This window comes from Nonomuraea aurantiaca (genome assembly GCF_020215705.1).
Lineage (GTDB): Bacteria > Actinomycetota > Actinomycetes > Streptosporangiales > Streptosporangiaceae > Nonomuraea > Nonomuraea aurantiaca.
In genome coordinates this window covers 567,112-796,616 of record NZ_JAIWNB010000001.1, presented here as the reverse complement: position 1 = coordinate 796,616, position 229,505 = coordinate 567,112, and the positions used below count along the sequence as shown (strand labels likewise).

Genomic DNA, 229,505 nt, shown 5'->3' with positions numbered 1-229,505 from the left:
CAGCCGTTCGCCGGGCTGGAGGCCAGGGTGGTCTTCCTCGACACGCACTTCTACCATCTGGGCGACTTCCTGGTGGCCGCCGCCGACGAGCCCGGCTTCCACACCTCCACCCGCCTGCTCAACTCCCCCGACGCGCTGGAGACGGTCGCCGCGGAGATCGGCGCCGAGCGACTGCTGTACGGCTCACGAACCCCCCACTACGAACCCATTGTCCCGCTGCTCAGGCTGGCGACCAGCGGCCTGAAGCCCGACGAGGTGGCCGCCGTGGCGGGCGGCAACGCCAGGAGGCTACTCGGATGATCATCGATGTCCACGCCCACTGGGGCCCCTGGTTCTTCACCATGGACGTGGCCGGGGCGACCCTCGCCACCATGGACCGCTATGGCATCGACCGGGCCATCGTGTCGTCCACCGAGGCGGTCATCTACGACGCTCCGGCGGGCAACCGCGCCCTGGCCACGGCCCTGAACGCCCAGGCAAACGGCGAAAACGGCGAGCGCGGAGGCGACCCAGACAACGGGCGCGGAGACAGCCCGGACGGCGGGCGGGGAGGCGGCCGGGGTCGGTTGTACGGCTATGTCACTATCAATCCGCGCAGGCTCCAGGAGGCGGTCCGGGACCTGGCCGAATACCTGCCGACCGGCCGGTTCGTCGGTGTCAAGATCCACACCGACTACACGGGCTCCCCCGCCACCTCACCCCAGTTGCGCGACGCCCTCGAACTGGTCGCCTCGGCCGGCTGCCCGGCGCTGGTCCACACCTGGGGCCGCTCGGTGCTCGACCTGGCCCAGGTCTGCCTCGACACGCCGGGGCTCCGGGTGATCGCCGGGCACATGGGCGCCGACGGGTTCCGGTACGCGATCGAGGCGGCCCGCGCCTGCGACCGCCTCTACTTGGAGCCCTGCTGGTCCCACGCCCCGGCGGGCCGCATCGCCGAGGTGGCGGCGAACGTGGACGCGCGCCAACTGCTGTTCGGCACCGACGCGACGCTGATCGACCCGTCGTCGGCCTTCGGCTCGGTCGCCGCGGCGAACCTCACCGGCGAGACGGCCGAGCGGATCGCGTGGCGCAACGCGGCTGAGCTGTTCGGCCTGGAGACGGCCTAAAGCCCGATCTGGACATTACGGCCCGGGCCGTTATAGCGTGCGGCGAAACTTCACCAAGGGAGCCGCACATGATCCCCCGTCGTCGTTTCCTGCGAGCGGCCGCCGCGGCCGCCTCCCTCACCGCCGTACCGGTCATGCAGGCCCGGACCGCCGAAGCCCGATCCGGCCAGGAGACCAGCAGCCGCGAGCCCGAGGGCACCGTCACCGGCCTCGGGCCCGCGAGCGTCGCCAGCCCGCTGGGCAACGGTGAGTTCGTCGGCGGCGTCCTGTACGTGGGCTCCCGCGGCCTGTCTCCCAACGTGGTGGGCGCCTACGACCTGGCCAAGGATTCGGTCACCACCCATTTCGACATCCCCACCGGCGTGGGCGTCTGGGCGATGTGCCGGGTGGGCACCGACGTCTACGTGGGCACGCACGCCCGTTCCGACCTGTACCGCATCGACACCGTCGCGGGACAGGTGACGAAGGTCGCCGAATATCCCGACCACTACATCTGGACCATGGCCTCCTCCCCCGACGGCAAGGTCTACATGGGCACGTCGGAGCCGGGCCGCGTCTGGGAGTACGACCCGGCCACGGGCACCAGCCGCGACCTGGGCCGGCCCGCCCCGGGCGAGGCGTACGTACGCAGCATCCAGGCCGACGACAAGTACGTCTACGCGGGCGTCGGCTCCCACGCCCACCTCGTCGCGATCGACCGGGCGACCGGCGAGAAGCGGGAGCTGCTCCCGGCCGCCCTGGCCGACCGTGACTGGGTGTCGAGCATGAACATCTCCGACACCCACATAGCGGGCGGCATGAACTCCCTCGCCGAGCTGGTCGTCCTCGACAAGGCCGCGCCGGGCGACTACAAGGTGGTCAAGGCCACGGCTCCGGGTGAGAAGTACGTCGTCGCGGTGCTGATCCACGACGGCCACGTCTACTTCTCCGGCCGCCCCTCGGGCACCTTCTACCGTTACGAGCCGGCCACGGGCAAGCTGGAAGTGCTCGGCGTGCCGTACTTCGAGGCGCTCACGCACCGGCTGCTGGCCCACGAGGGGCGCGTCTACGGCATCCAGGACAGCGCGGTCTTCGTGTACGACCCGGCGACGGGCACCCTCGACTACCTCAATCTGGTGCAGCGCGGGCTCAAGGCGGCGCCGGAGGAGCCGATGTCGGTCCACTCCGACGGCCGCCGCGTCTACGTGGGCGGCAAGGGCGGCGCCGACGTCCACGACCTGGCCACGGGCAAGGTGAGCAGGCTGGGCATCTCGGGCGAGCCGAAGACGCTGATGACCGTCGGCGGCACCACCTACCTCGGCGTCTACACCCAGGCCGCGCTCTACTCCTACCGGCCGGGCGACGCGGAGCCGAAGCTGCTGGCGCGTACCGGCAACCAGCAGGACCGGCCGCGCGACCTGGCCTATGACGCGCGCACGGGCCTGGTCGTGATGCCCACGCAGCCGGAGCCCGGCCACATGAACGGCGCGCTGTCGCTCTACTCACCGCGCACCGGCACGTACGAGACCTACCGTCCCGCCGTCGAGCGCCAGACCGTCTACTCCGTCGCCACCCGCCTCGGCACCGCCTACCTCGGCACCACCACCCAGGAGGGCCTCGGGCTGCCGCCCGTCACCACCAGCGCCAGGCTGGCGGCGTTCGACCTGGTCAAGCGGAAGCTGCTGTGGCAGATCGAGCCGATCGCGGGCGCGCGGTCCATCTCCTCCCTCGCGCTGGGCCCGATCACCTTGTACGGCATGGCGAGCACGGGTGAGGTGTTCGAGTTCGACCTGATCCGCAAGAAGGTCACCAGGACGCTGAAGGTGGGCGCCAAGGGCGGCGAGCTGTTCGTCACCGGCCGCGTCGCCTACTGCACCGACGGCGACAAGGTGTACAAGCTGGACCTGGTCACGTTCACGGCGAAGACGATCGTCGAGGGTCTGGCCGGTCAGTGGTTCGGCGGCGAGCCCAAGCTGGCCCTGGACCCCTCCGGCAAGGCCCTGTACGGCGTGCGCGGCCGCGACCTGGTCCGCATCGCCATCTCAGGCCACCGCTGACCCGTCAGAACAAGAGCCAAGAGCCAAGCCAGTCAGATCCAGCCGCGTTCCCTCGCCGCCATCCCCGCCTGAAAACGGGTGATGGCGTTGAGGTCCTGCATGAGGTCGTGAATGCGGCGCTGCACGGTACGCAGCCCGAGCCCGAGCGCCCGCGCGATGCCCTCGTCGGTCAGTCCCCCGGCCATCAGCGCCAGCAGGTCCCTGGCCAGCTCGTCCGGACCGTCGGCGGGCGGCCGGGGCACCGCGCGTAACGGGAAGCCGCGCAGCCACTCCCGCTCGAACAGCGCGATCAGCGCGTCCAGCAGCGCCGAGTGGTGCAGGATGAACGCCGCGTCGATCGAGTAGGTTCCGTTGCGGATGGGGATCAGCGCCAGCGCGTCGTCGGCGATCCACATCTTCACCGACGCGTCCGCCACCACGCGCGCCTTCTCGCCGCGCGCCGCCGCGTCCTGGATCAGCTCCAGCCGGCCGGGCATCGCCAGCACCTCCAGGTCGTAGACGCTGCGATAGTCGATGCCCGCCTGGATCATCCGCTGCTCCCGCTCGACGTTGTTCGAGTGGTCCGGCATGACGTACGGGGGCTTGTCGATGTTGCGGAACATGCTCTGCGCGCTGTCCTGGAGCGCGTACGCCCGGCTGATGATGTTGTCGGTGCCCATGACCACCTCCACCTGCTCGGCCGGATGCGCCGCGTAGCGCGAGGCCCGCTGGAACGACGTGGTGAGCTCGTGGATGGCCGTCCGCACCTGGTGCAGCTCCTCCTCCTGGCGGCTGAGCATCGGCCGGATGGCGATGTCCGGCGCGACCGCCACGTACCTGGCGCGGCGGCCGGGCAGGCGGCTGGCCAGACCGCGCCGGGCGAATCCGGCGAGCGTGCGCGCGGCCAGCGGCGTCGACACCCCGCAGTGCGTGGCGAGCTCGGCGGCCGATGACCGCGGATTCTCGACGAGCATCGTGTACAGGCGGCTCTCGGCCGGTGACAGGCCGATCGCTTCGAGCATGGCGGCACCCTTCTGACCGATGGCGGGATACCGCCACCTGGCGGGTTTTAGCCCCTCCGGCGTACTTGTGCCCTGACTAATTCCCAGATTAGGTCAGCGAGGAAACGATCTCCACCGCACAGGAGAATGCCGTGCGCATGCTGTCCACCCCCCGGCGCCGCGGTCTCGGGGCCTTACTCGCGTTCGCGCTGGCGGTGCCGCTGGTCGCCATAGCCGAGCCGGCCACCGCCGCGCCGACCGCCGCGCCCGCCGAGGCGCCCGCCAACGGGTCCGCCAACGCGCCCGCCGCCGTCAAGGCGACGGGGACGGCGCCCGTCAAGATCACCCTGGTCACCGGGGACACCGTCACCTACTCCAAGGACGCCGCGGGCCGCGCGGCGGTCGTCGTGGACCCCCGCGACGGCCACGAGGCGACGAACTACCAGGCCCAGCAGGACGATCACGGCTACTACGTGATCCCCGCTGACGCCGGTCCTTACGTCAGCAGCGGCCTGCTGGACAAGGAGTTGTTCAACCTCGACTACCTGGCGGCCAACGGCTACGGCGACGCCAAGGCCGACCGGCTCCCGCTCATCGTCCAGTACCAGCCGCAGGTGAAGTCCGGCGACGTCGCGGGCAAGGCCCGGTCGCTGAAGGGCGGGGCGGAGCCGCTGGTCCTGAAGAGCATCGACGGCGCCGCGCTGAAGGTCGACAAGAAGCAGGCCGGAGCCTTCTGGCAGTCCGTCACCGGAGAGACGAACCTGGAGGCGACGGCCAAGGCGAGCCCCGCCCTCGAGAACGGCCTGCGCAAGGTGTGGCTCGACGGGAAGGCCAAGGCGCTCGACGACGTCAGCAACCCGCAGATCGGCGCGCCGAAGGCGTGGGCCGCCGGGTACGACGGCACCGGTGCCACGGTCGGCATCATCGACACCGGCATCGACGCCCGGCACCCCGACCTTCAGGGCAGGATCGCCGAGGCGCGCAGCTTCGTCCCGGCCGGCCGCCCCGGCGGCGGCGACCCGGCCAACGTCTCCGACAAGTTCGGCCACGGCACCCACGTGGCGGGCATCATCGCGGGCAGCGGCGCCGCGTCCGACGGCCGCTACAAGGGCGTCGCGCCCGGCGCCCGGCTGACCATCGCCAAGGCGCTGGACGACACCGGCAGCGGCAACAACTCCGAGATCATCGCGGCGATGGAGTGGCAGGCCGCCACCGAGCACGCCCGGGTGGTCAACATGAGCCTGGGCAGCAACGGCGCGACCGACGGCACCGACCCGCTGAGCCAGGCGGCCAACGACCTGACCGCCGAGTACGGCACGCTGTTCGTGGTCGCGGCGGGCAACTCGGGCCCTGACCGGTTCACGGTGGCCGCGCCCGGCGCGGCGACCTCGGCCCTCACAGTCGGAGCGGTCGACTCCGCCGACAAGATCGCGTCGTTCTCCAGCCGCGGCCCGCGCCTGAGCGACGACTTCGCGATCAAGCCGGAGATCACCGCACCCGGCGTGAACATCATCGCGGCCCGCGCCGCCGGGACCTCGCTCGGCGAGGGCAGCAGCGTCCCGGGCGGCGGCCCGATCGACGACAACTACACGGCGGCGTCCGGCACCTCGATGGCCACGCCGCACGTGGCCGCCGCGGCGGGCATCCTGGCCGCCCAGCATCCCGATTGGACGCCCGACCAGCTCAAGACCGCCCTGGTGGGCACCGCGCAGCCCCTTGACGCCACCTCGCCGTACGACCAGGGCGCCGGGCGGCTGGACATCGGCCGGGCCGTCGCTCAGCAGGTCTTCGACGACCTGTCGGCGGTGTCGGCCGGGTTCACCGACCCGTACACCGGCCAGACGCTCACCAAGAAGGTGACCTACCGCAACACCGGCAAGGCCCCCGTCACGCTGGCCCTGTCACTGGCACTGGCGCACGACGGCACGCAGGCGCCCGCCGGGATGGCCACGATCACGCCGTCGTCACTGACCGTCCCCGCCGGTGGCACCGCCGCGGCGGACCTGACCATCGAGCCCAAGCTCGGCGACCCCGGCTGGTACGAGGGCCGGCTGACGGCGACGGCCGGGACCGACCGGCTGACGGCGCCCATCGCCTTCCGTAAGCAGGCCCAGATGGACACGGTGCACGTCAAGCTCGTCGGCAAGCCCGAGTGGGCGAGGCTGAACCCCGGACCGCTGGCCGTGATCAGGGTCAACGACACCGATCCGATTCTGGCCGGCGAGCCGCGCACCGTGACCACCGAGAACTGGCGGACCACCGACGTGCCCGGCACGGTCGAGGTGGACGTGAAGCTCGCCCACGGCGGCATCTACTCCGTCAGCGCCCAGCCGTGGTGGTACACCATGCCGGCCCACCAGCTCCAGTACGGCCTGCTGATCGCCCCCGAGACCAAGCTCACCGGCGACACCACGATCACCCTGGACGCGACGAAGACCGAGCGGCTCCGCATCAGCACGCCGCGCGAGTCGGAGCCGGTGTTCCTGAACGTGATGAACGTCCGCACGACCGCCTCGGGGCAGATGTACGCCGGCGCCTCGCTGCTGAGCTACGAACCGGCCATCACCGGAAACTACTGGGTCACGCCGGTCACGGCCAAGCCGACCGTGGGCACCTTCACGTTCCTGTTCGACCAGATCCGGCGGGCGCCGGAGGTCTCGCTGAGCGTGCCTGGCCTGTCGCTGCACCCGCACTACGTCAGTGAGCATGACGCGCTGGTGCCCAAGTTCGCCGCCGACCAGCGGCTGAGCCTGACGCCCATCGGCGCGGACGTACGCGGCAAGCTGGTCTACCTCCCCGCCAGGGACTCATTGCAGCTCCTCCTGACCGACATGGAGACGGCGATCAAGGGCGGGGCCGCGGGTGTGATCACCAACGACCGCTTCGCCTGGCTCCTCAGCGCCGACGCCTACCTCGCCCAGAACAAGCTGCCCCTCCTGTGGCTCGACAGCGCCGAAGCCGACGCCCTCGGCAAGGCCATGGCCCGCAAGCCGTACCCGGCCGGGAAGCTGACCGTCCAGCCGACCAGCCCGTTCGAGTACAAGCTCGCCTACTACGTGAAGGGCACCACCGCTGACCGCTTGACCTTCGCCCCGAAGGCCCGCGACCTGACCGCGATCGACACCACCTACCACGCCGAGTTCCCCCAGAAGGCCGGGAGGTGGGGGGCGTACCCGAGCTTCAACGAGGTCAACCACACCTTCATCCCCGTCCAGCCGCTCAGCGTCCGCGGCTCGCACCTGTTCGACGTGCCCGTCTCCAGGACCGAGTACTACAACACGACCGGCAGCGAGGTGTTGTGGCAGCGCGACTACCAGTTCCGTGACCCCGCCACGGACCTCACCCGCCTGGCCACTTCCGAGCGGGCCTTCGTCCGCGCCGGCCAGGAGCGGGAGAACTGGAACGAAGCCCTCATGCCCACCCAGATCACCGCCGGGCCTGACCGGCCGGACTGGCTCGATCCGTCGGTGTTCTGCGACGGCTGCCGCCAGGGCGACCGGATGCGGGTGCGCGCGCTCGTCCCGGCCGGCCTGGGCTACTACACGGACGCCTCCGACCCCAGCCACACCTACGTAGGGGCGCCGGGCGACGAGCAGACCCACCTGTTCAGCGGCGAGACGGAGGTGCAGCCCCAGTACGACGAGATCGGCCTGCCCTACTACGGCGTGCCTGCCGGGTCGGGCACGTACCGGCTGACCAATGTGTGGAAGGACGGGTTCACCGGCAAGCACGCGGGCAGCAGCGTCGAGTCCACCTGGACGTTCCGATCCGCCCGCCCGGCCAAGGACAGCGCCCCGTACCAGTGCCTGGACGGCCTGCTCTTCGGTGACAAGCAGCCGTGCGCGCGGCTGCCGCTGATCCAGCTCCGGTACGAGCTCAACCTGCCGGGCAACGACACCGTGGCGGCCGGCCGCCCCTTCGCGTTCACCGTCAAGGCCGAGGGCGGCGCGTCCGCGCTGCGGGTCTGGACCTCCGCCGACAAGGGCGCCCACTGGACGCCGGCCCTGGTCCTGCCGGGCTCGGGCGACTCCTACAAGGTCCTGGTGGTCAACCCCGCCGGCAGCATCACGATCAAGGCCGAGGCGAAGGGCAAGGACGGCAGCGCCGTCACGCAGACCGTCGCCGACGCCTACATGGCGAGGTAGCCCCCCGCCCTCGCCACCGCGGCCCGTTCCTGCTCCGGCAGGGACGGGCCGTAGGGGTCGTGGGCGTGGGACTCCGGGATCCGGCCCTCGGCCGCCGCGAGCCACAGCATGCGCTGCACGTAGCCCTCCATGGGCTCGGTGAAGGTGGCCGCGGCCAGGCGGTCCAGGCGGCCCGACGCCGCGTCGAAGGCCCGCAGGTCCGAACCTCGGTAGGCGGCCATGACTCCGGCGGTGACGGAGACCGACGCGGCCGCCAGGCCCACCAGCGCGGCCTCGGCGCCCCACAGGAGCGACGGGCCGAACATGCGGTCCTCACCGGTGATGGCCAGCCTGCCCGTCTCCCTCGCGAGGGTGATGGCGCGCTGGCAGCCCATGGCGTCGGACAGCAGCGCGGTCTTGATCCCGGCCACGCCGGGATGCCGGAGGAGGTCCCGCATGGTGTCGGCCGGGCAGGGCCGGGTGTAGAGGTCGAAGGCGATCATGGGGATGCCGGCCGCCCGCCAGATCGCCTCGTGACCGCCCAGCCGGTCGCCCTCGGTGGGGAAGACGAGGACGCCATCGGCGCCGAGGCTCGCGGCCACCCGAGCCTCCTCCTCGGCCTGTTCCGGCGCGCCGCCGACGCCGACGATGACCGGCACGCCGAGCGCGACCGCGCGCTCGATCACGGCGGCGCGTACGTCCGGCGTCAGGTACGGCCCGCGGCCGGTGTGCGCGAGCACCGCCAGCCCGTCTGCACCGTCCTCGACCAGCCCGGCGAGGTAGCGCGACACCACGCCGAGGTCCACCTCGCCCGACTCCGTCATGGGGGTGGCCGCGGCGGCGAGCAGCGTGCCGCGAAGACGATCACGGAGGACTTGTGCCGAAATATCCACCCGAGAGAGCTTATTTCAGCCCAGTCATCGCGATGCTGTTGACCAGGTACCGCTGCAACAGGAAGAAGACCAGCAGGCACGGCACCACGGAGATCGCCGCCGACGCCATCAGCACCGACAGCTGCATCTCCTCGGTCCGCAGCGTGGTCAGGCCGACGGTGAGCGTACGCGTGGCGTCGCTCTGCCCCACGACCAGCGGCCACAGGAAGTCGTTCCAGTGCCACAGGAACACGAACACGCCCAGCGTGGCCAGGACGGGCCGGGTCAGCGGCACCACGATCGTCCAGTAGACCCGCAGCTCGGAGGCGCCGTCCACCTTGGCCGCGTCGAACAGCTCGTCGGGCAGCCCCATGATGAACTGGCGCATCAGGAACACCGCCTGCGAGTTGGCCAGCGTCGGCACGATCAGCCCCCAGAACGTGTCCACCCCGTCCAGGCTGTTGACCAGCACGAACGTCGGGATGAGGGTGGCCTGGAAGGGCACCATCATGGTCGCGAGGAACGTCCAGAACATCGCCTGGCGGCCGGGGAAGCGCTTCTTGGCGAACGCGTACCCGGCCATCGAGGCGGTGAGCAGGATGATCACCACCGAGACCACGGAGTACACCAGCGAGTTGACCGTCCACCCCACGAAGCCGGAGGCGGACAGCACCCGCGTGAGGTTGTCGAGCGTGAGCGAGTCCGGCCACTGCGCGGGCAGGGTCGGCGCGCCCGCGGGCGACAGCGCGACGACCAGCATGGCGGCGAACGGGCTGACGGTCAGCACCGACAGCACGCCGAGCAGCGCGACGAGCGGCCATCTCTGCCGCGTGCGCGTCATGTGTTCCCCCGGTCCAGGAAGCGGCGCTGGATCAGCGACACGATGAGCACCAGGGCGAACAGGACCATCCCCCACGTGGCGGCGTAGCCGAAGTCGAAGGATCTGAAGCCGTGGTCGTAGATGCCGTAGATGAGGGTGTAGGTGGCCCTGGCGGGACCGCCACCGGTCATCACGTAGACGGTGTCGAAGGTCTGGAAGGCACTGATCGTCTCGATCACCAGGACGAAGAAGAGCGCGGGCTTCAGCAGCGGCAGCGTGATCCGGCGGAAGCGCTGCCACGCCGAGGCCCCGTCGACCCGGGCCGCCTCCAGGTAGGAGCCCGGAATCGCCTTCAGCCCGGCCAGCAGGATCAGCATCGAGTAGCCGAAGCCCTTCCAGGCCGACACCACGGCCAGGGCCGGCAGCACCAGCGACGACTGCTCCAGGAAGGCCACCGGGCCGAGCCCCGCCTTGCCCAGCACGCCGTTGATCAGGCCGTCGAACTCGTAGATCCACCGCCAGATGACGCCCGCCAGCACGAAGCTGGTCACGTACGGCAGGAACAGCATGCCGCGGAACAGGCCGCGCAGGAACACGACCTGGTTCAGCAGCAACGCCGTGCCCAGCGACACGAGCAGGGTGAGCGGCACATAGACGGCCACGTACACGAGCGTCACGCGCAGGCTCGTCCAGAAGATCGTGTCGTCGAGCAGCCGGGCGTAGTTGTCCGCGCCGACGAAGCTCCACTCCCCGCCGATGTTCCAGTTGGTCAGGCTCATCCCCGCCGCGCCGAGGGCGGGGAAGATCCGGAAGATCAGGAAGAGCACCAGCACGGGCAGCACGAACAGCAGGCCCGTGACCGGGTCACGCAGGCGTTGGCGCATCCCTATCCGCCGCTGCCCAGCAGCGCGTCGGCCTCCTTGGCCGCCGCGTCGAGCGCCGTCTTCGCGTCCTCCTTGCCGAGCAGGGCCGCCTGGATGTGCGGGGCGATGACGCCCATCACCTGGCGGGCCTTCGGGTGGGTGTCACCGGGGAAGGCGTACTGCAGCGACTTGGCGAACTCCGTGGCCGCGGCCGACTGTCCCGGCACGGTCACGTCGGTACGGGCGGGGAAGAAGCCCGACTCCGCGGCCAGGCTCGCGGCGACCTCGGGCGAGGACAGGTAGGTGGCGAACTTCTTCGCCGCGTCCTTGTTCTCGGCGTGCTTGGCCAGCACCAGGGCGCCGGGGATGCCGAACGCGACCCGCTTGGTGCCCTCCAGCGGCAGGCCGATGCCGACGTTCTCGGCGCCGATCGCGGCACCGAGCTGGGTGGCCTGCAGGGCGGTGGCCGCGTGGTACATCGCGCTCTTGCCCTTGGCCAGGGCGCCGCCCTCGATCTCGTTGCCCTTGCTGGCGGCGTCCTCGGGCAGGCCGCCCGCGGCCTTCAGGTCGAGCAGCAACTGCAGGCTGTCGACGCCCTGCTGGCCGTTGAAGGCCACCTTCTTGCCGTCGGGGGCGAAGACGCTGCCGCCGTTGGCCCACAGGATGGGGTAGAAGCTCTGGTTGAGGCTGACCTCGGGCTTGCCGGGGTAGTCGAGCACGGCGACCTTCTTGGCGGCCAGCTTGGGCGCCGCCGCCTTGAGCTCGGCCAGCGTCTCGGGCACCTTGTCGACGCCCGCCTCGGCGAACAGCTTCTTGTTGTAGATGGGCGCGGTGATCGTCTGGTAGATCGGCACGCCGTACAGCTTGCCGTTCACGGTCAGCGCGGTGAGCGCGCTGGGCAGGTAGGAGGCCTTGTCCTTGCCCACCACGTCGTCGACGGCCTCGACGGTGCCCTGCTGGGCGTACTGCGGGATCTGGTCGGGCCCCAGGACGACGAGGTCGAAGCCCTTCTTCGAGACCAGTGCCGTGGTGACCTTCTCCTGACGGCCCTCCCACGGCTGCTGGTCGATCTTGATGTCGATCGACGCGTTCTTGGCCTCGAAGTCCTTCTCGACCTTGGCCCAGAACGCCTGGCTCTTGGCCTGGTCCCCGATGACGGGGTACATCCAGAGGGTCACGGTGCTCTTGTCCGAGCCGCTGGATCCGCACCCGGCGGCGGCGAGGGCCAGGGTGGCCGCCAGGCCGAGTGCCGCTGTCTTCCTCATCGGCGGATTCCTTTCGAGTAATACCGGTCCTGACCGAAACCTAATGACGGGACCTCGTGCGGTCAATGGGCGATACCTGAACGTAACTACGGTCACCGGGTCAACTCGCGGTGAAGCGGGTGATCTCGCGGGCGACGGCGTCGGCGTGCTCGGCCGTGTAGTTCTCGTTCCAGTCGATGATCAGCAGCGTCTCGGCGACCAGGCGTTCGGCCTCGGGACACGGGTTCGGGACGTAGCCGTCGAGCGGGTAGCGCGCGGAGCCGTAGACGGGCCGATCCCACAGCGGGGCGCGGTTCAGCGGCTCCTCCAGGTAGCCGGCCCGCGCGGGTATCCCGGCCGCGGCCAGGTGCGCGGCCAACTCCCGGGCGTCACCCTCGGGCCGCACGATGGGGAACAGCCACCAGGCGTGCCCCTCCGGGCGCGGCAGCCGCACCCCTGGCAGGCCCTGAAGGGCGTCCAGCAGCCGTACGGCCGTGCTCCGGCGGGCCGCGACCACGCCGGGCAGCTTGGCGAGCTGGGCCCGCGCCACGGCGGCCTGCAGCTCGGTCATGCGGTAGTTCAGGCCGAAACCGGCGTGCGAGCGCCCGGCCGCCCGGTCCCAGCCCTTGTCGGCGAACAGCCGCATGCGGCGCGCCAGCTCGTCGTCCTCGGTGAGCGCCAGGCCGCCGTCGCCGCAGGTGATGTGCTTCCACTGCTGCAGGCTGAGGGTGGCGACGTCGCCCGCCGTGCCCGCCGGCCGCCCGTCCGGCAGCTCGGCGAGCCACGCCTGGGCGCAGTCCTCGATCAGCGCGAGGCCGTGCTCGTCGGCCAGCGCCCGCAGCTCGGCCACCCGGGCGGGCGCGCCGAACAGGTGCACGGCCATGATCGCCCGAGTCCGGGGGCCGATCAGCTTGGCCACCGCACCGGGGTCGAGATTGCCGTCCGAGGGATCTACATCCGCGAAGACAGGGACCGCGTTCTGCGCCAGGATGGGGGCCACGGTCCCGAAGTCGGTGATCGGCGTCGTGATGATCTCGTCTCCGGGGTCCGGCGCAGCCGCCACGACCGACAGATGGAGGGCCGCGGTGCCGGAGCTGCACGCGACCGCGTGGCGCACGCCGTACAGTGCGGCTACCTCGCGTTCGAGCGCTCGCGTCTCGGTCCCCCAGACGGAGCTGAGCATGCCCGAGCGGATCACCCGCGCCGCGGCGGCCACCTCCTCGTCGCCGAGCGTACGGCCGGCGGCCTCGGCCATCGACGGGAACTTCACAGGGGCACCTCACAAGATATAATTGCGGTCTTGACCGAAATGAGTGAGAGGGAGGCGTGGGTGGGAATCGTCATCGGGGTCGTCGGCCCGCATGATCTGGTCGACGACGTCGCGGCCATCTGCGAGGAGCAGCCCGGTGTCACCGCGCTGCGCCTCGACTACGACCACGAGTCGCAGGCGCCCGCGATCGTCGAGGCGCACGCCGCCGCCGTGGAAGGGTGGCTGTTCACCGGCATCGTCCCGTACATGCTCTCCCGTGACGCCGAGGCGCTGAGCCGGGCCGCCGCGTTCGTCGACTACTCGGGCGCGACGCTGCTCAGCGCCCTGGTACGCCTGCAGCACGAGGGCCAGGACGTCACCGGGCTGTCGATCGACACGCTGCCCGCTGCCGACGTGGTGGCCACGTTCGCCGAGGCCGGGCTGCCCGCCGACACGCTCAGGACGCTGCCCTACCGACCGGAGATGACCTCCAAGAAGGCGATCGCCTTCCACCGGCGCGGCCCCGCCCATCCGGTGATCACCTGCCTGAGCTCGGTGCACGAGGCGCTGCGCGGCGAGATGCACGTGCTGCGCCTGGCGCCCTCCGTCCACTCGGTCCGGGTGGCGCTGCGCCAGCTGCTGCTGACCGCCGAGGGGCAGGCGCAGGAGGACGCGCAGATCGCGCTCGGGCTGATCGAGGTCGAGAACGAGGAGGGGCTGCTGCGCGAGGCCACCGCGCTGGGCGGCACGCTGGCCGCCTTCCGGGGCGGCACCCACCTCCTGGTCACCACCCGGGGCCCGCTGCACGACGCCACGGGCGGCTTCACCGGCCTGCCCATGCTGAGCCGCCTCGCGGCGCAGAACCAGGTGGTACGCGTGGGTTTCGGGCTGGGCCGCAGCGCGGCGGAGGCGGAGAGCCTGGCCCGCCGGGCCCTGGCCCGCGCCCGGCGCATCGGCGACATCGCGGCGGTGCTGTCGTTGCGCGCCGACACGGACATCGTCCTGGAGTCGGTGGCCGGGGTCCCGGAGTCGGAGCGCAACCTCTCGGTCATCGCCCGCCGCGTGGGGCTGTCGGTGGCGACGATCGAGCGGCTGCTGGAGGCGCGGACGGCGGCGGGCGACGAGCCGCTCACCACCAGGGAGATCGCCGACCGCCTCGACGTCCAGCAGCGCACGGCCCGGCGCATGCTGCACCGGCTGGAGCTGGCCGGACTGGCCGAGCGCACGGGCAACCTCACCAGCGGCTCCAGCGGCCGCCCCCTGACCCTGTACCGCCTCACACTCTGAGGCGGCGGGCTCGGGGACGGCTGACTCGGGGACGGCCGGTTTGGGGACGGCCGCCTCGGGGACGGCGCCGCCGGCTCGCATGAGGATCAGGCGAGCCAGCGCGACAGACCGGCGCTGACGAAGTCGTCGTCCCGTAGCCAGGGGTAGGCGGCCCAGACCCGGTCGAGCTCCGCGAGCTGGCCCGGTGAGAGCTCCTCCGCCGGGTCCAGGCACCAGCGGCCCGCCAGCAGCCCCTGGCGGCGCAGCACCTCGTGGATGCCGGGGATGCAGCCGTGGAAGCCGTTGGCCGAGTCGAAGATGGCGGCGTTGGCGTCGGTGAGGTGGCCGTCGAGGGTGAGCAGCCGTCGCATGGCCGTGTTGTCGCCCGAGCGGGCCAGTTTGGCCTCCTCCAGTAGTTCGACCGCCCGCCGTACCCATACCGCCCACTGACCGAGCAGCCCGCCGACGAACTCGATCTCCACCTCGTGCCCGTCCACGACGACCCGGTGGGTGGTGACGAGATCGGCCAGGATGTGGTCGTCGTTGCCGGTGTAGAGGGCGACCTCGGCCGCGCGACCGGCCCGGACCACGCCGTGGAGCACGTCGAGGGTGCGATAGCGGTCGAAGGGGGCGACCTTGATGCCCACCACGGACTCGATCGCCGCCAACCTGGTCCAGAAATTCCGCGACAAGGGGCGTCCGCCGACCGCGGTCTGCAGGTAGAAGCCGATCACCGGCAGCACCTCGCCCACCGCCCGCGCCCGCTCGATCAGCCCGTCCTCGCCCAGCTCCCGGCACGGGCTCAGCAGCACCATGTGGTAGCCGAGCGACCTGGCCAGCTCGGCCTCCGCCACGGCCTGCCGCGTGGACCCGGTCGCGCCCGCCACCAGGAGCACCTCGCGCTCGTACTCCCCCGCGGTCCGCGCGGCCAGCTCCAGCACCGGCGGCAGGAGGTCGGTGCCGTGGATGGCGAACTGCGTGGTGTGCACGCCCACCGCCAGCCCGCCCGCGCCCGCCTCGACGTAGTAGCGGGTCAGCGCCCGCTGCCGGCGCTCGTCCAGCTTCCGGTCCTCGGTCAGCGCCAGCGGGTGCGCCGGAATCACCAGGCCGCGCCTGAACAGCTCGCGCACGGACGTCTGCGCCTCTGGAATCGTGCTGAGCACGTCGGATCCCCCTCGGGTCAATGGGCCGGGCACGCGGCTAGAAGCGGCCGTCACGGCGTTCGAACTTGGTGGGCTTGCCGAGCAGCGGGCCGCCGTCGGCCACCCAGCGCGCCGTGTGCTCGATCAGCTCGGCGGGCGTCAGCTCGGGGTAGCCGAACAGGCGGTGGCACTTGCCGGCGTTCGACAGCAGCGCGGTGGGCGCCTCCTCGCCGCTGAACACCGGCTCCTTGCCCAGCGCCGCGCCGAGGTCCAGCGCCGCCTGCCGGACCGAGATCAGCTCGGGCCCGGTCACGTTGAGCACGTACGGCGGCGACTCGGCGAGCAGCAGCGAGCGGAGCACGACCTCGTTGGCGTAGCCCTGCCAGACCACGTTGACCTGGCCGGTGGCCAGATCGATCGGCTCCCCGGCCAGGATCTTCCCGGCCAGGTCGACGAGCACGCCGTAGCGCAGCTCGACGGCGTAGTTGAGCCGCAGCAGCGACATGCGCGTGCCGTACGCCTCCGCGAAGTGCGACAGCACCCGCTCCCTGCCGAGGCAGCTCATCGCGTAGTCGCCGACGGGCCCGGTCGGCGAGCCCTCGGTGCTGCCGCCGCCGACGGGGACCAGCGGGTAGACGTTGCCGGTGGACAGGGCGGCGATCCTGGCGTCCCTGAACCTGTCGGCGACCCTGCCCGGCAGGTAGGCGTTGGTGAACCAGGTGGCGTGCTCCCGGCCCTCGGTGCCGAACTTGGCGCCGACCAGGAACACCACGTTCGGCGCGTCGGGCAGGTCGCGCAGCGCCCCCTCGTCGGCCACGTCGGCGGCCACCACGGTGGCGCCGTCGTCCTGGAGTGCCCGGGCCAGCCCGGGTTCGGAGAACCGGGACACCGCGATGATCCGCCGGTCTCCACGCGTGGCGTTGAGCGCCAGCCGGACCAGGCTCGGGCCGAGCTTGCCGCCCGCGCCGAGGATCAGGATGTCGCCGTCGAGCCTGCTCAGGTCGTCGACGAGGGCGGCGCCCGGCCGCGCCAGCCGCTCCTCGAGTTCCGCTGTGGTCCGCACGCGGTCTACCTCCGTTACGTCATTTACGGTCCAGACCGTAACTGCGCCGGAGTTCGGCTGTCAATGGGCGCGCTCGGGCGCCTGCGGGCGGGCGTCCTCGGACACCTGGGGGCGGGCCTCCTCGGACACTGTGGCGGGCGTCCTCGGGTGCCGGTCAGCGGACGGTTCGCGCGCCGGTCATCGCGTGGTTTCGCGGGCCGCGACCAGGACCTCCAGGATCGCCCGGGTCTGCGCCCACAGGACGGGGCTCGGCGCGCCCCCGATCATGGCCAGGAACGCCTCGATGGTCCCCTCGTAGCCCAGGCCCTTGACGTGGTCGTCGCCGCCCTCGATCACGACGGTGTCGGTGCCGCCGCGCCGGTGGACGGTGACGGCGTAGGACTCCTCGTCGGAGACGCCGAGGATCTCGACCGTGCCCGTGACGCCGCTGTCCCAGCGCAGGGCCATGACGCCGGTGTCCTCCGAGCGCAGGCCCGCGTAGTGCCTGGTGGCCGAGGCCGCGCCCACCAGCCTCACGTCCGGGCCGAAGAGCGCGACCAGCAGCTCTACGCCGTGGATCCCCATGGTCACCAGCGTCCCGCCGCCCTCGCCGGGGGTGTCCTGCCAGGCGTTGTAGCCACCGGCCCAGAGGCCGACGTCATGCCGTACGGTGGCCCGGACCGCGAGCACGTCGGCGGGGTCCACCCGCAGCCCGGCGAAGGCCGGGGCGAAGCGGAGCACCGAGCTGGACAGCACGCGGTCGTGGATCCGCAGCAGGTCCAGCTCGCGCAGCTGGGCGCGGGTGGCGACGGCGGGCTTGTTCACGAAGCAGGCCGCGCCGGTGCCGAGCACGGCCGCCAGGGCCTCGGGCACGCGCGGGCTCGGCACGGTCAGCACGACGCCGTCGGGCTCGGCGGCCAGCAGCGCGGCCAGGCTCGGCAGCACCTCGGCGCCGGGGTGCTCCCCGGTGAAGCGGCTCAGCCGCTCCGGGTCCTCCTCCCACACCAGCAGGTCCGCGTGGCGGGCCAGGGTACGGGCGTCGGTGAAGGGATGACTGGTGGCGAGACCGGCTAGGGCGACACGCATGGCTGGCTCCATTTCACGACATGTCAGGAAATGGAGCCCATCATGGCATCCGCTAAAGCTCGTCCACCTCCGCGTGGGAGCGGCCGCCCGACAGCTTCGGATAGCCGGGGCCACGGTCGAAGAAGCGGCCCGCCGGCGGACGCAGATTGGCGCGGAGCTCGGCGGTGCCCTGCTCGTCGATGCGGTCGCCGTCCAGCACCACGCCGTAGTCGCCCAGGGCGCCGGCGATCGACACCTTGCCGTCGCGGACGTCCGCCGCCACGGCGCGCGGGTCCCGGTCGTACGGTGAGCCCCAACCGCCGCCCCCGGTGGTGCGGATGCGGATGGTCTCGCCCGCCTGCACCTGGTGGTCGTCCACCAGGCCCTCCATCTCCTTGCCCGCGATCTCGACCCGGAACGGCCGCCCGGCCAGCCCGCCGTTGACGCCCCAGCACGACAGGATCGACCGGTCGGCGATCGACATGTACGAGGCGTCCCTGAGCATCCTGATGTGCTTGTCGTAGCCGAGCCCGCCCCTGAACATGCCCGGCCCGCCCGAGTCGCAGGCCAGCGCCAGCCGCTCGACCCGGAACGGCCAGCGCGCCTCGGCGAACTCCACCGGGATGTTGCGCGAGTCGGGCACCACGTGGATGGTGTCCTCACCGTCGGCGTACCAGCGCCCGCCGGAACCGCCGCCGAGGACCTCCCGCATCAGGTACGGCACGCCGTCGGCGTCTGCGCCGTGGACGCCGGTGTAGCGGATCGTCTCCTGGTCGGCCGGCATGCGGCCGCCGGTGGCCTTGGCCAGCACGCCCGCCAGCACGCCGAGCAGGCGCAGGATCACGAACGTCCGCGCGTTGGTGGGCGCGGGGAAGATCGGGGTGAGCAGCGTCCCCTTCTCCGGGAAGACCATCTCGATCAGGGGGACGACGCCCTCGTTGACGTCCAGCTCGGCCATGCGCTCCGGGGTGTCGGCGAGGTTGCGCAGGATGGGGGCCAGCCACTTCTTCAGGAACACACCGTCGGCGTAGTCGCCCGCGTGGTTGATCGGCCCCTTGGCCTGCGGTGACGTGCCGGTGAAGTCGATCTTCAGCGGGGCGTCCGCCGCGTGGTCGACGGTGAGCGTGATCCGCTGGGCGTGCAGCCGCGGCTCGTCCACGCCGTCGTGCTCGGCGTAGTCCTCCCAGGTGTAGGTGCCCTCGGGGATCTTGGCCAGCAGCTCGCGCCGGAACGTCTCCGTCGTCTTGCCGATGATCGCGTCGAAGCACTCCTCGACCTCGGCCCGGCCGTACCTGTCGAACAGCTCGCCCAGGCGGCGCGCCCCCATGAGGCAGGCCGAGCACTCGGCGTCGAGGTCGCCCGCCAGCGAGTCGGGCATGCGCGAGTTGCGGGTCATGATGCGCAGCGCGGCCTCGTTGGGCACGCCCGCGTCCCACAGCTTGATCGGCGGGACCATCAGCCCCTCCTCGTACACGCTGCGCGCGTGCGAGGGCATCGAGCCGGGCACGGAGCCGCCGATGTCGTCGTGGTGCCCGAACGCCTGCACGAAGGCCACCACAGAGCCCTCGTGGAAGACCGGGACGGTGACGCACAGGTCGGGCAGGTGGCCGATCCCGCCTTCCGACAGGTAGACGTCGTTGTGGAAGAAGACGTCGCCGGGCTTCATCTCCTCGATCGGGAAGTCGCGGACGATCGGCTGGACGAGCGCGCTGTAGGAGCGGCCGGTCAGCTTGCGCAGCCGCGCGTCGTGGATGCCCGCGCGGAAGTCGTGCGCGTCGCGGATCATCGGCGAGCGGGCGGTACGCGCGATCGCGGTCTCGACCTCCTTCTCCACGGAGGCCAGGGTGCCCTCGACGATCTCGACGAGGATCGGGTCAGCCACGCCGCACCTCCACGTTGCCGTAGTCGTCCACCTGGGCGGTGAAGCCGGGATGGATGGGGATCGTCGAGCCGTACTCCTCGATGACCGCCGGGCCCTCGACCACCGTGCCCGGGTCCAGGTCGGACCGCTGGTGGATCGGCGTGTCGGCGGCCGAGTCGAAGTGCACGCTCCTGGTCGCCGCCGCGGGCCGCTCGCCGGCGTGGGGCTCCCTGCGGCGGATGGCCGGGCGGGTGATGGGACCGATGCCGGAGACGCGCAGGTTGACCCATTCGACGCCGTGCCGCTCGTCGTCGCGGTAACCGTAGCCGTAGAGCTTCTCGTGCGCCTGGTGGAAGCGGTCCAGCACCTCCCGGCGCCACTCCTCGTCCACCTCGCCCGCCGGTGCGGCCACGCGCACCTCGTACGCCTGGCCGTAGTAGCGCAGGTCGGCGCTGCGGGCGTAGACCGGCTCGTCGAAGCCCTCCCGGTCGAGCGCCTGCGCCGCCTCGCCCTCCAGCTCGCGGAAGATCTCCCCGGCCGTCGCGGGTGACAGGTCGCGGGTGACGTGCGTACGCACATAGTCGTTCTTGACGTCCACCGTGAGCAGGCCGAACGCCGAGACGTTGCCCGGATCGGGCGGGACGACCACCGCGGGCAGCCCCAGGATGTCGATCAGCCGGCAGGCCAGCAGCGGCCCCGAGCCGCCGAACGTCACCAGCGGGAAGTCCCGCACGTCGAGCCCGCGCTTGACGGTGAGCTGCCGGATGGCGTTGCTCTGGTTGAACGCGCTGATCTCCAGGATGCCCGTCGCGGTCCGCTCGGCGCTGAGCCCGAGCTTGTCGGCCAGGGCCTGGATGCCGGTGCGCGCGGCCGCCACGTCGAGCGGGATCTCCCCGCCGAGCAGGTGCGGCGGGATGCGGCCGAGGAAGACGTGCGCGTCGGTGACCGTCACCTCGGTGCCGCCCCTGCCGTAGCAGAGCGGTCCCGGATCGGCCCCGGCCGACTTGGGGCCGACCTTCAGCGTGCCTTCGGGCGAGATCCAGGCGATCGAGCCGCCGCCCGCGCCGACGGTGACGATGTCGATCATCGGGATCTTGCACGGGTAGCGGCCGATGACCCCCTCGGTGGTGATGGACGGCTCACCCTCGATCACCACGGAGACGTCGGTGGACGTGCCGCCGCCGTCCAGGGTGATCACCGACGGGTGCCCCGCCGTGGAGGCGATGAGCGCCGCGCCCAGCGCTCCGGCCGCGGGCCCCGACAGCACCGTGGTGATCGGCTGGTTGACGACCTCGCGGGCCGACAGCACGCCGCCGTTGGACTTCATCACCGAGAACGGCATGCCGAGCCGGGCCGACAGGTTGGCCAGGTAGCGGCGCATCGTCGGCTTGACCGCCGCGTCCACGAGCGTGGTGACCGACCGCTCGTACTCGCGGTATTCGCGCAGCACGTCGCTCGACAGCGAGACGATCGCCTCGGGGTGCTCACGGGCCAGCACGTCCCGCATGCGCCGCTCGTGGTCCGGGTTGGCGTACGAGTGCAGGAAGCACACGCCGATCGCGGTGACGCCCTTGGCCCTGAACCAGCGGGCCACCTCGGCGGCCTGCTCCTCGGTGAACGGGCGCACTTCGCCACCGGTGTGGTCCAGCCGCCCCCCGACGGTCTTGACCAGGTGGATCGGGACGATCCTCGGCGGTTTGACCCAGAAGTAGGAGTTGCCATAGCCGTCGGGCACGCTCTGCCTGGCTATCTCCAGGATGAACTCGAAGCCCTCGGTCGTGATGAACCCCAGGTTCGCGATCCGGTCCTCGAGCAGTTGGTTGGTGGCCACAGTGGTGCCGTGCACGACGGAACTCGCGTCGAGCGGCCCCAGCTTCTCGATGCCCTTGACGAACCCGTCGGCCGGGTTCGCGGGGGTCGAGGGGGTCTTGGTCGTGACGATCTCACCGGTCTGGTCGTCCACGGCCACCACATCGGTGAACGTGCCCCCGGTGTCGACTCCAATACGGACGCTACGCATGGCTCCTCAGCTTCGGCGCCGGCCGAGCACTTCATCGATGACCCGGGGCGCGTTCTCAGTGCCAACATAGGCTGCCAAGCGCACCACCAGCTCCTGCGACCTGGCGAGTTCGGCCTCGACCCTGGCCTTGCCCGACTGACCCGCCTGCACGCCGAAGTAGGCGCCGATGATCGTACCCACCACTCCGGCCACGCCCGCGAACAACGCCGCGAACTCCTTCGTGGCGAACACGGCGGCCCCGAAGGCCACCAGCACCGCGACGATCCCCGCCACGACCACAAGGAAGCCGTACCGCCACCTCGTGGCGTCGGCCTGCGCCGCCGTGAGGTCGTCGGCCGTCATCATCGCGTCGAGCGAGGGGGGCTTCTCTGTGACCACGGTTCCTCCTGATAACTCCAGGGGAGAAATCTCCCACGAGGTCAGGTAACAAGCCAAGCCGCTAAGGTGGCCCCCTGTGACCGACACGTTTGCCCTGTCCGCCGTCCCGTCCGGCGCCCGTGATGCCGTACTGAAGTTCTACTTCGGTCCCATGGACTGCGGGAAGTCCACGCTCGCGCTCCAGATGAACTACAACCACGGCCGCCAGGGCCGGCGCGGTCTGGTCCTGACCAAGCACGACCGCTCGGGCGGACCCCAGGTCACCAGCAGGATAGGGCTCGGCCTGGACGCCATCGAGGTCGTGGACTCCCTCGATCTGGTGACGCTCGTGACCGGGCACGACAGGATCGACTACCTGATCTGCGACGAGGTCTGCTTCTACACCGTCGACCAGATCGAACAGCTCGCCGACCTGGTGGACGAGCACGGCATCGACGTCTACGCCTTCGGTCTGGCCTCGGACTTCAGGTCCGTGATGTTCCCGGCGGCACAGCGGCTGTTCGAGCTGGCGGACGAGGTGTGCCGGTTGCAGGTGGAGGTGCTGTGCTGGTGCGGGCGCCCCGGCCAGCTCAACGGGCGGATCGTGGGCGGAGAGCTGGTCCGTACGGGCGAGCAGGTCGTGATCGGCGACACGGACGCGTCACCGGTCCGCTACCAGGTCCTGTGCCGCCGCCACCACCGCTCCGGCCTCCTGGGCGAGGGCACTGTCTGAAGGGTGTCCCTCCAGGGGACCGCGGCCACGACAGACCGTCTTCCTCCCCTCCCCCTGGAGGGGGTTGTCCCACCCTAGGGACCCCAGCCACCACAGACCGGCACAGGGATTGCGGAGCAGTTCCCCGAGCAGTCCCTAGATCAGCTTGTCGAGCAGCTCTCTGAGGCGGGCCGCGTCGTCGGGCGCCAGCTTCGCCAGGAACGCGCGTTCCGCCTCGTCCACGGCCTGACCCCCGTCGCGCAGCGTGTCGCGGCCACGCGGAGTCAGCTCGACCATGTTCTTGCGCCGGTCGTCCGGATGCGGCCGGCGGCTGACCAGCTCCTTGCCCTCGAGCGTGTCGATCATCGCGACCATCGTCGTCCTGTCGATCCGCAGCCGCGTCGCGGCCTCCTGCTGGGACAGCGGGTCGGCCGAGTCGAGCACGTTGAGCACCGCGAGCTCGCGGCCGTCGACGCCGTACGGCTCCAGAGCCGGGCCGGTGTGCTGGGCCAGGCGCAGGTTGGCGTGCTTCAGCAGGTATCCAAGGCGACGTCTCGACACCTCCCGATTCTCGCACTAGCCTAATCGTCAGTAGTGCTGACAATCAGTGGAGCTGTTAAATGCTGAGCTTCGGAATGAAGACCGTCCCGGTCGGCGTCACGTACGACACGCTGCTGCGGACCTGGCAGCAGGCCGACGCGGTTCCCGCCATCGAGCACGCCTGGCTCTGGGACCACATGCTGCCGCTGTTCGGGCCGGTGGACGCGCCGATCCACGAGGGCTGGACGATGCTGGCCGCCCTCGCCACGCGGACCTCCCGCCTCCGGCTGGGGCTCATGGTGACGAGCAACCTCACCCGGCCGCCGGCCGTACTCGCCAAGATCGCGGCGACCGTGGACGCCATCGCGCCCGGCCGGCTGGTCCTCGGCCTCGGCGTCGGCGGCACGCACCAGCCGGGCGACACGCTCGTGCCCAGGGAGTACAACGCGTACGGCCTGCACATCGCCTCCCCCGGCGAGGGCGTTGCGAGGCTGGCCGAGTCGTGCGCGATCATCAAGCGGATGTGGACCGAGGACCGCTTCGACTTCGACGGCCGCTACTACCAACTGCGCGACGTGGTGTGCGCGCCGAAGCCGGCCGTCCCGCCACCGCTGCTGATCGGCGGGTGGGGCGACAGGACGCTCGATGTGGTGGCCGAGCACGCCGACATCTGGAACGTGCCGGGGCCGCCGCACAACACGATCGAGTTCATCCGGGAACGGAACAAGGTGCTCGACGAGAAGTGCGCCGCCATCGGCCGCGACCCGGCGGAGATCACCCGCTCGACCCAACTCGTCGTCTCCACGGAAGACCCCGCCGCCGCCCGGGCAGCGGTCCGGGAGCTCGCGGACGCCGGTCTGACCCACTTCGTCCTCGGCGTCCGCCTACCCGGTCCCGCGAACGTGGCCGAGTGGCTGGCCGAGGAGATCATCGCCTACACGACACGGTAGCGGGGGCCGTCGCTGACATGGCGCGGTGACCGTCGCCGTCGCTGACACGACGCAGCGGCCGTCGTTACCGCGCACACGACGCAGCGACCGTCACCATCACCGCCAAGGCGGCGCAGCAGCCGCCATGTCCTCTCAAACGGCGCAGTAGCCGTCGTCGCAGCCGTCGGCCGGGGGCGCGAGGATGGTCACCGGGGTCTGGCCGGTGCGGGCCGCCACCTCGTCGAGGGCGGCGTCGAACGTCTCCGCCGGCTGCGCTCCCGACACCGCGAACTGCCCCTCGAACAGGAACAGCGGCACACCCGTTATCCCCAGCGCCCGCGCCCGGTCAAGCTGCTCGCGTACCTCCTGCGTGCCCTCACCCGCCGGGTGATCCACGCCCAGCTCGGCGGCCAGCTTCGTGAGCACGTCCTGGTCGCCGACGTTGAGCCCGTCAGTGAAGTGCGCGTGGAACAGCCGATCCACCGCCTCCAGCCCGCACCCCTGCCGGGTGGCGAGTTCGACCAGCCGGTGCGCCTCGAGCGTGTTCGCGCTGATCGCCTGCGAGAAGCGCAGGTCCAGCCCCTCTTCCGCCGCTACGGCGGTGACGTGGGAGGTCATCTGCGTGGCGTTCCCGCCGAACTTCCGCTCCAGGGCCGGGAGCAGCGGCTCGCCTTCGGCGGGGGCGTCCGGGTTCAGCTGGAACGGGCGCATGGTGATGTCCACGATGCCGCCCTTGGCGCGGAATCGGTCGGCGGCCCGGCTGAAGCGGGTGTGGCCGATGTAGCACCAGGGGCAGACGATGTCCGAAAATATCTCGACTTTCACGCTCGACCACAACCTCTACGCCCCGGACCCCATTCCACCGACCTTGGCCGTATGTGCGCGTGATCTTGGCCGGACGCACGCGCGACGTTGGTCGGACACGCACGGCGTTGGCCGTGCTTCCGCGCGGTCTTGGCCATGTGCGCGCCTTGTCCAGGCCGCTTCCCAGCAGACCGCTCCCTGGCGGCCCGCTCCCTGGCGGCCCGCTCCCCGGCGGACCGCTCCCCGGCGGACCGCTCCCCGCAGAGCCGCTCCCCCGCGGGGCTGGTCACCCGTAGGGCCAGCCACCCGCAGGGCCGGTCACCCGGCCGCCAGTTCCTCCAGCCGGTAGGGAAGGTAAGCCGAGTCGTCCACCAGGGCGGAGGCGCCGCGCCACCAGCCGAACCACTCCCCGCTGCGCCACATCCAGTCGACCCGCTCGATCGCCGCCACCACGTCGCCGACCGTCTGCCACCGCTCGCCCAGCTGCTCGCGGGTAGCGCCGTGCCGGAGCGCCCAGGCACGCAGGATGCCGGAGGCGGCGGTGGGCACCTCACGGGCGTACGGGTCGGGGTCCTCGTCCGGCAGCCGGTGCGGCCCGAGCCCGGCCGCCACTCCCCAGCTCCATTGGGCCTCGGCGGGACGCGAGTAGCGCAGCGAGTGGAAGTCGAGGTTCGACCCCAGATCCTCGTCGGGCCGCCGGGTGACCACCGCGTCGAGCCGCCCTCCGGCGTCGAAGTGTACGACGAGCCGCTGCCCCGGCTTCGCCCCGTCCGGCAGGTCGAAGCGGTCCTCGGCCTGCCACGAGTTGAGGTCCACCTGGGCGGCGGGCCGGCCCCACAGCTGGTCGGCCGCGTCGTCGGCGATCCAGGCGGCGAGCATCTCCAGGGCGGTGAGGTCGGTCCACGGCTCGATCGCGACGGCCGTACGCAGCACCTCGTCGGGCGCGGGCAGCTTGCCGCCCCTGGGCCGTGTCCACCACTCCTCACCCAGCTCCCGCGCACCGACCAGCAACGCGGCGATGGCGGCCAGCTCGGCGGACCGCCTGGTGAGAGAGGCGCCGAGCGCCAGGCTCAGACAGCGGCCGACCCGCTCCTCGCCGAGCACGGAGCGCGCGTCGCCGATCAGCGCCTCGGCGGTCGGGCGTTCCTCTCCAAGTAGGTTGCGGATGATTCGCCGGGCCTCGGTTCGTGCGTCTTCAGCGTGTGCCTGCCGCATATAGCCACGCTACGCCTGGAGATCCTTTTCCGCGAGAGCCCATCCCGCGCTCATGAGCAGCCCGTTTGACGACACGACCGCCCTCGGGCACCGGCCGGCCGGTTCAGTGGGGCAACGGTCAATGGCGTGGACGGCGGCCTGCCCGGCCGAACAGCCAGCCCACGGCGACGCCGGTCAGCGCGATGCCCGCCCCCATGCCGAACGACGCCAGCATCACCCACGGCCTCGTCTCGGTGTGGCTCTTGGGCGGGCGCTCGTACACGCCGGACGGTCGTTCGTACACGGCGGCCGCCCGGCGCCCCTCCGCACCCTCGACCTCGTCGGCCGTACGCGCCATCGCGGCTCGCCGGGCGGCCAACTCGTCCACCCCGGCCCCATGCTCGGCCCCGCCCTCCGGGGCGCGCAGGTGGTCCTCGACGGCCGCGAAGAACTCCCCCGCAGTCCTCTTGGCCACCGAGCCGAGCATGCGCTGCCCCACCCCGCCGATCATCCCACCGACGACCGCGTCGGCGTCGTAGTCGACGCGGGTCCCCTCATCGACCTCGCTGAGCCGTACGAGCACGGTGGCCTCCACCGTCCCCGGCGCGCCCTGGCCGCGCGCCCGCAGCACGAAGCTCTCCGGCGCCGACGGTTCGGTCAGCGACACCTCGCCCTGGTAGACGCCCTTGATGGACGCGACCCCCGCCGTCACCGTCATCCGGTACGTGTCCGGCCCCGTCTCCTCCAGGCGCTCGCACCCGGGGATGGTGCGTACCAGCACCGCCGGATCCTGGAGCGCGTCCCACACGCGATGCCTCTCGACGCCGATCATGGCGCTACCTGCGACCTTCACACCGCCACTCTAGGGATCCGTCTGGCGAGTGTTGCCCTTTTGAAGCGCTCCCCACGACTAAAGTCGGGGGATTCCAGCCGGCTCGGGCTCCGTCTGCGCGGTGGCCTGGGCTGCTGTTGCTTGGCGGTTGGCCTTCCGGCCCACGCGGTTGCGTGGTTTGCGCGCCCCAACCCGCACACCCGATCTGAGTTGTGCGTGCTCCGCCCTCCCGGCGGTGAGGATGTTCTTGGCGGCGCTCACGTCGGCGTGCTCGGTGTGTCCGCACGAGGTGCACCGGAAGACCGCTTGACTCTCGCGGGACTTGCGATCCACCACCGTGCACACGTTGCACGTCTGACTCGTATACGCCGGATTGACAGTGATCACGTTGGTGCCCGTGTACCGGGCCTTGCTCCGGGTGGCCAGCTCGATCCGATACCAGCCCTTGTCCAGGATGGAGCGGTTCAGGCCGGTCTTGCTCGCAGCCCCGTTCGGCAGGAACACGCCCGGCCGTTCAGGGTCTGGCCTGGGTTCGACACCGGCAGTCATGTTCCTGGTCGCCAGCGCCTCGAACACCACCAGCTCAAAGCTCGTGGCCAGGGTGTGGGCGGTCTTGGCGGCGAAGTCCTCCCGGCGTCGGCGGATCTTCCGCGCCAGCTCGGCGGCCCGCGCGGCGGCTCTGCTGCGCCGGATGGATCCCTTGGTGGTCCGGGCGAGGTCCCGCTGGAGCTTCTTGGCGTGCCCGACTTCCCGATCCCGGGCGAACACCTGATGGTGAAACAAGCCGTCCGAGCGGGTGACGACCTTGACCACGCCCCGGTCGATACCGACCGCGCTGCCCGGGTTGGCGTGCCGCTCAGGCTCGATCAGGCCGTCTTCGACGAGGAAACTGATGTACCAGTGCTTGCCGTCCCGGCTGATGGTGGCGTTCTTGACCTTCCCGCCCAGCGGGCGGGTGATGCGGAAGCGGACCCAGCCGAACTTGGGCAGTTTCGCCCGCGCCCAGCGCCGGTTCAACCGCTCGATGGCGATCTTGGCGCCCTCAGGAAATCGGAATGACGGCGGATTCCCGGCCTTGGACTTCCAGCGGACCCCCCACGTGCCGTGCCGGGAACACGCCTGGTCCAGGTCGATCAACGTCTGCTGAAGGCAGTGGCCGGGCGCCTCGCCCAGCCACGCGAACTCCTGCTTGGCTTCGGCGAGCTGGCGGGCCTGGTCGTGGTAGCCGATGAACGCACCGCGTCGCCGGTAGGTGCGGCGCTGCTCCAGAGCGGTGTTCCACACGCTGCGGCACGCCCCGCCGATCCGCTCGGCGAACACCACCTGGCCCGAAGCCAGATCCAGGCGGTACTTACGTCCGGTCAGCAACCGCGATCACCGGTTCTTCTGGTTCTCGACGTACCGCTTGACGACCTCCAGCGGCGCCCCGCCGATGGTGGCCACGAAGTAGGAGTTAGTCCACAGCGTCGGCAGCTTCGACCTCAGGCTCGGGAACTCCTGAGGCGCGACGCGCGACGAGCGACCCTTGACGGCCTTGACCAGCTTGTGGATCCCGAACCGCGGACCCACCTCGACCAGCAGGCGCACGTGGTCGGGCATGACCTCCACTTCCACCAGCCACGCCCCCTTCTCCTCGACCACCTCGCCGAGGAGCTGCTTGAGTCGTTCCTTGATCCCTCCACCCAGCACCCGCCTGCGGTACTTGGGACACCACACCACGTGGAAGACGCACTAGAAGGCGATGTCGCTGTTCGTCCGCAACGTCACGGCCATGGATCAAGATACGGCGTTGATATATCTACCGCTCAAAGATTCGACAGAAGGGCTCACCCCCATGGCTTAAGCCAGGGGTCCGCGCCCTAGATCACCGATCGGATGCGCCCGCCTGGCGATCAAGACTGGCAGGATGGGACCGGTGTGCAAGGGGCGAGCCGAGGGACAAGACATGACGATCGTGGCCGATGCGGCCCGAACGGCCCTGATGGGCGATGTGGCCCCTGTGTTCCGGTCCGTCCGCGTTGCCGCCGTGGCGGCGGTCGCGGTCCTGCTGGCTGGCTGCGCGACCAACGGCAGGTCAGGCGGTACGGCGGACGGCCCAGGAGGCGACACCACCGGCGCCGCCCTAGGCAGCACGGCCACCACCGCCGCCCCCAGGTCCGACGCGACCACCCGGCCGCTCGACGGCCCGCCCGGCGCGGTGCCCCGGCGTGGCGAGGTGAAGGAGATCCAGGCCACCGGCTCCTTACCTCCGGTGATCAGCTCCATCCCCACCAACCGCAAGGTCGTCTTCCTGACCATCGACGACGGGTGGGAGCAGGATCCCGGCTTCCTGGCGCAGGTACGTGACCAGCGCATCCCGATCACGGCGTTCGCCATGCGGGACGCGGTGGAGGCCAAGGGCACCCCCGACCCCGCCGGTGGGCCCGGCCGCTTCGTAGGAGCCGGGAAATGGGGATATTTCCGCTCGCTGCGTGACGCCCGCGTACCCGTCGAGAACCACCCCCTGACCCACCCGAACCTCCGCCTCCTCGGCTACGACGCCCAGCGACAGGAGATCTGCGGCGCCTCCATCACCCTCAGGAGGCAGCTGGGGACCAGGCCGACGCTGTTCAGGCCACCGTTCGGCAACTACAACACCGACACGCTCAGGGCCGTCAAGAACTGCGGCCTGAAGTCGGTACTGCTCTGGACGGCCACCGTCCAGCCGGGCGGCAAGATCGCCTACCAGGTACCCGACAAGCGCCTGCGCCCCGGCGACATCCTCCTGCTGCACTTCCGCCCGAACCTGGCCAGGGACTTCCGCATCCTGGTCGACAAGATCAAGCGCCGGGGCTTCGAGCTGGGCAACCTCCAGGCGTACCTGGACGCCGCAACCCCCCGCCGCTGAGACAGCGGGCCATCCCCGCACGTAAGCGAGTTGCCCTGGGCATCGGCGCGGGGTCAGCCCCTGGACGTACGCGGGGATCAGCCCCTCGGTTGACGCGCCCGCCTGCCCCCGTACGCCATCGTGGGACCACCGATCCGCAGGCTTGTGACGAAGATCGCATAGCCGTGCTCTACAAGCTGTAGTACTACTGTAAGTAGACGTACTACAGCTTGTAGAGCTAAGCACCCGGTGGGGGGAAGATGGACGCGCTCGATCTCGCGCGGTGGCAGTTCGGGGTGACCACCGTTTACCACTTTCTGTTCGTGCCGTTGACGATCGGCCTGGGCGTCTTCGTGGCCGGTCTTCAGACCGCCTGGCACCGGACGGGGAAGGAGCACTACCTCCGGCTGACGAAGTTCTTCGGCAAGCTGTTCCTGATCAACTTCGCCATGGGAGTGGTCACCGGCATCGTGCAGGAGTTCCAGTTCGGCATGAACTGGAGCGAATACTCGACCTTCGTCGGCGACGTGTTCGGGGCGCCCCTGGCCATGGAGGCGTTGCTGGCGTTCTTCATGGAGTCCACGTTCCTCGGGCTGTGGATCTTCGGCTGGGAGCGGCTGCCGAAGAAGGTCCACCTGGCGTGCATCTGGGCCGCCGCCATCGGCTCCAACTTGTCCGCGTATTTCATCCTCGCGGCCAACGCCTGGATGAAGCACCCGGTCGGCTACGAGGTGGTCGACGGCCGGGCCAGGATGACCGACCTGTGGGCGGTGCTCACCAACCCCACCGCGATCGCCCAGGTGCCGCACGTCGTCGCCGCCGCCTTCATCGTGGCGGGCGGGTTCGTGCTGGCGGTCAGCGGCTACTGGCTGCTGCGGACGAAGGCCCCCATGTGGCGCAGCGCCGCCCGGGCCGCGCTGGTCATGACCGCACTGGCCGGCGCCGTCGTCGCGGGCACCGGCGACACCTCGGCCCGGCTGCTGTACGAGCAGCAGCCGATGAAGCTCGCCGCCGCCGAGGGCCTCCAGCGCGACACCGCCGGAGCCCCGTTCTCCATCGCCCCCGGCATCGAGATCCCCGGCCTCCTCAGCCTCCTCGCCACCCACGACCCCACCGCCACCGTCCAGGGCACCGAGGACCTGCAGGCCAAGCTGGAGCAGCAGTTCGGCCCCGGCGACTACCGGCCCGACCAGACCATCGTGTTCTGGTCGTTCCGGGTGATGATCGTCTTCGGCCTGACCGCGGTGGCGCTGTCGGTGCTCGGCCTCTGGCTCACCCGCCGCAGGCGCGAGCTGCCCCCGTGGCTGGCCCGGATCATGGTGCTGGCCCTGCCGCTGCCGTTCCTCGCGATGATCTCCGGCTGGCTGCTGAGCGAGATAGGCCGTCAGCCGTGGACGGTGACGGGCGAGCTGCTCACGGCCGCGAGCGTGTCACCTGGGGTGAGCCTCACCGAGGTGGCCATCTCACTCACGATCTTCACGCTCCTGTACGGCGGGCTCGCGGTGGCCGAGGCCGTACTCCTGACCAGGCATGTACGCAAGGGCCCCGAGCAGACGGAGCCCGCCCCCGCGACCGAGCGACTCCAGCCGTCGCTCATGTACTGAGGTGGAGACAGTGGTCAACCTGTGGTTCGTCATCATCGCCTTCCTCTGGACCGGCTACTTCGTGCTGGAGGGCTTCGACTTCGGCGTGGGCCTGCTGGCGCCGTTCGTGAGCCGGGGCCCGGAGCAGCACCGGCAGAGCCTGGAGACGATCGGCCCGGTCTGGGACGGCAACGAGGTGTGGCTGATCACCGCGGTCGGCGCCATGTTCGCGGCCTTTCCCGCCTGGTACGCCGGGATGTTCAGCGCCTTCTACCTCCCGGTCGTGCTCATCCTGGTCGGCCTGATCGTGCGCGGCGTCGGCCTGGAGTGGCGCGGCAAAGTGACCAACCCGGTCTGGTGCGACCTGGGCATCGTGGTGGGCAGCGCCCTCCCGGCGTTCCTGTGGGGCGCGGTCTTCGCCGACGTGCTCTTCGACAGCACTCTCGCGGCGCTCGTGGGCGGCCTGTTCACCCTGGCGACCTGCGTACTCCACGGCGCCGTCTTCCTGTCCCTCAAGACCGACGGCCCCGTACGACGTCGCGCCCGCGCGGCTGCCCTGGCCGCGAGCGCCGTGGTCCTGCCGCTGGCCGTGGCGGCCCTGTCCAGCCTGGGCTCGATCCCCGCCCTGATCTCCATGGCGGCGCTGGCCGCCGGGGCGGCGCTGACGTACCGCCGCAGGGAGGGCTGGGCCTTCACCGCCACCGCCGGCGCCATCGCCCTGGCCTCGGTGGCGGTCTTCGCCGAGCTCCGCGGGGCCCCGCTACCGGGCATCACGCTGACGGACGCGGCCTCGGGACCGTACACGCTGACGATGCTCAGCTGGATCGGGCTGATCACGCTGCCGTTCGTGCTGGTGTACCAGGGCTGGACCTACTGGGTGTTCCGCAAGCGGGTGGCCCTGACGGCGCACTGATCGCTCTGCCGGCCTGCCGGTCTGCCCATCTGTCGGACTGCCCATCTCCCGGACAGGCGATCCGGCGGCCAGGCGGTCTGAATGGCCGCCAGACCGGCAGGCGCACGGTCACCGCGCATAGCTGATCTCCACCCTACGGTTTCTTGGCGCGGCCCTGGGAGCGCTCGCCCCTCGGGCGAAGCGTTGCGGGCGGTCGCCCCGTCGGGCGAAGCGCTGAGGGCGGTTGCCCCGTCGGGCAGGGTGTTGGGGGCGACCGGGTCGGCCTCACGAGGACGTACGGGACAGGATCAGCGGTGGGTGCGCAGCGCGGTGAGCAGCCATTGGAAGGCCGGGACCGCCGGCAGATCCGGCGGCAGGCCCTGGAGGAGCTGCAGAAGCTGCCAACTCCAGGGCGGCGGCCGCGTGCTCGAGGGCCAGGGGCCGGATCGGTGTCGGCGCCGACCTACGCGAGGTGCCGACCCGGCGCGGCTCGTACGAGTCGTACTATCCCGAGCTCGCCGCGGCGCTACGCACGAGGTCGCGACCACCCGTCGATCCGCGCGACAGCATCGCGGTAATGCGGATCATCGAGGCGGCTCTCAGCTGACCGCGACAAACCCGCCCGGCTGGCTTGCGACAGGAAAGAACGGATGGGTTCGCCTTCCTCGGCCCGCTGCTCGAGGCGCTCGACCATGGCGCGATGCTGCTGGTCGACGAGCGCTGGACGGCCAGGAGGCCACTTGTCATGATGCCTGGCCCCATGGTCGGCAAATCTCTCGTCCACGAGAGGCACGTTCATCGCGTCTCGCAGGATCGACGCGTCCTGATTCAGCGAATCGCGCTCTCTGACGCTCGTGACCACGTGCAACCTGAACCCGTCCCCGTCGTAACGCGGAAACACATGCAAATGCACATGGAAGACCTGTTGGAACGCCGCCTCACCATCAGCGAGGAAAATGTTGACGCCCTCACAGCGGAGGCCTGAGCGGCGCAGTGCGCCCGCCAGCCGATGGCCGATCCGCCACATGTGGACCCCGGTCTCCTCGTCGAGGTCATCCAGCCCGACAGCATGGACGCGCGGAATGACCAGCGCATCCCCCGGAGCAACGGGATTGATATCCATGATCACGACCACCAGATCATCCTGGTAGGGCATGCTCGCTTCCGCTCGGCCCGCCATGATCTCGCAGAACACGCAGGGAGAACTGGTTGCGCCACCCATGTCCCCAGGGTTTCACCTCGCTCAGGACGATCCACCGCGGGCCCCTCCGGGCAGTCTGAAACTTTCACCGGGGACGCGCCCCCGACCTGCCCGGAGGCCAGCCGTCGGGCGCCGCGCAGGCGGTCTCATTGACGATCGTTCCTGACGTCGAGTCCACTGACGGAAGGCGCCCCGGCCGCTGGGAAGTGCTCTACTACGCGCCGCGCCCGTGACGATCCAACGATGCCGGGCACGTCAAGGTCGCCAACCGGCTCGCCCCCGTCGTCGCACCCAAGATCGGACTCTCATGAGGACCCGGCTGCTGCTGAGCACGCTCATCGTCGCCCTGGTCATGGCGATCACGCCGCGGGCCGAAGCGGCGAGGGGCGACGGCTCCCCCACCGACACCAACATCTCCTTCACCGGCCGGTGGGACACCTCCGTCCCCACCGCGTACGTGCCGTACTGGGCGGGCGCCTATCTCACCACCGGTTTCACCGGCAGGACGGTCAAGCTGAGCCAGCGCAACACCATCGATCTGTACTACAGCATCGACGGCGGCGCGTGGGTCTACATCCAGAACGTACGTGGCGCGGTCAGCCTCACCCCGACGCCGCTGGCCGCGGGGAGCCACACTTTACGCGTTTCCTATCGGGTCGTCGCCGGGTCCTATCACGGTGACGCCGTCTTCCAGGGCCTCGTACTCGACTCGAGTGCCACGACGTACGCGGCAGCGGCCCCGCCCAAGCTGATCGAGTTCGTCGGGGACTCCATCACCGTCGGCACGACCACCTCCAAGAACGCCTTGACCGCCTATGGCTGGCTCATCGGCGAGCGGCTCGGGGCCAGGCACACCCAGATCGCCCAGGGCGGCGCCTGCCTGGTGGCGACCGCGGACGGCTGCGTCGGCCTGGAGGCGCGCTTTCCCAAGCTCAACCCCAACGCCGGCACCCCGAACTGGGACTTCTCCCGCTACCAGGCCAATGCGGTCGTGATCAACCTGGGCACCAACGACGTGGGGCACGGCGTGAGCACCACCACCTTCCAGACGTCCTACACCCACCTGCTGCAGGAGGTGAGGGCGGCGTACCCCGCGGCGGCGATCTTCGCGTTGGAGACCTTCACCAAGCGGTACGCCGCGCAGACGCGAACCGCGGTCGCCGCTCGCAATTCCGCGGGTGACGCGAACGTCTACTACGTCCCCACCGAAGGCTGGTTGACCAGCGCGAACATGTCCGACAACGTTCACCCGAACGACAGCGGCCATGCGGTCATCGCCGATCGCCTGGCCCCGATCATCACCGCCAGGCTTTGAGCCTGGCCGGGGTCCCGCCTCCGCCTGTCGCCACCGTCGCGGGATCGGCATGTTCACCGGTGTCGTAGCAGGCACGCGCCTCGGCGAGCAGTGCCGTGGTCGTCCCAGAAGCGGTAGGCGCAGCGTTCATCGCCGGCCCTGCGCTGATCAGCTCCCGGTGAAGGCGTTGATCAGGTGGTGGGGTGTGCCGTCGCCCAACATCGCGTGGAGATCGGGGGCCCCGGCGTTGGACGCGACGCTGCGCGCGAACATGGCCCGCTCGTATTCGGCGAGTGCGGTCTCGATGTCGTGGGGGTGCGCTGCGATGGCCTTGCCCAGTTCGGCGCCGTCGTACAGGGCCAGGTTGGCACCTTCGCCGTTGGGAGCCGTGAGGTGTGCGGCGTCGCCGAGCAGGGTCACCCCCGGTGTCCGATCCCACCGGTGCTCGATGGGCAGGGTGTAAATGTGGCGCAGGACCGGCGCGGTCTCGCCGTCGGTGACCAGCGCGGTGAGCTCCGGCGCCCAGCCGTCGAACTCCCGCACGATCTGTGCGGTGGCCGCGGTGGGATCGGTGAAATCGATATCGGCGAACCAGTCCTGCGGCCTGGAGAGCATCACCCAGGTGTGGAGGTTCCCGCCGCGCTCACGGTGAGCCAGGATCCCCCTTCCCGGCTCGAGCACCATCATCGCGCCGCCGCCGACGGTCTTGGCGCTGGTCGGGTGCCGGTTGTCGCCATCGAACAGGTGGATCTCGATGAACGAGAAGCCGGTGTACTCGGGTGCCGCACCGGAAAGCAGTGGCCGGACCCGGGACCAGGCGCCGTCCGCGCCGGCCAGCAGGCTCGTGGTGGCGGTGGTGCCGTTGGCGAAGGCCACCTCATGGCGGCCCTGGCCGACGGCACGGACGCCGCTGACCTTGTGGCCCCACCGGACGGTGCCGGCCGGGAGCGAGTCGAGCAGCATCTGCCGCAGTTCGCCGCGCTGCACCTCGGGGTTGCCACCCGTACCGTCGTCGGGGACGTCGAGCAGGACGTTCCCGTCCCGGTCCAGCAGCCGCATCGCCTGGCGTCCCTCCAGGATGAGCTCGCGGAACTCCTTGGTCAGGCCCGCCGTCTCCAGCGCCGGCCGGCCGTTGTAGTCGCGGATGTCGAGCAGCCCGCCCTGCGTACGCGCCGATGAGGAGGATTCCGCCTCGTAGACCGTGGACGGGATGCCGTGCACGTGCAGCACACGGGACAGCATCAGGCCGCCCAGACCCGCTCCGATGATCGTGACCGGTGTCGTCATGGTTTCCTCCCGAACTCGCAGGACCGATCCCGATTGGATCGTCGCTCCAAAAAGCTAGCACGGCGTTGGAGTGACGCTCCACTCGTGCGATGATGAGGGACCATGGAGAAGAAGCGATCTCAGCGGGCCCCGCGGCGCACGGACGGCTTGTCCAGAGAGCTGATCATCCAGGCCGCGACCGAGCTTCTGGACAGCGGCGGCGAGAGCGCGTTGACCTTGCGCGCGCTCACCGTTCGCCTGAGCACCGGCTACGGAGCGATCTACCACCACGTCGCGGACAAGAGCGACCTGCTCGCGGCCGCCACCGACGACATCCTCACCCGCGTACTGTCCGGCGCGGTCGTCGATACGGACCCGCGCGAAACCCTGCGCCGCCTGGCCCTGGGCCTGTTCGATGCGATCGACGCACACCCCTGGGTCGGGGCAGAGCTCTCCCGGCAACCGTGGCGACCCGCGCTGCTGGACTTCTACGAGAGCATCGCCAGACTGCTGGACGCACTCGCCGTCCCCGAGCGAGCGCGCTTCGACGCGGCCGGCACGCTCATGAACTACGTCCTCGGTGTTGCCGTGCAGAACGCCGCGAACGCCCGGCGCCTCGCCGACAGCGACACGGACCGAGCGGCCTTCCTGGACGCCGCCGCCGCGCAATGGGCGCAAGTGAGCCCCAGCCAATACCCGTTCGTGCACGCGGCGGCGACGCAGCTGCGCGAGCACGACGATCGCCGGCAATTCCTCGCCGGTGTCGACATCTTCCTGACAGGTATCGCCGCCCTGCGCTAGACACCCGCAAACGGCGGAGGCCCCTTAGCGCGGCCCGATGGTGCTGGCGCGCAAGATGACCGTTCCCGGCACTCGTTCGATCCGCCGTCGTCCCCGTCCCCCATCACGCAGGGCCAGAGCGATCACCCGCTCCCCCATCTCCTCCAACGGCAGCGACACCGTGGTCAGCGGTGGGGTCAGGTCCCGTACCACCGGGATGTCGTCGAAGCCCGCCAGCGACACGTCGTCCGGCACCCGCAGCCCGCGCTCCCGCAAGGCGGCCAGCGCTCCCACCGCCATCACGTCGGTCGCGGCGAACAGGCAGGTGGCGTCCAGCCCTCGGTCCAGAAGGGCGCAGGCCCCGGCGTAGCCGCCCTCGCGGCTGAACGGGCCCTCCTCGATCTGGTCGACCGGCACCCCGGCCGCGGCCAGGGCGTCACGGAAGCCGCCGACCCGGTCCACGACCGTGCTGAGGCCGGGCGGGCCCGACAGGATGGCGAAGCGGCGGTGTCCGAGGGCGAGCAGGGCGCGGGCCAGGGCGGCGGCGCCCTGACGGTTCTCCGGCAGTACGGTGTCGACGCGCAGGCTGCGGTGCCGGCTGACCACGGCGACCCGGCCGCCGGCGTTCAGGTAGGGGCGCAGCTCGACGTCCATGGCCCGTTCCCAGCGGCGGTCCTCGAAGCCGGAGCCGATCAGCAGGATCGCGCGGGCCCGCTGGGCGCGCAGCATGGAGACATAGGCCACCTCGCGCGTGCTGTCGCGGAACGTACTGGCCAGCATCACCAGCAGGTCGCGCTGCGCGGCGGCGCGCATGACGCCCCTGGCGATGCCGGAGAAGTAGGGGTCGCTGACGTCGTGGCAGATCACGCCGACGGTCTCGTTGGAGGCCCGGACGAGGGCCTGGGCGTGGGCGTTCGGCGTGTACGCCAGCTCGGAGGCGGCGGCCTCGACCCGGTCGCGCAGGTCTTCGCGGACCTTGGCGGTGCCGTTGAGGACACGTGAGGCGGTGGCTAAGGAGACTCCGGCGGCCATGGCCACATCCCGCAGAGTGACGTGAACGCGATCGGCCACTCGCCCTCCTGTAACAGGAAGTTAACGACCATTGACCCCTGGACCATGCCGGGTTAGCGTACCGCAGGAAAGCGCTTTCAGATAGCGCTTTCTCGCATATGGCCTGATGGAACGCGATGGAGGGATACCTTCGATCGTGGTACAGACCGTTGATGGAATCGTGCGGCGCGAGAGTCCGAGCTCGCGCGACCGCGTCGTGGAACTGGCGGACCGCTCCTGGCGGCCCTTCGCCCTGCTCGCCGCCTGCTATGCGATCTGGTGGGCGATCACCAAGTTCGAGATCGTGCCCAGGTTCCTCGTACCGTCGCCCGGAGTCACGCTCCAGGTGATGGCCGACAAGGCCGGCTATCTCGCCCACCACACCTTGGTGACCGGCTACGAGACGGTGCTCGGCTTCGCGATCGCCGTGGTCGTCGGCATCGCCGCGGCCGTGCTGATGGTGGCCTCGGCGGAGGTCGAGAAGACCCTCTACCCGCTGCTGCTGTTCGCGCAGGTCGTCCCGAAGATCGCGATCGCCCCGCTGTTCGTGGTCTGGCTCGGGTTCGGGCTGACGCCCAGGATCGTGGTCGCCGTGCTGATCGCGTTCTTCCCCGTCGTCATCTCCATGGTCACCGGCCTGAAGTCGGTGGATCCGGAGATGCTCCAGCTGGCTTCGACCATGGGCGCGAGCCCGGCGAAGACCTTCGCCAAGATCAGGTTTCCCGCCTCCCTGCCGTTCCTGTTCTCCGGGTTGAAGGTCGCCGTGACGCTCGCCGTCACCGGGGCGGTCGTAGGCGAGTTCGTCGGCGGCAACGACGGGCTCGGCTCGGTCATCCTGCAGGCCAACGGCAACATCGACACGCCCATGCTCTTCGCGGGACTCCTCGTCATGTCCCTGCTCGGCGTCGTGCTCTTCGTCGCCGTCGAGTTCGCCGAGCGGCTGCTGCTGCCCTGGCACGCCAGCCGCCGCGGCGACGCCGTCACCGTCACGTACTGAAGCCACCCGAGAAAGCCGGAAGCCACCCGACTGAGGACGCCCATGAAGACACGCACGCTGATCGCCGCCGTAGCCCCGGCTCTGCTCCTGTTCGCCACCGCGTGCGGCTCCGGCGGCGGCGAGAAGACCACCAGCTCGTCGGGCAAGCAGCTCGACAAGGCCACGCTCACCCTCAACTGGTATCCGTACGGCGAGCACGCGCCCTTCTACTACGGCAAGTCGAAGGGCATCTTCGAAAAGCACGGCATCGACCTGACCATCCAGGCCGGGCAGGGCTCGCAGAAGACCGTCCAGGCCACCGGCGCCGGCCAGACGGACTTCGGCTGGGCCGACACCCCCGCGCTGCTCGGCGGTGTGAGCTCGGGCGTGCCGGTGAAGAGCCTGGGCGTCTTCCTGCAGACGACCCCGGCCTCGGTGCAGTTCTTCCAGGAGAAGAACATCACCAAGCCGGCGGACCTGAAGGGCAAGACGATCGCCTCGACGGCCGGTGACGCGCTCACCAAGACGTTCCCGGTGTTCCTCAAGGCCAACGGGATGACCGACGCCGACGTCAAGATGCAGAACACCGACCCGGCCGGCAAGATCGCGGCGGTCATGTCGGGGCAGACGGACGCGCTGCTCGGCTACGCCTCCGACCAGGGTCCGACCATGCAGAACAAGGCCGGCAAGCCGGTCGCCTACCTGCGCTTCTCCGAGTTCGGCCTGAACTACTACAGCAACGGACTGCTCACCTCGTCCTCCTTCCTGCAGAGCAAGGCCGACCTGGTCAAGCGGATGGTCGCGGCCACCAGCGAGGCGTGGGCGGCGGCGGAGAAGGACCAGCAGGCCGCGGTGGACGCCATGAAGGGCGCCTCGGAGCAGCTGCCACCGGCCCAGGTGCTGCTCGACCAGTTCAAGACCACGACCACGCTGCTGCACACCGACGCCACCCAGGGACAGGCGCCGGGCGTCAACACCGAGGGCGACTGGCAGAAGACGATCGACACCTTCGCCAAGGCCGGTCTGGTCTCCAACCCGCAGGCGCCCAGCGCCTACTGGGACGCCAGCGTGGCGCCGAAGGGATGACCGTGACGCAACAGGCCCCCGCCGTCGAGATCGACAAGGTGGCGGTGCGGTTCCGATCGAAGAAGCGCGACGTGGTCGCGCTGGAGAACGTGTCGATGGACGTCCGCCCCGGCGAGTTCGTGTCCATCGTGGGCCCGTCGGGCTGCGGCAAGTCGACGCTGCTCAAGCTGGTGTCCGGGCTGCTCAAGCCGTCGGCGGGCGCGGTGCGGCTGCTCGGCGGCACGGTCGGCGGCCCGCGTCACGACGTCGGGTACGTCTTCCAGCGCGCCGCCCTGCTGGAGTGGCGTTCGGCGCGCAAGAACATCCTGCTGCAGGCCGAGATGCGCGACATGCCGCAGAAGGAGGCCGCCGCCAGGGCCGACGAGCTGATCGAGATGACCGGGCTGACGGGCTTCGAGGACGCGTTGCCGCATGAGCTGTCCGGCGGGATGCAGCAGCGGGTGGCTCTCTGCCGCGCGCTGCTGCACCGGCCGCCCGTGCTGCTCATGGACGAGCCGTTCGGCGCGCTGGACGCCCTGACCCGGGAGCAGATGAACGTCGAGCTGCACCGCATCTGGCACGAGACCGAGACCACGGTCCTGCTCGTCACGCACTCCATCGCCGAGGCGGTCTACCTGGGCAACCGGGTGGTCGTCATGACGCCGCGGCCCGGCACGATCGCCGAGGTCATCGACGTGGCGCTGCCGCGGGTACGTGACTACGCGGCGACCATGTCCCAGCCCGCGTTCGCCGCCGCGACGAGCCACATCCGCGACCTGCTGGGGGCCGCCACGCACAACGATTGACCGCTCGGATCCACCCCCTCCCCCACTGAGAGGATTCCGATGCCCACATTCGTCCGCTTGTGCGCGCTCGCACTGGTGCTGGTCCTGGCCCAGTTCATCGCGCCCACCGCCCATGCCGCCGACCAGGTGGATGCCGCCGCGAAAGCGCGCGACTGCTCGTTGGGGCGCACGACCGTCCGCAACACCAACGCCGCCACCAGCTGGGCCCCGGTGACCCCCGCCAAGTGGCAGTTCCCCGGCGACCAGGTGATCCTCGCCGAAGCCGGGGAAGCGCGCCCCGGCCCGCGCCGCCCCTTCGAGTACGCCGTGCTGACCAAGGGCCCGGTCTTCGGCTCGGTGCAGATCGACGCCGAGGTACGGCTCGACACCCCGACCAGCGTCAGCAACCGCGACGTGATCATCGTGTTCGGCTACCGCTCCGACCTGCAGTTCGACTACGCCCACCTGTCGCAGGACAACACCATCTATCCCCACAACGGGATCTTCGTGGTGAACAACGCCGACCGCCTGCGCATCGACGACCAGTGGAACGGCCAGGTCGGCGCGCCCCCGGCGGTCACCGATGAGGCGTGGCACAAGGTCCGCGTCCGCTACTGCACGGACACCGGCCGCATCTCGGTCTTCATGGACGGCTCCGCGACACCGCTGATCACGGCCACGGACCGGACGTTCACCTCGGGCCGCGTCGGTTTCGGCTCGTTCGACAACATCGGGCGGGTACGCAACCTGACCGTCACCGGCACACCGGCCTGCGCCGACCGCTCCGAGTCCTGACCGCCCGCTTCGGTCACCCTGAACCCCTGATGTCACCCTTCTTGACTGCTCCCCCTTCTCCCTTTACCGTCCCCGGTAAGCGCTTTCCAACAACCCCCCAGGTGGTGCACAGGAATGCCGAAATCCCCCCTCCGGTACCTCTTAGCCGCACTGCTGGCGACCGCGCTCTGGGCGCCGCCGGCAGCCGCGATGGACTCGACCCCGATCGACGATCCCATCCCGGAGAATCCCACCGCGTCCGGTCTCACGCTCACGCTGACCGAGTACGCCACCTTCCCCAAGTCCGAGCCGGTCCCCACGCCCACCGATCAGCGGCTGATGCGCTGGGCCAGGATCAACAACATCGGCGAGATCCCCGACGGGTCGCACCGCCAGTTCGTCAACGACCTCAACGGCAAGCTGTACCTGCTGAAGAACGGCCAGCCGCAGGAGTACCTCGACGTCGGTGCCACGTTCGCGCCGGACTTCCTCTCCGGCCGCGGCCTGGGAGCCGGGTTCGGGTACGTCGCCTTCCATCCGGACTTCGCCCGTAACGGCAAGTTCTACACCGTGCACACCGAGTGGGGCGCGGCACTCACCACCAAGACGCCGGACCTGACGCCTCAGCCCGACACCAAGTTCCACGGCGTGCTCACCGAGTGGACGGCCACGAACCCGAAGGCCGACACCTTCAGCGGCACCCGCCGTGAGGTGCTCAGGCTCGGCTTCAACGGCCAGGTCCACGGCATCCAGCAGATCGACTTCAACCCGTACGCGCGGCGCCGGGACGCCGACTACGGCCTGCTCTACATCGCCGCGGGCGACGGCGGACGGGGCTCGTCGAGCGACGACCCGCAGAACCTGGCCATCCCGCAGGGCAAGCTGCTGCGCATCGACCCCCTGGGCACGAACGCCGCCAACGGCAAGTACGGCATCCCGGCCAAGAACCCGTTCGTCACCCGGGCCGGCGCGATCGGCGAGATCTACGCGTACGGCATGCGCGACCCGCACCGCTTCAGCTGGGACCCGCAGGGCGACAGGCTGTTCCTCGGCCACATCGGCGAGCACGCCATCGAGGCCATCTACGAGGTCAAGGCCGGTAACAACCTGGGCTGGAGCGAGCGCGAGGGCTCCTTCGTGTTCAACAAGGCCGACCGCTGCCACCTGTACACGCTGCCCGACAACGACGCGTCGTTCGGCTACACCTACCCGGTCGCGGCCTACGACCACGACCCGCCGCCCGGCCACTCCTGCACGGCCGACAGCGGTCACGCGGTGGCCGGCGGGTTCGTCTATCGCGGCCAGCGGCTGCCCCTGCTGTACGGAAAGTACCTGTTCGGCGACATCGTCGACGGCCGGGTCTTCTTCACGATCGCCGGCCAAATGCGGCAGGGCGGCCCGCGGGCCACGATCTACCAGCCCAAGCTGGTGAACGCGAGCGGCGCCTCGGTCACCATGAAGGACCTGGCCGGGGACGCCCGGGTGGACCTGCGCCTGAGCCGCGACGCCGCGGGCGAGCTCTACCTGCTGTCCAAGGCCAACGGCAAGATCTGGAAGGTCACCGGTGCCTGCTTGACGGCGACGTCATGAGCCACCGGTATCTGGCCCCGGTGGTGGCTCTCGTCCTGACGGCGACGGTCGCCACCCCGGCCGCCGCCCACGACCGGCCCGGCGTGCTGCCCACGCTGCGCCACAACCTCATCGCCGCGTACGACTTCGAACACCCGGTCCCCGGAAACCCCGCACAGGAGCGCGACCAGGGCAGATCCGGCACGGACATCACGCTGATCAACGGCGGTGCCGCCATGCGCAACGACGACGGCGCGCATCGGGGCAGCCGTCACTCGATCCAGCTCCAGCAGGTGAACCCCGCCACGATGGGCAACGACGACTGGAAGGCCGGGATCTACTCCGAGACCGGAGTGCCCACCCTCCACGCCTTCAACGCCGTCAAGGGCGCCACCGTCATGGGCTGGTTCAAGATGACCGGCGAGAACCCCAGCCTCAACTCCAACACCGAGGACCCGGCCGACCGCTACGGAGCGATCGGGCTGGCCGGGGTGCTCAGCGGCAACTCCCAGGGCCACGACGTCCGAGCGCTGCTCGAACTCATCACGGTCAACGGGGAGCTGCGGGTGGTCGCGCTGGGCAGGCGTGTCGACGGCAGCAGTTCCCAGACCTTCGCCGCGAGCGAGCCGTGGCAGAGCGTGCTTCCTCAGGACGAATGGGTCTTCCTGGCGGCCACGTTCGACTACGACAACGCCGTGATGAAGCTCTACAAGAACGGCCGCCCGCTCGACGGCTTCTACACGCTCACGGGCGATCCGTGGGGCGTGGAGGGGGCGCCGGAGCCCGATCTCACCTCGGCCACCGACCCCAGAGGCATCAAGATCGGAGGTAGCTATCCGCAGAACACCAGAGAGAACAACCCCTGTAACTGCCGGATGGACGATCTGATGTTCCTCGACAGGGTCGCGGCCCCCCTGGAGATCTGGGCCCAGTACAAGCTGGCGACCCGAGGCTGAACGGCTGGGGCTGGGAGGACTCCCACCGCCTTCCCAGCCCTCCGTCAGCCGTTAGTCTGCATCTGTTTGGTCCTGTGGTCCTTGAGATGGAGCTCACCGTGGAGTCGCTCCTTCAACGCGTCTAGCACCTTGCGGCTGGACAGCACGGTCCATCGGTTGCCGACCAGGTGCGGGTTGTATTCGGGCGCGGTGTCCATCCAGGCGTCCTTGCCGGCCTGGGTGGCGAACGTGTTCACGAAGAACTCGCCGTCCTGGGTCTTGCAGAAGCCTGTACGAAGCTCCTTGGCGTCGACCTGGATCTTCGGCGTGCAACCCACCTTCTCGGCCAGTTGCTCGACGGTGTAGACGTTGTTGTCGACCGTGGCGGGCTTCTGCACGATGGGCTCGCCCCCGGCCATCGCGGCGCTCTGGCCGGCTCCTACGGAACCGCTGGCGTTCGTACAACCGGCCACGAGCCCGACCAGCAGCGCAGTAGCGGCCAGACGTGGAAATGTCGTCATGTGCCGAGATACGCAACCCCGGGAGGTGGGGTTCACTCCGGCCGAGATTAAACCGAGATTAATCCGAGACCTCAGCCCGAGAACCGCGCTCTCAGCCGGAGAACCGCGCTTTCAGCCCAAGAGCCGAGGCCTCAGCGCAGGACGACGCAGCCGCGCTCCACCAGGCGGCGCAGCGCGTCAGGCTCGCCGTCGAGCTTGTTCCAGCGCAGGTCGAGCTTCTCCAGCGCGGGCAGCTCGCCGAGGCTCTCGGGCAGCGTCCTGAGCCGGTTGTTGCGCAGATCCAGGTGCGTGAGCCGGGCCAGCCCCGCGACGGCGCCGGGCAACGAGCGCAGCTGGTTGTTCCGCAGGTCGAGCACGCGCAGCTCGCCGAGCCCGCCGATCGAGTCGGGCAGCGCGGCCAGCCGGTTGCCCTGCAGGTGCAGCTCCCGCAGCCGGCCCAGCCCGCCGATGGAGCCGGGCAGCGTCTCCAGCCGGTTGTTGTAGAGCCGCAGCTCGACCAGCGACGCCATGCGGCCGAGCGCCTCGGGCAGGGCGGTCAGCCGGTTGTCGGTCACGTTGAGGTAGGCGAGCCGGTCGAGCCGGCCGATCGCGGCGGGCACCTCGGTGACCCGGTTGTCGCTCAGGTAGAGGTAGTCGGTCAGGCCCAGGTCGCCGATCTCCGGCGGGATGGTGGCGAGGTCGTTGTGCCCGAGGTCGAGCATGCGCAGCCGGGTCAGGCCGCCGATCGCCGCGGGGACGTCGGTGAGCGCGTTCTCGGCCAGGTTGAGCGATTCGAGCCGGGTCAGCTTCCACAGCGCGTCGGGCACGCCGGTCAGCCGGTTGCCGCCCGCCGCCAGGTGCCGCAGCCCGCCGCCGAGCCGCTCGGGCAGCCTCTCGATGGCGTTGCCGTACAAGTACAGCGTCTCCAGGTACGGCGGGCAGCCGGGCACCTCGGTCAGCCGGTTGCCGTCGAGGTGCAGCGCCCTCAGCGCGGTGAGTCCCGCCAGGTCCGGCAGCGAGCGCAGGCGGTTGCCGTCGAGCCGGAGCTCCACCAGCGATGTCAGGCCGCCCAGCCAGACGGGGAGCTCGGTGAGCTCGTTCCAGGCCAGGTCGATCAGCCGGACTTCGCTGAGCTCGGCGGGGTCCGAGCCGGGGAACGTGGTCAGGCCCGTGCCGGGTGCGCGCAGTTCGTCATGGATCGTCACGGCGCCGATCATCGCACGCCGCCCGGACATGAAAGGGGTGCCATATCTGGCACCCGCCGTGCCCCCAAGCGCCTCAGGCCAGAGCGAACTCGGCCACGCACAGGTCGTGGTCGGAGAATCCTTCCACGGTTTTCCCCCAAACCCGGCGCGCGCCCTCGCCGTACAAAATGTCGTCGACATCGCCGGCCACGGCAGAAGTGAGCGGCACGCCCTTGGCTTGAATCAGGTCTCTGCGCCTGGTGTTCAGGTCGCCGACCACGAAAGCCCGACCCCGCACCTGCCGGGAGACCTCCTTCCCTAGGAACTCCCAGACATAGGCGAACTCGTCGTCTTCGGCACGGCGGTCGAAGCGATGGAAGGGGAACATGTGAAGCGTCGCCACAGTGATGAGGCGGCCCTCGGCTGTGAGCGACGCTGTCAGCATGCCCTTGTCGAAGGAATGAGACCCATTCAGGCTCAGCCCTGGGTTGGGGAAGACGGTCCTGGCGATCGACTCCAGAGGAAACCTGCTGACCAGCCCCAGACCGGAACGTCCAGATGTGTGCATGGCGGCCGACAGGACATGCTCGGCGACGAAGGGGAGGCCGCTCGCCTCAGCCACCTGGGACAGGAGCGGAGATCCGGAGTCGATGAAGGGAACCTCCTGGAGCGCCAGCACATCCAGCCGCATCTCACGGGTCAACGTCGCCACCTCGCCCACTACATCGGTGTCCCCAACAGCGGAAACACCCTCCCGGATGTTCCACGTGCCGACTCTGACGACAGGGAACTCCACAACAGCCCGATCAACGTGCGCCACTGCACGCTCTCGCTTCCTTCAAAGGGGCAGGCGCAGACGGAGACTGCCCGGCCGTACGGAGGTGTTCGACCCGACCCTATTACCCAGCCGAAACCCTTCTAACATGAGCGTCGGGTATGGCGTTGTGACGTTCGGCACCCCAATTGCGATATCGGTACGGAAGCTCGCCCTCCAGTCATTCTGAGGTGACATGCCCTCCATCGATCTCCCAGACCCTCAGGGCCAAGTGAAGAAGGCGGAGGCATGGCTTCGCTCCGTCTATAGGAAGACGCCCACCGCAGTCGGGTGGGGTCACCACAGGAACGAAGATCCCACAGAGTGGGGCGGCACTCTGGACGGCATTCGCGGCCTGATCGCGGTGAAGGAGAATCCGAACTCTCCGCTGCTGGTCGACGCCTCGACCTGGCTGAAGGGCCGACAGAACTCGGATGGCGGCTTCCCAGCCCGGGAGATGAAGTACTCGCCGGCCGAGGCCACGGCCTGGGTGGTGATCGCCCTCCATGACATGGGCTGGGACAGCCGCAACGACGTACACGTAGAGAAGGCCATCCGCTATCTCGAAGCCTGTGTGGATGTCGACGGTGCCGCCGCGACAACTCCTCGTGACATCACCAACCCGCGTACCCTGCCCACCGCCCTCGTGCTTTGGGCCCTTGCGCTCCAAGACGACAGTCAGGAACAACGCCGAGCCAAGATGGTGACTCGCCTCCGGCATATGCAGGAACCCGAGAGTAAGGGGTGGGGCATAGGTGTCGGTGCCACGCCTAATGCGGCCACGACCGCGCAGGTCCTACATGCTTTGCGCATAGCCGGAGTGCCAGAAGATCGCGATTGGATCCGCGATGGCGTTACATACCTGCTCAAACACCAGAACAGTGACGGATCCTGGCAGAACAGCTATGACGAGTGGTTCACCGCCGACCTCGACCGTGTCCCCTCCAGGTGCGTCCACTATGGTACCGGGTGGGTACTACTGGCCCTGGCCGACTTCTCCGACGAGCCGCGATGCCGTGAAGCCGCCAAGCTGGCCATGCACTACCTGATCAATCAGCAGTCCGATTCTGGCGCCTGGCTATTCGAGGAGTACGACCCGACCGAATTCGTGTGGTGCACGACACAGATCATGGTGGCCCTCACCAAATGGCAGGATATCAGGACTAGCTTTCTTGGACACGTCCAAAGAGTCGGACTGAGGAATGAACTGGTCAGGTCCCTGCGCGCGTTCTCAAACTGGACCCGCGAGTCGTTTCTCTACCTCGCGTTCGGCGCATTATGTATTGCCGAAATCTGGGGATACATCGCGCCCGGATTGAGGTCAGTTCTGATGAGTTTCAAGCTGGATTCCGCAGGAATTTGGACAAATCTTGCCAGCTCCGTGATCTGGGCCGCTCTCGCGATCGCGGTCGCCTGGCTGGGAAAATGGTTCCATCGAGGGGGCGGAGATCGATCTTGAGTCCCAATTGAACTTGTGATCAGAAAGTGACATGATGTTAGATCCATCGCCACAACTTTGAGTATCCAGTCACCAAAGATGGGGTGTCGGCCTATGATTCAGTCACTCGTAATCACCGACAAGACAGCAGATCAGCGGACAAACCGGGGAAGGTGAGCGGTGAGCTTCTACGTGTTCTCCGAGCCTCGGGATTGGAGCTTTGAGAAGCTCGGGCATCGGGGCAAGCTCTTCGAGCCGAACGGCCATCTGAGGAGCAGCAGTCATCTCATTGTGGAGATCGACGGACGCCTTCCTGCGTGGCTCAGGCAGCTTGAGTGTGATTTCGTTTACTACATCCTGGACGGCGAGGGGACGTTCCTCATCGAGGATCGCAAGGAGCACTGCGGTCAGGGTGATCTCGTCACCGTCCCCAAGGGTGCGAAATTCAGCTATGAAGGCTCAGGGCTGCGGATGCTGCTCTCCTCCACACCGCCGTGGGAATCCGGGCAGGAACAGGTCGTGGACGACCGATGATCGCTACTTCAGCTCGCTAAGCAGCAGGTCGAGCTTCTGCACGATCTCCTCGCCGCTGAGTCGGCGCATCGACTTGGTGCGAGGCATTGGCGTGCCACACGGCACCAGCACATGCGAGAAACTCCGGCGCACCGGTCCCTTAACGACCATCGTCGCGGTCAAGGGCGATTGAGACGGCGGCGAGGCAAGCACCCGATGATAGGTGTCATGGTCCAGCCGGTAGAACGAGCCGGCCGCCGCAGTTGCCTGGAAGGCCACGGCAAAGGCCGTCCTGCCAATCAAGGAGAATTCGTAGTCACCGGCCCGGCCACCCAAAGGCATGTTCGAAGCGTAGCGATCGTACGACTCCCCGCCTGCCGCCCGATCCAGCAACTCGAAGGTCAGTGAGCCGGTCAGCACGAGCGAACTGAAGTCCCAGGCATGATTGTGGATGCTCTCATCGGACGGTACCCCCATCCACCACAGGTGAACGCGCACCTCGCGCCCTCCTCTCTCTTGGCAGAGGGAAATTCGGTCAAACCCATTCGTATGAGCGTAGGAGCGAGCCGCCACCGATTCCCGCAACCGTGAGTCCGTGCGTAGCACGTCAGTGATTTCCGCGAGCAGATCATGACCTATGAGACCTGCCACATGGCTCGCCCCGACGGGGGAATTCGCGTTCAGAACGCTTCTGAGAAGGTGGAACGCATCACTGCTCATCTGGCTCTCTTGGAGTATGGATTTCTCGGTCTCCTGAGGTTACGACCATTATGAAGCGCGGGAAAGGGGCCTATCGACCAAGAAGACCTTACTGTGGGCGGCGACGACTGTGTGGACGATGGCACGGATATCGAGGTGACGATGACACGAACTCACGCGTGCCTGTTCGAGAGACAGTCAATCGCTTCTCCTCGACACGGGCGGTCATGGCGACTTCCCGTTAGGTGATCGGCCGGGAGTCCGGCGCGAGGTTCCTGAGGTCGAACAGCTCGGACGGTGAGATCGGCATGCGGTCGATCTCGATGCCCTCCGCGTCCTCGATCGCCCCCGCGATCACCGCCGAGACCGGGATCACCCCGGCCTCCCCCGCCCCCTTGATGCCGAGCGGGTTGAGCGGCGACGGCGTCTCCAGGTGGGCGGTCTCGATGTGCGGGATCTCCGTGACGTACGGCATGAGGAAGTCCATGAACGAGGCGTTGAGCAACTGCCCGTGCCCGTCGTACACCATCCGCTCGTACAGGGCGCCCCCGATGCCCTGGGCCACGCCCCCGTGGATCTGCCCCTCCACGATCATCGGGTTGATCAGCCGGCCGCAGTCGTGCACGACCGCGTACCGCAGGACCTTGATCGCGGCGGTCAGCGGGTCGGTCTCGACGATGGCGGCGTGCATCCCGGCCGCGAAGGTGGACCTGATCGGCGAGTAGTAGTCACGGCCCTCCAGCCCCGGCTCGTCGCCCTCGGCCACCGGCGGCTTGTCGGGCGAGGAGATGCCGGAGAACTGGGTCGCCTTGGCCGCCTCCTCGTCGAAGGCGTACCGCAGCGGGTTGGCCAGGACCGCGACCGTGGACAGCGGGATCGAGGCCGTCGGGGTGCCCACGACGTGCACCAGGCCGTCGGCGATCTCCAGGTCGGCCGGGTCGGCCTCCAGCGCGTCGGCGGCGATGCGCAGCGCCTTCTCCCGCACCTTGCGGCAGGCCAGCGCGATGGCGTTGCCGCTCATCACCGCCGCGCGGGAGGCGAACGTGCCGACCGCGTACCCGAACCTGCGCGTGTCGCCGGTGACGACCGAGATCCGCTCGATGGGCACGCCCAGCTCGGTGGCGGCGATCTGGGCGAACACCGTCTCGTGGCCCTGCCCCTGCGAGGTGAGCCCGGTGGAGACGTGGACGCGGCCGTCGGAGGTGATCTGGACGTGGCCGCCCTCGTAGGGGCCGACGCCGGTGCCCTCGACGTAGCAGCCGATGCCGATGCCCCGGTGCCGGCCGGGCTCGAAGTCGTCCCAGCCGATGAGCTCCTTGAGCATGCGGAGCATCTCGGGGTAGTCGCCGCTGTCGTAGATCAGCGGGCGTCCGTCCTGGAAGATCAGGCCCTGGTCGTAGGGGAACTCGTCGGGCCGGATGAAGTTCGCCGCGCGCACCTCGGTGCGGTCCTTGCCCAGGTAGCGGGCGATCTTGTCCATCGTCCGCTCCATGCAGAACACGGCCTGCGGCCGTCCCGCGCCCCGGTACGGGGTGACCTGCACGGTGTTGGTGTAGACGGCGGAGAACTCGACCCGGTAGGCCCCGATCCGGTACGGCCCGAGCAGCTGCGTCGAGGTGATGATCGGGACGATGATCCCGTACGGCGTATAGGCGCCGTGATCATGCAGGATCGTCACGTCCAGCCCGTTGACCACCCCGTCGTCGTCGAAGCCGACCCTGACGTGCTGCACCTGGCCCCGTTCGTGGGCGGAGGAGATGAAGTGCTCACGCCGGTCCTCGGTCCACTTGACCTCCTGGCCGAGCCGCATCGCCGCCCACGGCACCAGGATCTCCTCCGGCCACGGGTGCACGATCTTCACCCCGAACCCGCCGCCCACGTCGGGCGCGATCACCTCGACGTGCGGCAGGGGCAGCCTCAGGGCCGCGGCGACGGCCATGCGGACGCTGGTCGAGGTCTGCGTGCTGGTGTAGACGCGCAGGTCGGAGCCGTCCCACCGGGCGTACACGCCGCGGCCCTCCAGCGGCATGCTCGCGCTGCGCTCGATGTCGAGCCGGAAGCTCAGCGTGTGCGGCGACGCCTCGATGGCCTCACGGGCGCTCCGGCCGGCCTCGTTCGGCACCTCCTGCACCAGGTGGGCGCCCACATTGCCCGGTACGTCCTCATGGACGAGCTGCGCGCCCTGGACCGCCTCCTCGATGCCCACCACCGGCTTGAGCGGCTCGTAGTCGACCTCGATCAACGCGCAGGCGTCCTCGGCGAGGTAGCGGTCCCTGGCCACGACCATCACCACGGGCTCGCCCACGTGCCGGACGACGTCCCTGGCCAGGGGGTAGGCGGTGCGGCCGTGGGTGAGCGCGGGATGCGGGATCAGCAAGGGCAGGGGCCGGCCCACGCGCTCAGGGAGGTCCTCCCAGGTGTAGATGGCGACCAGGCCGTCCACGTCGAGCGCGGCGCTCACGTCGACGTCGCGGACGCGGGCGTGGGCGTGCGGCGAGCGCACGAACGCCGCGGCCAGCGCGCCGGAGCCCAGGTCGTCGAGGTAGCGGCCCCCGCCGGTGAGCAGCCTGGGGTCCTCCCGGCGCTGGACCGGCTCCCCGAACAGCCTGGTGGTCATCCCTAGGTCTCCTCGGCGATCAGCTCCGCCGCCCGGTGGACGGCCTTCACGATGTTCTGGTAGCCGGTGCAGCGGCACAGGTTGCCGGAGATGCCGTCGGCCACCTCCTCGTCGGTGGGCGCCGGGTTGTCGCGCAGCAGCGCGGTCACCGTACACAGGAAGCCCGGCGTGCAGAAGCCGCACTGCAGCCCATGGCACTCCGCGAACGCCCGCTGCACCGCCGACATGCCGTCCGCCCCGGCCAGCCCCTCCACCGTGGTGATCTCGCTCCCGTCGACGGTCACCGCGAACGTCAGGCACGACCGCACCGGCTCGCCGTCCAGCAGTACCGTGCAGCAGCCGCACACGCCGTGCTCGCACCCGACGTGCGTGCCGGTCAGCCCGAGGTCGTGGCGCAGGCAGTCGGACAGCAGCCGCCGGCCGGGCACCCGCACCCGCCGCGCGGCTCCGTTCACCACCAGCGTGATCTCGCGCTCGCGCTCCAATCCGGCCTCCCTCACGTACCTGCTGAGCTGCTACCCCACGGTCCCGCCGCATCACGGGCCGCGTCCTTCAGCGCCCGCTCGGCGAGGACGCCGACCAGATGCAGGCGGTACGCGGCGCTCGCGTGGATGTCGTCGTCCGGCTCGGTCACCTCCCGTACGGCCCGCGCCACACCCGCCCAGTCGACGCTGGAGGCGGGACGGCGCTCGCACAACCCGCCCACGTCCACGACCACCGGCACGGGGCCGACGCTGACGCAGGCCACCCGGGCGGCGGTGATGCGCAGGTCGTCGTCCAGCGTGACCACCGCGCACACTCCGGCCAGGGCGTAGTCGCCGTGCCTCCTGGCCACCTCGCGGAACGCCGTACCCGACCGTTCCGGCGGTGTCGGGAAATATGCGGAAACGGCGAGTTCGCCGGGCTGGACGGCCGACTCCATCGACCCGACGAAGAAGTCGGCGGCCGTCACCTCCCGGCTCACCACGCCCTCCGCGGCGTCCAGCCGGGCCAGCCGTACCGACCCGCCGAGCAGCGCCAGCACGGCGGGCAGCTCGGCGGCCGGGTCGGCGTGCACCAGGCTGCCCACCACGGTGCCCCTGTTGCGGATCACCGGGTGGGCGACCAGCCGGAGCGCCTGGCGCAGCAGCGGATGCCCGGCCAGCCGCTCCACCTGGGCGTGCCTGGCCAGCGCGCCCACGGTGACGCCTTCGGGGGCGAGGTCGAGGGTGGCCAGCGACTCGACGCGGTTGATGTCGACCAGGTGCTCGGGCGCCGCCAGTCGCATGTTGAGCATGGGGATCAGGCTCTGGCCGCCCGCGAGCACCTTGCCGCGCGGGCCCACCTCGGCGAGGACGTCCAGGGCCTCGCCGAGGTCGCGCGGCGCGTGGTGTTCGAAGGGCGGCGGTTTCACCCGGCGTCGCTCCCCCTGTCTGTGGCGGCCGCTTCGGCGGGCCGCCCGGCGATGACGCGCAGCAGGTGGTAGCCGCCCACCACGACGATCGTGCCGAACGCGATGCCCTCCAGCCGGAAGTCGCCGCTGATCAATTGCTTCACCGGTCCGATCGCCAGGATGATGCCCGCCCCGATGGGGACCATGTTGACCGGGTCGGCGAAGTTCACCCGGTTCTCGATCCAGATCTTGGCGCCGAGCAGGCCGATCATGCCGTACAGGATGACGGTCACGCCGCCCAGAACGCCTTCCGGAGTGGCGGAGACCAGCGCGCCGAACTTCGGGCTGAGCCCGAACAGGATGGCGATGAGGGCGGCGATGTAGTAGGCGGCGGTGGAGTAGACCTTGGTGGCGGCCATGACCCCGATGTTCTCGGCGTAGGTGGTGGTGGGCGAGCCGCCGACGGCGCTGGTCACCACGGTGGCCAGGCCGTCGGCGGCGATGGCGCGGCCGATGTAGGGATCGACGTCGGTACGCGTCATCTCTCCCACGGCCTTGACGTGACCGATGTTCTCCGCGATCAGCGCGATCACCGCGGGCAGCACGAGCAGCACGGCCGAGACCTTGAAGTCTGGCAGATGAAACGGCGGCAGGCCGAACCATGGCGCCGCCTCCAGCTTGGAGAAGTCGACGCGTAGATGCGGGGCGATCTTGAGCGCGCCGTCGGTGTAGGCAGGGACCTGGCCGAAGAGCCGGTCGGCCACCCAGGACAGCGCGTAGCCGACGATCAGGCCGAGCAGGATGCCGATACGCCCGATGAACCCCTTGAACGCCACCACGATCACGAACGTCACCAGCATCGTGATCAACGCCATCCACTGGTCCTTCGGCCAGTAGACGTCCGCCACCACGTAGGCCAGCCCGAACCCGATCAGCATGACCACCGCGCCGGTGACGATCGGCGGGAAGATCCGGTGGATGATCTGCACACCGAGAAAGTGCACCGCGAGCCCGGCCAGCGCGAGCACGAACCCGACGACCAGGATCGCGCCGGTCACGATGGCATCGGCGCCGGGGGTGTCACCGCCGAACACCGCCCTGATGGCCAGCACACCGCCCACGAACGACGCGCTGGTGCCCAGGTAGCTGGGGATCTTGCCCTTCACGATCAGCAGGAACATGATCGTGGCCACGCCGGACATCATGATCGCGACATTGGGGCTCAGCCCCATCACCAGCGGGAACACGAACGTCGCGCCGAACATCGCGATCACATGCTGCGCGCCGAACCCGATCATGCGCGGCCAGGTCAGCCGCTCGTCGGGCCTGACGACCTCTCCGGGAGCCAGATGCTTGCCGTCGCCGTGTTTGGTCCAACCGAAAACCATGTGAGCCCCTCTTCACCCGGGCTGCCGCTTCCAGTGCCGCCCCGCAGGCTCCTTCCGCATCCCGCTCGAGATTCGTGCTGCCGTTGCGGGCACATTAGGCCCGTAGGCGTGCTCGTACACGGGCATGATCTGCCAAATTCGCTTTCCTGACCAGAGGAGTGGTTGCGCACTACCTTCGGGGGGTTCCGGTGAGCGGTCAGTTCCAGTGCGGTCGCGGGACCTCAGTGCACCCGGATCGAGAACCCCTCCCCCGTCACCACCTGCCCCGTCCGGATCTTGCACGTCTTCCGGAGCTCCACCTCCCCGTCCACCGACACCAGCCCCTCGGCGATCAGGTGTTTGGCCATGCCGCCCGTCTCCGTGACCCCGCAGTACTTCAGCAGGTCACACAGCGGGATGAAGTCGGAGCGCAGTTCGAAGTCCACGACCACTCAGCCTAGATGCCCCGCATGCGCAGCACGTGCAGGGCCAGGGTCAGGTTGAGGCGCAGGTGGGGGTCGTCGGTGAAGTTGCCGAGCAGGCGCTCCAGCTTGCCGATGCGGTAGCGCAGCGTGTTGTAGTGGAAGTGCAGCCGCCTGGCCGTCTCCGCCACGTTGAGGTTCGTCTCCAGGAGCACCTGCAGGGTCCTGCGCAGGTCGGAGTTCTCGGCGTCGTTGTCGAGGGCCAGCGGGCCCAGCGTCTCGCGGACGAACGCGTGCAGTTCCTCCGTGTCGTTGACCAGCGACAGCAGCCGATACACGCCCAGCTGGTCGAAGTGGGCCACCGCGCCGGGGCCGTGGAGCTGGCGGCCGACGCGGGCCGCCTTCAGGGCCTGCGAGTACGCCTCCGGCAGCAGGTCGGCGCCGGGCGACGGGCGGGAGGTGCCGGTCGAGAACGTGGCGGGCGGCACGTCGGCGAAGGCGGAGGCGGCGTCCTTGGCCACCCTGGCGGCGTCCACCGTGGCGTCCAGCACGGCCACCACCTCGTGCGAGAAGCCGGCGACCGCGCCCTGGGGATCGTGGCGGCGCATCGCCGCGACCCAGCAGGCGACCAGGCGGTCCTGGGTGGCGCGCTCGTCGCCGTCCGGGTCGAGTTCGGCGACCAGCACGGTGACGGGCCGTTCCAGATCCCAGCCGAACGCCCTGGCCCGCGCCGTGACGCGCTCGGCCGTGCCCGCCCGGCCGGTGAGCACGTCGCGTAAGAAGTCGGCCCGGTACTTGCTCTCGACGGCGTTGACCGCCTCCTGCCTGGTGACGACGAGGGCAGCGACGGTCGCGGCGCGCTCCAATATGCCGACGTCGCTGTCACGGAGCGTCCCCGCCGGGCTGTAGGCGACGATGCGGCCGTGGTGGTGTCCGCCCGCGAGGACGGGAACGGAGGCGAACGCGCGCGTGCGGCCCGCCGTACCGGAAGCGGGCCCGCCGGAAGGAGTGCGGCCCGAGGCGGGGACGAGCGGCGGCCCCTCGTGCGCGATCGACTCCCACAGGAGGGTCACGTGGTCGGGCGGCCCGGCGGTGGCGAGCACCCGCCCGCCGCCGTCCACCGCCGCCACCGCCACGTCGAGCAGCGCGGCCACCTCGGCGGTCACCTCGTCCAGGCCGCCGCCGGCCAGCACCACCTGGACCAGCGCCCGGTGCGCCTCCTCGGCGCGGGCGAGCACGGCGGCCTGGCGGTTGAGGATGTCGGTCAGCACCTGGTTCAGGATGTCGTCGAAGCCGACGTCGTTCGGCAGCAGGATGAGCGGGAACCCGAGCCGGTCGGCCTGCTCGACCATCTCGTCGGGCAGTTTGTCCACGTATCTGCCGAGCTTGATCGCCAGGGCCGCCAATTTGCGCTCGTCAAGGTCGGCCACCAGGCGGCCGAGCGACTGGGGGGTGTTGCGCAGCGGGTAGCCGGTGGTCAGCAGCAGCTCGTGCGGCTTGACCCAGGCCAGGATGTCCGGCACCTCCATGACGTTGAGGCGCTGCACGATGCGGCCCAGCCCGCTCTCCCCCGCTATCAGGCGGGCGTCCGCAAGGGTCGATACGCCGAGCACCTCCCCCACTGACACGCCGTGGGTGATCGTGCCCGTGCTGGCGAGACGGACTGGGGGCTCCATGTGGAGATTGTGACCCCAGAAGCGGTCTGTCAGGAAGAGCCAACCTTCACGCTGACTCTTGGCAAATTTCTCCGTACGGACGGTTGTGCGGCACGTTCTACGGTCAGGTCCAGAGCCGGTAGGGAGGTTCGGTGACCGTCGGTATTCATGCGAGGCGCCCGCGCACCCATGTGACAGGAGCGGCCAGCGCGGCGGTACGCCCTGTGCTGGAGGCGCCCCGCAGCCCCGCGCGGGTGCTGGCCGTCTTCCCCGCCGGGGCGTACCTGGAGGTCAGGACCGAACTGGAGCCGTCGGTGCTCGCCGTCATCACGGGCGCGGCGACGCGGCTGCCCAACTCCGTACTGCTGGCCGCCGACCTGCCGCGCGTCACCGTGGGTGACGAGGCCGCCGTGGGCGACGGTTCGGTCGAGCTGGGGCGGCTGAGCGTGCGGGCGCGCCGCTGGTGGGATCCCGCGCCGCCGCTCGGCCGGGTCGATCCCGTACGGCTCAGGCAGGCCGCCCCTCGACTGACCCCCGGCGAGCCGGGACTGGCGGGCAACGACGCCATCGAGCTCCTGGCGGCGGGCTGCGCGAGCGGCCGGTTGCTGAGCGCGGTGACGGCGGCCGAGCGGCTGGTCGGCCTCGGTCCGGGGCTGACGCCGAGCGGGGACGACGTGCTGGCCGGGCTGCTGGTGACGCTCAGGCACCTCGGCGCGGCGGCCGGGGCGGACCGGGCGGTGTGGCTGGCGGACTGGCTGGCCGCGACCGTGACGTACGACGCCCGCACCCGTACGACGCCGATCTCGGCGACGCTCCTGCACTGCGCGGCCAGAGGCGAGGCGAGCCCCGAGGTGATCGCCGTGCTGCGCGGCATCGCCGGACGGCAGGAGCTCGAACCGGCGCGGCGGCAGCTGCGGCGGCTCGGCCACACCTCCGGATCCGACCTGCTCCAAGGCATCTCCATCGGCCTCGACACCGTCCTGGCCATGACGGAGGCACCGAGCCCGGTCCTTGTCCCGGAGGCCCCGCGCCCGGTCCCTGCCCCTGAGGCCCCGAGCCTGACCTGCGCCATGAGCGTGACCGCATGACCCGTGACGCGGTGCTGCTGCGCAAGGGCGTCTACCACGACTCCGTCACCCTCATGCGGGTGAGCCGCTCGCTGTCGGACCTGCCCGGCATGCGGGTGGCCATCGTCGCCATGGCCACGGAACTGAACCTCGCCCTGGCCCGCGACCTGGGTTTCGACCTGCCCCCCGCCGACCCGGGCGACCTGCTCGTCGCCCTGCGCGGCGACAGCGTGGACACCGCCACCGGCGAACTCGACCACGCCCTGGCCCGGCTGTCCGCCTCCCGGACCCAGGCGGCCGCCGACCAGCCTCCGCTCACCACACTCTCAGCCGCCAGAAGCCCCGCCGGCCTGGTGCTCGTGTCGGTTCCGGGGGAGCACGCGTTCGTCGAGGCGCTCGACGCGGTCCACGCCGGACTCCCCGTGATGATCTTCAGCGACGGCGTGCCGGTCGCCCAGGAGCGGCGGCTCAAGCTGCTGGCCGAGGAGCGTGACGTGCTGGTCATGGGCCCCGACTGCGGCACCGCCGTGATCGCCGGGGTGGGGCTGGGCTTCGCCAACGTGCTCCGGCCGGGCCCGGTCGGTGTCGTCGCGGCCTCCGGCACCGGCGCCCAGCAGGTGACGTCCCTGCTCGACCAGGCGGGCGCCGGGGTCAGCCACGTTCTCGGCGTGGGCGGCAGGGACCTGTCGGCCGAGGTGGGCGGGCTGTCGACGATGCGGGCACTGCGCATGCTGGACGACGACCCGGCCACCGAGCTGATCGTGCTGGTCTCCAAGCCGCCCGACCCGGCGGTGGCGCGGGCCGTACAGGAGGTGGTGGAGACGCTGGGCACACCGGTCGTCTCGGCGCTGCTCGGGGAGCGCGATCTGACGGCGGCCACGGAGGAGGCGCTGCGCGCCCTCGGCAGGCCCGTCCCCGCCTGGGAGTCGTGGCCCGGCTGGTCGCCCACATCGGCGTACACGAAGCTCAAGGGCGTCTACTCGGGCGGCACGCTGTGCGCCGAGGCGAGCCTGATCGCCGGAGCGGGCGAGTTCACCGACTACGGCGACGACGCCTACACCAGGGGCCGCGCCCATCCGATGATCGACCCGACGCTCCGCCTGGAGGCCCTCGCCCGCGTGGAGCCGGGCGACGTGACCCTCATGGACGTCGTGCTCGGGCACGGCGCCGACCCCGACCCGGCCGCCTCCCTCGCCTCGGCCGTCGCCCACGCCACCCACCATGGCGCCACCGTCGTCGTCGCGCTCATCGGCACCGAGGGCGACCCTCAGGGCCTGCACCGGCAGGCCGCGGCGTTCCGCGAGGCGGGCGCCGCCGTCTTCACCTCCAACGCCCAAGCCGCCCGGCACGCCAGGAACCTCCTTTGACTCTGCTCTCCGTACCGCCCCACGTGATCACCGTCGGCGCCGGCCTCCTCCAGGAAGCGCTCGACGCGCAGGCCGTGCCGACGACCGCCGTCGCATGGCGGCCGCCCCTGCCCGGCACCGCGGACGCGCTCGCGCGGGTGCTCGCCGACCCGCGCCTGCCCGCGGCCAACGAACGGGCCGTCGGCCGCCTGACCTCCGCCCGCCCCCAGCTCGTCGGGGTACGGCGGGCCTCGGAGGTGCTCGACCTGCCGGAGCGGATGTTCCTGCACGCGGGGCCGCCCATCGACTGGGAGCGCGCGTCGGGCCCGATGCGCGGCGCGCTGATCGGCGCGATGCTGCTCGAGGAGTACGTCCGCGACGTGCCGTCGGCCGAGGAGCAGCTGGCCTCCGGCCGGATACGCCTGGAGCCCTGCCATCGGCACGCCACGGTCGGCCCGATGGCGGGCGTGGTGAGCCCGTCGATGTGGATGCTGGAGGTACGCGATGCCGAGCACGGTGGCACGGCGTACTGCTCGCTCAACGAGGGCCTGGGCAAGGTGCTGCGTTACGGCGCGTACGGGCCCGAGGTGCTGGAGCGGCTGAGGTGGATGGACCGGGTGCTCGGGCCCGTCCTGTCGGCCGCGATCGAGCTGGGCGGTCCGATCGACCTGCGCGCGATGATCGCGCAGGCGCTGCAGATGGGCGACGAGCTGCACAACCGCAACCGCGCCGCCACCTCGCTGCTCCTGCGCGAGCTGGCCCCCTGGGTGGTCGAGGCCGCGGCCGGCAGCGCCGCCGAGGTGCTGCGCTTCGTCAACGGCAACGACCACTTCTTCCTGAACGCCGCCATGGCCGCGGGCAAGGTGAGCACCGACGCGGCCAGGAACGTCCCCGGCTCCTCGATGGTCGTCGCCATGGCCCGCAACGGCACCGATTTCGGGGTCCAGGTCTCGGGGCTGGGCGATCGGTGGTTCACCGGTCCCGCGGGCGTGCCGGACGGGCTCTACCTCGGCGCGTACGGCCCGGCGGACGCCAACCCGGACATCGGCGACTCCACGATCACCGAGACGTCCGGTCTGGGCGGGTTCGCGATGGCCGCGTCCCCGGCCATCGTGCGGTTCGTCGGCGGCGAGGTGGCGGACGCGGTGGCGGCGACCCGGTCCATGTACGAGATCACGCTGGCCGAGCATCCCGCCTACCAGATCCCGGGGCTCGGCTTCCGCGGGACGCCCGTCGGCATCGACATCACCCTGGTGGCCAGAACCGGCGTGTTGCCCGTCGTCAACACCGGTATCGCGGGCCGCGTGGCGGGCACCGGACAGGTCGGCGCGGGCCTGGTGAAGCCCCCCGTAGAAGCATTTACCGCCGCATTGCTCGCCCTGGCCGACGACCGTAAGCGATCTATTTGATACGCGATATTGCGGTACGTCAAGGCATTTGTAAGAACCGAGTTGTGGTTCCCTTGGGAATGACCTGCCTATATCGTGGCCAACGCTCATAATCTTGACGTATGGCGGCGCGACGCTTGTGACCGATGAGGCTGGAGATTGGGGCGGGAACATGGCAGCCGACCGCTTGCTCAGCGGACCCGGTGCGGAGGGGAACGCTTCACAGAGCCAGGGTCGTTTGATCGGCAGGCGCTACCGGTTGATGTCACCGGTCGGCCGCGGCGGCATGGGGATGGTGTGGCACGCGCATGACGTGTTGCTCGCCCGCGACGTGGCGGTCAAGGAGCTGATCCTGCCGTACGGGCTCGACCAGGCGGGCAAGCAGGTGGCCCACCGGCGCATGCTGCGCGAGGCCAGGTCCGCCGCGCGGCTGACGCACCCGGGCATCGTGACCGTGCACGACGTCGTCGAGGAGGACGGCCGGCCGTGGATCGTCATGGAGCTGGTCCGGGCGTGGTCCCTGGAGCAGGCGGTCCGGCAGAGCGGACCGCTCCCGGTGATCCAGGCCGCCGAGATCGGCATCCGGGTGCTCGACGCGGTACGGCACGCGCACGCGGCCGGGATCCTGCACCGTGACATCAAACCGGGCAACGTCCTGCTCACCTCCGACCGCGTGGTGCTGACCGACTTCGGCATCGCCGCGATCGAGGGCGACGTCACGATCACGCAGACCGGGCTGCTCATGGGCTCGCCCGCCTACATCCCGCCGGAGCGCCTGTCCGGGCAGTCGATCACCCAGGCGGCCGACCTGTGGTCGTTCGGGGCGACGATGTACGCGGCGGTGGAGGGGCGCCCGCCGTACGAGGGGCCGGACCCGATCGCGGTGCTGGGCGCGGTCCTCACGCAGGACCCGGTCACGCCGCAGCGGGCGGGCGCGCTGGCGCCGGTGATCGAGGGCCTGCTGCGCAAGAACCCGGCCGAACGTCTCACCGCCGAGCAGGTCGGCGAAATGCTGGAGCGCATCCTGCACGCGCACGGCTCGACCCGCCCGCGACCCGCCGAGACCTCGCGGTCCCTGCCCACGCAGGCGGACTCGACGCCCGCCGGGCTGCTGCCGCCGTTCGACTCGCTGTCCGGGCCGATGCCGTCGCGGATCGTGGAGACGCCCTCGGGGCCGGTACGCGTCCCGTACGACCCGCTGAACAGCCCGTCGGGCGGCTACTCCATGCCCTACGAAGGGATGTCGAGCCCGTCGGGCAGCCATCGCACGGACGCGCTGCCGTCGCTGCCTCGGGCGGACGGGTTCGAGGCGTTCACCAGCCCGTCGGGGTCGCACCGGATCCCGGAGGCCGGGGAGCGCCCGCCGACCGGCCCGCACCCGTCGCTCAGCGATCCGGCCGGACCGTCGATGACCGGCCCGTCCTTGGTCCGCCCCCTTCCGGGCAGCCCGTCGGGCGGCCACCCGTCGGGCGGCTTCCCGGCGAGTGGACCGCCGTCGTCCCCGGGTTTCCCGTCCGGGCCCGTGTCCTCACCGGGCTCCCCGTTGGACGGGCCGCCGTCGTCACCGGGCTTCCCCGCGAGCGGACCACCCTCGTCTCCGGGCTTCCCGGCAGGTGGGCCGCCCTCGTCGCCGGGCTTTCCCTCCGGCGGCCCGCCGTCGTCGCCGGGCTTTCCGTCCGCCGGGCCGCCGTCGTCGCCGGGTTTCCCCGCGGGCGGGCCGCTCGAGGCGCCGCCGTCGTTCGGCGGGCCGTCGGGATCGCACCGGGCGTCTGACAGCGCGGCGTTCGGGAGCCCTTCGGGACCGCGCCGGATCCCGGAATCGCGTGCGGGCTCCCGGGGCCCGTCGGGCCCGCAGCCGATCCTCCCCCTGACCAGCGACAGCCGCGCCACCCCCTGGCCGCTGGCCTCACCGGACCACCTGCGCGACCAGGCCATCGACCTGTCGCGCGACCTGACCCACGATCGCCTCACCAGGCTGCCCAGCGCCACCTCGGAGCGCCTGACCAAGAGCAGGCGCAGGCACGAGGACGACGATGAGGGCGGCTGGCTCCGCGACGGCCGCCCCACCCCGCGCCTGATCGTCACGGCCATCGCGGCGCTCGGCGCGATCGTGGCCGTCGTCCTGTACCTCCGCGCGGGCAGCGCGCCCGCGCCGGTGCCGAGCGTGGCGATCACCGCCGAGACGTCGTCGCCACCCGCCGCCGATCCCCTGACGGCGACCGTGCCCAAGGGCTTCAGCGAGCAGACCCCGCCCGGCTTCTCCGCCGCCCTCCCCGACGGCTGGAAGCTGACCGCGTCAGGCGGCGACGCCACCTTCACCGGGCCCAAGGACTCCGGCATGACGGCCCGCATCGAGCAGACGACTCCCCAGCAGGACGGGGGCCTGTCGGAACTGACCCGCGAGGAGGCGGCCGGCCGCGTCGACGGCTACATCCAGGTCCAGCTCCAGGCGACGCGGTATCGCGACTGGAAGGCCGCCGACTGGGAGTACACCTACACCCTGGCCAACGGCGTCCCCATGCACGCGCTGACCCGTTTCGTCACGATCGACGACACCAACGCGTACAAGATCACCTTCAACATGCCCGAACTCAAGTGGGACGACCAGGCCGAAACCCGCAAGGTCTTCTTCGACACCTTCCGCCAGACGTGACCCGCCGGCCGCCTCGCGCTCAGCCGATCGTGGCGGCCGGTGCGGCGCGGTGGCCGGACAGGGCTGACCCGCGTTCGGCGCCCCGATCGGTGGCGGATGGGCGTGGGGTACGGTCGGCGGCATGAAGTTGGCGAGCATCCACATCTATCCCGTCAAATCGACAAGCGGGCACGAGGTACCGGCGGCCGAGGTGCAGCCTTGGGGCCTGGCCGGTGACCGGCGCTACCTCATCGTCGACGAGCACGGCGAGATGCTGACCGCCCGCGAGCTCCCCCGGCTGCTGATGTGCGTACCGGAGCCGGACGGCGAGACGGTCAAGCTCACGGGCCCGCACGCCGCGCCGCTGCGGGTCACCCCCACCTCCGGCCGTTCGAAGATCAACATGCGGAAGATGTCGATAGAGCTGACCGACTGCGGCGACGACGCGGCCGCGTGGCTGAGCGCGCTGATCGACCGCCCCGTCCGGCTGGCCTGGCAGGACGACCCCACCAGCCGTCCCGTCGATCCCGAGTACGGCCGGCCGGACGACCGGGTCAGCCTGGCCGACGCGTATCCGCTGCTGCTCACCTCCACGGCTTCGCTGGCCCGGCTCAACGACTGGATTGCGGAGACGGCGGTCGAGCGCGGCGAGGAGCTTCCCGCGCCGCTGCCCATGAGCAGGTTCCGGCCGAACGTGGTCGTGGACGGCGTGCCGGACGCCTTCGCCGAGGACGGATGGCGGCGCATCCGGGTCGGCGAGACGGAGTTCCGGGTGGCCAAGGGCTGTGACCGCTGCGTGCTGACCACCGTGGACGCCGCCACCTACACCAAGGGCAAGGAGCCCATCCGCACCCTGGCCAGGCACCGCCGGTGGGACGGCAAGGTCTGGTTCGGCATGAACCTCATCCCGGAGGCCCCAGGCCGCATCGCCCAGGGTGATCCGGTGACGATCCTCTGAGCCGGACGACGCACCTCTGAGCCGATGACGGTCCGCCGCCCGGCTCGGACCTCCGAGCCAGGGGCGGACCTCCGAGCCGGGCGGCGATTCTTCGGAGTCCGGCGGCGAAGAACCCCCTCTCACCCGGACAAGCACCCGAAAGAAGCCGTAAGTAGTTGAATAACGCTGCGTGGGGCGATTTGGGCCTTTGGGGGGATCTCATGGGCTATGCGAGACTTCACACGTGACCAGCGCCCCTATAAAGCCCGATATTTCATCTCCTGACCGGATCCGGGCCGTCCAGCGGCGCACTCTCGCGATCCTGTCCGCCGCGCAAATAGTGGGCGGCGTAGGCGTCGCCGTCGGCCTGGCCCTGAGCTCCGTCGTCGTCGACGAGCTCTCCGGATCCACCGTGATCAGCGGCTTCGCGGGCACCGCGACCGTACTCGGCGCGGCCCTCCTGGCCCTGCCGACCGCCAAGGCGTCCGGCCGGGGCGGCCGGCGGACGGGCCTGACACTGGCGTACGTGGCCGCGCTGGCGGGCTGCGCGTTGTCCGTCGGCGCCATCAGCCTCGGCAACTGGCCGCTGCTGCTGGTCGGGCTGGTCCTGGTGGGCGGCGGCAGCGCGGGCAACCTGGCGGCCCGCTACTCGGCGACCGATCTGTCACCGCCAGGACACGCCGCCAGGCACCTGTCCCTGGTCGTCTGGGCGGCCACCATCGGCTCCGTCGCCGGCCCCAACCTGGCCAAGCCCGCCGACCAGATCGGCATGAGCGTGGGCCTCGGGGAGAAGGCCGGGCCGTTCGCGTTCGCGGCGCTGGCGTTCGCGCTGGCGCTGCTCGTCATCCTGGTGGGCCTGCGCCCGGACCCGCTCAAACTCGCCCGCCGGCTGAACGGCACGCAACCCCCCGCCGCCGGCCGGAACCGGACGATCAGGAACGCCTGGACGACCCTGCGCACCACCCCCATGGCCCGCAAGGCCCTGGTCATGATCGCGGTCAGCCACACCGCGATGGTGTCGGTCATGTCGATGACCCCGGTCAAACTCCACCACGACGGCTCGAACCTCGACATCATCGGCTTGGTGATCAGCCTGCACATCGCCGGGATGTACGTCCTGTCGCCGGTGGTCGGCTGGCTGGCCGACAAGGCGGGCAAGGTGCCGGTGCTGCTGCTCGGCATGGCGCTGCTGCTCAGCGCCGCCGTTCTGGCGGGTACGGCCGGGCACCGCGTCTGGCAGGTGACCACCGCGCTGGTGCTGCTCGGCCTCGGCTGGTCGTGCGGCCTGGTGGCGGGCTCGGCGCTGGTCAGCGAGTCGGTGCCGGTCGGGAGCCGGCCCGCCGTGCAAGGTCTGTCCGACCTGCTGATGAACGTGTGCGGCGCCACCGGCACGATCGTCGCGGGCGCGATCGTGGGCGGGCTGTCGTACGGGGTGCTCGGGCTGGTGGTGGGGGTGATGGTGACACTCGCCGGAGTCTGGCTGGCGATCACCTGGCGCCACCTGAACAGCGGCCCGCTGACACCCGCGGAATCAGCCGCCTCCTGACGCCCCGCGCAACCCGCATCCGACGCCCCGCGAAACCGCCACCCGACGCCCGCGGAATCTGCCGCCCACAGACGTCCGGACAGTCAGCCGCCACCAGACATGCGCGAAGTCACTTCGCGTCGGCGTAGCAGGAGACCGCGACCGCCTCCATCGGGAACCGTACCGGCGTCCCCCCGAACAGCAGGCGGCTGGCCTCGGCGGCCGACTCCGTCACCGCGGCCATCACCTCTTCTGCCTGGTCGAGCGGGCAGTGCACCATGATCTCGTCGTGCTGGAAGAACACCAGCCTGGCCGGGCCGGACAACCGCCCCCGCAGCACCGCCATCAGCACCAGCGCCCACTCGGCGGCGGTGGCCTGCACGACGAAGTTGCGGGTGAACCGCCCCCGATCCCGGATCGCCCGGCTCCCCTCGGGCCCCGACACGAGGGACTTCCACCCCTCGGACGGCGGCGGGCTGGTGCGGCCGAGCCAGGAGCGCACCAGCCGCCCCTCCTCTCCCGCCTTGGCCGCGTCCTCGACGAACTGGTAGGCCTTGGGGAAGCGCTGCCGCATCACCGCCAGCAGCTTGGAGGCGTCACCGCTGGTGCCGCCGTACATGGCGGACAGCATCGCGATCTTGGCGTTGGCGCGCTCGCCCCCGAACGACTTGGCCAGCGCCGAGTACAGGTCGATCTCGCCCGCCGCCCGCGCCAGCCCCCCGTCGGCGGCCATCGCGGCCAGCACCCGCGGCTCCAGCTGGGCGGCGTCGGCCACGATCAGGGTCCAGCCGTCGTCGGCGACCACCACGCGGCGCATCACCTTGGGGATCTGCAGCGCGCCGCCGCCGTCGGTGGCCCACCGCCCCGACACCACGCCGGCCACCACGTATTCGGCGCGGAAGCGCCCGTCGCGCACCCACTGGTCGGCCCAGACCCACCCGTGGAAGCTGTAGAGCCTGGCCAGCTCCTTGTAGGCGAGCAGCGGCGCGATCGCCGGGTGGTCGAGCTGCTTGAGCTCCCACGACCGGGTGGTCTTGAGCGCGACGCCCGCCCCCTTGAACGCCTTGATCAGCTGCTGCACCGAGTCGGGATTGACCGGATGCCCGAACGCCGCCGACACCTCGTCGGCCAGCGCCTGGAGCTTGGCCGGCCGCATGCCGTGCACCGGGCGCGGGCCGAGCAGCTCGGTGAGCAGGGCGTCGTGTACGTCCCGGCGCCATGGCATGCCGTCGTGGCCCATCTCGGCGGCGATCAGCGCGCCCGCCGACTCGGCCGCCACCAGCAGCCGGAACCGGCCCGGCTCCGGCAGCGCCTCGATCCGGCGCAGCTGGTCGGCCAGCACCTCCGCCACCGCCTCAGCGCCGAGCGGCTCGGGCGCGAACAGGGTGTCGGGCATGCTGGGCCGGTCGTCGGGCACCGGCAGGCCGTGCAGCCTGGCGTGGGCGGCCTTGGCCGAGCGCGGCTGGCCGTATCGTCCCTCGTACGCCAGCAGCAGCCCCTCGGTGAGCGTCACGTCGTGGCAGCGTGCCACCCGCACGCCCTTGGCCAGCAGGAGCGGATAGACCTCGCGGGCGTCCGCCCAGACCCAGCGCGGCCGCTCGGCTTCGAGCTCGCGCACGGCCCGCGCCAGGTCGTCGACCCGGCGAGCCGGACCACCGACCGGCAGGATCGTCCCGTCTGTCACCACTACGTGCACGCCGTCCAGAGTGCCAGGTGACTACGACAAACTGATGTGCACCTCGTCCTCCATCGGCGGGTCCACCTCCTGCGGCAGGCAACCGGTGGCGGCGAAGCAGCGCACCGTGAGCAGGTCGGGCGTGACCGAAAGATGCAGGAACTGCTTGAAGAACGGTGGTGTGTCCCAGTCGGACAGCTCGGAGAGGTAGCGGTGGAAGACCGTGCCCACGGGCAGCCGGAGCGGCATCGGCCAGGCCCCGAGCAGCCGGGCCGCCCACCTCATCCGCCGAGTGATCTTGACAGGGCTCTCGATGGGACGTACCGGGGTGTTCTTGATCTGGTCCGCCATGATGCAGGCGGCCTCGGCCGGGGTGAGGTAGATCCACTTCATCCGGAGCCGCTTGGCGTACAGCTGGCTGTAGAAGGACAGCGAGTCGCCGCGCAGGGGGTAGCACTTGAAGTCGTCCTCGTGCACGCCCGCCACGTCCACCCGGCGGGTGGTGTGGGTGGCGTGCATGAACGCGCCCCCGCCTCCGGAGACGATGTACTGGATCACCCGGTCGCCCACCCTGACGGGATAGCGCTGGTAGTTGTGCACGTCGCCGCCGATGGCGGCCACGTAACGGTGTTCGGGGGCGCGGATGATGTCGTCGATCGTGCCGCCGCCCTCCAGCGGGGACGGCTTGTAGTCGTTGCGCGTGTAGATCGGCTTGCCGGTGACGAGGATCTTCGGGCGCGGGTCCAGGGAGGTGCGCCGCAGCCATGCGGTCTGCTGGGCGTCGATCTCCCCCTGGATGCCGGTGTCGACGCCCACGATGAGCAGGCTGGGGGTCTCGATCGCCCAGTACGGGCCCGGCTGCGCGGCCCGCTGCGCCGGACGGTCCCTGAACGCGCGGGCCTCGGCCAGACGCCGCTCGTCGATCGTCTCCGACCTGCGCCAGAGCAGGCCGCGTAACCCGGCATCCCGCTTGGCCGGCAGCGGCGGGGCGTCGCAGAACACGCGCATGAAACCGCCGAGCCCGTCGTACCAGTCGTGGTTGCCGGGGATCGCGTAGATCGGCGCGTCATAGTCCTTGTACGGGCGGAAGAACTTGTTCTCGTACTCGTTGCCGGACCCGGCCGGATAGAGCACGTCGCTGGCGATGACCGCGAAGGAGGTGCCTTCGCCCACCTTGAGCAGGCCGGGCACGACCGCGTACTGGGAGGCGTCGCCCTCGCCGGTGTCGCCGAGCAGCAGGAAGCTGAAGCTCTCCCCCACCTCCGGCTTGACGCGGAAGTCCGGGTCGGCGCCACGGGCCTCCTGCTCGGCGACCCACCTGCGGCGCACCTTCCCGGACGGGTCGCCGAAGAGCCCGGCGACGATCTGGTTGCGCGAGTGCCACAGCGTGCGCGGGCTGAGCCAGGTGAACCCCTTGTTGTCGGGCCTCAGGGCGTTGAACGTGCCGATCCGCTGACAGGCCCACCCCGCGCCTTCCTCCGACACCCGGGAGGAGAGCTGCTTTCCACGCTCAGCCGCGACTTCCACCATGACCCCATCTTTCCGCGATCTTCCCGAAGCCGCACCCCCTTCCCGAAGCGCGTCCGAACGGAGCGTGCCGTTGGGAACACAATCGGTTCGCGATGGTGTAGCCTCACGCCCCAAGCAAGCGGTTCGTCGCCGCGAGGGGGGCTGCCATGGCCCGGAACGGTTCAGACGACGCCACCCGGAGGGGCACCGCGGGGGTGGCCGCCGTAGAGGGTCTGCTGGCGTACGCCGGCAGACGGTCGCGCTGGGGTGGTGGGGCGCTCGACAGGGTCCACCAGGCGATCGGGCTCAGCCGGGAGCTGGCCGCCGCGGACCCCGACGAGCACACGGTGCTGCTCGCCCGCTGCCTGCTGGCCGCCGCCAAGCTGCTGCTGAAGCGCGGCCGGGCCGCGGAGGCGCTGCCGCACGCCGAGGAGGCCGTCGAGCTCTGCCGTCCGACGGGTGGCGCGCCGCTGATCGTCGCGCTGGCGTGCCTGTCCGACGTGTACGAGGCCCAGCAGCGCTATGGGGAAGCGGCGGCGGCCATGACGGAGGCCGCCTCGGTCGACCCACCGGACTGACCACCAGACCTCAGCTCCAGACCCCAGCTCCGCGGTCTCAGGTCCGCGGTCTCAGGTCCGCAGGTCGGTCTCAGGGGATCAGGATGCCCGGGTTCAGGATGCCCGAGGGGTCGAGCCGGGCCTTGACGGCGCGCAGGATGTCGACGCCCAGGGGTCCAAGCTCGGCCGCGTACGCCTCGCGGTGGTCGCGGCCCACGCCGTGGTGGTGCGAGATCGTGCCGCCCGCCGTCACGATGGCCGCGTTGACCGCCTCCTTGGCCCGCTCCCACTGCGCCACCGGGTCGCCCTTCTGCGCGGCGACGACGGTGAAGTACAGCGAGGCCCCGGTCTCGTACACGTGCGAGATGTGGCACATGACCAGCGGCGACTCCAGTGCCCCGAGCAGGGCCAGCCGTACCGCGTCGTACAGGCGCGGCAGCGCGGACCAGAACCCGGCCGTCTCCACGGTCTCCACGGTCGCGCCGACGGCCAGCAGCGAGTCGCGCAGGTACGGCGCCGAGAACCGGCCGTGCTCCCACGCCCGTCCTGGCTCGGTCCCGAGCGGCACCCCGCCCATCCGCGCCAGCACCGCCCCGGCCCCGGCCCTGCGCCCCTCGACCGACGTCGCCAGGGAAGCCGTCCCCGGCCCTTCGACCGGCCCTTCGACCAGCTCCTCGGCCGGGCCCTCGTAACCCGCGATCACCAGGCAGCCGCTGGAGCCGCCCCCGATGTCGTCCGGCCGGGCCAGCCCGATCATCGTCTCCGTCTCGTCCGAAAGCCGCAGCACCGTCGGCAGCGGCCCCTCCTGCGCCAGCACCCGCAGCGCGGCCGTCCCCTCCCGGAACGACCCGAACCGCCACCCTTCGTACACCCGCCGCCCCGGCACCCGCCGCACCCGCAGCCGCAGCGCCGTGATCACCCCGAACACCCCCTCGGACCCCAGCAGGAGCTGCCGCAGATCCGGCCCCGCCGCCGACTTGGGCGCGCGCCCCAGATCCAAGTCGCCCGAGGGGGTGGCGACGGTCAGACCCACCACCATGTCGTCGAAGCGCCCATAACCGGCCGAAGCCTGCCCGCTGGACCGGGCCGCCGCGAAACCGCCCAGGGTGGCGTACTCGTACGACTGCGGGAAATGTCCCAGCGTCAGCCCGTGCCGTTCGAGCAGCCGTTCGGCCTCGGGCGCCCGCAGTCCCGGCTCGGCGGTGACGACCATCGACTCGGCGTCGACCGAGACGAGCCGGTCGAGCCGGGCCAGATCCAGCGCCACCACCCCGGCGAAGCCGGACCGCGACGCCACCAGCCCGCCCACCACGGAGGTGCCGCCGCCGAAGGGCACCACCGCGATCCGCTCGGCGGCGCACAGCCGCAGCAGCGCGGCGACCTCGTCGTGGGAGCCGGGCAGCAGCACGGCGTCGGGCGCGGCCGAGCCGTCTCCCGCGCGCATCCGCAGCAGGTCGGGGGTCGACTTGCCGCGCGTGTGCCGGATCCGGGCCGCGCGCGAGGTCAGCACCCGTTCGTGGCCCACGACGTCGGCCAGGGCGGCCAGGTGCGCGGGCGAGAGCGCGACGGGCGCCAGCCGTACGGACTCGAACGAGGCGGCGGGCGCGGCCGGCTCGTGCACCCCCAGCAGGTCGTGGAGCAGCTCGCGGATCTGCGGGGGCAGCTCGCGGGCCTTGGCCGGGTCGCCCCAGCCCGACCAGAGCATCGGTTCGTTCAGCACGTCTACACTGTGACATATGACGTCGATTCGTCACAATGACGGCGTGCTGAACGCGGCCCGCGACTGCGTGCTCGCCTACGGGGTGCGGCGCACCACGCTCACCGACGTGGCGCGGCGGGCCGGGGTGTCCCGGATGACGCTCTATCGCCGCTGGCCCGACGTGCGGAGCCTGGTCGCCGACCTGATGACGCGGGAGTGGGTGCTGGCCGTCACCGATCTCGACCTGTCGGACCCGGTCGCCGCCGTCGTCGAAGGGGTACGGCGGCTGCGCGGCCATCCGCTCTGGCGCAAGATCGTGGAAGCGGACCCGGAGCTGCTGCTGCCGTACCTGCTGGATCGGCGCGGCGCCACCCACGAGGCGGTGCTCGGCGTGCTCGAAGCCGCCGTCGGCGACCGCCGCAAGGCCAGGGCGGTGCTGCTCGTGGCGCAGTCGTTCCTGCTGTCGGCGCCCACCATGCTCGACCCCGTGACGCTCGACGAACTCGACGCCGAACTCGCCACCCTGCTGGAGGCCTACCTTGGATAGCCCGCCGAACGCCGCGCGACCCCTGGACAGCTCGCTGAACGCCGCGCGACGAGCCCGCGAGCTGGCCGTGGTCGCCGAGGAGACGGTCGACGTGCTGGTCGTGGGCCTGGGCGCGACAGGCGCGGGCGCGGCGCTCGACGCCGCTTCGCGCGGTCTCAGCGTGGCGGCGATCGACGCGCACGACCTGGCCTTCGGCACGTCGAGGTTCAGTTCCAAGCTCATCCACGGCGGCCTGCGCTACCTCGCCAGGGGCCAGGTGGGCGTGGCCCGCGAGAGCGCGGCCGAGCGCGGCGTCCTGCTGCGGCGGACGGCTCCGCACCTGGTCAAGGCGCACCCGTACGTGCTGCCGCTGACGCCGGAGGTCTCCAGGTCCCGGGCGGAGCTGCTGATGACCGGCTACCGGCTCGGCGACGCGCTGCGCGCCGCCGCCGGCACGCCGCGCCGGCTGCTGCCCGGCCCGTCCCGGCTGACGGCCGCCCGGGCGCACACGCTCGCGCCCATGCTGAGCGAGCACGGCCTGCGAGGCGGCCTGCTGTCGTGGGACGGCCGCGTGTACGACGACGCCCGGCTGGTGGTGGCCATAGCCAGGACGGCGGCGGCGTACGGCGCCCGGATCCTGACCCAGTGCCGCGCCCTGGAGCTGACCGGCGCGGGCGCCAACGTCCGTGACGAGCGGACCGGCGCGGAGTTCGGTATCCGGGCCAGGACGGTGATCAACGCCGCGGGCGTGTGGGCGGGCCTGCTGGACCCGCGGGTGAGCCTGCGCCCGTCACGCGGTACGCACCTCGTGCTCCGCCCCGGGACCCTGCCGGGCCTCCTGTCCGGACTGCACATTCCGATTCCCGGACAGAGCAACCGATTCGCGCTCGTACTCCCCCAAGCCGACGGCCGTGTGTACGTGGGCCTGACCGACGAGCCCCTCGACGGCCCCCTCCCCGACGTGCCCGAAGCCCCCGAGGAGGACATCAGGACGCTCCTGAGCGTGCTCAACACGGTTCTGGCGGCACCAGTGGCCCGCGAGGCCGTCGCGGGCGCCTACGCGGGGCTCAGGCCGCTCCTGGCGGCGGACGGGCGGACGGCCGACGTCTCGCGCAGACACGCCGTGTTCGCAGATGGGGAGACGGCGGGCGAAGGGATCGTCACGGTCGTGGGCGGCAAGCTCACGACATACCGGCGGATGGCGGAGGACGCGGTGGATCGAGCGATCTCGGTGGGGAACCTCCCGGCGGGCCGGAGCCGTACCAGGTCGATCCCGCTCGTCGGAGCCGTCCGGGATCACGGCGCCCTGACCCCGCGGACCGGGGCGGGCGCGGACCGGGGCCGCCCGCCCGAGCGGCTGGTCGCCCGCTACGGCGTCGAGGCGGCGGCCGTGCACGAGCTCGTCCAGGCGCATCCCCAGGAGGTCGGCCTCGGCATCACCATGGGCGAGCTGCTGTGGTCCGTCGCCCACGAGGGCGCTCTCGACGCGGACGACCTGCTCGACCGCAGGACCAGGATCGGCCTCGTCCCCGAGGACCGGGCGGCCGCCCTGCCCGCCGCCAGGGCGGCTTTCACCTGATAACCCGCACATCCCTCTTGCCGTTAGGTTAGTCTTACCTAATTCGTAAGTAAGGGGGAGGGCGTTGACCAGGGGCTGCGAGCATCCGGATGGCTGCCACACGGGCGGTGTGCCGAATCTGGCCAGCGCCACCGTGGGGGCCCGGCTGTGGCTACTCGTCGAGTACGACGGGCCGTGGCCGTCACATCTGGAAACCTTCGAGCTTCCTGAAAGAATCTCGACCCTCGTGCGCCGAGCCCAAGAACGTGGCATCAGAGCCCAGCTCATCCGCCGCCCCGGCAAGCGGGTCCGCCCACAGGAGCAGGACATGCGTGTGCTAGTGGGGTACGCCACGGGCCCCAACCCCTGGCTGGCCAGCGGAGTCATCGCAGGTACCGAGGATCTTGACCTGGACGCGCTGGTGGCCGGAGTGGTCCCGGAGTCCTGCATACTTGAAGACGAGCCGGTATTTCTGGTCTGCACGCACGCCAAGCGCAATGCGTGTTGCGCCCGCATTGGACTGCCCATCGCTCGAAGTCTGGCCGAAAGCTGGCCGGACAGAGTATGGGAAACGTCACACGTTGGCGGCGATCGCTACGCCGCCAACCTCGTGTGCTTGCCACACGGAATTTTCTACGGCAGCATGTCTCAGGCTGCTGCGATCGCAGCGGCTAACGCGTACCGGTCGGGCGAGATCATTCTCGACCGTTACCGGGGACGCGCAGGCATCCCTGAGCCATTGCAAGCCGTCGAGCACTTCGCCCGAACCCATACGGGAGAGTGTTCTGTCGGCGCAGTGGCCGTGGAATCCTCCAGGTCGGACGGCGACGTCACCGAAGCCATCGTGCGCTGCGGCGACGTCCGGTTCGAGGTTGTGGTTGAGCCATCGGTGTTCCAAGCGCCGTGTGGTACGGCTTGCGCCGAGAAGATCACCACCTACCGGCTGGTTTCGCTGGACAGGCTCACGCCTGTGCGGTACGCCACGCCCGCCCTTACCTGATCACGGGAACACTACGGCCCACCTTTGCGTTGGAACAGTGACGCCGAAAACGTCCAATGCGGCTCAATTACCGAAATACCTCTCACGAAGGTGGTTTTCTCATGTCTCAGGTACGTCGGCAGCTCGCCCGCCCGCGCCCCAGCTGGGGTTGGCAGGATGATGCCGCGTGCCGGGGTGAGGACCTCGTGCTCTTCTTCGGCCCCGATGGGGAGCGGCAGCCCGAGCGTGACGTGCGCGAGCGGAAGGCCAAGGCGATCTGCGCCCAGTGCCCTGTCCGCAACGAGTGCCTGGACTACGCGCTGTCCCGTCCGGAGAAGTACGGCACGTGGGGTGGCCTCAACGAGGACGAGCGCGCTTCCGAGCGTCGCCGTCGCATGCGCCGCGCCGCCAGCGCCGGCATCTCCGCCGCCTGACTCCACCCGGCAGCGATCACCGCGTGATCATGCAGTTGCTCCGATGAACCGGAGCCTGGCCCGCCACGTCCAGGCTCCGGCGAACCCGGTCGGGGCAACTGCTTGATCAGGCAAAGACCTCAGCCCCCAGCACGCGCTTCAGCCCGGCGTCATCCGTGACGCCGGGCTGAAGCGGTTTCCGGATCGATGCTTCCCGAGCTTCGGGGCCGGGCTCAGACGATCAGAGCCTCAGACGATCAGATCGTCGAACTCGCCGTCCTTGGCGCCGAGCACGAACGCGGTGATCTCATCCCGCGTGTAGACCAGGGCGGGCCCCTCGGGGAAGCGCGAGTTACGCATCGCCACCTCTCCCGTGGGCAGATCGGCCACCTCGACGCAGTTGCCGTTGGGGTTGCTCCGCCTGCTCTTGCGCCAGACGGCGGGAAGGCGACCGGCGGGCGTTCCGTTGCGGAACTCATGCATGGCGAAGCTCCCTCGCGCGCTTACGGATGCACGTGCAGCCGTGGTTGCGAGATCACGATACGGCAGCGCCAAGATCGCCATATAGGTGACGACCAAAATCCCGATATGGGGTGGATCACACCGACAAAAGGCGCTCCAGGAAGCGTTTGGTCTGCTCAGGGGAGTCGGCCTGAACGCTCAATCGGTCCATGACCTGCATGTAATGCTCGGACTCGGTCGGCTTGTCCAGATAGAGGGCACTCGTGAGCTGCTCCAGGTACACGACGTCGGGCAGGTCACGCTCGGGGAAGCGCAGGATGCTGAACGGCCCGCCGGCGGCCGCGTGCCCGCCGCGCTCGAACGGTATGACCTGAACGGTGACGTTGGACCGTTTCACCATCTCCAGCAGGTGCTCGACCTGCCGGCGCATCACCTCACGGCCGCCGAGCGCGCGCCGCACCACGGCCTCGTCGATGACCGCCCACAGCTTGAGCGCCCGGCCACCGGCCAGGCGCTCCTGCCGCCTGGTGCGCAGCGCCACGCGCCGGTCGAGCTCGGCGTCGGGGGTCGTCTCGTGCGCCAGCTTGATCACCGCCCTGGCGTACTCGGGCGTCTGGAGCAGGCCGGGGATGAACTGGTTCTCATAGGTACGGATGATCGAAGCCGCACCCTCCAGCCCGATGTAGACCTCGAACCAGCCGGGCAGCAGGTCGCTGTACTTGTGCCACCAGCCGGGGGCGTTGGCCTGCCGGGCCAGCTCCAGCAACGGCGCCCGCTCGGCCTCGTCGGTGACGCCGTAGAGGGTGAGCAGATCGGCCACGTCGCGTTCCTTGAAGCTGACCTGCCCGAGCTCCAGGCGGCTGATCTTGGCGTGAGAAGCGCGAATCGCATACCCCGCGTCCTCCCGCGAGATACGCTTCTCCGTGCGGAGCCTGCGCAGTTGCGTACCCAGCAGGATCCGCAGCACCGTCGGGCTTCCCGGCGAGTAGCCGACCACATTCCCTTCCGCACTCAGTGCGCTCACACCTATCGCTCCCAGATCATCTGCACGTGCAGATGCTATTTGCATCTGTAAAACACGAAAAGTCTTGCATCGGTAAGCACACGCCGTAAAGATGGGCATTGGATCACCTAGACCGCGCTTCGGGGGCCAGGATGACGACTTTCGACGCTTGGCCGCAAGCCGCCACGTGTGCCCAGGCACCCGAATGGCTGCTGCCCATTCTGCTCGAAGGGCGGCGCGGTCCGTGTGACGAGGTCTTCCGCTTTCATGAGCTGAGCACGTTCGAGCCCGTCTGTGTGGCCTCCGCCAGGCGGTTCGTCGACCGGACGCTCACCTCGTGGGGCTCCGACGGCATGGTCTTCGACGCCCAGCTGGTGGTCTCCGAGCTCGTCACCAACGCGATGCGGCACGGCGGCGGCGCCATCCAGCTCCGGCTGCTGAGCCGCCGGCCCGAGGTGGCGTGCGTGGTGAGCGACTACAGCCGGCACGCCCCGGCCGCCCCGCCCACCACCGACGTCTTCGCCGAATACGGCCGCGGCCTGCGCCTCGTCGAGGCCCTCACCACCGCCTGGGGCTGGCTCACCCCCGGCGCCCAGGGCAAGCTCGTCTGGGCCGTACTCTCCAACTGACCCCCACGACAAGCCCCGACGGCCCGTCCCCTTCCTCACCCCCGCAAGGGGAATGCCCCCGTAGCAACACCAGCCCCGACGGACCGTCTCTTTCCTCACCCCCGAAGCGGATATCCCTCCCAAGGGACACCAGCCCCAACGGACCATCACAGGGATCGAGACGGTCGCGGGACGAAACACCCCCGCTCAGGCACCCGCCAGCAGTTCCAGCACGTCGGCGTCGCTGAGCTGGTCGAAGTGCTCGTACCACTGCCCCACCGCCCGGAAATCCGCCGGCACCCGCAGCACCACCACCTCGTCGGCCTCCTCGCGCATGGCCTCGACCGTGTCGCGGGCGCCCACCGGCACGGCCAGCGTCACCCGGCCCGGCTTGGCCGCGCCGACCGCCCGGAGCGCGGCCCGTGCGGTGGCGCCGGTGGCCAGGCCGTCGTCGACCACGATCACCTCGCGTCCGGCGAGATCGGGCAGCGGACGGTCACCCCGATACACCTTGACCCGGCGGGCCAGCTCGCGCCGCTCCTCCGCGACCACGTCCGCCACCGATTCGGGCGTCATCCCGAGCCTGCGCAGCAGCAGCAGGTCGAACACCGGCTCGCCGCCCTCGGCGATCGCGCCGACGCCCAGTTCGGGCGTCGGCGGATAGCCGATCTTCCGGGTCACCAGCACGTCCAGCCGGCCGCCGACGCTGCGGTGGATCGGCACGGCCACCGCCACGCCACCGCGCGGGAGCGCCAGCACCACCGGGTCCTGCGCGTCGAGCAAGCGCCCCGCCAGCATCGCCCCCGCTTGCGCGCGGTCCGCGAACAGCAGGTCCATGCAGTGGTGTTACCCCGGTCAGGGCCGGTTTCTGCCCGCGCGCCGCATTTCCTTGTGGATGACCTTCCACTTGTTCTGCTGCTCCTTGCGGAGCCGCGCGTCGGTGCGCGAGGCCATCCAGGCGGCCTCGCGCTGGAGCTTGCGCCAGCTGATCAGCCGCCGCTCGGGCAGCTCGCCGCACTCCAGCGCGGCGAGCACCGCGCAGCCGGGCTCGCTCTCGTGGCCGCAGTCGTCGAACCGGCAGCCCCTCGCCAACTCCTCGATGTCGGAGAAGACGAGGTCGACGCCCTCGCTCATCTCATAGAGGCCGACCCGGCGGATGCCCGGCGTGTCGATGACGAGGCCGCCGCCCGGCAGCGGGATCAGCTCCCGGTGCACGGTGGTGTGGCGGCCCCGGCCGTCAGCGGCGCGCACCTGCTGGGTGTCCATCGCCTCGCCGTCCACCATGGCGTTGACGAGCGTGGACTTGCCGGCGCCCGACGGGCCGAGCACGACGGCCGTGCGCGAGCCTTCGAGGTAGCCGCGTACGAGCTCGACGCCGTCGCCGCGCACCGAGGAGACGGCGTGCACGTCGACGCCCGGCGCGGCGGTGCGCACGTCGGCGAGCAGGTCGTCGAGGCCGCGTTCGAACAGGTCGGACTTGGTGACGAGCACGACCGGCGTGCCGCCCGACTCCCAGGCCAGGGCGACGAGCCGTTCGATGCGGCCCAGGTCGGCGAAGTCCGTGGCGTGCATGGACGGCTCCGCGACGAAGACGATGTCGATGTTGGCCGCGAGCACCTGGCCCTGGCCGTCGCCCGACAGGCCGCCGCGCGAGTCGCGGCTGACCCCGCCTCTGACGAAGGCGCTGCTTCGCGGCAGGACCGCGTCGAGCTCGTAGCGGCCCTCTGGGAGCTCCCGAAGGGCGACCCAGTCGCCGACACAGGGCAGCGCCACCGGGTCGTCAGCGGACGCCCTGCGGACGCGCGCGCCGTACTTGACGTGATGCTGCCCATCGGCGGCGATCACTTCGGCCGCCCCGCGATCGACCCGGGACACCCGGGCGGGGACGGTCTGCGGTGGTAGCTCGGCGACGCGGGATTCGGTCCAGCCGAGCGGAAAAAGCGTGGAGAACAACGGAGTGACACCTTTGTGGTCGAGAAGGACCCGGGTGACCACGCGTGTCTAAGCGGGCCCCCGGAGGATGACGGACGGCAAGCCGAGCAGAACAGCCCGCATGGTCCTCACCTCCTCGCTCGAGTTCTCGGTGCAGCTGGGGAGTGACTTTACGCATCCCTCCTGCGACTTCGCAACGACTTTCTTCCCGATCTATTGAACCGCGCCAGGGAATCTGTCCGTACTTCCTGCCGACTGCACTTTGAAAGGGGAATGATGCGAGTCAGCACGTGTCCCCCGCCCTCGGCCGAGGGAGCCGCCCCCATGGGCAAGCCACGCTCACGCCACCGGATGAGGCGAGTACGTCCGGATGACGAAGTGGTCGTCTCCACGCTCTACCGGGAGTACCACCGGCCGCTGCTGGCCTTCGTGATCCGTCTGACGGCGGGCGATCGGCAATGGGCCGAGGATGTCGTGCAGGAGACCATGATCCGCGCCTGGCGCAGTTCGGAGCAGCTCGATCCGGACTCGGCTTCGCTCATGCCCTGGCTAGCCACCGTCGCACGCCGTATCGTGATCGATGACCGGCGGCGCAAGGAAGCCCGCCCGCCGGAATCAGGCGACGGCCCGCTGGAGAGCATGCCCGTGCCGGATGAGATGGAGGGACTGCTGCACCAGGTGGTCGTATCCGAGGCGCTGATGGCGTTATCCCCGGCCCACCGCGAGATCCTCAACGAGACGATCTTGCGGGACCGGTCGGTCAACGACGCCGCCGTGGCGCTCGGCATTCCCGTTGGCACCGTGAAGTCCAGGGTTTACTACGCGGTCCGCGCGTTGCGCGTCGCACTGCAGGAGAGAGGGGTGACGGCGTGAACAGAGTCGAGCATACGGACGTGGGCGCCTACTCCCTGGGCCTGCTGGACGACGACGACAGACTGGCCTTCGAAGCGCACCTCTCCCTCTGCCCGTCATGTCGGGCGGAGCTGTCGGAGCTGGCCGGCGTGGCCAGCGTGCTGACGGGGATCGGTCCGGTGCGCGAAGACCCCCCTCCTCCCGATTACGGACAGGCCGATGTCATCGACCTGCTCCGGCGTAAGAAGGCGGAGGACCGGCGGTCGAGGCGGGGCACATTCGTGATCGGGCTGGCGGCCTCGGTCACTCTGGTGGCCGGCGGTCTCGCGGTCGGCACCCAGCTCGGGGGCGGTGACGCGGCGCCGAGCGTGGCGGCGGGCCATCCCACGCAGCATCTGGGTCCGGCCGAGCAGTTCTACGCCGACGGCAAGCCCATCCAGGGCGTCGGCGCCGACGGCGTGACCGGCGGGCTGGTGCTGGAGTCCAAGGGCTGGGGCACGCATGCCGCGCTCATGCTCTCGGGGGTTAAGGGCCCGCTCGAATGCGAGCTGATCTCGGTGTCCAAGACGGGCAAGAAGCGGATCATGACGGGCTGGTCGGTGCCGCCCGCCGGATACGGCGTGCCCGGGTCGCCCGATCCGCTCTACATGCACGGCGGCAGCCCGTGGAAGCTCCAGGACATCGATCATTTCGAGGTGGTCACCACCTCAGGTAAGACTTTACTTACCGTCAGAGCCTGAATTTCCCGGGACGCACCTCACAGAAGCCCTTCCACCGCAGGTGGGAGGGCTTTTTTGCGCTCGCTTCCTTATGTGTAAATTTACGGATTCCACGGTTGAACCGCTTCGGGCCGGGTCGCGTACTGCTTGCCGTACCGACCCCAATGACAATCCTTGAAGAGGTTTCATCATGTCGATTCGTACGCTCGCCCTCTCCGGGGCGCTGCTCGCCACCGGCCTTCTCGCTCCGGTCACCGCTGCTCAGGCGACTGTCTCGGCCTCCGGTGACGACGTGTACCTCGCCGCCGGTCTGCGCGGCGCCAACGAGGTGGGCGTCAAGGGTGACGCCGATGGCCGGTCGACCGTCGTCATCAAGATCAGCGGTAACGAGGTCACCTTCGCGGCTCGCTGGAACAAGATCGACTCACCTACCGCCGGACACATCCACCAGGCCGCCAAGGGTGCCAACGGCGACGTCAAGCTCGAGTTCTTCACCAAGCCGCTGCCCAAGTCCGTGCTCGGCGTGACCGGCACCGTCACGGCCGACCCGGCGCTGGTCAAGGCGCTGATGGACGACCCGGGCGGCTTCTACGCCAACCTGCACGACGCCGCCCACCCCAAGGGCGCGGTCCGCGGCCAGTTCCACCGGCTGAACAAGCCGATCGACCTCAACGGCGTCCTGCAGGGCAGCAACCAGGCCACGCTCTCCGCCCGCGCCGACGGCACCAAGGAAGTGCCGGCCGACGACGGCAAGAAGCGCGGCGACCAGGACGGCCAGGCCACCTGGTGGCTGCGCCCGAACGGCTCGACCATCGGCTACACCGCCTTCTGGACCGGGCTCGCCCCGGTGACCAACGGCCACATCCACAAGGGCGCGAGCGGCAAGAACGGCGACGTGGTCGCCGACCTGTTCGCCGACGCCGCGGGGCTGCCGTCGAACCTGACGGGTGTCGCGGGCGAGGCCAAGGTCGCCGCGCCGATCGTCAAGCGCATCGCCGCCAACCCCGGCCGGTACTACACCAACCTGCACACCACGGAGTTCAACGGCGGCGCGGTGCGCGGCCAGCTGTCCGGCGACCCGTTCGACCACCCGCGCGCGGTCACCGCCGAGGTGCTGAAGGGCGCCCAGATCTACGCCTGCACCCAGCAGCCGGGCGCGGCCCCGGCCTTCACCCAGTTCGGCGTGGCGGCCAAGCTGCGGCGCGGCATCGACCACTCCTTCGTGACCCCCGCCGCGGGACCGCCGCAGTGGATCGCGCCAGACGGCAGCGCGGTGCGCGGAGCGGTCGTCACCAAGACCCCCAATGGCGACGGCAACATCCCCGAGCTGGTCCTGGATGCCACCCAGTCCGGCAAGAACACCGGCCTGCTGGCCCACGCCACCACGATCCTGCGCCTCAACACCGAGGGCGGCGTGGCCCCCGCGGGCACCTGCACGGTCGGCGCGCAGACCCAGGTCGACTACAAGGCCGACTACCTCTTCCTGGGCTGACCACCCTGGGCAAGACCAATAAGACCAACTGAAGAGCAGGTCCGCGCGGGCGATTCGGTCCCGCCCGCGGGGACCGCCCCCGGCCGGTAGCGGCGCCACCCGCCACCGGCCACCGCCTCCGGGGACCACCGGCCCGTCCCCGAAGGCACCCGACGCCCCGCCGTAACCCTCCGTACGGCGGGGCGTCCTCATGCCCGCAGCAGGTCCCGAGCGCGGGCGTCCTCATTGCCCGCAGCACGATCCGCTGCCGCGTCCGCTCCACCTTCGGGTCGGCGACGGGGGCGGCCGACAGCAGGCTGTGCGTGTACGGATGGCGCGGCGCCGTGAACAGCTCCTCCGTCCCGGCCGGCTCCACGATCTGCCCCAGGTTCATCACCGCGGCCGGCGAACCAGACCTCCCCGCCGCCCGCCTCGACGAGCCGCAGGATGACCCTGGTCAGGGTGGTCTTGCCGCAGCCGTACCGGATGGCCTCGCGGGTCGGCACGCAGATCGCGCTGCACAGCACCGCGATCGGCAAGGCGATCCTGGCCCACCTGCCCGAGGAGGAGGCCCAGGCGGTCATCGCGGCGGCCTCGCCGCTGATCAGCGACACGGCCGCCACGATCGTGGACCCGGAGCTGCTGCTCCAGCGACTGGAGGCGGTACGCTCGCGCGGCCACGCGATCGACGAGGAGGAGAACGAGGCGAACGTGCGCCGCGTCGGGGCGGTGGTCCGCGACGCGAGCGGGACGGCGGTGGGCGCGGTGAGCATCGCGGGTCTTACGCTCAGCCTGAGCCAGGACGACATACCGCTGCTGGGACCGCTGGTGGTGGCCGCCGCCGCCCGCGTGTCGGCGGCGATCGGGAGGAACGCATGACGGATGTGCTCGCGCGGGCCCGCGCCCTGGGGGAGTTCTCCGGCGCGGCCTGGGCCTACGGCAGGTCGAACGGCCCGCTCTCGCGTGGCCGGCTCGGCACGCTGGCGTGGAACGGTGCCCCGGTCACTGACGACACCCTGTGGGACCTGGCCTCGCTCACCAAGCCGATCGTCGGGCTGGCCGTCATGGCGCTGGTCGAGTCGGGCGAGCTGACCCTGGACGATCCCATCGCGCTGCACCTGCCGGAGTACGCCTCGACCGACAAGTCCGGCATCACGGTGTTCGAGCTGCTGACGCACACCTCGCGCATCCCCGGGCGGCAGCCGCTCTACCGCGACCACCCGACCCGCGACGAACTGCTCGCCGCGGTGGCCCGGCTGCCGCTGCGCCCGTCGCCCGGGGTCGAGTACAGCTCCCAGGGGTTCATGATCCTCGGCCTGATCGCCGAGCGGGCCGCCCGGACCCCGCTCGACCGGCTCGTACGGGAGCGGGTGACCGGGCCCGCCGGCATGGACGAGACCCGCTTCCTGCTGCCCGAGGCCGACCGGCGGCGCGCCGCCGCCACGGAGGACTGCCCGTGGCGCGGCCGGATCGTTCAGGGGACCGTGCACGACGAGAACGCCGAGGTACTGGGCGGGGTGGCCGGGCACGCGGGGCTGTTCGGCACGCTGGACGACCTGGCGCGGCTGGGCCGGGCGCTGTGCCGGGGCGGCGGCTTCTTGGGTGCCCGGACGCTCGAGGTGATGACGCGGACGCGGATCGGAGGCCGAGCGCTGGCCTGGGAGGGCTGGGAGCGGCCCGGATGCAGCGGGGGCGATCTGCTGAGCCCGGCGGCGTATGGGCACACCGGGTTCACGGGGACGAGTTTGTGGGTGGATCCGGAGCTGGACGTGTTCGTGGTGCTGCTGACCAACCGGGTGCATCCCGGCCGGGGTTCGGACGCGATCGACCGGATCCGCCGCGCCTTTCACAACACGGCTGTCGCGGAGGCGCTGGCATGACCGGCGACGCGGGTGCGGGCGACTTCGGGGCCGACGGGTTCGGGACCGACGGGTTCGGGACCGACGGGTTCGGGACCGACGGCGCGGGTGCGAGCGGCTACGAGATCGGCAGGGCGCTTCGGGTGGTCGGTTCGTCGTCGGTGGTGCGGCTGGTGCCGGGAGGCGGCGGGCTGGTGCTGGAGCCGGCACAGGAGCGGCCCGGGGATCTCTGGATCGGGCCCGGCTGGGTGGATCTGCACGCCCACGTCTACGACGCGATGACGGTGATCAGCGTGCCCCCGGACCGGGTCGGCCTGGACCAAGGCGTGCACGTGGTCGCCGACGCGGGCAGCGCGGGCGAGGCCACGATCGACGGCCTGGCCCGCTATGTCGTCCCGGCCGCCGAGACCGAAATACGCGCCTGGGTGAACATCGGCTCCCACGGCCTCGTTCACCTGCGCGAGACGGCCGACCCGAGTTTCATCGACGTGGACGCCACGCTGGCCGCCATCGAACGGCACCGGAGCCTGGTGTGCGGCGTGAAGGTCCGCTCCAGCGGCGCGGTAGTGGGCGCGATGGGGCTGCAGCCGCTCCAGCTCGGCAAGCTCGTCGCCCGGCAGGCGGGCCTGCCCCTGCTGGTGCACGTCGGCGAGGCGCCGCCGCTGATCGAGGACGTGCTCGACCTGCTGGACGAGGGCGACGTGATCACCCACTGCTACCACGGCAAGACCGGCCATCCGTGGCGGCCCGACGGCACTCCTGTCCCGGCGCTGGCCCGCGCGCTCGACCGGGGCGTGCTGCTGGACGTGGGTCACGGCGCGGCCAGCTTCAGCTTCGACGTCGCCGAACGCGCGATCGCCGCCGGTTTCCCGCCGCACTCGATCAGCACCGACATCCACGTACGGAACATCGGCGGCCCCGTACACGACCTGGCCACCACGATCACCAAGCTACTGGCCTGCGGCCTGCCACTGGAGAACGCGATCACGGCGGTCACGGACGCACCACGCCGCGTCCTCCGCATGGACACGCCGGACTCGGAATGGCTGGCGGACAACGGCGCGATACGGCACGCCACGGTGTTCCGGCTGGCCGAGACGGCCACGGGGCTCCGGCCAGCCGGAGAGGCCACGGAGTTCGGGCTGGCCGAGGAGACGGAGCGGGTCTATGTGGATTCTCGCGGAACCCACCGCGAGCCCACCCACCACATCCTCCCGGTGGCCACCATCCGGGAGGGACGCCTCCGGCCCACCGCACCGCGCCACCGGTCAACGACACGCACGTAACGGCGCCGAGCCCTGTGCGGGCTCAGCGGCCGTTTTCCTGGAGGCCCTCAGCCACGTATGGCGGGTGGCGGCGCCGTAACGGAAACTGTCAGGAGAGACCCGGCGCCGGGAACTGCGCGGTCAGCTCGCTCACCTCGTGATGCACCCGGCTGATCACGTGCTCGGCGTCGCCTTTGGCCAGGGCCGTGACGACCTCGTCCATCCACGCGCCGATCTGCCGCATCTCGCCCGGCCCCATCCCCCGCGAGGTGACGGAGGGGGTGCCGATGCGGATGCCGCTCGGGTCGAACGGCTTGCGGGTGTCGAACGGGACCGTGTTGTAGTTGGTCTCCAGGCCCGCGCGGTCGAGCGCCTGGGCGGCCGGCTTGCCGCCGATGCCCTTGGGCGTGAGGTCGAGCAGGATGAGGTGGTTGTCGGTGCCGCCCGATACCAGGTCGAAGCCGCGGCTCGACAGCTCTTCGGCCAGCGCCTTGGCGTTGGTCACCACCTGGTGCGCGTAGGCCTTGAAGTCGTCGGTGGACGCCTCGTGCAGGGCCACGGCGATGGCGGCGGTGGTGTGGTTGTGCGGGCCGCCCTGCAGGCCGGGGAAGACGGCCTTGTTGAGCGCGGTCGCGTGCTCGTCGGTGGTGGCCATGAGCATGGCGCCGCGCGGGCCGCGCAGCGTCTTGTGCGTGGTCGTGGAGATCACGTCGGCGTGGCCCACCGGCGACGGGTGCGCGCCGCCCGCGACGAGGCCGGCGATGTGCGCGATGTCGGCGGCGAGTACGGCGCCCACCTCGCGGGCGATGGAGGCGAAGCCCTCGAAGTCGATCGTGCGCGGGATGGCCGTGCCACCGCAGAAGATCAGCTTCGGCCGGTGCTCCAGCGCCAGCGCCCTGACCTCGTCGAGGTCGATGCGGCCGGTGTCCTGGCGCACGCCGTAGCGGACCGGGTTGAACCACTTGCCGGTGGCCGAGACCGACCAGCCGTGCGTGAGGTGACCGCCGAACGGCAGGCCCATGCCCATCACGGTGTCGCCCGGCTGCAGGAAGGCCATGTAGATGGCCAGGTTGGCGGGCGAGCCCGAGTAGGGCTGGACGTTGGCGTGGTTGACGCCGAACAGCGCCTTGGCCCGCTCGTTGGCGAGGGTCTCTACCTGGTCGATGACCTGCTGGCCCTCGTAGTAGCGCTTACCGGGGTAGCCCTCGGAGTATTTGTTGGTCAGGACGGTGCCCGTGGCCTCCAGAACGGCCTTGGACACGTAGTTCTCCGACGCGATGAGCTTGACGGTGTCGGCCTGCCGGCGCTCCTCCGCCTTGATGAGCTCGGCGATCTGCGGGTCTACGCTTGTGAGAGAACTCATGACTCTCCTGTCATCGTTGACAATGTGCGAAGACCCAGGCGCACGGCCTTCTGCCCTTCCGCTCCCTGGTGGTTCGCCCCACCTAACGCGCCAGTCGCGACGTTCTAGACGATAGCGGATCGTGCAGGGGGGACCGGGCACGGATCAGGTGATCAGGCAGATGAGAGGGCCACGTTCTTGATCGTTCCGAGCGGTCCCAGGTTGACGTCCACGCGCTCCGCGTCCTGGGGCACGCCCTCGAAGAGCGCCCAGAGCTGAAGCTGCATACCGCCCCCGAACGAGGCCGTGGGGACGTCGGCGCACTGGCAGGCGTTGTCCTTCCTCGCCGGATACAACGGCATGCCCACGCCGGGAGGGACGATGCTGATCCTCGACACGGTGTTGTCGAGGGTGCTCGCACCGAACCTGTCGTAGAGGGGCGCGTTGTTCGTGCCGACGTTCTTGACCGTCCACTGCAGGCGGGCCGTGGGTGCCCTGCCGTACGAGGGAGTCGATGCGTACCTGGAAGGTGGTGTCCAGGGCGTCGATGGTGCGGGTGACGGCCGCGATCCACCAGGCCGGGCCGCATCGTCTTCAGCGCGCCGCGCCTGCCTGCGGGGTCCTCAGCGAGGTACACGAACCCCATGCCGCCCTCGCCCAGCTTCCTGAGGAGCATGTGGGGGCCGACTCTGCGCTGTGCGTCCACCGGGGGGATTATTCCTATTTGGTACGACTGGCGCCGGGCCAGAGCCGATCGACCTCGGCGTTCAGGATGGCCCCGATCAGCACGGCGAGCGCGGTGATGTAGAGCCAGAGCAGCAGCGCGATGGGCGCGGCCAGCGAGCCGTAGACGGACACGGGCGAGAACCACGCCGCGAGCACGGCCCGCAGCACGGCGGCGCACACGATCCACAGGAACAGCGCCAGGATCGCCCCCGGCAGCTCCCGGTACCACTTCGTCCGGACCGGCACGCTCACGTGGTAGAGCACGGTCAGGAAGAGCACCGAGCCGATGACCACCACCGGCCAGTACAGCAGGTCGACGAGGATGCCGTACTCCCCCGGCAGCGCGTCCTTGAGCAGCGTCGGGCCGATGACCAGCACCGGCATCACGATGATCCCGATGACCAGCCCGATCACGTAGAGCCCGAACGACATCAGCCTGGTCCTGATGATGCCGCGTTCCTCGCCGAGCCCGTAGGAGACGGAGATGAGGTCCACGTAGACGTACAGGGCGCGCGAGCCCGACCAGAGGGACAGCAGGAAGCCCACCGAGATGATCGACACCTTGCTCGCGTCGTCGCTGAGAACGTCGGTGATGAGCGGGTTGACCACCTTGTGCACCGCGTCGTCGGTGAACAGCAGCCCGGCCTGGTCGATCACCCAGGTCTTCACCTGCACGACAACCTGGGGTCCCAGCCAGGTGCCGAGCTTGGCCAGTACCCCGATCAGTCCCAGCACGAACGGCGGGAGGGACAGCAGCGCGAAGAAGGCCGCCTCACCCGCCAGACCCGTGACGCGGTAAGTGACTCCCGCGTTCGTGGTCGCGCGGACGGTCGCCCACGAATTCGTGTCGAGCACCCAGTTCAGCCTGGCACGGGCGTTGGAGGCGAGCCGCCTCCTCATCGACCGGCTAGGCGCATCGGTGGACGTCATGGCACCCAACGGTTATTAGCAGTGACTCTTCGGGACAGCTTACGTCCCCCGGGCACTGCCCTAGTCGACGTCGACGATGCGCGCACCCAGCGGGAGCAGCGAAACCGGGATGAGCTTCAGGTTCGCGATGCCCAGCGGGATGCCGATGACCGAGAGGAACAACGGGATCGAGGTGAGCACATGCCCGACCGCCAGCCAGATGCCGGCGAAGACGAGCCAGATGACGTTGCCGATCGTGGAGAGCGCCCCCGCGTCGGGGTCGCGCACGACGGTCCGGCCGAACGGCCACAGCGCGTACGCCGCGATCCGGAACGAGGCGATGCCGAACGGGATCGTGACGATCAGGATGCAGCAGATGACGCCGGCGATCGCGTAGCCGATGGCGAGCCAGACGCCCGCGAAGATCAGCCAGATGACGTTCAGGATTGTCCGCATGCTTACAGCATGTCACCGGGGCTGCCTCTCACATCATCGGGAATGCCCCTGGCCCTTCCCTGATCGACCCTTACCGGGTGGTCCGGCGAACGCCTGCGCTATCTCCATCCAGGCGCGCGCCGTCTCCCCGGTGATCTCCAGGTCGGTGTCGTCGCGGTGGACACGCTGGGTGACGAGCAGGCAGAAGTCCAGCATCGGCCCGCGAACCGTGTCGGCGGCCTCCTCCGGCCCCGCCGCCCAGGGCGTCCCGTCGGGCATGGTCAGCTCCACGCGCACCGGCCGCGACGGAAGGGGCAGATTCCGTACGGCGAAGCCGTAGGGCATGGCCCTGAACCCGATCATCGCCACGTGCCGCAGCCTCGGGGTGGGCTCCCTGGTGACGCCGAGCGCGTCCGCCACGTCCTGGCCGTGCGCCCAGGTCTCCATCAGCCGGGCGGTGACGAAGGACGCAGCCGACATGTCGGGCCCGTACCACGGCAGCCGGTCCCGGGCGGACAGCCCGGTGAACGCCTTGATGCTGCGGGCGCGCGCCGTACGGAACCATTCGAGCAGTTCGTCGGCGGCGAGCCCGCGGAACTCCGCGGCCAGGTCGTCGGTGGAGGTGAAGTGCGCCGCCGCCGCCCGGAACACGTCGGGATCGGTCACGGCGGTGCGCGCGGCCTCGTCGAACCAGGCCAGGTGGCTCACCTGGTCCCGCACCGCCCAGCCCTCGGCGGGCGTGCCGAGCTCCCAGTCTCCGGCCTCCAGGGGCCGTAACAGCCCGTCGAGTGACGCGGTCTCCGCACGCAGGTCGCTCAGCAACTCGCCCATGAGGTCCACGGGCGCCAGCCTAACCGAACAAGGTTCTACGAGGAATAATGCGAGGGTGATCTGCGAGAAGTGCAAGGAAAAACGCCACGAGGAGTGTCGCGGCGGGTCCTGGTGCGATTGCCAGCACCAGCAGGCGGAGGAGCCGGCCGAGTCGGACCTGGACTGGCCCCGTCAGGGGTGATCAGCGTCCACAGTCTGGACCCAGTCTTGGACATACCGGATACCTAGCGTATCTTCGAACTATGCCAGCGGACCCCATGCTTGTCGGTCGACGACACGTCGATCTTCAGCGTGTCCGCAGTGCCATCTGTTGCGACGCCCGTTAACCCACCCGTTTTCTCCGTTGCGCGCGTCGCAAATCTCCTCCTTCACCCCTGCCCTCAATGATGAGGCGGGAGGAAGCCTGCGCGCGCCCATGAACCGAAGGACGCGCAATGAGCACCCCTGCCAGCCGGCATCACAAACGCCCGCGCGGCGAAGGCCAGTGGGCTCTCGGTTACCGGGAGCCGCTGAACAAGAATGAAGAGAACAAGAAGAACGACGACGGCCTCAACGTCCGCCAGCGCATCATCGACATCTACTCCAAGCGTGGTTTCGACTCGATCGACCCCGCTGACCTGCGGGGCCGGATGCGTTGGTACGGCCTCTACACCCAGCGCAAGCCCGGGATCGACGGCGGCAAGACCGCGATCCTGGAGCCCGAGGAGCTGGACGACCGCTACTTCATGCTGCGGGTGCGCATCGACGGCGGTCAGCTGAGCATCCCGCAGCTGCGGGTCATCGCCGAGATCTCCAACGAGTACGGCCGCGGCACCGCCGACCTGACGGACCGGCAGAACGTCCAGCTCCACTGGATCGAGATCGAGTCGGTGCCCGACATCTGGGCGCGGCTCGAAGCGGTCGGGCTGTCGACCACCGAGGCGTGTGGCGACACGCCGCGCGTCATCCTGGGTTGCCCGCTGGCCGGGATCGACACCGACGAGGTGCTGGACGCGACCGACGAGATCCGCGTGCTGAACGAGCGGTTCATCGGCGACCCGGCCTACTCCAACCTGCCGCGCAAGTTCAAGTCGGCGCTGAGCGGCTGCCCGTCGCACTGCACGGTGCACGAGATCAACGACGTGGCGTTCGTGGGTGTCGAGTTGCCCGGCGGGGAGAAGGGCTACGACCTGTGGGTCGGCGGTGGGCTGTCCACCAACCCGATGTTCGCCAAGCGGCTCGGGGTGTTCGTCCGGCCCGAGCAGGTGGCCGACGTCTGGGCCGGTGTGATCGGGATATTTCGTGATTACGGATATCGGCGGCTGCGGCACCGCGCGCGGATCAAGTTCCTGGTCAACGACTGGGGCGTGGAGAAGTTCCGGGAAGTCCTGGAGACCGAATACCTCAAGGAGGCGCTGCCCGACGGGCCCGCGCCCCAGGCGCCCCGTGGCTCCCGCCGCGACCACGTCGGGGTCTACCCGCAGAAGGACGGCAACTTCTACGTGGGCTTCGCGCCCAAGGTCGGCCGCCTCGACGGTGACAAGCTGCACGTGATCGCCGACGTCGCCGAGCGGCACGGCTCCGGCCGCGTCCGCACCACGGTCGAGCAGAAGATGGTCATCCTCGATGTCGCGCCGGACCGGGTCGACTCCCTGGTCGCCGAGCTGGAGGCGAACGACCTCCAGGTCAACCCGTCGACGTTCCGCCGCCAGACGATGGCCTGCACCGGCATCGAGTACTGCAAGCTGGCCATCGTCGAGACCAAGGCCACCGCCGCCAACCTCATCGACGAGCTGGAGCGGCGCCTGCCCGACTTCGCCGAGCCGCTCACCATCAACGTCAACGGCTGCCCCAACTCCTGCGCGCGCATCCAGGTCGCCGACATCGGCCTCAAGGGCCAGCTCGTCGTGGACGAGCACGGGGAGCAGGTCGAGGGCTACCAGATCCACCTGGGCGGCTCGATGGGCGTCAACCCCGGCTTCGGCAGGAAGGTACGCGGACTCAAGACCACCGCCGAGGCCCTGCCGGACTACGTCGAGCGGGTCGTGACGCACTACGACGCCCAGAAGAAGGAAGGCGAGGCCTTCGCCGACTGGGTGCAGCGAGCGGACGAGGCGGACCTGCGATGACCACGCGAGCCGTCCCCTTCCACTGCCCCTACTGCGGCGACGAGGACCTCGAACCCTACGAGGGCGATCCCGACGCGCCCGACCCCGCGGCGCACGGCGGCTGGTACTGCCGGTCCTGCGCCCGCGCCTTCAAGCTGAAGTTTCTTGGAATCGGAGTGAAGATATGACACTCGTCGACATCGAGGTCGGTTTAAGAGAGCAACGCGGCGCGCTCGACCTGCAGGACATCGTCGAGTCCGCCGCCGTCTTCCTGGAGGACGCGTCCGCCCGCGAGATCATCCGATGGGCGGCGGCGACGTTCGGCGACCGGCTGTGCCTGACCTCCTCGATGAGCGACGCCCTGCTCATCGACCTGGTCAGCCGGGTCAAGCCCGGGGTGGACGTGTTGTTCATCGACACCGGCTTCCATTTCGCCGAGACGATCGGCACCCGTGACGCGGTCCAGCAGGTCTATGACGTCAATGTGATCAATGTGCAGCCGTCGCGCACGGTGGAGGAGCAGGAACGCGAGCTCGGGCCGCGCCTGTTCGGCCGCAATCCCGACCTGTGCTGCTACCTGCGCAAGGTGGAGCCGCTCAACCGGGCGCTCGAACCGTACCTGGCGTGGATCTCGGGCATCCGCCGCGACGAGGCGAGCACCCGCGCCGACACCAAGGTCGTGGAGTGGGACGCCAAACGGCAGATGGTCAAGGTCAACCCGATCGCCAGGTGGACCCAGGACGAGGTCGACAACTACATGGCCGACAACGGGGTGCTGATCAACCCGTTGCACTATGACAACTACCCCTCGATCGGCTGCGCCCCCTGCACCCGGCAGGTCGCGGAGGGCGAGGACCCGCGCAGCGGCCGCTGGGCGGGGCTGGGGAAGGTCGAATGCGGCATTCACCTGTAACCCCCAGCTTGTGGCCCGTCCCGTTGGCAGACGGGACGGGCCGGGACGTGCCGCTGGTCGCGGTGGCGCACGGGTCTCGCGATCCGCGCGCCGCCGCGACCGTGGAAGCCCTGCTCGACGAGGTACGGCTGGCCCGGCCCGGACTGCCGGTGCGCACGGCGTACCTCGACCACGCGACCCCGTCCCTGGGGCAGGCGCTGAGCGGGCTGGACGCGGCCGTGGTGCTGCCGCTGCTGCTCACCGAGGCCTACCACAGCCGGGTGGACCTTCCCGCGGCGCTCAACGAGGCCCGGGCGCGTGACCCGCGGCTGCGCGTGCGCTACGGCGCGACGCTGGGACCGCACCCGCTGCTCCTGGCGACGCTCGAACGGCGGCTGGCGGAGGCCGGGGTGGCGGCGGGCGATCCGGACACGGCGGTCGTGCTCGTGTCGGCGGGTTCGAGCGATCCGCGGGCCAACGCGGTGGTCGCCGGGATGGCGCGCTCCTGGTCACGGGCGACGTGCTTCCCGCGAGGGCTGTCGGCGGGCCCGCGTACCCCCGGCGGGTGGTGGGCGGTGACGGCGGCGTACGCGTCGGCGGCCGAGCCGACGCCCGCGCAGGCGGTGGCGCTCCTACGTGAGGCGGGCGCGCCCCGGGTGGCCGTCGCGCCCTACCTGCTGGCGCCCGGTTATTTCGCCGACAAGGTGCGGCGGAGCACCCTGGCGGCAGGCGCCGACGTGGTCGCCGACGTGCTCGGCCCGGCCCCCGAACTGGCCGAGGTCCTGCTGGAGCGCTACGCGACCGCCGCCCGCGCCCCGGCCGGTGCGGCGGCCTCGTAGACGTGCGGGCCCGGCCCTTCTACCGCGGTTTGCGGGCCAGGAGGTGGGCCTGCGGGGTCGGTTCGGTCTCGTAGGCCTCGCGCAGCAGCGTGGCGTGCATGACGAACCCGGCCTCGGTCAGCATGTCGACGATCCGCTCGGGCGATCCCCGGTGGAAGTCGAGCGACACCGTGTGACCGAACGCCTCGTCGTAGTGCATGATCCCGTCGCCGACCTGGAAGGCCACCGCCAGGTGCCCGCCCGGCGCCAGTACCCGGTGGAACTCCGCGAACACCGCCGGCAACGACTCCGGCGGCGTGTGAATGATGGAGTACCAGGCGACGAGGCCGGCGAGATCGCCGTCCTTCAGGTCCAGCTCGGCCATCGCGCCCTCTTCGAACCGCAGCCCCGGATTGTCCCGCCGGGCCAGCGCGAGCATCCCCGGCGACAGGTCGATGCCGAAGACGTCCAACCCGAGCTCGTGCAGGTGCCCCGTCACCCGCCCGGCGCCGCACCCGACATCGGCGACCACGCCGCCACCATCGGCCTGCACGAACTCGGCGAACGCCGCGAGAAACGTCCGTTCCCACGTCCTGGCCTGCAGTTCGGCCTTGAAGTGCTCGGTGAAGTCGACGGCGATGGCGTCGTAGCCCGTCCGGGTCGTAGTCAGGTAGGTGGGTTCATCCATAGCCGAGGACATTAGCGGTGAAAGGTCAGCCCGTCTCGCCCGCCAAACTCTCGAAGCACGGCCGCAGCAGGGCGATGACGTCGTCGGCGGGCGCGTCCGCCAGGGAGCTCAGCTTGAGCAGGTAACGATCGATCACCACCCCGTTGATGATCGCGCTGATCAGCGCCGCCCGCAGCCCGGCGTCGGCGGCCGGGATGGCCTCGCTCATCCGGTCGAGCCAGGTCGCCGCCGCCGCCCGGAACTCCCCCGACGCCTCCGCGTGCGTGAGCACGGAACGCAGCACGACGAGCGAGGCGACCGGTTCGTCGTCGAGCCGCCGGCGCAGCGAGGTGAGCAGCGCCTCCGCCGGATGCCCCACCGGCAGTTCCTCCTCCGGCAGCTTGGCCGCACGCGAGAACAGCTCTTCCTTGCTGCCGAAGTAGTGCATCACCAGCCCCGCGTTGACCCCTGCGGCGGAGGCCACGTTGCGGATCGTCGTGCGCTCGTATCCGAGCTCGGCGAAGGTGGCACGGGCGGCGGCGAGGATGCGGGCCTCGCTCTCCCGGCGCTGCTCGGCTCGGGTGCGGCGCGGCTGCTCGTCGGACACCGATTCATTGTACGGGCGTTGACTGAATCACCGGATTCGTTCTACGGTTGTTCAATGAACACACGTTCAACGAATGAGGTGGCCGTGAACGCACGTGAGGTGGCCGAGCGGGTGCTGGAGACGAGCCTGGCGGCGGACATGGAGGGGTTCGTGGCGTTGATGGCCCCCAACGGGGTCATCGAGTGGCCCTACCGTCCCGAGGGCGTCCCGGAGACCCTCAACGGACGGGACGAGATCCGTGCGTTCCTGGCCACGGGTGGGCGGCTGATCGAGTTCGAGACGCACGCCGATGTGGTGATCCACGAGACGGCCGATCCCGAGGTGGTCATCGTCGAGTACACCGTCCATGGTCACGTCGCCGCCACCGGGGCGCCGTTCACCCAGCGGGTCATCGCCGTGATCCGGGTGCGTGACGGACTCATCGTGCACTATCGCGACTACATCAACCCGCTGCCGCTGATGGCGGCGATGGGTTCCTGAGCGCGTCAGTAGCCCCGGCGCAGATCGCGGCGGATGCTGCGATGATCCTCACGGAGCTGCCTGCGCATGCTGCGCCACTCGTCGCCGTGCAGCTTGCGCCACTGCTCGCGCCACGCCGCCAGGCCGCGCTGCAGCGGCTGCGCCTGGGAGTCGCCGATCACCTTCACGTCGCCCATGACCGCGTACGCGTGCACCCGGATGACCGGCGCGTTGGTGCCCGGCGCCGCTTCCAGGACGTCGACCCGCTTGTCGCCCATGATGGCCATGCCGTCGAGGTCCACGTTGACGCCGTCGGGGACGATGATCTTCACGTCGCCCATCACCGAGACGGCCATGATGTCGACCAGGTTCGTGCGGACCTCGGCCTCGCGCAGGTCGAGCAGCACGTCGCCCATCACGGCGACCGCGCCCAGCTCCTGGTCGATCCGCCAGGTGCCACGCCGCTTGGAGTCGCCCATGACGCCGACGAACCAGCGCCGCTTGCGCGTGGGACCTTCCTGGCGAACCGGCGGCACGGGCGCGGCCCCCGAGGCGGGCAGGTCCTGGACGAGCAGGGCCAGCTCGGCGTGTGTGGAGGCGGTGTAGGCGGCCTCCGTGCGGTCGGTCAGCTCGACGAGCGTCAGCCGCCCGTCGACCGAGGCCACGCGGAGCTGCTCCACGACGGCTTCACGTTCGGCGTCCGAGGCCCTAACCTCGCCGGGGTCAGTCATACTCGCAACATATCGCGTTTCGCGGTGATCGGGATCCTTCCGGAGAAGGAACAGTCATACTCCGAACCGCTCACCTCACGTGCCCGAGGGGCTGACACGGCCGGAGGCCGATCCAAGCTAGGGTCCAGTCATGCATGAGGAACAGCTCTACCGGGCCGCGTTGAACGGCGAGTCGGAGAAGGTGAGCGAGCTGCTCGCCGGTGGCACCGACCCCAACCAGGTCAGCGCGGGCGAGGAAGACGGGTTGCCGCTCTGCGCGGCGGCCGCCTGGGACCGGGCCGAGGTCGCGGGCCTGCTGCTGGCCGCCGGGGCCGACGTCAACGGCCGGGAGAGCGGCGGCTGGACCGCGCTGCTCTGGGCCGCGGCCAAGGGGCACACCGAGACGGCCGAGCTGCTCGTCGAGGCGGGGGCCGAGATCGACGCCGCCAACGACGTGGGCGACACCCCGCTCACGCTGGCGGCCAGGCGCGGCGCCCTGGGCGTCGTACAACTGCTGCTGGACAGCGGAGCCGACGCCGGCAAGTACGACGGAGACGGCGACAGCCCGCTCGAGATCGCCGTCGACTGGGTGGGCGTGCATCTGGAGAGCGCGCTGCTCGACCAGATCGGCCAGGACGACTGGGAGTACGTCGTGGCGCGCCAGTTCGCCAAGGACGGCACCGAGCTCGTCACCGTGGCCGGGCGCTCCCCTGACGGCGAGCAGACCGAGCAGGTGCAGGCGCAGCGCGGCCACGCCGCCATCGCGACGCTGCTGGAGGACGCCACGGGCGTCTACACGCCGGCCGACCAGCTCGTGGCACGGGCCCTGGCGCACCGCGACACCGACGAGGACGCCGAGACGTGGTGGATCGTCGCCGACTCGCTGGGCAAGCGGGCCGACGACGAGACGTACGAGGTGCTGGCCGGGCTGTGCGTGAGTGAGGACGCCAGGGAGCGGGAGTTCGGCGTCGACGCGATCGCCCAGTTCGGGTTCGCCGACGACGCCAAGCCCTACCTTGAGCAGACGCTGCCGCTGCTGCAGAAGATGGCCACCACCGAGGGCAACCCGCAGGTCCTCCGCTCGGTGCTGGCGGCGCTCGGCCATCAGGGCGACCCCCGGGCGCTGCCGCAGGTGCTCGACATCATCGGCCGTCCGGATCACCGGCGCACCATGACCGACGCGATCGCGCTGGCCGACGTGCTGCCGCCGGACCACGAGGAGGGGCTGGCGCTGCTGATCGGCATGACGCGGGACGACGAGGCGGAGGTCCGCGACTGGGCCACGGCCGGGCTGGCCTCGCTCAAGGCCGACACGCCGCAGATCCGCGAGGCGCTCGCCGACCGCCTCGACGACGCCGACTTCCGTACGGTGGCGGAGGCCACGCGCGGGCTCGCCGAGCGGGGCGACCCGCGGGCCGAGCAGGGCGCCAAGCGCGTGCTGGCGGAGAGCGACGACGAGTACGCCAGGGACCTGGTGACACAGACCCAGTCCTGACGTCGCGGATCACAGGGACGTGGTGACATCGACCGGCCCTGGCCGCCTGCGGGGGGAGTGGTGACATCGACCCGGCTCTGACCGCCTGCGGGCGAGCAGGCGTCAGGGGCCCGAAAGGGCCGGGGCGGTGTTGAGGATGTCGTGGGCCAGGGCGAGGTCGCCTTCGAGGTCGGCGGGGAACGACCGCGGGTCGCACCGCCCGCCCAGCAGGAAGCAGAACCCCACCACGTCCGCCGTGATGTGCGCGTCCGGGGCACCGCCGCCGCCGGCGGGGTCCGCCACGCCCAGCGGAACGTGCCACTCCCCTCCCCCGGGCCCGGTCAGCGTGAGCAGGAGCGTGCGCCCGCTGCCGTCCAGGCCGGACAGGAGCATCGTCCACGGCAGCAGCCGCGCGCACAGGTCGGCCGTCGGGTGGATGTGCTCGGGGATCGGGTCGGGGAGCCGGAGGCCGCCGGTGCGGGCGGCGTCGTCGGCGTGCACCCACGTCTCCAGGCACCGGGCCAGCACGTGGTCGGAGACCGGCGCGTCGAGGCCGTCGAGGTTCGCGGCGGTGCCGGGGTCGAGGTCGGCCAGGTGGCGGCAGAGTGCGTCGGCCTGGGCGCGCCAGTCGCGCCTGGTCTGTTCGGGGCTGCGGGCCCGCTCGTAGTTCTGGACGTCGGCGGTACGGCCGAGGGAGTCGTTCGCGCCGATGGCCGGGCCCAGTACGGGGGCGCCGACCGAGGCCGCCAGCAGGCCGTCCTTGGCGGCGAGGTGGGCGACGAGTTCCTGGAGCGTCCAGCCCTCGACGATGACCCGTGACCAGTCGTCCTCCACGGCGGAGGCGAGCAGCGCGTCCATGGCGGCGACGCGCCCCGCGTACGGCTCCGCCCAGGGGGCGGTGGGCGCGGCGGGCCGGCGCCGGGCCCTGGCCCCGGCCAGGAGCTGGGGCCGCAGGGAGCGTTCCGGTACGGCCGGGTCCTCCATCAGCGCGTCCAGGTAGAGACGCTCGACGGGCTCCATCACACCTCTTCCTCTGCCAGCGCGTCTGCCAGGCGGCGTAGCGCCAGCCGGATCCGCGACTTGGCCGTGCCCTCGGGCACGCCCAGCTCCTCGCCCACCTGGCGGTAGGTCCGCCCACCGTAGTAGGCCAGTTCGACCGCTTCCCTCAGGCCGTCGGGTAACGCCATCACCGCCTGCCGTACCCGCTTGGCCTCGTCGGCCGCGAGCACGTTGTCCTCCAGCCTGGCGGGCTCGGGCTCGTACAGGCGGGGGCCCAGCGCGGAGACGCGCCTGCGCTCCTCGGCCCGTACGTGGTCGACCGCGCGGCGGTGGGCGATCGTGGCGAGCCACGCGCGCAGGGTGCCACGATCTGGGTCGTAGGCCAGCGGCCGTTCCCAGAAGACCAGGAACACCTCCTGCGTGATGTCCTCGGCGATCACCCGGTCCCTGGTGACACGCAGGGCGAGACCGAAGATCAGCGAGGAGAGCCGATCGTAGACCTCCCCGAGCGCGGCCTCGTCGCCGCCGACCACCCGCTGATGCAGCAGGCGGTCGTCGTACGGTGCCTCCACTGGCACCACACTCCCGTGATCCGGACCAAGGCGGCGGGTGCGCCGCGACCCGAGCATGTCATTATTCGCCGGAAATGTGCACACGGATGACCGAGCCGCAGAACTTTGTCGGGCTCGCGATAGGGTCGGAACTCCTACGATCAGAGGGAGCAACCACTATGGCCACCACTCGCACCGCCACCACTCAGTGGAAGGGCGCGCTGATGAACGGGTCGGGCACGGTGTCGCTGGACACCTCGGGTGTCGGCACGTTCGAGGTCACCTGGGCGTCCAGGTCCCAGGACGCCGGCGGCAAGACCTCGCCCGAGGAGCTCATCGCGGCCGCCCACTCCTCCTGCTTCTCGATGGCGCTCTCGCACGGCCTGGCCGGCGCCGGCACGCCCCCGGAGTCGCTGGAGACCAGCGCGGACGTGACGTTCCAGCCCGGTGAGGGCATCACCGGGATCGTCCTGACCGTGAAGGGGCAGGTGCCCGGGATCACGGCCGAGCAGTTCCAGGAGGCGGCGGAAACCGCGAAGGCGAATTGCCCGGTGAGTAAGGCGTTGACGGGCACGACGATCAGCCTCAACGCCGAACTCCTCTAGCGGGACCGCGATCGCGTGCGACAATTGGGTCACATGCGCGAGGTCTGGCCGGGCGAGCCCTATCCACTTGGCGGCACCTGGGACGGCGTGGGCACCAGCTTCTCGCTGTTCTCCGAGGTGGCCGAGCGAGTTGAGCTATGCCTCTTTCACGATGACGGCTCCGAAGAACGCGTGGATCTGCCGGAAGTCGATGGATTCGTCTGGCACGGCTATCTGCCGGGCATCGCGCCGGGACAGCGCTATGGCTACCGCGTGCACGGCCCGTACGAGCCGTCTCACGGGCACCGGTGCAACCCGGCGAAGCTCCTCCTCGATCCCTACGCCAAGGCGATCGACGGTGATCTGACGTGGAACGAAGCGCTGTTCCCGTATCACTTCACCGATCCGACGCGGCTCAACTCGGCCGACAGTGCGCCCTTCATGCCGAAAAATGTGGTCATCAACCCGTTCTTCGAGTGGGGAAACGACCGGTCACCGCACACCCCGTACCACGAGACCGTGATCTACGAGGCGCACGTGCGGGGGCTCACCATGCGCCACCCGGCGGTGCCTGAGGAGCAGCGCGGCACCTACGCGGGCGTGGGGCACCCGGCGATCATCGACCACCTGCTCGCGCTCGGGGTGACGGCGGTCGAGCTGATGCCGGTGCACCACTACATGCCCGAGCACTTCCTGGTGGCACGGGGGCTGACCAACTACTGGGGCTACAACACGATGGCCTACCTGGCCCCCCACGGCCGTTACAGCAGCGCGGGCACGCGGGGCGAGCAGGTGCTGGAGTTCAAGGCCATGGTGCGGGCGCTGCACGAGGCGGGCATCGAGGTCATCCTCGACGTGGTCTACAACCACACGGCCGAGGGCGACCACATGGGGCCCACGCTGGGGTTCAGGGGGATCGACAACTCGGCCTACTACCGGCTGCACGACGGTGACCGGCGCTACTACCTCGACTACACCGGCTGCGGCAACTCGCTGAACGTCCGGTCGCCGCACGCGCTCCAGCTCATCATGGACTCCCTGCGTTACTGGGTGCTGGAGATGCACGTCGACGGGTTCCGGTTCGACCTGGCGTCGGCGCTGGCGCGGGAGCTGCACGACGTCGACCGGCTGAGCGCCTTCTTCGATCTGATCCAGCAGGATCCGATCATCTCGCAGGTCAAACTGATCGCGGAGCCGTGGGACGTCGGACCCGGCGGCTACCAGGTCGGAAATTTCCCGCCATTGTGGACCGAGTGGAACGGGAAATACCGCGACATAGTGCGAGATTTCTGGCGCGGCACCCACTCGGCGCTGCCCGAATTCGCCTCCCGCCTGACCGGCTCCGCCGACCTCTACGCCTCCTCAGGCCGCCGGCCCGTCGCCTCCATCAACTTCGTGACCTGCCACGACGGCTTCACCCTCACGGACCTGGTGTCGTATGACCGCAAGCACAACGAGGCCAACTGCGAGGACAACCGCGACGGCACCGACGACAACCGTTCCTGGAACAGCGGCGCGGAGGGGCCCGTCGAGGACCCCGAGATCGTCCGCGTCCGCCACCGGCAGCGCCGCAACTTCCTGACGACGCTGTTCCTGTCGCAGGGGGTGCCGATGCTCTCCCACGGCGACGAGCTCGGCCGCACGCAGCGGGGCAACAACAACGCCTACTGCCAGGACAACGAGCTCGCCTGGATCGACTGGTCGCAGCTCCACACCGAGTCCGACCTGCTGGAGTTCGTCTGCGGACTGTCGCGACTGCGGCGCGAGCACCCGGTCTTCCAGCGCCGCCGCTTCTTCCACGGCCGCCACCCGGACGACGGCAAGCGCGACCTGGTGTGGCTCACGCCGGGCGGCACGGAGATGACGGCCGGAGACTGGCACATCGGCTACGCCAAGTCGCTGATGGTCTACCTCAACGGCGAGGCGATCACGGAGCCGGGGACGCGTGGGGAGCGGATCGTGGACGACTCGTTCCTGCTGCTGATCAACGCCCACCATGAGGACATGACGTTCACGCTGCCGGGCGCGGAATTCGGCGACCACTGGCTGCCGATCCTGGACACCGACGACAAGGGGGTGTGCGACGGCGAGTACGCCCACTCCTCCCAGGTGACGGTCACCTCCCGCAGCATGCAGGTGCTCCAGCGTCCCCTTTCTTAGGAGCAGTTTTTACGGCAGGCACGGTGGGCCCCACCCTCCGTACGAGGTCGGCGTCTGTCCAGGGGGACGCTCCTCCGGTGGAGGTGGCGGGGCGCCGTGACGAGACGGTGAGACCGAGGCCTTCCTAGCGCGCCTCACGCCGCCGCGCGTAGATGGCCCTTCGCGGCCGTTAGAGCGGGCCTGGAGACCTCATCGCGGCCGTAGAGCGGCACTGCAAGCCATCACGGGCTCAGGAAGCGGCCCTGGAAACCCAGCGCAGCTCCGGAAGCCCAGCGCACCCCCGGGAAACCCAGCGCAGCCCTGGAAGACGCGCCCAGGCTGCCGGGGCCTCAGAGCAGGCCCGCGACGCTTGCCGTGAGGATGACCAGGACGAAGGTCGCCATGCCCGCCAAGCCGTGCAGGAGCACCGCGAAGAGCGGGAAGCGCCGTTCCGCTCCCCTCGCGTGGCGGCCGGCGCCCAGCCAGCGGGTGAACATCACGAAGCCCAGCAGGGCCGCCGCCGCCAGGACCCCGAACGCCGTCCACGCCAGCGCGCGGTTGCCCGTGAGCAGGAAGGCCACCCAGCAGGCCAGCGCCGACACCCCCAGCACCGGATGGGAGAAGATCAGTGTCACCGGAAAGCGCGTGACCTTCGTAGCCTGTTGCCGCAGCCCACCGCCCGACAGCCACAGGTAGAGCAGATAGATCCCCACGAGTGCGGTGAACAACCATGTCACAGCGGCGACCAACCCCACTGGGCCCTCCCCTCAAGTGCCCGATTCCCCTGCTGCCACGTTATGCGCGTCACGCTGCGTACGTCCCTAGATACGCCAAAGTGCTATCCCTGGGCGCAGGCCGGGCGGCCAATCGCCCGGTCTGGGCCCGTGACGCCGTCGTCGAGGGTCCTTCGTCGGCTCGTTGTCGGAGGCGTGTGCCAAGGTAGAGGAGTGCGTCGCATCCATCCCGACATTCAGGACGATCCAGATATTCAGCAGGCCTACGCCTATCCGGTGGACCGGCCGTGGCTGCGCCTCAACATGGTCGCCAGCGCCGACGGGGCCGCCTGGCTGAAGGGCCTGTCAGGGGGGCTGTCCAGCCAGGGCGACCGGCGGATCTTCCGGATCCTGCGCGGGCTGGCCGACGTGGTCATGGCGGGCGCCGCCACCGTGCGCACCGAGGGATACGGTGCGGTCAAGCCACGCGACGCCTGGAAGGAGTTGCGGGGGGATCGGCCGCCGGCTCCGCCCCTCGCGGTGGTCACCCGCCGGCTCGACCTCGATCTGGGCAGTCCGCTGTTCACCGAGGCCGTGAGCCGGACGATCGTCATCACCTGCGAGGCCGCGCACGCCGAGCTCCGCGCCGAGGCCGCCCGGGTGGCCGACGTCGTCGTGGCGGGCGGCGACCGGGTGGACATGTCGGTGGCCGTACGCGAGCTGCACGAGCGCGGCCTGACGCGGATCCTGTGCGAGGGTGGCCCCCGGCTCAACGGGCAGCTCGCGACGGCCGACCTGATCGACGAGCTCTGCCTGTCGGTCAGCCCGCTGCTGGTCGGGGGCGGGGCGGCGCGCATTCTCAACGGCGAGGCGGCACAGGTCGAGCTGCGGCTCAGCCAGGTGCTGGAGGAGGAGGGGGTCCTCTTCTGCAAGTACACGAGGGAGTCGACGACATGACCGAACCCACCCAGCCGCCCGCCGAGGCACCGGTCGACCCGCCGATCGAGGCAGTGGTCGCACCAGCCGAGGCGCCGATCCATCCGCCGGTCGAAGCGGTGGTCGAGGCGCCGGCCCACCCCCCGGCCGAGGCGCCAGCCAACCCGCTGGCCGAGGCGGCGGCCCACCCGCCGGTCGAGCCACCAGCCCACTCGCCCGTCGAGGCGCCGGTCGCCGAAGAGTCGAAATCGGAGCCGAAACCGGAGTCCGAGCCGGAGCCGGAGCCGGTGCCTAATCTGCCGGTTCGGCCGCCGGTGGCGCCGATGCTGGCCAAGCCGGTCAAGAAGATGCCCGAGCAGGACGGCACGCTGTTCTACGAGCCGAAGTGGGACGGGTTTCGGTGCATCGTGTTCCGCGACGGTGACGAGGTCTACCTGGGCAGCCGCAACGAGCGGCCATTCACGCGCTACTTTCCCGAGCTGGTCGAGGCGGTCAGGGCGGAGCTGCCGGACAGGTGCGTGGTCGACGGCGAGATCGTGCTGCCGCAGGGGTCGCAGCTCGACTTCGACGCGTTGCAGCAGCGCATCCATCCGGCCAAGTCGCGGGTCGCGATGTTGTCGGAGCGGACTCCCGCGTCGTTCGTGGCGTTCGACCTGCTGGCGCTGGGCGACGAGTCGCTGATGGAGGCGCCGTTCAGTGAGCGGCGGGCGCGGCTGGAGCAGATCTTCCCGGAGAAGGGCAGGTCCATCCGGCTGACCCCGGTCACGACCAACACCGAGCAGGCGGGCGAGTGGTTCGAGATGTTCGAGGGGGCGGGTCTCGACGGCATCATCGTCAAGCCCGGCGACCAGCCGTACATCCCCGACAAGCGCACGATGTTCAAGGTCAAGCACGAGCGCACCGCCGACGTGGTGGTGGCCGGTTATCGCGAGCACAAGACCGGGCCGATCGTGGGCTCGATCCTGCTCGGCCTCTACAGCGACGACGGCAGGCTGCATCACGTGGGCGTGGCGGCGTCGTTCCCGATGGCGCGCCGGGCCGAGCTGGTCGAGGAGCTCCAGCCGTACATCGCCGAGCTGGGCGAGCATCCGTGGGGCCATTGGGCCGAGCAGGCGGCGGCGACCGTCGGGCAGCCGGCGGCCGGGCCCGCCACGGGCGGGCAGCGGGTGCCCGGCGCGGTGTCGCGTTGGAACGCCAAGAAGGACTTGTCGTTCATCCCGCTCCGGCCGGAGCTGGTGATCGAGGTGGCTTATGACCAGATGGAAGGCGACCGGTTTCGGCACACCGCGCAGTGGCGGCGGTGGCGGCCGGACCGCACGCCGGAATCGTGTACGTACGAGCAGTTGGAGAGGCCGGTCTCGTACAACCTTGACGATATCCTTGCCCGATAGCCCTTTATCCCGTTATATCTCGACATATGAGTACCGGTGATGAGCTGCGGGCGGCGGTGGGCGCCCGCCGGGACCTCGGTCCCGATTTCGAGGATGCGATAGTCGAGTCGTTCCTCGACAAAATGGGGCAGGAGGTCGACCGACGGGTCGACGAGCGGCTCGCCGCCGCAGACCCCAAGGGCAAGAAGGCCAAGCAGCAACAGCAGCGGCCGGCCGACGGCCAACGGCTGGCGCTGGCGATCGTCTCGATGGCCCTTGGCACGCTCCTGACGTTGGCCGTGATCATGGGCCAGAAGGAGATGTGGGTGATCGCGCCGATCTGGTTCGCGATCATCGTCGTCAACGGCATCTTCTCGGGCAACGGCAAGGGCTGACCCACCCACCCGGCCGTTCCCGAGCGTAGGTCCCGCCCGGCCGATCCCGGGAGCCGTTCCGGAGACGCCGGTACGGGGGTAGCCCCGGGGCGCACGGCTCGGCGGTAAAGGTCTCCGGGGCGCAGGGCCCAGGCCGGGTGCCGGTCCAGAGGGGCGTAAGTCCCGGGGTGCGGGGCCCCGTGCGGGGCGCAAATCCCCAGGAGTCGCAGGTCCCGAGGGGTGCAGATCTCAAGGCGGGGTGCTGGTGTCCGAGTGCGGGGCTTGGTGGGCGCCGGTGGTCAGGCGAGCCAGATGAGGCCGGCGAAGCGGCCGCCGGGCTGCTCGCGCCGGTGGGAATAGAGCTCCTGCGACTCGATCGTGCACCGGGCGTCGTGCCGTACGTCGGCGACGCCCGCCGTACGCAGCTGGGCCTCGATACCCGCTCGCAGGTCCAGCGCGGGTGTGTCCCACGAGGTGGTCGACCAGGTTTCCGGTACCTGGGACGCGACCCGTTCGCGCAGGTCGGCGGGCACTTCGTAGCAGCGGCCGCACGCGCCGGGGCCGATGAGTGCCACCATCCGCGCGGGTGCCGCGCCCTTGGCCGTCATCGCCTCGACCAGGGCGGTCGCGATCCCCGCCTCGGTGCCCGGACGTCCGGAGTGGGCGGCGGCCACCATGCCGGCGACCGGGTCGGCGACGAGCACGGCCGGGCAGTCGGCGCCGAGCGAGGCGAGCGCCAGCCGTGGCTCGGTGGTGAAGACGCCGTCGAGCGGCGGCGCGTCGTCGCCGAACGGCTCACTGACGTAGGCGACGTCGGCGCTGTGGACCTGCCGCATGAACACGATGGCCCGCACCCCCAGCTCGGCCGCGACACCCGCCCGGTTGGCGCGCACCGCCTCGGGGTCGTCACCGACCAGCCCGCCGAGGTTGCGCGACGCGTACGGCGCGGCGCTCACGCCCCCGTGGCGATCGGTGATGGCGACGTGCACTCCGGGGGCCAACTCCATGCCCCGATCTTAGTGCCCGTGGACAAAATGATCGTCAGGAGTGCGTGGGAGAGGCGGATCGCGCGAGCCGTCGTCCCATGAGGATGATCACCGCCCCCAGGGCTATGGCCCCGTGGTGCTCGGATAACCGTTCATAGTCACGTACGCACCGCCTGCGCCGGGAGATCCACGATAGTGTCCTCTCCACCGCGCCTTGCAGCCGCTGTCACGCGTGTCCGCTGGACTGCTCCAGGATCGCCTCGCCGCAGAACCAGCGCCCAGGAGGCGCCGGCCTGTCGCGGCTCGCGCCGTCAGCTGCTGCCGCGCCCCAGCGGCCCGAACGCGACGTCCTTCTCCTGCCGCAGCACCTTCCCGTCGGTCCCGTATGCCGTCACCGTGACGGGCGGCGATTCCAGGATCGTGGCCTCCTCGCTCTCGGGGTCTTGCGGGTCGCGCACCAGCTTTCCGGTGATTCGTACGATGAAGAACCCGTTGGCGATCCGCGCCGACGTACGCCGTCCGTCCGCCCAGTCGACCTCCACCCGCCGCACGGCGTCGCTGACCCGCCCGGTGACGACCCGGTACACGTCGGATCCGCCGCCAGCGGGTGGCTGTCTTGGCCAGCGCCGTCTGCAGCAGGTCCTCGGCGGCGTGCTGGTCGTTGGTCAGGACGTAGGCGAGCCTGATCAAGCTGTCGGATCTGCTGGCGACGAACTCGGTGAAGTCGCGCTGATGGTCAGGGTGCAAGGCTCTCCTCGTATCTCGCACTGATAGACGCAGGAGAGCTGACGGATCTATGGTGCGCGTCAGCAGGCACCGCCGATGGCCTGGAGGCGGCGGTCAGTAAGTGGGTCGATCTCCTGCTCGGGCAGAGGGAGGACCATCTCGGGAAGGAACGCAATGACTGATCGCCTCGCGGAGCTCAGGGCCGCGATCGGGTGGACGGGGCCGTCGCGGGAGGACGTGGTGGAGCATCGCCAGGCGTACCGGCACGCCATCGGTCTCGACACCGTGCCCGATGATGAGGTGCCTGCGACGTTCACCGCCTGCTTCCTCGACGAGCCGCCCTCGCCGCCGCCCACCGCCGCCTCCTACGGCGACGGGTGGCTCAACGGCGGGGACCGGTTCGAGTACCACGCACCGCTCCGGCCGGGCTACGTGATCAGGTCCCGGCCGCGCTTCACCGGCGTCGTCGAGAAGTACGGCTCGGCGGGGCCGATGGCGCTGCTCACGTTCGAGACCGAGTTCATGCGGCCGGACGGCGAGCTGGTGGACAATCACGTCGGCCCCCGCATCCGGAAATAAGGGCCCTTTCATGATGGATATCCCGCCCCTGACGGAGACCACCACGCTGCGCAGGCTCATGGAGTACGCCGGAGCCTCGGGCGACTTCTACGACATGCACCACGACGTCGACTTCGCCCACGCGCTCGGCCACCCGGACCTGGCGAGCCGATCATCTACGAGGAGAACTGACCGATGACCACCCTTGCCGACCTGCACGCCCTGATGGCTCGCCTGGGACATCCGGTGGTGACCGCCCCCGCGCCCTCCGTGTCCCGGTTCGCGGACGGCGCTCCGTACCGGTTCGAGATTCCCAGTGTGGAGGGGCCGGAGGTTCTGGAAGCCGTCGTCGCGGAGGGGGACCTCCTGAACGTACCGGTGCACCGGACCTCGCAGGGCAGCGGCGTGATGATGCTGTCGGACGCGGAGATCACCCGCATGGCGCGCATCGGCGCCGAGCGCGGCATCGAGATCAACCTGTTCCTCGGCCCGCGCGCCGCCTGGGACACCGGCGGCCAGGCCAAGGTGACCCAGGCGGTCGGCGCCGCGGCCAGGGGCAACGCGATGGTCGCCGCCTGCGTGGCCGACGCGCTGCGGGCCTGCGAGCTGGGCATCCGCAGCCTGCTCGTCGGAGATCTCGGCACGCTGGAGGTGCTCACGACGATGAAGGCCGACGGCGCGCTCCCGTCCTCCCTGGTGCTGAAGACCTCCGTGCTCCTGCCGCTCACCAACGGTCCCACCGCCACGATCCTGGAACGGCTGGGCGCGAGCACGCTCAACGTCGGCACCGACCTGACCGTCCCGCACCTGGCCGAGATCCGCGCCGCCACCGGCCTGCCGATCGACCTGTATCTGGAGGTGCCCGATGACCAGGGCGGGTTCGTCCGCTTCTACGAGGCGGTGGAGATCGTCCGGGCGACGGCACCGGTCTACCTGAAGATGGGCCTGCGGAACGCGCCGAACATCTACCCGTCCGGCGCCCACCTCGGCGCCGTGCCCCGCGAGCTGGGCCGGGAGCGGGTACGCCGGGCGGCCCTGGTCCAGCGATTGCTGGACCAACTCGACCCCGACCTCGCCAAGCGCCCCACCTCAGCCCGGCGCCCCTCGGACCTCGGCATCCCGCAGGCGTAGCGAGCTGAACCTAGGAGCGGCGCGGGCAAGCATCATCGCCGTTCACCTGCGAAAACGCCCTACTTTGCGCCACTGGTCTGGGTGCGGCACGCTCCGATCCTGGGTAGCTACTCCCTGAACATGTATGAATGCACAAAGTAGCTAGCGAGGGATCTATGGGACTTCCAAAAGGACGGTTCTCCATCTACCGGGGCACCGAGCTGCACCCCCAGAGCCGGCTGGACTTCGCGTACGGCACACAGTCCGCCGTCGGCCACCCTTCGTACCTGGTGGACACCAAGTGGCTGTGCTGGGGCGCCGTCGATTCCGCCCAGGCGCGCTTCCGCGCGGTAGACGGCCAGGAAGAGGACGGCGGCTGGAGCTGCCGAATGGAAATCGACGACGGCCCCTACGCCGGCTACTGGCTGGACTCCAGCGACGGCTACGTCTGCGCCGTAGGCTCCTCCAGCCAGCGGTGGAGGTTCCTGGGCGGCGGCGACCAGTGCGAATGGTGGCAAGACGCACGGCCGGTAGTGATCAGCGACCACAAGCCCGCCTCCAACGTGGGCAGCGGCCGGCAACTGCGCGCCCAGCTCGGCGCCACCCCGCAGGTGTACACCATCAGCCGGATCGACGGCTGAGCACCGGTCGCCAAACCCTACCCATCGTGATCACAACAGTTTCTGCGATCACGATGGGCACCCGGCCCACCGCGGCGCCCGCTAGCCCGTGCGAGGCAAGCAAGCATATGCTTGGCAACGTGGCTGACTATCGCAACTTGATCGGCGGCAGGCTCGTCCCGGCCGCCGACGGTAAGACCATGGACTCCGTCAACCCGGCCACCGGCGAGGTGTGGACCAGGATCCCGGCCGGCGGGCCCAAAGACGCCGAGGCGGCCGTCGCGGCGGCTCAAGAGGCGTTCCCCCGCTGGTCGGCCATGCCGGCGCTGGGCAGGGCGCACTTCCTGCGCAAGGTGTCCGAGCTGTTCGCCCAGCACGCCGAGGAGCTGGCCAGGCTGGAGACGCGCGACAACGGCAGGATCCTGCGTGACACGCTGAAGAAGGACCTGCCGGGCATGGCACACCTGTGGCAGCTCGCCGCGGGCCAGTGCCTGGAGGCGGTCAAGGGCGACACCGTCATCCTGGGGCCCGACGCCCTGGGGCTGACGCGGCGCGAGCCGTACGGCGTGGCCGTCTGCATCATCCCGTGGAACTCCCCCATCTCGACGTTCTCCGCGAAGGCCGCGTTCGCCCTCGCGGCCGGCAACACGGTCATCGTCAAGCCCGCCGAGCAGGCGAGCGTGTCGGTGTTGCGGCTGGGCGAGCTGCTCGCGGAGGTGTTCCCGCCCGGGGTGCTGAACATCGTCAGCGGCCTGGGCGAAGAGGTGGGCGACGCTCTGGTACGGCACCGGGGCGTCGGCAAGATCAGCCTCACCGGTTCGACGGCCACCGGCCAGGCCATCACCCGGGCCTCCGCCGACTCGCTCAAGCCGATGACCTTCGAGCTAGGCGGCAAGTCGCCAAATATCGTCTTTCCGGATGCTGATCTGGACGCGGCCGCCCAGGGCATCACCGTGAACTCCATCTTCACCGGCAACGCCGGGCAGGTCTGCGTGGCCGGTTCGCGGATCCTGGTCCACCGGTCCGTCTGGGACGAGGTGCTGGAGCGTACCCGCCAGATCGCGGAGACCCTCATCCTGGACGACCCGCTCGACCTGGCGACCACGATGGGCCCGATCGTGTCGGCCGGCCAGTACGAGCGCGTCGTCTCCTACCTGGAGGTGGCCGAGAAGGAGGGCGCGGAGCTGGTGTTCGGCGGCCGGGCGGGCGCCGAGGTGGTGCCGCATCTGCCCGGCGGCTACTGGGTGGCGCCCACGCTCTACACGACCGGCGACAACGCGCTGCGCATCTGCCAGGAGGAGATCTTCGGGCCCGTGGCGGTGGCGATCCCGTTCGAGACGGACGAGGAGGCGCTGACGATCGCCAACGACTCGCCGTACGGGCTGGCGGCCGGTCTGTGGACGCGTGACCTGCGCCGCGCCCACCGGTTCGTCCGCGATCTGCGGAGCGGGACGGTGTGGGTGAACACCTTCCGGCAGATGCCGCCGGGGCTGCCGTTCGGCGGCGTGAAGGACAGCGGCTACGGGCACGACTCGGTCCTCGAGTACACCCGGGAAAAGGCGGCCATCATCCAGATTTAGTTAGATAGATTCCCATCATGAGCGAGGGGATCAACGAAAAGCCGGAGCTTTCCGAGGCTGCCGCACAGTCTCGGGCCTCGGTGCTGCGCAGCCGGGCCGAGTCGTACATCGCGCTGTCGAGACACGACGCCGCCATCGCCGATCTTACGGAGTCGATCGCGCTCGTGCCGGACAATGCCCGAGCCTGGCGGCTGCGGGGTGAGAGCCACCGGATCATCGAGCGCTACGAGGCCGCGCTGTCCGACTTCGACGAGGCGCTGCGGCTGGAGCCGGACAGCGGGTACGCCCTGGGCTCGCGCGGCCAGGCGTACGCCTCGCTCGGCCGCTTCGAGGAGGCCATGGCCGACTTCGAGCACGCGCTCACCCTCTCGCCCGAATCGCTGTGGATCCTGGAGGCGAAGGCGGACACCCTCGCCGATCTCGGCCGCCTGGACGAGGCGCTGGAGGAGCACGCGAAGATCATCGCCCTGAACGAGGAACTGGCGTACTCGTGGCTGGCCAGGGGCGAGCTCTACCAGCGCATGCACCTGTACACCGAGGCCATCGACGACTACACGCGGGCGCTGGAGGTGGAGCCCGAGTACGTACGGGCGTTCAGCAGGCGCGGCGAGGCCCTGCGCATGATCGACCGCTACGACGAGGCTCTGTCCGACCTGAACCGGGCCATCGACCTCGACCCGGACAACGACCGGGCGCTGGGCAGCCGTGGGGCGGTGCTCAGCGAGATGGGCGACAACGAGGGCGCGGTGAAGGACCTGGACCGGGCGATCGAACTGGACGAGGACTACATCTGGGCGTACCGGGTGCGGGGGGAGGTGCTGCAGGAGATGGAGCGGCACGAGGAGGCGGTGGCCGACTTCACCCGGGCGCTGGACCTGGAGTTCGGCGGCTCCTGAAAAGCGCTCATGATTTGGCAGGGCGAGTTGGGTGCGCCTCGTAATCCCCGTTTGGTTTGCGCAGCACGTCAGGGCGGGTCACCGTGGGTGCGGGTGGTCGTGGCCTGGGGGGCGTCGGGCCAGGGTTCGTGTGCGGGCGGTGACCTCGTCCGCGGACACGGTGCCTTGGCCGACGAGCACGTCCTGCAGGGCGTCCAGCCAGTGCTGGTAGTAGTTCCAGTTCTCGTCCTTGACCGGAGCGCTCTCCCAGGCCGAGATGCGGGCGATCAGGGCCGCCCGGAACTGCGGCCAGGTGAACACGCCCGCCTCGGACAGGGTGACGGCCATGCCGAAGGCGCGGCTCTGCCACGGCTCGACGAACACCAGCTCGCCGTTGGAGCGGGGCGGTGCGGCCGGCCCCTCGGCGTCCAGCGGGGCGGTCGTGGCGCTTTGACCTTCGAGCGGGGTGGTCATGGCGCCTTGACCTTGGCCACGCCGACCATCGCGTCCCGGGTCACCAGCGGCACGAGCTGTTCCTCCGGCAGGTGCTCGGTGCCGGCCGGCCGTTCGGGCAGCACCAGCCAGCGCACTTCGCTGGTGGAGTCGCGGACGGTGATCCGTACGTCGTCGGCGAGCTCGAGCCCCATCTCCGACAGCACCGTACGCGGCTCTTTGACCATGCGCGCCCGATAGGCCGGGTCCTTGTACCAGCTCGGCGGCAGGCCCAGCACAGGCCACGGGTAACACGAGCACAGCGTGCAGACCACCACGTTGTGGGTGGTCGCGGTGTTCTCCACCACGACGATGTGCTCGCCCTGCGAACCCGAAAAGCCCAGCTCCTTGATGGCCGCGGTGCCGTCCTCGAGCAGCCGTCGCCGGTACTGGGGGTCGGTCCACGCCCTGGCGACGACCTTGGCGCCGTTGAGCGGGCCCACATTGGTCTCGTAATTGGTGATGATCCCGTCCATCACCTTCGGGTCGATCAGGCCCCGCTCGGTGAGCAGTTGCTCGAGCGCCTCGGTACGCAGCGCCGCGGGGAGAGGTCCGCCGGTGGTCATGAGAGTGCCTCCAGGTAGCTCTCGTACAGCTCCGCGGTGACCCCGAAGGGTTCGGTGTCGGCCCCCCACAACTCCCGGGAGTCGAACCGCACCGAATAGACGTACTGCGGGTTCTCGCCCAGGAAGTGCGCGTTGGTGTCCGGCAGCAGCGCGGCGGGCTGGATGAGGTCGACAACGCCGGTATGTCCCCGGACGTATCCCGGCAATCTGGTGTGCCCGGGCGGTGACATGTCCTTGGCGCGTACCCGCTCGCCGACGGCGAAGGCCGGCGGGACGTCTACGGAGCGCAGCGAGCCCGCAGCGGTCGGCGCGTAGTCGGGCCGTGCGGGTTCGGAGATCGGCGGTTCCGCGACGTGTTCGCCGCGCAGGTTGCGGGCGCGGGCGTCGATCGCGGTCGGTGCGAGGATGGCGCTGTCGGTGAGCATCAGCTCCGCGGCGTTGAGCCAGCGGCCGAAGTATCCGTCGTCGAGGTAGGCGGCTCGGTCCAGGCGCTCCTGCGCATGCCGGAAGGCGTCCACGTTCCGCCCGGACACCCGGATGGACAGCAGCGTCAGCGCGAACGCCCGGCCCTGCCAGGGCTTCTGGAAGACCGGTTCATCGCCTCTCGGCGGATGAGTGGGGCCCCAGCCGCCGGTACCCCCCATATCGGCGATCCCATCCATGAAATCCCCCTATATTCCTACATAGCGGTACATATACCCACGCGGTCAGTGGGTGATGTGGAAGGTGAGTCGCCTTTCGGTCTCTCCGGCGGGGACGGTGTGGACGTAGCCGTGGGCCGTGCTGTAGGCGCCCGCGCCGCCGGTGATGGGGATGTCGATCGCGGGAGCGGGGGGCAGGTGGAGCAGGGCCTGTCCGGCGATCTGCCCGCGGGGCAGCGCGAAGGTGCCCACGCACTGGAGCTGGCCGGGGTCGAGATGGACGTAGACGCAGACGACGCTGTGGTCGCCGATCTTCTTGCCGTCCTGGTACAGGTCTTCGGCGATGATGCGCTCGTCACCCAGCCCGAGCCCCTTCTCGCCCAGGTCGAGGGATTGGGACTGGGTCTGCTTGGCGACCAACTGGATGATTTCGGTGCGCTGGTGAGCGTCTTGCACGCTGTCGCTGAGGACCGATGCCAGCGGGGTGGCGGCGAGGGCGGCGGCTGCGCCCAGGTAGCGTATGTTGATCTTGCGCATGGTGCGTCTCCTGACGCTGTTTCTCAGTGGATTCCTTCGGCGGCTTGTGATCATTTGGTCAGCGGCCGGTTGAGCGATTCGCCCCTCGAACGACAGCCGTACCCGCGCACAGCCGTCGTTCACCGTCGGCGCGGCCGGCGTAGCATGACGCCGACTGTGCGTGATCTGTTGCCTCTGACCTCTGGAGATCGACACACCGGGCTTCTAGATTCGGTCGCATGGGGATCGGGCTGACCGAGGAACACCGGGCGCTGGCCGCCTCCGTACGCGGGCAGGCCGAGCGGGACACGAGCCACCGGGCGCTGGCCGAGCAGGGTGTGCTCGGGCTGCACCTGCCCGAGGCGTACGGCGGTCAGGGCTACGGGCTGCTGGAGCTGGCCGTCGCGCTGGAGGCGCTCGGCGAGCGGCGCGTGCCCGGCGCCTACCTGCCGACCGTGCTCGCCTCGGCGGTGCTCGCGCGGTCCCCCGGGCCGAAGGACCTGCTCGGCGGCCTCGCCGACGGGTCGCTCAGCGCGGCGGTCGCCCTGCACGGTACGGCCGGCGGCGACGCGCTGCTCGCGCTGGGCTCCCCCGACGCCGACGTCTTCCTGCTGCCGGTCGGGGACGGGGAGTGGTCGCTGTTCGAGTGGGAGGACGTCACCGCCGAGCCGTTCGAGAGCGTGGACCTCGACCGGGCGGTGTGCTCGATCGTGGGGTTCTCCGGGACGCGGAAGCGGCCGCTCGGCGTCGTACCGGTGCGCGAGGTGGCCGCCGTGCTGCTGGGCGCGGACTCGTGCGGGGTGGCGGCGTGGGCCGTGGCGACGGCCGCCGAGTATGCCAAGGTGCGGGAGCAGTTCGGGCGGCCGATCGGGCAGTTCCAGGGGGTCAAGCACCGGGTGGCGGCGGCGCTGGTGGCACTGGAGCAGGCACGCGCCGCCGTCTGGGACGCGGCCAGGGCACTGGACGAGGCGATCCCCGCCGCGCCGACCCTCGGCCGCAAGCGGGTGACGAGCGGACCGGCCGCGAGTCGTACGCGGCCGTGGATGGTTGACGATGAGGCGCGGCTGACGGTCGGGGTCGCGGCGGTGCTGGCGCCCGATGCGGCCGTACGGTGCGCCGCCGACGCGATCCAGGTCCTCGGCGGCATCGGCTACACCTACGAGCACGACGCACATCGCTACTACCGCCGAGCCCTGTCCGACCGGATGCTGGCCAACGATCCGGGCGTGTGGGCCGAGAAGGTGGCCGAGCTGGCCGCCGCGGGGGTGCGGCGGCGCATGGAACCCGACCTGCCTGAGGAGGCGGCGAAGGTACGCGACACGATCTGGGCCGAGGCGGCGTCCCTGCGGGCGTTGGAGCGGGAAGCCAGGCTGGGGAGGTTCGCCCGGGAAGGGTGGATCATGCCCTACCTCCCGAAGCCGTGGGGCCGGGCGGCGTCGCCGTTGGAGCAGGTGATCATCCACCAGGAGTTCCGCGACCTCGGCCGGCCGAACCTCGGGATAGCGGCGTGGGCCGTGCCGTCCATCGTCAAGTACGGCACTCCCGAGCAGGCCGAACGCTTCCTGCCCAGGACGCTCACCGGCGAGATCGTGTGGTGCCAGCTCTTCAGCGAGCCGGGCGCGGGCTCCGACCTGGCGGGCCTGTCGACGAAGGCGACCCGGGTGGAGGGCGGCTGGTCTCTGACGGGTCAGAAGATCTGGACATCACTCGCCCAGTACGCACATTTCGGTATTTGTCTGGCGAGGACCTCCCCCTCGAAACCCAAGCATGAGGGCATCACTTACTTCCTGGTGGACATGGCCACACCGGGCATCACCATCAGGCCGCTCAAGGAGATCAACGGCGAGGAGATCTTCAACGAGGTGTTCCTGGACGACGTGTTCGTCCCCGATGACCTGGTGGTCGGCGAGGTCGACGGCGGCTGGCGAGTGGCCCGCGACACGCTTTCGCACGAACGGGTCGCGCTCGGCGACTCCTGGGGTCCCGGCTCCCAGCACACCGACATGATCGAACTCGTCGGCAGGCTGCCCGACCTCCGCCAGTCCCAGCGCGAACAGGCGGGCCACCTCTGGGCGGAGGGCCAGGCCATCTCGGCGCTCGGCCTGCGCGTGACGCTGTCCCAGCTCTCGGGGACAGACTCGGGTACGGCCTCCAGCGTGCGCAAACTCCTCGGCATGCGCCACGCCCAGGCCGTCTCCGAATACTGCTGGTCGCTCGACCCGTCGAACGCCCGCTGGTCACGGACGATCCTGACCACCAGGGCGTTCACCATCGGCGGCGGCACCGCCGAGGTCCAGCTGAACATCATCGCCGAACGCGCCCTGGGCCTACCCCGCGACCCCTAGCCCTTGGGATAGTACGGCGCCGCCAGGTGGGCGAACACGATGGTGTTGTCCCGATAGCTGTGCGCCTGCCGGTCAAAGGTCCCCCCGCAGGTCACCAGCCGCAGCCCCGGATAGTCGATCTTCCCGTACACCTTCTTGGTGGGGAAGCTCTTCTTCGGCGTGTGCTCGACCCGGTCCACCACGAACACGGCCACGGACCGATCGGCCCGCAGCACCTGCACCTGCTCGCCGCGCCTGACGCTCTTGAGTCTCGCGAACACGGCCGGGCCGCTCTTCGTGTCGAGATGACCGGTGATCACGGCGGCGCCGCGCCCGCCGGGGACGGCGCCGTAGCGGTACCAGCCGGCGAGGTTCGGCGGGTCGAAGGGCGGGTTCTGGATCGCCCCGGCGGCGTCGAGGCCGAGCTCCATCAGCGGCGCCGACACGCCGATCGAGGGGATGTAGACGGCGGTCGGCCGCGCGGCCTTCATCGGCTTGGCGACCTTGTCGAGCGGCACGTCCACGTCCAGCGACGGCAGGCTCGTGGCCTTGAGCGAATGGGGCACCTGGGGCCCGGCAGCCGCCACGGACTCGGACTCACCGTCACCGAGCATGCCGCTGATCCCGAACCCGATCAGCAGCACCCCGGCCAGCGACACCACACCCGCTCCGGCCCAGATCAGCTTCGAGCCAGCCACCGTCTCACCGCCCCGTTTCCCATGCCAACGGCCGCTTCAGCGTTGGACGGCCTGAGCCATCCCCTCCGCGTCCGTGTCGTCCTTGCCGCGCCGCACGGCGTACCCGGTCAGCCCGGCCCCGGCCAGCAGCGCGGCGCCGCCCGCCGCGAACGGCCACACCGGCGGCTCAGGAACCAGGCCGCCGGCGCCCGTCTCGGGATGGCCCTGCGGCATCCGGTGCTCTTCTTCGTCCGCCGGCTTCCACGGCCGGTCGGGCTCCTTCGAGGGCTCCGGCTCACCGGGCGGCGGCGACCATGAGTCGTCCGCCGCGGGCGCGCTGGACCAGCTGTCGAGCGGGTTGGGGATGGGCAGGTCGGGCACCGCGAGCGACGGCTGGACCTCGCACGGCAGGATGGGCAGCAGGCAGGTGGCACCCGCGTTCGGCTCGTCCTGCGTGGTGGCCGAAGCGGTCCCGATGCCCGCCATCATGCTCACGCCCCCGACCACGAAGGCCGCCAAGGCTCCGGCGGCTGCGAGACGTCGCGCTCTTGTCATAACAAGGCTCCCGAATCGGTTGTCACGCCCCGAGATAGAAAGAGAGCCTCGCGAACTATTAGACCAAGAGTCAAGTAATGTGACCGAAGTGAAATCAGTCACTTACTCTGAGTTTTCTCCCACCCTGCAAACCGCAGGAGAGACCTACAGGCAGTGACCGCAGTCCGAACGGGACCATGACCGCGCCCACCGCGCACGTACCCGACCTCCGGAGGACAGGCGGCCACTCATATCCGCCGGGCCAGCGAGCGGAAGCGGCTTCGCGATTGATACTTGACACACGATAGCAAGTACTTGCTATCGTGCGTCAAGTGAGTACGAGCGAACACGTCGCGTTGGCTGGTGAGCTGGTCAGACTGATCGAGCGGCGGATCGTTGATCCGTTGGAGATCTTGTTCGGCTCGGACGAACAGGTGGATCCGGTCAGGAGTCGATTGCGGATCGAGGCCGAGGTGTGGGCCGCGCAATTGCTGGGACCGGACGACAGGCTCGCGGTTCATATGGCAGCGCGGCTGATCGCTGCGGTCTTCCCCGGAGACAGTCCGTTCGATCCACCCGACGAGTGGTGGCGCACGGCCTTTGGCCGGACGGTGGCCAGACGTGTGGGCCACCCGGGCAAGACCGCGGTGCCGTTCGCCACGGCGGGGGCGATGCTCGGCATCACCCGACAGGGCGTTCACGACCTCGTCAAACGCGCGAAGCTCGACCGGCATCCCGACGGCGGGGTGACCACAGAATCCATACACGAACGACTGAACCAACCTCAGGAGCGTTATGCCGCACGACGTGATCATCACTGAACACGAAATCCCCCTCGCCGCGCGGGACTTAGGCGGGGACGGCGAACCCGTGCTTCTTCTCCACGGGCTCGGCGGCACCCTGGAAGCCTGGGACGCCCTGGAATTCGGAGACCACCGGGCCGCGGCCATGGATCTGCGGGGCCACGGCCTGTCCGGCGATGGGCCGTGGGAGTGGGAAAGAGTTCTGGACGACCTCGAGGTCGTCGTGCGGCGTTTCGACCTCGGCAACCCGGCAATAGTCGGGCACTCGCTGGGCGGAATGCTCGCCGTACTGTGGGCCCGGCGCCATCCCGAATGCCCGGGCATCGTCAACCTGGACGGACTGCGATCCGCCGAGAACGACCCGGACAACTATCCGGGGATGGATCCGGCCGCAAGGGACCAGGAACTGGCGAAACTCAAGGCCATGTTCGACGCGCAGGCCGCGAACATGGGCCGGCCGCTACCCGCCGAGTTCCAGGCGATGTTCCCCAAGAGGGCTCTCACCGAGAAGGACGGGAACACCTACGCCCGGCCCAGCGCGGAACTCCTCGAAGCGGTGCGATACACGCCGGAGTTCCGCGACGCGATTCCGCTGCTGCGTCAGGTCACCTGTTCCGCGCTGGTGGTGATCCCGACCCAGGATCCGCCGGGGCTGTCGGGCGGGGAATTGATGGAAGCGTTCAGAAGAGGGGTGCGCCGCGACCTCGCCGACGTGCCCTCCAATATTCAGGTCAAAGAGCTGGACGCCAGCCACAACATGCTCGTCGAGCAGCCGAAGGCGGTCGCCACGCTAGTAACAGACTTCCTCACGGCGGATAGTCCCGGCAGCGCGTCGCCAGCGTGAATCCGTAGGCCTCCGGGGACGGCCGCCGCCTCGGGGTCGTCGGCAGATCAGTCTTGCTCGCTGTCCCTGGCCTTGCTGGGCTGCACACGCTTGGGCTCGCCGGGCATCTTCGGGTAGTTCGGGGGATAGGGCATGTCGCCGCGTTCGTCGCTTTCGTAGCGGTCGAGCAGGGCCTCGATCGAGTACGTCTGGTCGTCGATGGCGGCGTGGACGTCGCCCAGCTTGGCGAAGCGGGCCGGGACCGTGCGGATGTCGAAGTCGCGCGGGTCTGCGTCCGCCAGCTCGTCCCAGGTGAGCGGGGTGGAGACGGTGGCGTCCGGCCTGGCCCTGACGGAGTAGGCACTGGCTATGGTGCGGTCGCGGGCGTTCTGGTTGAAGTCGATGAAGACCCGCTCACCGCGTTCCTCCTTCCACCAGGCGGTCGTGACCAGGCTGGGGTCCCGCGCCTCGACGGCTCTGGCCAGGGCGATGCCCGCGTACCGTACCTGGACGAAGTCCCAGCGCGGCTCGATCCGCACGGCGATGTGCACGCCGCGGTTGCCCGAGGTCTTCACGAACCCGGTCATCCCCAGCTCCTCCAGCACCTCGCGGGTCAGGAACGCGGCCTTCCGCGCGGCGTCGAACTCCAGGCCGGGCTGTGGATCGAGGTCGATGCGCAGCTCGTCGGGGTGCTCGGTGTCGGCGGCGCGCACCTGCCAGGGGTGGAAGTCGATGGTGCCGAGGTTCGCGCAGTAGGCGATGGCGGCCACCTCGGTGACGCGCAGGGAGTCGGCCTTGCGCCCGCTGGGGAACGTGACGGTCACGGTCTCGAGCCAGTCGGGATGCTTGGGCGGCATCCGCTTCTGATAGATCGCCGGGCTGTGCACCCCGTCGGGGTGGCGTTTCAGGTTGGTCGGCCGATCCTTGAGCGCCCGCAAGGCGCCGTCGCCGACGCTCACGTAGTACTCGACCAGCTCGCGCTTGGTCGCCCCAATCTCCGGGAAATACACCTTGTCGGGATTGGTGACCTTAACGGTCCGCTCCCCCACCTCAATCTCAACAAACGGTGACGCCATGCCCCCAACCTAACGCGCCGCCGCTGGAGATCGCCTGCGCGCCGTACCTCATTCTCTTGACGATCTTGTACGGCAGGCACGGTGAGCCCCACCCTCCGCGCGGGGCGGGCGCCTGTCCAGGGAAACGCTCCCCCGGTGGAGGTGGCCAGGCGCCGTGACGTGACGGCACGACCGCCCGCGTGGAACGGCGCGCGCGTACCGCGGGAGGTTGTAGCGGCGCCCAACCGCTCCACCGGAGGAGCGTGCCCCCGGAGCAGCGTCGCCCGTCCATAGGCGGTAACGACCCATCGGCGCCGTCCTGCTCAGTGGCTGGGACCCCTCGTGCGACCGGCCCCATAAGGGAAATTCGGCGATGAGGCGTGCACGTAGTTGGGCTGTCGCTCAGGGTCGATGCTGAAGTTATGGTGGTGGAGATCCACGGACGGTACCCGGCCGCGTTGGAGTACGACCGTGAGTGACGTAGCGACCGAGGCGAGCAATGAAGAAGGGATCCCAGGAGAACGCGTTCGTCGACTGGTAGGGGGCGAAGGTTCGGCTCGGGCGGCAGGCGGCGGCAAACGTAGTTTTGATTGGACTGGGATCCATCAGCTTCTTCATGGTGCTGCGCTGGATCATTCATCTCAGACGGAGTCGAACGTAATGCAGATGTACCATCCCAAGCTCATCGCACCGATACGGAGGGTGGGGAGGCGAGAATTCGATCTGGCGCGACACATAGTCGTGATGGGCATTGTGAATCGCACGCCCAACTCGGGCCTGGATCCGAATAGGTCGATGGAGCTTGGTGAGACGATCGCGACGGCGGAGCGGGCGCTACGGGATGGCGCGGAATGGCTTGACGTAGGGGGACGGGCGTTCCGCTCTGATCAGCCGCCGTTGTCGGGAGCGGAAGAGATAGACCGAGTGGTGCCCGTGATCAAGGGCATTCGGGAGAAGAGCGACGCCGTGATCAGCGTCGACACTCACCTGCCGGAGGTCGCGGAGGCGGCCTACAAAGCCGGCGCCGATGTGATCAATGACACGAACGGGCTCCGTTCGCCGGGGATGGCGAGCCTTATCGCCGAGACGGGGATGAGCGTGGTCATCACCCACAGCATCGGCGGGCCCGGGGAGGTGGTAGCGAGTCCCCAATATGGGGATGTCGTCAGCGAGGTGACGGAATTCCTTCGCCAACGGGCGGACGCCGCGATTGGACATGGCATCAGGCCGGAGAAGATTTTTATCGATCCTGGGCACGACCTGAACAAGACCACCGAGCACTCGAACGCGATAACTCGCCGCCTGGGAGAGATCGCGGCAATCGGATATCCCGTCCTCGTGGCGTGCAGTAACAAGCATTTCATTCGGGAAAGCCTCGGGGTGGCGCGAGACAGCGAAGCACTGAAGGCAGGAACGATCGCGGCGAACACGATGTGCGTTCATCAGGGCGCGCGGGTCGTGCGAGTCCATGATGTCGCGGGGAATGTCACCGCGATGAGAGCGGCGGAATCACTGCTCGGTTTGGCGTAAATCCGTGCGACGGGAGCCGAGCCGCCCACCTGATGCGTGGCCCCCCGAAGGGCGAGCGTCAAGCGAGATGAGCCGGTGACTTGGCGGACGTTTGCTGAGGTGCGCGGCCGGTGCGTGGGCTCGGCGAGTCGAGCGGGCCAACGGCACGCAGTGCGGCGCCCAGCCCGTGGGGTCTGCCAAAAGCTTTGAAAGCGAGATGACGCGGCGCTGCCCAGCTCTCCGTTCGTACCGGTCACGTTCGACCACATCTCGGTGACGCCGTACGTGCACGGCCGGCCTACGCCCAGCCCCTTGCGGCGACTCGGGCTGACCGTGCTTGCCGTAAAGAAGACCCAGTGATGTTGGTACGAGGTGGTCCGGCCCGGAGCGGGCGCGGTGGCGGGACCGGCGCTCGACGGGACGGACCAAAAGATCACTCGCCACCGTTCCGGGCGCTGGCGCGCCGCCCGGCCGGTCTCCGGATCGCCGGCGGCGCCAGCACGGGCGTGGGCTGTGCCGCGCAGGCGATCCGGCGAGTGATCTCACCTCTGGGCAGGAGGTGATGACACCCCCTTGTCGTCAAAGACGCAAATTGGCCCCAGAAGGGATGCTTCACCCAACGGAGATCTCTTTTTGCCGGATCTCGTACGCTGGAAGCATGGAAAAGGTGGTCAAGAGCGATGCCGAGTGGCGGATCCAGCTCTCTCCCGATGAGTTCCACGTGCTCAGGGAGGCGGGCACCGAGCGTCCGTTTACCGGCGAGTACGTCGATACCAAGACCGAGGGGGTCTACTCCTGCCGGGCGTGCGGGGCCGAGCTGTTCCGGTCGGACACGAAGTTCGAGTCGCACTGCGGGTGGCCGAGCTTCTTCCAGCCGTCGGACTCGGACGCGGTGCGGCTGATCGAGGACGCCAGCCACGGCATGGTGCGGACCGAGGTGCGCTGCGCGCGGTGCGACTCTCATCTGGGGCACGTCTTCCACGGCGAGGGGTACGCCACGCCCACGGACGACCGTTATTGCATCAACTCCGTGTCCTTGCGGCTCGAACCCAGCGCGTGAACGAGCGGCGACACCGCGTATCGAGCGCGTGGAGCGGGTAAGTACTCCGCTGTGAATCTTGTTCATCTTCGTCACCGCTGGCACACGATCGAGGCCATCGGCCGCATCGTGACCCAGCGGTGCGAAGTGTGCTTCAAGACCCGCACGCGCGTGCGCTAGCTCTCCCGACGACCAGGGACGAGCATGGGTTCGGTCATGTCCACGACGCGGCGAAGCGCGAGCGGTGGTGACTCATAGCGCTGCGACGCGGGCGGTCATGACCACAGCGCCGCCACGCGGGCGACGAGGGCGGCGCCCTGGGCGTAGCCGGCCTTGGCGCTGGCGCCCCGCACGGCGGGGTCGAGAGGGTCGGCGCCGACCGCCGCCACTGACGCCTCGTCGGGCTCGATCACCTCGACCTTTCCGCCCGTCACCGCGGGCTCGGAGCCGAGGTCGGGCATCGGCGCGAGGATGAGGATCCGGTCGTAGCCGGAGGCGAGGTCGGCGTTGGTCATCGAACGTATGCCGCCGTCGATGTAACGCACGCCGTCGATCGTCACCGGCGGCCAGACACCCGGGACCGCGCAACTCGCCGCGACCGCGTCGACCAGCGCAACGCCCGAGCCGGGCCCGAAGAAGGCGGCCTCGCCCGTGACCGCCTCCACGGCCACGATGACGAGGTCGCGTTCCGGCCAGGTGTGGACGGGCAGGCGCGCCTCGATCACCCGGCGGCGTTCGGGCTCCCCGACGGTGTCCGCGGCCAGGGCCAGCGCGCCGAACCTGCGCCGCTGCTCGGCCGGATCCTCCGTACTCTCGTAGACCCCCTGCATGGTCGCCCACAGCTGGTCCATGGGGACGCCGCTCGGAAGCTCCGGAGCCTGGAGGGCGGGGTTGGTCTGGCGTTCGAAGAGGTCGGGCAGCGACAGGCCGCTGGTGACCTGCGCGGCGACGGCGGATCCCGCCGAAGTGCCGATGATCTTGTCGGCGGAGGCGGCCACGTCCACTCCCCCGGCGGCCAGGCCGGCCAGCACGCCGGTGGTCCACGCGATCCCGGCGACCCCGCCGCCGCCCATCACCAGTGCCCGTTTGATCTCGCTCATATGTAGGCCCCTTGCTCGCTACCGAAGACGACGTAACCCCCAACGAGCCGCGAGCCGATCGTCTTCCTGGTAGGGACAGCGGGGTTACCACAATGGTTTCCCGGGTGGTTCGTCACGCGACCGTCTCAATGCCTGCGGCGCTCTGTGGCGGCTGGGTCCCAAAGGAGGCCTGCCCCCTACGGGGGAGCGAAAGACGACGGTCCGTCGTGGCAGAGGTCCCACGGAGGCACACCCCTCGGGGGACAGAAGGAGACGCCCGTCGCGGCAGAGGTCCCCCTTCCGGGGCGAGAAAGACGACGGTCCGTCGTAGCAGAGGTTCCCCGGGTAAGGACGCCCCTCCGAGAGAGCGGAAGCAGACGGCCGTCGCATGGAGGGACACCTCCTCCAGGCAAACGGAGGAACGGATACCCGGCGAACGTTCGTGGAGACCGCGTTAGTCGGGTTCGGGGTAGGTGACACGGCAGCTCTTGTCGGCCGGGCCGAGGATGTTGGCCAGGACCGGGTTGCCGTTCTCGCCGAACTTGGCCTGGACGAAGATGATCGGGTTCGTCTCGCCGCTCTCCCTCAAATACTGCAGGCCGCGTTCGCACAAGGTGATGGCTTGGCTGGAGTTGCCGGCCGACTCCGGGAGGTCGGTGTATAGCCGGAGATATCCGCCTATGCTGCGGATGTCCTTGAGGCGTTTGGAGGCCTTGTCGTTCGCGGGCCAGTGGGTGCGGAAGTATCCGGCCGCCTGCTGGTCGGTGTGCATCGAGGGGCCGTCCGCCTTGTAGTCGGATCCGTCGTCCCCAGTCGACAGATCTCCGGTCAACGCATCGACACTCGACGGGTTCACGGTGCCGCTGTCCTGGGGCGCTACGGCCTGAGGGTCGTCCCCTGTCACGGAGCCCGGCGTGGCGCCGGCCGGCGGAGCCTTCGAGGCCGGGGTGTCGTGTGTCGAACCGCCCGAGCGCTGGGCGCCTCCGCCCAGTGGGGTGGGGGTGACGCTCATCGGGATGCGGGTCGCGCCGCCCTCCGCGAGGGCCTGGCCGTGCTTCCCCGACCCGCTGTGGACACCCGAGTTCGTACTCCCGCGCAGGCCCGGGTCCGCGGCCACGCCCGTGTCCGCTCCTCCGCTCGCATCCGATCGGGCCGTCAGTCCACCGCCGAGCGGGCCGGCCAGCGGCCCAGCAAACGGACCGGCGAATAGGCCGTCCGTGCCCAGCAGTCCCAAGGTCGCGCCCGCCAGCACCAACGCCCCCGCCGACAACCCCAAGGCCCACGGCCGCCGAGCCTTCGTACGACGCCGCCGCCCGGCCCGCCGCGACCTCCGCGGCGAGTTTCGCGCCGACCCGTGAACGGCCGCCTGCCGCGTCCCCCCGCGACGCTCCGGGCGTCCCGGCGGAGGCACGTCGGACCGCTCCCGACGCGGCGGAGGCGCGTCGAACCACCCCCGACCCGGCAGAGGGGCATCGGACCGCTCTCGTCCCAGCGGAGGCGCGTCGAACGGCTCCCTCCGCGGCGAAGGCCCCTCCCGTCCCAGCCTGCTCCGCAGATCGGCAGGGTCCGCCGCATGTCGCCCAGAGGTGTGCCCTTCCGACCGCCGCACCCGGCCCGCCCCCTTGGAACGTGGACACCCTCGCACCGCACAGGCAAGGGATTCCCCCGATTGTGGCAAGGAGCGGTAGATCAATTCAGTCGGATCCCCCAACTCGGGGCGCCAGTGAACAGGGAGGTTGAGGTTACGGAAGTGCCGCGATGAGTTCCTGGACGGGCTTGCGCACGCCCGTGTAGAAGGGGACCTCGATGCGGGTGTGCTCGCGGGCCTTGGCGCCCCGCAGGTGACGCATCAGGTCGACGATCCGGTGCAGCTCGTCGGCCTCGAAGGCCAGCATCCACTCGTAGTCGTTCAGGGCGAAGCAGGACACCGTGTTGGCCCGGACGTCCGGGTAATCACGTGCCATGTGACCGTGCTCGGCCAGCATCGACCGCCGCTCGACGTCGTCGAGGAGGTACCACTCCAGCGAGCGCACGAACGGATAGACGCTGACGTACGCGCGCGGCTCCTCCTCGGCCAGGAAGGCCGGGATGTGGGACTTGTTGAACTCGGCCGGCCGGTGCAGCGCCATCGCCGACCAGACCGGCGCGCTGTGGCGGCCGAGCGCGGTGCGGCGGAAACGGGAGTAGACGTCCTGGAGGTCCTCGGCCGTCGGCGCGTGCCACCAGAACATGTAGTCGGCGTCGGCCCGGAACCCCGCCACGTCGTAGAGGCCGCGGGTCACGACGTCTTTCAGCGCCGCCTGTTCGAGCAGCTCAGTGACCTCGCCGGTCATGCTCTCGCGGTTGGCGGGGCAGGGGTCGGTGGCCTTGAAGACCGACCACATCGTGTAGCGGATCACCTGGTTCAGATCGCGGGCCTTCGGCCGCGGTGCGCCCTCAGTCATGGGTCCATTGTCCTTCCGGCGAGAGGTGGTCCAGAATCCGGGCCGCCGCCGTGCGGGCGGTGGAGACGCACGCGGGGATGCCGAGCCCGTCGTAGGCCGCCCCGCACACCGCCAGGCCGGGCTGCACGGCGACCGCCGCGCGGATGCGGGCCACCCGGTCGAGGTGGCCGACGTCGTACTGCGGCAACGCCCCGCCCCAGCGCGACACCCGGGTGTCGACCGGCAGCCCGCGTACGCTCATGACGTCGCCCATCTCGGCCGTGGCCAGGGAGACGAGTTCGGGGTCGTCGCGCTGGAGCAGTTGTTCCTCGCCGATCCGGCCGATGGAGCAGCGCACCACCACCAGGTCGCCGGCCAGGTGCGGCCACTTGACCGAGCTGAACGTCACCGCCTTGACCGGCCGCCCCTCGACCGGCGGGACGAGGTAGCCGCTGCCCGTAGGCGGTGTGGGGAAGGCGTCGACGGCGTAGGCGAGGGTGACGATGGCCATGCTGGCGTAGTCGATCCGGTCCAGCTCGGTCGCCGCCTTGGGCGCCTCGGCCCGCAGCAGCCTGGCGGCGGCGGCTCCCGGCGTGGCGACGATCACCGCGTCGGCCTCGATGACCTCGGGGCGCGGCACGGGGCCGGTCACGAGCCGCCAGCCGTGCTCGGTCCGGTGCAGCTCGCGTACGGTGACGCCGGTCCTGATGTCGGCGCCCGACGCCTTGGCGACCGCTTCCGGCAGGCTGCCGAGCCCGGTCCTGAGCGAGGTGAAGACGGGTCCCGCGTCGCGGGGCGCATCCTCCACGATCTGCCTGGCCGCCGCGAGCAGCGAACGCTCGGAGCGCGCGGCGGCGGCGATCGCCGGCATCGTCGCCTCCAGCGACAGCCGGTCGGCCCGGCCTGCGTAGACGCCGCCGAGCAGCGGTTCGACCAGCCGCTCGAGCACTTCGCCGCCCATCCTGGCCCGGACGTAGGAGGCGACGGAGACGTCGGTACGTACCAGCGTGGGGGGCAGGATCTGGTCCAGCGGCACGCGGGCCAGCCCGCCGGGCGACACGATGCCGGACCTGACCAGCTCCATCAGGTCGGCGGGCACCCCCATGACCTGCCCCTTGGGCATCGGCCGCAGCGCGCCCCTGCTGTAGACGGCGGCGCGGGTGGTGCCGGGGTCCACCAGGTCGTCGCCGAGCCCGACGGCCTGGGCCAGCTCCTTGCCCTCGGGCCGCCTGGCCAGCATGGCCTCCGCGCCGGCGTCGACGTCGACGCCCGCGACCTCGGAGACGAGCAGCTTGCCGCCGATGCGCGGGCTGCCCTCCAGCACGGTCACCTTCACGCGCTCGCCCGCGCCCTGTCTGAGGTGCCACGCCGCGGCCAGACCGGAGATCCCGCCCCCGATGACGACCACGTGCGCTTGTTTCCCTGCCACGCCTCCCGACGCTACCGTCTGGGGAGCTCGACCAGCCGCTCGGGGAGCCGCTTTTGGGATCACGCTGGCGGCATGTGACCTGACCGTGACGCCCGTGGTCAAACCCGTCGGAGCCACCACCCGTCTTACGTGCATGGAGAGATTCCGGTACGGCATAGCGTTATCGGCCGCCTGCGCGATCCTGGTCCTGTCCGGCTGCGGCGGTAGCCAGCCGAACATCATGTCCGACCAGGCCGGGGCCCCGGCGGTGGCGCCCGAAGCGGCGGCGTCCGGCCAGGCAGAGTCGAGGGCCGCCCAGGACAGTGCTTCCACCCCGCAACGAAGAGCCCCCAAGTCAGCCGAGAACATCGCCTCGAAGGTCAAGGTCACCCAGCAGGACCGCCAGGTCATCTACACGGCGAGCATGACCGTGCGGGCCAAGGAGGTCACGGGGGCGGCGCTCCAGGCCAAGCAGATCGTCACCGCGGCCGGCGGCTACCTGTCGAAGGAGGAGTCGAACTCGGCCGAGGGCAGCGAGGCCAGCGCCCTGCTGGAGTTCAAGATCCCGCCCGCCCGCTACGGCGAGGTGCTCGCCGCGCTGGGCAAGAACCTGGGCAAGCAGCTGTCGGTCCAGCAGGGCACCCAGGACGTCACACTGCAGGTGGCCGACGTCAACAGCCGGTTGAAGTCGGCGCAGCAGGCGCTCGACTCGCTGCGTACGCTGCTGAAGAAGGCCGACACAATCGGCCAGGTCCTGCAGGTCGAGCGGGAGATCTCCGACCGCGAGGCCGACCTGGAGTCGCTGCAGTCCCAGCAGAAGGAGCTGGCCACTCAGGTCGGCATGGCCACGCTCACGCTCCGGCTGGTCGGCCCCGTCGCGGTCGTGAACGAGCCGTCTGAGGAGCCGGCCGGCTTCCTCGGCGGCCTGAAGTCGGGCTGGAGAGGACTGGTCGGGGTCGTGAAGGTCGCGCTGACGGTCCTCGGGGTGCTGGTGCCCTGGCTGATCGTGGTCGTGCCGGTGATCGTCCTGACGGTCGTCCTGGCACGGCGCCGCCGTCCGGCCCGCCCTGCGACGGCACCGGTGGAGACTCAGGCTTCGTGAACCAGGTCGGTCAGGCGCATGAGCTGGTCGGGGTCGGTCGAGGGGAGTACGCCGTGGCCGAGGTTGAACACGTGGCCCTCGGCCGCCTCGCCCCGGCGCAGCACCTCGCGCGCCTTGCGCTCGACGACCTCCCACGGGGCCAGCAGGATGGCGGGGTCGAGGTTGCCCTGCAGCGCCTTGCCCGGCCCCACGCGGCGGGCGGCCTCGTCGAGCGGCACCCGCCAGTCGACGCCCACCACGTCGGCCCCGGCCTCGCCGAGCAGGCCCAGCAGCTCGCCGGTGCCCACGCCGAAGTGGATGCGCGGCACGTCGAGGTCGGCCAGGCCGTCGAAGATGCGGCGGGTGTGGGGCAGGACGAACTCGCGGTAGTCCTCGGGGGCCACCGCGCCCACCCACGAGTCGAACAGCTGGACGGCCGACGCCCCGGCCCGCACCTGGATGCGCAGGTGCTCCAGGACGATGGCGCTGAGCCGGTCCATCAACGCGTGCCACAGCGCGGGCTCGCCGTACATCATGGCCTTGGTGCGGTCGTGGTTCTTGGACGGTCCGCCCTCGATGAGGTAGGAGCCGAGCGTGAACGGCGCGCCCGCGAAGCCGATCAGCGGCGTGGCGCCCAGCTCGCCGGTCAGCGCCTCGATGGCCTCGCTCACGTAGGGGACGTCGCCGGGCTCCAGCGGGCGCAGCGCCTCGATCCCGGCGGCGTCGCGGACGGGGTCGGCGACGACCGGGCCGACTCCCGGCTTGATGTCCAGGTCGATGCCGATGGCCTTGAGCGGCACCACGATGTCGCTGAAGAAGATGGCCGCGTCGACGCCGTAGCGGCGGACGGGCTGCAGGGTGATCTCGACGATGAGGTCGGGCGTCGCGCACGCGGTCAGCATGGGCACACCCTCGCGAACCTTCAGGTATTCGGGCAGCGACCGCCCGGCCTGCCGCATGTACCAGACCGGGGTGTGGGGGGCGGGCTGACGGCGGCAGGCACGAAGGAACGCTGAGTCGGCGAGATTCACCTCTCAAGGGTCCCATGACCTCGTGCCGGTCCGTTCACCGGCGCGACGTGTCGGAAAAGTATGCATTGAACGACCAAAATCATGATCAGATAGCCAGATGGATGTTTACCGGTCGGCTCGGCATCGGCGCCCCACACGGGTCGAACAAACCCCATGGGCGACCAGAAAGCCGGTCTCGTCTGGACCAAAAGTTGGCCAAGCCACCGCGCGGCATCGATTCAGCATCCACTTTCGGGACACGCCGAGTGCGTTGCGGCGAATTGTCAGCGTGCCGTGCCAACGTCGGAGCGACGACCCGAAGAAAGGCTCCGGTGCGATGACCGCGTTGTGGGGTTCCCCAGAACACCGCAGTGAGCACTGCGCTCCCTGCGCCGGCGAGCGGCTGTTCGAGCAGCCTCCGTGTCTCGACGGGCACGAGCCGGGAGAGTGTCCGGAGTGGGCCTGTGTCGACTGCGGCCACGCGCTCGTCCTCGGCGGGATCACCCTGCCGGTCCGGCAGCTAGCTATGGCATCGGTTTGATCGCGAACTATGAGCACCCCCGTGGTCCCCTTCCGCCCGTCTTCGACCTACGCTTCGGCTATGACCCTCGGTGAGCAGCCGCCGGCCCCCGCCTCCTTCAGGCGTGCGGTCGACAGCCTGCGTCAGGCCGAGGTCAGGCCGGAGATCGAGCTCGAAGACCTGCCCGCCCCCCAGCGGCTGGCCCCCTTCTCGGCCGCGATCGGCGCCTCGGTCTACCGCGAGGACGACGAACTCGCGGTCGGCAGGCTGATCCTGCTCTTCGACCCCGACGGCCAGCGTGGCTGGGAGGGTCCGTTCCGGCTGGTCGCCTATGTCCGGGCCGACATGGAGCCGGAGATCACCTCCGACCCCCTGCTCGGCCCCGTCGCGTGGAGCTGGCTCACCGAAGCGCTCGAGGCTCATCAGGCCGACTACTCCGCCGCTGGCGGTACCGTGACTAGAGCCGTGTCCGAGGGATTCGGCAACAAGGCCGAAGACCCGGTCACCACCGAGCTGGAGCTGAGGGCGTCCTGGTCGCCCGCGCATGAGGATCTTTCCGGCCATGTCGCAGCCTGGTGCGATCTCATGTGCCTGGCGGCCGGGATCCCGCCGCTCCCTCCCGACGTGGCCGCCATGCCACGCCGACGTGAAGATCCGGAGAGTGACCGTACGAAGTGAGGGCACCAGTCAATACCGCACAAGCGTCATGAGAACGGTGATCTCATGACAGAAGAACGAACCGTCGTCCCACTGCTGGAGCCACGCGAGGGCATCCCGGCGGTCGTCGAGGACGCCGCCTCTTTGGCGCGCGTCGTGGCGGCCTTCCGGGCGGGCACCGGTCCCGTGGCCGTCGACGCCGAGCGGGCCTCCGGCTACCGCTACGGCAACCGCGCGTACCTGGTGCAGCTGCGCCGGGCGGGCGCGGGCAGCGCGCTGATCGACCCGATCGCCTGCCCCGACCTGTCGGAGCTGGACGAGGCCGTCTCGGGCGCGGAGATCGTGCTGCACGCCGCGTCTCAGGACTTGGCGTGCCTGCTGGAGGTCGGGTTCAGACCGCGTGACATGTTCGACACCGAGCTGGCGGGCCGGTTGCTCGGCTACGAGCGGGTGGGGCTCGGCACGATGGTCGAGACCGTGCTGGGGCTGCGGCTGGAGAAGGGCCACTCGGCGGCCGACTGGTCGACCAGGCCGCTGCCCGAAGACTGGCTACGCTATGCCGCGCTCGACGTCGAGGTGCTGGTCGAGCTCCGCGATGTGCTCTACGGCGAGCTGGTGGAGAGCGGCAAGCTGGAGTGGGCGCGCGAGGAGTTCGCCGCCGTGCTCAACACCCCGCCGCCGGTCCCCCGCTCCGATCCGTGGCGGCGTACGTCGGGCATCCACAAGGTGCGCAACATGCGGGCGCTGGCGATCGTGCGGGAGCTGTGGACCATGCGCGACCGCATCGCCCAGGAGAGCGACCTGGCGCCCGGCCGGGTGCTGCCCGACTCGGCGATCGTCACGGCCGCGCTGGAGGTGCCGCGCACCAAGAAGGCGCTCACCGAGATCTCGGCGTTCACCGGACGCAGCGCGCGCCGGCACATGACCGACTGGCTGGCCGCGGTGAGCAGGGCGCGCGGGCTGCCCGAGTCCCAGCTGCCGCAGCCGAGCACGCCCGGCGACGGGCCGCCCCCGGCCAACCGCTGGGCCGACCGCGATCCGGCGGCGGCCAAGCGGCTCGCCGCGGCGCGCGCCGTCGTGGCCGCGCTCGCCGACGAGCATCGGATGCCCACGGAGAACCTCCTGCAGCCCGACGCGGTCCGCAGGCTCACCTGGGAGCCGCCGGTGGAGATCACCGACGAGACCGTGACCGAGCGGCTGCGCGGGCTCGGCGCCCGCGAATGGCAGCTCTCCCTCACCGCCCATCCGCTCGCCAAGGCGCTGGCCCGGCTGGAAAGCAAGGGCGAGCTCTAGGTACGGCCTACTTGACGCCCCCACGGGGGCGGCCTTACCGTTCGGGAAAGCGCTTTCCGCGAAAGGATCCTCATGAGCGTGCGCACCATCGGCGTCGTGATGAACGGCGTCACCGGCCGGATGGGTTACCGCCAGCATCTGGTCCGATCGGTCCTGGCCATCAACGAGCAGGGCGGGGTCGTCCTCTCCGACGGCAGCCGGGTCAAGCTCAGGCCGGTCCTGGTGGGCAGGAGCGCGGACAAGCTTTCCCGGATCGCCGCCGAGCACCACATTTCCCGCTACACCACGGACCTCGACGCGGCTCTGTCCGACGACGACAACCTCATCTACTTCGACGCCCAGGTCACCAGCGCCAGGGTGAAGGCGGTGCTCAAGGCCATCGAGGCCGGCAAGCACATCTACACCGAGAAGCCCACGGCCGAGTCCGTCCAGGAGGCGGTCGCGCTGGCGGAGGCGGCCAAGGCCAAGGGCATCAAGAACGGCGTGGTGCAGGACAAGCTGTTCCTGCCGGGCCTGCTCAAGCTGAAGCGGCTCATCGACAGCGGTTTCTTCGGCCAGATCCTCTCGGTCCGGGGCGAGTTCGGCTACTGGGTGTTCGAGGGCGACTGGCAGGAGGCCCAGCGGCCGTCGTGGAACTACCGCGCCGAGGACGGCGGCGGCATCGTGCTCGACATGTTCCCGCACTGGCACTACGTGATGGAGAACCTGTTCGGCCGGGTCGAGTCCGTCTACGCCAAGGCTGTGACGCACGTTCCCCAGCGGGTCGACGAGCAGGGCAAGACCTACGCGGCCACCGCCGACGACGCCGCGTACGGCATCTTCGAGCTGGCCGGCGGCGTGATCGCCCAGATCAACTCCTCCTGGACCGTCCGCGTCAACCGCGACGAGCTGGTGGAGTTCCAGGTGGACGGCACGCACGGCAGCGCGGTCGCGGGCCTGCGCAACTGCCGCTTCCAGCACCGCGCCGCCACGCCCAAGCCGGTCTGGAACCCCGACCTGCCCGCCACGGCCCGCTTCCGCGAGGGCTGGCAGGACGTGCCGGACAACGCCGACTTCGACAACGGCTTCAAGATCCAGTGGGAGGGGTTCATCCGCCACGTGTGCGAGGACGCGCCGTTCCCGAACGACTTCGCCTCGGGCGCGCGCGGCGTGCAGCTCGCCGAGCTGGGCCTGCGCTCCTCGGCCGAGGGCCGCCGGATCGAGGTGCCGCACCTGTGATCATCGACCTGCCCGGCGGCGCGTACACGCTGCGCGAGCCCGTGACCTGGCCCGTCGTCGACGCCCCGGCGTCCAGCCGCGTCGTGTACGCGGCCGCGCACGTGGTGGCCGACCCGCTCGGCGACAACACGCCCGGCTCCCCCGCCGCCGTCGACTGGGACGCCACACTCCGGTTCCGCAGGCACCTGTGGTCGTACGGCCTGCGCGTCGCCGATGCCATGGACACCGCCCAGCGCAACATGGGCCTGGACTGGGCCGCCACCAAGGAGCTCATCCGGCGCAGCGCCGCCGAGGCCCGCTCGTTCGGCGACCCCGCCGCGCTGGTGGCCTGCGGCGCCGGCACCGACCACGCCCCTGACGCCGCCGACCTGAGCGCGATCACCGCCGCCTATACCGAGCAGCTGGAGACCGTGCAGACCGCGGGCGCCGGCGTGATCATCATGGCCTCGCGGCAGCTCGCGCGGGTGGCGAGCGGGCCCAAGGACTACCACCAGGTGTACGGGGAGCTGCTCGGGCTGGCCGAGCGGCCGGTGATCCTGCACTGGCTGGGCGAGATGTTCGATCCGCAGCTGGCCGGTTACTGGGGCTCCGCGGATGTGGCGGCGGCCACGGAGTCGTTCCTGGAGCTGATCCACGCGCACGCCTCGAAGGTCGACGGCGTGAAGGTGTCGCTGCTCGACGAGGAGCACGAGGTAGGGCTGCGGGCCGCACTGCCCGCGGGCGTCAGGCTGTACACCGGCGACGACTTCAACTACCCGTCGTTGATCAAATCGGGGTCGCACGCGCTGCTGGGCATCTTCGACGCGATCGCGCCGGCGGCGGCCGCGGCCCTGCGCGCGCTGGACGCCGCCGAGCAGAGCACAGGTGCGGAGGCCGCCCGAAATCTCGCGCTTTACGATGAGATCCTGGCGCCGACCGTGCCGCTGTCCCGGAAGATCTTCGAGACGCCGACGTACAACTACAAGACCGGCATCGTCTTCCTGGCCTGGCTGAACGGCCACCAGGACGCGTTCGCCATGGTGAACGGCGCCCAGTCGGCCCGCTCGCTGGTCCACCTGTCGGAGGTCTTCCGCCTGGCCGACCAGGCCGGGCTGCTGGCCGACCAGGCGCTGGCCGTACGGAGGATGAAGGCGCTGCTGGAGGTGAACGGGCTGTGAGCCTGTCCCTGAACCAGCGGACGACCAAGCGATGGTCGGTGGCGGAGGCCGTCGAGGGCTGCGTACGGCACGGTCTGGAGGCCGTGGGGCTGTGGCGCGAGGAGGTGGCGGAGCAGGGGCTGGCCGAGAGCGTCAAGCTGGTCCGCGACGCCGGGCTGCGCGTGTCGTCGCTCTGCCGTGGCGGCTTCCTGACGACCCCCGCCGACCCGGCTCCCGGCACGAGCGGCCGGGCATCCGGCGGGACGGCCCGTCGGGCGGCGCTCGACGACAACCGGCGGGCCATCGACGAGGCCGCCGAGCTGGGGGCGGCCTGCCTGGTCATGGTCGTCGGCGGCCTGCCGGGCGTGCGGCCCGGCGAACCGCTGCCGGGCGAGCCGCTGCCGGTGGTGCGGCCGGGTGAACCGCTGCCCGCCGATCCGGACGGCGCGGGGCGGCCGTTCTCGCGCGATCTGGCCGGGGCCCGCGAGCAGGTGGCCGAGGCGCTGGAGGTGCTGGCCCCGTACGCCGGGGAGCGGGGGGTCAAGCTGGCGCTGGAGCCGCTGCATCCGATGTACTGCGCCGACCGGGCCGTTCTGTCGACGCTGGCCCAGGCGGTCGATTTGTGCCTGCCGTATCCGGAGGAGCAGGTGGGGGTGGTGGTCGACACCTTCCACGTGTGGTGGGACCCGCGGCTGTTCGAGGAGATCGCCAGGGCCGGCCGCCGGATCGCGTCGTACCAGGTGTGCGACTACCTGCAGCCGCTTCCGGCGGACGTGCTGCTGGGGCGGGGGATGATGGGCGACGGGGTGATCGACTTCCCGCCGATCACCCGCGCCGTGGCCGCGGCCGGCTACACCGGGGACGTCGAAGTGGAGATCTTCAACGCCGACGTCTGGGCCGCCGACCCGGACGAGATCGTGGCCACCATGAAGCACCGCTACGCCCGGGTGGTATCCGTCTGACCCCTGATGGGGTCAGGCCGGGCTGGCGGCCTGTTCGTCCCGTGCCGCGGCTTCGTCCGCCGAGTCCGGCTCATCGGCCTCGGTGATCGTCACCGTGCCGGCGGCTCCGTTCACAGTGATCTCCTGGCCGGTGACGATGCGGTGGGTGGCGTCCGGGACGCCGGCCACCGCCGGGATGCCGTACTCGCGGGCCACCACCGCGCCGTGCGACATGGCGCCGCCCATCTCCATCACCAGGCCGCCCGCCGTGAGGAACAGCGGCGTCCAGCCGGGGTCGGTCGACGGGCAGACCAGGATCTCGCCCGGCTCCAGGTGCGCCCCGACCGGGTCGAGCACCACCCTGGCGCGGCCGGTGACCGTGCCCGCGGAGGCGGCGCTGCCGATCAGCGCCCCCGCCGCGGCGGGGGCCGCCAGGGCCTCTGGCTCGGTGCCGTCCGACAGTATGATCCTCGGCACGTGCCTGCGGCGCGACTCCCGCTCGTAGGCCGCCCGCCGCTCGATCACCAGCTCGCGCAGATCGCCCCCGTCAAGGGCCGACCGCGCCTCCTCGATCCGCAGGTAGAACACGTCGTCCGCCGCGTCCAGCACGCCGGTGGTCACCAGGTGCTCGCCGACGACCCGAAGACTCCGCCGGATCGCGGCCAGGGTCTTCACCAGGTAGTACTTCGGCATCTCGCGTACCCCGGCGAACATCCGGGTCCGCCGCAGCCCGAACCGGGCGACGGCCCCCCGGAGCGCGCCCTTGCGGCGGGCCGTCGCCACGATCCGTGCGACGGCCGCCTCGGCCTCGGCCGCTCCCCTAGCGAACAGCGCGTCGGGCGCGAGGTCGGCGCCGCCCTCCATGCGCAGGTAGTTGGCCAGGACGCCGAGGATGTGCGTCGGGTCCTCCGACCAGCGCGCGACGCCCAGGTCGATCTCGGCGATGCCGCGATGCCCGTACTTATCCAGAAAAGCAGTGATGCCCTGCTGGGCCTTGGGGGGCAGCTCGCCGGCCCTGAAGCGGCGCACGAGCTCGCTCACCGGCTCGTTCCTGAACGGTTCGGGCTCGATGCGCGTCGCCAGCGCCCAGAGTTCGAGGTCCATCTCGGTGGTCGGGTTGTTGGGGACGCTGCGGAGCACGTCCTGCATGTCGCTCATGGACAGGCCGGAGAGCTTCGCCGCCAGCGCGAACAGCCCATAGCCGGCGATCGCGATCGGCATGAGCGAGACGATCGCCGGGAACGTGGTGCTGAGCATCCGCTCCGCGTGGTCGAGCCGCTGGACGGGCGTGGCGGAGCCGGGCACCCGCAGCCGCCGGTCCAGCTCGTCGCCCAACCGCCTGGTGTAGGCGATCGCCCGCTCGGGCCGGGTCAGCGCCTGGAGCAGCCGCTTCGGGGCGTGTACGCGGCGGGCGAAGTGCGCCACCGCGCGGAAGAACGGGCGGCGCGAGGTGTGGATCACCGAGAACCTGGGCTCCTCGAACAGGTCCGTCAGCACCGCCCCGGCCCTGGCCTCGCCCATCAGCAGGGCGCGCGGCATGATGGCCCGGCCCATCCGGCTGCGCAGGGCCGTGGTGAGGTCCAGCCAGACGCGCTCCCCCGCCTCGAACATGAACGGCGCCCCATCACGCGCCCTGGCCGGACCGTAGCCGAACACCCCGGCGGCACCCGAGCCGAGCAGCCGGAACGCGGACAGCCCCATCGGGGTGAGCGGGCCCATGACACCCTGCGCGACATTGACGGAGAAGTAGACCCGCAGGCCCTGCCTGGTGGTCTCGGGCAGCGGGTAGAGCGTGGTGATCGGCCTGGCCTGGGTGAGCCAGAGCTTGCCGTCGGCGTCGATGGCCCACTCGGTGTCCTGGGGCGCGCCGTAGTGGTCCTCGACGCGGGTGCCGAGCGCGGCCAGGTCGCGTACCTGCTCGTCGGTCAGGCAGAAGCCGTCGTGGTCGGACTCGACGCGTTCCGTGCCGCCGCCGGGCAGGGCGCGGATCGTCAGCCGCTTGTCGCCCGCGTGCCGGTCGAGGATCTGACCGCTCGCCGCGTCGACGACGAACCGGTCGGGGTTGACGGCGCCGGAGACCACGGCCTCGCCCAAGCCGGGGTTCGCGTCGATGACGGCCTCGTGCCTGCGTCCGGTGAGCGGGTTGGCGGTGAACAGTACGCCGGCCGTCCGCGCGTCGACCATGACCTGGACGACCACCGCCAGCCGTACGGAGGCGTGGTCGATGCCGTTGGAGTCGCGGTAGGCGACGGCGCGGTCGGTCCAGAGCGAGGCCCAGCAGCGGCGTACGGCGTCGAGCACGTCGTCGGCGCCGACGACGTTGAGGTAGGTGTCCTGCTGACCGGCGAAACTGGCGAACGGCAGGTCCTCCGCCGTGGCCGAGGACCGCACCGCGACCGGCGCCGCGTCCTGGTGCACGCTCTGACTCAGGGTGGTGTACGCCTCGCGGATCGACCGCGCGACGGCCTCGGGGATCGGGGCCGCCAGCAGCCGGGTCCTGGCGGCCTCCGCGAGCCCCGGGCCGCCGGTCGCGATGACGTCGTCCAGGCCCGCCGCCTGCGCCACCTCGTGGTACGCCTCGGTGGTGAGCGCCCAGCCGGGCGGGACGGGGAGCCCGGCCCGGGTCAGCTCACCGAGATTGGCCGCCTTGCCGCCGACTTCGGCCAGCATGCTGCCGTCGATGTCGGAAAAGTCCAGTGCCGTCTTCATCGGGTGTACTCCCACCGTTCAGCGTCTCGCTACGAGTCTCACGCTTTACGGCAAAGAATTCAACACTTGATGAACAGTGGCGTCGGTCACACCTCCAGCGGCACGCCGTCGAGATCGCAGGCGGGGTCGGACTCGATGCCGAGCAGGGCCAGCGCGGTCGGTCCGACGTCCACCAACCTCGGACCGGCGAGACGGGCGCCGCCCAGATCGGCACTCCCTACGTCCGCGCTGCCCAGATCGGCGCCGCCCAGGTCCGCGCTCAGGCGGGCGGCGATGACGAAGACCGTTCGCTCCTCGATGGAGGTGCCGCCGTGGCCGCCTTCGTCGACGTGGCCGTGGTCGGTGGTGACCAGGACGGTCCAGCGCTCGCCGGCGAACGTCGGCCTGCCCCGGATCGCGTCGAGGAAGCGGCCGAGGTAGGCGTCCTGGGTGTGCAGCGCCGCGGTGTAGTCGGGGCAGTGCGGGCCGAGGTCATGGGCCACCTCGTCGGTCTCGCCCAGGTAGACGAAGGTGAGGTCGGCGCCGGTGCTCGCGAGGTGATTCTCGGCGGCCGCGGCGACCTGCTTGTCGGCGGTCGGCCAGGTGATCGCGTAGCCGTCCAGGACGAAGCGGGTCCCGATGGCCGGGCCGAACGCGCCGTGCTCCGCCAGCGCCGCCCAGGAAAAGAACGCCGCGGTGGTCAGGTCGGGACGGGCCGCGTTGGCGCGAGTCAAGAAGTCCGGATATTTCGCGAATTGGTGGTGGGTGAACGCGTTGTCCACGACGCCGTGCCTGTCGGGCCACACCCCGGTGGCGATCGACGACCATCCGGGTCCGGAGTCGGTCCGGGATCTGATGACCCGACCAGAGGAGACCTCGCCCGAAGCGGCGGTGTCCTCGCTCGAAGCCGGGGAGCCCTCACCCAAAGTGGCGGCGTCCTCGCCCGAAGCGGCGGTGTCCTCGGGGACGATCTCGCCGGGAGACTCCGTCCGGGGAGCGGCGGCCTCGCCGTACGGGAGCAGGCTCGTCCCGTACGCACCCGCCGCCATCAGCCCGCTCAGCACCGGCGGCTCCAGCGCGACCAAGCGGTCGAAGCGCAGGCCGTCCATGCCGACCACCAGCACCTTGTCCCTCACTGGGCCCCAAGCTGGGTCCCTCACCGAGTCGCTTGCTGGGTTTCTCACCGGGCCGCTCGCTGGGTTGCTCGCCGGATCCCTCACCAGGCCGCTCGCCGGGTCCCTTACCGAGTCGTTCGCCGGGTTGCTCGCTTGGCCCTTCACCGGGTCGCTCGTCACTGGCTACTCCCTTCGGAAACGCCGCACCCACTCGGCGGCCCCAGGCAGTATCTCCTCCACCGGCTCGACCTGCGGATACCAGGTCCGCTCCCACTCCAGCGACACCCACCCGGAGTAGCCCCACGAGCGCAGCAGCTCACCGGACTCGTCCAGCGGCACCGTGCCGTTCCACATGGGCACCGGCGTGGTGTCCTGGGCGGAGACCGCGTCCTTGACCTGGACGTAGGCGAGGTGCGGGCCGAGAAGGGCCAGGGTGTCAGCGGGAGACTCGCCGTGCCGCCAAGGGTGGAGCAGGTCCCAGAGCGCGCCGGTGGTCTCGGGGCAGGCCGCCTCGTCGAGCAGCCGCGCGACGGCAGCGCCGGTGGCCATCTGGTCGTGCGTCTCGACGAGCACCCGCAGACCGAGCCCTGCGGCCGTGGCGGAGACCGCCTTGAGCCTGCGCGCTCCGATCGACGGGTCTTCGCCGCGCGGGAACACCCGGACGCCCGGGGCGCCGAGGTCGGCCGCGAGCGTCAGGTCCGCGACCAGCGCCTCGACGACGGGCTCGTCAGGGCCCGGCTCGCATACGCCGACATATCCGGCGAGCGCCGATATTTCCAGACCTGCGGCTTCGACCCGCTGCCGCACCGACGACCGCTCGTCCGCCGACAGACCCCGGTGTACGCCGGTGTCGGGGTGCAACCGCAGTTCCAGGCCCTGGCACCCGTGCCCGGCCGCCACCTCGATCGCCCTGTCGAGCCCGTAGCCCGGCATCCCGAGCGTGCTGACCGCCAGTTTCATGGTGCCCTCCCGAGCGACCGTCCTGCCTGTGCGACGCGTCCCCTTCGGATGCGCCCCTGCGCCACGCCCTGTACGGCGCGCCCCCTTTCGGACGCGCCCTGCCACGCGTACTCGATGCCTCCCCTTCGGACGCGTCCTCTGCGGACGTGCCCTGTACGCCGAGCTCAGCGCAGCGCGCGTACGCTCTCCCGCAACACCACCTCGCCCGGCACCTGCTCCACCGTCGGCTCCTCGTCGGCCGCCAGCGCCAGTTCGAGGGCCCGGGCGCCCATGTCCTGCAGCGGCAGCCGTACCGTGGTCAGCGCGGGCACCTGGTCGCGCAGCGTCGCGATGTCGTCGAAGCCGGCCACCGACACGTCGTCCGGCACCCGGATCCCCCGCTCACGGTAGGCGGCGAGCGCTCCCACGGCCATCACGTCGTTGACGGCGAACACGCACGTCGCGTCCCCCGTCTCCTGGGCCGCCCGATAGCCGCCGTCGCGGTCGAAGGGCCCCTCGATGACGCGCGGCTCCGGCAGGCCGAGCTCGGCCAGCGCCGACACGAACCCGGCGCACCGGTCGCGGGCGGTCATCAGGCGCGGCGGCCCGGCCAGTACGGCGAAGCGGGTGTGGCCGAGCCCGGCCAGCGAGCGGGCCAGGGCGGCGGCGCCCTCGTGGTTGGCAGGCGCGACCGTGTCGACGCCGAGCAGGTCCTGGCCCACGCACGCGGCCCGCCCGCCACTGGCCCGGTAGCGGTCCAGCTCGGCGCGGAGCCGCTCGGTGACCTCGGGGTCGGCGACGCGGGAGCCGACCAGCAGCACGGCGCGTACGCGCTGGGCGTTGAGCGTCGCCACGTAGGCGATCTCCTGCTCGGGATCGCGGTGCGTGGTGCCCACCATGACCAGCAGGCCCTCGCCGGCCGCGGCCCGCATCGCGCCGTCGGCCAGCGCCGCGAAGTAAGGGTCGGTCAGGTCGTGGACCACGATGCCGATGACATTGCTCGCCCCGCGGGCCAGTGTCTGCGCCGCGATGTTGGCGCGGTAGCCCAGCTCGTACGCGGCGCGCTCGACGCGGGCCCGCAGGTCGGCGCCCACCTGGCGGGTGCTGCCGTTGAGCACCCGCGAGGCGGTGGCGAGCGAGACGCCCGCCTGCTTGGCGACGTCTTCCAGCGTGACCACGAGACCTCCCGGAAAGCGGTTTCCCAGTGTGCCAGACCGGCACCTGGGTCCGCATCCTTACACGCCTCGGGGCCGGCGCGACACGAAGTCGCCGCCGAAGGGCATCATCCCCAGGGGAAGAGGATGTCGAACAGGCCCTTCTTGGTCTCCGTCGGAACCGGCGCCGGAGCCTGCGTCTGGACCGCCTGCGTCGGCTGGCTGGTCTGCTGCTTGGCCGTCGGCTCCTGCGTCGCCTGCTTCTGGGTGGTGCCGGTGTCCGTGTCCTTGATCGTGCCCTGCGTCGCCCGGGTGGCCCGGGGGCTCGGCTTGGCGGTCGGCTCGCCGATGCGCGTGCGGGTGGCCCGGGGAGAGGGGGTACGGCTGGCGCGCACCCGGGCGGCGGTCGGCGACGGGGCGGCGGTGGCCGACGCGGTCGGCTCCGGGGAGTCCGACTCCGTGGGGTCGGTGGCCTCCGCCTCCGTGTCACTCGGCTCCGGCTCCGTGGGAGAGGCGGCCGGCGCGCTCACCTGCTCGGCGCTGGCGCACTTCCCGGTCCCGCACGGGTCGTCGGACGACGTGCCGGTCAGCATCCAGCCGGCCCCCGCGCCGAGCACGACGACCGCGACGGCCGCCATGAGCAGCACCTTGGTACGGCGGCGCACCTCCTTGTCGCCCTCGGCCTGGTGACCGCCCCCCTGGGAGCCGTCGGTCCAGCCGGAGCCGAGGAAGCCGCGCTTGGGCTCCGCGGGCTCGTCATCGTCATAGGAGGAGCCGTAGCTCTTGTCGAGCGGGAGGTAGGCGTCACTTGGCTGGTCACCGGTGTAAAGCGGCCCGCTCGGGGCGTCGCCCGTGTAAAGCGGGCCGCTCTGCGCGTCGCCCGTGTAAAGCGGCTCACCCGCGGCGTCGCCGCTGTAGAGCGGCCCACTCTGCGCATCGCCCGTGTAAAGCGGCCCGCCGGCCGGGTCGCCGGTGTAGAGCGGCCCGCTGGGCGCGTCACCGGCGTAGAGCTGGTCGCCGCCCGCGTAGAGCGAGTCCCCGTAGAGGGGGCCGCTGGCCGGGTCACCGGTGTACAGCTCACCCTCGGCGGCCGTCGCGCGGTGCTGGCCCTCGGTCGGCGGGGTGTACAGCTCGGGCGCGCCCTTGTCCGGTGGGAGGATGTAGGTCTCGTTGCCCGAGACCACGATGGCCGGCTGCTCGTCGGTGTCGTCCGTGCTCCAGCGCGGGGACAGAACGTCGCCGGTCAGCTCCGGGTTCGCCGGCCTGCCCTGCCCATCCTCATATGGCCTGTCGTTCTCGTCGCGCGCCACGATGGAACCTCTCTAATACGAATCTGGACCGCGACCCTTCCTAACAGACTTCTCCACCACTTGTCCGGAAATTTCACAAGATGCTCATAAATAAGCTGGAGTCACAACTGTGATCTTTCGTTTCAACGGACCCCCCGGAGGGGTATGCCTGAGGGTTGCCTGCACATGACCACGCACCTGCTCCAGCCCTATACACACGGTAATCGGACACGGCCCACCTAAAGCCAGCAAAGGCCGCGCATGACGGCGCTGATCTCGGTCAGGACTGGAGTTTCGGGCCAATCGAGGGCTCCATCCAAAAGACCGGAATTCAGGGCGCGGTCACGCGCGGTGACGACATCATGACCCCCATGACCGAGGCTGCACCCCCTCCCGGCGCCGTGGCGCTGACCGGATTGCGCGCGCGGGCCCGCGCCGCGCGCCGGACCGCGATCGCCACGCTCTCCGGCTCGCTCGCGCTGATCACCTTCTCCCAATCGCTCGCCGAACGGGTCCCGGCACGCGCGGATACCCTGCCGCTGGCCGTACTCGCGCTCATGCTCTTCCTCGCCGCGCTGCCCGCGCTGGCGCTCACGCAGACCGTCTGGGGCGCACGCGTGCGGGCCGTGCGCAGGCGCGAGCGCGAGCTGTACGCGAGCCCGCCCAGGACGCCGCCGCGGGCCCTCAGCAGGCTCTCCGTCGGCTGCGGGTGGGCGGTGACGCTGCTGCTCGGCTGTACGGTGCCGCGCCCGTTCCGAGAGTCGGGCCTGTACGGCTTCGCCGACGCGATGAGCCGGGTCACCGAGGCGCTGGCGCTGGCGGGTTCGGCGGCGGGCGTGTGCTTCCTGGTCTGGTGGGCACGGGGGGCAGGGGGGAAGCCGGCGCGTGCCGGCCGGCCGGGAGGGTCACCTGGCGATCCGTGGGATCCCGACCGGCTCACGCGCCGGCGACGGGGTCCGGCGCTCCACACCGGCGCGGCCGTGGCGGTCGCGGCCCTGGTCGGAGCCCGCGCCCATCTGTGGGAGCCGTCGACCCTGACCCTCTCCGCACTGCTGGCGGCCGTCCTCGTCTGCGGCGTGGTTACTGACGAGTAGCATAGGCGCGGTAACTGCCGAGCAACGAGGAGCGAATCGGTGCCTTCCTCTCGTGACGTCGTGTTCGTCGACGGCGTACGCACACCTTTCGGCCGGTCGGGGCCCAAGGGCATGTACGCGGAGACTCGCGCGGACGACCTGGTCGTCCGCGTCATCCGCGAGCTGATCCGGCGCAACCCGGGGCTGCCGCCGGAGCGCGTGGACGAGGTCGCGATCGCCGCGACCACCCAGATCGGCGACCAGGGCCTGACCATCGGCCGCTCGGCGGCGGTGCTGGCCGGGCTGCCCAAGACCGTGCCCGGCTACGCGATCGACCGCATGTGCGCGGGCGCGATGACCGCGGTGACCACGGTCGCGGGCGGCATCGCGTTCGGCGCGTACGACGTGGCGATCGCGGGCGGCGTCGAGCACATGGGCCGCCACCCGATGGGCGAGGGCGTCGACCCGAACCCGAGGTTCCTGTCGGAGCGCCTCGTCGACCCGAGCGCCCTGGTCATGGGCATGACGGCCGAGAACCTGCACGACCGTTTCCCCACGATCACCAAGGACCGTGCCGACGCCTACGCGGTGCTGTCGCAGGAGAAGGTGGCCAAGGCGTACGCCGACGGCCGGATCCAGCCCGACCTGGTCCCCACGGCGATCAGGACGGCCGAGCGGGGCTGGGGCCTGGCGGTCGAGGACGAGGCGCCGCGCCCCGGCACCACGCTGGACGGGCTGGGCTCGCTCAAGACGCCGTTCCGCGCCCACGGCAACGTCACGGCGGGCAACTCCTCGGGCATCAACGACGGCGCCACCGGCTGCGTCGTGGCCGCCGCCGAGACGGCCGCCGAGCTGGGCCTGGCGCCGAAGATGCGGCTGGTCTCCTACGCCTTCGCCGGCGTGGACCCCGAGGTGATGGGCGTGGGCCCGATCCCGTCCACCGAGCGGGCGCTGCGCCTGGCAAATCTTGATATTTCCGATATCGGGCTGTTCGAGATCAACGAGGCTTTCGCCGTACAGGTGCTGGCCTTCCTGGAGCACTTCGGCATCGCCGACGACGACCCGCGGGTGAACCCCTACGGTGGCGCGATCGCCTTCGGCCACCCGCTGGCCTCCTCGGGCGTACGGCTGATGACGCAGCTCGCGCGGCAGTTCGGCGAGCGCCCCGACGTGCGCTACGGCATCACCACCATGTGCGTCGGCATGGGCATGGGCGGCACCGTGATCTGGGAGAACCTGGCATGAGCAACGTTGAGACCTGGCGCTCGCTGCTGACCGAGCGCGACACCGGCGAAGTCGTCACCAAGGCCCTGGTCCGCGACGTCGAGCTGCCCGGCGGGGCCGGCACGATGGCGCTCATCACCCTCGACAACGGCTTCGACCACACCAAGCCCAACACCTTCGGCCCGCACGGGCTGTTCGCGCTGAACGGCGCGCTGTCCGAGATCGCCGCCCGCACCGACCTGGCCGCCGTGGGCGTGACGGGAAAGCCGTTCGTCTTCGCGGTCGGCGCCGATCTCAAGGGCGCGGCGACCATGGCCTCGCGCGAGGAGGCGCGGGCCATCGGCGCGCTGGGCCACCACGTGTTCCGCCGCCTGGGCGAGCTGCCGATCCCGTCTTTCGCGTTCGTCAACGGCGCGGCGATGGGCGGCGGCCTGGAGGTGGCCCTCCACTGCACCTACCGGACGATCTCCTCGGGCGTCCCGGCCATCGCGCTGCCCGAGTGCTTCCTCGGCCTGGTGCCGGGCTGGGGCGGTACGCAGCTGCTGCCGCACCTGATCGGCCCGGCCCGCGCGATCAAGCTGATCATCGAGAACCCGCTGTCACAGAACCGCATGCTCAAGGGCGCTCAGGCGTTCGAGCTGGGCGTCGCCGACGCGATGTTCGAGCCGGCCGACTTCCTGGAGGAGTCGCTGCGCTGGGCCGCCCGGGTGCTCACCGGCGACACCGTCGTGGCGCGCGACTCGCACGCCGACGACGTCTGGGACAAGGATGACTGGGACAAGGCGGTCGCCGACGCGCGCTTCCTGGTCGACATGAAGCTGCGCGGCGCCTCCCCCGCCCCCTACCGGGCGCTCGACCTGATCACCTTGGCCCGTACGGCCTCGCGCGACGAGGGCTTCGCCGCCGAGGACGAGGCGCTGACCGACCTGCTCATGGGTGACGAGCTGCGGGCCGGGCTCTACGCCTTCGACCTGGTGCAGCGGCGGGCCAAGCGCCCGGCGGGCGCCCCCGACCCCGCGCTGGCCCGCAAGGTGACCAAGGTCGGCGTGGTGGGCGCGGGGCTGATGGCCTCGCAGATGGCGCTGCTGTTCGCCCGCCGCCTGGAGGTGCCGGTCGTGCTGACCGACCTCGACGAGAGCAGGCTCGGCAAGGGCGTGGGCCACGTGCACGCCGAGGTCGACAAGCTGCTCGCCAAGGGCCGTGTCTCGGCCGACCAGGCCAACCGGCTCAAGGGGCTGGTGACCGGCTCGCTGACCAAGGACGCCTTCGCCGACGCCGACTTCGTCATCGAGGCGGTCTTCGAAGAGATGTCGGTCAAGCGGCAGGTGTTCGCGGAGGTGGAGGCGGTGGTCTCGGCCGACTGCGTGCTCGCGACCAACACCTCCTCGCTCTCGCTGGCCGAGATGGGCGCCGCGCTGGAGCGTCCGGAGCGGCTGGTCGGCTTCCACTTCTTCAACCCGGTCGCGGTGATGCCGCTGCTGGAGATCGTCAAGGCGCCTTCGACCGACGACGCGACGCTGGCCACCGCCTTCGCCGTGGGCCGGTCGCTGAAGAAGTCGTCGGTGCTGGTGAAGGACGCTCCGGCGTTCGTGGTGAACCGGCTGCTCACCCGCTTCATGGGCGAGGTGATCGCCGCGGTCGACGAGGGCACGCCGCTGGAGGTCGCCGAGCACTCGCTCGACGACCTCGGGCTGCCGATGACGCCGTTCGCGCTGCTCCAGCTCGTGGGGCCGGCCGTCGGCCTGCACGTGGCCGAGACGCTGCACGCGGCCTTCCCCGAGCGCTTCGGCGTCTCGGCGAACATGGCCAAGCTGGTCGCCTCCGGCAAGCCGGGCGTCTATCTGCCCGACTTCTCGCTCGACGCCGAGGCGGTGGCGCTGTTCGCGGGCGGCTCGGCGCCGTCCACCGCCGCCGAGGTACGGCTGCGCGTGCTGCGGGCACTGGCCGAGGAGATCCAGATCATGCTGGACGAAGGCGTGGTCGCGGCGGCGCAGGACATCGACCTGTGCATGATCCTCGGCGCGGGCTGGCCGTTCCACCTGGGCGGGATCACCCCGTACCTGGACAGGTCGGGTCTTTCCCGGCCGCGATTCCTCCCGGCCGGCACCGCGTCCGTGCCCGCCTGAGACGGGCCGGCTTGACCGAATCTTGGGAGGCCCGTCCGGCGGGTCTCCCAGGGTAAAGTGATCCGTCACGTAGCGTGTTCGCCGCGCTACGAACGGAGAAGATCCATGATGAGAGCAGTCGGCACGATCGCGTTGTGCGGAGTCGCGCTGGCGACGGCGCCCCCCGCACTCGCCGAAACGGCCCCCAAGTCGACGCTGAAGATCGTTGTCGTGGTGGACGGCCTGCCGAAAGGGGCCACCCTCACCTGTGACCCCGACGGCGGCAGCCACCCCACCCCCGCCGCGGCCTGCGACCTGCTGCGGAAGGTCAAGGGCGACCCGGCCAAGCTGAACGTGGTGCCCAATCCGGTGTGCACCGACGAGTACCAGCCGCACACCGTCGTGGTGGTGGGCAAGTGGCGCGGGACATCGCTGCGATGGACCTACGTCTTCCCCAACTCCTGCCGGATGAAGGCGGCGGGCGGGGCGGTCTTCACCGTCAGACGGCCGGCCGCCTGACCGCCGAGGGGTGGGCGCCCCGCGCGCCTACCCCTTCGGGCCGGCCACCTGGACCCGGCTGTGGCGGTAGCCGTAGACGAAGTAGAGCACGGCACCGATGACCAGCCACACCACGAACCGCAGCCATGTCTCGACCGGCAGGTTGAGCATCAGGTAGACGCAGGCCAGCACCGACAGGATCGGCAGCAGCGGCACCAACGGCGTACGGAAGGCCCGGTGCAGGTCCGGCTGCGTACGGCGCAGCACGACCACGCCGGCCGAGACCACCACGAACGCGAACAGCGTGCCGATGTTCACCAGCTCGGCCAGCGCGCCGAGCGAGATGAACCCGGACAGCACCGTGGTGACCAGCCCGATGATGATCGTCAGCCGGGCCGGCGTGCCGAACCTGGGGTGGACCTTCGCCAGCCCGCGCGGCAGCAGCCCGTCGCGGCACATGGCGAACAGCACCCGGCTCTGCCCCAGCATGAGGATCATCACCACCGTGGTCAGACCGGCGATGGCGCCGATGCTGATCAGCGTGGCCGCCCAGGACTGCCCGACCGCGGTGAAGGCGTCGGCGAGCGGCGCCTTCTCACTCAGCTTGTCGTAGCGCTGCATGCCGACCACGACCAGCGACACCGCGACGTACAGGACGGTGCAGATGGCCAGGGAGCCGATGATGCCGCGCGGCAGGTCGCGCTGCGGCTTGATGGTCTCCTCGGCGGCGGTGGCGACGATGTCGAAGCCGATGAAGGCGAAGAACACGACCGCGGCGGCCGAGAAGATGCCGATCACGCCGAAGGCGACCGGCGTGATGCCGAACAGCACCTGGATCAGCGGCGCCTTCAGCCCCTCGACCCCCGGCGTGGACACCGGCGGCGGGATGAACGGCGAGTAGTTGGCAGTGTTGATGAAGAACAGCCCGGCCACGATGACGAGCAGGATCACCGCCACCTTGATGGTGACGATGACCAGGTTGACCCGCGAGGACAGCTTGATCCCGGCGGTCAGGACGCCGGTGAGGATCAGCACGATGACCATCGCGGGCAGGTTGACCACGGGGTGCTCCCCCGCCATCCAGCCGGGCAGTTCGAGGCCCAGCGAGGACATCAGCGAGGCGAAGTAGCCCGACCAGCCGACCGCCACCACCGCCCCGGCCAGCGCCATCTCCAGCATCAGGTCCCAGCCGATGACCCAGGCCGGGAACTCGCCCAGCGTGGCCAGCGAGAAGGTGTAGGCCGACCCGGCCACGGGGATCGACGAGGCGAACTCCGCGTAGCACAGCGCCGCCAGACCGCAAACGACGGCGGCCACGACGAAGGAGAGCGCCACCGCCGGGCCGGCCGTCTCTTTGGCCACGCGGCCGGTGAGGACGAAGATGCCGGTGCCGACGATGACGCCGATGCCGAAGACCGTGAGGTCGACGGCGGTCAGTCGCTTTCGCAGCCGATGCTCGGGGGCTTCGGTGTCGAGGATCGACTGCTCGACGCTCTTGGTGCGAAAGATGTCCACACTCAGCGTCTTCCCAAACCCCTGGTTGATCATTCCTCACCAGGGTGTGACAGGGCGATCAGCGCGGCGCGGACTGGCTCTCGATCGGGCTGCTCCGCTTGGCGATCGCCTCGGTGATCTCGCGCGCGAGGTCCTGGCCGGTCAGCCCGATCTGGCCGAGGATCGCGGCCCGCTTGGCATGGTCGAGGAAGCGCTGCGGGATGCCGTAGCCGCGTACGGGCACATCCACGTCGGCGTCGCGCAGCAGGCGGGACACCGCGTCGCCGGCGCCGCCCACGCGGCCGTTGTCCTCGACGACCGCGACCAGCTTGTGGGCGCTCGCGGCGGCCACGAGCGCCTCGTCGAGCGGCTTGACCCAGCGCGGGTCGACCACGGTCGCCGAGATGCCCTGCGCGTCGAGCAGGAGGGCGGCGTCCATGCAGACCCGCGCCATCGGGCCGACGCCCACCAGCAGCACCTCGGGCTCGCCCGCGCGCAGCACGTCCATCGTGCCCAGCTTGCCGACGGCCTCGATCGGCTCGGCGACCGGGCCCTTGGGGAAGCGCAGCACGGTCGGGCCGTCGGAGACCTCCACGGCCTCGCCGAGCAGCTCGGTCAGCCGCTCGCCGTCGCGCGGCACGGCGATCTTCAGGCCGGGGACGACCTGCAGGATCGACAGGTCCCACATGCCGTTGTGGCTGGCCCCGTCGTCGCCGGTGACGCCGGCCCGGTCGAGCACCACGGTGACGGGCAGCCGGTGCAGGGCCACGTCCATGAGCAGCTGGTCGAAGGCCCGGTTGAGGAAGGTCGCGTAGACGGCCACGACCGGGTGCATGCCGCCGAGCGCCAGCCCGGCCGCGCTGGTCAGGGCGTGCTGCTCGGCGATGCCGACGTCGTAGATGCGGTCGGGGTAGGCCTCGGCGAAGGCGGCCAGGCCGGTCGGGTGGAGCATCGCGGCGGTGATGGCGACCAGGTCCTCGCGGTCCTTGCCGAGCCTGACCAGCTCCTCGCTGAACACGTTGGTCCAGATGCGGCCCTTGGGCTTCTCCGCGCCGGTGGCCCGGTCGAAGGCGCCGGGCGAGTGGAACTGGTCCTCGTCGTGGTTTTCGGCCGGTGAGTAGCCGCGGCCCTTCTGGGTGAGGGCGTGCACGATGACCGGGCCGCGGAAGTCGCGGGCCTTGCGCAGCGCCGCCTCCATGGCCTGCTCATCGTGGCCGTCGATCGGCCCGACGTATTTCAGGCCGAGGTCCTCGAACATGACCTGCGGGGCCAGGACGTCCTTGACGCCCTTCTTGATGCCGTGGAGCGCGTCGTAGAGCACGGGGACGTTCCCGATCTTCTCTTTGACGTATTCGAGCATGTCCTCATAGCGGCGGTTGACCCGCAGCGAGGACAGGTGGGAGGCCAGGCCGCCGATCGTCGGCGAGTAGGAGCGGCCGTTGTCGTTGACGACGATGACGAGCCGCAGGTCCTTGCCGGCCGCGATGTTGTTGAGCGCCTCCCAGGCCATGCCGCCGGTCAGCGCGCCGTCGCCGATCACCGCGATGGCCGTGCGGTCGTGCTCGCCGCGCAGCTTGAACGCCTTGGCCAGGCCGTCGGCGTAGGACAGCGCGGTGGAGGCGTGGGAGTTCTCGACGAAGTCGTGCTCGGACTCGGCCTGGCTCGGGTAGCCGGACAGGCCGCCCTCCTGCTTCAGCGCGCCGAAGCCCGCGGCGCGCCCGGTGAGCAATTTGTGAACGTACGACTGATGGCCGGTGTCCCAGACGATCGGGTCGCTCGGCGAGTCGAAGACGCGGTGCAGGGCGATGGTGAGCTCGACCACACCGAGGTTGGGGCCGAGATGGCCGCCGAACCGGGCGCAGCAGTCGACGAGCAGGTCACGGATCTCCGCCGCCAGCCCCGGCAGCTCCTCGGCATCCAGGCGTTTGACGTCGTGTGGTCCCTTTACCGAGCCCAGCAACCCGCTCACGGATGCGATCCCCTCTGCTCCTGTGCGCTAACCCGATCGAGTCTAGTTCGTGCCTGCCTTGCTGACTCCATCGCGCTCCATAGAGTCAATTGCACCCACATATGTCCGATCTTGACCTAGTCTTTCCTTCACTATGAACACTCTCCCCATGAAGAAGCTGTCGTCCCTTGTGGCCACAGGCGCGGTTATCGCGCTGGCCGGCGCGGGAACGGCGACAGCCGATGTCAAGCCCGTCTCCGCAGGTCAGCAGGTCGTCCAGCAGGCCGCTCAGCAGGCGGCGCCGCCCCGCGGCAAGGCCGCCGCGACGGCCAGCCCGCTGTACCGGACGGGACGGCTCGCCAGCTCCAACTGTTCGCCCGGCAGCCTGCCCAAGGGCAGCACCACGGCTTACAAGCGCTTCCTCACGAGCGTGACGAACTGCCTGAACCGCTCCTGGGCCTCCCAGTTCCGCAAGGCCGGTCTCTCCTTCAGCAAGCCGCGGCTGCGCATCATCACCAGGAAGGTCCGCACCCCCTGCGGCCCGTGGAGCGCGGGTGCCGACGGCATCTACTGCTCGACCGACCGCACGATGTACATGCTGATCACCAAGACCCAGCTGCGCCAGCCGTTCGCGCTGGGCATCACCCGGCTGATGGCCCACGAGTACGGCCACCACGTGCAGAACATGTCGGGCATCTGGAACTACTACTGGGCCGCCAGGAACGCCAGCGGCAGGTCCGGCCAGCTCGCGCTCTCGCGCCGGTCGGAGTTGCAGGCGGAGTGCTTCTCCTCGGTCTTCATGCGCACGGTCGAGAGCACGCTGCCCGTCGACTCGGGTGAGTGGGACTACACCGTCAACTGGTTCCGCAAGAACGGCGCCAAGGGCTGGCCGCAGAACGACCACGGCCGTGGCCCGTCGCAGGCGTACTGGATGAACCGCGGCTACGGCTCGGCGTCCCCCGGCTCCTGCAACACCTGGGCCGCGCCCGCGCGTACCGTCGCCTAGTTCTCCCGCTGTGATGCGGCCGCGCCCTACGGCGCGGCCGCATTGCGCTTTCCGGACAAAGCACGGGACTCGCGAACAGGGCCCCACCTAGTGGTCTAGTATCCGCGATCGTGCGTATACCCCTTATCGCCGCATCTGTCGGCATGGTCGTGGGTTTGGCCCTATCTGGCACGGCCAACGCGGAGACCACGGCCCCGCAGGTCGCGCAGACCGCGCCGCCCGCCGTACTGGCCAAGAACAAGATCTATCGGTCCGGCACCCCGTCGCCGCAGTCGTGCGCGATCCCCGCGATCCGCAAGGGCAGCGCCGCCTCGCTCAAGACCTTCCACCGGGCCATGGCCCGGTGCGCCAACACCTTCTGGGCCACCAGGTTCAAGGCCGCCGGGCTCCGCTACAGCCCGCCGAAGATCGCCATCACGACCGGCAGCGGGTCGGTCTGCGGCAAGATCACCAGCAACGGCGCCCAGTACTGCCCGGCGCAGCGGACGATCGCCATCCGGATCATGAAGCGGGACCTGCAGGACCCGTTCCGTATGAACATCGCGCACTCCGTCGCCCACGAGTGGGGCCACCACGTGCAGCAGCTCAGCGGCATGCTGGACGAGCAGAACAGGCTCTACTGGCGATCCGGAGGGAGCGCGCGCACGATACTCAGCCACCGCCTGGAGATGCAGGCCGAGTGCTTCGCCGGCGTCTTCTACAGCTCCACGCTCGACTCCATCGACCCGGGCATCACCTGGGACGAGTGGACCGACGCCGTCAGCAGGGCCGGGGAGAGCAAGGTCCACGGCAAGCCCGCCAACCTCGCCTACTGGCAGGACCGCGGCTACAGCGGCGGATCGGCCCGATACTGCAACACCTGGAGCGCGCCGAAGAGCCGGGTCTCCTAAGCGTTGGCCCTGGCCAGCACTTCCAGCGGGTCCGCGAGCACGTGGGCGAAGGCCAGCTCGGCCGCGCCCACGAGCGTCGCGTCATCGGCCAGGGCCGAGGTGCGCAGCCGCAGCTTCTCCCGCTGCGGCGCCATCGCGTGCAGCGTCAGCCTGGTGCGCACCTGAGCGGCCGAGCCGAGATAGATCTCCCGCAGCATCCCGCCGAAGATGACCATCTCCGGGTTGAAGATGTTGACCAGGTTGGCGACGCCCAGGCCGAGCCAGTCGCCGACCTTCTTGAGCGCCTCCTGCGCCACGATGTCGCCCCGGTCGGCGGCGTCGACCACGGCGCGCACCGCGTCCCTGCCGTGCTGCTCGCCGGCCAGCCGGCCGGCGGTCTCCAGCAGGGCCCGCTCCCCCACCTCGGCCTCCAGGCAGCCGTGCGAACCGCAGCCGCAGGCCCGCCCGCCGGGGTTGACGACCATATGGCCGACCTCGCCGCCGTAGCCGTCGTGACCGCCCAGCAGGTGACCGCCCGCGATGATCCCGCCGCCGATGCCGACGTCTCCGTGCAGGTAGATCAGGTCCCTGACGGCGGCCCCGACCCCGCGGCTGTGCTCGGCCAGCGCGGCCAGGTTGGCGTCGTTGCCCACGCTGACGGGCAGGCCCAGGGCCAGCCTGCGGCCCAGCTCCTCGCCGAACGGCACCTCCTCGGTGCCGAGGTTGGGGCCGAACCTGATCATGCCGTCGCCCTTGCGCACCCCGCCGGCGACCGCCGCGGCCGCGCCGACACAGACCGTGTCGGCCCTGGTCTTGCGCCGCATCTGCCGGGCGAAGCCGGCCAGGATCCCGGTCAGCTCCTCCAGCTCGAACGGGCCGCGCAGGCGTACGGCCTCCCTGCGGTCGAGGATCACCCCGCCCAGCCCGACGCGCGCGACGGCCAGCCGGTCCGGGCCCACGTCGAAGGCGAACACGTAGACCCGCGCCGACTCGGGGCGCACCACGAGCGAGGGGCGGCCCGCGCGGCCGGTCTCGCGCGGCAGCTCCTCGCGCACCAGCCCGGCCGCGGTGAGGTCGGAGGTGAGCGCCATGATCGTGCTGCGGTTGAGGCCCATCTTCGATGTCAGCTCGGCGCGTGAGGTCGGCCCGCCCAGATGGACGTGTCGCAACAGGGCGCCGAGGTTGTGACGCCTGATGTCCTCCTGGGAGGGACCGGCACGCATCGTCTGGGCTTCCTTAAAGGGGTGGGAGTCGCTGATCACCTTAGACCAGCGGCAGCCGCCCGCTTGCGCGCCAGAGCGTCGACACCCGCGGCCAGGAGCAGGACGAACCCCGTGACCAGGTATTTCACACTCGCACCGTATCCCATCAGGCCCATGCCGTTCTCGATCACCGCGACCACGGCGCCGCCGAGTATCGCGTCGAGGACCCGACCCTTCCCGCCGAACAGGCTGGTGCCGCCGATGACCGCGGCGCCGACCGCGTACAGCAGCACGGAGCTGCCGCCGGTGTTCGGGTCGACCGAGCTGGCCCGCGAGGCGGCGACGATGCCACCGACGGCGGCCATCGCCGAGCAGATCACGAATGCGCTGATCCTGATCCGGTCCACGCTGATACCGGCTCTGCGGGACGCCTCCGCGTTCCCGCCGACCGCGTAGATGTGCCGGCCGAAGGCGGTACGGCGGAGCACGAACGTCCACACGACCAGCAGCACGAGGATCACCGGCACCACGATCGGCACGCCCATGAGCGAGCTGATGGCCGGGTTGCGGGAGCGCTCGAGGTTGAGCACGTAGACGACCACGCCCCCGATGATCGCCAGCGCGCCCACGCGGGCGGCGATCAGCGAGAACGGGTCGGCCACCAGCCCGCGCTTCGCGCGCCGGCCGGCCCTGATCAGCTGGAGGGCGGCGTAGCCCGCCACGCAGGCCGCGAAGAGCGCCCAGCCGAGCCAGACCGGCAGGTTCTTGTTGGCGACGGCGATGATGACGGGATCCCGGATCGAGATGTTCGTCCCCTCGTCGACCAGCACCAGGACCAGCCCCTGGAAGGCGAGGAAGGCGGCCAGCGTCACCACGAACGACGGTATGCCCACCTTGGCCACCAGCGTGCCGAGCACGGTGCCGATGACGATGCCGGTGAGTATCGCCGCCCCCACGCAGACGTACCAGGGCAGGCCCATGTTGGTCAGCGTCACCGCGAGCACCGCCGCGCACACGCCGCTGGCGAAACCGGCCGACAGGTCGATCTCGCCGAGCAGCAGCACGAACACCAGGCCCATCGCGATCACCGTGACCGCGGCGCCCTGGGTGAACAGGTTCGCGACGTTGATCGCCGTGAGGAAGGCGGGACGTGCGATGGCGAAGACGGTGCAGAGCACCAGCAGGCCGAGTACGGCCGGCAGCGCGCCCATGTCGCCGCCGCGTACCCGCTCGATGTAGGCGGTGACGCTGTGCCCGATCGACGGCGACTGCGTCGCGGTGACGATCGCCTCGCCGGGGAGTTCCTTGACCTTGTTCATTGCGCGATCCCCAGGTCTCCGCTCCGGCCGGATGTGATCAGTTCGACGACCTGCGCGTGCGTCACGTCGGCGGTCCTGACCTGCGCGGCCATCTTGCCGAGGTAGAGCGCCGCGATCTGGTCGGAGACGGCGAAGACGTCGTTCAGGTTGTGGGAGATGAGCACGACGGCCAGGCCGGTGTCGGCGAGCCGGCGTACCAGCTCCAGCACCTGCGCGGTCTGGGCGACGCCGAGGGCGGCCGTCGGCTCGTCGAGGATGACGACCTTGCTGTTCCACAGGACGGCCTTGGCGATGGCCACCGTCTGGCGCTGGCCGCCGGACAGGCTGGACACCTGCTGTCTGATGGACTTCACCGTACGGACGGACAGCCCGTCGAGTGTCTGCGTGGCCAGTTCCTCCATCGACGCCTCGTCGAGCACGAGCCCGCTGCGGCGTTCCCTGCCGAGGAACATGTTCTGGACGATGTCGAGGTTGTCGCAGAGCGCGAGATCCTGGTACACGATCTCGATGCCCAGCTCACCGGCGTCACGCGGGCCGTGCACCTGGACGGGCTTGCCGTCGAAGAGGATGTCGCCCCCGTCGATCGGGTAGATGCCGCCGATGCACTTGACGAGCGTCGACTTGCCCGCGCCGTTGTCGCCGACCAGGGCCGTCACCTCGCCGGGGTAGGCGGAGAACGTGACGTTGTGCAGGACCTGTACCGGGCCGAAGCTCTTGTCTATCCCGCGCACTTCGAGCAGGGGGGTCATGAGGCTCCCTTGGGGAGGGGTACGGCCGCCCTCTTCAGGTCGCGGCCGTACCCGGTTCCGCTTTCTTACTTGCCCTACTGGATTCCGGCCGAGGTGCACTTGGCGGCGAAGTCGCCGGTGCACAGCTCTTCCTTGGTCACGTAGCCGTCCGCCACGACGTCCTTGACGTTGTCGAGGTAGATCGGCTGCGGGTCGAGCAGCTCGGACGGCACGTCCTGGTTGCTCTGCGGGTCCTTGACGCTGCTGCTCGCCGTGGGCTTCTCGCCCTTGGCCAGCGCGACCGCGAGCTTGGCCGCCGCGTCGGCCTCCTTCTTGACGGCCTTGTAGACGGTCATGCACTGGTCGCCGACCAGGATGTTCTGCAGACCCTGGACCGTGGCGTCCTGGCCGGTCACCGGGACCTTGCCGTTGAGGTTGTTCTTCTTCAGCACCGTGATGGCGGCGTTGCCGAGACCGTCGTTGGCGGCCAGCACACCGGCGATCTTCGGCGCGCTGGTCAGCATCTGCTCGAAGATGGTGCCGGCCTGGGCGTTGTCCCAGTCGGGCACGGACTGGTCGGGGCCCTTGACGTAGTCGCCCGAGTCGTACTTGGGCTTGAGCACGCCGTCGTACCCGGCCTTGAAGAGGGTGGCGTTGTTGTCGGTCGGCGAGCCGTTGAGCTCGGCGATGATCGGCTTGCTGGCCTTCTTGTCAGTCAGGCACTTGACCAGGCCCTCGCCCTGCAGGGTGCCGACCTTGGTGTTGTCGAAGCTCACGTAGTAGGCGGCGCCGCCACCCAGCGTCAGCCGGTCGTAGTCGATGGTCGCCACGCCCTGGGACTTGGCCTTCTCGATGACCGTCTTGCCGGTGCCGCTGTCGAGGTTGACGATCATCAGCACGGTGGCGCCGTTGGTGATCATCTGGTCGGCGATGGTCTGGAAGGCCGTCTTGTCGTTCTGGGCGTTCTGGATGTCGTAGGCCACCCCGGCGGCCTTGAACGCCTCTTCCAGGTACTTGCGATCCGCCGTCTCCCAGCGGGCCGAGGACTTGCTGTCGGGCAGGATGACGCCGATCTTGCCGGCCTTCTGCGAGCTCTGCGTGCTCGGCGCGGAAGACGTGGACGAGGTCGGACCGCTGTTGCCCCCGCAGGCGGTGAGACCGAGGGCTAGAACGGCGGCCGCGGCGGTCAGGCTGAGGATCCCCTTGCGCATAGTGCAGGGTCCTTTCTTCCGGAGGGCCCGGATGAATGTTGTTTGCGGCAACGTATTCCGGGACGGCCTGCTTTGGAAGACCTTCGGAGGGGGGAGTTTGTTGTTCCGGATAACAATCTAGAAACGCGCCTGACATCGGAGGTTCACCGTACTGAGCGTGTGAGCGATAGATGGCCAGTGTGAGCAGTAGGTGGCCACCCTGAGAGCGGTAGCTGGCCACTCCGCACCCTGTCAGCGAGAGACAGGGACGTCACAAGCCCGTGTTTCTTGCGGGAACGGGTGGTACGGCTGGTTCCAAGGTGCTGTGGTTGAGTGGTGACGGTCGGCGACTTACCGGAAGTGCGGTCGGAGACCTGTGGCTTAGAAGAGCTGTTCTCTGCTCATATCGCCAGCGACCGGTCGCTGAGGCCGCTGGCAATGGGCTCGCAGTGGCCCCGGCGATGGAGCGCGACGTGGCGGACATCGGCGGGCGAACTGGTCTGCCCAGCTCGAGATCTCGCGGCGGTGCCCGTGTTGGAGTGCGTACCGGTTCGCCGGTTCTCCTGGCGGGCGAGCCAGCGCCATCGGCCCGGGCTGGAATTCATGGTGTCGACGGGCCGCTTGCATGGGTTCGAGTCGCTGGAGGAGCAGCGACTGCTGCTGGCGTTGGACTTCGCTGGCTCCGTGGCCGAGGTGCTGCCGCAGCCGTTCCAGCTGCGGTTCGAGACCGGCGACGGCTTCCGCGAGCATGTCCCCGACTTCCTGGCTGTGCTGCGAGACGGGTCGGGATGGCTCTTCGACGTCCGGCCCGCTCCGTTGATCCGGGACCGGGACGAGGTCGCCTTCGCCGCGGCGCAAGAGGCGGCGTGGGCGGTCGGATGGCGATATTCGGTGGTGGAGGGGTGGCGGCCGCACGTGATGTCGCACGCTGGAGCAGCGGCGAACGGCCAAGGCCACAGAACTGGCGGCTCTGGAGAAGCAGGAAGCACAACTTCTCGGACTGGACCAGATGAGTGAGCGGACGCTCAGGCGCATGGCCGCGAAGTGTGAGGAACTCGGCGCGCTCGGGTGCACGGATGGCCGATGGACGCGCTCCAGCAAGGGCCGTCACAGCATTACGGAGGAGGTTCGGGAGGCGATCTTCGCGGCGCGGGGCGAGAGCCTGCGCCGATCGAAGATGACCATGAAGGCCCGCTGCGTGCTGATCCACCAGTATGTCCTGGAAAAGTTCGGGCCGCAGATCGATGTCCCCAGCTATTGGACCTTACGCGCTGTCTGGCTGGAATGGTTCGGCCCTGACGGTGCTCGGCAGCGCTATGCGCGCTCGGCCGCAGCGGTGGAAACCTCCCATGCTCGCATCGTGGTGCACCGGCCGGGCCAGGTCGTCGCCCTGGACACCACGCCGCTACCGGTCAAGGTCCGCGAACGAGTGTTCGGCGATCCACCCCCGAAGCCCGCAGCGAACTCGATACCGGGGGTCGCGGTGGGGTGTACTGGGGTGGTGGGATTTGCGGGGTCGTCTGGGGAGCGGATGGTGGGCCGGGCTGCGGAGCTGGCGGCGATCGACGCGGTTGTGGCCGCGGCGGCCGGCGGGCGCGGCACGAGCGTGATGGTGATCGGGGAGGCGGGCATCGGTAAGTCCCGGTTGCTGGCGGAGGTGTCGGCTCGGGCGTCGGCAGCGGGGATGGAGGTGTTGCAGGGCCGTGCGGTGCCGGCGGGGGGAACCTACCGGGCGTTGGCCACCGCGTTGGTCGGGCGGTTGCGGGATGCCGGGCTCGCGGACGATGCCGAGGTGCGGCCGTACCGGGCGGCGTTGGGGCGGCTCATCCCCGATTTCGGGTCGGCCGGTAGTGCGGAGCCGATGGTGGATCCCGCCGTGCTGGTCGGTGAGGGGGCGTTGCGGCTGCTGCGGGCGGTCGGCGCCGGTGGTGGGTGCGTGCTGGTGCTGGATGACCTGCATTGGGCGGATCCGGACACGCTCGCGGTTCTGGAGTACCTGGTCGAGCAGGTGGTCGATCAGCGGGTCCTGATCTGCGGGGCGGCACGTGACGAGCCGCGCACCGCTGATCAGATCGAGCGGATCGGGCGGCGACCAGCTGTGCGGGTGTTGCGGCCGGCTCGGCTGGATGCGGCCGAGGTGGCTGAGCTGGCCGCGGATCGGGCCGGGGCGCGGCTCGGGGCCGCGATGGCCGGCTTCGTGGTGGAGCGCTGTGACGGGCTGCCATTGCTGGTGGAGGAGCTGACGGCGGGGCTGCGGCGGGCGGGCGTCGATCTGGCCGCGCCGGAGGGGCCGACGCCGGACATCGGCGTACCGCCGACGCTGCGGGCGCTGGTCGGCGAGCGGATGGCAGCCCTCGCCGACGAGCACCGACGGGTCCTGAACGTCGCGGCCGTGGTGGGGGCCGATCTGGGCTGGGACGTGATCGCCTCGGTGGCAGGGGTGGACGAGGCGGCGTTGCTCGCGGGTTTGCGAGCCGCCGCAGAAGCTCACCTGCTGCACGCGGAGGCCGAGGAGCTGACCTGGCGGCACGCGTTGACCCGGGAGGCGGTGCGGGCGGCCTTGCTGCCGCCGGAACGGGCGGCGATCGCCCGAAGTGCCGCGGAGTTGCTCGATGGCGGGGGTGCCGGGGAGGGCGACGTACGGGCGGCCGAGCTGTTCGGGGCGGCGGGAGATCGGGAACGGGCCGGCCGGATCCTGCTGCGGCTGGCCCGCCACGATCTGTCGCGTGGGGCGTTGCGCAGTGCCAGGGGGTTGCTGGCGCGGGTGGATGCCACCGGTGCGATCCGCATCGCCTGGGCCATCGAGCGAGTACGGCTGCTGACGCTGGCCGGTGAGGTGGATGCGGCGCTGCGTGCGGGCGAGGAGGCCATCGACACCGCGATCGGAGACGAGCACGTGGAGCTGTGCCTGCAGCTGGCCCGGGGTTGCATGGTGGGTGGCCGGTGGGCGGCTGCGATCGCCTACGTCGAGCGGGCCGGTCGGCCGCACGATCCCCGTTCGGCGATCGTGCGCGCCGAGGCCGCCTATGGTGTGGGTGATCCGCGACGAGCCGCCGCCCTGGCCGCCGATGCGGTGCAGGAGGCCGACAGGTCCGGCGACGGCGAATCTCTGGCGGCGGCGCTGCTGGTACGTGGCCGTTGCCTGGCGCATGACGATGCGGCCGCGGCCCGCGCCGCGTTCGGGCGGGCGGTGCAGGTCGCCGCCGAGCGCGGTCTCACCCCGTTACGGGTGGCCGCGCTGTTCGGCCTGGCCGCCGTGCAGCGCGGGCAGCCTGACCCGCCGGCGCTGGCCGAGGCTCGCGATCTGGCCGAGTCGGCCGGCCTGCTGGGGCAGCTGGCGGAGATCGACCTGTTGGTGGCCGACTTGGCGCTGACGGCGCACGGTCCCGGTGTCGGCGAGCCGGTGGCACGCCGGTGCGCCGAGCTCGCAGGACGGCTGCGGTTGACGAGCGTCCAGGCGGTTGCCGAGCTGTTCGTCGCAGCCGCTCGCGCCGGTACCGGGGACGACGACGGGGTGGAGCGATGGCTGCGCCGGGCAGAGGGCCGGCCGGACGCGCCGCAGGAAGTACGAGCCGGCCTCGGCCTGGTACGCGCGATCTCCGCTGTGGTCTCCGGGAACCTGTCGGGCGCGACCGCACTGGCCGACGATGGCGCCGCGATCCTGGCCGGCTATGCCTCGGCCGCTGCCACCCACTGGTGGGGCCTGTGGCTGCTGCTGCGCGAGGTGACCGGGGACAGGCAAGAGGACGCCCGTGCGGTGTTCCAGCGCTGCGGGGCGGGCCGCCGGCGGGTCAACCGCGGCGCACTGGCCTACGCCGACGCGATCGCCGCAGGCCGCCTGGGCAAGGCCGGCGATTCGGCTGAGGCGCTGGCCCGCGGCGATGCGGCACTCGAGACGCATCCGTGGTGGCATCGGCTGCTGCGACTGCCGGTGTGGACCGCCGCGGTGACCGAGGAGTGGGGTGATCCCATGCCGGGGCTGCGCGCCGATCTGGCGTGGCACGAACACAACGGCGACGAGGCGCTGGCCGGCCGCTGCCGCGACCTGCTGCGGCTGGCCGGCGCGCCGCCCCGCCGTACCCGGAGCACGACGGTGCCGCCCCACTTGCGCGCCGCCGGTGTCACCGGCCGGGAGGCGGAAGTGCTCGCCCTGGTCGCCGAGGGGCTGGGCAACGCGCAGATCGCGGCCCGGCTGCATCTGTCCGTACGCACGGTCGAAACACACGTCAGCCGGCTCCTGGCCAAGACCGGCGCGGCTGACCGGGCCCGGTTGCGTACGTACGCGCCCGGCCAACATCAGTAGACGGCACGGATGTGGCCAGGCTGCGGCCAGGCGAGTCTCGATGGCATGACCGCACATGACGACACCGTCCAGCAGCCGGCATCGGCGCGGCTGCTGGAGCTCCTGTCGGCCAAATGGCTGTCCCAGGCGGTCGGCGTGGTCGCCCGGCTGGGCATCGCCGACCTGGTCGCCGACAAACCGCGCACTCCCCTCGACCTGGCCACGGCGTGCGAGACCAACCCGCAGGCGCTCTATCGCATCCTGCGGGCCACCGCCTGCATCGGCGTTCTCGCCGAGGACGACCAGGGCCGGTTCGCCCTGACCCCGCTGGCCGAGCCACTACGCAGCGATGTGCCCGGCTCGCTGCGGGCCGCGGCCATCACCATGAACATGGACCCGATGTGGCGTCCGTACGGCCACATCGACCACAGCGTGCGCACCGGCGAGCCCGCCTTCGACTACGTCTACGGAACGAGCGTCTACCAGTACCTGCGCGACCACCTGGAGGCGGCCGCGTTGTTCCAGCAGACCGCCGCCGGGTTCTACGCCATGTCGGCCCCGCCCGTCGTGGCCGCCTACGACTTCTCGCCGTACCGCACCATCGTCGACGTCGGCGGCGGCATCGGGGCTCTGCTCGCCACCATCCTGCACGGGAATCCGCAGGCGCGCGGGGTGCTCCTGGAGGACGCGAGCGTCATCCCCCTCGCTCGCGACCGGCTGGCGGCCGCGGGCGTGGCCGACCGCGTCGACCTGGTCGCGGGGGACTTCTTCGCCGAGGTACCGTCCACCGGGGATCTCTACCTGATCAAGAGCTGCCTGCGCAACTGGGACGACCACGACGCCGGACGCATCCTGGCCACCATCCGGGCGGCCATGCCGGCGGGGGTGCGGCTGCTGGTCGTCGACGCCGTCGTGCCCACGGGCAACGACTTCCACCACTCCAAGATCTCCGACGTCGAGCTGCTGACCGTCGCCGGCGGCCGGGAACGCCGCGCCGACGAATGGCAGGCCCTGTTCGCCACCACCGGGTTCCGACCGTCGGCGACCATCCCCACCCCGGGACCGGTCGCCCTCATGGAGGTCGAGGCCGCATGACGCACGCCCCACCCATCGGGCCAACCACCTGCGCGAGGGGTTCATCGACCGCGAGGAGAACGACACCCATGCCCACAGACCCCATGGCGTCACCACGGTTCCCGCGAACCTCGCGCTACCACCCCGACTGGATTCGCTCCAGCGTCAGCGGCGGAGCCAACTCCTTGTGGCTGACCGAATGGCTCACTGAGGCGATGGCGTTACAGCCCGGCATGCGGGTGCTGGACCTGGGCTGCGGCCGGGGTGCGTCGTCGGTCTTCCTGCACCGCGAGTTCGACGTTGAGGTGTGGTCCACGGACCTGTGGTTCAGCGCGAATGAGCGGCTGGAACGCATCCGCGACGCCGGCGTCGACCACGCCGTGTTCCCCCTGCACGCCGACGCCCGAGCGCTGCCGTTCGCGACCACCTTCTTCGACGCCGCCATCAGCATCGACTCCTTCGTCTACTACGGCACCGACGACCTGTACCTGAACTATCTGGCCCGGTTCGTCAAACCAGGCGGCCAGATCGGCATCGCCGGCGCGGGACTGATCCAGGAGATCGACGGCCCGATCCCTGAACACCTGGCGGCGTGGTGGGAGCCGAGCATGGCCTGCCTGCACTCGGCCGGCTGGTGGCGTCGCCACTGGGAACGCAGCGGCATCGCCCGCGTGGACGTGGCCGACACCATGACCGACGGCTGGAGGCACTGGCTGGAATGGCAGCGGGCGATCGCACCGGACAACGAGGTGGAAATCCAGGCCCTCACCGCCGATCGCGGCCGCCATCTCAGCTATGTACGCGCGATCGCCCAGCGCCGATCGGACACCGCACTCGACGAACCCATCTCCTCAATCCCCGTCACGTATACGCAGCAGCCCGTATATCGCTCCTGAGGTATGTGGCGTGACGGGGCCTGCACCACTCGCTCTGTCCAGTGAACTTGTCCTTCCAGCTGCGAGGCCGATCGGCCTGCGCAAGACCGAAAAGAGAAGAGAAAAAATCAATGCGTACCATGCTCAAGGCCCTCACCCTCAGCGCTCTGGCCGCCGCACCGCTGCTGTTCATAGCGAGCCCGGCGCACGCGCTGACCAACGTGACGCTGACGGGCGGGCAGCTCTCGGTCAACTCGAGCGACGTGGCCGACAACATCACGATCAGCTTCAACGGGAGCTTCATCGACGTGGTCAACACCAACGACACACTGATCACCAACCCCGCCTGCTCGCAGATCAGCAACACGACCGTGCGCTGTCCGAGCGGCGGTGTCAACCGGCTCCTGGCCAACGTCCAGGGCGGCGGCGACATCGTCAGGAACAACACCACCCTGCCCCTGCAGGCCTTCCTCGGCCCCGGCAGCGACCAGTACTTCGGTGGATCGAACGAGGACCGGGTCTCCGGTGGCTCGGACCGGGACACGATGATCGGCAACGGCGGCAACGACATCATGGACGGAGGTTCGGGCATCGACACCGCCGACGGCGGCAGCGGTACCGACATCTGCGTTGCCGAGACGGAGACCGCCTGCGAGCTCAACTAGGCCGCACCATAACGCGGCCCTCGGCATCCGGTCGAGGGCCGCCAGGCGCGACGCCCCACGTTTGACGGTCAGTCGCCTCATGGATCATCAAGGGCGAACTCCGGCAGAAGTACAAAGAAGGCCCGCTCGTTGCAGGCGTGGATGCATCGCATAGAGTCCTCACCTCTGCGGGCGCGCTGCGTGCCATGGAGACCGACCTGGTCAAGCGGTGGAGCAGGGTCGTGGCCGCTTTCCTGGACCTGGCCGACGAGTTTGCGTTGGTGCTGCGCGACGTCTATCAGGCCGGGCGCGCCGAGTAGGGCTTCAAGTCGTCGGGCAGAGGACGGCTTCGACGGTTTTGATCATCGCGGGGACGATGGCGTTATCGTGGGTGGTGCTCCGTGTGACGGAGATGGCGAATTGCCGCCGGCCGTCGGTCGAGGCGAAGGTCAGTGTGGTGAGGCCGGGCGCGGAGCCGCCGAGCATCTGGCCTTTCAGCTTTCCTCCACACAGGCCCGTGCCCTGCTGTGCGCTGCCACCGGTGAGGATCTTCTGCAGTGACGGCGGCAGCAGTTTGCCCTGGTTCAGGGCTCGCCGGAAGGCGCTGACGTCATGCGTGGTCGAGACGACGCCACCGGCGCCGTTGCCCCAGCTGGCGTTGAAGCGGTGCACGTCGCGTGGGGTACCGGTGGAGTCGGCGTAGTAGCCGTGCCCGTGCGGGCCCTTGATGCCCTCCGGGGGCTTGGTGGCCTGGTAGGTCCCAGTCATGCCGAGCGGGCGGAAGATACGCCGGTCGAGCTCGCGGGCCAGGGTGTGCCCGGTCATCTTCTCGATGATCATGCCTATGAGGGTGTAGTTGGTGTTGGAGTAGGTGTACGTCCCGCCCGGTTCGCCGGTGCGCAGCCGGCCCCGCGTCATCTTCACGATGTCGATGGGCCGGTAGTAGGTGGTGAAGTCGAAGACGTCGAACGCCGGGGCGGTCGAGCCGCTCTGGTGAAACCAGTCGGGGATGCCGGAGGTGTGCTGGACCAGCTGCTGGACGGTGATCTCGTCGGCCCGTTCCACCAGCCCGCCGGCGACCACCTCGGGCAGCAGATCGGCGAGCTTGTCATCCAGGCCGAGCCTGCCCTCCTCGACGAGCTGCAGGAGCACCGTGGCCACCATCGTCTTGGACTGCGAGCCGATGCGGAACCGGGAGTCTGCTGGAATCGTGCCGCCTTTGCCGTTGAGCAGCCGCGACCCGGCGGCGCCACGGCCGGTGGGCTTGCCGTCCACGTACGCGCCGCCGATCGCGCCCACCACGCCGGGCGTCGTGGCCAGGCTCTCCATGGCTTGCTGGACGTCGCCGAGCGTGGCGGCGCCGGCGGCCGTCGCGGGCGAGACGGTGGCCAGCAGCAGGGCTGCCGCGGTCGCGGCGGCAACGGACAAGTGCTTCAACGACGAACAACTCCCTTGAGGGGCGGAAAGGGGCAGGAAGGTGCCCATCACGACATCCGCAGCTGGACGGGCACCCCAGCTTCCCCCACTCCCAGCAGGACAGGCACTTCCATGGCCAGGTGACTCCGGAGCCAGAGCACAGGCGCGGACTTCAGACACGCGGGCAACCCAACCGTCATGAGCTGGACAACGGTGATCACGACTGCCGTGAGACTGGCACAATTCACCACGTAATCGGCCATGTTGATCAGCTGACCTGGCCGCTGCTGATAGCCGACGGCGCGGAGGCCCCCATGCCGGTCAGTTTCCTGCCCGCCGAGCAACGCAGCCGATACGGCACCTTCAACACCGTCCCTGACTTCGCCCAGCTGGGCGCCTTCTTCCACCTGGATGCCGACGACCGGCGCCGGGCGATGGCCGCCAACGGCGCTCGCAATCAGCTCGGCTGGTCGGTGCAACTGGGCCAGGACCGCGAACATGGACCGGCCCTCTTTGGTGCCCAGATCGAAGTTCGCTTCATCTCATGCACCATGACGATCACGCGCCGGTGCGGGACGGCCTGCTTGAGGGTGCGGGCGTACTCCATCGCCTGAGTGAACGCCGGCCGCGTTGCCGGGGAGCATGCGCAGGATCAAGTCGACGGCGTCCTCCGAGTGGACTCCTGGAGTCAGGACTTCCTGTAAGAGCAGGCCGCGGATCGCGGCAACGGCGACGGTGGCCATGGTCAGCGCTTCCCCGGTGTCGTGCCCTTCGCGTTCCGCGAGTGAGGCCAGCATTTTGGTCAGGTCGTCGAGCGAGTCGATGAACTCGCGGAAGTCCTCCGGCCTGTACGCGGCCAGTCCTACGACGTGGAAGAAGCCGCGGACACGCGACAACTGCTCCGGGCGGGTGTAGGTCCGCCAGATCGCCACAACGAGGCTGGCGAAGGTGCCCTGCTGGGCGGCTGCGAAAAGGGCCTCGTTGTCACGAGATCGCTGTGCCTTGAGCATGGCCGCCAGGACGCCCGGGAGTGACCCGAAGTGGTATCGCAGGAGGGCGTGGCTGGTCTCGGTCCGGGCGGCGATCTCGCGGAGCGACACCTCCGGTGAGGGAAGGGCCTCGTCGAAGGTGTCGAGGAGCCGGGCCAGGAGGCGCTCGCGTGCGTCGCCTTTGCGTTCCGTGGTTGACAGGATCACTCCTACAGTTTATCCATTGGAAAAGATTTCTGGCGGCCCGCGTTGCTTCGTACATGGTCGCAGTCAGCTCGCGACGGCGGAGGGAACGACTCGTGGGACGTTTGCAGGTGGTCGGCGCGGCGGTCGCCGACGGGACGGGGCGCGATCCCATAGACGTCGACGTCACCGTCGAAGACGGGCGGATCACCCAGCTCGGGGCCTCCGGTGGCGAACCCGGCGAGCGGCTCGACGCCGGGGGACTGACGATGACGCCCGGCCTGATCGACGCGCACGTTCACCTGGGCCTGTCGAGCCCGATCCAGCCGCAGTTCTCGTTCCAGATCAGTGCCGCCGAGATCGCGGCGGATATCTTCGCCACGGCCGGCGCAGCGCTCGACGCCGGCTTCACGACCGTCCGGGACACCGGCGGGATCGACGGTGGCGTCGTCACCACGATCGCGAAGGGCAAGGTCAGGGGACCGCGCGTCCTGTCGTGCGGACCGGTGCAGTGCCAGATCGGTGGGCACGGCTACTACGGAGCCGACTGGGAACCCACCGAGCTGTGGAGCGGCCATCACCTTCCGGGTCTGTGTGCCCTGTCCATGATGTCGGGCAACGCGGACGAGCTGCGAGGCAACGTACGTGAGGCCTTCCGCCGCGGAGCCTCCTTCCTGAAGCTCTGTGTGACCGGGGGAGTGGTCAGCGCTCACGACCGGCTGACCGACACCCAGTTCACCGTGGAGGAGATCGCCGTCGCTGTGCAGGAAGCCGCGGCACGGGGCACTTACGTGACGGTTCACGCCCACAACAATGAGGGCATTCGGAACGCGGTCGAGGCCGGGGCGCGCTGTGTCGAGCACGGCACCGACCTCGATGAGCCCACGGCCACCTTGATGGCCACGCGCGGGGTCGCCCTTGTGCCCACGTTCGCCGTCGTCGAGCGACTGCTGCACGACCCCGCGGAAGCCGGCCTCGGCGAGTCGGTCCGCGATCGTGCGCTGGGTGTCCGTGAGCGGATGACCGAGGCGCTCGCTGTCGCCAAGGAGGCCGGAGTGCGGATCGGGCTGGGTTCCGATCTCATCGGTCCGGCTCAGGACCGTCGCGGCAAAGAACTCAGCCTCCGCGCAGCCCTCGAGACGCCGATGGAAGCGCTCGTGGCGGCGACCCAGACCAACGCCGAGATCCTCGGCCTGTCCGGCCAGGTGGGTGTCATCACTCCCGGCGCGCAGGCAGACCTCGTTCTTTGGAACGGCAACCCGCTCGAAGACCCAGAACTGTTCTCCGACCCCACCAACGCCGTCCTCGTAATCCAGGCTGGCCAAATCGTAAAGGACCTCAGATGAGCACCATGTGGCAGGGCTGCCTCGCCCACACCGACTACTTCGAGATGCGCTCCAGCGGTGGGCACGACTACGGCGTCTGGGTCACCACGCCACCGCGCTACGACCCTGCCGCGGCGCAAGCGCCTGTCGTGTACGTGCTCGACGGCAATTGGGCCGTGGGCATGACCGCCCCACTCATCGTCACGCAACTGGACCCCATGCAGTCGATTCAGCCCTACGTCCAAGTCAGCGTGGGCTACGCAGGCGAGGAGGCAGAGCACTGGGAGCGGTTGCGCAACCGCGACCTCGTGCCCCCCGGCGAACCCATCGCGAAGGAGTACATCGATGCGGTGGAGATGGGGGTCGAAGCGGGCACGATGACTCGCGAGCAAGCCGACGCCTACCTCGCTGAATTGAGCGACAGCCGCGGGGATATGTTCCTGAACTTCCTTACCGACGACCTACACCCGCGGATCGAACGCGACTACGGCACAGCCCCGAGCGGTCACGGCCTCTTCGGCTATTCCTACGGCGGACTCTTCAGTCTCTACGCCTGGCTCACCAATAGCACCTTCTTCGAGAGCATCGGCGCGGGCAGCCCCGGCATTGTCGGTGCAGACAGTCAGGTCTTCGCTCGTCTTCAAGCGATGGGTGACACCCTGCCTGCTACCAAGCTTCACGTGACCTTCAACGACCGAGAGATCCTCGGAGACGTGGCGGTCTACCAGAATCTCGCGAAGAACGCGGCCACGTTCCTTCACCGCCTCACCTCACGCAGCGGATCCGTCACCAGCGCACTCATGCACGAAACGCACGTGACCGGCCTGCAGGCCTCGTTCCTCAGTTATCTCAGGACCTGCCGTGCCCGGTAAGCGCACGGATGTCGTGGTGATCGGGTCGGGGGTGATCGGCGCGTCGGTCGCCTTGGAACTCGCCCGCCGTGGCTGGCAGGTGACGGTGGTCGACAAGGCCGGGGGCGCCGGCCACGGCTCCACGAGTGCGTCCAGCGCGGTGGTGCGGTTCAACTTCTCCACCGCCGCGGGCGTCGCCACCGCCTGGGAGGCGCACTTCGGCTGGAGGTCGTGGGCGGAGCACCTTGGCCGCGACGTCGGGCCGTTGGCTCGGTACGTACGGTGCGGGATGGCGATGCTGGACGTGGACGTGGCTCCTCGGTCGGTGTACCTGCCGTTGTTCCGGAACGCGGGTATCCCGTTCGAGGAGTGGACGAGTGCGGACCTGTCGGAGCGGATCCTGGGTATCGACGTCGGCAGGTACTGGCCACCGAAACGTATCGACGACGACGAGTTCTGGGCCGAGACCGAAACCACGCTGGGTGCCGTGTACACACCTGATGCGGGGTTCGTGAACGATCCGCAACTGGCGGCGCAGAATCTGGCCGCCGCCGCGCGGGCACACGGTGCCGAGTTCCGGTTCCATACGTCGGTGCGCGGGATCGAGCGGGCTCATGGCCGGGTCACCGCGGTGACACTCGCAGACGGGAGCAGGATCCCCTGCGGCGTGGTGGTCAACGCCGCAGGCCCATGGTCGACCCGCATCAACGAGCTGGCGTCGGTCGGATCCGACTTCACCGTGGGATGCCGGCCGTTACGGCAGGAGGTCGCGCACGTCGCGGCCCCCGCGGGTTTCGGCGCCGACAACCGCGCCGGGATCTGCATCGCGGACATGGACCTGGGTGTCTACCTGCGCGGTGAGGCCGGCGGGGGACTGCTGGTGGGTGGTACGGAACCGGAATGCGACCCGCTGCAGTGGGTGGACGACCCGGATGCCGTCACCGCGCATCCGACGACGGCGGTGTTCGAGGCCCAGGTGACGAGGGCTGCGCGACGGCTACCGACGTTGGAGATACCGAATCGGGCTCGCGGGGTCGTGGGAGTCTACGACGTCGCCGACGACTGGACGCCGATTTACGACCGTACGGAGCTGGACGGGTTCTACGTCGCCATGGGGACGAGCGGCAACCAGTTCAAGAACGCGCCGGTCGTCGGCAAGTTCCTCGCCGCGATCATCGAACAGACCGAGAACGGCGTAGATCACGACGAACGGCCGGTACGATTCGTCGGCGAGCACACCGGCCTGGCCATAGACCTTTCGGCGTTCTCCCGCAAGCGTCCCCGCGGCACCGAGAACTCGGGCACAGTTCTGGGCTGATGCGCCTTCTTGACATCTCGTCCACTGATGTCATCCGCCTGGGATTCGTCGGCTGAATCCGTACGGTGTCGGTTGTGGCGCGTCCAGGACCGTCCGCAGTGGAGATCCATGAGGAGCCATAGCCGGTGCAGGACCTTGCCCGGCGACAAGGTCAGAAGCGCCCACGGGCAGCAGTCGCACTGCGGCGAACGTGTTCGGGACTTCCCCCAAGGCCAGGTAGTTAAGGTTTCTGGGCTGCTGCCACCCCGCCGCCCGCGAGTCAGCACCCGCAAGGTCAAATCACCCATCTCCCGTTACAACGAACGGCTCAACGACGGCAGGCCCGATCACAGCCGCACCATCACCGGCCTTGAGATCACCCTCCTGCCACCCCCACCCGCGCTGCCTGTCGCGCCACGAGACGAGCGGCCCATCGCTGCGGCCGACCGCCGCAGACAACAACAGGTCCTGGCCCTCCTCCAAGGGTCCCGGTAGTAATGGCGCGGGATACAACAGATATGCCTCTCACCTGCGCTTATGTAGAGGTCTCCGGCTGATGGGCCAGCCCTGAGCCTTGCCTATCGATGCAGGCCAGAGGCATATCTGTTGGATTTTCGGCCGAAGCTATGGGACCACAGCCAGTCTCCCGACGCTCGGCAGGGGAAACGACAAGTTCTTGGCAGTGGTGGCGACGCTTCGCCACCACCAATCTGAAGTAGGCGAAGGCTGCGCAGGGACGCCGGGCTCAAGGTCGGGGCCGGGTGGCGTGGATCTAGGGCATCACCCGCACGTGCGCGCCTGACGGCGGGGCCACGGTTCTCGACGGGAACTGGGGGTTCGCAGGGACCTATCCGGTCTTCCTGCTCTGGGGGATGTTCCTGCTCGCCGCGACCGTGGGCTACCTCCACACCAGTGAGCGGAGAGCGAGGTGCGGGGGATGACTTCCGCTGCTGCGGCCCGTCCCGCCGACAGCCATGGCACGTCCCGACTCGGCGTTCGGGCGCCGCACCGGCCAGGGGGGTCCGGCCGGTGCGGCGGCTCTTCGGCGGGGGTCAGCCGCTCGCGGCTGCCCCGGGATAGGTCAGGTTCATGGGCCTGCCCGATTGACGGTCCAGGAGCCGAACCCGCCCGGTGTTGACGTCGACCGCGTACGAGCGCTCGCCTTCCTTGCCCCCGTACAGCAGCGTGACCTCGGACTCGCTCTGCCAGATCGTGGTGCCGGCGACGCCACCGCGGTCGTCCGGCAGGCCGCTGATGGGCACCTTGCGCAGGGTCTTGCCGGTCTTGGCGTCGAGCAGGGTCAGCGTGCTCTTTTCGAGCCTCGGGGACTCGCGCTTACCGACCCTCGGGAACTCGAACGCGACCACCGTACGACCATCGGGCGCTACTTCGCTGAACATGATGAACACGCCGTTGAAGCGGACCGGCTTGCCGCCCCCCGTGACGGGCATGAGCCACAGGTCGGTCTTGCGGTACCGGACCAGCTCGGCGACGCCGCCCTTGACGCTGACCGGCTCGTACTTGCCGTTGACGGGTGTCGTCCTGCCGGTGCGCACGTCGATCAGCATGCCGGGATACTTGCTGCCCTCGCGCGGGTCGAAGGCGATGTACCGGCCGTCGTCGGAGAGCACGAGCATGGAACCCATGCCGATCCGCTCCTCCTTGATGGTGACCGGCGACGTCGTCTCGGTGCCGCCCACCAGGTCGCGCACCACGTGCGCCTGAGCGTCGCGGCTGTAGTAGGCGAGCAAGCGGCCATCCCGGCTGATCGCGACGGGCACCCGCTCGTCCTTGGCGGTCTCGGCGAGCGCCTGCGGCACGCGGTAGGTCTTGCCGGCGCGGGTGATCACCCGCCACTCCACCGCGGCGCAGTCAGCCTCACGCTCAACGACCTTGCAAGATGTCATGTACGCGCGGCTGATCGCTCCCACCTTGCCCGAGGGCAGGTCGGGTACGGCCTCTTGGCCCTGCTGCGTGGCCGTCCGGGCGCCACGCGGCCACGGCACCGCCGCCACCACCGCCACTGCCGCCGCCGTCACGCACAGCACTGCGACGGCGGATGCCGTCAGCACGGTCCGCCGCCTGTGCCGGTGGCCCGCGATGGCCACGTCGGCGAGGCTCACCAGTGGAGCCTCCTCGGCGATGTCCCCCAACGCCTCACGCAGTCTCGTCATCGTGCCACCTCCACGACCTCGGGATCATCCAGCAGATGCACCAGCTCCGGCGCGACCTCGCGCAGGCGGGCCAGCGCGTGATGGGTCTGGCTCTTGACGGTGCCGACCGCGCAGCCCAGCACCTCGGCCGTCTGCGCCTCGGTCAGGTCCTCCCAGAAACGCAGCACGATCACGGCTCGCTGCCTGCGCCCCAGCTTGGCCAGCGCCTGACGCAGCACGATCCGGTCGAGCACGGCTCCGTCGGAGTACGCGCCCCGCTCGGGCGGGTCGCCGCTCGGCACCTCGGGACGTGGTCTGCGCCTCCAGGAGATGTACTGGTTGACCATGGCCTTGCGGGTGTACGCCTCCGGGTTGCCGTCCTTGACCAGCTTGGACCAGTGGCCCACGACATTGATCAGGACGCTCTGCAGCAGGTCCTCGGCCAGGTGCGGGTCTCCCGTGAGCAGGTACGCGGTCCGCATCAGGGCTTGCTGGCGGGCGAGCACGAACTCACGGAAGCCGTCGTGACGGTCCAATGTGATCTCCTCTCCCCCGTTGCCAACGCGACTTGTGTGACGAAAGGTTGTATCGCCCGCATCCCCGATCACCGGAGCACGCAAAGGGGGCTCCGGTCCTCAGGAACTCATGCGGCGGCCGGTCTGGGATCGTGACGGGCAAAATCAGCGCTGACGGCTCGATCCGTCAAAGCGGCGCGTGTTCCAGCGCCTGCCTCAGGCCGGCCCGATTGCTGACGCCGAGCTTGCGGTACACGCTGGTCAGGTGTACCTCCACGGTCTTGGGGGTGACGAAGAGGCGCTGGGCGATGTCCCGGTTGGAGTGGCCCGCCGCGGCGAGGGCGGCGACCCGCTGCTCGGCGTTCGTCAGTGCCTGCGGCCCCGACAGCAGGCGGCCTCGCCGGGGTCGAGCTCCCGCTGCCAGCAGTTCGTTCCTGGCCGCCTGGGCGAGTCCGGGTGCGCCGCAGGCCACGGCCAGGTCGAGCGCCTCGGTCAGGGGCACGCGGGCGGCGGTGAGCGTGCCCGCCCGGCGTAGCACCGCGCCGAGGTGGTACAGGCTGTGGGCGTACTCCAGCCTGGCGGATGATCCGCGTAGCACCTCTACCGACTCCCGCATCAGCTCGCGGCCCTGCTCGCCGCCGGTCAGCAGGCCCAGCACCCGTAGTGCGCGGCCGAGCGCGCGGGGCGCGCCCCATCGGCGCGCCAGTTCGAGCTCTTCCTCGGCGAGCGCCCGCGCCTGCGCGCTACGGCCCCGGGCGTGCAGGCTCTGGGCGGCCCGGGTACGCCACGGCACGCACGCGGGATTGCCGAACCCGTGTACAGCCAGGTTGTCGCCGGCCGCGACGGCCAGCACGGCGGACTCCTCGTACCGTTGCTGAGCCTGTCGCACGGCGGCCAGGGCGTCGAGGTAGAAGTACCACGGCCCGACCGGCGGCACGGGATCGGGCGCGCCTACCCACTCCAGCGCCGCCGCCGCCTGGTCGGGCAGCTGCCGCTCCAGCAGGGTGAGGGCCAGGAACGCTCCGGCGAAGGGGCGCCCCGAGTCGATCCCGGCGAGGTCGATCACCCTTACGGCCTCTCGCAGGTCGGCCTCGGCGTCGGGCAGTTGTCCGCGCCACAGTCTGCCCAGGCCGCGATAGGTGAGCACGGCGGCCAGGGCGAAGGTCGATCCGTGTGCGCGACCGTGCTCCAGGGCACGTTCGATGCTGGCCATGGGATCGTCCAGGTCGGCGGACAACAGCACTCCCCACACGCCGTTGAGCGCCGGCCAGCCGATGGCCTGATAGATCAGCACATCGTCGGCGAGGCCGCGCAGCCCTCGCTGGATCGCGGCCGGATCGCCGGCCATGCCGTCGCGCGTGGCGATCACGCAGTCGAGCATGCGTCCGCCGGCGCTGTCATGGGGCGTCAGAGCCCGGAGTTCCTGGAGCTCACGGTCGGCGGCATCGCGGTCGGCTCCGGTGAAGATGCTCTTGACGAGCGTCGTACTGGCCAGCAGCCTGCGGCGTAGTTCCTCATCCTCGTCGGGCACCCATTCCCGGGCCCGCGCCAGCACGCTGAGCGCCTCGTCGATCCGGCCCACCAGCGAGCAGGCGAGGGACAGGGCGTAGGCCAGCTCCGCCCGCTGACGGGGCTCGGTGGTCAGCTCCAGCGCGTCGGCCAGGTGGGTGACCGCGGCGCTCTGGTCGACATGGGCGGCCGCCATGCCCGCCGTCGTCAGCACCTCCACCCGCCGGACATCGTTCTCGTCCATAGCGGCCAGGCAGCACTGGAGGTAGCTCAACGCGGCCTGCGGCGCCCCACGGGCCCGGGCGTCATCGGCGGCGCGGCGCAGTGTGGCGATGGCGGTACGGTCACCGCCGGGCGGAATCCTGAGCAGGTGGACCGCGGCCTGCTCGGCCGGGGCACCCGCGGTGGCCAGCAGCCCGGCGGCGCAGCGGTGCCGATCGACGCGTTCGGTCACGCTCAGCCGGTCGTAGACGGCCGCCTGCACCAGGGGATGGACGAACTCCACCCGGCCGCCGTCCACACGGAGGATGTCGGCCGTGACCAGGTCCGCGATGGCGTCCGCGGCTTCCGCCGCCGGCAGACGGGCCAGCTTGGACGCCATGGCGATCGGCGCACCGCCCAGTGTCGCGACCGCCCCCGCGACCGCCGCGTCGGCCTTGGGCAGCCTGTCGAGCCGGAGCGCGATCCGGCGGCCGACCGCGTCCGCGCCAAGGCCCGCCACGCGCGGGGCGTTGGCGTTCGTCGGCGCGAGGTCGCCGGTCCGCACTGTGCACGCCAGCTCGCGCAGCAGCAGCGGGTTGCCGGCCGCGGCCGTCTGACAGGCCACGACGAAGTCGTCCTCGCAGCCGTCCGGCAGCAGCTCGTGCAGCAGTTCCGCGCTGGCGGTCCCGCTCAGCGGCGCGAGCCTGCGCACCTGGCAACCGTCATCGGCGGTGATCAGATCCAGCAGTCTGGTCGCGGCACCCGTCTCGCCGGGCCGCAACGCCGCCACGACCATCAGTCCCAGCCCGTCCAGGCGCGGCAGCAGATAGGCCAGGAACCGCAGCGACGACTCATCCGCCCAATGCAGATCATCGCAGAGCAACGCCAGTGAGCCGCCTCGCGCCGCGAGCCCGTACAGGCCGTGCAGCACCGCGAAATCGCCCACCGCGCCCTGCCCCGGTCTGGCCGGGCCGAAGACGGCCTCGGCCGCCGCGCCCGCATCCGGCAGCAGGGCGGCCCGCTCACCCGCCGGCATGCCCGCCAGCCACGGCTCGAACAGCTGCCGCGCCACCCCGAAGCCGAAATCGCGTTCCAGCTCAGTGCCGCGCGCCGTCAGGACCCGCAATCCCGCCGAAGCGGCGATCTGCCGCGCCTGCGCCAGCACGCTGGTCTTGCCCAGACCAGCCGATCCGCTGATCAGCACGAGCCGGCCCTGCCCGGCTCGGGCCGACCTCGCGGCGTCAGCGAGGGACGCGAGGTGATCCTCACGCTCCCGCAGCCGCACCTGACCCACCATCGCTCTCACCGCCCGCGTCACCATCGCACGGCGACGGCCCCTATGTCTGCGCAATAAAACGCCTCCAGCGGACGGGGCGGGTCCGCCAAACCTTGGGGTCGCGGTTGGGGGTCCGCCCTGAAGCCCTCGGCACCAGGTACGGGCCAGCCTGATCTGGACGCCTGGTCCGCACCCTTGGCTCAGGCAGCGGAATTCATCTCATAGAGGGACTAGCACCATGTCACGTCGCATGAGGCGAGCGTTACGCCCCCGACGGCCCGGCCTCACCGCCCTGGTCGTCGCCGCCGGTCTGGCCGTGCTGGCCAGCACCGTAACCACCGGTCCGGCGATGTCAGCCGCACGGCAAGTCGCCGTTCCATCCGAAACCGTCACTGTTGACCGGGTGAGCATCCAGGACGGGAGGCTTGCCGGGACCAGCGAAGCGATGCCCTTGACCAGGTTCATCGACCCCAGCATGTCGGCGAAGGACGAGCCCGCCTACGACCCGCCACCACCAGTCAAGATCTCGCAGCAGCTGAGCGACCGGCTCGACAGGGCTGCGAAGGCCGACACGGCGGACAACCAGCGTGTACGGGTGCTGGTCACGTTCACCGACGACGAGGTCACCATCCCGCAGTTCCCCGAGTCCGACCCCACCCAGCCGAAGAGCGCCGCGGTCAACGTGGCCGCCGCCGAGCGCTCCTCCGCGCTGGTGTCTCAACTGACCGCGCAGCGCGAGCCGGGTTACCGGCAGCTCCGCTCCGACTTCCACGCGCTCGGCGGCGAGGTGCTCGACACCTACTGGCTGATCAAGGGCGTCAGGGCCGAGGTCCCGCTGGCCGCCGTGCCGGCCCTGGCGCAGCGGGACGACGTGCTGTACGTCCAGCCGGCAGAGGAGTACCTCGAGCTCGCCGACACCCCGATCGGGGACGACGGCAACCCGTTGAACGACCCAACCGCCGCCCGAGACCTGCTCCGTACAAAGCCGTGGCAGGGATTCTCGGCCGCCGGTGAGCGGATCGGCTTGATCGACACTGGTGTGCGCGCCAGCCACAAGCTGCTGTCCAACCCCTCACACCTGGGTCTCCAGCTCGACCTGGCCAACCCTGGTGCGCCCAACCCCGACGACGACTGCCGCAACCACGGCACCAAGAGCGCCGCGGTGCTGACCGGCAACAGCGTCTTCGGTGAGGCCTACCGTGGCGTCACCGACATGACCGTGGACAGCTACAAGATCCTGCCGGCCGGACCCGACTCGACCACTGACAGTGGCTGCCACCTCATAGATCCCGCAGTCGCCGTGAAGGCGTTTCAGCAGGCCGCCGCCGGGCTGGACAAGGTGATCGTGGCACCCATCGGCAGCGCGGACAGTCCGCTGAGCAGCGTTTCCCTCGCGGCCGACCACGCGTTCGAAGCCGGCTCCGCCGTCATTGCCGCGCAGGGGAACAGCGGGCCCGGCACCGGCACTGCGGAGTCCCCCGGTAACGCGCGAAAGGTGATGGCCATCGGCGCGGTGGACATGCAGCCGCCGTTCACCCCGTACGAGAAACAGAGCCGCGGGCCCGTCCCGCAGGACGGGCGGATCAAGCCCGACGTGGTCGGGCCCACGAACGTCGTCACCGCCACCAACGCCTTCGGCAACGGCAGCGGCATCGACTACTACACCGCGACCAGCGCGGCCACCGCGCTGGTGGGCGGCATGGCCGCCACCCTGCGCAACGTCCTGCGCACGACCGGCCCGGTCCAGGCGGGGGAGGTCTACGCCGGCATGATCGCCGCCGGAAGCCACACCACCGGTTCGTTCGACAACGTCGATGGCGCGGGCAAGCTCGCCCTGCCGACCGGTGACGGCATCATGTGGAAGACGAAGGTGCAAATCCATGACCAGGAGTCCGTCAACGTCACCATCAAGGTGCCGACCGGCGTGCCGACCTCCTGCCGGTTCACCGCCGCCCTGTGGTGGCCGGACTTCTACAACAACCACCACGACATCGACCTTCAACTCATCGCCCCCGACGGAACCGTACGGGCCACCAGCCAGGCGATTCCCACCACCTATGAACTGGCCAGGATCAACGGGCCGGTGACCGCCGGCACCTGGACCCTGCGAGTCAAGGGCTTCAGTATCCCCACCTCCAACGCGCGCCAGGATGTCTACGTCGCCGCCTCCACCTGCCGGTGACCACGAAGGCGGGCCGGTTCCCAGAGGATCGGCCCGCCTGAGCCGAGGGCTGGGCGGACCCATCGAGCCCTCCGCGAACTTCAGCGACTTCGCGGTCAACGCCTTCTGCGGGAACGCGCCGACCACCAATTGCAGCCGAACCATGCTCGACGTCTCACTGAGGGCGACCTAGGCGCCGTACAACCGCTTACAGGCTCTGACCGTCAGCCGGTCAGGGCCTGACGCTTGGCCGATCAGGCACGGATGACGTGGAGGCGCGGACGCGGCGGGCGGCTCAGGCGGTCAGGCTCTGACCGATGAGGGCGACGGCCGAAAGGGCGGCGACCACCAGCACCGCGGTCCGTACCTTCCCGCCGTCCAGGTAGCGCCGCAGCGGCCCCGACACCAGGAACCCGAGCACCATCGGCACGATCAGCACGGCCCCCGTGGTGGCCGCCCGGCCGGAGAACTCCCCCACGAAGGCCAGGATGGCCAGCGACTGCGCGGCGCCCAGGAAGAAGACCATCGCCAGCGTCGCCCGGATCTGCGGCCCCTTGGCGTGCTGGTAGACCAGCGCGATCGGCGGCCCGCCGACGCCGGTCGTGGTCCCGGTGATGCCCGAGAAGAACCCGGCCCCCGCGATGGTCGCGGCGTTGCGCGGCACGCTGACCGCCCACGCCGTGAGCCCCACCGCGACGAGCACCATGACCCCCACGAAGACGCCTCGCGTGTAGACGGATATGTAGACCAGGACGACTCCACCGATGGCCGCGCCGGGCAGCCGCCCCAGCACCGCGAAAGCCACCCCGCGCCAGTCCACCTTCCGCCACTCCGCGGCCAGCGTGAACAGCGGCAACGTGATGTTGACCACCTGGATGGCGGTGGGCATCAGGGAGTGGTCGAGCATCGTGAGCACCGGCGCGGCCACCAGCCCCAGCCCGAACCCCACGCTGCCCTGGACGACCGCCCCAACGAAGACCGCCAAACCGCCAACAATCAGCACTAATGCCATCTGAGTCACGGAGGAGAGTCAATCATCATTACTCTGTGTTGCCATTTGGCATATATTCGTGACGGCAAAAATGTAGGTTTGCTCCTGGCGCAAACGTAGCCTCCGGGTGTCAACTACCGCCGTTTGAAGCTGGTGGTTTGCTCTCGCGGTCCCGTCTGGGTGAGGGGAGGCCGGTAGCGTGTGGCTGGTTGATGGCAGCCCAGCCCGCAGCGCCGCGTGTGGCGATGTTGCGGGCTGCGATGTGGTCGGCGTGCCCAGCGAGGCCACACCTTTCGCAGACGAACCGGCCCCGCGCCGGCCGGTTCGCCCTGCTGATGTACCCGCACTCCGGACACGCCTGCGAGGTGAAGGCGGGGCCGGGCAGCACCACGCCGTCGCAGGTGACCGCCAAATTGGCCACCCCTTGATCCACCCCGACGAAGCCGCCGACCGGCTCACGCACCTCCGGTCGGGGCAGGGTGAGGGCGACCTGCAGCAGCCACACGCCGCGCCGGCAGATCAGGTCCGCCTCCCCTCTCGGCAACGCGTCCACGGCTTTGAGGTCTTCTGGTCGGCCGGTGTAGGGGATGGTGACGCGGCCGGTGGGGGTCCACAGCGACACGGTCCGGGCGTCCCGGTTGAAGCTTGCACACCTGCACCGCCGCGGCCAGCGCCCCAGCTTGGGCCGGGGTGGGCGTGAGCCGCAGTTGCACGATCGTGGGCAGGCCGTGGCGTTTGGTGGCGGAGCGGCGGATCGCCATCGCGCACCTCCTGTCACAGCGGCCTCACCCACCGCACACATTACCTATCTCGCCGAAGCCGAGCTGGTCCAGGGCCCACCGTCGAGCTGCCCTCGCATCGCACCCGAGTGGGAGGGGCTCATCACGTTTTCCAAGGAGAGAGATGAGGGGGATCCAAGGCAAGATCTGGCTCCCTGAGCTGGGCGAGCCGACCGGACGAGAGCAGGGTTACCGTCGCCCCGTGCTCGTCGTGAGCAACGACAACTTCAATGCCGCGGCCGCCGTAAAGATCATTGTCCCCCTGACAACGACCGAGCGCGGATGGGACAACCACATCCCCGTCAGCCGCGAAGGCACGGGGCTCGACAAACCCAGCTGGGCCATGGTTGAGCACGTGCGGAGCGTGTCTCCCCAGCGATTCACCAGGAGAGTCGGGATCGCTCCCGACGAGGTCGTCCGCGAAGTGACCGACTGGATCGCGGACATCGTCTGACGATTAGTGCCATCCGGCGAAGCGGAATTTCGCCGGGTGGCACCCTCATCGTGCCAGACTCGCCGATCGACCGTCGCCAACCGCCTCAATCGGCGGCGCTCCCGCTGGACAGTCGCAGCCGCATGCCGTCCAGGATGAGGGCCAGCCCCGCCTCGAACGAGTGGTCGCCCTGCGGGTCGCCCTCCTCCATCAGGGCCGCCATGATCCGCGGGTAGCGTGCCTGAAACTCCGCCATGTCGGGCCCCGGCTCGTCCGTGTCCGGCCGCATCCGGTCCGCCTGCTCTTCCAGCACGAACCCGGCCACGTAGTTGCTCACCGCGAACAGTCCCCGCGCCGCGTCCGCCACCGTGAAGCCCGCCAGCTCCAGCGCCTCCACCGCCCGCTCCACCATCGCGAACATCTCAGGCGACGACCGCGTCCCGGCCGCCAGCCTGGCCCCGTCGCGGTGGGAGTTGAGTATCGACCGGCTGCCGCGGGCGTAGTCGGCCACCCACTCCCGCCACTGCGAGGGGTCCGTGAACACGGGCCGCGTCACGTGCGGCGCCTCCATGGCCACCGCCATCGCGTCGAGCAACTGCTGCTTGTTCTTGAAGTGCCAGTAGAGCGCCGGTGCCTGCACGCCGAGCTCCGCCGCCAGCCGCCGCAAGGTGAGGCCGTCGAGGCCCACCTCGTCGAGCAAGCGGAGCCCGGTCGCCACGATGGTGCCTTTTTCGAGTGCCACGGTTGACAGTTTAACGTTGACAGTTTAACAACGTTCAATGCATCCTTAACAGCGTTAGATTTAACGACGTTAAGGAGGTTCGTCGTGATTCACGCGGAAGGGCTCCGGAAGCGGTACCGGTCCAAGGAGGCACTGGCGGGCATCGACCTGTCCGTGCCGGCGGGCACCGTCTGCGGGCTGCTCGGGCCCAACGGGGCGGGCAAGACCACCGCCGTACGCATCCTCACCACGCTCCTGCGCCCCGACTCCGGTCACGCGGAGGTGGCCGGGCTGGACGTGGTGCGGGACGCGGCGCGGCTGCGCTTCATGTTCGGGCTCGCCGGGCAGCACGCGGCGGTCGACGAGTTGCTCACCGGGCGGCGCAACCTGGAGATGTTCGGCAGCCTGTACCACCTGCCCAAGGCGTCGGCCCGGCGCCGGGCCGACGAGCTGCTGGAGCGGTTCGACCTGGCCGAAGCCGCGAACCGGCGGGTCAAGACGTACTCGGGGGGTATGCGCCGCCGCCTGGACGTGGCCGCCAGCCTGATCGTCTCGCCGCCTGTGCTGTTCATGGACGAGCCCACGACCGGCCTCGACCCGCGCAGCCGCCTCGGGCTGTGGGAATTGCTGCGCGACCTGGTCGCTGAAGGGACCACGCTGCTGCTCACCACTCAATACCTGGACGAGGCCGACCGTCTCGCCGACCAGATCGTGCTGCTCGACCAGGGGCGGGTCGCCGCCTCCGGCTCGCCCGCGGAGCTGAAGCGGCGGATCGGCGGCGACCGGGTGCAGGTCGTCCTCCGCGCGGCCGCCGACGTCCCTCAAGCCCTCGATCTGGTACGGCGCGCGGCCGATGAGCGGCAGGTGGAGGTCGTGGACGAGCGGCGGGTGACCGTGGCGGTCGAGCAGGGCGCGCAGTCGCTCATCCGCATCGCCGGCGCGCTGGACACGGCCATGATCCCGGTCGAGGACCTGTCCCTCCGCCGCCCCACCCTGGACGAGGTCTTCCTCCACCTGACCACCTCCTGACCCACCGGCGAACCGCCCGCTTACCGCCACCCGACCACCTGAGGGGACTTCCCATGGCTCTTGTCCACGTACCCACTCCACCGACGACGCTCGGCGAGCGCCTCCGCTGGACGATCTCCGACTCCCTGACCATCGCGCGCCGCACCTTCTCCAGGCTGAGGGCACAACCAGGGGAATTAGCGGGATATCTGGTGTTTCCCATCGTCATGACGATCCTGTTCGGCTACGTCTTCGGCAGCGCGATCACCCTCCCCGGTGGGGGCGACTACCGCAGTTACCTGATGCCCGGCATCTTCATGCAGGTCATGGCGATGACCGCGGCCGCCGCCGCCACGGCGGTCGGCGAGGACATGGAACGCGGCATCATCGACCGGTTCCGCGCCCAGCCGATCGCCCGCGGCGCCGTGCTCATCGGCCGCAGCGTCGCCGACCTGTCCATGCACCTGCTGTCGCTGGCCTCGATGGTGGCGGCGGCGATGCTGCTGGCGGGGTGGCGGGCACACGGCACCCTCGGGCAGACGGCGGCGGCGTTCGGCCTGCTGGCCCTGTTCGGCTTCGCGATGATCTGGGTGGGCACCTACATCGGGCTGTTCGTCAAGAGCGGCGCCCAGGCGGACGCGGCGACGTTCGGGTGGCTGTTCCCGATGACGTTCCTGGCCAACACGTTCGTCCCGACGGAGGGGCTGCCCGCCTGGCTCAAGCCGGTCGCCGACTGGAACCCGATGAGCGCCGTGGTCGCCGCCGCCCGCCTGCTCTTCGGCAACCCGACGTCGCACTCCACCGCCTGGCCACTCCAGCATCCGATCGCGGCGAGCCTGCTGTGGTCCGGGGCGATCATCGCCGTCTTCTTCCCGCTGGCCGTACGCGCCTACCGCCGCATATCCCGCTGATCCACCGGTTGTCTCAGGGTGACCTGTACGCCTTGACGTACTCGGTTCCCAGGACGTTCAGCAGGGCCAGCGCTTCGGCGCCAGGGGATCCCGGCGGCGCGCTGTAGAGCACGAGGTGCTGGTCGCGGTCCGTGAGCGTGAGCGAGTCGCAGTCGACGGCGATCTCCCCGACGACCGGGTGACGGAACGTCTTCGTGAGCGTCGGCGCGGTCTGCACGTCGTGCCGCTCCCAGAGCCGGGCGAACTCGGGACTGCCCTCGCGGAGCTCGTCGACGAGTCCGGTCACCGCGGGGTCGGACGGGTACCGGGCGAGGGTGGCGCGCAGTCTCATGACTGCGTGGTGCCGGAACTCCGCGGCGTCGGAGACCCCGTACAGCGTCGCGTCGGCGCGCTCGGGGCCGAGGAACGCCCGGCGCGCGAGATTGCGGTCCCGAGGGGTGAGCTCGGCGAAGTCCTCCATGAGCGCGGCCGCGAGGTCGTTCCAGGCGAGCACCTCGAACGCGGCCGACACCACGAAAGCGGCCGTCTGCGGCAGCCGCTCGATGAGCGCGAGGATGCTCGGCCGGACGTCGCGCCGATGCAGCCCGCTACGGCTCGGCGCGGTTCCCGCGAGGAGGTGGAGGTGGTCGGACTCGGCGTCCGTGAGCCGCAGCGCGCCTGCGATCCCGGCGAGTACCTCGCCCGACGGTCGCGGCGCCCTGCCCTGCTCTAGCCGGACGTAGTACTCCGTGGAGATGTGCGCGAGGACCGCGACCTCCTCGCGGCGAAGTCCCGGTGTCCGGCGTCGCGGGCCGGAGGGCAGGCCGAGGTCCTGCGGCCGGAGCCGCTCGCGACGGCTGCGGAGGAACGCCCCGAGTTCCTGTTTGTCCATATTCCCAGTGTGCACGCTGCCCGGCGATGGAGCCTGGTACCGTCTGTGCCTGCATCCGGCCTGGTGGCCGACCTGACACTGTCGTCATGACGAACACCACTGATAGCGCACCCATCGGCCTGCTCACCGGCAAGGTCGTGTTCATCACCGGCGCCAGCCGCGGCATCGGGGCGGCCGCGGCCCGGCTCTTCGCCTCCGAGGGGGCCGCCGTCGTGCTCGCCGCCCGCGGCACCGACGCCCTGCGGCGGATCGTCACCGAGATCCGCGCCGACGGCGGCGTCGCCGACGCCGTCACCCTGGACCTCGCCGACCGCGCCGGCATCCGCGCGGCGGTCGACCGCGTCGAGGAGTTGCACGGACGGCTCGACGGCGCGTTCAACAACGGCGCGGTGATCCAGCACCCCGGACCGCTGGACACCACGAGCGACGAGGACATCGACGCGCAGTTCGCGGTGAACTTCCGCGCGCACTGGACCGCCATGACCGCCGAGGCCGCCCTCATGCGACGCAACGGTGGCGGGGCGATCGTCAACACCTCGAGCATCGGCAGCCGCCGCGCGAACCCCGCGCTGCCCGCGTACGGCGCCATGAAGCGCGCGCTCAACAGCATCACCGAGACCGCCGCGGTGAGCTGGGCCCGTGATGGCATCCGGGTGAACGGCATCACCCCCGGCGGCACCGCCACGAAGATGATCGACGACTGGGAGGCGGCGACCCCCGGCATCGTCGAGCGGGCGACGGCCTCGATCCCGCTCGGACGGATGGCCGAGCCCCACGAGGTCGCCGAGGTGGCAGCGTGGCTGCTCAGCGACCGGGCCTCGATGGTGACCGGCGCGATCGTGCCGGTGGACGGCGGCGCGGGCGCCTGAAAGGGAGAAGCGCCGCCCGGCGGTGTGGTGCCGGGCGGCGCTTCGTGGTCGGGTGGTTCACCCCCGATGTGGGCGCGTGAGGTCGCGCCCGCCCGGCCGCGGGAAGTGCGGCGCGGGACCCCGGCGGCCTCCGCTCAGCTGGTGGCCGAGGCGGAGGCGCGGGAGGACTTAGGAGGACTTGGCGAGCAGGGAGCGCAGGACGTACTGCATGATGCCCCCGTGCCGGTAGTAGTCGGCCTCGCCGGGCGTGTCGATGCGGACCACCGCGTCGAACTCCACCTCGCCCGCCTTGACGTGCACGGTCGCGGGGATGCCGCCCTTGTTGAGCTCCTCCACCCCGGTGATGTCGAACGTCTCCTCGCCGGTCAGCCCCAGCGAGGCGGCCGAGACGCCCTCCGGGTACTGCAGCGGCAGCACGCCCATCCCGATCAGGTTGGAGCGGTGGATGCGCTCGTACGACTCCGCGATGACGGCGCGGACGCCCAGGAGCGCGGTGCCCTTGGCCGCCCAGTCACGCGACGAGCCCGAGCCGTACTCCTTGCCCGCCAGCACCACCAGCGGCGTCCCGGCCGAGGCGTAGTTGACCGAGGCGTCGTAGATGAACGACACCGGCCCCTCGTCCTGGGTGAAGTCGCGGGTGTAGCCGCCCTCGGTGCCGGGCGCGATCTGGTTGCGCAGGCGGATGTTGGCGAACGTACCCCTGATCATGACCTCGTGGTTGCCGCGCCGCGAGCCGTAGGAGTTGAAGTCCTTGACCGCGACCTCGTGAGCCTGCAGGTATTGGGCGGCGGGCGTGCCGACCTTGATGGAGCCGGCCGGCGAGATGTGGTCGGTGGTGACCGAGTCGCCGACCTTCACCAGCACGCGAGCGCCGGAAATGTCGGTAACGGGGTCAGGAGTGGAGGGCATGCCCTCGAAGTAGGGAGCCTTGCGCACGTACGTGGAGGAAGGGTCCCACTCGAAGGTGTTGCCCGTGGGGATCGGCAGCGACGTCCAGTGCTCGTCGCCCTTGAACACGTCGGCGTAGTCACGCTCGAACATGTCGCGCCCGATCGAGGAGTGGACCACGGCCGCGATCTCCTCGGGCGACGGCCAGATGTCGCGCAGGAAGACCGCCGTGCCGTCGGCGCCGACGCCCAGCGGCTCGGTGTCGAGGTCGAGGTCCATGGTCCCGGCCAGCGCGTACGCCACGACGAGCGGCGGCGAGGCCAGGTAGTTCATCTTGACGTCGGGGTTGATCCGGCCCTCGAAGTTGCGGTTGCCCGACAGCACGGCCGTGACGGCGAGGTCGTTGGCCTGGATCGCGTCGGAGATCTCCGGGAGCAGCGGCCCGGAGTTGCCGATGCAGGTGGTGCAGCCGTAGCCGACGAGGTTGAAGCCGATCTTGTCGAGGTACGGCTGGAGCCCCGAACGCTCGAAGTAGCCGGTGACGACCTGCGAGCCGGGAGCCAGGGAGGTCTTGACCCACGGCTTGCGGGTCAGGCCCTTCTCCACGGCGTTGCGGGCCAGCAGGGCGGCGCCGAGCATGACGTACGGGTTGGAGGTGTTGGTGCACGAGGTGATCGCGGCGATGGAGACGATGCCGTGGTCGATCTCGAACGAGGTGCCGTCCTCGAGCGTCACCGCGACCGTCTTGTGCGGGCGGGAGCCGTTGGCGCGGGAATTGGAGGCGGGCGCGTCGGAGGCGGGGAAGCTCTCCTCCACGGCCTCGTCGATGCCGTCGCCGTCGAAGTCGGTGACGTAATTGCGCACGTCGCGGCGCCAGGTGTCCTTGGCGGCCGACAGGGCGATGCGGTCCTGCGGGCGCTTCGGGCCGGCGATGGACGGGACGACGGTGCCGAGGTCGAGCTCGATGTACTCGGAGAAGACCGGCTCGGGCGCCGACGGGTCGAGCCAGAGGCCCTGGGCCTTGGCGTACGCCTCGACGAGCGCGATCTGCTCCTCGGAGCGGCCGGTCAGGCGCAGGTAGTCGACCGTCTGGCCGTCGATCGGGAAGATCGCGCAGGTGGAGCCGAACTCGGGGCTCATGTTGCCGATCGTGGCCCGGTCGGCCAGCGGCACGGACGAGACGCCGTCGCCGTAGAACTCGACGAACTTGCCGACCACGCCATGCTTGCGCAGGATCTCGGTCACCGTCAGCACCAGGTCGGTGGCCGTGGCGCCGGCGGGCAGCTTGCCGTTGAGCTTGAAGCCGACCACGCGCGGGATCAGCATGGAGATCGGCTGGCCGAGCATCGCGGCCTCGGCCTCGATGCCGCCGACGCCCCAGCCGAGGACGCCGATGCCGTTCTCCATCGTGGTGTGCGAGTCGGTGCCCACGCAGGTGTCGGGGTAGGCCTTGCCGTCGCGGATCATGACCACGCGGGCGAGGTGCTCGATGTTGACCTGGTGGACGATGCCGGTGCCGGGCGGGACGACCTTGAACTCGTCGAACGCGGTCTGGCCCCAGCGCAGGAACTGGTAGCGCTCGTGGTTGCGCTCGTATTCGCGCTCGACGTTGCGCTGGAAGGCGTCGGGGTGACCGAAGTAGTCGACGATGACCGAGTGGTCGATGACCATCTCGGCGGGGGCCAGCGGGTTGATGCGGGCCGGGTCGCCGCCCAGGTCGCGCACGGCCTCACGCATGGTGGCCAGGTCGACCACGCACGGCACGCCGGTGAAGTCCTGCATGATGACGCGGGCCGGGGTGAACTGGATCTCCACGCTCGGCGCCGCCTTGGGATCCCAGCCGCCCAGCGCGCGGATGTGGTCGGCGGTGATGTTCGCGCCGTCCTCGGTGCGGAGGAGGTTCTCCAGCAGGATCTTCAGGCTGAACGGGAGGCGGGCTGCGCCTTCGACGGCGTCCAGCCGGAAAATCTCGTATGACGCGTCGCCTACGCGTAGCGTGTCACGGCTGCCGAAGCTGTTCGCGGACACGATGATTCGCCTCCTCCATAGACATGTGCTCAGTTGAATCCTGCCGCACCCCGGGAGCAGTAAGAACGTTAGGTGAACCTAACCCGCGGGGCCGCGCGGCGGATGTCTTGATGTCAAGATATCTCTAAAAGTATCTCGACATCAAGTTAAACCGGCACCAGCCGCCAGAACAGCAGGCCGATGATGGCGATGGACAGCACGGGAGCCAGGATCTTCTGCTCGAACGTCTTCCCGGTCTTGATCCCGATCTTCCACGGCAGCACGAACCGGACCGACACCGGCCACAGCACCGGACAGCCCCGCTCGGTCATGCAGTCGCCGACGACGTGCACGAGGCAGCCGATGGCCACGGCCAGGCCCAGCCACGCGTAGCCGACCCCCTGCGACAGGAAGACGGCGTAGAGCCCGGCGGTCAGGCCGACGTTGACCATCGCCGAGCCGAGCTTGTTGCCCGGGATGCCGATGCCGATCGCGCGCAGCGCCAGCCCGATGAGCAGCACGACCATGATGTCGCGGCCGATCGGATAGGTGTTGGCCAGCCAGTGCGCCGCGAACCCGAGCACCACCGCGAACGCCAGCGAATGCGTCGCCCCCCGATGCCCGCCGCTCAGCCAGGCGACGGCCTTGCTCAGCAGCCAGGTGACCGGCCCGAACGTCTGCGCGATCGTCGCGCTCGGATGGTCGAGGTCCGGCAGCATGGCCGCGCCCGCGCAGATGATGGCGCCGGCGATGAACTCGGCCGGGGTGAGGGCGTTCGCCATGATCCCGGTCTCGATGAACCTGGACGATTCGGTCACCATCGGGAGCGCGGCGAGCCCGGGCGCGAGTCCTAGCCAGGCGATGGCCCCCGTCATCGCATGCGAATGCCCCATCATGATCGAAACTGTACGGCAAAGCCGTTCTTTACGCGCGGAGACCCGCCTGGGGCGCCATCACCCTCACCCCGGCGCTACGGACTTTGCCTGCCGCAGACCACCCCAGGCCGTCGGGGCCCATCGGGGAAATGTCCGGAAACGCAGACGAGGTCGTCTCCGCGGCGACAGCACCCCCCAGCCCTGCCGACGCGGAACGACCTCGTCTGCTCTGAACAACGACGCCCTCCCGTCTCCTGTTCCCGCAATCCGCAACTTTTTCGTGATCTGTCTCACTCTGCCCACCCGCTTGCGAACGACATATTGGCGATATATCTTTGAAGCATCGAGAACATTCACAAGCATTCACAAGAAGGAGAGTTTGACATGACTTCCGCACAAGCAGCAGGCCGGCCGTGGCCCGAGCCCCGCGAGTTCAAGCGTGCCGCCCGTGAAGCGCTCAAGGCCGTGGCCGAGGCGTGGGAACAGGGTGGCCATCACCACCATCACCACCACCGCGGCGGCCCGCACGAGGAGCGGCAACGCGGCCGGCGCGGATTCCCGCCCGAGTTCGGGCGCGGCCCCTGGGGATGGGGTCCCGGCGGCCCTGGCCCGTTCGGGCACCGGGGCGGCCGGGGTGGCCGGAAGGCCAAGCGGGGCGACGTACGCGCCGCGATCCTGGCGCTCCTGTCCGAGGAGCCGCGCAACGGCTACCAGATCATCCAGGAGATCGCCGAGCGCAGCGAAGGCGGCTGGAAGCCCAGCCCCGGCGCCGTCTACCCGGCGCTCCAGCAGCTCACCGACGAGGGACTGGTCGTCGCCGAGGAGAACGAGGGCCGCAAGACCTTCCGCCTCACCGAGACCGGGCTCGCCTACATCGAGGCGCACGCCGACGAGATCCGCGCCCCGTGGGACGAGATGCGGCCCGACATCGACGACAACACCGCGGACCTTTGGGACATCGCGCGCCAGTCGGCATTCGCGATGACGCAGGTTTTGCAGACCGGGAGCGACGCACAAATCCGCGAAGCGCGTAAGACTCTTGTAGAGACCCGGCGCAAGCTCTACCAGATTCTGGCCGACGGCGACCCGGGTGAGGAGTAACGCATGACCGGCGCCACCCTGGACGGCCGGTACGGGGAGAGCGAGGAACCAGTTATGGACCCCAACGATCTCCGCATCGGCGACGCCGAGCGCGAACAGACGATGGCCGACCTGCGCGAGCACTTCGCGCAGGGCCGCCTCGACCGCGAGGAGCTGGACCAGCGCATCGACCGGACGCTCGGCGCACGCACCGCGCGCGACCTCGCGCAGATCACCGCTGACCTGCCCGGTCAGCGGCAGTACGGCTACCGCGAGCCGCATGGCCTGCCTCCCCAGGCGTTCGACAGGGACGCCTGGCGGGCGGCGATGAAGGCGCACCGGCACCAGATGCAGTCGATGCGTCACGCGCAGCGCGATATGCGCCATGGCTGGGGACGGCCGCGCCATGGGCCGGGACCGTTCCTGCCGATCCTGTTCGTGCTGCTGATGGTGGGGTTCGTGTTCGGGGGGTTCGGCATCGCGAAGGTGCTGTTCTTCGTGTTCATCGGGGCCATGGTCTTCAAGATGATCCACCGGCACTCTCACCGCCGCTGACCCCCTTAGCCCCATTTAAAGCCATATATAGGTCCGATCGCCGCCGTCGCCCGACGTGCGGCGGTCGGCACAATTCGCGGCATGTTCCCACGCTCTCCGGCGGAGCACATGCCGCTCAGGACGACAGACCGCGACTTCGGGCTGCTCTGGGCCGGGCAGTCGTTGTCGCTGTTCGGAGACCAGTTCATGACGCTGGCGCTGCCGCTGCTGGCCGTCACCGTCCTGGGCGCTTCCCCGGCGCAGGCCGCGTTGCTGCCGTTCGCCCTGTTCCTCCCCTTCCTTCCGCTCGGCCTGCCGGCCGGGGCCATCGTCGATCGGCTGCCCCGCCGTACCGTCATGCTGGTCTGCGACGGCGTGCAGGTGCTGGCCTTCGGCGCGATCTGGGTGCTGGCCGCCCTGGGTGGGCTGACGTTTCCGCTGCTGTTCGCGCTGATCCTGGTGAGCGGGTGCGCGGTGGTGTTCTTCCAGGTCGCGTACACCTCCTACCTGCCCAGCCTGTACGGCGAGGCGGAGGCGCTGCATCGCGGCAACACGCGGCTGGCCCTGTCGGAGTCGGTGGCCAAGGCGCTGGGCCCGATGGCGGCCGGGCCGGTCATCACGGCGCTCGGCCTGGTCGGGGCGATAGCCGCCAACATGGTCAGCTTCGCGGCGTCACTCGCCTCGGTGGCGCTGATCCGCCACCGCGAGGAGGGCGCCACTACACCGGGGAGCGCAGCTGCATCGGGCACCGGACGTGAGCCCGGCTGGATGCGGCGCGACATCGCCGAGGGGCTGCGGTTCGCGCTCCGGCACCCGATCCTCCGGCCCGTCCTGGCGTGCGGCACGGTCTATGTCCTGTTCCTGTCCATGGTCGAGACGAGCCTGGTGCTCTACTGCCGCAACATCCTCGGCCTGTCCCCCGGCTGGATCGGCGTGGTGATCGGCGCCGCCGCGGCGGGCTACCCGATCGGGAACCTCCTGTCGACCCGGCTGATCCGCCGTCTCGGCTCGCCGCGCACCCTCGTCCTGGCCGCGTCGGTGTCCGTCCTGGGCATCGTCGCCATGCCCGCGCTCGGCTCCCTGGGCGGGGCACCCGGTGCGATCGGGCTGGTCGCGGGGAGCATCGTGCACTGCGTCGGCGAGGGCGCCTTCGGTCCCACGTCGATCACGATGCGCCAGGTCCTCACCCCGGCGGCCCTGCTGGGCCGGGTCGGTTCGGTGCAGCGATTCCTCCTATGGGGCGCCATCGCGCTGGGCAGTCTGCTCGCCGCCGGGGCGACCGCTCTGGGCGGGCTCACCGCCGCGGTGTGGATCGGCGCGCTGGGCACCGTACTGTGCCTGCCCGCCCTGCTCCAGCGCGGCATCCGCGCGGCGATGACCTCGGCTCCGGCCTCTGGCGTTCAACAAGACGCCACAAGAGAGTCAAACAATAGTCAGTAAAGTTCCTGTGTGTCCCTTTATGGTGTCGATCAGCACTGATCCACGGAAAGGTACGCGGAAGAACATGCGGGTCGCTCAACTACTGCTCGCGACGTTGACAGCGTCGGCCCTGCTCGCCCTCCCCGCCCAGGCGGCCGACCGGCCGGCGCGACTGCCGGCGGAGGTGAACGGCGGGGCCTGGCCGTCGGGCCACGTACAGGGGATCGCGGTCGACCAGAAGAAGGGGTACATGTACTTCTCCTTCACCAACCTCCTGGTCAAAACCGACCTTGAGGGCCGCCCGGTCGGCTCCGTCACCGGCTTCACCGGCCACCTCGGCGACCTGGACTTCAACAACCGCGACGGCCGCGTCTACGGCTCGCTGGAGTACAAGGCCGCCAAGTCGTTCTACATCGCCATCTTCGACGTGGACCGCATCACCAGCCTCGACATGAACGCCGAGACGTCCAACGTGGTCACGGCCGTCTACCTCAAGGACGTGGTGGACGACTACAGCGCCGACATGAACGGTGACGGCGTCTTCGACGGCGACACGGCCAAGACGCCGGACCACCGCTATGGCTGCAGCGGCATCGACGGCGTCGCCTTCGGCCCCGCGTTCGGCAAGCGGGGCGGCGGCGACAAGCTGACGGTCGCGTACGGCATCTACGCCAACGCCGACCGCCAGGACAACGACTACCAGGTCCTCCTGCAGTACGACATCAAGCAGTGGCGCCAGTACGAACGCCCCCTCACCCAGACCGAGCCGCACACCTCCGGCCCATCCCGCTCGGACGGCAAGTACTTCGCCTACACCGGCAACACCACGTACGGCGTGCAGAACCTGGAGTACGACGGCCACACCGGCAACTGGTTCATGGCCGCCTACAAGGGCATCAAGCCGACGTTCCCGAACTACTCGTTCTTCATGATCGACGGCTCCAAGCCCGCCGTGACCAAGCCCATCCAAGGCCAGCCCCAGCCCGAGCGCGGCAAGACGCTCTCTCTGGTCGAGCGGGGTCTCCATGATCAGGCGACCGGCATCTGGGGCTGGGAGTTCGGCGGCCAGTACGGCCTGGCCTCCCTGGACGACGGCCGCTACTACGTCGCCCAGCAGGGCACGGTCGTGGAAGACGGGGTGACCAAGCAGACCGGCCTCGCCCAGCTCCACCGCTGGACCGGCAAGGCACCGGCACCCTTCGAGCGGGTCCAGTAGCGGGTCGTACGCGATCGCACAGCTGGACCGTCTCCTGACAGCGGTCCAGCCCGACCTGGCCCACGACACCCAGGCCATGTTCGGGGGCGCACGACAGGCGCGGGTGGCGATCATCCCCTTCCGGCGATCGCCACCCGCAGCTGTCACGCATCGCCTCCGGCTGGCATGGTGAAGTACGGGTCGAAGGGAAAGTCCACGTACGCGAACGCCGATCCGTCCGGTGCCCGAGCCCCACGAGGTGCTCGATCGCGAGACGAAGCCCCTCAGCCTCGTCCACGTGGACATTGTCGACGTCGGACTTCCGCACCCATTCCCCGAGCCACACCACGGGCACGAGATCGCAAGCCGCCGACAGAGCGCTCGACGTCGGATCCGGATTGAAACGCGGCCAGCGCCTCCACCCGTTGCTCCATCAGCTCAGCGACGACGACATCCGTCGACCGCTCAACCGTCCTCGGACCCAGCGCCAACCCGAAGCCCTCTTCCGCCGCCCGGACGAACAGCCGCTCCATGAAGCGCACCTGAAACGGATGGCGGATCTCGAACACCTCCCCGATCAGCCGCGTACGATTCTGGCGAAGCAACCGCGCCGAGGCATTCGGCCGATACCCGAGCTCACTCGCCGCGGCGAGAATCCGCTCCCTGGACTCCGCACTCGGCCCGGGAACATCCCGCATCACCAGCGAGACCAGCTGACGCGACACACCCACATGGTCAGCGATGTCCTGCATCGTCGGCAGCCGGCCGGAACCCTTGTATTTCCGCGGCGTCCGTGCACCATCCACGCCGGTCGTCATGCGTACCAGTCTCGCACGTGCTAAACGGGTCACGTGTCGCAAGCGAACCGACCGGTGCGGCCGGTCTGCCATGACACTGTCGATCAGCTACAGAAGCCGACATGAACCCCTTACATCCCGGCCATGAGGGGTCCGACATGGGAGGGGGTCCGATCACGGCCCGATACGCCTCCGCCAGGTCGAAGGCGCAACCTCACCGACTACGTCGCCCGGTCACCGCTCGAGACCGGCGGACTCAGCACCCAGCTACACCCTCGACCATGAAGAGTTCCATTCATTCCATTTCCGGATGGATGGCAACTATTCTGACATCTTGCACTCGGGAAGCTTCGATAACAGATGACACGCTTTCTGGATGGCCCGTCACCGTGAATCCATAAATTTTTGCCTCGTCGACTTAATCACGAAGATCCGACAATTTCAAGCCCAAATTATCCCAGTTATTTCCGGTCCGACACGCGCAATAACGAAGCCCAGCGCCTGAACTGAGCCGCCGCTGAATTCCGATCCGTTTCCCTGATGCACAGATTTTGAATCCTCGCGATTCGAACAACAGGAACACATCGAAGTTACTGCTCCAAATACCAGCCATCGCGGCCGTGCCCGGCGGCGACCGGAGCTCATCCACGGCCTTCACGTACACGTCCGCAGGCGACTCCTTCAGCAGGACGATGGTTCTCTTGGCGTCAGCGGAACGAGCGGGGGCGCCGAAGGCTTCCAAGGCGGCGGTCAGTTGAGTCCGGGGCATTGCCGGAACCCGCACGTCTCCCGAATAAGACAGGACGAGCTTGTCTTGCCAGCTCATTTCGGCGGCGTCCATGCCATCGCCTTGACCCTCGAAAGTCACAGGTAGCTCCCGGCCGTCCCCGGCATCGCGAAACGACGAATCGGCGAAGTCAAACGCCACTTCGTAGTCCGGATTGGCGACGGCCAGGGCGTTCTTGAGCACGAGATATGCTCGCTCATCGCTCAGCGCTTCACCGGAAACGGCAGAGCGCACGAGCAGCGTCATGCTCAGAGCCAGGACGACATCTCCGGCTACCACGAATAGCCATCTACCACGAACTTTGCCCCCGGGGGATAGCGGTATGGGGGGCCGCGAACGCGGCCCCCCAATATTTGCGGTTTTACCCTACTATTCCCAAATCCACGACGGGAGATCGTTCTTGTCGGAGATCATGCGCCCGGTCTCTTCCCAAGAGATGCGGCGAAGTTCCGCTGGTGGCTCACCCAGCCCGTACTCGAGCTTGCGCGCCACGAAGGAATGGCCCACGTGGTGAACGTGCGGCGTGTACCAAGTTCCCTTGACCTTGTACTTCAGGTACAGATCGCTCTCGAAGTAATGGGCGAATCTGGAGATCACGCACTCGTCGATGTGCGTGACGAGACATTCGTTCACCGTTTCCGGGCGGGTCGCCATGTAGAGGCCCTTCGAGACCTTCTGGCTGAGATACGGCTTGCAGAGCTCGCCGATCTCGTAGTTGATCTTTTTGGAGACTCCAGCGTTCGCCGTCATCGAGACCTTCGGCGTGGTTGTTCCATCCACCGTGATGCCCATTGACGCGTTCTGGGTAACCTCAGTGGTGCTTTTCTCGTTTACGAAGCACAGCTGAGCCGTGAACTTCGGCTTGATGTGGTCCCACATATACTTGTTGTATTCTTCCTGCTTCTTGCTGTTGTTGTTCGTGCCCACCCTCATGTAGTTGACCGCGTGCTGGATGTCCCAGCGCTGGTCGCCACGGAGGTTCCGCGACATGTCGACATCCTTCGGATCCCAGTAGGCGCTGAACCGGGTGGAGACCCACCATCCCTTCACCAAGGTGTCGACCCACGACTGTCCTTCGCAGTTGAATTTCGGAGTTCCGCCGTCGTAGAAGTAATCGGTCGAGATCGGCGGCTTCACCGTGCACAGCGGCGACGCCCCGGCAGAGCCGCCCGCAGACGTATCGCCGGAGTCCAGAGAATCAGTGGGGTCCTGGTAGGCCGGATTCGGAGCCTCGATCGTGGTCATGTTTCCGCAGCGGTCGAAGACGTGGATAGTGATGGTGGATGGGTCAGGGTCGACCTGGCCGGGAGCGCCATCTGCCGGGCGCTTGGCGGCCGACTGTCCGGAGCCGGAAATCTTCCAGGTCCGTTTGACCTGAACGGTCACCCAGATCTCGCCGTTCGGCTTGGCCTGAACGACGCCCTTATCGAGCGTCACAGTGGAGTCGGTCCTGGCCTGGTTGGCTCGCTGCAGAGCCGTCCGCTCGGCTGTCAGCTCAGCGTTGAGCAGCGATAGCTTGGCTGTGCTCGGCGCCCTGGCCGTGACACCCGGCGCGTCCCAGATGGTTTTTGCACGACCTTCCAGTACGGCGTCCTGCGCCTGGTAGTAGGCCTTGACACGGTCCAGGTACGTCTGAGCGGCCGGATCATCCGAGTTCACGCGAGCGGTCGCGGAAGGTGGCTGGTCCAGGAAGGGGACACAGGTACCGTCATTGGGCTGTGGTGGCGGCACGGCCCGGGGGGTCGCCGTCGCAACTGCCCAGTCGCTCTTACCGAAGGGCGTCGTCGCGCGCACTTTGACCGTGTAGGCCATCCCATTGGTCAGACCGTCCGCTGTCGCCCACGGCTCCTTGGACGTCACCGTCTTCGCGACGGTCCCGCTGGCGTCCACCACCTCGATGTCGTAGCCGAAGATCATCGCGGAGCTGCCGCTCCTCTCCGGCAATCCCCAACTCGAGACAATGCTGGCGTCCCCACCGGACGTTGTGAGGTTGACGACCTCGCTGGGCGGGCCTGCGGGCAGGTAGGTGAGTTCAACCGAGGGTTGCTCGCTCACCACTGGGTCCGCAAAGGAAATGATGTCGTCCTTGTTGGAGGTCAGCAGCAGCCACTGGTACTCGCTCCCCGCAATGTCGGCCTGTGGGGCGCTCAGTGGCAGCGCGAGGGGCGTGACGGCGGTGTCGGCATCCCCCGCCAGCTCAGAACCCTTGGAGTCGCCTGTGACAGGGTTGTTGAGAGGCGTCGCTGTAATGATCGCATCAGCTGGGCAAGCGGCCGCCGGGCAAGTCGGCCTGCCAAGCTTCACGATCGCCTCGGTGACGGCCGCGCCGTCCGGCAGCGCATCCAGCTTGAGCCCGATCACAGCGGCGGTCTTGTTCGTCCCCGTACCGCCTATCTGGGCCGTGGCCGAATCCCCCACCGGGCACGGCGAGCCAGCGCAGGCGGTTGGATCGGTCTTGGCGGTTTTGATGACGAAGCTGTCCTTGCTCAGCGTGAGATGCCGGACGTCCTCGACTGGATCGGGAGCAGGTGTCCCCGGGGTGGTGAAGCTGACCGGAGCGGTCTTGGGAGTGCAGACCTCGATGGCCGAGCTGTCCGCAACGGCAGACGTAGCGGATCGGGAGGCTGCTGAGGGAGTCGCTCCGACGATCGGGGTATTCATGTCGGCCTGGAGTTCCGCGGCGGTTTGCGCGCGGTTGTAGACGCGTACTTCGTCGATCACGCCCTTGAAGTACTCGCCAAACGTGGTGTTACCGCCGATGTGGAAGGCGCCGCCGTCGTCGAGCAGATCGCCTGTGGCGAGGCTTTGGCCCACTTGGGCGCCGTTGAGGTACAGGCGGGCCATGGTGCCGTCGTACGTGACGGCGAGGTGGCTCCAGGTGTTGATCGGCAGCGCTCCACTTCCTGGGACCGATTTGAAATCGTCGCCGGTGGCCAGCAGACCCATGGGTGTGGAGCCGTTGGAGGCGTACAGGCCGTAGCCGAGATCGTCGAGCGTCGCGTTGTCCTTGCCCATGAGGGTGCGATAGCCATCGACGGCGCTGGGCTTGACCCAGGCCGACAAGGTCAGGGCGTTGGTCATCTTCAGCGAGGGTGAGTGGTTGACGGTAACCCAGCTGGAGGTGCCGTTGAAGGACAGGGCCTTGCCGTACTTGCCTGCCACCCAGGAGGTGCTGGTGGAGGTGCCGTTGTTGGTGCCGGTCTTGTCGGCGACGGCGGTTCCGGTTCCTGCGTCCATGCCGTAGGCGGCAACCAGGCCGCTCGGCGTCGGATTCGGAGTCGGGGTGGGCGTTGGGGTCGGTGTCGGCGTTGGGTTGGGTGTTGGGTCAGGGCCGGGGGTGGACGAGCCAGGCCCGGTTGCGCAGGCGACCATCTGCCACTTGTACGTACGCCCTGGCTGCACGGTGTTCGCGGGGACTTGGTACGAGGCCCGTTCGCCGCCGTTGACCGTACGGGTGCCGAGCGGCGCCGAACCGACTGGTGCGCCCGTGTTGTCGTACAAGTAGTACTTGGCCAAAACCGCGCCGCCGGACGGCCGGTTGACCATGCCGGACAAGATCGGCTGGGTCGGGTCGGCCATGCCGGTCTCGGTGTCGCTCGGCAGCATCGGCGCGTCCGAGGTGATCCGGTAGGCCGGGCTCTCGTTGCATGACGGCGGGACGACGCCGCTTCGGCACGCCTTGACCACGAACTTGAAGCTGGCCGGGTTGTCCAAGGTGAAGACCTTGTCCAATACCTGGCCCGAGGGGATGTCGTTGTGCGTGGTGGTACCTGGCACGCCTACCAGCGTCCGGACTTCATCCGCCGTCAGGACCCGCTGATAGACGTGGACGTCGTCCACCGATCCGTCGAGATTCTCGGCGAGTACCCGGCCACGGCCGATCTCGAACGGGCCGCGTGCGTTCCAGTCCAGGGAATAGGGCCGTTCGCCGGACAGTACCCCGTCCACGTACAGCCGGATCTTGTGCGCGGCCTGGTCATACTGTGCCGCGACATGTGTCCACTCACCGATTTTCGCCAGCCCGCTGGAGGGGACTCCTCGCTCTTGGATCGTGGTCGGATCATCCTTTGCGGTGGTCGTGAACCACCAGTGCTGGTCGACATCTGACAGCCCCGAAGTCACATAGTTCAGCGCGAAAGCGGCTTGGTTGACTCCCATCTGCGAAAACACGGTCTGGTCGGTTGCGCTGCTGTTGAGCCGCACCCAGGCTGCCACGGTGAAGCTTTGGTTGGTGTTGAGGACCGGTTGACTGGTGACGGCCTTTCCGCCGTTGGTGAGCTTCACGGCCTGGCCGAGCTGCCCACTGACGCGGCTGTAACTGCCGCTCAGAGTTGCGTTCCGGCCATTGCCGGAGGAGTCGGTGGCGGAGGCGCCGGATGCCTCGTCGAACTTCCAATAGGCTGCCTCCTGTCCCGGCAACTGGGGGGCCGGAGGCGTCATGGTGGAGTCGTTGACCGTGACGGTGTAGTTCAGGTTGGTGGCTTCGGGGACCCTGGAGCTGTAGGACACCTTGACGTTGGTGCTGCGTGCGATGGCGTCGTTGCCGCTCATGGAGTCGATCGATTCGGCGGAAACGGTGGGGATCTCCGGCGGGAGCACCCAGTCCACGCTCAGCTTGGGCACGTTCTGGTTGAACATCAACGGCCAGAACAGGAAGTCCTCGATGAAGTTCTTGGGGACAGGGCTTTCCGAGGTCAGGCTCAGCATCAGGCCGTTGTTGGCGGCGCCCGAGGCCCACTGCTGGGTCATGCTGGTCAGGTCCCAGCTCCACACCGAGCCGGTCGTGCGCGGCAGCGCACAGGGGTCGACGGTGGACCGGCCTTCCGGCGTGGTGGTGGGCTGGTTACTCCAGGAGGTTTTGTCGGCCACCCACGGCGTGGTGATGCGTTGTGCGACGATCCCCTGAAAGGCACTGCAGGAGGTGGCGTCCGCGCGCAGCATCAGCTGCATGGTCGATTTGACCACCTGGCGCCCGGCGATCGCGGCGGTGTCGAAGGCCATCAGTGCACGGGTGATCCGATCACTTCCGTTCACTTGCATTCGGCGGACGAACCCCGCTGACGACTGGAAGTCGGGGGAACTGATCCCGACCTCCTGGCTCACCCCGAGCGTGGTCGTGGGGTCCACCGTGACGGGATACTTAGTGTCCGGGTCGGCCAGCCACGCGGTCTCCGGTTTGAGCACCAGAACGGTCGATGCGTCCTTGCCCTCGACCGTCGTGTCGATCTTGGCCTGGCGGCCCGGGTGCTCAGCGCTCGGCTTGTCGGTCGCCGCGTCCCACATCAGCGGCGTCGGCGCCGATGCCACCTGCTTGCCCTTGGCGGCCGTCAGCGAGAGGCCGCCCGATTTGGTCGTCTTGAGGTCGAGCCCGCGGGCCTGCACCGGGATGCGGAACTCCACCGCTCCGGTCGGCCGTTCGCGTAACACGATGTCGTGCCGGAATCCGGTAGGCAGGACCGTCACCACCAGGTCCGCCGATGGGCCGGCGGCTCCTACGTACGTGGCTACGTTGCCCTTGATCTGAGGGTGTGGCAGTGCCGTCGGCCAGGACAGCCCGAACGAGCGGTCCCTGCCCAGCTTCATGGTCGCGAAAGGTTGTGTGCCGCCGGTCGACAGGCGCACGCCGCCCTTGGCGCGCTTGGGCCGTAGCACCCCGTTCTGCTCGACCAGGGACGTGTCGATCCACGCCCACGAGCCGTCGCCCTGCTTGAGCTGGGCCGGGCCTGAGTACGACTCCGTCGCCAGGTGTCCGTCCGGGTAGGCCCACGTACGTGATGTCTCGGTGAAGGCGGATTCGACGGGGATCGTCTCGTTGCGCTGCTTCGCCTCCTGGAGTGCGGCACGCAGGGGCGCGTCCGGATCATCCGGGTGGGGGAAGATGGTCTTCGTGGAAGCGGGAGCGCTCCCAGATGGGCCGTTCGGTCCCGGGTCGGCCATGGCCGAGGTCACCGTTCCCGCCACCAGCAGCGATGCTGCCACCGTGAGCACCGTCGCCAGGGTGATGTGCCGGGGCGGTTTCCCGCCCGTTCTCGTTGTACGTGGTAACTCGCTCACTAACACCCTCAATCAGGGATGAGTTGACATGACACAAGATCAATATCCTCGCCTGATCAAGGGGACAATATGAGAAAGGTCACCCTAAATTCGAACGCATTTTCTGTAACATCTGGAGTCCCAGGGCGATGGGCTCTCTACTACGAGAGCAAGATCGGGTTCTGACGAGCGACAACACCGGCAGTCCCTGATATCCCAGGCGCACTGCCACAATGGTTTCGGGCACGCACACTGAGGGACATCAACAGGGCCTGATCTTTATATCTGTCTTACAGCACCACCCGATCGAACGATCGACCGCCACCTGCGGCCAGTTGCGCTCATGGGGCCGCGACCTGGCGAGGGCAATGCTGGAGGTGGCGCGTGGCCTGGAAGAGGAGCACGGCCCAGACCGCGCAATACCCACGGAAGACCGCGCCGCTGCGGTCGGTGAGCGGCGCACCGCCCAGCATGCCGACCGCCCACACCGCTGCCATGCCGGTGCACGGCCACAGCAGGACGAGCAGGACCACGCGCGGCCAGCGCCTGTCGAAACGCACCTGGGCGGCCAGCAGGAACACGATGATCAGTAACCCGCTCGGGGGAGACCGCCCCTCATGTAGAGGGGGATCACCGTCCTAGTGGGTCACGCCTCTATGGTGCGAGTGATCCACGAGCGGTAGTGGGTCACGTCCGTCCAGATGCCGACCCCCGGTCCGCCGTCGGGGTTGGTGGAGCAGCCGACGCCGCCGCCCATCCGCTCGTCCACGTCGTCACCGTCGCGCGAGGTGGCGCCGATCAGCTCCCACCGGCCGGCGATCTTGCGGATCTGTGGGCCGCCGGAGTCGCCGTGGCAGGCGCTGGCCGCGCGCCCGGCGCTGTCGCTGGTGCACAGCTCGGTGCCCCTGTTGAGCTCGACGCAACGGTTGTCGGGTACGCGTACGGTGTCGAGTTCCTGCAGCTTCTCGGAACCGTTCTCGCATCTCGCCATGCTCTCGCAGGTCATCCCCCAGCCGATGACTCGGCTCGGGTCGCCCACTCGGCCGGGGCTGTCGGCGATGCGGATGGGGGTGAGGTTCACTCGGCGGTCCAGCTGGATCAGCTCGAGGTCGCCCTTTCGCTCCCCGCTCGTGTCGCGGCCGCTCCAGTCGGGATGGGTGACGATCCGCTTCACGCCGGCGACGACTCCGCCCTTGTCCCGGTCGAGAGAGCCGATGCGTACCCGTGTCTTGCCGGGCTTCATGAGGCCCTTGCAGTGAGCGGCGGTGACGACCCAGTCGGCGGCGATGAGGGCGCCGCCGCAGTGATGGTTGGGCACTTCGCTCAGCCGGAAGGACGCCATGAACGAGTAGGGCTCCGTCGCGTCCCTACCCCCGATGATGGCGGCGTGGTTCACGCCCGCAGCGGCCGTGGTGGTGGTGATCAGTGCGAGCCCTAGAGCCATGAGGGTGGCCAGCGCCATTGATCGCCTGCTGATTGCCTTGAACACAAGTCTCCTATCAGTTGGGGCGGCTGAGGAGACACTTTGAACGCTGCGAACTCAACGTGATGGCAGCCGCACCGGCTCGTGATCTGAAGGGGGAAGGGGTGTTGCGTGGCTGGTCAGAGGCACCCGCCACAGGCCAAGGCTACCTGCGGGTGCAAATGGTCGGCACCGAACGTGATCACTCGGTCACCCCAGGATCATGCTGGTCAGCGGTCCGCGATGAACAAGAAGTTGCGGGGGAAGCCCATGACGTCCCGGGGCAGCGGCGGATCCCACGGCCACCGGCCATAGGAGGCACCCGGCTCCCCAGGGGTCTTCAGCTCCGTGACCCGCCAGCCGCACCCCGCCAGGAACTCCTCCGGCTCGTCCGTGCCGAACAGCCACGGGCAGCCGTCCTCCGTCAGCCTGCGCAGTCCCTCCCGCGAGAACTCGCTGATCATCGACTGGTGGCTGAGCAGATCCCCGGCGAGCACGCTCCCCGGCGCCGTGATCTCCGCGACCCGCTCCACCAGCCCCCGAGCGGCGGGCTCCGGCATGTAGAACAGCAGGCCCTCGACCACCCACAGGGTCGGCGCCGCCGGATCCCAGCCGGCCTCCCGGAGGGCCTGCGGCCAGGCTCCGGTCAGGTCGGCGCCGACGGCCCGCCGGGCGCAGCGGTGCTGGGCGCCGAGTTCGGCGAGCCGCTTGTCCTTCTCCTCCAGCAGGTCGGCCTGGTCGATCTCGTACAGCACGGTCTCCGGAGGCCATGGCAGCCGTACGGAGCGCGTGTCCAGGCCGGCCGCCAGCAGGACGACCTGCGCGAGGTCGGAGCGTACGGAGATCACGTCGTCCAGATAGCGGGTCCGGATGGCGATGAACTCGCCGACGCCCGGGTTGTCGTAGCGGGCGAAGAGGGTCGCGCCCTCCTCTCCGGCGAGGTCCTCGGCCAGGTGGTCGGTGAAGATCGCGTCATCGCGTCGCGACTCCTTCGCCCTGGCGGCGGCCGTCCAGCGGGCGGTGGCGGAAACAGCGTGCATCGACACTCCTTCGGCAGAGGATCAAAGATCAACGGCGCGGGCCGCGTACCTGTTCGAGCAGGCGCCGCATCTGCTCCGGGATCCGGGCCGGAACCAGGTGGCCGTTCTCGTCGGGACGTACGCAGGCGATCCGCTGCTCCCCGGTGGCGACCAGTTCCTCTCCTCCGTCCGGGAGCTGACGCCAGTACTCGTAGGTCATCACCGACTGGGTCTGGCCCAGCTCTCCCTGACGCATCCTGATGACCACCTCGTCGAAGACCGCCAGTTCCCGCAGGTAGTCGCAGTGGCAGCTCACGGTCAGCAGGCGCACCCCGTCGGCGAACCCGGCCACCACGTCGGGGACGAAGTCCCGCAGGAACATCTCCCGGGCCCGGCCCTGCCAGCGGATGTAGTTGACGTAATTGACGTTGCCGAGCAGGTCGGTGTCCTCGATGCCCACGACGTGCCGGTACTCGTACGCGTCTCCGCTCATCGGAGCTCACCCGCCTTGCCGGCGTTCGCGTCGGTCGCGGCCAGGATCGCGAGGACGACCGGAGCCGCCACACCGCGCAGCCTGGTGGACATCGTCAGGATCCGGTCGTCACCGGCGACGAGCCCCACCCAGCCGCCGTCCCGCGCCGAGTCGAACGTCACCGCGGCGTCGACCGGCCGGCCCGCCTTCACCAGGCACTCGGCGGCCGTCCAGATCCGCGTGGCGGCGGTGTCGAAGTCCTCCCCCGTCTCGTCCGCGACGGTCTCGGCCAGTGTGAGCCGGTCGGCGCCGAGCAGCGTCGACCAGGCTTGCCTGCTCCGGGGTGTGACCGTCTCCAGATCGCACCCCGGCGTGGTGGTCGCCATGGTGACGCCCGCCGAGTGCGCGATCGACACGGTGTCCCCGCCCAGCACCTCCGGCTTGCCGTCCGGGCGCCAGACGACCTCGGCCTCGGCGCCGAACAGCCGCTGGACCGCCAGCCGGCTGGCCTGCCGCCGCTCCAGCCCGTCGCCGTCGGCGTCGAACACGACGCGGCCGGCCAGGTTCTGCTCGATGAGCACGTGTTCCAGGTACGAGCCCAGCAGCATGGGGACCCACTCGCGGGGTACCTCGTACTTGCTGACCAGCTGGGTCCGGAAGCCCTGCCAGGTCTCGATGACGTCGCCGTCGCGGTCGGTGACCTCGATGTCCCAGCACTTGTCGTCGAAGCGGTGCCGGATGTAGACGTCGGTCGGCTGCGCCCCGGTCGACGGGCCCGGCACGATGCGCTCCACGCCCGCGGGGATGGCCAGTACGGTCGGCCCGCAGGTCTGCATCGGCTGCATGTAGGCGTCCCGGGCGGCCGGGTCGCCGAGCAGCAGTCGGTCGGGGAGATACCGTCCGAACCAGGATGAGCCGGTGCCGGCCAGGAGCCGGCCCGTGACGTGCTGGGCGCCGGTGCGGTGGACGCTCTCGACCAGCTTGAAGCGCGGGCCGTGGAAGAGCATCGGCCCGTAGAGGTCCGTCGCGGGGTCGAAGGCCAGCGGCGGCAGCGCCACGTCGCCGGGCCGGGCGAGCCCGAGGGTCTCGGGCTTGACGCCGGAGTAGTCGCCGGTGTGCCCGAGTGGTTCCGGCTGGTCGCCGGTGTGCCTGAGCTGGGCGCCGGCGTAGTCGCAGACCGCCCGGAAGTGGTCGATCTGGAATTTGGTGGTACTCGTACGGACCGCGGTGACGACCCGGCCCGGCCCGGTACGCAGCGCCGCCACCCGTACCGTCACGGGGGCGTCCTCGGCCACGACGATGGCCCGGAGGAATTCGACGCCCTCCAGGACCGGCACGGTGTCCGTGCCGAGCAGGCCGGCCGCGGCCTGAGCCATGATCTCCATGCCCACCGTGCCCGGCAGGACCGCCCCTTCCCCGCCGCCGAAGACGTGCTCGGCGAGATAGGGATCGCTGGCCCAGCCGACCTCGGAGTCGGCGACCAGCTCGATGCCGGGGTAGTGGACGCGCGGCTGCTCCAGGAAGCGCAGCAGCGGCAGATCGTCTCCCCCCTCAGAGCCGGCGGTGAAGGTCACCGTCGGCATTTCGCCGAACCGCCCGGTGACCACGGTGACGACGGGCGCGCCCGGGTCGGCGATCAGCTCGCGGAGCATGGCCACCCCCTGGTCGGGCGTGATGGTGGTGACGCCCACGCGGGCGAGGTTCTCCACCGAGCCGAGCCGCTCCCCCATGCCGACGCCCGACCACAGGGACCACTCCACGGCCCGGCACCGGCAGTGCGGCAGCTCGCGCGCGAGCCGTTCGACGAGGTCGCTCTGCCACTCGTTGGCTATGGCGTAGTGGGCCTCTCCCCGCAGCCCGGCCCGCCCGGTGATGCTGCCGAACGTGACCAGCAGCTTCAGCGCGCCGGTCCCGACGGCCGCGAGCACCGCTTCGAGCCCCGCGACCTTGGGGTCGATCGTGGCCGCGTAGTCGGCGTCGGTGAGTTCCCCGAGCAGCTTGGGCACGTTGCCACCGGCTCCGTGCAGGACGCCGGTGACCTTGCCGAGGTGCCGTTCGATCGCGGCGACCGCTTCGGCCACCTGCGCCCCGTCGGTGACGTCGGCGCGCAGGTAGCGGGCGGTCACTCCGGTGGCCGCCATCCGCTCCAGGTTGGCGGCCAGTTCGCCGTCCTCCTCCGGATCGGATCGGCCGAGCAGGGCCAGCCGGGTGCCCGTCTCCTTGGCCAGGCTCAGCGCGCATTCGGCGGTGATGCCCTTGCCGCCGCCGGTGACGAGCAGCACGTCGTCGGGGCCGAGCGGCAGCTCGGTGCCGTTGAGCTCCACCGGCGTCAGGACGGGCTCCGTACCGGTGCCGTCGGCGCCGTAGAAGACCTCCTTGAAGCGGTCGGTCGCGGTGACCTCCGCAGTGATCCACGCGGGCGCCTCGGCCGCGTCGAGCGGGAGGGTCACGACGGTGGTGGCGACCCAGGGCGCCTCCAGGTGCAGGCTCTTGGCGAAGCCGGCCCCGCCGGGCTCCTCCTGGACGATCGCGCAGCGGGTCACCTCCTTGCCCGCGAGCACCGCCTCGGCGCCGGCGCGCAGCACCGCCAGCCGCTCGGCACGCTGCGGACCCGAGGGGAGGACGACCAGGACGCCGGTGCCGGTGGCCGCCGCTTCGAGCGCGGTCCGGACGGCGTCGGCGGCGGGATGATCACCGATGACCTGCCAAGTACCCGGGCCGCGGGGCGTCGTACGGACCGGCGGGGTGCTCTCGCGTCTCCCGACGGCGAAGCTGTGCACCCAAGGCGCGATGCCGGGCGGCACGATGCGGGCCGCCGCCGTCTCGGCGTCCTCGGCCGGGGCCTCGCCGTCGCGACCAGCTGCTCCAGCGTCTCGGCGACCTGGCCCAGGGTCGCGGTGGCGTACCCGGTGGGCGCGGCGGGCTCGGACAGCCCGAGCCGGCTCATGGCCTCGCCGACGAGCTCGCCCACCACGATCGAGCTGAGATGCAGGTCGTCCAGGAACTTGCTGTCCGCCTGCACCGCCTCCAGCGGGAACTCGGCGTGCGCGGCGACCAGCCGGCGCAGCAGGAGGAGCGGGTCTCCGGTGGGTTCGTCCAGAGAAGAAGGCCCCGACGCGGGAGCGGCGGCGCCGACCAGCAGGGCGGAGTCGATCTCCGGGACGACCTCGCACAGGTTGGTGATGAAGGTCGGGGTGGCGGCCGGGTCGAAGGCGCGGGTGAAGCGATCGTCGAACAGTTCGCCGACCTTCACGCCAGCGCCGACGGCGAACGCCGCGCCCAGCGTCTGCAGGATGCCGGCCAGGGAGTCGTCGTCCGTACGCGTGGCGACGGCGGGGACGTCGACGATGTCGCGCGCCAGCTGGGTCAGGACGAGGCCGGGCCCCACCTCGATGAGCAGGTCCGCGCCCTTGGCCGCCACCGTGAGCGCCTCGATGAAGCGGACCGGCGCGGTGATCTGCTCGCGCAGCAGTTCGAGGGGCTCGCCCACGACCGGCGCTCCGGTCACGGTCGAGATGACGTGCCGGCCGACGGGCTCGGGCCGCTCTTCGGCCAGCCGGCCCGCGAAGACATCGGCGGCCGGTGCGACCAGCCGCGAGTGGAACGCGTGCGAGACGGGGAGCCGGACCGCCGACAGGCCCTGGCGGGTGGCCCGCTCGACGACCCGGGTCACCGCCTCGGCGGGGCCCGACACCACGGTCTGGCGCGGTGAGTTCAGGCCGGCGACGACCACGGGATCGTCGCCGAGCAGCGCGGCCACGGTGTCGTGGTCGGCGGTGACGCTGGCCATCGCGCCGCCGCTCTCCGACAGCTCGCTCATCGCCCGTCCCCGGGCGGCGGCGATCCGCAGGGCCGCGGCCTCGTCGAAGGAGCCGGCCCAGTGCAGCGCGACGAGCTCGCCGAGGCTGTGCCCGACCGCGGTCCCGGCTTCGACGCCCAGCTCGGACAGTACCCGCAGCCCGGCCACCGAGGCGGTCACGATGCGCGGCTGGGCGACGGCGGTCTCGACCTGGTCGCCGCCGGTGGGCAGGGCCGCCATCTCGTACAGCTCGTCGACCGAGTCGAAGCGGCGGCGCAGCGCGCCTCCGTCGGCGCGGCTGCCGGAGCCCTGGCCGGGGAACATCAACACGATGCGCGGCAGCTCGCCGAGCGTGCCGAGGAAGACCCCGGCCGCGCTGTCGAGGTGCCGTTCCGTGCCCTGCCCGGCCAGCTTGGCGACCCGCCGCAGCCGCTCGGCGAGCGCGGCGGGCGTGCCGGCGACCACCGCGGCGCGGCTCGCCCTGCGGCCGATCTTCCGAGCCAGGTACGCGGCGAGGTCGGGCAGCTCGGATCGGGACAGGCCGACCGCGATCTCGGCGAGGCGGTCCGCCTCCTGCCGCAGGCCGGCCGGCGAGTCGGCGTCCAGGCAGAACAGCTCGACGTCCTGAGGGGAGTTCATGAGCGTCCGGGTCCGCCCGTCCAGGCGGGGCCGGCGCCGGCGCGGAGACTCGATCACCACGTGCGTGTTGATGCCGCCGAAGCCCATGGCGCTGACGCCCGCGCGCAGCGGCGCGTCCTGCGGCCACGGCTCGGCCTTGCGGAGGGTGCGCAGAGCCGGGGAGTCGCCGGAGAGGATCTTGTGGGGCCGTTCGCAGCCCGTGGTCGGCGGCAGCACCGCGCTGTTGACCGCCATGACGGCCTTGATCAGGCCGGCCATCCCGGCGGCCGCCTTCGTGTGGCCGATGTTCGCCTTGATCGAGCCGATGACGGCGGGCCGCGCGGCCGGCGCGGCCGCCCTTCGCGCCTCGGAGATCGTCTCCAGCTCCGCGGCGTCGCCGACGGCGGTGCCGGTGCCGTGTCCTTCGAAGTACGGCACCTCCTCGATGCCGAACCCGGCCCGCTCGTAGGCGCGGTCGAGGCAGAGCCGCTGGCCGTCGGACTCCGGCCGGGTGATCCCGCCCGCGCCGTCGGAGGAGACGCCCCAGCCGGCGATGAGGGCGTGGATGCGGTGTCCCCTGGCGACGGCGTCCTCCTCGCGCATCAGCACGACCATGCCGGAGCCCTCACCGGGCCAGAATCCGGCGGACCGCTGGTCGTACACGCGCATCTCGTCGACGGCGAGCGCGCCGGCCCTGGAGAAGCCGATCAGCTCGTTCGGGTCGATGCTGATGTCCACCCCGCCGGCCACGGCGACGTCGAGGTCGCCGGAGACCAGCGCGTTGCAGGAGGTGGTGAGCGCCAGCAGCGACGAGGCGCAGGCTCCGTCGACGGCGTAGCCGCCGCCGTTGAGGTCGAAGTGGTTGCAGATGCGTCCGGCGATCGTGTTGGACAGGCCGCCGGCCAGGTAGTCGCCGTCGGGCACCGGGAACGGCGCCTTGTAGTCGTGCTCCATCCGGCCGAGCAGCTCGGTGAGCTGCTCGGTGTCCAGCTTGCCCTCCAGGGCGTTGGCGACGATGCGGCGTACGTACGGCCAGCGCAGCCTGATCCCGGCCGCCCGCTGGCCCTCGCCGGTGAGCGAGTTGCCGATGACCACGCCGGTGGTCTCGTGCGGCGCGCCCTTGCCGTCGGGGAACCCCGCATCGGCGAGCGCCTCGGCGGCCACCTCCAGGGCGAGCCAGTGCACCATGTCGGTGTTGCGGAAGGTCGTTCCGGCCACCTTGAAGCGCAGCCGGTCGAACTCCCAGTCGCGTAACAGCGCCGCCTCGGTCGTGTAGAAGTGGTCGGGCGCCGAACGGTCCGCGGACCAGTAGTCGGACAGCCGGATCCGTTCCGGGGGCAGCCGCCGGAACGACCTGCGGCCCGCCAGCGCGTTGTCCCACAGCTCACCGGCGGTGGCGGCGTCGGGAAAACGGCATGCCATTCCTACTACGGCGATACGAGAAGTCACGGGCCGTCCTCAAATCGAATTCGTGGTGCCGTTCCGGAGCCGGTGGAATGCGTTGACCCGCGCCGCGCGCAGCAACGAGCCCGGTGACGCGAACTGTTTGACATCGATGAGCCGGGAGGCGAAGTCGTAATAATGCCTGGCCGCGCCGGCGTCGCGGGCCGCCGCGGAAAGCAGCAGCCGCTCGAAGATATTGAACGGCCGTACGGCCGAATAGTCCTCCATCAGCTTGTGATGGCTGTCCAGCGCCGCGCGGTGCGTTTTGCCGTACTCCGCCAGGCCCGGCAGCACGTCGCCCTGGCTCGCCACGGCGCCCCCGACCGCGTCCACCAGCCACTGCGCGGACTGGAACGCCCAGCCGCAGCCGACTCCCCACAGCGGATCGGTGGCCAGGGCCGCGTCGCCGACCAGGGCGAGTCCCGGTCCGTACGGCTTGCGGTAGACGTTGGGCAGGTCGAGCGTCCCGACGATCTTGGAGACGCGTTCGGCCTCGTCGATGCGGGGCGCGTCGGGCAGGGCGCGGACGAACCGTTCGAAGCTGCCTTCGAGGTCCGCGCGGAAGGCTGAGCTGTGCCGTTCCTTGCTGGGCGAGCAGGAGATCACGGTGACGCCGTCGTCGTTGGGGAAGGCGAAGGCGGTGTCCGGGTCGAGGAACCACACCCGGCTCGGCGCGTCTTCCGGCAGGCCACGGTACTGGGCGAAGAAGCCCAACCGGTTGTTGGCGCTCAGCCTGACGGGCAGCCCGCTGAGGGCGCCCACGGTCGTGTTGCGCCCGTCCGCGCCCACGACCAGCCGCGCCGTCAGCCGGGTCTCCACGCCGTTGGCGGTGACGCTGACTCCGGTGAAGCGGCCGTCCTCCTCCAGGAGCCCGTTGACGTTCTGGCCGAGCCGGAGGTCGACGCCCGGCGTCTCGGCGGCGAGCCGCCTGAGCAAGGGGTCCAGGGTCTGGCGGCGGATGTTGAGTCCGTGCGGCAGCGGCTCCGCGCCGGGCGCGGGGCGCGGCTCGATCCAGCCCCAGGGGGTCCACAGGTGGGTGACGTGCCGGTGCGCCCCGGCCTCTTCGAGCAGCGGCAGCAGGCCCAGCGTCTTGATGACCGGCAGGCAACTCGGTTGCAGCGTATGGGTGCACAACACCTTGTACGCGTCCATGCCGGAATGCTTTTCCAAGAGCGCGACGCGAGCTCCCAGATTCGCGAACAGTATCGCGCCGGCGCACCCGGAAATGCTTGCGCCGACTATGACGACGTCATAGTCATCTGTCATGCGGGATTTCCCTACGAGGCTACGGCGAAGCCCACTCCCGCATACCTGGAAGTGGTTGAACCGTAAACGGGGATTGCGTTGATCATTAAAGAGTTACCCGATAGTAGGGAGCGAGCTCTGAGATCGTCAAGAGGTGCGCGAGGGCCGCCCGATCTGCTCGCGCAGCAGCCGCAATTCGGCGGCGATGCCGGCCAGGTTCCAGTGGGCGTTGAGGCCGCTCGGGTTCGGCAGCACCCACACCGGCGCGCCGCTCACCGGCTCGGCCTGGGGTCCGATCCGCGCCTTCGGCCGGGCGAAAGCCGTCCGGTACGCCGAGATGCCCAGCACGGCCAGCGCCCGGGGCCGCACCGAGGCCACCAGCCCGGCCAGCCGGGCCCCGCCCTCGATCAGCTCCTCACGGGTCAGCTCCGACGCCTTGGCGCTGGGCCGGGCGACCACGTTCGTGATGCCCAGCCCGTACGACGGCAGGAGGTGCTGCTCGGCGGGAGCCAGCAGCCGGGGCGTGAACCCGGACAGATGCAGCGCGGGCCAGAACCGGTTGCCGGGGCGGGCGAAGTGATGGCCGGTGGCCTCCGACATCAGCCCGGGATTGATCCCGCAGAACAACACCTCGATGGAGGGACCGAGCACGTCGTCAATCACGCATCGGACGCTAACCCATCTCCTTGAGCTTGCGCCCTTCGACTCCGGTATCGTCCCAGAAAGGATCATGGCGAATGGATGAGTTCGGAGGTATTACGTGACCGTTTCCGGCGGGCGTGACAACGTGGAAGTCGTCGGTGAGGCCGCAGACGGGCAGGTAAGTGCGGAGGTCGGCGCTGACGGCCTGCTGACGGTGCTTCGCCTTGACCCCCGGACGCTGCGATGGGGCTCGCGGGAGCTGGCCGGGCAGATCGTCGTCGCCGTACGGGCGGCGCAGCGGGCCCATCTCGATCGGATGGGCGAGAGCGGCGATGAGCCGGCGGCGCCGGGAGAGCACGAGGCAAAGACCCTTGCTCGGCGGCTGGACGAGCTGGAGGTCCAAGCCTCTCGCGACTTCGACCGGTTGACCTCGGCGCTCGATGAGACGCTTCGCCGGTTGGAAGGAAGGTGAACGGGATGACCCCTGATTACGTGAACATCGATGCCGGCGGCCGCCACTCTTCCGGGCGCTCCTTCAGAAGACTGGCCGATGAGTACACGGATTTCGCCACCGGACTGCGCAGTGAGTGGGGGGATGAGGCGCCGTTGCCGTACGAGGAGTTCTCTGGTCCCTATCTCGAGTTGAGGCGCACGCTGCTGGAGGCATGCGAGCGGCTCGACGGGCACCTGCGCCACGTCGGCAACGGTCAGGTCATCATGGCCGAGGTCAACGTCGAGGCGGAGCACATCAACACGGTGAATGTCACGCCAACGGGCCAGGCCCGAGCATGAGCCTGATGAGCGAGCCGGCGGTGGTCGCCGGTCTCGGCATCCTCGGCATCCCTCCGCTGCCCGACACCGGCCTGCTCGACAAGCACATCGGCGAGCTGGACCGGGCCGCCGCCTATCACCGGCGGCTGGTCCAGGACGGCGGGCACGCCTACCGGCTGGCAGGCACGAACGAGGGGCCGGCCACCGACGCGCTGCACGCCTACATGACGAGCCGCGACGGCGCCGTACCCCAGGCGGCCGACCTCGCCGACCGCCTCACCACAGCCGTCGGCAACCTGCGCGTCTCCAAAATCATCATCGAGTGGGTCGAGGGTCTGCTCGCGAGCGTGGCGGTCGCCGCCGGGATCGCCGTCGCCTTCGCCCCCCAGCTTCTCCCTCGTCTCGCCGCCATAGGCGGCCGGTTCATCGCCATGCTCCGCAACGCCCTGAGCCGCGCCGGACGCATCTTTATGAGCCTGTTCAAGACCCGGCAGGCTCGCAGGATCGACGCTGTGTCCGACCGCCTGCATGAGGCCTGGCGCGCTCCCCGCCGGTTGCCCGGCGGAGGCTACGAGGCGCGGGTCAAGACGACAACAGACCAGGCATGGATCAGAAGGCACGGCACTGATCAGGTCGATATCGCCAATACCCGATACAAGGACCTGCCGGCCGACTGGCAGAAGGAGAACAAGGAGTCGGCGACCGTGGCGGTCCGATTGGTGGATGACGCGAGCAGGCGCGGAGTCGATCTCAAGGGCGAGGAATTCATGGAGTCCGCCAGCGAGCGCGTGCACGACGCCTGGCTTCGGCGCAACGGTGAGTGGGCCCCGCCCGAGCAGAAACTGCCGTATCAGGAGCTGTCGCAGGTCGAGAAGGAAAAAGACCGTGTGGTGGTGCGCGAAGCGCTCGCGGAGCAGGACTAACCCATCTCCTCGAGCCGGCGCCCCTTGGTCTCCCTGACGAACTTGGTGACGAACAGGAACGACAACACGGCGAAGAAGGAGTACATGGCGTACGTCAGAGGCAGGTTCCACTTCGACAGGGCCGGGAAGGTCACCGTGATCGCCCAGTTCGCGATCCACTGCGCCGAGGCGGCCACTCCCAGGGCGGCGGCCCGGATGCGGTTGGGGAACATCTCCCCCAGCAGCACCCACACCACGACACCCCACGACAGCGCGAAGAACAGCACGAACACGTTGGCCGCGACCAGCGCGATGGGTCCCTGCGGGGCGGGCAGGCTGAGCCCGCGGGCGTAGGAGAACGCCCACGCGGCCGTGCCCAGCGAGATGGCCATGCCCGCCGAGCCGATGAGCAGCAGCGGCTTGCGCCCGATCTTGTCGACCAGCGAGATCGCGATGAACGTGCCGATGATGTTGATGACCGAGCTGGAGAAGCTGATCAGCAGCGAGTTGGCCTGGGTGATGCCCACCGACTGCCAGAGCACCGACGAGTAGTAGAAGATCACGTTGATGCCGACGAACTGCTGGAAGACCGACAGGGCGATGCCGATCCAGACGATCGGCAGCAGCCCGAACGCTGGTCCGCGCAGCTCCCTGATCGTGGGCCGCTGCTCGCTCTTGAGGACCTGCCGGATCTCCGCCACCCGGGCGTCCAGGTCCACCTCCGCGCCCTCGACCTCGGCCAGCACCGTACGAGCCTGCCTGATCCGCCCGGCCGCGATCAGATACCGGGGCGACTCGGGGATGGTCGAGGCGAACAGCAGGTACAGCAGGGCCGGCACGACGCACGCGCCCAGCATCCACTGCCACGCCTGCAGCCCCCACAGCGGGTTGTTGACGTCACCCCCGGCCAGCCGGGCGAAGACGTAGTTGACCAGCTGCGAGACCGCGATGCCGAGCACGATCGCCAGCTGCTGGAACGAGCCGAGCCGGCCCCGGTAGGCCGGCGGCGACACCTCGGCGATGTAGGTCGGGCCGAGCACCGAGGCCATCCCGATCGCGATGCCCGCCAGGACCCGCCAGAAGGCCAGGTCCCACAGGGCGAACGGCAGCATCTGCCCGATCGAGCTGGCGGAGAAGAGGATGGCCGCCACCTGCATGGTCCTGGTGCGTCCCCACCAGTCGGCCAGCCGGCCCGCGATCCAGGCGCCGATGGCGGAACCGAGCAGCGCGATGGCCACCACGATCCCGATCTCCACCGGGCCGACGTGGAAGTACTTCTGGATGCCGACGACAGCGCCGTTGATCACGGCGCTGTCGTAGCCGAACAGGAACCCGCCGATGGCCGCCGCCGCCGTGATGAAGACGACGTGGCCGAGGTTCTCCTGGTGGCCGGACTGAGTAGCCATGCGGGCCTCCTCCCCGAAATGGGGATTTACCCGCCGTCACTCCACGTACGGCCAGGATTACTCAAAAACTAGAGCCGCGGGTCCACCGGCTCGGATTCCAGGGCGAGTACCCCGAAGACCGGCTCGTGGACCCGCCAGCCCGCGTCGCCTTCGGCCAGGCGCGAGAGGGCCTCCAGGCCGAGCGCGTACTCGCGCAGCGCCATGGACCGCTTCTTGCCGAGGAAACGCCTGCGCAGCACGTCGAGCGACTCGGTGTAGTCGGGGCCGTAGATGATCCGCAGGTATTCGCGGCCGCGCACCTTGACCCCCGGCTGGACCCGCCCCGCCACGTACTGGGCGGGTTTGACCACCATGCCCTCGCCGCCCGCCGCCGTGAGCGACGACCACCACTCGACCGCCCCGGCCCGCGAGTCCGGCGAGTCGAGGGAGACGAACAGGTGCCGGGTAGGGGTGATCAGCGGCGAGTCCAGCAGGGCTAGCTTCGCCAGGTGCCAGACGTGCGGCTCCAGCGCCGTGGCCCGGCCTTCGCAGGCCAGGATCTGGAACGGCGCCACCCGTACGCCCTCCAGGCCGTCGACCGGCCAGCAGTAACGCGCATAGGCGTCGCGGAACAGGGCAGCGTTGTCGGTGCGGCGTCGAGTGCGGGCAAGCAGCCCGCCCACATCCAGCCCGCGCCCGGCGGCCGCCTCCAGAACCGACATCGCCTCGGGCAGCGCCGCCCGCGCCGCCGCGCCCACGGAGGCGTACTGGCTCCTGATCAGCTCGCCCGCCTTGGCCGACCAGGGCAGCAGCTCGCAGTCGAGCGCCACCCAGTCGGAGCCGAGCTCGGCCCAGAGCGGCTCGCACGCCGCGCGCAGCCGGTCCACCAGCGGCGCCATGTCGTCGAAGAACGGGCGCCCGGTACGCGTGTAGACGGCCCCCGCGGAGCCGTCGGTCACGCCGAACCGGGCGGCGGCCACCTCGGGCGTCCTGGCGAGCACGGCGACGGCCCGCGAGCCCATGTGCTTCTCCTCGCACACGACCTCGGTCACCCCGGCGGCGGCGAACTCCTCGAACGCCTCGTGCGGGTGCTCCAGGTAGCCGTCGAGCGTGGAGGTCTCGGGCGGGGCCATGGTCGGCGGGAGGTAGACCAGCCAGCGCGGGTCCACGGCGAACCTGCTCATGATCTCCAGGGCGGCGGCCGCGTTCTCCTCCATCACCTTGACGCGGGTGCCGAACCGGGTCTCGATGTGCCTGGTGCCCTGGACGTCGCCGATGTCGAGCATGCCCGGGTCGCGGGCGGGGCCGCCGCCGAGCGGCTTGACCGACTCGTACCAGACCTGCTCGGCGGGGACGGAGACCAGCTCGCGCTCCGGGTAGCGCAGCGCGGTCATCGTGCCGCCGAAGACGCAGCCGGTGTCGAGGCAGATCGTGTTGTTGACCCACTCGGCCTTGATCGTGGGCGTGTGGCCGTAGACGACCATGGCCCGGCCGCGGTACTCCTCGGCCCAGGGGTAGCGGACCGGCAGGCCGTACTCGTCGGTCTCGCCCGTCGTGTCGCCATAGAGGGCGAAGGAGCGGACGCGGCCCGACGCGCGGCCGTGGTAGGCCTCCTTGAGCCCGGCGTGCGCGACGACGAGCCGGCCGCCGTCGAGCCGGTAGTGGCTGATCAGGCCCTCCATGAACGTACGGGCCCGCTCGACGAACTCCGGCGGCTCGGCGGCGAGCTGGTCGAGCGACTCCTGGAGGCCGTGCGCGACCGTGACCTTGCGGCCGTTCAGCGCGCGCACCAGCTTCGCCTCGTGGTTGCCCGCGACGCAGATCGCGGTGCCGGCCGCGACCATGCCCATGACCAGGCGGAGCACGCCCGGCGTGTCGGGACCGCGGTCGACCAGGTCGCCGACGAACACCGCCGTACGACCGGCCGGATGCCGGGCGGTCACCGCCTTGCCCTCGACGCGCTCGATCTGCCAGCCCAGGCTGCCCAGTAGCGTCTCCAGCTCCGAACGGCAGCCATGGATGTCGCCGATGACGTCGAACGGGCCGGTCAGCTCGCGCTTGTCGGTCCACGCCTTCTCGTACGACAGCTCCGCGTTCTCGATGGCCTCGAGGCCGCGCAGCACATGCACCTTCCTGAAGCCGTCGCGGGAGATCTTGCCCAGCGAGCGGCGCAGGTCCTTACGCTGGCGGATCACCACGCCGGGCCCGAAGTCGCGGTTCGGGCGGCCGGCGTTGCGCTCGATCGCCACCTCCTCGGGAGTGTCCAGCACGATCGCGTCGGCCAGCACGTCGTGCTTCTTGGCCAGCTCGATGAGGCTGCGGCGGGCGGCGTACTGGACGTTCGTGGCGTCGACCACGGTGAACAGCCCCCTGGCCAGGCGCACGCCGACGATGTGGTGCAGCAGGTCGAACGCGGCGGGGGTGGCCGACTGGTCGTTCTCGTCGTCGGCGACCAGGCCGCGGCAGAAGTCGGACGAGATCACCTGCGTCGGCTTGAAGTGCTTGGCGGCGAACGTCGACTTCCCGCTGCCCGACACGCCGACGAGCACCACGAGGGACAGCTCGGGGACGCTGATCATCGGGTGAACACTCCCATCTGGGTAGGCGGCCCGACCTCGGGGTCGTCGTCGCCGACAGGCTTGAAGGTGACCTGGTAGCCGTAATCGCCGGCCACCCGCGAGGCCCACGCGGCGAACTCGGCGCGGCTCCACTCGAAGCGGTGGTCGCGGTGGCGCAGCCCGGTCAGGAACTCGTAGCGGGGGTTGTACTCGATGTTCGGGGTGGTCACGAGCACGTGCTGGGGCCGGGCGTGGCCGAACACGACGAGTTCGAGCGCCGCCAGGCGCGGCGGGTCGACGTGCTCGATCACCTCCATGAGCACGGCCGCGTCATAGCCGGACAGCCGCTTGTCGGTGTAGGTGAGCGCGCCCTGGAACAGCGTCAGCCTGGCCCGCTTGCTGTCGGGCATCCGGTCCAGCCTGAGCTTGCGCGCGGCGATGGTGAGCGCCATCGCCGAGACGTCCATCCCGGCGACCCTGGCGAACCGGGGCCTGGCCAGCAGCGCGCCGACCAGCTCGCCCTGCCCGCAACCGAGGTCGAGCACGCTGGTCGCGCCGAGCTCCTCCAGGGTCTCCAGTACGGCCTCACGCCGCCTGACGTTGAGCGCCTTCGGCTTGACCTCCGGCGCCTCGCCCTGGGCCTCGGCCTCTGCGGCCGCCGCCTCGTCGGCCGCGGTCTCCCCCGCCGCCGCGTCCTCGTCGACCGCGGGCTCCAGCTGCTCCTCGGTCTCGTCGCCCAGCTCGGCCAGCCTGGCCAGCGCCGTCCGGGCCAGCGCCCAGCGGCGCCCCAGGTAGCGGCGCATGATCAGGCCGCGCTCCGGGTGCCCGTACAGCCAGCCCTCACCGGCCCTGACCAGCTTGTCGACCTCGTCGGGCGCGATCCAGTAGTGCTTGCCGTCGTCGAGCACGGGCAGCAGCACGTACAGGTGATTGAGCGCATCGGCCAGCCGGACGGTCCCGCTGAGCGTCAGCCGGACGTAACGCGAGTCGCCCCACTCGGGAAAACCCTCGTCCAGGGGTACGGCCCGCGCCTCGACGGCCCAGCCGAGCGGCTCGAACAGCCGGACCGCCAGCTCGGGCCCGCCGCGGCAGGGCAGCGCGGGCAGCCGGATCTCCAGCGGCATCGGCCGGCCCGGCAGCTCCGGCCTGGCCTTGCAGCGCCCGGCCCGCGCGGTGCGGAAGACGTCACCCAGGGCCACGGCCAGCAGCGAGGAGGCGGCGTAGGGCCGGTCGTTGACGTACTGGGACAGGCTGAAGTCGGGCGAGTTCTTGCCGCGTGACCGGACCAGCGCGATCGGGTCGACCTCGAGCAGCAGCGCGGCCGTGCAGCGCTCCTCGCCCGACTCCGGGTAGAAGACCGTGGCCGTGCCGAACGACCGGTCGAACTCCTGCACCCGATCCGGATGCTTGTGCAGGAGAAAGCCCAGGTCGGTGGCGGGTACGGCGGTGGTCGTCATGGTCAGCAGCACGGGCCAAGTGTGCCGCAGTCCAACAATGGGGCGCTAACGGTTATGTCAGGCGTTGACGGCTATGTCACACATGCGGCAGTACCTCGGCCGCGATCAGCTCCAGGTGTTCGAGGTCGGACAGGTCCATGATCTGCAGGTAGACGCGCTCGGCACCGAGCTCGCCGAACCGGCCGATCTTGTCGACCACCTCGGCCGGAGTCCCCGCGAGACCGCCCGTGCGCAGCTCGGCCAGGTCGTGCCCGATGGCGGCCGCGCGACGTTCGATCTCGGCCTGGTCGCGGCCGACGCAGACGGTCTGCGCCGCCGACAGGAGCACGGTACGGCCGGTCTCCGCGCTCGCCTCGCGCACCCGGTCATAGGCCGCGCCGGTGTCGGACAGGGTCCTGAACGGCACGTTGTACTCGTCGGCGAAGGCGGCCACCAGCCGGGGCGTGCGCTTGGCGCCGACGCCCCCGATGATGACCGGCGGGTGCGGGCGCTGGACCGGCTTGGGCAGCGCCGGGGAGTCGACGAGCCGGTAGTACCTGCCCTCGAAGGAGTAGGTCTTCTCCGCCGTCCAGAGCCCCAGGATGATCTCCAGCTGCTCCTCGAACCGGCCGAACCGCTCCCCCACCGGCGGGAACGGGATGCCGTACGCCCGGTGCTCCTCCTCGAACCAGCCGGTGCCGAGGCCCAGCTCGACCCGGCCGCCGCTCATCTGGTCCACCTGCGCGACGCTGATGGCCAGCGGCGCCGGCAGCCGGAACGTGGCCGGGCTCACCAGTGTGCCGAGCCTGATCGTGGAGGTCTCCCTGGCCAGCGCGGCCAGCGTGAGCCAGGCGTCGGTCGAACCGGGGCCCGGTTCCCCTTCCCCGATGCGCATGTAATGGTCGGACCGGAAGAACGCGTCGAAGCCCAGCCGTTCCGTGGCCTGGGCGACGGTGAGCAGGCCGTCGTAAGTGGCACCCTGCTGGGGCTCGGTGAAGATCCGCAACTTCATAAGTCCCATTATCCGCTTACGTACCACCACACAATGGACGGCACCCGGAGAATGCCCCCGCCTCACCCCGCCGCTCCCCCGACGGCCATAGGATTTTGCGAGCAACGTGGCTTTTATCGGCGAGGGAGGGGTGAGATGGCGACCCGTCCGGAGACGGCGAAGAAGATCCTCCTCTACTGGATGGACGCCACGGTCGCCCTGATGGGCTTCATGCTCTCGATGCTGGTCCTCACCTCGGTCGGCGAGGGAGGGATCTCCGTACCGCACGCGGTGGCCGCCGAGGTGTGCGTGCTGGCCGCGCTGGCGTTCCTCCCGCTGATCCTGCGCGACGCCTACGACGACCGGCCGCGTCCCACGGCGAAGCTGGTCGCGTGCGGGCTCTTCTCCGCCGCCGCGGTGGCGCTCGTGCCGTCCTCCGTCACCGCCGGGTCATGGGAGATGGCCGGGTCTTTATGGCTCTCGGTCCTCGCCCTCTACCTCCCGCTCCGGGCGACGGCCTGCGTGGGCGCCGGGCTGGTCGCGCTGACCGCCTTCTACGTGTCGGCGGTCAGCGACCGGCCGTGGCCGTCTCTCCTGTTCTCCGTCACGCTGTCCGCCGTGCTGCTGCCCGGCACCATGATGCTCTGGCGCTGGCTGTGGTGGACGATCAGGGAGGCGTACGACAGCCGGGAGGCCAAGGCCACCCTGGCCGTGTCGAACGAGCGGCTGCGCTTCGCCCGAGACCTGCACGACCTGCTCGGCCACAGCCTGTCCGTCCTCACGCTGAAGAGCGAGCTGGCCGCCAAGCTGGCCACCATCGACGCGGGCAAGGCGGCCGCCGAGATGGCCGACGTACGCCGCCTGGCCGCGGAGTCGCTCGCCGAGGTGCAGGTGGCCGTGGACGGCTACCGGGTGCTCGACCTGGACGAGGAGCTCGCCGGGGTCCGCGCCGCGCTGGAGGCGGCGGGCGCGCGGTGCCTCATCGAGGCCAGGACCGACGACCTGTCCCCCGCCGCCCGTACGCTGCTCGCCTGGGCGGTGCGGGAGGGGGCCACCAACGTGCTCAAGCACAGTACGGCCACGCGCTGCGCGATCGTCATCGACGGTGGCGTGCTGGAGATGCGCAACGACGGCGTCCACGGGCCCGCGACCAGCGGCCTGAACGGGGCCGGGAGCGGGCTGCGCGGGCTGGCCGAGCGCATGGCGGCCGCGGGCGGCTCGTTCACGACGGCCGCCACGCCCGGGGGCGAGTTCCTGCTGCGGGCGGCGGTGCCCGCATGAGGGCGGTGAGCGGCGGCCGTTTCCGGGGGGCGAGCCGGGTGCGTCTCAGGCAGGCGAGCCTGGTGCGTCTCAGGCGGGCGAGCCGGCTCGACAAGGTGCGCTGGCTGATCGTCTACACCGCCGACGTCGCCAACCTGCTCGCCCTGCTCGGGCTCTTCGAGCTGTACGTCCGGTGGAGTGCGGGCTTCCCCGCGGCCCTGACGGTAGGGGCGGCCGTCCTGCTCCTGGTCCTGCTCGGCCTGGCCACCCGCCCGTTCAGGATCGCCGTCAGGGGCGGCCGGCGGCCGACCGGGCTGCTGGTGGTCGCCGGGGTCATCACGCTGCCCCTGGTCGTCTTGGCGCTGGTCTGGGCGATCCCGGTGTGGCTGGGAATGCTCGCCCCGTTCGTCCGCAGGCGTACCATCCTCGTCCTGGGCGCCGGGTCGATCGTGGTCCTCAACACGTACGTCACGCTCGCCGCCGGGTTCCAGATCCAGGTCCTCCTCGTCCAGACCATCTTCACCGGCCTCGTCACCGGCGGCGTCCTGGTGAACCTGTGGCTGTGGCGCGTGGCCAGGGACGCCCACGAGGGCCAGGAGGCCAGGGCCAGGATCGCGGTGTCGGAGGAACGGCTGCGCTTCGCCCGCGACCTGAACGACCTGCTCGGCCAGAGCCTCGCCGACATCTCGGCCAGGGCCGGGGCCGCCTCCCTGACGCTGCGCGAGGATCCCTCGGCGGCGGCGGGCGAGATGTTCGAGGTACGCGACCTGGCCAGGCAGACGCTGCGCGAGGTGCGGTCCACCGTACAGAGCTATCGGGCCGTGGACCTCGACGAGGTCCTCGCCAGCGTGCGGGCGGTGCTGGAGGCGGCGGACGTACGCTGCGTCGTCCGGGCGGACACGGTCTCGCTGACCGCCGAGACCCGCACGCTGCTGGCCACCGTGGTCCGCGAAGGCGCGACCAACATCCTCAAACACAGCAAAGCCGGACATTGCACGATAACGATCGAGGGTGGGGTGCTGGAGATGTCCAACGACGGGGTCGACGGGCCGGTGAACGACCACGCGCCGGACGGGCTCGGCGGCCTGTCGCAGCGGGTCAGCGCCGCGGGCGGCACGCTGTCGGCAGCACGTACGGACGACGGGGCCTACCTGCTCAGGGCGGCGGTTCCGGCATGACGACGCGTGTACTGCTGGCCGACGACGAGCACCTGGTCCGCGGCGCCCTCGCGGCCCTGCTCGACCTGGAGGCGGGCATCGAGGTGATCGCCCAGGTCGGCCGGGGTGACGAGGTGCTGGCCGCCGTCGTCGAACACCGCCCCGACGTGGCCGTACTCGACATCGAGATGCCCGGCATGGACGGGCTGAGCGCGGCGGAGCAGATCAGCTCCATGTGCAAGATCGTCATCCTGACCAGCCTGGGGCGGCCCGGCTACCTGCGCAGGGCGATGGCGGCCGGGGTGAGCGGATTCCTCGGCAAGGACGCCTCGGCCGAGGAGCTGGCCATGGCGATACGCAAGGTGCAGTCCGGCGGCCGCTACCTGGACGCCGAGCTGGCCGCGGCCGCGATGGCCGCCGGAGACAGCCCCCTGACCGACCGCGAACGGGACGCCTTACAGCTGGCCGCCGACGGCGCGACGATCATCCGGATCGCGGCCGAACTGCACCTCACCGAGGGGACCGTACGCAACTACCTGTCCAGCGCGATGACCAAGCTGAACGCCCAGAACCGCCTCGAAGCCATCCGTACGGCCCAGCGGATGGGGTGGCTGTCAGCTTCTCGGCCGTAAAGTAAACGACCGAGCTTGCAGCTCTTCGTCGTCGATGGATTCGACGGTTCAGGCCGCGTCGTCGGCAGCGTGACTCACTGCCCAGCTCGCAACGCCACGTGCGGCGATGTTGCGAGCCGCGTTGACATCGGCGTGCTCAGCGAAGCCACACGATGTGCAGAGGAAGGTTTCCTGGTTATCACCGGCGACCTGCCTGAACAGCAACGACAAGGGCCAGGTCTTCGGCTCGCCCTGCGATCCGGGCAGCACGAACCAGAGCTGGACATGGGGCCCTCGGGCTCGTGTCGGCTAGGCGATCGCTCACAGAGATCCCGTAACACCTAGCTCGGAGGATCACGTGATGTCAGATGGTGTGCAGAGGGCCGGCGGCGCGGACGACGCCTCGCTGGACCACTACCTGATCTTCGCCACGCCGGAAGACAGAGACCGTGGAGTGCCGCCTCTAGGGATCCTGGTGGAGGAGTTCGTGCTCTGCGACGACTACACCGCGGCCGGAATCGACGGCGTCGAGTGGTCGTCGGCGACCGGTGCGTGGGGTGATTCGTCCGCGACGAGCCGCAACCTCCGTACCGACGCCCTGCTGCGTTCGCGGGTGATCGCGGTGAGCCGTCACGACGCGAGTGACGCCTACAAGGCGTGCGGCGGGGGCGAGCTGCCACCAGCGGCGGAGATCCGCACCCTGTTCCGCGAACGCCAGCCGTTGCCGGCCGCCGCCCCGCTTGACCTGGGCGCGACGGGATCGCGCCGCTACCGCGTCCTGTTCGCCGGGGAGCTCGGCGGGGATGGCCTGGCGAACGTGCGGTCGGCCCTGAGGCTGGAGCCGGTAGCCGACCCCGCGGACCCCCTGGCCCGCGTGGTCGGCACGGCGACGGTGACCGCCGAGGGTCACACCTTCACCTGGGAGATGCGCCGGATCGGGCCGGGGATCGCCTGGTGCCTGGACATGACCGTACGCCTGGGGGCCGGCCCGGAGTCCACCATCGGGGTGCTGCTCCACCACCACCGGCAGGTGATCCGCGAGCAGGGCCTGATCCCCGTCACGATCGAACGCTTCGCCTGAGCCTCCCGGCCACGCGAGGCCGGTTTCTTCTCACCCGGCACCATTTGGCGGTGTGACAAGGAGCCGCGCGTCTGTGACGTTGTCGAACCGCGAGTCCCCGCCCCGGATCAGGAGGTAGTGTCGCCGCACGTCAGCGTGGTACGCCAGCATCGGGCCGGATGGCGCGAGGTCGTCGCCGGTGAGCTCCTTACCGGCGGGCAGGCGGGCGTTGAGCAGGGCGAGGGCCGCGCCGGGATCCTGGTCGGGCGCGGCGACCGCCTCCAGGTAGAGCGCCTCGGCACCGCCGACCGGGGCATGGGAATCGAACACCGTGATCGCCATCTCTGGACGTTCGGCGAGGTTGCGGGAGTGTCTGCTGTCACGGGCCGACACCCATACCAGCTGGTCGGCACCGCGTGCCGCGTAGAACACGGGAGTGACCCACGGCCGCCCGTGGCGATCAGCCGTGCCGAGCACGGCATAGCGGTTGTCAGCGAGCAGCCGGGGGACTTCCGCCCACATGTCGTTCATCGGACAATCTCCATTTCCGGCCTGGACCGCGGTTTCACGTTCGACAGCCGCAGGCCTGGATTGAGGGCCGCGGTGGAAGAGCGCCTTGCTCGCGGAGGGCAGGCGGCGCCTACGACAGGGAACGCCTCGTCCGGGTGCGCACAGTGGCCTATTCCAGCTCACCTTCCACGACCTCAGGGTCCTTCAGCGCGACGGTCGCTCGTGGCGTCTTGCTGCCCGTCTCCGGGAGCGTGAAGTAGACGGCGAGGCAGACAGCGACGATCACGATCATGTAGAGAGCGACGTACCTGGGGTGCCCGGCGGCGACGAACGCGGCAGCGATCAGGGGGGCGGTGCCGCCGAAGACGGCGATCACCAGCTGGTGGGAGAAGCCGATGCCGGCCACCCGGACCGACGCCGGGAACAGCTCCGCCTGGATGGTCGGGTACACCGCCTGCCAGATGCCCAGGACGAGCCAACCTGATGCGGCCACCACGACGTAGATCCAGAAGCCCGGCCGGTCGAGGAGGAGGAGCAGAGGGTAGAAGAGCACGATCATGCCGACCGCACCCACGATGGGGAAGATCTTGCGCCGACCGAGCCGGTCCGACAGCGCGCCGCAGATCGGCACGACGATGACCAGCAGGGTGAGCCCGATGACGCTGCCGACCAAGGTGGAGCCCTTGTCCCGTCCGCTGGTGAGCTGGGCGTAGGTGGGCAGGAACGTCGCCCAGGTGTAGTAGGCCACGGCCGGCGCGGACAGCGCCGCCGTCTGCAGCAGGGCCTTCGGATGCTCACGGAGCAGAGCCAGCAGCCGTGCGGGTGCCGACTTCTTGTCGACGAGGGAGCTTGCCTCGAATTCGGAGGTCTCGTCGGCGCGGGTCCGCAGGACGAGACCGACCACACCCAGGAGGCCGCCCACGAGGAAGGGGATGCGCCAGCCCCAGACCGCGAGCTCGTCCGGAGCGAAGGCTGTGGCGATGATCGCGGCGGCCCCGGTGGCGGCGAGGGTCGCCAGGCCGCTCGCCATGTTCGAGAAGGACCCGAACAGACCTCTCCTGTTCGGCGGGGCGTGCTCGACCATGAACGAGATGGCGCTCTGCTGCTCGCTGCCGGCCGAGATACCCTGCAGGATCCGGGCCACCACGAAGAGGATGGGCGCCCCGTAGCCGATCGTGCCGTACCCGGGGGTGAGCGCGATGATCAGGGAGCCCAGCGCCATCCCGGACACGGACAGGGTGAGGATGGCCCGCCGGCCGTAGCGATCGGCCAGCGGCGAGACGATGATCCCGCTGAAGGGGCGGACCACGAACCCGATCGCGTACGTGAGCAGCGCCGCGATGAGCGAGGCGAACGGGGAGTGGCTCGGAAAGATCTGCGGGGCGAACACCGCGGTCAGCAACCCGTAGATGTACCAGTCGTACCACTCGACGAAGTGGCCGATCGTGCCCGCCACCATGTTGACCGGGCGGCGAGGGCGATCCAGAACTTCAGAGAGCCCCGGAGGGCTTGAAGTCCCGGAGGCGTCTGGTGAGTTCGTCGTCATTGAGCGCTCCTTGGAGGGTGTGGTGCCGTGCTGGGCATCGTCAGGACGTGTTCGTCGAGGACATCGCCGTTCCTCGTCAGCCGGCCCCAGTCGAGGGGGCGAAGCCAGCGGTGCGGCAGCGCCTTGGTGTTCCTGGACCGGTCGAGCTCGTCCCGGGCTCCGGCCGTACGACCGTCATCGGCACCCGGTCCAGGTCAGCACATGCCGCCTGGTGCCGATCTGACGCGAGACCCGTTCCGGGGGTGCGCCACCCGGCGAGGCGGATCGCAGGGGCCGAAGGCTCTGCGAGCTCCCATGAGCGTCTCCCCAATGAGATCGGTTGCTGAGATCGGTTGCAGAGACAGTAAGGAGCATGCGACTATTTGTCAATCACTCTCTCAGCCAAGGGAAACAGGTGTTCACCAAGCTTGCGACACTGCGCACGATCGACGAGTCAGGCGCTGTGCTCATCGTTCGGCTGCCCGACGCGGACAGCGCGGAGCGCGTCGCGCACGCCGCGATCGAGGGCGGGTTCCGCGCCCTGGAGATCACGCTCTCCATCCCAGGGGCCGTCGAGCTCATCCGACGGTTGGCCACCCGGTACACACCGGACGGTGTCGCCGTGGGGGCAGGAACCGTCCTCGACGGCCACGCCGCGTACGAGAGCATCCGAGCCGGTGCGGCCTTCTTGGTCAGCCCGCAGCTCAACACCGAGATGATCCGGGTCGCCAACCGCTACCAGGTGCCGACGATCAGTGGGGCCTTCTCCCCGACCGAGATCCTCGAGACCGCTGAGGCGGGTGCGGACATCATCAAGATGTTCCCGACCGAGAACGCGGGTATTCCATACGCCAAGGCCGTGCTCGCGCCGCTGGCGCACCTGCCGATCATGCCCGCCGGTGGGGTAACTGTCGAGAACGTCAAGGAGTGGTTCGCCGCAGGCGTGGCGGGCGTCGGTGTGGGCAGCGCCGTCACCAAGGCGTGGCAGCCTGACGGCGACTTCACCCGGGTGACCGCCGCCGCCCGCGACGTCCTGATGGCGGTGCGGGACGCGCGCGGATGAACGCGCCGACCCTGCGCATCGTCATCGGCACAGCGGGCTCCGGCAAGTCGACGATCGCCCAGCGCCTCGCCCGGCAGCACGGCGCCGCCTACCTCGACAAGGACGCGATGAGCGCACGGTTCGTCGAGTCCGCCCTGGTGTCGGCCGGGTACGACCCCGGCGACCGCGAGGCCAACCAGTTCTACCGCGACAACATCCTGCCCCTCGAGTACGACTCGCTGCTCGACGTCGCCGGGGCCAACCTCCGCCTCGGTTGCCCCGTGGTGATCGACGCACCCTTCAGCCCCTACCTGTCCGACCCCGCCTTCATCACCGCGGCCGCGGAGCGCTTCGACTGGCCGCCGATTGACGTGGAGGTGATACGGGTCCGCGTCTCCCCGAGGACGCTGCAGGACCGGCTGCGCAAGCGTGGCCTCAAACGCGACCAGGTCAAGCTCGCCCATTGGGACGAGTACTGGGCCGTGCACGGTGGGCTGCGGTGCGCGTGGACCGGCGTACGACTGTCAGAGCTCTCCAACGACGCGCAGGAGGCAGGGACCGCCTCGGACGTGACGGCCCCGCCCGTTGACGTCGAGCACGGAGGACACGGCACAGACGGAGGCACCCGGTGATCAGCGGAACCACCACACTCATCGCGCACCTGGGCTACCCCACGCACACGTTCAAGTCGCCGCTGATCTGCAACCCCTGGTTTGAGAAGAACGGCATCGATGCCGTCGTCGTCCCGATGGGGATCAAGGCCGAGGACTACCCGGACTTCTTCCGATCGATCTTCACCCTCACCAACATCCGCGGTGCGCTGGTCACCATGCCGCACAAGGTCACCACCATGGAGCTGGTGGACGAGATCAGCCCGGCCGCCGCGATCGCCGGCGCGACGAACGCCGTCCTGCGGCGGGAGGACGGGTCGCTCATCGCCGACCAGTTCGACGGCGCCGGCTTCGTCCGCGGCATGCTGCGCAAGGGGTTCGACCCGACCGGGAAACGCGCGCTGGTCGTCGGCAACGGCGGGGTCGGTTCTTCGATCGCTGCGTCGCTGGCTGGCCTCGGCATGGCCGAGATCGGCTTGTTCGATCCCGACGCAGCCGCCTCTGAAGCGCTCTCCCAGCGCATCGGCCTGCACTACTCGGACGTGAAGGTCGTGATGGGGTCGAGGGATCCCGAGGGCTACGACCTGATCGTGAACGCCACCCCCATCGGAATGAAGGACGGCGATCCTCTGCCTGTCGACGTCGACCGCGTCGCCCCCGGTTCGTACGTCGGAGATGTGGTGCTCAAGACCGACATCACGCCGTTCCTGCAGGCAGCCAAGGACAAGGGCTGCACGATCCAGGTCGGCAGCGACATGTTGTTCGAGCTGATTCCCGCCTATCTGGAGTTCTTCGGCTTCGAAGACGCCGTACCCGACGAGCTGCGCAGCGAACCGTGACGACCACCGCTTGCGGAAGGTGTCCGTTGCCAAAGAAATACTCGGTAGCGGCCTGGCTTTCGGCAATCTACGAATAGGTCTACCAACGTTCGTCCCTATTAATCCCTAGCTATAGGAGTGTGCACGATGAGAGCTTTGGTCAGTGGTGGAAGTAGCGGCATAGGCGCATCTACATGCGTGAGGCTGGCAGAGGCGGCTCTTGCTCGGGGCGAGCAGCCGCAGATCGCGGTGTGCGGACACAAATTGACCACTAATCAAGAGCAAATTGTCCGTTCAATTCAGTCGCTGGGCGGTACCGCCATCGCGCTGGTGGGTGATCTCAGTGATCCCGACGTGCCAGGTCAACTTGTAGAAGCTACGGTAGCCGAATTTGGTGGCCTGGATGGGTTGGTAGCGAATGCTGGAATCGCCAGCCCCGGCGCAATATGCGACCTATCCGTCGAGGACTGGGACGATATGTTCTCCGTCAACCTCCGCGGCGCGTGGCTTCTTGCCAAAGCAAGCTACGCGCATCTGAAGCGTAGTCGCGGTTCGGCTTGTTTTACCTCCTCAATGTCCGGTCAGCTACCGCATGCCGGATCAGGTGCTTACAGCCCCAGCAAAGCTGCTTTGACGATGCTGGCCCAGACACTCGCTTTGGAGTGGGCACCTGACGGTGTTCGTGTGAATGTGGTATCCCCAGGTATGACTCATACACCGATGACTGAGAAAATGTATGCCGACCCCCAAATCAAGAAAGCAAGGGAAGGCATCATTCCGCTGTCGCGAATTGGGGACCCCACGGATATCGCGAATGTGATCGAGTTTCTGGTAGGCCCGTTGTCGGGCTATGTCACGGGGCAAGACATCTGTGTCGATGGCGGCTTCTCTAAGTCTATTCTTAGCCATATTCCCGGTCGGCCAAGCTCCAACTCTTAAGGCTCGATGTGCTTCGAGTAGAGTCAGCGCTAGAGGGCGTCTGAAAAGTGGCTGGTGGGTCATGCTGACAGGTGTCGGGGGCGTGAGCCTGGAGGCGTGCGATGGTTCCTCGGTGTCCGTACCCCACCGATTTGTCCGACGCTGAGTGGGAGCTGCTCGCCCCGCTGATTCCAGTTCCCAAGCCAGGCGGCCGGCCTGCCATCCATGAGCGCCGGGAAATTGTCAATGCGCTGGCGTACTGGGTGCGGGCAGGCTGTGCCTGGCGGCTGCTGCCCCACAACCTGCCGCCCTGGCAGACGGTCTACCACTACTGGCGCACCTGGCGGATCGAGGGCCGCTGGGAACAGATCCTGGCGCGATTACGCGAACGCGAGCGCGTTGGTGGCGGTCGCGACCGCACGCCCAGCGCGGGCATCATCGACAGCCAGAGCGTCCGGGCCACCGATCGCGGCGGCCTACACGGTTACGACGGCGACAAGAGGGTCCCGGGGGTTAAACGGCACCTGCTGGTCGACACCCTAGGCACCGTGGTCACCGCCTGTGTCAACCCGGCGAGCGTCAACGATCGCGACGGCGCGGTCGTGCTGCTGGGCCGCGCTCGCGAAGCCTTGCAGCGGCTGAAGCACGTCTGGGTTGATCAGGGCTACCGCGGACAGGATTTCATCGGCTGGATCCGGGATCAGTTCGGCGTGACGTTGCAGGTCGTCGTGCGGCGTGATGGCGGGTTCCGCTCTACATGGGTCAAGGAAGGGACCCCGCCGCGGCAGGTCCCGCGGTTTTCGATCGTGCCCAGGCGTTGGGTGGTCGAGCGTACCTTCGCCTGGCTGGGCAAATATCGCCGCCTGACCACAGACTGCGAGTACCTGACCGCGACCTCCGAGAACGTCATCTACCTGGCGATGAGCATGATCCTGCCGCACCGCCACAGCGGCCGTTCGCCTTGACCCTTTTCAGACACCCTCCACCTCTCACACTTGAGTTAATTTCCCAATTTCCAGCCTTTATTTCTGAGGTCGTGCATTGCTTGGTGAACTCATATAGGGTGTTTTCTTCGCGAATGATCTCGAGAACAACATTACCTACTCCGCATGTTGCTTCGACGGCGTCGCCCAACCCTTCGAAATCTACCACTCCAGTGCCGATTGGATCATGACCCCATGTTTCCAAACCCGTATCAGAAATATGCACGAGCGCAATAGATTCTTGATGCGAGAGCAAACCCGCTACGGGATCCTCCTCTATGTAAGCAGCATTGGCGACGTCGTACACGATCTTAAGCACATCATCGTTGACCGTTCTGACGATACCCGCCAGGTCCCGGATGGTAGGTGTGAAGCAATAGGGAGTATTTTCCAGAAGGAGTCGTGTGCCAGCCTGTTTGGCCAGTGGAATCAGGTCGCCCAGACTCTCATACATCCATCCATAAGCTTTTTCGAGTGAAGGTGAAATCATAGGGCGTCTTGTGCCGGGGGATATGACAACTTCGGGGACATCCCAAGCTACGGCCAAGTCGATCACCGACTTGATGTGTTCAATACTTTTGCGGCGCATGTTTGCACCAGGGCTCGCCAAGTTGATGTCATATCCACCAGCATTGAGCGATCTGATTCTCGCGCCGTATTCACTGAGCCTTGCTTTCATGGCCGAGCGCTCTGAGATGGATATTTCATCCGGCCAGCAATGTGGAGAGCTAATCGGAACTTCGAAAGTCTTATACCCATTGTCGACCAATTCCGCAATTGCATCAATCGCCGTAGACGACCATAGATACGAAAATGTGTTGATAATCACGTCGAAACATCCCCCTCGGTTGAATGACGGTGGAAAAAACTTATGCCGTGCACAAGGCTCAACGACCTGACCGAGCCGGTGACGACGTCGGGTCGTCGCCGTCACTTCTTGGCATGGCTGCTCCAGGCCCGTCCGGGTTGCTCGTCGGTGGGGAGCCCGGCGGCGGCG

At 69.8% G+C, this 229,505-nt stretch carries 211 protein-coding genes and 1 riboswitch (2 of these 212 only partly in view); of the genes, 105 read left to right on the top strand and 106 right to left on the bottom strand.

The genetic code is table 11. The features are described from left to right. The 3 genes from LDL49_RS03640 to LDL49_RS03630 form a co-directional block, all read left to right on the top strand. Nucleotides 1-300 carry the final stretch of an amidohydrolase family protein gene (locus LDL49_RS03640; protein ID WP_225289425.1) on the top strand. The gene continues 543 nt to the left of window position 1, outside the view, so the window shows 300 of its 843 coding nt (coding positions 544-843); its start codon lies beyond the left edge, outside the window; its stop codon occupies nt 298-300. After that, on the top strand, nt 297-1,106 hold the full coding sequence (locus tag LDL49_RS03635; protein ID WP_225289424.1) for an amidohydrolase family protein: 810 nt from the start codon (nt 297-299) through the stop codon (nt 1,104-1,106). Before LDL49_RS03640 ends, LDL49_RS03635 begins: the two co-directional genes overlap by 4 nt. Before the next feature lie 68 nt (nt 1,107-1,174). Continuing rightward, a complete protein-coding gene (locus LDL49_RS03630; RefSeq protein ID WP_225289423.1) occupies nt 1,175-3,142 on the top strand; it encodes a hypothetical protein in 1,968 nt (655 codons plus the stop codon). Nucleotides 3,143-3,174: 32 nt separating this feature from the next. Here LDL49_RS03630 and LDL49_RS03625 read toward each other — a convergent pair whose 3' ends face one another. Then, nucleotides 3,175-4,143: a helix-turn-helix domain-containing protein gene (locus tag LDL49_RS03625; protein ID WP_225289422.1), complete on the bottom strand. Its 969-nt coding sequence runs from the start codon at nt 4,141-4,143 to the stop codon at nt 3,175-3,177. A 137-nt stretch (nt 4,144-4,280) separates the two neighbouring features. On the opposite strand from LDL49_RS03625, the gene LDL49_RS03620 reads away from it, so the two are divergent. Then, nucleotides 4,281-8,267: a S8 family peptidase gene (locus tag LDL49_RS03620; RefSeq protein WP_225289854.1), complete on the top strand. Its 3,987-nt coding sequence runs from the start codon at nt 4,281-4,283 to the stop codon at nt 8,265-8,267. On the opposite strand, the gene LDL49_RS03615 is transcribed toward LDL49_RS03620, so the two are convergent. The 5 genes from LDL49_RS03615 to LDL49_RS03595 form a co-directional block, all read right to left on the bottom strand. Further along, nucleotides 8,252-9,139 (bottom strand): dihydrodipicolinate synthase family protein, encoded by an 888-nt coding sequence (locus tag LDL49_RS03615; RefSeq protein ID WP_225289421.1) that lies wholly within the window; start codon nt 9,137-9,139, stop codon nt 8,252-8,254. The genes LDL49_RS03620 and LDL49_RS03615 overlap by 16 nt on opposite strands. A 10-nt stretch (nt 9,140-9,149) precedes the next feature. Beyond that, nucleotides 9,150-9,959: a carbohydrate ABC transporter permease gene (locus LDL49_RS03610; protein ID WP_225289420.1), complete on the bottom strand. Its 810-nt coding sequence runs from the start codon at nt 9,957-9,959 to the stop codon at nt 9,150-9,152. Beyond that, complete coding sequence (locus LDL49_RS03605) at nt 9,956-10,822, bottom strand: carbohydrate ABC transporter permease (RefSeq protein ID WP_225289419.1); 867 nt, start codon at nt 10,820-10,822, stop codon at nt 9,956-9,958. Before LDL49_RS03605 ends, LDL49_RS03610 begins: the two co-directional genes overlap by 4 nt. Nucleotides 10,823-10,824: 2 nt before the next feature. Continuing rightward, on the bottom strand, nt 10,825-12,066 hold the full coding sequence (locus tag LDL49_RS03600) for an extracellular solute-binding protein (protein ID WP_225289418.1): 1,242 nt from the start codon (nt 12,064-12,066) through the stop codon (nt 10,825-10,827). Between the two features lie 100 nt (nt 12,067-12,166). Then, nucleotides 12,167-13,315, bottom strand: coding sequence for a DegT/DnrJ/EryC1/StrS family aminotransferase (locus LDL49_RS03595; protein WP_225289417.1), 1,149 nt, complete (start codon nt 13,313-13,315; stop codon nt 12,167-12,169). A 39-nt stretch (nt 13,316-13,354) separates the two neighbouring features. Between LDL49_RS03595 and LDL49_RS03590 the strand changes: the two genes are divergently transcribed. Next, nucleotides 13,355-14,581 carry a hypothetical protein gene (locus LDL49_RS03590; RefSeq protein WP_372470340.1) on the top strand — a complete coding sequence of 409 codons (1,227 nt, stop codon included), beginning with the start codon at nt 13,355-13,357 and terminating at the stop codon, nt 14,579-14,581. Between the two features lie 86 nt (nt 14,582-14,667). Here the strand turns inward: LDL49_RS03590 and LDL49_RS03585 are convergent, their stop codons facing one another. From LDL49_RS03585 to LDL49_RS03560, 6 genes are all read right to left on the bottom strand, one after another. Beyond that, a complete protein-coding gene (locus LDL49_RS03585) occupies nt 14,668-15,723 on the bottom strand; it encodes a dihydrodipicolinate synthase family protein (protein ID WP_225289415.1) in 1,056 nt (351 codons plus the stop codon). Between the two features lie 37 nt (nt 15,724-15,760). Beyond that, a complete protein-coding gene (locus LDL49_RS03580) occupies nt 15,761-16,765 on the bottom strand; it encodes an NAD-dependent epimerase/dehydratase family protein (RefSeq protein WP_225289414.1) in 1,005 nt (334 codons plus the stop codon). Between the two features lie 177 nt (nt 16,766-16,942). Beyond that, nucleotides 16,943-17,830: a Gfo/Idh/MocA family protein gene (locus LDL49_RS03575; protein WP_225289413.1), complete on the bottom strand. Its 888-nt coding sequence runs from the start codon at nt 17,828-17,830 to the stop codon at nt 16,943-16,945. Between the two features lie 52 nt (nt 17,831-17,882). Continuing rightward, on the bottom strand, nt 17,883-19,691 hold the full coding sequence (locus tag LDL49_RS03570; RefSeq protein ID WP_225289412.1) for a hydantoinase B/oxoprolinase family protein: 1,809 nt from the start codon (nt 19,689-19,691) through the stop codon (nt 17,883-17,885). Continuing rightward, complete coding sequence (locus LDL49_RS03565) at nt 19,684-21,690, bottom strand: hydantoinase/oxoprolinase family protein (protein ID WP_225289411.1); 2,007 nt, start codon at nt 21,688-21,690, stop codon at nt 19,684-19,686. The genes LDL49_RS03570 and LDL49_RS03565 overlap by 8 nt, the downstream gene beginning before the upstream one ends. A 6-nt stretch (nt 21,691-21,696) precedes the next feature. Beyond that, entirely contained in the window at nt 21,697-22,068 is a 372-nt protein-coding gene (locus tag LDL49_RS03560) for a hypothetical protein (RefSeq protein ID WP_225289410.1), read from the bottom strand. Between the two features lie 76 nt (nt 22,069-22,144). On the opposite strand from LDL49_RS03560, the gene LDL49_RS03555 reads away from it, so the two are divergent. After that, nucleotides 22,145-22,780: a thymidine kinase gene (locus LDL49_RS03555; RefSeq protein WP_225289409.1), complete on the top strand. Its 636-nt coding sequence runs from the start codon at nt 22,145-22,147 to the stop codon at nt 22,778-22,780. A 135-nt stretch (nt 22,781-22,915) separates the two neighbouring features. Here LDL49_RS03555 and LDL49_RS03550 read toward each other — a convergent pair whose 3' ends face one another. Then, complete coding sequence (locus LDL49_RS03550; protein ID WP_225289408.1) at nt 22,916-23,320, bottom strand: MarR family winged helix-turn-helix transcriptional regulator; 405 nt, start codon at nt 23,318-23,320, stop codon at nt 22,916-22,918. Nucleotides 23,321-23,379: 59 nt separating this feature from the next. Between LDL49_RS03550 and LDL49_RS03545 the strand changes: the two genes are divergently transcribed. Then, nucleotides 23,380-24,249, top strand: coding sequence for an LLM class flavin-dependent oxidoreductase (locus tag LDL49_RS03545; protein ID WP_225289407.1), 870 nt, complete (start codon nt 23,380-23,382; stop codon nt 24,247-24,249). A 132-nt stretch (nt 24,250-24,381) separates the two neighbouring features. Here LDL49_RS03545 and LDL49_RS03540 read toward each other — a convergent pair whose 3' ends face one another. From LDL49_RS03540 to tnpA, 5 genes are all read right to left on the bottom strand, one after another. After that, complete coding sequence (locus LDL49_RS03540; RefSeq protein WP_225289406.1) at nt 24,382-25,053, bottom strand: DsbA family oxidoreductase; 672 nt, start codon at nt 25,051-25,053, stop codon at nt 24,382-24,384. A 297-nt stretch (nt 25,054-25,350) separates the two neighbouring features. Beyond that, nucleotides 25,351-26,247, bottom strand: coding sequence for a hypothetical protein (locus LDL49_RS03535; RefSeq protein ID WP_225289405.1), 897 nt, complete (start codon nt 26,245-26,247; stop codon nt 25,351-25,353). Nucleotides 26,248-26,365: 118 nt separating this feature from the next. Next, a complete protein-coding gene (locus LDL49_RS03530; RefSeq protein WP_225289404.1) occupies nt 26,366-27,079 on the bottom strand; it encodes an SRPBCC family protein in 714 nt (237 codons plus the stop codon). A gap of 57 nt (nt 27,080-27,136) precedes the next feature. Further along, complete coding sequence (locus LDL49_RS03525) at nt 27,137-28,426, bottom strand: RNA-guided endonuclease InsQ/TnpB family protein (RefSeq protein ID WP_225289403.1); 1,290 nt, start codon at nt 28,424-28,426, stop codon at nt 27,137-27,139. Between the two features lie 6 nt (nt 28,427-28,432). Continuing rightward, complete coding sequence (gene tnpA / locus LDL49_RS03520; RefSeq protein WP_308016061.1) at nt 28,433-28,777, bottom strand: IS200/IS605 family transposase; 345 nt, start codon at nt 28,775-28,777, stop codon at nt 28,433-28,435. Between the two features lie 226 nt (nt 28,778-29,003). Between tnpA and LDL49_RS03515 the strand changes: the two genes are divergently transcribed. The 3 genes from LDL49_RS03515 (at nt 29,004) to cydB (ending at nt 32,420) form a co-directional block, all read left to right on the top strand. Next, nucleotides 29,004-29,945, top strand: a complete 942-nt coding sequence (locus tag LDL49_RS03515) for a polysaccharide deacetylase family protein (protein WP_225289402.1) — start codon at nt 29,004-29,006, stop codon at nt 29,943-29,945. A gap of 239 nt (nt 29,946-30,184) precedes the next feature. Then, the gene (locus tag LDL49_RS03510) at nt 30,185-31,528 is read left to right on the top strand and encodes a cytochrome ubiquinol oxidase subunit I (RefSeq protein WP_225289401.1); all 1,344 of its coding nucleotides are present in this window, start codon (nt 30,185-30,187) and stop codon (nt 31,526-31,528) included. Nucleotide 31,529: 1 nt separating this feature from the next. Continuing rightward, nucleotides 31,530-32,420, top strand: a complete 891-nt coding sequence (cydB, locus tag LDL49_RS03505; protein ID WP_225289400.1) for a cytochrome d ubiquinol oxidase subunit II — start codon at nt 31,530-31,532, stop codon at nt 32,418-32,420. Nucleotides 32,421-32,925: 505 nt separating this feature from the next. Here cydB and LDL49_RS03500 read toward each other — a convergent pair. After that, nucleotides 32,926-33,621 carry an HIT family protein gene (locus LDL49_RS03500; RefSeq protein ID WP_225289399.1) on the bottom strand — a complete coding sequence of 232 codons (696 nt, stop codon included), beginning with the start codon at nt 33,619-33,621 and terminating at the stop codon, nt 32,926-32,928. A 286-nt stretch (nt 33,622-33,907) separates the two neighbouring features. Between LDL49_RS03500 and LDL49_RS03495 the strand changes: the two genes are divergently transcribed. After that, nucleotides 33,908-34,915, top strand: a complete 1,008-nt coding sequence (locus LDL49_RS03495; RefSeq protein ID WP_225289398.1) for a GDSL-type esterase/lipase family protein — start codon at nt 33,908-33,910, stop codon at nt 34,913-34,915. Between the two features lie 147 nt (nt 34,916-35,062). Here the strand turns inward: LDL49_RS03495 and LDL49_RS03490 are convergent, their stop codons facing one another. Beyond that, a complete protein-coding gene (locus LDL49_RS03490; protein ID WP_225289397.1) occupies nt 35,063-36,181 on the bottom strand; it encodes an FAD-dependent oxidoreductase in 1,119 nt (372 codons plus the stop codon). 102 nt (nt 36,182-36,283) lie between these two features. Here LDL49_RS03490 and LDL49_RS03485 point away from each other — a divergent pair, with 102 nt between their 5' ends. Next, nucleotides 36,284-36,961, top strand: coding sequence for a TetR/AcrR family transcriptional regulator (locus LDL49_RS03485; RefSeq protein ID WP_225289396.1), 678 nt, complete (start codon nt 36,284-36,286; stop codon nt 36,959-36,961). 24 nt (nt 36,962-36,985) lie between these two features. Here LDL49_RS03485 and LDL49_RS03480 read toward each other — a convergent pair whose 3' ends face one another. Then, nucleotides 36,986-38,011 carry a LacI family DNA-binding transcriptional regulator gene (locus LDL49_RS03480; protein WP_225289395.1) on the bottom strand — a complete coding sequence of 342 codons (1,026 nt, stop codon included), beginning with the start codon at nt 38,009-38,011 and terminating at the stop codon, nt 36,986-36,988. Nucleotides 38,012-38,171: 160 nt separating this feature from the next. Between LDL49_RS03480 and LDL49_RS03475 the strand changes: the two genes are divergently transcribed. The 6 genes from LDL49_RS03475 (at nt 38,172) to LDL49_RS03450 (ending at nt 44,115) form a co-directional block, all read left to right on the top strand. Then, nucleotides 38,172-38,987 carry an ABC transporter permease gene (locus LDL49_RS03475; RefSeq protein ID WP_225289394.1) on the top strand — a complete coding sequence of 272 codons (816 nt, stop codon included), beginning with the start codon at nt 38,172-38,174 and terminating at the stop codon, nt 38,985-38,987. Between the two features lie 42 nt (nt 38,988-39,029). Next, nucleotides 39,030-40,052 carry an ABC transporter substrate-binding protein gene (locus LDL49_RS03470; protein ID WP_225289393.1) on the top strand — a complete coding sequence of 341 codons (1,023 nt, stop codon included), beginning with the start codon at nt 39,030-39,032 and terminating at the stop codon, nt 40,050-40,052. Beyond that, nucleotides 40,049-40,837: an ABC transporter ATP-binding protein gene (locus LDL49_RS03465; RefSeq protein ID WP_263654468.1), complete on the top strand. Its 789-nt coding sequence runs from the start codon at nt 40,049-40,051 to the stop codon at nt 40,835-40,837. The genes LDL49_RS03470 and LDL49_RS03465 overlap by 4 nt, the downstream gene beginning before the upstream one ends. Nucleotides 40,838-40,876: 39 nt before the next feature. Next, entirely contained in the window at nt 40,877-41,611 is a 735-nt protein-coding gene (locus LDL49_RS03460; protein WP_225289391.1) for a hypothetical protein, read from the top strand. Nucleotides 41,612-41,725: 114 nt separating this feature from the next. After that, nucleotides 41,726-43,180 (top strand): PQQ-dependent sugar dehydrogenase, encoded by a 1,455-nt coding sequence (locus LDL49_RS03455; RefSeq protein WP_225289390.1) that lies wholly within the window; start codon nt 41,726-41,728, stop codon nt 43,178-43,180. After that, nucleotides 43,177-44,115 (top strand): LamG-like jellyroll fold domain-containing protein, encoded by a 939-nt coding sequence (locus LDL49_RS03450; protein ID WP_225289389.1) that lies wholly within the window; start codon nt 43,177-43,179, stop codon nt 44,113-44,115. The genes LDL49_RS03455 and LDL49_RS03450 overlap by 4 nt, the downstream gene beginning before the upstream one ends. A gap of 44 nt (nt 44,116-44,159) precedes the next feature. Here LDL49_RS03450 and LDL49_RS03445 read toward each other — a convergent pair whose 3' ends face one another. The 3 genes from LDL49_RS03445 to LDL49_RS03435 all read right to left on the bottom strand — a co-directional run bounded on the left by LDL49_RS03445 (nt 44,160) and on the right by LDL49_RS03435 (nt 46,574). Further along, complete coding sequence (locus tag LDL49_RS03445) at nt 44,160-44,615, bottom strand: hypothetical protein (RefSeq protein ID WP_225289388.1); 456 nt, start codon at nt 44,613-44,615, stop codon at nt 44,160-44,162. Between the two features lie 131 nt (nt 44,616-44,746). Beyond that, nucleotides 44,747-45,799 (bottom strand): leucine-rich repeat domain-containing protein, encoded by a 1,053-nt coding sequence (locus tag LDL49_RS03440; RefSeq protein ID WP_225289387.1) that lies wholly within the window; start codon nt 45,797-45,799, stop codon nt 44,747-44,749. Nucleotides 45,800-45,872: 73 nt separating this feature from the next. Then, nucleotides 45,873-46,574: an endonuclease/exonuclease/phosphatase family protein gene (locus tag LDL49_RS03435; RefSeq protein ID WP_225289386.1), complete on the bottom strand. Its 702-nt coding sequence runs from the start codon at nt 46,572-46,574 to the stop codon at nt 45,873-45,875. Nucleotides 46,575-46,788: 214 nt separating this feature from the next. On the opposite strand from LDL49_RS03435, the gene LDL49_RS03430 reads away from it, so the two are divergent. Then, the gene (locus LDL49_RS03430) at nt 46,789-48,051 is read left to right on the top strand and encodes a prenyltransferase/squalene oxidase repeat-containing protein (protein WP_225289385.1); all 1,263 of its coding nucleotides are present in this window, start codon (nt 46,789-46,791) and stop codon (nt 48,049-48,051) included. Between the two features lie 159 nt (nt 48,052-48,210). Further along, the gene (locus LDL49_RS03425) at nt 48,211-48,564 is read left to right on the top strand and encodes a cupin domain-containing protein (protein WP_225289384.1); all 354 of its coding nucleotides are present in this window, start codon (nt 48,211-48,213) and stop codon (nt 48,562-48,564) included. Nucleotides 48,565-48,567: 3 nt separating this feature from the next. Here LDL49_RS03425 and LDL49_RS03420 read toward each other — a convergent pair whose 3' ends face one another. From LDL49_RS03420 to LDL49_RS03390, 7 genes are all read right to left on the bottom strand, one after another. Next, entirely contained in the window at nt 48,568-49,041 is a 474-nt protein-coding gene (locus LDL49_RS03420) for a hypothetical protein (RefSeq protein ID WP_225289383.1), read from the bottom strand. Nucleotides 49,042-49,483: 442 nt separating this feature from the next. Continuing rightward, nucleotides 49,484-51,859, bottom strand: a complete 2,376-nt coding sequence (cutA, locus tag LDL49_RS03415; protein ID WP_225289382.1) for an aerobic carbon-monoxide dehydrogenase large subunit — start codon at nt 51,857-51,859, stop codon at nt 49,484-49,486. 2 nt (nt 51,860-51,861) lie between these two features. Continuing rightward, nucleotides 51,862-52,344: a (2Fe-2S)-binding protein gene (locus LDL49_RS03410; protein ID WP_225289381.1), complete on the bottom strand. Its 483-nt coding sequence runs from the start codon at nt 52,342-52,344 to the stop codon at nt 51,862-51,864. An 11-nt stretch (nt 52,345-52,355) separates the two neighbouring features. Next, complete coding sequence (locus LDL49_RS03405) at nt 52,356-53,252, bottom strand: FAD binding domain-containing protein (protein ID WP_225289380.1); 897 nt, start codon at nt 53,250-53,252, stop codon at nt 52,356-52,358. Further along, entirely contained in the window at nt 53,249-54,619 is a 1,371-nt protein-coding gene (locus LDL49_RS03400) for a uracil-xanthine permease family protein (RefSeq protein WP_225289379.1), read from the bottom strand. Before LDL49_RS03400 ends, LDL49_RS03405 begins: the two co-directional genes overlap by 4 nt. A gap of 221 nt (nt 54,620-54,840) precedes the next feature. Further along, nucleotides 54,841-55,044: an RNA-binding S4 domain-containing protein gene (locus LDL49_RS03395; RefSeq protein ID WP_225289378.1), complete on the bottom strand. Its 204-nt coding sequence runs from the start codon at nt 55,042-55,044 to the stop codon at nt 54,841-54,843. Between the two features lie 11 nt (nt 55,045-55,055). Then, nucleotides 55,056-56,696 (bottom strand): PucR family transcriptional regulator, encoded by a 1,641-nt coding sequence (locus LDL49_RS03390; protein WP_225289377.1) that lies wholly within the window; start codon nt 56,694-56,696, stop codon nt 55,056-55,058. 131 nt (nt 56,697-56,827) lie between these two features. Here LDL49_RS03390 and LDL49_RS58165 point away from each other — a divergent pair, with 131 nt between their 5' ends. From LDL49_RS58165 to LDL49_RS03360, 6 genes are all read left to right on the top strand, one after another. After that, nucleotides 56,828-57,763 (top strand): oxamate carbamoyltransferase subunit AllH family protein, encoded by a 936-nt coding sequence (locus LDL49_RS58165; protein ID WP_225289376.1) that lies wholly within the window; start codon nt 56,828-56,830, stop codon nt 57,761-57,763. Further along, the gene (locus LDL49_RS03380; protein ID WP_225289375.1) at nt 57,760-59,109 is read left to right on the top strand and encodes an AllF/FdrA family protein; all 1,350 of its coding nucleotides are present in this window, start codon (nt 57,760-57,762) and stop codon (nt 59,107-59,109) included. The genes LDL49_RS58165 and LDL49_RS03380 overlap by 4 nt, the downstream gene beginning before the upstream one ends. Continuing rightward, nucleotides 59,106-60,497 (top strand): YlbE family protein, encoded by a 1,392-nt coding sequence (locus LDL49_RS03375; protein WP_225289374.1) that lies wholly within the window; start codon nt 59,106-59,108, stop codon nt 60,495-60,497. Before LDL49_RS03380 ends, LDL49_RS03375 begins: the two co-directional genes overlap by 4 nt. 241 nt (nt 60,498-60,738) lie before the next feature. Next, on the top strand, nt 60,739-63,129 hold the full coding sequence (locus LDL49_RS03370) for a serine/threonine-protein kinase (RefSeq protein ID WP_263654467.1): 2,391 nt from the start codon (nt 60,739-60,741) through the stop codon (nt 63,127-63,129). Nucleotides 63,130-63,250: 121 nt separating this feature from the next. Further along, nucleotides 63,251-64,066: an MOSC domain-containing protein gene (locus LDL49_RS03365; protein ID WP_225289372.1), complete on the top strand. Its 816-nt coding sequence runs from the start codon at nt 63,251-63,253 to the stop codon at nt 64,064-64,066. A 223-nt stretch (nt 64,067-64,289) separates the two neighbouring features. Next, on the top strand, nt 64,290-65,591 hold the full coding sequence (locus LDL49_RS03360) for an MFS transporter (protein ID WP_225289371.1): 1,302 nt from the start codon (nt 64,290-64,292) through the stop codon (nt 65,589-65,591). 109 nt (nt 65,592-65,700) lie between these two features. On the opposite strand, the gene LDL49_RS03355 is transcribed toward LDL49_RS03360, so the two are convergent. Both LDL49_RS03355 and LDL49_RS03350 read right to left on the bottom strand, forming a co-directional pair. After that, nucleotides 65,701-67,266, bottom strand: a complete 1,566-nt coding sequence (locus LDL49_RS03355) for a bifunctional 3'-5' exonuclease/DNA polymerase (protein ID WP_225289370.1) — start codon at nt 67,264-67,266, stop codon at nt 65,701-65,703. A 21-nt stretch (nt 67,267-67,287) separates the two neighbouring features. Then, nucleotides 67,288-68,775 (bottom strand): metallophosphoesterase family protein, encoded by a 1,488-nt coding sequence (locus LDL49_RS03350; RefSeq protein WP_225289369.1) that lies wholly within the window; start codon nt 68,773-68,775, stop codon nt 67,288-67,290. 146 nt (nt 68,776-68,921) lie between these two features. Between LDL49_RS03350 and LDL49_RS03345 the strand changes: the two genes are divergently transcribed. Then, nucleotides 68,922-69,332, top strand: coding sequence for a hypothetical protein (locus LDL49_RS03345; RefSeq protein ID WP_225289368.1), 411 nt, complete (start codon nt 68,922-68,924; stop codon nt 69,330-69,332). Nucleotides 69,333-69,402: 70 nt separating this feature from the next. Here LDL49_RS03345 and LDL49_RS03340 read toward each other — a convergent pair whose 3' ends face one another. Continuing rightward, nucleotides 69,403-71,016, bottom strand: coding sequence for an FAD-binding oxidoreductase (locus LDL49_RS03340; RefSeq protein ID WP_225289852.1), 1,614 nt, complete (start codon nt 71,014-71,016; stop codon nt 69,403-69,405). A gap of 31 nt (nt 71,017-71,047) precedes the next feature. Between LDL49_RS03340 and LDL49_RS03335 the strand changes: the two genes are divergently transcribed. From LDL49_RS03335 to LDL49_RS03320, 4 genes are all read left to right on the top strand, one after another. Beyond that, nucleotides 71,048-71,557: a TetR/AcrR family transcriptional regulator gene (locus LDL49_RS03335; protein ID WP_225289367.1), complete on the top strand. Its 510-nt coding sequence runs from the start codon at nt 71,048-71,050 to the stop codon at nt 71,555-71,557. Then, nucleotides 71,550-73,115: a glycerol-3-phosphate dehydrogenase/oxidase gene (locus LDL49_RS03330; protein WP_225289366.1), complete on the top strand. Its 1,566-nt coding sequence runs from the start codon at nt 71,550-71,552 to the stop codon at nt 73,113-73,115. Before LDL49_RS03335 ends, LDL49_RS03330 begins: the two co-directional genes overlap by 8 nt. Nucleotides 73,116-73,224: 109 nt before the next feature. After that, nucleotides 73,225-74,094, top strand: coding sequence for a sucrase ferredoxin (locus LDL49_RS03325; RefSeq protein ID WP_225289365.1), 870 nt, complete (start codon nt 73,225-73,227; stop codon nt 74,092-74,094). Nucleotides 74,095-74,195: 101 nt separating this feature from the next. Then, a complete protein-coding gene (locus tag LDL49_RS03320; protein ID WP_080036407.1) occupies nt 74,196-74,507 on the top strand; it encodes a WhiB family transcriptional regulator in 312 nt (103 codons plus the stop codon). A 228-nt stretch (nt 74,508-74,735) separates the two neighbouring features. Here the strand turns inward: LDL49_RS03320 and LDL49_RS03315 are convergent, their stop codons facing one another. Both LDL49_RS03315 and LDL49_RS03310 read right to left on the bottom strand, forming a co-directional pair. Beyond that, entirely contained in the window at nt 74,736-74,969 is a 234-nt protein-coding gene (locus tag LDL49_RS03315) for a DUF397 domain-containing protein (RefSeq protein WP_225289364.1), read from the bottom strand. Between the two features lie 115 nt (nt 74,970-75,084). Further along, a complete protein-coding gene (locus LDL49_RS03310; protein ID WP_225289363.1) occupies nt 75,085-75,972 on the bottom strand; it encodes a Sco1979 family transcriptional regulator in 888 nt (295 codons plus the stop codon). 131 nt (nt 75,973-76,103) lie between these two features. Between LDL49_RS03310 and LDL49_RS03305 the strand changes: the two genes are divergently transcribed. Beyond that, nucleotides 76,104-76,580: an ATP-binding protein gene (locus LDL49_RS03305; protein WP_225289362.1), complete on the top strand. Its 477-nt coding sequence runs from the start codon at nt 76,104-76,106 to the stop codon at nt 76,578-76,580. 186 nt (nt 76,581-76,766) lie between these two features. Here LDL49_RS03305 and LDL49_RS03300 read toward each other — a convergent pair whose 3' ends face one another. Together LDL49_RS03300 and rsgA are read right to left on the bottom strand one after the other, a co-directional pair. Next, nucleotides 76,767-77,396 carry a phosphoribosyltransferase gene (locus LDL49_RS03300; RefSeq protein ID WP_225289361.1) on the bottom strand — a complete coding sequence of 210 codons (630 nt, stop codon included), beginning with the start codon at nt 77,394-77,396 and terminating at the stop codon, nt 76,767-76,769. An 18-nt stretch (nt 77,397-77,414) separates the two neighbouring features. Continuing rightward, nucleotides 77,415-78,512 carry a ribosome small subunit-dependent GTPase A gene (gene rsgA, locus LDL49_RS03295; protein WP_225289360.1) on the bottom strand — a complete coding sequence of 366 codons (1,098 nt, stop codon included), beginning with the start codon at nt 78,510-78,512 and terminating at the stop codon, nt 77,415-77,417. A gap of 303 nt (nt 78,513-78,815) precedes the next feature. Here rsgA and LDL49_RS03290 point away from each other — a divergent pair, with 303 nt between their 5' ends. The 3 genes from LDL49_RS03290 (at nt 78,816) to LDL49_RS03280 (ending at nt 81,554) form a co-directional block, all read left to right on the top strand. Next, complete coding sequence (locus tag LDL49_RS03290) at nt 78,816-79,364, top strand: sigma-70 family RNA polymerase sigma factor (protein WP_225289359.1); 549 nt, start codon at nt 78,816-78,818, stop codon at nt 79,362-79,364. Then, nucleotides 79,361-80,083: an anti-sigma factor family protein gene (locus LDL49_RS03285; RefSeq protein ID WP_225289358.1), complete on the top strand. Its 723-nt coding sequence runs from the start codon at nt 79,361-79,363 to the stop codon at nt 80,081-80,083. Before LDL49_RS03290 ends, LDL49_RS03285 begins: the two co-directional genes overlap by 4 nt. A gap of 169 nt (nt 80,084-80,252) precedes the next feature. Then, nucleotides 80,253-81,554, top strand: a complete 1,302-nt coding sequence (locus LDL49_RS03280; RefSeq protein WP_225289357.1) for a CHRD domain-containing protein — start codon at nt 80,253-80,255, stop codon at nt 81,552-81,554. Here LDL49_RS03280 and LDL49_RS58160 read toward each other — a convergent pair. After that, nucleotides 81,460-81,927: an ABC transporter ATP-binding protein gene (locus tag LDL49_RS58160; RefSeq protein ID WP_308016059.1), complete on the bottom strand. Its 468-nt coding sequence runs from the start codon at nt 81,925-81,927 to the stop codon at nt 81,460-81,462. The two genes, LDL49_RS03280 and LDL49_RS58160, sit on opposite strands and share 95 nt — an antisense overlap. 53 nt (nt 81,928-81,980) lie before the next feature. On the opposite strand from LDL49_RS58160, the gene LDL49_RS03270 reads away from it, so the two are divergent. From LDL49_RS03270 to LDL49_RS03260, 3 genes are read left to right on the top strand one after another with little or no spacing between them, the layout of a single operon-like run. Next, a complete protein-coding gene (locus tag LDL49_RS03270) occupies nt 81,981-82,412 on the top strand; it encodes an IclR family transcriptional regulator (protein ID WP_225289356.1) in 432 nt (143 codons plus the stop codon). Next, nucleotides 82,409-83,413: a serine hydrolase domain-containing protein gene (locus tag LDL49_RS03265; protein ID WP_225289355.1), complete on the top strand. Its 1,005-nt coding sequence runs from the start codon at nt 82,409-82,411 to the stop codon at nt 83,411-83,413. The genes LDL49_RS03270 and LDL49_RS03265 overlap by 4 nt, the downstream gene beginning before the upstream one ends. Continuing rightward, entirely contained in the window at nt 83,410-84,678 is a 1,269-nt protein-coding gene (locus LDL49_RS03260; protein WP_225289354.1) for an amidohydrolase family protein, read from the top strand. The genes LDL49_RS03265 and LDL49_RS03260 overlap by 4 nt, the downstream gene beginning before the upstream one ends. A gap of 88 nt (nt 84,679-84,766) precedes the next feature. On the opposite strand, the gene glyA is transcribed toward LDL49_RS03260, so the two are convergent. The 5 genes from glyA to LDL49_RS03235 form a co-directional block, all read right to left on the bottom strand. After that, nucleotides 84,767-86,044: a serine hydroxymethyltransferase gene (gene glyA / locus LDL49_RS03255; protein WP_433519796.1), complete on the bottom strand. Its 1,278-nt coding sequence runs from the start codon at nt 86,042-86,044 to the stop codon at nt 84,767-84,769. 1 nt (nt 86,045) lies between these two features. Then, a riboswitch (ZMP/ZTP riboswitch) is annotated at nt 86,046-86,127 on the bottom strand. Nucleotides 86,128-86,172: 45 nt separating this feature from the next. Beyond that, nucleotides 86,173-86,397 (bottom strand): hypothetical protein, encoded by a 225-nt coding sequence (locus LDL49_RS03250; RefSeq protein WP_225289352.1) that lies wholly within the window; start codon nt 86,395-86,397, stop codon nt 86,173-86,175. A 322-nt stretch (nt 86,398-86,719) separates the two neighbouring features. Continuing rightward, nucleotides 86,720-87,655: a YihY/virulence factor BrkB family protein gene (locus LDL49_RS03245; protein ID WP_225289351.1), complete on the bottom strand. Its 936-nt coding sequence runs from the start codon at nt 87,653-87,655 to the stop codon at nt 86,720-86,722. 60 nt (nt 87,656-87,715) lie between these two features. Then, nucleotides 87,716-88,090 carry a YccF domain-containing protein gene (locus LDL49_RS03240; protein WP_225289350.1) on the bottom strand — a complete coding sequence of 125 codons (375 nt, stop codon included), beginning with the start codon at nt 88,088-88,090 and terminating at the stop codon, nt 87,716-87,718. Nucleotides 88,091-88,123: 33 nt separating this feature from the next. Then, nucleotides 88,124-88,900, bottom strand: coding sequence for a TIGR03084 family metal-binding protein (locus LDL49_RS03235; RefSeq protein ID WP_263654595.1), 777 nt, complete (start codon nt 88,898-88,900; stop codon nt 88,124-88,126). A gap of 242 nt (nt 88,901-89,142) precedes the next feature. On the opposite strand from LDL49_RS03235, the gene LDL49_RS59040 reads away from it, so the two are divergent. The 5 genes from LDL49_RS59040 to LDL49_RS03215 all read left to right on the top strand — a co-directional run bounded on the left by LDL49_RS59040 (nt 89,143) and on the right by LDL49_RS03215 (nt 92,718). Further along, nucleotides 89,143-89,226: a putative leader peptide gene (locus tag LDL49_RS59040; RefSeq protein WP_311132608.1), complete on the top strand. Its 84-nt coding sequence runs from the start codon at nt 89,143-89,145 to the stop codon at nt 89,224-89,226. 108 nt (nt 89,227-89,334) lie between these two features. After that, nucleotides 89,335-91,008 carry a nitrite/sulfite reductase gene (locus LDL49_RS03230; RefSeq protein WP_225289348.1) on the top strand — a complete coding sequence of 558 codons (1,674 nt, stop codon included), beginning with the start codon at nt 89,335-89,337 and terminating at the stop codon, nt 91,006-91,008. Beyond that, entirely contained in the window at nt 91,005-91,175 is a 171-nt protein-coding gene (locus LDL49_RS03225; protein ID WP_225289347.1) for a DpnI domain-containing protein, read from the top strand. Before LDL49_RS03230 ends, LDL49_RS03225 begins: the two co-directional genes overlap by 4 nt. After that, nucleotides 91,172-91,900, top strand: a complete 729-nt coding sequence (locus LDL49_RS03220) for a phosphoadenylyl-sulfate reductase (RefSeq protein ID WP_225289346.1) — start codon at nt 91,172-91,174, stop codon at nt 91,898-91,900. The genes LDL49_RS03225 and LDL49_RS03220 overlap by 4 nt, the downstream gene beginning before the upstream one ends. Further along, nucleotides 91,882-92,718: a sirohydrochlorin chelatase gene (locus LDL49_RS03215; RefSeq protein ID WP_372470324.1), complete on the top strand. Its 837-nt coding sequence runs from the start codon at nt 91,882-91,884 to the stop codon at nt 92,716-92,718. The genes LDL49_RS03220 and LDL49_RS03215 overlap by 19 nt, the downstream gene beginning before the upstream one ends. A gap of 19 nt (nt 92,719-92,737) precedes the next feature. On the opposite strand, the gene LDL49_RS03210 is transcribed toward LDL49_RS03215, so the two are convergent. Then, nucleotides 92,738-93,385, bottom strand: coding sequence for a class I SAM-dependent DNA methyltransferase (locus tag LDL49_RS03210; protein WP_225289344.1), 648 nt, complete (start codon nt 93,383-93,385; stop codon nt 92,738-92,740). A gap of 25 nt (nt 93,386-93,410) precedes the next feature. Continuing rightward, entirely contained in the window at nt 93,411-93,971 is a 561-nt protein-coding gene (locus LDL49_RS03205) for a TetR/AcrR family transcriptional regulator (protein WP_225289343.1), read from the bottom strand. A gap of 84 nt (nt 93,972-94,055) precedes the next feature. On the opposite strand from LDL49_RS03205, the gene LDL49_RS03200 reads away from it, so the two are divergent. Then, on the top strand, nt 94,056-94,451 hold the full coding sequence (locus tag LDL49_RS03200; RefSeq protein WP_225289342.1) for a nuclear transport factor 2 family protein: 396 nt from the start codon (nt 94,056-94,058) through the stop codon (nt 94,449-94,451). Between the two features lie 5 nt (nt 94,452-94,456). Here the strand turns inward: LDL49_RS03200 and LDL49_RS03195 are convergent, their stop codons facing one another. After that, a complete protein-coding gene (locus LDL49_RS03195) occupies nt 94,457-95,161 on the bottom strand; it encodes a DUF1707 SHOCT-like domain-containing protein (RefSeq protein WP_225289341.1) in 705 nt (234 codons plus the stop codon). 130 nt (nt 95,162-95,291) lie between these two features. Between LDL49_RS03195 and LDL49_RS03190 the strand changes: the two genes are divergently transcribed. After that, nucleotides 95,292-96,635 carry an ankyrin repeat domain-containing protein gene (locus LDL49_RS03190; RefSeq protein ID WP_225289340.1) on the top strand — a complete coding sequence of 448 codons (1,344 nt, stop codon included), beginning with the start codon at nt 95,292-95,294 and terminating at the stop codon, nt 96,633-96,635. 102 nt (nt 96,636-96,737) lie between these two features. Here LDL49_RS03190 and LDL49_RS03185 read toward each other — a convergent pair whose 3' ends face one another. Both LDL49_RS03185 and LDL49_RS03180 read right to left on the bottom strand, forming a co-directional pair. Next, a complete protein-coding gene (locus LDL49_RS03185) occupies nt 96,738-97,634 on the bottom strand; it encodes a maleylpyruvate isomerase family mycothiol-dependent enzyme (RefSeq protein ID WP_225289851.1) in 897 nt (298 codons plus the stop codon). Then, a complete protein-coding gene (locus LDL49_RS03180; protein WP_225289339.1) occupies nt 97,634-98,191 on the bottom strand; it encodes a sigma-70 family RNA polymerase sigma factor in 558 nt (185 codons plus the stop codon). Before LDL49_RS03180 ends, LDL49_RS03185 begins: the two co-directional genes overlap by 1 nt. Nucleotides 98,192-98,343: 152 nt before the next feature. Between LDL49_RS03180 and LDL49_RS03175 the strand changes: the two genes are divergently transcribed. Then, complete coding sequence (locus LDL49_RS03175; RefSeq protein WP_225289338.1) at nt 98,344-98,769, top strand: OsmC family protein; 426 nt, start codon at nt 98,344-98,346, stop codon at nt 98,767-98,769. 33 nt (nt 98,770-98,802) lie between these two features. Then, complete coding sequence (gene glgX / locus LDL49_RS03170) at nt 98,803-100,908, top strand: glycogen debranching protein GlgX (RefSeq protein WP_225289337.1); 2,106 nt, start codon at nt 98,803-98,805, stop codon at nt 100,906-100,908. A gap of 329 nt (nt 100,909-101,237) precedes the next feature. On the opposite strand, the gene LDL49_RS03165 is transcribed toward glgX, so the two are convergent. Beyond that, nucleotides 101,238-101,624, bottom strand: coding sequence for a hypothetical protein (locus LDL49_RS03165; protein WP_225289336.1), 387 nt, complete (start codon nt 101,622-101,624; stop codon nt 101,238-101,240). A gap of 210 nt (nt 101,625-101,834) precedes the next feature. On the opposite strand from LDL49_RS03165, the gene LDL49_RS03160 reads away from it, so the two are divergent. The 3 genes from LDL49_RS03160 to LDL49_RS03150 all read left to right on the top strand — a co-directional run bounded on the left by LDL49_RS03160 (nt 101,835) and on the right by LDL49_RS03150 (nt 104,301). Continuing rightward, nucleotides 101,835-102,557, top strand: a complete 723-nt coding sequence (locus tag LDL49_RS03160) for a pyrimidine reductase family protein (protein WP_225289335.1) — start codon at nt 101,835-101,837, stop codon at nt 102,555-102,557. A 302-nt stretch (nt 102,558-102,859) separates the two neighbouring features. Continuing rightward, nucleotides 102,860-103,927 (top strand): ATP-dependent DNA ligase, encoded by a 1,068-nt coding sequence (locus LDL49_RS03155; protein ID WP_372470338.1) that lies wholly within the window; start codon nt 102,860-102,862, stop codon nt 103,925-103,927. Nucleotides 103,928-103,953: 26 nt separating this feature from the next. Further along, nucleotides 103,954-104,301 carry a hypothetical protein gene (locus LDL49_RS03150; protein ID WP_225289333.1) on the top strand — a complete coding sequence of 116 codons (348 nt, stop codon included), beginning with the start codon at nt 103,954-103,956 and terminating at the stop codon, nt 104,299-104,301. Between the two features lie 278 nt (nt 104,302-104,579). On the opposite strand, the gene pgeF is transcribed toward LDL49_RS03150, so the two are convergent. Both pgeF and LDL49_RS03140 read right to left on the bottom strand, forming a co-directional pair. Further along, nucleotides 104,580-105,287, bottom strand: coding sequence for a peptidoglycan editing factor PgeF (pgeF, locus tag LDL49_RS03145; protein WP_225289332.1), 708 nt, complete (start codon nt 105,285-105,287; stop codon nt 104,580-104,582). 290 nt (nt 105,288-105,577) lie between these two features. Continuing rightward, the gene (locus tag LDL49_RS03140; protein WP_225289331.1) at nt 105,578-105,853 is read right to left on the bottom strand and encodes a hypothetical protein; all 276 of its coding nucleotides are present in this window, start codon (nt 105,851-105,853) and stop codon (nt 105,578-105,580) included. A gap of 313 nt (nt 105,854-106,166) precedes the next feature. On the opposite strand from LDL49_RS03140, the gene LDL49_RS03135 reads away from it, so the two are divergent. The 6 genes from LDL49_RS03135 (at nt 106,167) to LDL49_RS03110 (ending at nt 110,756) form a co-directional block, all read left to right on the top strand. Then, complete coding sequence (locus LDL49_RS03135; RefSeq protein ID WP_225289330.1) at nt 106,167-106,571, top strand: FAS1-like dehydratase domain-containing protein; 405 nt, start codon at nt 106,167-106,169, stop codon at nt 106,569-106,571. A gap of 10 nt (nt 106,572-106,581) precedes the next feature. Further along, complete coding sequence (locus LDL49_RS03130) at nt 106,582-106,749, top strand: hotdog family protein (protein WP_225289329.1); 168 nt, start codon at nt 106,582-106,584, stop codon at nt 106,747-106,749. After that, on the top strand, nt 106,746-107,681 hold the full coding sequence (locus LDL49_RS03125; RefSeq protein ID WP_225289328.1) for a U32 family peptidase: 936 nt from the start codon (nt 106,746-106,748) through the stop codon (nt 107,679-107,681). Before LDL49_RS03130 ends, LDL49_RS03125 begins: the two co-directional genes overlap by 4 nt. 155 nt (nt 107,682-107,836) lie before the next feature. Continuing rightward, nucleotides 107,837-108,301: a hypothetical protein gene (locus LDL49_RS03120; RefSeq protein ID WP_225289327.1), complete on the top strand. Its 465-nt coding sequence runs from the start codon at nt 107,837-107,839 to the stop codon at nt 108,299-108,301. Between the two features lie 119 nt (nt 108,302-108,420). Continuing rightward, nucleotides 108,421-109,860: an aldehyde dehydrogenase family protein gene (locus tag LDL49_RS03115; protein ID WP_225289326.1), complete on the top strand. Its 1,440-nt coding sequence runs from the start codon at nt 108,421-108,423 to the stop codon at nt 109,858-109,860. A gap of 17 nt (nt 109,861-109,877) precedes the next feature. Then, nucleotides 109,878-110,756 carry a tetratricopeptide repeat protein gene (locus LDL49_RS03110; RefSeq protein ID WP_225289325.1) on the top strand — a complete coding sequence of 293 codons (879 nt, stop codon included), beginning with the start codon at nt 109,878-109,880 and terminating at the stop codon, nt 110,754-110,756. A 78-nt stretch (nt 110,757-110,834) separates the two neighbouring features. On the opposite strand, the gene LDL49_RS03105 is transcribed toward LDL49_RS03110, so the two are convergent. The 4 genes from LDL49_RS03105 to LDL49_RS03090 are packed head-to-tail and all read right to left on the bottom strand — an operon-like array spanning nt 110,835 to nt 112,971. Continuing rightward, a complete protein-coding gene (locus LDL49_RS03105) occupies nt 110,835-111,209 on the bottom strand; it encodes a nitrile hydratase accessory protein (protein ID WP_225289324.1) in 375 nt (124 codons plus the stop codon). Then, complete coding sequence (nthA, locus tag LDL49_RS03100) at nt 111,206-111,793, bottom strand: nitrile hydratase subunit alpha (RefSeq protein ID WP_225289323.1); 588 nt, start codon at nt 111,791-111,793, stop codon at nt 111,206-111,208. Before nthA ends, LDL49_RS03105 begins: the two co-directional genes overlap by 4 nt. Beyond that, complete coding sequence (gene nthB / locus LDL49_RS03095) at nt 111,790-112,455, bottom strand: nitrile hydratase subunit beta (RefSeq protein WP_225289322.1); 666 nt, start codon at nt 112,453-112,455, stop codon at nt 111,790-111,792. Before nthB ends, nthA begins: the two co-directional genes overlap by 4 nt. A gap of 45 nt (nt 112,456-112,500) precedes the next feature. Further along, nucleotides 112,501-112,971: an allene oxide cyclase barrel-like domain-containing protein gene (locus tag LDL49_RS03090; RefSeq protein WP_225289321.1), complete on the bottom strand. Its 471-nt coding sequence runs from the start codon at nt 112,969-112,971 to the stop codon at nt 112,501-112,503. 218 nt (nt 112,972-113,189) lie between these two features. On the opposite strand from LDL49_RS03090, the gene LDL49_RS03085 reads away from it, so the two are divergent. Further along, entirely contained in the window at nt 113,190-115,295 is a 2,106-nt protein-coding gene (locus LDL49_RS03085) for an acyl-CoA dehydrogenase family protein (protein WP_225289320.1), read from the top strand. Here LDL49_RS03085 and LDL49_RS03080 read toward each other — a convergent pair. Together LDL49_RS03080 and LDL49_RS03075 are read right to left on the bottom strand one after the other, a co-directional pair. Continuing rightward, entirely contained in the window at nt 115,292-115,972 is a 681-nt protein-coding gene (locus tag LDL49_RS03080; RefSeq protein WP_225289319.1) for a class F sortase, read from the bottom strand. The genes LDL49_RS03085 and LDL49_RS03080 overlap by 4 nt on opposite strands. Nucleotides 115,973-116,008: 36 nt before the next feature. Then, the gene (locus tag LDL49_RS03075) at nt 116,009-116,506 is read right to left on the bottom strand and encodes a hypothetical protein (RefSeq protein WP_225289318.1); all 498 of its coding nucleotides are present in this window, start codon (nt 116,504-116,506) and stop codon (nt 116,009-116,011) included. Nucleotides 116,507-116,817: 311 nt separating this feature from the next. Between LDL49_RS03075 and LDL49_RS03070 the strand changes: the two genes are divergently transcribed. After that, complete coding sequence (locus LDL49_RS03070) at nt 116,818-117,306, top strand: hypothetical protein (RefSeq protein ID WP_225289317.1); 489 nt, start codon at nt 116,818-116,820, stop codon at nt 117,304-117,306. Continuing rightward, nucleotides 117,281-118,132 carry an alpha/beta fold hydrolase gene (locus tag LDL49_RS03065; protein ID WP_225289316.1) on the top strand — a complete coding sequence of 284 codons (852 nt, stop codon included), beginning with the start codon at nt 117,281-117,283 and terminating at the stop codon, nt 118,130-118,132. Before LDL49_RS03070 ends, LDL49_RS03065 begins: the two co-directional genes overlap by 26 nt. 47 nt (nt 118,133-118,179) lie before the next feature. Here the strand turns inward: LDL49_RS03065 and ligD are convergent, their stop codons facing one another. Beyond that, nucleotides 118,180-119,187, bottom strand: a complete 1,008-nt coding sequence (gene ligD, locus LDL49_RS03060) for a non-homologous end-joining DNA ligase (RefSeq protein ID WP_225289315.1) — start codon at nt 119,185-119,187, stop codon at nt 118,180-118,182. 450 nt (nt 119,188-119,637) lie between these two features. Between ligD and folP the strand changes: the two genes are divergently transcribed. Next, nucleotides 119,638-120,696 (top strand): dihydropteroate synthase, encoded by a 1,059-nt coding sequence (gene folP / locus LDL49_RS03055; protein ID WP_225289314.1) that lies wholly within the window; start codon nt 119,638-119,640, stop codon nt 120,694-120,696. A 637-nt stretch (nt 120,697-121,333) separates the two neighbouring features. After that, the gene (gene msrB, locus LDL49_RS03050; RefSeq protein WP_225289313.1) at nt 121,334-121,735 is read left to right on the top strand and encodes a peptide-methionine (R)-S-oxide reductase MsrB; all 402 of its coding nucleotides are present in this window, start codon (nt 121,334-121,336) and stop codon (nt 121,733-121,735) included. A 254-nt stretch (nt 121,736-121,989) separates the two neighbouring features. On the opposite strand, the gene LDL49_RS03045 is transcribed toward msrB, so the two are convergent. Both LDL49_RS03045 and LDL49_RS03040 read right to left on the bottom strand, forming a co-directional pair. Then, complete coding sequence (locus LDL49_RS03045; RefSeq protein ID WP_225289312.1) at nt 121,990-122,814, bottom strand: patatin-like phospholipase family protein; 825 nt, start codon at nt 122,812-122,814, stop codon at nt 121,990-121,992. Nucleotides 122,815-123,247: 433 nt separating this feature from the next. Further along, complete coding sequence (locus tag LDL49_RS03040) at nt 123,248-123,910, bottom strand: hypothetical protein (protein ID WP_225289311.1); 663 nt, start codon at nt 123,908-123,910, stop codon at nt 123,248-123,250. A gap of 100 nt (nt 123,911-124,010) precedes the next feature. On the opposite strand from LDL49_RS03040, the gene LDL49_RS03035 reads away from it, so the two are divergent. Continuing rightward, entirely contained in the window at nt 124,011-124,151 is a 141-nt protein-coding gene (locus tag LDL49_RS03035; protein WP_225289310.1) for a hypothetical protein, read from the top strand. A 384-nt stretch (nt 124,152-124,535) separates the two neighbouring features. Here the strand turns inward: LDL49_RS03035 and hemQ are convergent, their stop codons facing one another. Further along, nucleotides 124,536-125,237 carry a hydrogen peroxide-dependent heme synthase gene (gene hemQ / locus LDL49_RS03030; RefSeq protein WP_225289309.1) on the bottom strand — a complete coding sequence of 234 codons (702 nt, stop codon included), beginning with the start codon at nt 125,235-125,237 and terminating at the stop codon, nt 124,536-124,538. Continuing rightward, the gene (hemG, locus tag LDL49_RS03025) at nt 125,230-126,645 is read right to left on the bottom strand and encodes a protoporphyrinogen oxidase (protein WP_225289308.1); all 1,416 of its coding nucleotides are present in this window, start codon (nt 126,643-126,645) and stop codon (nt 125,230-125,232) included. Before hemG ends, hemQ begins: the two co-directional genes overlap by 8 nt. Before the next feature lie 133 nt (nt 126,646-126,778). Here hemG and LDL49_RS03020 point away from each other — a divergent pair, with 133 nt between their 5' ends. After that, nucleotides 126,779-127,726: a DUF4349 domain-containing protein gene (locus LDL49_RS03020; RefSeq protein ID WP_225289307.1), complete on the top strand. Its 948-nt coding sequence runs from the start codon at nt 126,779-126,781 to the stop codon at nt 127,724-127,726. Here the strand turns inward: LDL49_RS03020 and hemE are convergent. Next, complete coding sequence (gene hemE, locus LDL49_RS03015; RefSeq protein ID WP_263654588.1) at nt 127,714-128,664, bottom strand: uroporphyrinogen decarboxylase; 951 nt, start codon at nt 128,662-128,664, stop codon at nt 127,714-127,716. The two genes, LDL49_RS03020 and hemE, sit on opposite strands and share 13 nt — an antisense overlap. Nucleotides 128,665-129,316: 652 nt before the next feature. Between hemE and LDL49_RS03010 the strand changes: the two genes are divergently transcribed. The 5 genes from LDL49_RS03010 (at nt 129,317) to LDL49_RS02990 (ending at nt 134,501) form a co-directional block, all read left to right on the top strand. Continuing rightward, complete coding sequence (locus LDL49_RS03010; RefSeq protein ID WP_225289305.1) at nt 129,317-129,913, top strand: DUF3000 domain-containing protein; 597 nt, start codon at nt 129,317-129,319, stop codon at nt 129,911-129,913. A gap of 45 nt (nt 129,914-129,958) precedes the next feature. Continuing rightward, entirely contained in the window at nt 129,959-131,185 is a 1,227-nt protein-coding gene (locus LDL49_RS03005; RefSeq protein ID WP_225289304.1) for a ribonuclease D, read from the top strand. A 72-nt stretch (nt 131,186-131,257) separates the two neighbouring features. After that, nucleotides 131,258-132,403 carry a Gfo/Idh/MocA family protein gene (locus LDL49_RS03000; protein WP_225289303.1) on the top strand — a complete coding sequence of 382 codons (1,146 nt, stop codon included), beginning with the start codon at nt 131,258-131,260 and terminating at the stop codon, nt 132,401-132,403. After that, entirely contained in the window at nt 132,400-133,560 is a 1,161-nt protein-coding gene (locus LDL49_RS02995; protein ID WP_225289302.1) for a dihydrodipicolinate synthase family protein, read from the top strand. The genes LDL49_RS03000 and LDL49_RS02995 overlap by 4 nt, the downstream gene beginning before the upstream one ends. Further along, nucleotides 133,557-134,501 (top strand): sugar phosphate isomerase/epimerase family protein, encoded by a 945-nt coding sequence (locus LDL49_RS02990; protein ID WP_225289301.1) that lies wholly within the window; start codon nt 133,557-133,559, stop codon nt 134,499-134,501. The genes LDL49_RS02995 and LDL49_RS02990 overlap by 4 nt, the downstream gene beginning before the upstream one ends. A gap of 12 nt (nt 134,502-134,513) precedes the next feature. Here the strand turns inward: LDL49_RS02990 and LDL49_RS02985 are convergent, their stop codons facing one another. From LDL49_RS02985 to LDL49_RS02965, 5 genes are all read right to left on the bottom strand, one after another. Further along, nucleotides 134,514-137,189 (bottom strand): PEP/pyruvate-binding domain-containing protein, encoded by a 2,676-nt coding sequence (locus LDL49_RS02985; protein ID WP_225289300.1) that lies wholly within the window; start codon nt 137,187-137,189, stop codon nt 134,514-134,516. An 86-nt stretch (nt 137,190-137,275) separates the two neighbouring features. Further along, entirely contained in the window at nt 137,276-138,304 is a 1,029-nt protein-coding gene (locus LDL49_RS02980; RefSeq protein WP_225289299.1) for an alkaline phosphatase family protein, read from the bottom strand. 162 nt (nt 138,305-138,466) lie between these two features. Continuing rightward, complete coding sequence (locus LDL49_RS02975; RefSeq protein ID WP_225289298.1) at nt 138,467-139,243, bottom strand: sugar phosphate isomerase/epimerase family protein; 777 nt, start codon at nt 139,241-139,243, stop codon at nt 138,467-138,469. 164 nt (nt 139,244-139,407) lie between these two features. After that, nucleotides 139,408-140,400: a LacI family DNA-binding transcriptional regulator gene (locus LDL49_RS02970; protein ID WP_225289297.1), complete on the bottom strand. Its 993-nt coding sequence runs from the start codon at nt 140,398-140,400 to the stop codon at nt 139,408-139,410. A gap of 104 nt (nt 140,401-140,504) precedes the next feature. Beyond that, entirely contained in the window at nt 140,505-141,686 is a 1,182-nt protein-coding gene (locus tag LDL49_RS02965) for a hypothetical protein (protein ID WP_225289296.1), read from the bottom strand. A 350-nt stretch (nt 141,687-142,036) separates the two neighbouring features. Here LDL49_RS02965 and LDL49_RS02960 point away from each other — a divergent pair, with 350 nt between their 5' ends. From LDL49_RS02960 to LDL49_RS02945, 4 genes are all read left to right on the top strand, one after another. Continuing rightward, on the top strand, nt 142,037-142,759 hold the full coding sequence (locus LDL49_RS02960) for a hypothetical protein (protein WP_225289295.1): 723 nt from the start codon (nt 142,037-142,039) through the stop codon (nt 142,757-142,759). Between the two features lie 60 nt (nt 142,760-142,819). Continuing rightward, a complete protein-coding gene (locus LDL49_RS02955) occupies nt 142,820-143,983 on the top strand; it encodes a thiolase family protein (RefSeq protein WP_225289850.1) in 1,164 nt (387 codons plus the stop codon). Then, nucleotides 143,980-146,088 (top strand): 3-hydroxyacyl-CoA dehydrogenase NAD-binding domain-containing protein, encoded by a 2,109-nt coding sequence (locus tag LDL49_RS02950; protein WP_225289294.1) that lies wholly within the window; start codon nt 143,980-143,982, stop codon nt 146,086-146,088. The genes LDL49_RS02955 and LDL49_RS02950 overlap by 4 nt, the downstream gene beginning before the upstream one ends. Nucleotides 146,089-146,193: 105 nt before the next feature. Further along, complete coding sequence (locus tag LDL49_RS02945; RefSeq protein WP_225289293.1) at nt 146,194-146,586, top strand: SSI family serine proteinase inhibitor; 393 nt, start codon at nt 146,194-146,196, stop codon at nt 146,584-146,586. A 27-nt stretch (nt 146,587-146,613) separates the two neighbouring features. On the opposite strand, the gene LDL49_RS02940 is transcribed toward LDL49_RS02945, so the two are convergent. Together LDL49_RS02940 and dxs are read right to left on the bottom strand one after the other, a co-directional pair. Continuing rightward, nucleotides 146,614-148,080, bottom strand: coding sequence for an amino acid permease (locus tag LDL49_RS02940; RefSeq protein WP_308016057.1), 1,467 nt, complete (start codon nt 148,078-148,080; stop codon nt 146,614-146,616). Between the two features lie 58 nt (nt 148,081-148,138). Beyond that, a complete protein-coding gene (dxs, locus tag LDL49_RS02935; RefSeq protein WP_225289848.1) occupies nt 148,139-150,019 on the bottom strand; it encodes a 1-deoxy-D-xylulose-5-phosphate synthase in 1,881 nt (626 codons plus the stop codon). Between the two features lie 142 nt (nt 150,020-150,161). Between dxs and LDL49_RS02930 the strand changes: the two genes are divergently transcribed. Both LDL49_RS02930 and LDL49_RS02925 read left to right on the top strand, forming a co-directional pair. Next, a complete protein-coding gene (locus tag LDL49_RS02930; RefSeq protein ID WP_225289292.1) occupies nt 150,162-151,013 on the top strand; it encodes a neutral zinc metallopeptidase in 852 nt (283 codons plus the stop codon). A gap of 110 nt (nt 151,014-151,123) precedes the next feature. Next, on the top strand, nt 151,124-151,903 hold the full coding sequence (locus LDL49_RS02925; RefSeq protein WP_225289291.1) for a neutral zinc metallopeptidase: 780 nt from the start codon (nt 151,124-151,126) through the stop codon (nt 151,901-151,903). Here LDL49_RS02925 and LDL49_RS02920 read toward each other — a convergent pair. From LDL49_RS02920 to LDL49_RS02905, 4 genes are all read right to left on the bottom strand, one after another. Next, a complete protein-coding gene (locus LDL49_RS02920; protein WP_225289290.1) occupies nt 151,900-153,105 on the bottom strand; it encodes an ROK family transcriptional regulator in 1,206 nt (401 codons plus the stop codon). The genes LDL49_RS02925 and LDL49_RS02920 overlap by 4 nt on opposite strands. Before the next feature lie 35 nt (nt 153,106-153,140). After that, nucleotides 153,141-154,403, bottom strand: a complete 1,263-nt coding sequence (locus LDL49_RS02915; RefSeq protein WP_225289289.1) for a sugar ABC transporter permease — start codon at nt 154,401-154,403, stop codon at nt 153,141-153,143. Continuing rightward, on the bottom strand, nt 154,400-155,152 hold the full coding sequence (locus LDL49_RS02910; RefSeq protein ID WP_225289288.1) for an ATP-binding cassette domain-containing protein: 753 nt from the start codon (nt 155,150-155,152) through the stop codon (nt 154,400-154,402). The genes LDL49_RS02915 and LDL49_RS02910 overlap by 4 nt, the downstream gene beginning before the upstream one ends. Nucleotides 155,153-155,226: 74 nt before the next feature. Continuing rightward, nucleotides 155,227-156,342 carry a sugar ABC transporter substrate-binding protein gene (locus tag LDL49_RS02905; RefSeq protein ID WP_225289287.1) on the bottom strand — a complete coding sequence of 372 codons (1,116 nt, stop codon included), beginning with the start codon at nt 156,340-156,342 and terminating at the stop codon, nt 155,227-155,229. Between the two features lie 315 nt (nt 156,343-156,657). On the opposite strand from LDL49_RS02905, the gene LDL49_RS02900 reads away from it, so the two are divergent. The 6 genes from LDL49_RS02900 to LDL49_RS02875 all read left to right on the top strand — a co-directional run bounded on the left by LDL49_RS02900 (nt 156,658) and on the right by LDL49_RS02875 (nt 163,516). Beyond that, complete coding sequence (locus LDL49_RS02900; protein WP_225289286.1) at nt 156,658-157,338, top strand: TnsA-like heteromeric transposase endonuclease subunit; 681 nt, start codon at nt 156,658-156,660, stop codon at nt 157,336-157,338. 16 nt (nt 157,339-157,354) lie between these two features. Further along, nucleotides 157,355-160,624 carry an ATP-binding protein gene (locus LDL49_RS02895; protein WP_225289285.1) on the top strand — a complete coding sequence of 1,090 codons (3,270 nt, stop codon included), beginning with the start codon at nt 157,355-157,357 and terminating at the stop codon, nt 160,622-160,624. A 45-nt stretch (nt 160,625-160,669) separates the two neighbouring features. Then, on the top strand, nt 160,670-161,698 hold the full coding sequence (locus LDL49_RS02890; RefSeq protein ID WP_225289284.1) for a methyltransferase: 1,029 nt from the start codon (nt 160,670-160,672) through the stop codon (nt 161,696-161,698). Nucleotides 161,699-161,766: 68 nt separating this feature from the next. Then, nucleotides 161,767-162,573 carry an SAM-dependent methyltransferase gene (locus tag LDL49_RS02885; protein ID WP_225289283.1) on the top strand — a complete coding sequence of 269 codons (807 nt, stop codon included), beginning with the start codon at nt 161,767-161,769 and terminating at the stop codon, nt 162,571-162,573. 110 nt (nt 162,574-162,683) lie between these two features. Continuing rightward, complete coding sequence (locus LDL49_RS02880) at nt 162,684-163,217, top strand: calcium-binding protein (RefSeq protein ID WP_225289282.1); 534 nt, start codon at nt 162,684-162,686, stop codon at nt 163,215-163,217. Nucleotides 163,218-163,354: 137 nt separating this feature from the next. Then, nucleotides 163,355-163,516 carry a hypothetical protein gene (locus tag LDL49_RS02875; RefSeq protein ID WP_225289281.1) on the top strand — a complete coding sequence of 54 codons (162 nt, stop codon included), beginning with the start codon at nt 163,355-163,357 and terminating at the stop codon, nt 163,514-163,516. A gap of 4 nt (nt 163,517-163,520) precedes the next feature. Here the strand turns inward: LDL49_RS02875 and LDL49_RS02870 are convergent, their stop codons facing one another. After that, nucleotides 163,521-164,633: a serine hydrolase domain-containing protein gene (locus tag LDL49_RS02870; RefSeq protein WP_225289280.1), complete on the bottom strand. Its 1,113-nt coding sequence runs from the start codon at nt 164,631-164,633 to the stop codon at nt 163,521-163,523. Between the two features lie 293 nt (nt 164,634-164,926). Here LDL49_RS02870 and LDL49_RS59035 point away from each other — a divergent pair, with 293 nt between their 5' ends. Next, nucleotides 164,927-165,226: a DUF4158 domain-containing protein gene (locus tag LDL49_RS59035; protein ID WP_225289847.1), complete on the top strand. Its 300-nt coding sequence runs from the start codon at nt 164,927-164,929 to the stop codon at nt 165,224-165,226. Here the strand turns inward: LDL49_RS59035 and LDL49_RS02860 are convergent. Beyond that, the gene (locus tag LDL49_RS02860; protein ID WP_225289279.1) at nt 165,155-165,808 is read right to left on the bottom strand and encodes a TetR/AcrR family transcriptional regulator; all 654 of its coding nucleotides are present in this window, start codon (nt 165,806-165,808) and stop codon (nt 165,155-165,157) included. The genes LDL49_RS59035 and LDL49_RS02860 overlap by 72 nt on opposite strands. Nucleotides 165,809-165,915: 107 nt before the next feature. Between LDL49_RS02860 and LDL49_RS02855 the strand changes: the two genes are divergently transcribed. From LDL49_RS02855 to LDL49_RS02845, 3 genes are read left to right on the top strand one after another with little or no spacing between them, the layout of a single operon-like run. Next, a complete protein-coding gene (locus tag LDL49_RS02855; protein ID WP_225289846.1) occupies nt 165,916-167,130 on the top strand; it encodes a metal-dependent hydrolase family protein in 1,215 nt (404 codons plus the stop codon). After that, nucleotides 167,127-167,981: an alpha/beta hydrolase gene (locus LDL49_RS02850; RefSeq protein WP_225289278.1), complete on the top strand. Its 855-nt coding sequence runs from the start codon at nt 167,127-167,129 to the stop codon at nt 167,979-167,981. The genes LDL49_RS02855 and LDL49_RS02850 overlap by 4 nt, the downstream gene beginning before the upstream one ends. Beyond that, nucleotides 167,971-169,278 carry an NAD(P)/FAD-dependent oxidoreductase gene (locus LDL49_RS02845; protein WP_225289277.1) on the top strand — a complete coding sequence of 436 codons (1,308 nt, stop codon included), beginning with the start codon at nt 167,971-167,973 and terminating at the stop codon, nt 169,276-169,278. The genes LDL49_RS02850 and LDL49_RS02845 overlap by 11 nt, the downstream gene beginning before the upstream one ends. Nucleotides 169,279-170,309: 1,031 nt before the next feature. Here LDL49_RS02845 and LDL49_RS02840 read toward each other — a convergent pair. The 3 genes from LDL49_RS02840 to LDL49_RS02830 form a co-directional block, all read right to left on the bottom strand. Further along, nucleotides 170,310-171,431, bottom strand: a complete 1,122-nt coding sequence (locus tag LDL49_RS02840; protein ID WP_225289276.1) for a TolB-like translocation protein — start codon at nt 171,429-171,431, stop codon at nt 170,310-170,312. Further along, nucleotides 171,428-171,946 carry a SigE family RNA polymerase sigma factor gene (locus tag LDL49_RS02835; protein WP_225289275.1) on the bottom strand — a complete coding sequence of 173 codons (519 nt, stop codon included), beginning with the start codon at nt 171,944-171,946 and terminating at the stop codon, nt 171,428-171,430. The genes LDL49_RS02840 and LDL49_RS02835 overlap by 4 nt, the downstream gene beginning before the upstream one ends. A gap of 166 nt (nt 171,947-172,112) precedes the next feature. Beyond that, nucleotides 172,113-174,932, bottom strand: coding sequence for an AAA family ATPase (locus tag LDL49_RS02830; protein ID WP_225289845.1), 2,820 nt, complete (start codon nt 174,930-174,932; stop codon nt 172,113-172,115). Between the two features lie 229 nt (nt 174,933-175,161). Here LDL49_RS02830 and LDL49_RS02825 point away from each other — a divergent pair, with 229 nt between their 5' ends. After that, entirely contained in the window at nt 175,162-177,093 is a 1,932-nt protein-coding gene (locus LDL49_RS02825; RefSeq protein WP_225289274.1) for a S8 family serine peptidase, read from the top strand. A gap of 274 nt (nt 177,094-177,367) precedes the next feature. On the opposite strand, the gene LDL49_RS02820 is transcribed toward LDL49_RS02825, so the two are convergent. Then, the gene (locus LDL49_RS02820; protein ID WP_225289273.1) at nt 177,368-178,057 is read right to left on the bottom strand and encodes a sulfite exporter TauE/SafE family protein; all 690 of its coding nucleotides are present in this window, start codon (nt 178,055-178,057) and stop codon (nt 177,368-177,370) included. A 136-nt stretch (nt 178,058-178,193) separates the two neighbouring features. Continuing rightward, nucleotides 178,194-178,685 carry a zinc ribbon domain-containing protein gene (locus LDL49_RS02815; RefSeq protein WP_225289272.1) on the bottom strand — a complete coding sequence of 164 codons (492 nt, stop codon included), beginning with the start codon at nt 178,683-178,685 and terminating at the stop codon, nt 178,194-178,196. A 281-nt stretch (nt 178,686-178,966) separates the two neighbouring features. On the opposite strand from LDL49_RS02815, the gene LDL49_RS02810 reads away from it, so the two are divergent. After that, complete coding sequence (locus LDL49_RS02810; protein ID WP_225289271.1) at nt 178,967-179,296, top strand: type II toxin-antitoxin system PemK/MazF family toxin; 330 nt, start codon at nt 178,967-178,969, stop codon at nt 179,294-179,296. 85 nt (nt 179,297-179,381) lie between these two features. On the opposite strand, the gene LDL49_RS02805 is transcribed toward LDL49_RS02810, so the two are convergent. Then, entirely contained in the window at nt 179,382-180,017 is a 636-nt protein-coding gene (locus tag LDL49_RS02805; protein ID WP_225289270.1) for a TetR/AcrR family transcriptional regulator C-terminal domain-containing protein, read from the bottom strand. Nucleotides 180,018-180,101: 84 nt separating this feature from the next. Between LDL49_RS02805 and LDL49_RS02800 the strand changes: the two genes are divergently transcribed. After that, complete coding sequence (locus LDL49_RS02800; protein ID WP_225289269.1) at nt 180,102-181,025, top strand: ATP-binding cassette domain-containing protein; 924 nt, start codon at nt 180,102-180,104, stop codon at nt 181,023-181,025. Between the two features lie 53 nt (nt 181,026-181,078). Continuing rightward, nucleotides 181,079-181,915: an ABC transporter permease gene (locus tag LDL49_RS02795; protein ID WP_225289268.1), complete on the top strand. Its 837-nt coding sequence runs from the start codon at nt 181,079-181,081 to the stop codon at nt 181,913-181,915. 13 nt (nt 181,916-181,928) lie between these two features. Here LDL49_RS02795 and LDL49_RS02790 read toward each other — a convergent pair whose 3' ends face one another. Beyond that, nucleotides 181,929-182,786 (bottom strand): helix-turn-helix transcriptional regulator, encoded by an 858-nt coding sequence (locus LDL49_RS02790; protein WP_225289267.1) that lies wholly within the window; start codon nt 182,784-182,786, stop codon nt 181,929-181,931. An 86-nt stretch (nt 182,787-182,872) separates the two neighbouring features. On the opposite strand from LDL49_RS02790, the gene LDL49_RS02785 reads away from it, so the two are divergent. Then, nucleotides 182,873-183,655: an SDR family NAD(P)-dependent oxidoreductase gene (locus LDL49_RS02785; protein ID WP_225289266.1), complete on the top strand. Its 783-nt coding sequence runs from the start codon at nt 182,873-182,875 to the stop codon at nt 183,653-183,655. A 168-nt stretch (nt 183,656-183,823) separates the two neighbouring features. Here LDL49_RS02785 and acnA read toward each other — a convergent pair whose 3' ends face one another. Both acnA and LDL49_RS02775 read right to left on the bottom strand, forming a co-directional pair. Beyond that, a complete protein-coding gene (acnA, locus tag LDL49_RS02780; protein WP_308016056.1) occupies nt 183,824-186,571 on the bottom strand; it encodes an aconitate hydratase AcnA in 2,748 nt (915 codons plus the stop codon). A gap of 146 nt (nt 186,572-186,717) precedes the next feature. Continuing rightward, nucleotides 186,718-187,446, bottom strand: coding sequence for a metal-dependent hydrolase (locus tag LDL49_RS02775; RefSeq protein WP_225289265.1), 729 nt, complete (start codon nt 187,444-187,446; stop codon nt 186,718-186,720). A gap of 363 nt (nt 187,447-187,809) precedes the next feature. On the opposite strand from LDL49_RS02775, the gene LDL49_RS02770 reads away from it, so the two are divergent. From LDL49_RS02770 to LDL49_RS02755, 4 genes are all read left to right on the top strand, one after another. Next, nucleotides 187,810-188,526, top strand: coding sequence for a PadR family transcriptional regulator (locus LDL49_RS02770; RefSeq protein WP_225289264.1), 717 nt, complete (start codon nt 187,810-187,812; stop codon nt 188,524-188,526). 3 nt (nt 188,527-188,529) lie between these two features. Then, nucleotides 188,530-189,060, top strand: coding sequence for a DUF1707 SHOCT-like domain-containing protein (locus LDL49_RS02765; RefSeq protein WP_225289263.1), 531 nt, complete (start codon nt 188,530-188,532; stop codon nt 189,058-189,060). 81 nt (nt 189,061-189,141) lie between these two features. Continuing rightward, a complete protein-coding gene (locus tag LDL49_RS02760; protein ID WP_225289262.1) occupies nt 189,142-190,479 on the top strand; it encodes an MFS transporter in 1,338 nt (445 codons plus the stop codon). 64 nt (nt 190,480-190,543) lie between these two features. Continuing rightward, nucleotides 190,544-191,674 (top strand): hypothetical protein, encoded by a 1,131-nt coding sequence (locus LDL49_RS02755; RefSeq protein WP_225289261.1) that lies wholly within the window; start codon nt 190,544-190,546, stop codon nt 191,672-191,674. Between the two features lie 263 nt (nt 191,675-191,937). Here LDL49_RS02755 and LDL49_RS02750 read toward each other — a convergent pair whose 3' ends face one another. The 11 genes from LDL49_RS02750 to mug form a co-directional block, all read right to left on the bottom strand. Next, nucleotides 191,938-192,471 (bottom strand): LacI family DNA-binding transcriptional regulator, encoded by a 534-nt coding sequence (locus LDL49_RS02750; protein WP_225289260.1) that lies wholly within the window; start codon nt 192,469-192,471, stop codon nt 191,938-191,940. A 397-nt stretch (nt 192,472-192,868) separates the two neighbouring features. After that, on the bottom strand, nt 192,869-193,483 hold the full coding sequence (locus tag LDL49_RS02745) for a hypothetical protein (RefSeq protein ID WP_225289259.1): 615 nt from the start codon (nt 193,481-193,483) through the stop codon (nt 192,869-192,871). 123 nt (nt 193,484-193,606) lie between these two features. Continuing rightward, on the bottom strand, nt 193,607-199,225 hold the full coding sequence (locus LDL49_RS02740; RefSeq protein WP_225289258.1) for a LamG-like jellyroll fold domain-containing protein: 5,619 nt from the start codon (nt 199,223-199,225) through the stop codon (nt 193,607-193,609). Between the two features lie 386 nt (nt 199,226-199,611). Further along, nucleotides 199,612-199,851, bottom strand: a complete 240-nt coding sequence (locus LDL49_RS02735; protein ID WP_225289257.1) for a hypothetical protein — start codon at nt 199,849-199,851, stop codon at nt 199,612-199,614. 65 nt (nt 199,852-199,916) lie between these two features. Continuing rightward, nucleotides 199,917-200,759, bottom strand: coding sequence for a S1 family peptidase (locus tag LDL49_RS02730; protein WP_225289256.1), 843 nt, complete (start codon nt 200,757-200,759; stop codon nt 199,917-199,919). A 203-nt stretch (nt 200,760-200,962) separates the two neighbouring features. Then, nucleotides 200,963-201,772 (bottom strand): class I SAM-dependent methyltransferase, encoded by an 810-nt coding sequence (locus LDL49_RS02725; RefSeq protein ID WP_225289255.1) that lies wholly within the window; start codon nt 201,770-201,772, stop codon nt 200,963-200,965. Between the two features lie 28 nt (nt 201,773-201,800). Beyond that, entirely contained in the window at nt 201,801-202,244 is a 444-nt protein-coding gene (locus LDL49_RS02720) for an acyl-CoA thioesterase (RefSeq protein WP_225289254.1), read from the bottom strand. Further along, nucleotides 202,241-204,505 (bottom strand): SDR family NAD(P)-dependent oxidoreductase, encoded by a 2,265-nt coding sequence (locus tag LDL49_RS02715; protein ID WP_225289843.1) that lies wholly within the window; start codon nt 204,503-204,505, stop codon nt 202,241-202,243. The genes LDL49_RS02720 and LDL49_RS02715 overlap by 4 nt, the downstream gene beginning before the upstream one ends. A gap of 257 nt (nt 204,506-204,762) precedes the next feature. Continuing rightward, nucleotides 204,763-208,089 (bottom strand): type I polyketide synthase, encoded by a 3,327-nt coding sequence (locus LDL49_RS02710; protein WP_225289253.1) that lies wholly within the window; start codon nt 208,087-208,089, stop codon nt 204,763-204,765. A 9-nt stretch (nt 208,090-208,098) separates the two neighbouring features. Further along, nucleotides 208,099-209,349 (bottom strand): NAD(P)/FAD-dependent oxidoreductase, encoded by a 1,251-nt coding sequence (locus tag LDL49_RS02705; RefSeq protein ID WP_225289252.1) that lies wholly within the window; start codon nt 209,347-209,349, stop codon nt 208,099-208,101. A gap of 126 nt (nt 209,350-209,475) precedes the next feature. Continuing rightward, the gene (gene mug, locus LDL49_RS02700; protein ID WP_225289251.1) at nt 209,476-209,991 is read right to left on the bottom strand and encodes a G/U mismatch-specific DNA glycosylase; all 516 of its coding nucleotides are present in this window, start codon (nt 209,989-209,991) and stop codon (nt 209,476-209,478) included. A gap of 97 nt (nt 209,992-210,088) precedes the next feature. Here mug and LDL49_RS02695 point away from each other — a divergent pair, with 97 nt between their 5' ends. The 3 genes from LDL49_RS02695 to LDL49_RS02685 are packed head-to-tail and all read left to right on the top strand — an operon-like array spanning nt 210,089 to nt 211,664. Then, nucleotides 210,089-210,442 (top strand): YbaB/EbfC family nucleoid-associated protein, encoded by a 354-nt coding sequence (locus tag LDL49_RS02695; RefSeq protein ID WP_225289250.1) that lies wholly within the window; start codon nt 210,089-210,091, stop codon nt 210,440-210,442. Between the two features lie 20 nt (nt 210,443-210,462). Next, nucleotides 210,463-210,762: a hypothetical protein gene (locus LDL49_RS02690; RefSeq protein WP_225289249.1), complete on the top strand. Its 300-nt coding sequence runs from the start codon at nt 210,463-210,465 to the stop codon at nt 210,760-210,762. A gap of 20 nt (nt 210,763-210,782) precedes the next feature. After that, a complete protein-coding gene (locus tag LDL49_RS02685) occupies nt 210,783-211,664 on the top strand; it encodes a hypothetical protein (protein WP_225289248.1) in 882 nt (293 codons plus the stop codon). On the opposite strand, the gene LDL49_RS02680 is transcribed toward LDL49_RS02685, so the two are convergent. From LDL49_RS02680 to LDL49_RS02665, 4 genes are all read right to left on the bottom strand, one after another. Continuing rightward, nucleotides 211,661-213,049: a sugar porter family MFS transporter gene (locus tag LDL49_RS02680; RefSeq protein WP_225289247.1), complete on the bottom strand. Its 1,389-nt coding sequence runs from the start codon at nt 213,047-213,049 to the stop codon at nt 211,661-211,663. The two genes, LDL49_RS02685 and LDL49_RS02680, sit on opposite strands and share 4 nt — an antisense overlap. 68 nt (nt 213,050-213,117) lie before the next feature. Then, the gene (locus LDL49_RS02675; RefSeq protein WP_225289246.1) at nt 213,118-215,607 is read right to left on the bottom strand and encodes a polynucleotide kinase-phosphatase; all 2,490 of its coding nucleotides are present in this window, start codon (nt 215,605-215,607) and stop codon (nt 213,118-213,120) included. Next, complete coding sequence (locus LDL49_RS02670; RefSeq protein WP_225289245.1) at nt 215,604-217,055, bottom strand: 3' terminal RNA ribose 2'-O-methyltransferase Hen1; 1,452 nt, start codon at nt 217,053-217,055, stop codon at nt 215,604-215,606. The genes LDL49_RS02675 and LDL49_RS02670 overlap by 4 nt, the downstream gene beginning before the upstream one ends. Before the next feature lie 64 nt (nt 217,056-217,119). Further along, nucleotides 217,120-218,034, bottom strand: coding sequence for an LLM class F420-dependent oxidoreductase (locus LDL49_RS02665; protein ID WP_225289244.1), 915 nt, complete (start codon nt 218,032-218,034; stop codon nt 217,120-217,122). A 135-nt stretch (nt 218,035-218,169) separates the two neighbouring features. On the opposite strand from LDL49_RS02665, the gene LDL49_RS02660 reads away from it, so the two are divergent. From LDL49_RS02660 to LDL49_RS02650, 3 genes are read left to right on the top strand one after another with little or no spacing between them, the layout of a single operon-like run. After that, nucleotides 218,170-219,294, top strand: a complete 1,125-nt coding sequence (locus LDL49_RS02660; RefSeq protein WP_225289243.1) for a sensor histidine kinase — start codon at nt 218,170-218,172, stop codon at nt 219,292-219,294. Next, nucleotides 219,291-220,451 carry a sensor histidine kinase gene (locus LDL49_RS02655; protein ID WP_225289241.1) on the top strand — a complete coding sequence of 387 codons (1,161 nt, stop codon included), beginning with the start codon at nt 219,291-219,293 and terminating at the stop codon, nt 220,449-220,451. The genes LDL49_RS02660 and LDL49_RS02655 overlap by 4 nt, the downstream gene beginning before the upstream one ends. Beyond that, nucleotides 220,448-221,062, top strand: coding sequence for a response regulator transcription factor (locus LDL49_RS02650; RefSeq protein WP_225289240.1), 615 nt, complete (start codon nt 220,448-220,450; stop codon nt 221,060-221,062). Before LDL49_RS02655 ends, LDL49_RS02650 begins: the two co-directional genes overlap by 4 nt. Before the next feature lie 48 nt (nt 221,063-221,110). Here the strand turns inward: LDL49_RS02650 and LDL49_RS02645 are convergent, their stop codons facing one another. Beyond that, nucleotides 221,111-221,311, bottom strand: coding sequence for a zinc ribbon domain-containing protein (locus LDL49_RS02645; RefSeq protein WP_225289239.1), 201 nt, complete (start codon nt 221,309-221,311; stop codon nt 221,111-221,113). Between the two features lie 91 nt (nt 221,312-221,402). Here LDL49_RS02645 and LDL49_RS02640 point away from each other — a divergent pair, with 91 nt between their 5' ends. Continuing rightward, on the top strand, nt 221,403-222,122 hold the full coding sequence (locus LDL49_RS02640; RefSeq protein WP_225289238.1) for a hypothetical protein: 720 nt from the start codon (nt 221,403-221,405) through the stop codon (nt 222,120-222,122). 30 nt (nt 222,123-222,152) lie between these two features. Here LDL49_RS02640 and LDL49_RS02635 read toward each other — a convergent pair whose 3' ends face one another. Together LDL49_RS02635 and LDL49_RS02630 are read right to left on the bottom strand one after the other, a co-directional pair. Beyond that, on the bottom strand, nt 222,153-222,632 hold the full coding sequence (locus tag LDL49_RS02635; protein WP_225289237.1) for a pyridoxamine 5'-phosphate oxidase family protein: 480 nt from the start codon (nt 222,630-222,632) through the stop codon (nt 222,153-222,155). 148 nt (nt 222,633-222,780) lie between these two features. Then, nucleotides 222,781-224,157: an MFS transporter gene (locus tag LDL49_RS02630; RefSeq protein WP_225289236.1), complete on the bottom strand. Its 1,377-nt coding sequence runs from the start codon at nt 224,155-224,157 to the stop codon at nt 222,781-222,783. 394 nt (nt 224,158-224,551) lie between these two features. On the opposite strand from LDL49_RS02630, the gene LDL49_RS02625 reads away from it, so the two are divergent. From LDL49_RS02625 to LDL49_RS02605, 5 genes are all read left to right on the top strand, one after another. Further along, a complete protein-coding gene (locus LDL49_RS02625; RefSeq protein WP_225289235.1) occupies nt 224,552-225,199 on the top strand; it encodes a bifunctional 4-hydroxy-2-oxoglutarate aldolase/2-dehydro-3-deoxy-phosphogluconate aldolase in 648 nt (215 codons plus the stop codon). Next, the gene (locus tag LDL49_RS02620) at nt 225,196-225,810 is read left to right on the top strand and encodes a P-loop nucleotide/nucleoside kinase family protein (protein WP_225289234.1); all 615 of its coding nucleotides are present in this window, start codon (nt 225,196-225,198) and stop codon (nt 225,808-225,810) included. The genes LDL49_RS02625 and LDL49_RS02620 overlap by 4 nt, the downstream gene beginning before the upstream one ends. Next, nucleotides 225,807-226,628: a shikimate dehydrogenase family protein gene (locus LDL49_RS02615; protein WP_225289233.1), complete on the top strand. Its 822-nt coding sequence runs from the start codon at nt 225,807-225,809 to the stop codon at nt 226,626-226,628. The genes LDL49_RS02620 and LDL49_RS02615 overlap by 4 nt, the downstream gene beginning before the upstream one ends. A 126-nt stretch (nt 226,629-226,754) precedes the next feature. After that, the gene (locus LDL49_RS02610) at nt 226,755-227,546 is read left to right on the top strand and encodes an SDR family NAD(P)-dependent oxidoreductase (RefSeq protein ID WP_225289232.1); all 792 of its coding nucleotides are present in this window, start codon (nt 226,755-226,757) and stop codon (nt 227,544-227,546) included. A 101-nt stretch (nt 227,547-227,647) separates the two neighbouring features. Further along, nucleotides 227,648-228,490: an IS5 family transposase gene (locus LDL49_RS02605; protein ID WP_225289231.1), complete on the top strand. Its 843-nt coding sequence runs from the start codon at nt 227,648-227,650 to the stop codon at nt 228,488-228,490. On the opposite strand, the gene LDL49_RS02600 is transcribed toward LDL49_RS02605, so the two are convergent. Next, nucleotides 228,432-229,337 carry a sugar phosphate isomerase/epimerase family protein gene (locus LDL49_RS02600; protein WP_225289230.1) on the bottom strand — a complete coding sequence of 302 codons (906 nt, stop codon included), beginning with the start codon at nt 229,335-229,337 and terminating at the stop codon, nt 228,432-228,434. The genes LDL49_RS02605 and LDL49_RS02600 overlap by 59 nt on opposite strands. Nucleotides 229,338-229,438: 101 nt before the next feature. Beyond that, nucleotides 229,439-229,505 carry the 3' end of a Gfo/Idh/MocA family protein gene (locus tag LDL49_RS02595; RefSeq protein ID WP_225289229.1) on the bottom strand. Its footprint extends 923 nt past the window's final position, so 67 of the gene's 990 nt are visible here — the last part of the coding sequence; its start codon lies beyond the right edge, outside the window; it ends in the stop codon at nt 229,439-229,441.

Excerpts from the sequence above, each read along its gene's own strand:
- LDL49_RS03635 (WP_225289424.1), top strand. The coding sequence starts at position 297 with ATGATCATCGATGTCCACGCCCACTGGGGCCCCTGGTTCTTCACCATG.
- LDL49_RS03630 (WP_225289423.1), top strand. The coding sequence starts at position 1,175 with ATGATCCCCCGTCGTCGTTTCCTGCGAGCGGCCGCCGCGGCCGCCTCC.
- LDL49_RS03625 (WP_225289422.1), bottom strand. The coding sequence starts at position 4,143 with ATGCTCGAAGCGATCGGCCTGTCACCGGCCGAGAGCCGCCTGTACACG.
- LDL49_RS03620 (WP_225289854.1), top strand. The coding sequence starts at position 4,281 with ATGCTGTCCACCCCCCGGCGCCGCGGTCTCGGGGCCTTACTCGCGTTC.
- LDL49_RS03610 (WP_225289420.1), bottom strand. The coding sequence starts at position 9,959 with ATGACGCGCACGCGGCAGAGATGGCCGCTCGTCGCGCTGCTCGGCGTG.
- LDL49_RS03605 (WP_225289419.1), bottom strand. The coding sequence starts at position 10,822 with ATGCGCCAACGCCTGCGTGACCCGGTCACGGGCCTGCTGTTCGTGCTG.
- LDL49_RS03600 (WP_225289418.1), bottom strand. The coding sequence starts at position 12,066 with ATGAGGAAGACAGCGGCACTCGGCCTGGCGGCCACCCTGGCCCTCGCC.
- LDL49_RS03590 (WP_372470340.1), top strand. The coding sequence starts at position 13,355 with ATGAGTGAGAGGGAGGCGTGGGTGGGAATCGTCATCGGGGTCGTCGGC.
- LDL49_RS03575 (WP_225289413.1), bottom strand. The coding sequence starts at position 17,830 with ATGCGTGTCGCCCTAGCCGGTCTCGCCACCAGTCATCCCTTCACCGAC.
- LDL49_RS03565 (WP_225289411.1), bottom strand. The coding sequence starts at position 21,690 with ATGCGTAGCGTCCGTATTGGAGTCGACACCGGGGGCACGTTCACCGAT.
- LDL49_RS03545 (WP_225289407.1), top strand. The coding sequence starts at position 23,380 with ATGCTGAGCTTCGGAATGAAGACCGTCCCGGTCGGCGTCACGTACGAC.
- LDL49_RS03535 (WP_225289405.1), bottom strand. The coding sequence starts at position 26,247 with ATGCGGCAGGCACACGCTGAAGACGCACGAACCGAGGCCCGGCGAATC.
- LDL49_RS03515 (WP_225289402.1), top strand. The coding sequence starts at position 29,004 with ATGACGATCGTGGCCGATGCGGCCCGAACGGCCCTGATGGGCGATGTG.
- LDL49_RS03510 (WP_225289401.1), top strand. The coding sequence starts at position 30,185 with ATGGACGCGCTCGATCTCGCGCGGTGGCAGTTCGGGGTGACCACCGTT.
- LDL49_RS03500 (WP_225289399.1), bottom strand. The coding sequence starts at position 33,621 with ATGGGTGGCGCAACCAGTTCTCCCTGCGTGTTCTGCGAGATCATGGCG.
- LDL49_RS03495 (WP_225289398.1), top strand. The coding sequence starts at position 33,908 with ATGAGGACCCGGCTGCTGCTGAGCACGCTCATCGTCGCCCTGGTCATG.
- LDL49_RS03490 (WP_225289397.1), bottom strand. The coding sequence starts at position 36,181 with ATGACGACACCGGTCACGATCATCGGAGCGGGTCTGGGCGGCCTGATG.
- LDL49_RS03485 (WP_225289396.1), top strand. The coding sequence starts at position 36,284 with ATGGAGAAGAAGCGATCTCAGCGGGCCCCGCGGCGCACGGACGGCTTG.
- LDL49_RS03470 (WP_225289393.1), top strand. The coding sequence starts at position 39,030 with ATGAAGACACGCACGCTGATCGCCGCCGTAGCCCCGGCTCTGCTCCTG.
- LDL49_RS03465 (WP_263654468.1), top strand. The coding sequence starts at position 40,049 with ATGACCGTGACGCAACAGGCCCCCGCCGTCGAGATCGACAAGGTGGCG.
- LDL49_RS03460 (WP_225289391.1), top strand. The coding sequence starts at position 40,877 with ATGCCCACATTCGTCCGCTTGTGCGCGCTCGCACTGGTGCTGGTCCTG.
- LDL49_RS03455 (WP_225289390.1), top strand. The coding sequence starts at position 41,726 with ATGCCGAAATCCCCCCTCCGGTACCTCTTAGCCGCACTGCTGGCGACC.
- LDL49_RS03450 (WP_225289389.1), top strand. The coding sequence starts at position 43,177 with ATGAGCCACCGGTATCTGGCCCCGGTGGTGGCTCTCGTCCTGACGGCG.
- LDL49_RS03445 (WP_225289388.1), bottom strand. The coding sequence starts at position 44,615 with ATGACGACATTTCCACGTCTGGCCGCTACTGCGCTGCTGGTCGGGCTC.
- LDL49_RS03430 (WP_225289385.1), top strand. The coding sequence starts at position 46,789 with ATGCCCTCCATCGATCTCCCAGACCCTCAGGGCCAAGTGAAGAAGGCG.
- cutA (WP_225289382.1), bottom strand. The coding sequence starts at position 51,859 with ATGACCACCAGGCTGTTCGGGGAGCCGGTCCAGCGCCGGGAGGACCCC.
- LDL49_RS03400 (WP_225289379.1), bottom strand. The coding sequence starts at position 54,619 with ATGGTTTTCGGTTGGACCAAACACGGCGACGGCAAGCATCTGGCTCCC.
- LDL49_RS03390 (WP_225289377.1), bottom strand. The coding sequence starts at position 56,696 with ATGGAGCCCCCAGTCCGTCTCGCCAGCACGGGCACGATCACCCACGGC.
- LDL49_RS03380 (WP_225289375.1), top strand. The coding sequence starts at position 57,760 with ATGACCCGTGACGCGGTGCTGCTGCGCAAGGGCGTCTACCACGACTCC.
- LDL49_RS03370 (WP_263654467.1), top strand. The coding sequence starts at position 60,739 with ATGTCACCGGTCGGCCGCGGCGGCATGGGGATGGTGTGGCACGCGCAT.
- LDL49_RS03365 (WP_225289372.1), top strand. The coding sequence starts at position 63,251 with ATGAAGTTGGCGAGCATCCACATCTATCCCGTCAAATCGACAAGCGGG.
- LDL49_RS03350 (WP_225289369.1), bottom strand. The coding sequence starts at position 68,775 with ATGGTGGAAGTCGCGGCTGAGCGTGGAAAGCAGCTCTCCTCCCGGGTG.
- LDL49_RS03345 (WP_225289368.1), top strand. The coding sequence starts at position 68,922 with ATGGCCCGGAACGGTTCAGACGACGCCACCCGGAGGGGCACCGCGGGG.
- LDL49_RS03340 (WP_225289852.1), bottom strand. The coding sequence starts at position 71,016 with ATGCTCTGGTCGGGCTGGGGCGACCCGGCCAAGGCCCGCGAGCTGCCC.
- LDL49_RS03335 (WP_225289367.1), top strand. The coding sequence starts at position 71,048 with ATGACGTCGATTCGTCACAATGACGGCGTGCTGAACGCGGCCCGCGAC.
- LDL49_RS03320 (WP_080036407.1), top strand. The coding sequence starts at position 74,196 with ATGTCTCAGGTACGTCGGCAGCTCGCCCGCCCGCGCCCCAGCTGGGGT.
- LDL49_RS03315 (WP_225289364.1), bottom strand. The coding sequence starts at position 74,969 with ATGCATGAGTTCCGCAACGGAACGCCCGCCGGTCGCCTTCCCGCCGTC.
- LDL49_RS03305 (WP_225289362.1), top strand. The coding sequence starts at position 76,104 with ATGACGACTTTCGACGCTTGGCCGCAAGCCGCCACGTGTGCCCAGGCA.
- LDL49_RS03300 (WP_225289361.1), bottom strand. The coding sequence starts at position 77,396 with ATGGACCTGCTGTTCGCGGACCGCGCGCAAGCGGGGGCGATGCTGGCG.
- LDL49_RS03290 (WP_225289359.1), top strand. The coding sequence starts at position 78,816 with ATGGGCAAGCCACGCTCACGCCACCGGATGAGGCGAGTACGTCCGGAT.
- LDL49_RS03280 (WP_225289357.1), top strand. The coding sequence starts at position 80,253 with ATGTCGATTCGTACGCTCGCCCTCTCCGGGGCGCTGCTCGCCACCGGC.
- LDL49_RS58160 (WP_308016059.1), bottom strand. The coding sequence starts at position 81,927 with ATGAACCTGGGGCAGATCGTGGAGCCGGCCGGGACGGAGGAGCTGTTC.
- LDL49_RS03270 (WP_225289356.1), top strand. The coding sequence starts at position 81,981 with ATGACCCTGGTCAGGGTGGTCTTGCCGCAGCCGTACCGGATGGCCTCG.
- LDL49_RS03265 (WP_225289355.1), top strand. The coding sequence starts at position 82,409 with ATGACGGATGTGCTCGCGCGGGCCCGCGCCCTGGGGGAGTTCTCCGGC.
- LDL49_RS03260 (WP_225289354.1), top strand. The coding sequence starts at position 83,410 with ATGACCGGCGACGCGGGTGCGGGCGACTTCGGGGCCGACGGGTTCGGG.
- LDL49_RS03245 (WP_225289351.1), bottom strand. The coding sequence starts at position 87,655 with ATGACGTCCACCGATGCGCCTAGCCGGTCGATGAGGAGGCGGCTCGCC.
- LDL49_RS03240 (WP_225289350.1), bottom strand. The coding sequence starts at position 88,090 with ATGCGGACAATCCTGAACGTCATCTGGCTGATCTTCGCGGGCGTCTGG.
- LDL49_RS03235 (WP_263654595.1), bottom strand. The coding sequence starts at position 88,900 with ATGGGCGAGTTGCTGAGCGACCTGCGTGCGGAGACCGCGTCACTCGAC.
- LDL49_RS59040 (WP_311132608.1), top strand. The coding sequence starts at position 89,143 with ATGCCAGCGGACCCCATGCTTGTCGGTCGACGACACGTCGATCTTCAG.
- LDL49_RS03230 (WP_225289348.1), top strand. The coding sequence starts at position 89,335 with ATGAGCACCCCTGCCAGCCGGCATCACAAACGCCCGCGCGGCGAAGGC.
- LDL49_RS03225 (WP_225289347.1), top strand. The coding sequence starts at position 91,005 with ATGACCACGCGAGCCGTCCCCTTCCACTGCCCCTACTGCGGCGACGAG.
- LDL49_RS03220 (WP_225289346.1), top strand. The coding sequence starts at position 91,172 with ATGACACTCGTCGACATCGAGGTCGGTTTAAGAGAGCAACGCGGCGCG.
- LDL49_RS03215 (WP_372470324.1), top strand. The coding sequence starts at position 91,882 with ATGCGGCATTCACCTGTAACCCCCAGCTTGTGGCCCGTCCCGTTGGCA.
- LDL49_RS03210 (WP_225289344.1), bottom strand. The coding sequence starts at position 93,385 with ATGGATGAACCCACCTACCTGACTACGACCCGGACGGGCTACGACGCC.
- LDL49_RS03195 (WP_225289341.1), bottom strand. The coding sequence starts at position 95,161 with ATGACTGACCCCGGCGAGGTTAGGGCCTCGGACGCCGAACGTGAAGCC.
- LDL49_RS03190 (WP_225289340.1), top strand. The coding sequence starts at position 95,292 with ATGCATGAGGAACAGCTCTACCGGGCCGCGTTGAACGGCGAGTCGGAG.
- LDL49_RS03185 (WP_225289851.1), bottom strand. The coding sequence starts at position 97,634 with ATGGAGCCCGTCGAGCGTCTCTACCTGGACGCGCTGATGGAGGACCCG.
- LDL49_RS03175 (WP_225289338.1), top strand. The coding sequence starts at position 98,344 with ATGGCCACCACTCGCACCGCCACCACTCAGTGGAAGGGCGCGCTGATG.
- glgX (WP_225289337.1), top strand. The coding sequence starts at position 98,803 with ATGCGCGAGGTCTGGCCGGGCGAGCCCTATCCACTTGGCGGCACCTGG.
- LDL49_RS03155 (WP_372470338.1), top strand. The coding sequence starts at position 102,860 with ATGCTGGCCAAGCCGGTCAAGAAGATGCCCGAGCAGGACGGCACGCTG.
- LDL49_RS03150 (WP_225289333.1), top strand. The coding sequence starts at position 103,954 with ATGAGTACCGGTGATGAGCTGCGGGCGGCGGTGGGCGCCCGCCGGGAC.
- pgeF (WP_225289332.1), bottom strand. The coding sequence starts at position 105,287 with ATGGAGTTGGCCCCCGGAGTGCACGTCGCCATCACCGATCGCCACGGG.
- LDL49_RS03135 (WP_225289330.1), top strand. The coding sequence starts at position 106,167 with ATGACTGATCGCCTCGCGGAGCTCAGGGCCGCGATCGGGTGGACGGGG.
- LDL49_RS03130 (WP_225289329.1), top strand. The coding sequence starts at position 106,582 with ATGATGGATATCCCGCCCCTGACGGAGACCACCACGCTGCGCAGGCTC.
- LDL49_RS03125 (WP_225289328.1), top strand. The coding sequence starts at position 106,746 with ATGACCACCCTTGCCGACCTGCACGCCCTGATGGCTCGCCTGGGACAT.
- LDL49_RS03120 (WP_225289327.1), top strand. The coding sequence starts at position 107,837 with ATGGGACTTCCAAAAGGACGGTTCTCCATCTACCGGGGCACCGAGCTG.
- LDL49_RS03110 (WP_225289325.1), top strand. The coding sequence starts at position 109,878 with ATGAGCGAGGGGATCAACGAAAAGCCGGAGCTTTCCGAGGCTGCCGCA.
- LDL49_RS03105 (WP_225289324.1), bottom strand. The coding sequence starts at position 111,209 with ATGACCACCCCGCTCGAAGGTCAAAGCGCCACGACCGCCCCGCTGGAC.
- nthA (WP_225289323.1), bottom strand. The coding sequence starts at position 111,793 with ATGACCACCGGCGGACCTCTCCCCGCGGCGCTGCGTACCGAGGCGCTC.
- nthB (WP_225289322.1), bottom strand. The coding sequence starts at position 112,455 with ATGGATGGGATCGCCGATATGGGGGGTACCGGCGGCTGGGGCCCCACT.
- LDL49_RS03090 (WP_225289321.1), bottom strand. The coding sequence starts at position 112,971 with ATGCGCAAGATCAACATACGCTACCTGGGCGCAGCCGCCGCCCTCGCC.
- LDL49_RS03085 (WP_225289320.1), top strand. The coding sequence starts at position 113,190 with ATGGGGATCGGGCTGACCGAGGAACACCGGGCGCTGGCCGCCTCCGTA.
- LDL49_RS03075 (WP_225289318.1), bottom strand. The coding sequence starts at position 116,506 with ATGACAAGAGCGCGACGTCTCGCAGCCGCCGGAGCCTTGGCGGCCTTC.
- LDL49_RS03065 (WP_225289316.1), top strand. The coding sequence starts at position 117,281 with ATGCCGCACGACGTGATCATCACTGAACACGAAATCCCCCTCGCCGCG.
- ligD (WP_225289315.1), bottom strand. The coding sequence starts at position 119,187 with ATGGCGTCACCGTTTGTTGAGATTGAGGTGGGGGAGCGGACCGTTAAG.
- msrB (WP_225289313.1), top strand. The coding sequence starts at position 121,334 with ATGGAAAAGGTGGTCAAGAGCGATGCCGAGTGGCGGATCCAGCTCTCT.
- LDL49_RS03045 (WP_225289312.1), bottom strand. The coding sequence starts at position 122,814 with ATGAGCGAGATCAAACGGGCACTGGTGATGGGCGGCGGCGGGGTCGCC.
- hemQ (WP_225289309.1), bottom strand. The coding sequence starts at position 125,237 with ATGACTGAGGGCGCACCGCGGCCGAAGGCCCGCGATCTGAACCAGGTG.
- LDL49_RS03020 (WP_225289307.1), top strand. The coding sequence starts at position 126,779 with ATGGAGAGATTCCGGTACGGCATAGCGTTATCGGCCGCCTGCGCGATC.
- hemE (WP_263654588.1), bottom strand. The coding sequence starts at position 128,664 with ATGCGGCAGGCCGGGCGGTCGCTGCCCGAATACCTGAAGGTTCGCGAG.
- LDL49_RS03010 (WP_225289305.1), top strand. The coding sequence starts at position 129,317 with ATGACCCTCGGTGAGCAGCCGCCGGCCCCCGCCTCCTTCAGGCGTGCG.
- LDL49_RS03005 (WP_225289304.1), top strand. The coding sequence starts at position 129,959 with ATGACAGAAGAACGAACCGTCGTCCCACTGCTGGAGCCACGCGAGGGC.
- LDL49_RS03000 (WP_225289303.1), top strand. The coding sequence starts at position 131,258 with ATGAGCGTGCGCACCATCGGCGTCGTGATGAACGGCGTCACCGGCCGG.
- LDL49_RS02985 (WP_225289300.1), bottom strand. The coding sequence starts at position 137,189 with ATGAAGACGGCACTGGACTTTTCCGACATCGACGGCAGCATGCTGGCC.
- LDL49_RS02975 (WP_225289298.1), bottom strand. The coding sequence starts at position 139,243 with ATGAAACTGGCGGTCAGCACGCTCGGGATGCCGGGCTACGGGCTCGAC.
- LDL49_RS02960 (WP_225289295.1), top strand. The coding sequence starts at position 142,037 with ATGACCGAGGCTGCACCCCCTCCCGGCGCCGTGGCGCTGACCGGATTG.
- LDL49_RS02950 (WP_225289294.1), top strand. The coding sequence starts at position 143,980 with ATGAGCAACGTTGAGACCTGGCGCTCGCTGCTGACCGAGCGCGACACC.
- LDL49_RS02945 (WP_225289293.1), top strand. The coding sequence starts at position 146,194 with ATGATGAGAGCAGTCGGCACGATCGCGTTGTGCGGAGTCGCGCTGGCG.
- LDL49_RS02930 (WP_225289292.1), top strand. The coding sequence starts at position 150,162 with ATGAACACTCTCCCCATGAAGAAGCTGTCGTCCCTTGTGGCCACAGGC.
- LDL49_RS02920 (WP_225289290.1), bottom strand. The coding sequence starts at position 153,105 with ATGCGTGCCGGTCCCTCCCAGGAGGACATCAGGCGTCACAACCTCGGC.
- LDL49_RS02915 (WP_225289289.1), bottom strand. The coding sequence starts at position 154,403 with ATGAACAAGGTCAAGGAACTCCCCGGCGAGGCGATCGTCACCGCGACG.
- LDL49_RS02910 (WP_225289288.1), bottom strand. The coding sequence starts at position 155,152 with ATGACCCCCCTGCTCGAAGTGCGCGGGATAGACAAGAGCTTCGGCCCG.
- LDL49_RS02905 (WP_225289287.1), bottom strand. The coding sequence starts at position 156,342 with ATGCGCAAGGGGATCCTCAGCCTGACCGCCGCGGCCGCCGTTCTAGCC.
- LDL49_RS02895 (WP_225289285.1), top strand. The coding sequence starts at position 157,355 with ATGGCCGCGAAGTGTGAGGAACTCGGCGCGCTCGGGTGCACGGATGGC.
- LDL49_RS02890 (WP_225289284.1), top strand. The coding sequence starts at position 160,670 with ATGACCGCACATGACGACACCGTCCAGCAGCCGGCATCGGCGCGGCTG.
- LDL49_RS02885 (WP_225289283.1), top strand. The coding sequence starts at position 161,767 with ATGCCCACAGACCCCATGGCGTCACCACGGTTCCCGCGAACCTCGCGC.
- LDL49_RS02880 (WP_225289282.1), top strand. The coding sequence starts at position 162,684 with ATGCGTACCATGCTCAAGGCCCTCACCCTCAGCGCTCTGGCCGCCGCA.
- LDL49_RS59035 (WP_225289847.1), top strand. The coding sequence starts at position 164,927 with ATGCCGGTCAGTTTCCTGCCCGCCGAGCAACGCAGCCGATACGGCACC.
- LDL49_RS02850 (WP_225289278.1), top strand. The coding sequence starts at position 167,127 with ATGAGCACCATGTGGCAGGGCTGCCTCGCCCACACCGACTACTTCGAG.
- LDL49_RS02840 (WP_225289276.1), bottom strand. The coding sequence starts at position 171,431 with ATGACGAGACTGCGTGAGGCGTTGGGGGACATCGCCGAGGAGGCTCCA.
- LDL49_RS02830 (WP_225289845.1), bottom strand. The coding sequence starts at position 174,932 with ATGGTGGGTCAGGTGCGGCTGCGGGAGCGTGAGGATCACCTCGCGTCC.
- LDL49_RS02825 (WP_225289274.1), top strand. The coding sequence starts at position 175,162 with ATGAGGCGAGCGTTACGCCCCCGACGGCCCGGCCTCACCGCCCTGGTC.
- LDL49_RS02810 (WP_225289271.1), top strand. The coding sequence starts at position 178,967 with ATGAGGGGGATCCAAGGCAAGATCTGGCTCCCTGAGCTGGGCGAGCCG.
- LDL49_RS02795 (WP_225289268.1), top strand. The coding sequence starts at position 181,079 with ATGGCTCTTGTCCACGTACCCACTCCACCGACGACGCTCGGCGAGCGC.
- LDL49_RS02790 (WP_225289267.1), bottom strand. The coding sequence starts at position 182,786 with ATGGACAAACAGGAACTCGGGGCGTTCCTCCGCAGCCGTCGCGAGCGG.
- LDL49_RS02785 (WP_225289266.1), top strand. The coding sequence starts at position 182,873 with ATGACGAACACCACTGATAGCGCACCCATCGGCCTGCTCACCGGCAAG.
- LDL49_RS02775 (WP_225289265.1), bottom strand. The coding sequence starts at position 187,446 with ATGATGGGGCATTCGCATGCGATGACGGGGGCCATCGCCTGGCTAGGA.
- LDL49_RS02770 (WP_225289264.1), top strand. The coding sequence starts at position 187,810 with ATGACTTCCGCACAAGCAGCAGGCCGGCCGTGGCCCGAGCCCCGCGAG.
- LDL49_RS02765 (WP_225289263.1), top strand. The coding sequence starts at position 188,530 with ATGACCGGCGCCACCCTGGACGGCCGGTACGGGGAGAGCGAGGAACCA.
- LDL49_RS02760 (WP_225289262.1), top strand. The coding sequence starts at position 189,142 with ATGTTCCCACGCTCTCCGGCGGAGCACATGCCGCTCAGGACGACAGAC.
- LDL49_RS02755 (WP_225289261.1), top strand. The coding sequence starts at position 190,544 with ATGCGGGTCGCTCAACTACTGCTCGCGACGTTGACAGCGTCGGCCCTG.
- LDL49_RS02750 (WP_225289260.1), bottom strand. The coding sequence starts at position 192,471 with ATGACGACCGGCGTGGATGGTGCACGGACGCCGCGGAAATACAAGGGT.
- LDL49_RS02745 (WP_225289259.1), bottom strand. The coding sequence starts at position 193,483 with ATGACGCTGCTCGTGCGCTCTGCCGTTTCCGGTGAAGCGCTGAGCGAT.
- LDL49_RS02725 (WP_225289255.1), bottom strand. The coding sequence starts at position 201,772 with ATGCACGCTGTTTCCGCCACCGCCCGCTGGACGGCCGCCGCCAGGGCG.
- LDL49_RS02720 (WP_225289254.1), bottom strand. The coding sequence starts at position 202,244 with ATGAGCGGAGACGCGTACGAGTACCGGCACGTCGTGGGCATCGAGGAC.
- LDL49_RS02705 (WP_225289252.1), bottom strand. The coding sequence starts at position 209,349 with ATGACAGATGACTATGACGTCGTCATAGTCGGCGCAAGCATTTCCGGG.
- LDL49_RS02680 (WP_225289247.1), bottom strand. The coding sequence starts at position 213,049 with ATGGCTACTCAGTCCGGCCACCAGGAGAACCTCGGCCACGTCGTCTTC.
- LDL49_RS02675 (WP_225289246.1), bottom strand. The coding sequence starts at position 215,607 with ATGATCAGCGTCCCCGAGCTGTCCCTCGTGGTGCTCGTCGGCGTGTCG.
- LDL49_RS02665 (WP_225289244.1), bottom strand. The coding sequence starts at position 218,034 with ATGAAGTTGCGGATCTTCACCGAGCCCCAGCAGGGTGCCACTTACGAC.
- LDL49_RS02660 (WP_225289243.1), top strand. The coding sequence starts at position 218,170 with ATGGCGACCCGTCCGGAGACGGCGAAGAAGATCCTCCTCTACTGGATG.
- LDL49_RS02655 (WP_225289241.1), top strand. The coding sequence starts at position 219,291 with ATGAGGGCGGTGAGCGGCGGCCGTTTCCGGGGGGCGAGCCGGGTGCGT.
- LDL49_RS02650 (WP_225289240.1), top strand. The coding sequence starts at position 220,448 with ATGACGACGCGTGTACTGCTGGCCGACGACGAGCACCTGGTCCGCGGC.
- LDL49_RS02640 (WP_225289238.1), top strand. The coding sequence starts at position 221,403 with ATGTCAGATGGTGTGCAGAGGGCCGGCGGCGCGGACGACGCCTCGCTG.
- LDL49_RS02635 (WP_225289237.1), bottom strand. The coding sequence starts at position 222,632 with ATGAACGACATGTGGGCGGAAGTCCCCCGGCTGCTCGCTGACAACCGC.
- LDL49_RS02630 (WP_225289236.1), bottom strand. The coding sequence starts at position 224,157 with ATGACGACGAACTCACCAGACGCCTCCGGGACTTCAAGCCCTCCGGGG.
- LDL49_RS02620 (WP_225289234.1), top strand. The coding sequence starts at position 225,196 with ATGAACGCGCCGACCCTGCGCATCGTCATCGGCACAGCGGGCTCCGGC.
- LDL49_RS02610 (WP_225289232.1), top strand. The coding sequence starts at position 226,755 with ATGAGAGCTTTGGTCAGTGGTGGAAGTAGCGGCATAGGCGCATCTACA.
- LDL49_RS02605 (WP_225289231.1), top strand. The coding sequence starts at position 227,648 with ATGGTTCCTCGGTGTCCGTACCCCACCGATTTGTCCGACGCTGAGTGG.